A 203,061-nucleotide genomic window follows, 5' to 3' on the forward strand; every position below is an offset into this window, starting at 1 on the left:
AAGACAGAGGGTGTTTTTTATCGCTGATTAATAAAAGAAAAAATAATAGTGATTAATAAAAATTAAGAAGAAAATAAAAAGCAGATCAAAGGATCTGCTTTTGTTATTATTGAAAGAAATTAAATGGCATTTAATTGGCGTCTAGCATGTTTAAGGGCTGTCCGAAGACCTTCTTCAAGTGTCGGATGATAAAAAGGCTTTTGTAAAATTTCATCAATGGTAAGGTCTTCTGAAATGATCCATGATAATAAATGAGCTAAATGTTCAGCAGCATCTACAAATAATTCGGCACCAAGAAGTTTGCATGAAAATTTATCTACGTAAATTTCAACAGCACCTTGATTTGTAGCACTGACTATAGCTCTACCTTGTTTTTCATAAGAAACAAAACCTGTAATAAAATCAATATTGTCATTTAAGAGTTGCTTATTACTTTGTCCAACAGTTGCCATTTGTGGCTGACTGAATAATATGCCAAGCGGTGTTAAAGTTTTAAGTGATTGAATATTTGGATAATTAAGACAATTATAAACAGCTAAACGGCCTTCATTTGCTGCTTCATGTTGAATAGGTGTAGCTGTATAGGCATCACCGACCACAAATATAGGGTAGTTAGCAAGCTGTTTATTTTGAGCATTGATAGGGAGTTGCTTTAAGTCTATAAATTTTTCATCAATATTCTTAAGATTCAATGTATTTAAATTACTTTGTCGTCCTGTCGCAGCTAATACATACTCAACAGTAATATTTTCATTTATATCATTTTGGAGATATTGAATATTAATGGTATCACCTGATTTTTTAATTGAATCGGGTAGAATTTCAAATTTGATATTTAACTCTTTTGATAGTTCTTCTTGAGCTAGTTTTTGTAATTGAGGGCTTGTTAATGAGCCAACTTTTCGGCTACGTGCAAATATTGTTGTTTCAACATTGAGGCGTGTAAGTGCTTGAGCTAATTCTAGGGCAATCACGCCACTGCCAATAACTGCAATCGATTTAGGGAGTTGTGGTAACTCAAAGATTTGATCTGATGTAATGAGTTTATTTCCAATTTCATCTTTTACTTGTTGATCAAAAATAGGTGTTGTTCCTACAGCGAGTATAAAACTTTTTGCTTGATATTTTTTATTATTTACTTGAATAGTATTTGGATCAATAAATGTTGCTTTACCTGAAATGCGATGTTTAGGATTCCATGAGTTGACATCTTTTAATGTTGCTTTTGTAAAACGATCACGCAGTTTTTGGACATGTTGCATTACTGCTGATGTGTCGATTTGACTTTCTGTGATTAAAGATAAATTATCGGCATGCTGAATATCATGCATTCGATTTGCTACAGAAATAAGGATTTTACTTGGCATACATCCGACTCGTGCACAGGTCGTATCCCAATCCCCATCATTAATAATTAAAATATTATCTGTTTTTTTGATAGCCTCTTTATAGGCCGCTATTCCTGCTGTGCCTGCACCAACAATAATGATGTCATACATAATTTAATCCATAATTTAGAAACATTTTTTAAACAGTTTTATGTTGAATATTTACACAGCATACGAACTGTGGTTACATAGCAGATATTTTACAAACTTCATTAAAACAAATTTATTGGGAACGAGCATAGCTGTTTGGGAATTTTTATGAAAAAAAAATTAGCGTTAAAATTATCTGCTATAGCAGTATCCACCGTTTTAGCTAGTTGTGGTGGTGGGGGAAGTGATGGTTATTTTGGTCAAGATAATAATACAGGTGGAAATCAAAATCCAGGTTCAACAGATGCTGTGGTTGCTGAACTCTTATCAATTGGTCAAAGTAAAAGTAGTTTAAATGCGGGTACTGAGGATAGCTTAGTTCTTACAATTCGTACACTTGATAAAAGTGGCGGTATTATACCGAAGTCGAATATAAAAGTAGAAATTGTTGATGCTCAAAATGCAGGTGCGAGTTTGAGTACCCCTACAGCTTTAGTCAGTGATGAAAATGGTATCGTTACAACTAATCTTGGGTTGGTGAGTGCAAATCTTAATTATAAAATGAACCGAACCATAACTGTAATTGTTACATCTGGTACGGTTAAGCAAGAAATAGTTATTCCTGTGAATGGTACGGTAGTTGATATTTCTTCTGATGTAAATCTTCTTGAAGAAGGACAAAATGCAGCAGTAACTGTTAAGGCTGTAGATGCAGCAGGTAAAGCTCTTGTTGGAGCAAAAGCATCATTAGTTGATGCGACAGGCGCAGAAGTATATTCTGCTGTTACAACTGGTCAAGATGGTAGTGCAACTTTTAAAGTTCCTTATGATAAAGTACGAAACTCTCCGAATCAGAAACTTGAGTTACTAGGTAAGATTACTGTTGATGGTAAAAATTTGTCAGTTTCTAATTTGTTGAGTGCAGGAGGTGTTACTTTAGCTGCGAACATTGCGAATAATGTTATTCAAACTGTATCTGACTCTAGTCCAGTTGGTGTGGGGATTAGTAAAAATATTATAGTTAAAGTTACAGCAACAACTCAGGCAGAGCTTATAGGTAAAACGGTAAGTTTTGAAACAACCAATGGTACTATTACTCCATCTTCTACGATTACCAATATTCGTCAAGAAAGTGGTAAATGGGTTGGTGATGCTACAACGACTTTAAAAGGTTCAATTGCTGCTGTAGCAACAGTTTCAGCTCAATTTGGTAATGATATTGTTTATATTTCACAACAAATTAGTGCTGGTGCACCAAAAACAGTATCTATTCAGTCTGAGGCAAGTGTTTTAGCACCAGGTGCAAGTACTAAGGTAATTGCGCTTGTAAAAGATGCAAATGGCACTCCTATTCCAAACACCAAAGTAAATTTTACTGTTTTAAAAGATACTTCTTCTAATGGTAGAATTTCTCAACCATCTGCAATGACAGATTCAGCGGGTCGTGCAACCGTAATTTATACTGCTGGTTCTGCACAAACTCTTGGTGATGGCGTTGAAATTCAAGCAATCGCAAGCAATTCTTCAGCACCAGCCCCTGTATATTCTGAAAACTTATTATTAACAGTTTCAACACAGTCGGCATTTATTACAGTCGCTCAAAACCATGAAATTATAAAAGTTACAGGTGATAATACTTATTATTATAAAGAGTTTTCAGCCTCTGTTGTAGATACAGCTGGTAATCCAATTGCAAATCAAAAAATTAGTATTTCACTTGGCCTAAATAGTTTCTTAAAAGGGCAGTTCAAGTGGGTACGTGATTATAATTACGGTCAGGATGGCAGTGGTTCTTGGGCTTGGTTAAGTTCGCTTCAATGGTCTCGCGATTATATGACTTATGTTAATGGTATTTCAAAGCCAGTAGTAACTTATGTTGAATGTCCGAGTAATGAATTCCCAAATCCTGTTTCTATTTTAGCGGCAGATAATTCAATATTGGGTACAACAGGAAGCTTTGTAACCGATTCTCAAGGGAAGTTTGATTTTAAAGTTAGGTATAATCGAAATTACTCGAGTTGGTTACGTGTTAATTTGACTGCTTCCACAATTGTTTCAACGAAAGATAACAAGACAGCATTATCCTTTATGCCACCAGTTGCAGCAGATGATGTAGATGATATAGATGGTAAATGGCGTCCTGATATGGAAAGTCCATATGGCACAGATATTACAACGTGTTTAAATTATAAATAAGTTGAGTTGTATTAAAAAACAGCGCTTCGGCGCTGTTTTTTTTGGTAATACTCAAGGCTTAAAGTGCCGTACCCATACTAACACCTACGGTTGGACGTACATTCATACTGCTACACGCACTCAAAAGAACAATACTAAACATCACTAAAATTAACTTATTCATGGAGTAGACCTGCATTTTTTGCTTGATTGAATAATGTTGTTGATCTTGAACCACTTTTACAAATCATTAAAATAGGTTTCGGTAAGCTATTGTAATATTTTGCAAATTCAACCACATCTTGTTGCTGAACTCGTCCTGAAATCACAGGTTGATAAATTAAACTAATATGTGATTGTTCAGCAATATTACGCAATTGATGCGCTGTAACCAAATTACCCGCCTCATCATCAGGGCGGTTGACAATCACAGACTTAAACCCTTGTGACAGTAAACGATTAAATTTTTCATCCGTCATTTGTCCCGATACACTCACTTTTGTTGTGAGTGCGGTACTTTCAACGACATTTGCAAATATAGGTACAGTGTTAAATAGACTAAGACAAAGTAAGCATTGAATCAGATGCTTAGTCATCTAATAGATCCATTTGTTTCGCTAGTTGGTATAAGTTATTTGAGCGATTTCCTGAACGGCAAAACATTAAAATAGGTTTTGGAAGCTCATTGAAATGATTGGCAAATGTGCGTACATCAACTTCACTGATCTGACCAGCAATAACAGGTTGATACACATAATCTAAACCTGCTGCACGAGCGGTTGTTTCAAGTTCTGCACTCGTTGGTTGTTCAGGTCCACCTTCCATGTCAGGACGGTTATTAATAACCGATTTAAAGCCTTTTTCAACCACTTGAGAAATATGTTCAGGACCAATTTGACCTGCAAAACCGACTTGTTCGCTCATTTCATCACTCCAAAGTATGCATAAAACAATTATGTCTATATCATAACACTATGCCTTGAATTACATAGAACAGGCTAGGCAATCACAACTGAAAATAGACAAAAAATAATGCATGGAGTGCGTATGTATGATTATACGGTAGAGCCACTTTATATCGACAGCGGAAATGATGTGATTGCTGCAGATGTTTACCAACCGAAACAGATGAAAAGTCATGCTGTTATTCTCATGGCGCATGGATTTGCCGCACTCAGGCAGTTTAAATTAATTCATTTTGCAAAGCGTTTTGCACAAGCTGGTTATGCTGTTGTCCTTTTTGATTATCGTTATTGGGGAGGCAGTACTGGACAACCAAGGGAGTTGATTTCTCTTGGTCGACAGCTTGATGACTGGCGTGCGGTGATCACAGTAGTAACAACTAAAAAACAACTTCATCATAAACAAGTGATTTTATGGGGAACGTCACTCAGTGGTGGCTACGTACTGAATCTTGCCGAGGAAACAAAAAGCGTCTGTGCTGTAATTGCTCAAGTGCCATATGTCGATGGTGCTGCAAGTGCCAAGGTTTACCCACTTCAACATCTTGCTAAAGCCTTAAAGCTTTCGAGTCAAGACTATATGGGGAGTAAAATCGGACTGAAGCCTGTGAGTTTACCTGTCGTACATCCCTATGATTTATGTTGTATTCCAACTAAGCAAAGTTTCAATGGCTTTATGTCGATTGTACATCCTGATTATTTTTGGAGTGGTGAAGTCCCTGCTCGAGTTTTGTTTAAATTACTACGCTATCGACCGATTCAGTCAGTTAGGCAGATCAATATTCCGATACTAATGATTGCTGCGCAGCAAGATAGTTTTATCCCCATCGAAGCAAGTCGTGAAGCTGCAACAAATATGGCACCTTTTGTGGAGTATCATGAATGGAAGATGAATCACTTTGATATTTATCATGGGCAATGGTTGGAAAAATCAATTTTGACCCAATTAGAATTTTTAGATCAGCAAACTGGAGTAAGCAGATGATTATTGTATGTCCTTCTTGTGGTGCCAAAAATCGTATCCCTGAAGATAAAATTGCATCAAGTCCAACCTGTGGACAATGTCATCAAGCCCTGATCCCATTAGCACCGATTGAGCTAAATGAGCAAAATTTTAGTCATTTCATTAGTAACAGTGATTTACCTGTCATTATTGATTTATGGGCAGAGTGGTGTGGTCCATGTAAAATGATGGGACCGCATTTTGCTGAAGTTGCTAAGCATAATCCGAATGTGGTTTTTGCTAAAATTGATACAGAGGCTAATCCACGTTTGAGTGGTGCTTTTAATATTCGTAGTATTCCAACATTGGTTTTAATGAATAAAACGACTGAAGTTGCTAGAATAAGTGGTGCGTTACGTGCTAACCAATTACAAGAATGGTTAGATCAACAATTGAATGCCTCTCATTAAGACCGGCTTGGAGTTATTGTGTCAGATTCTCATGAAAAACCCGAAGGTACATTGTCTTTACAGACAATTGCTATGCCAGCAGATACCAACTGGAGTGGTGATGTATTTGGGGGATGGATTGTTTCACAAATGGATTTGGCAAGTGCAATTCACGCAGAGCGTTTCAGTAAAGGACGTTGTGCAACAATTTCAATCAATGAAATGACTTTTCTTGTTCCTGTAAAAGTCGGTGATGTGATTAGTTGTTATACAAAAATTTTAAAAGTGGGCAATACTTCAATTCAAATGCAAATTGAAGTTTGGGATAGCCATGATGATTCTCGCCCTGCAAAACGTGTTACAGCAGGAGTATTTACCTTTGTTGCTGTAGATGTTGCGGGTAATAAGCGTCAAATTCCTGAAGCATCTAAACAAAGTTTTTTAGCATCACAAAATGTTTAAAAGCTGATGATTAAACATAAAAAATCCCAATATTGTTTGGGATTTTTTATGTGTCTTAATTTGAATTAAAACATTGTATTTTTATTTGCAGCTTCTACTGGAACCTCTTGTTGAACATCCCAATGTTCGACAATTTTGCCATTTTCAATTCTAAAAATATCAACAACAGCAACACCAGGATCTTGTGCATTTTGTGTCGAATGTACATGTAAAAAGACCAAATCACCTTCGGCTACTGCACGTTTAATGACACTTTTCGCGTTAGGATTTTCTTTAAAATAGCCTGTAAAATATTCTACAAAAGGTGCTTTACCATCGGGTACATGCGGATTGTGTTGAATATATTGCATACCAATATATCGATCAGCATAGTCTTTCACTTGATGTTTGAGAAAGACGCCTTCATAAAAATCTGTGACTATTTTCTTGTTCTGCTCAGCAAATTGTCTTGCGGAGATTGCATTTAATGTTGTCGTTGTGACCGCTGTTGCTGATTGATTAGGGGTTTGGCTACAAGCCGTCAGCATTAAAAAAGGACTTAAAATAAGACCAAGTGTAAGCCATTTTTTAGAATATTGGATTGACATGAATATGCTCAAAATGATGTAAATTTAGCATCATTTTGAGTGAATCAAGTATATTTCTATAGTGAAGAAACGTCACTGATTTTAAGTAATTTGGTAATTTTTACACTTACTTAAAAGTAAGTTTTATTTACATTTATTCATTTTTAAGATGGTTATTTATTTTTTAAACGGTCTTTTGACACCCAAGCCCAAACCATTTCACCTTTAACTGGTTCTTGACCTGATTCATCAGTAATGGTTACAGCAACAATCGTTTCACCTTTTTCTGAGGTTTGCATATCTTTGATCTGTTCTGCTGTAAGTGTCGCAACAGCTTGCATCTCACCTTTAGATGGGCGTTTATAGTCCATGTGTAGGCTTTTGATCAGGACAATTGAGGTATCAGGGACATTCATTGCAGCAACAAAACCTGTAGCGGTTTCTGCAATTAAAGCCATTGCAACGGCATGCAATTGACCAATATGGTTTTGCATAGCACGATGATTCTTAATTTCTACAACAACTTTAGAAGAAGTGACTTCTATATATTTAATATTGGCTGAACCGACCATAGGTACGACTCGACCAAACGCTTTACTCCACAGTGTACTACGTACACCTTTTGGAAATTTTGAAGTTGCCTTAACAAGTTTGGCTAAACGATTGGTCTGAGTCATATTTGTACCTATGCGATCATTAAGATCTTAGTCCTTAAAGTTATTGAACTGTAATGGCACACCAAATTGTTGTTCTCTTAAGAAAGCCATTACTTGTTGTAAGGTATCGCGTTTTTTATCAGTTACACGAAGTTTATCCCCTTGAATAGAAGATTGCACTTTGATGCCGCTTTCTTTAATGGCTTTATTAATTTTTTTTGCGGTATCAGAGTCAAGACCATCTTTAAGTTTGATGACTTGAATCACATTTTTACCTGAAGCGGTCATTTTTTGTGGATCAAGCGCTTGAATATCAATTTTACGTTTAAAGAAATTATTTTCTAGCATGGTATACACCTGCTCACACTGAAATTCACTTTCAGTGGTAATTTTAATTTCTTTGTTTTTCTCATTGATATCAATAGAAACATCCTGACCACGGAAGTCAAAACGGGTTGCAATCTCCTTTTGAGTGTTTTGAACCGCGTGATTAACTTCAAAAATTTCCAATTCTGAAACAATATCCATAGAAGGCATGATTTTGACCTTTGCAAAGTGAAAGAATATCTGAGATGCTAGGGATGTTTTCTTCATTTGCCAAGTGTTGTTTACATCAAAGGAGTGCACAATGATCCGCAAGCAAGAAATTACAACATTTGAGTTCCCAGAAAATGCGATTATTTGGGATGTTCGTGACGCAAAAGCCTATGCTGAAGGTCATATCAAAGGTGCTGTTCATCAGCCTATTGATAGCTTGAGTTCAGATAGCTTGACTCAGGTGGAGGCGGATCAGTCCATTTACATTCTGTGTGGTGGTGGCAGTAAAGCGCCCCGTGCAGCTGAAAAATTAGAAACGATAGACGCTTCACGTGATTACGTGATTTTGATGGGTGGCACACGTGCAGCACGTGATGCAGGATTACCCCTCGAATCATAAGTATGAAAAAAAGCGCCGAAAGGCGCTTTTTTATGGTCAAAATAAAAAATATTTATCGTCTCATTGCCTGACGCATTTTTTTAAAACGAAACGGTGTTAAATATTTCCATAATTTTTCAGGTATAGGGCAAGCTTCATTTAAAATCATTGTTGCCAAAACCTCACTACATAAGGGTGAGTAGAGAAAACCTTTTGATCCTAAGCCAGCCAAAGTATAGATTTCATTATCGCTGTTGAGTTTTCCTAATAAGGGGAAATAATCAGGTGTTTGTGCTCGTACGCTTGCACGCCCTTGCCATTCAGAGATTGGTGTCAGTGTTTGTGCATAGTCAGGAAAGACAGTATGCAGAAGCTCATAGTTGTGTAGGTGGTCACTTTCAAGTACATCAGTATCATCACGACCAGGTGAAAAAGATGCACCTAAAATCATTTGTTGATCATTCATTTGCATGCAATAACCACCATAGCTATATGTGGTATGCATCTTTAATGATTGCTTTGTATTATTGAACCAACTGACCTGACCACGAATTGGTTTTAACGCAGGATAATGTTCAAAGAAGATTCCACTTTGATGGGCTGTACAGACAATTACGTGATCTGCAAGCGGATAATCTACAGTGCTGATGTTATCAATATTTTTTGCTTTTAATTTGAGTTGAGTATTATCTTGTTTCTGTATGCCAATAATTTCAGCTTGAATTAGTGTGATATTTGGATGGCTCAGAATCTCATCTCGTAGCAGATACGGAGAAATTGCACCTGCTTGATGGAATGTGACATTTGCATAGTCAGTTTTTAAATCAGACGGTTCAACGTGTAATACATCATCGGGATAGTCATTTGCGATTGCCACAGCATCTTCATGATTTTTGAGTGAAATTTGATGAATAGACAATGGGCGAAATGCTTTGAAGGGTGCATAGTGGCATAAGGCATATTGCCAACTCACGGTCATGAGATGCTCATCAATATTTTTAATATTGCCAAGTTTTGGATTCAGTATCGCCATTGGATTACCAGATGCACCTGCTAATGCTGCAGTTTGCTCGTAAATGCGTACCTGATGTCCACGTTGTGCAAACACCCATGCACAACTTAAACCTGCAATGCCTGCGCCTATAATCGCAATATGGCGTTGTTTCGGTTGAACTGATATTTGGTGATCTTGAATGAAATCAGTATTTAAGTTTTCTGGTTTTTGCCAAATGGCTTTGAGCATTTCACGTTTGTGTTTAAAACCACGAGGACGACTAACGGTAATACCATGATCACGCAAACCACGTTTGACGACACCTGCAACGCTAAAGGATGAAAATGTCGTACCATAGCCCGACAAACGAACAATCTGCTTGAGTATATTTTCTTCCCAAAGATCAGGGTTGCAGGAGGGGGCAAAACCATCGAGAAACCAAGCATTGACCGTTGTCGTCTTAATCATTTGTGGAAAAACATCATGTGCATCGCCCAACCATAGATCAATTGAAAAGCGATGTTCAGGGAAATTTAGGCGATGGCAGCCTGCAAGTGGTAAGGGGTATTGCGCAATAAGTTGATCTGCGAATGGTTTGAGTTCAGACCATACATTTAATGCACGAATCAAATCATCTTTATTCAGTGGAAATTTTTCTACAGAAATTACATGTAGATGACTATTATTGTTAGGTTTGAGCTGTTGCCACATTTGCCATAAAGCCAAAATATTTAAGCCTGTGCCAAACCCTATTTCTCCAACACAGAAATAATCGAAAGACTGAAGTTGTGTTAAACGTTCAGCAAGATCATTGCCATTGAGAAATACATGGCGACTTTCAAGTAAACCATTGTCTTTAGAAAAATAAATATCGGCAAACTGACGAGAATAAGGAATATCAATTCCATCGATGGTTTGCCAATCGAGTTCGGCAGTTTGAATGGAATGTGACAACGCAGATTAACCTTTTAGAAGATGTGTCGCCGTGGATTTACCACTGACGACGACGTTTGGTATAAACATAACTTGCAATGAGGAAACCGAGTACAACACCAACAACAATGGTTGCTGCGCCGTACAAAAACATTTGCGCACTTTGTTCACTTTGCAGTACTTGAACTTGTACGCCTAAATTATCATTTTTCAGTTGTAATTCTTGATTCTGAGATAAAGCTTCGAGGTTGGCTTTTTCGAGTTGTTGTAAGCGTGTTGCTTGATCTTTAACTAAAGCTTTGGCTTTGGCCTCGATGGATGCTTTTTCCCGAATAATCTGTTCAGCAGTTAGGGGTTTATTTTCTTGTGTTTGAGCCTGTTGTTGCGTTGAACTTTTTGCTCCTGCAACCGCCGGTAAAATTTCAGGTTTATAAACTTGCTGTGTGACTGTGGCAGGTGGAGCAGTTGCAGTCGTCGCTTGTGGAGCGGGTGCTGTATTTTGCGCAACGGGTTCTGCCCAAGCAAATGAACTGATCAGCGCAAAGCCGATAATACTTTTGACTACGAACTGCATTACTTTTTATCCTTTAGGAAGCGCTTTGTTGAATGGCTTAACATCAACATGGCTATAAATGCCTTCTTTAACAAAAGGTTCATCCTGTAACCAAACATCGAGTGCTTCACGACTGTCAAAATCAAGAATCATGGTACTGCCATAAAAACCTGCTTGTGGGTTTTCACGGTCTTTTGGCATTGCACCTGCAACAATCACACGACCTTCAGCATCAAGTTTTTCTAGACGAGCAAGATGTTGTGGACGAACTGCAAGGCGTTTTTCAACAGTACCTTCTTGATCAGTACAGGTAATTACAAATAAAGGCATCTTTTTTCCCTGAATCTTATTGTCAACGGATTATTCTTCAGAAACTTTGAAGTGTTTTCTGAGTAAAACAAACTGGATAATGATAAAGGAAAACATCACCCCCATGTCACCAAATGTTGTGAAATTTACCCATATAGCATGGTCTTTTGATGGGTCAGGATAAATAAATCCGAAAAAGCAATGTAGGAATGCCATGAAGCTGAATAATCCAACCCATGCCCAATTGAGTTTTTTCCATCCTGTTGCGGAAAGATTAAGCACAGTTCCCATCATGCGTTGCACAAGTGGTTTCTTTTCCTTACCAATCATCGGGCTGATCATAAAGGCAAGTGAAAAGGCTAAATTGAGAAAAATTGCTTTATAAATCATGAAATCACCATCACGTAAAGCGAGGGTCAATCCACCAAAAATAAAGGTACTGACTAAAATCAATAATTGTGGTTTTTCAAGTTTAAATTTTTGTGACACAAATAAATAAAGGTAAACAATTAATGTAGTGACCATTAATGCGAGGGTTGCTACCAAAATATTCTGATTGTCGACAACACCTGTAATGCCGACTTGCGCCAAGATGGCATGGCTTTGTTCGGGCTCTATTAACTTATAGACGGTAAAGAATATGATTATTGGTAAATAATCTAAAAATGCTTTCATGTTAAAATATCAAACTGTCCAGGTGAATAACGTAGTATAGAAGATGCAAGGCGTAGATTTACATACACATAGTAATATTTCTGATGGAACTTTGACTCCTGAGTTACTCGTTCAGGCTGCAATCGAAAAAGGTATTCATACCCTTGCTTTGACTGATCACGATACCATGGATGGCTTAAAAATCGCTGAACAGGTTGCAAAAAATCAACCAATTCAGATCATTTCAGGGGTTGAGATTTCAAGCCAGTGGTCACGACCTGCGACCCAAAAAAGTTATGGTGTGCATATTGTTGCCTTAAACATTAAAAATCCTGAGCCATTACAAGCACTTTTAGAAGAACAGAAAAAAATTCGTGCTGAACGTGCAAAGCAGATTTGTGATTTATTGACTCCTTTAATTGGTTTCGATATTTATGCAGATGTGATTGCTAAAGTAGATGGTGAAGCAGATCGGATTACTCGAACACACATTGCAAAAACCTTGGTAGATAAGGGGGTTGTGGCACGCCCACAACAGGCTTTTGATAAATATATTAAAGAAGGCAAAAAAGCCTATGTAAAGTTTGATGGTTTAGGGTTAGAAGAAACCATCAAAATCATACATGAAAGTCAGGGTTTTGCTGTTTTGGCACATCCAACGCGTTATGATTTATCTGCAACCAATATTCGTTATTTGATTGAAATTTTTGCTCAATTTGGCGGAGATGCAGTTGAACTTCCACCTTATATAGAAGCTGCTTCAACTCGTCAAATGGTCGATCGAATGATTGAACAGTTTAATTTAAAAGTTTCAGTTGGTAGTGATTTTCATGGTGACAATATGCCATGGATTAAATTGGGAAATATTCCCAAAGTCAAAGAAGGTCAAGTGGGGATTTGGGAGAGTTTTAGTTAAGTAACCAATATTACGCATATCGCAAAATATATTTCTATAAATATTTATTCTTGTAAATTTACTTGGCAGAGTCTTACATCAACAATTTAAATTTAGGAATTAGCCTTTCGCAGAAGGTCATTTTACGAAACGGTCTTTCTGATTCGGCAAAATGAGCCGTGAAACTAAGCAAGGAAACCATCTGGCGAAGTTTCACGGCTCAACTCATGTCTTAAACAAATTCGGATGCCCTTATCTCTTATCTAAATTCATCAAGTAGCAAAACATAAGCTCTCTATTACTGCATAACATTATTTATAAAAGATTATGGTCTTGCGCTTGAATAGGTGGCGGTGTTGGTTTACCTAAAGTACCGAGCAACTCAATTTCAATAGTACGAACCATTGCATCAAGTGGTAAGTCATTACTTTGAGTACCAAAAGGCTCTTCAATTTCTGAACTGAGTGCATCTAGACCTAAAAATGTATATGCCAAAATTCCAACCAATAAGGGCGTTGCCAGCCCAAGTAATGATCCTAAGCTAAATGGCAACATAAAGCAGAAAAAATACACTGTTCTGTTGAGCAAAACAGAATAAGCAAAAGGTAAGGGGGTGGTTGCAATACGGTCACAACCTGTTTGTACTAAACTTAATTCAGAAACATGATTATTCATTTGAGTATAAATAATATCGGAAATTTCACCTTCTTTGAGTGCTTGCATTAACTCCCAATGAATCAGACTGAGTGTGTATTGTGGTGCATTATTTTGTTGATATAACTGCACTAAAGCTTGACGACTCATGCCACTGGTTTCAAGCAAGACATCTGAGCTCACCGTTTGATGGCGTAAGCGATCGCGTAAAACATTGGCAAAAACAATAACATGTTGGATTACCCGCTCACGACGACCTTGCGGTAAAATACGACAATCACGGTCAAAATGGCGTGCATTGGCAATGAGTAAACCCCAAAGTTTACGAGCCTCCCACCAACGGTCATAGCATGCTGTATTTTTAAAACCGAGAAAAATTGACAGTACAACACCAATTAGAGTAAATCCTGCTAGTGGGATCTCTGGAAAACGGTATAAATTAATGTACTCAATTCCGCCGACAATTGCAGAAATCAGCATGACGACACCAAGTGGCGGTAGAACTTTTGGAAGAATTGTTCCACGCCATGAGAATAATAGTTTTAAGGTGTCGTTTTGATCACGAACAATCATGGGTCTTGAATCTTTGAATTTTAGCTGATCTTCACCGCTTCATTACGACTTGTCAATATCATTTACTTAGAAATACTTATGTCGCGATTAAGTTATGTTCGGCAAAAGAAAAACTATGTTCACGGCTGATAATCAGATGATCAAGTAAATTAATTTCAGTCAGATGACAAGCCTTAAGAATATGTTGTGTCAGAACTAAATCTTCCTTTGAGGGGACAGCTAAACCTTGCGGATGATTATGTGCGATCACGATATGCGTAGCATGTTGCGAAATGGCATAACGCAAAATTTGATTGATAGAAATATTGCAATAATTTACAGAACCAAAAAATAGCTTCTTAAAGTGTAGTTTACGCAATTGGCTGTCTAAGCATAAAACAGCAAAAACCTCTTGTTGTTCACCTAAAAGCTCATAACGTAAATAATCGGTAATCAGGTCTGAACGGCTTAAATCAGTTGGTTGATTTAAATGATGTTGTAAATAACGTCGACCTAATTCTTTGACTGCCATCAATTGCGAATATTTTGTGGCAGCAATACCATGAAATTGGCTGATATCTTCAAGTGAAGCATCAAAGACGGCATTGAGCGAACCAAAGTGTTGAATCAAAATACGTGATAATTCCACTGCAGAATGTTGTTTTGAACCCGAACGTAGAAATATAGCAAGAAGTTCGGCATCTGAAAGGCTATTTGCACCTTGTGCCAATAAACGCTCACGTGGGCGTTCCTGTTCAGGCCACTGTTTAATAGATTGGTGTTCTGTATTGCTCATTGAATTATTCATTATTATTCACTGTTTTAATTTATTTTACTTTTTAATTTTCCCAAGTGAATGTCTTGGGCTAAGCTATATTTAATGATATTGTGAGCGCCACTGCAACAGAAAGGTAGCCTGATCGTGAGTTTCGATCTCAGTGTATTTGCAAATAAAAATATTATTTTAGCTGTTACAGGCGGTATTGCAGCGTATAAAAGCGCAATTCTTGTACGACGATTAAAAGATTATGGTTTTAATGTACGTGTGGTCATGACACAAGGTGCACAAGCCTTCATCACGCCCTTAACTTTCCAAGCTTTGTCAGGTAATCCTGTACATACGACGCTACTCGATCCTGAGGCTGAAGCAGGCATGGGGCATATTGAGCTTGCTCGTTGGGCAGATTTGGTTTTGGTTGCACCTGCGAGTTGCGACACGATTGCAAAATTTGCGGCAGGCTTGGCGGATGATTTACTCAGTACGTTATATTTAGCCACAAAAGCACCTGTTTGGGTTGCTCCTGCAATGAATCAACAAATGTGGGCGGCAAAACCAACACAGCGCAATTTGAATACGCTGATTGAAGATGGTGTACATGTCATTATGCCAGAAGCAGGTTCACAAGCCTGCGGTGATGTTGGATTGGGGCGTATGCCTGAACCTGAACAATTGGCAGATCAAGTGAAAGATTATTTTCACCAAGCACAGCGTGCCATTGCTGAAAAATTTGGTTTACTTGCAGGTAAAAAAGTGACCATCACGGCAGGACCGACCCGAGAAGCGATTGATCCCGTACGTTATATTTCCAATCATAGTACAGGGAAAATGGGCTTTGCGATTGCTGCAGCATGTTATGCTGCAGGTGCAAAAGTTACGTTGCTAGCAGGGCCTGTCAGTTTAGATACACCGAATGGCGTACGCCGTGTCAATGTATCTTCAGCGATTAAAATGCTTGATGAAAGTCTGCATCAGCTAGAAGATGGTTGTGATATCTTTATTGCAACGGCAGCAGTTGCTGATTATCGTGTGGCTGAAGTTGCAGAGCATAAAATTAAGAAAGCGGGTGATGAGTTAGCGGTTTCTCTCATTAAAAATCCTGATATTGTCGCAACGATTGCACAACAAGAAAAACGTCCATTTATGGTCGGTTTTGCCGCAGAAACACGCAATGTTGAAGAATATGCTGCAGGGAAATTGGTGGCAAAAAAACTTGATATGATTGCGTGTAATGATGTTTCACGTAAAGACATTGGTTTTGCTTCAGATGAAAATGCAATGACGGTCTTTTTTGCTGAACAATATCAGATGGAAAAACGTGATCTAGAAAAAGCCTCTAAACAAGAGATTGCACAGCAATTGGTTGAAGCCATTCATGATGCCTTACATCATGAAATTGACCCTGTTTAAGGCAAAGATTATGATTGAATAATATTTGATTAAAAATGCAACGATTTCGTTGCATTTTTGATGTGCTATACATTATGTTTATAGCCTAAAATTGAATGTGAAAAAGAATATAAACCCACTTAGGATATAGTCCGCCGTATTCTTTATAAGAGAAAATTGGCACTGATCAGGAAGAATCTACAATGATTAAAAAGACATTTATTACAGCAATATTATCAAGTTCATTATTTTTAAGTAGCTTTAGCTTTGCAGCAAGTCTTGAACATAATATGGAAACCTTGGCAAAAAACTATAAAGCATTTAACAAGGCTGAAAATTCAGTAGATGCCTCAAAAGCATTAGATAATATGCGAGTAGCAGCACTCGACTCAAAGAAAGTGAAACTAAAAACACAAGATAAAAAAGCAGTGACTTCAGATGCGCTATATGACCAAATTGTCACACAGATTGATAAAACGAAAGGCTTTGTCACAGCAGGGCAGTTGGAACAAGCTAAGGTTGAAGGAAAAAAGATTGCTGCAATTCGTGATCAAGGACATCATATTTATCACAATCATTAATATATAAATCACTATTGATCGGAAGTATACGATTCATAGTTTAGGCATTTAAACTGTGAATTTTTCTTTTCAGCATTATTTTTTATAATTAGTAAAAGCTATTAACTGTAAACAAGCAATCGCACTATCAATTATGAGCATAAAAATAGAGCTCCAAAATAATTGTGGGTATTCGATGGAGTGATAAAGCGTATTGAGTGGGCTCAATTGGAAAAATGGATACATATCTATATGGACAAATGCATCGAATAAAATGTGACTGAAACTTCCAATGAGTGCACTAAAATATGCAATTCGCCATGAAATTTTGCAGTTGGTATTTAAAAAGCCTTAGAAACCATTTGGAAATTGGCTTAATGATAAGGGGAGAAATACTTCAAATAAGCAATGTACCACTAAATGATGCGTATATAGATGTAAATATTGCCAATTATAGACTATCCCCAATAAAGGCTCTATATCCATGAGCACTTGTGTACTAGCAAAAATCATTAAGCTGAAATGATGTTTTACAACAGTTTTATGCAAGTTCTAGTTCCCAAGTGCAGTGGTGTAAAAGGCATGATCATTCATATTTTGTGTAGTTAAATAGAATATAGGATGAATGTACGATGTGGGTTGTGAACTCTAAATGAAGTTTACATATTCATGTTTCATTAACAGATTTAGTTATTTTTTATTTGATGATTTACATTCAAAAAGACCGCAACAAGTGCGGTCTTTTCATTTTTGGCTAGGTCACTGTGAACTGAATCTAGAGCTTAAAATTAAGCTTGACCTTCAGCAGCAGCGCCTTGAGCACGTTCCATATTTGCTTCGAACTCAGCATCAAAATTGATTGGTGTCAAAAGCAATTGAGGGAAGCTACCTTTAGTTACAAGATCATTCACCGCTTCACGAAGGAATGGGAATAAAATGTTCGGGCAGTAAGCACCAAGGATGTAAGGAAGACGCTCTTCTTCTACACCATCAACCAAGAAAATGCCGGCTTGAGTTGCATCAACAATAAATGCAGTCTCACCGCCATTGTTTGCTTGAACCACAACTTTCAAAGAAACTTCAAAGTGTGTTGGATCAACTTTTTCAGCAGCTGAAGATAAGTTGATGCTTAACTCTGGTTGCCATTCTTTGGTAAAAACATTTGCGCCTGGAACTTCAAAAGATAAGTCTTTTGCATAAATACGTTCTAAAGCTAATTGTGGTTGTTGCTCTTCACTCATTATTTAATCCTTAATATTTTACAAAGTGATTTTTGTGGCTTAAGCCAATAGATCGTTGAGTTTACCTTCTTTTTCTAAAGCATAAAGTTGGTCAAACCCACCAATGAACTGATCATTAATAAAAATTTGTGGCACAGTACGATGATTGGTTTTTTTCGTCAATTCAAGACGTACTTCAGGCTCTTCCTTATCCAAATTGATTTCGGTATAAGCAACACCTTTACGCTCAAGGAGCTGTTTTGCACGAACACAGTATGGGCAGAAAGTTGTAGAATACACTTTTACTTCAGCGGTCATGTTTTGACTCCTTAATTATGCTTTTTTGGCTTTTACTAAAGGTAAACCTTGAGCTTTCCAATTACTAATACCACCATCAAGACGGTAACTGTCAGCATGACCAACTTGTTGCAAAGCTGTGCCTGCAACTTGTCCCATATTGCAAATAAATACAAGTGGGCGTTCAGCTGACTTTAACTCTTCAATATGACTTGCAATTTGGCTGTAGGGAATATTACGGCTGCCACTAATATGACCTTCACGGAAATCTTTAGCATCACGTAAATCAATCAGCATGGCATTTTTAGCTTTAACTAAAATACCCAGAGATTGTGCGGAAATTTTACGACCATTACGTTGTCCTTCAAAAACGAAAAACAAAACAATCAATACAGCTAAAATACCAAACAGAAAGGGGTGATTCCCCATAAATTCGAACCAACGTTCCACAATTCACCTAAATTACAATTCAAAACTGCGTTGAGTATAGCGTATATATATGGTGATCAAAAACTTTGCTTCAAGGTCACCACATAAGAAAATTAATTTTTTTGTTGCGCTTCTGCAATTTCATCAATCAGTTTCAGATAACTGTCTAAACGTCTTGGTAAAATTTCATGATTTGCAACGGCTTGTTTGATCGCACATTGTTTTTCATGTGTATGCGTACAATTACGATATTGGCAATGCCCAAGCAAGTTGGTGATTTCACGAAAACCATTGTTAATTTTATCGGTATCTAAATGCCACAAACCAAACTCACGGATTCCTGGTGAGTCAATGAGCGCACCATTTTCACCAAAACGAATGAGTCGTGTCGATGTTGTGGTGTGTTGTCCAAGTGCTGAGTTTTCAGAAATAATATTGGTTTTCTGATCGGCATTAGGGATGATGGTATTAATCAGAGAGCTTTTACCTACACCTGACTGTCCAACAAAAGCAACAGTTTCACCATCAATACGCTGTTGAAGTTGACTTAAATCACCATTGGACTGTGTCAGCATAACTTCATAACCCAAATCTCGATATTCCTGTACCAATTGGAGGAGAGGATCTTGATCTTTGAGTAAGTCGGTTTTATTGAGGACTAACAATACAGGAATATCTGCATCGGCACATGCCACTAAATAGCGGTCAATCAGCGTGGGTGCAGGGTCAGGTAGTACAGCAAATACAACCACAATTAGACTGATATTTGCTGCCACTGGTTTGACTTTATGGTAACGGTCGGGGCGAGTCAGCAAAGATGTCCGTGGGTGAATGGCCGTAATAATACCGAGTCCCGTGTTTGGGTCTGCTTGCCATGTGACACGGTCACCTGTTACCAATAACTCAAGATTGGTACGGGTGTGACAACGCCAAACGCTGCCTAGCTCAATCGGTTTCCAAAATGGTTCAGGTTCACCCTCAGCAACAACAGGTTTAAGTGGATGTTCATCGGGCACAGACAAGGCTTGAACCTCAAGTTGTCGTCCATAATGTTGTACCACCAAACCTTCCAAATCGTTGGATGTATCGACATCTTCTTGGCGGTTTTTCTGCTGTTTTTGAATGCGTCGTTGCTGCTGTTCTGTCAAACGACGCTTACGAATTAAAGCCATTCATACCCTGATTAAAGCGTGAAAATCAAAGGGCAAAATAGCATGATGGGCGAATGAATTACAGCGAAGATACAATAAATTTGCTACTATTACGCTTTATCGTTGAATAAGATTGCACAATATGAGCAGCACTCCAGATACCCGCTTGATTTGGATTGACCTTGAGATGACAGGTCTAGATACTGACAATGATCGAATTATTGAAATTGCGACTATTGTAACGGATGATAATCTAAACATCCTTGCGGAAGGTCCTGTGCTTGCAGTGCATCAATCTGACATTATTTTAAATGCCATGGATGAGTGGAACACACGTCAACATGGTCAGTCAGGTCTGATTGAACGTGTACGCCGTAGTAAATTGAAGGCTGAAGATGCTGAACAACAAACGATAGAATTTTTGAAAAAATGGGTCAGCCCAAAATCATCACCAATGTGTGGTAATTCAATTTGCCAAGACCGCCGTTTCATGCATCGTTTAATGCCTGAACTTGAACAATTTTTCCATTATCGTAACTTAGATGTTTCTTCTGTGAAAGAGCTTGCAAAACGCTGGCGTCCAGAAATTATGAGTGGTTTGAAGAAAAATGCATCACACTTAGCGATGGATGATATTCGTGATTCAATTGCAGAATTAAAATATTATCGTCAATATTTTTTTATTACCAATGATGACTAAAACTTGATTTGGTAAAGAAAAAGAGGTGCACAGCACCTCTTTTTCTTTACATTTTTCAATTCAAATTTTTAAGTTATACTCGTGTATATCTTTAAACAGCTATTTAAAAAGTGGCGGTGAAAATGACCGTTACAAAAAGAAGCAAGCTCTTCATGAGTTTGCCGAATATTCGATTTATAATCCTTCTATATTTTAATTATTACAAAGAGTTGAGATATGCAAAGTAATAACCCTATTTTAACCCGATCGGAAACTTATGCTGATTATAGTCAGCCAATGACCGTGCAGGGTGCTATACAAAAATCTATTTTACTCACTGTGATTGCAGCAATTGTGGGTATCGCATTTTATGTGTACTGTTTTGCAACAGCCAATGTAGGTATGGCAATGACAGGTGCAATTGTTGGTGCTGTCGGAAGTTTGATTTTAGGTTTAATCACAACTTTTAAGCCCAATACTGCACGTATGCTTGCGATTCCTTATGCATTATTTGAAGGTGCATTTTTAGGTGGTATTTCAATTTATTTTCAAATGAAATTCCCAGGTGTACCTTTACAAGCATTACTTGCAACATTTGTAACGAGCTTGGTGATGTTTGGTCTGTATAAATTTAAGATCATTCGCGCGACTGCTAAATTTAAAGCAGTCATTATGTCTGCATCAATCGCCATCTTTATTGTGTTCCTTGTACAAATGGTCATGCGTCTTGCATTTGGTTCAAGCATTCCTTATTTGTTTGAAAGTAATTTGCTAGGTATTGGTTTTGCTGCATTTGTTGCAGTGATTGCATCATTTAGTTTGATTTTAGATTTTGATTTGATCGAATCTGCGGCTGCACAAAGAGCGCCAAAATCATATGAATGGTTATGTGGTATTGCACTGCTCGCAACACTCGTTTGGATGTACTATTCATTCTTACGTTTAATTGGTTTATTGAGTAGTAATGACTAATCCATTGTACTCGTGTAGATATTTAAAAAAGCTTTCCTTGGAAGGCTTTTTTTATGGGTGTAATACAGGAACTTTGATGTTTTTAGTAAACTTTTGAAAAAAGATGCATTATGCAATTTTGTTCTGTGTCTAGACTTGGCATTATGCATGCAAACTTTTTCGAGTGAAAATTTCATGGCACAAGGACTTTTAGCGGGTAAGCGCTTTTTAATCGCAGGCGTTGCAAGTAAATTATCTATTGCATTCGGTATTGCACAAGCATTACACCGTGAAGGTGCAGAGTTGGCATTTACCTATCCAAATGAAAAATTAAAAAAACGTGTCGATGATTTTGCTGAACAATTTGGTTCAACATTGGTTTTCCCGTGTGATGTTGCCAATGATGCAGACATCGATAATGCATTTTTAGAACTTGCCAAGCATTGGGATGGTCTAGATGGTGTCGTGCATTCAATTGGTTTTGCACCTGCGCATACACTTGATGGTGATTTTACCGATGTTACAGATCGTGAAGGCTTCCGAATAGCACACGACATTAGTGCATATAGTTTTGTTGCTATGGCACGTGCGGCAAAACCATTATTATTGGTTCGTCAGGGCTGTTTATTGACATTGACTTATCAAGGTTCAGAAAGCGTGATGCCAAATTATAACGTGATGGGCATGGCGAAAGCATCGCTTGAAGCAGGCGTACGATACCTTGCATCAAGCTTGGGTGAAGAGGGTATTCGTGTCAATGCAATCTCTGCGGGACCAATTCGTACTTTGGCAGCATCAGGCATTAAATCGTTCCGTAAAATGTTAGATGCTAATGAAAAAATTGCACCCCTTAAACGCAATGTCACCATTGAAGATGTGGGTAATGCTGCGCTTTTTCTTTGTTCACCATGGGCAAATGGCATTACAGGTGAAATTTTATATGTCGATGCGGGCTTCAATACCGTGGGCATGAGCGCATCAATGATGGATGCAGATTAAAATTTATAAAGCTTTAGCTGTATAAAACCCGATTTAGACTTTATAGTTTAATTCGGGTTTTCTTTTACGTGAATGGAAGCCAAATTTTATAAAAAGATGTATACAGCACTTTAAAAATAAATCATTCACCCAATAAAAACTATATTCAAACCGCCGTGACACAGTTACTCTATTCCTCATCAGTTTTTACTTTGCTCAACCTACTTGGCTTAACTTGCTTAGTTCAATTTACTCGGCTCAATGCGATTGAACGTTGTATTTTTTAGTTGTTGAATCTGCAAGTGCGAGCTGTTGAAATCTGTCTTAGCTGTACCATTCTTTTTAAGTTGTATTGCGCTTTATTTAAGGAAAAATCATGACCCGTGTAGCACGCTATCATGCAGATCGTACCAATCAAAAATTGTATTTTGCACGACTCGCATGCCAACAAGCAGAGCAGAGTGAGCATGTACAACAGGTGCAGGCTTTTCGTGAATCGGCTGTATTTCACTTGCATGGTGCAGTTTTAGCATTTTTACAAGAATTGGTACGCTACTATCGTTTAAATGATACGTCACCGACTTTAAAATCGATTGAAGAACTCATGGCTGCTAAAGGTCAAATCTCACCTGAAGTCGCTGTTATGCAACAATTGGCAAAATCAGGTTTTATTGCAGAGTTAAAACGTGCATATCGCATGTGCCAATATGCACCTGAACCGAGTGCACCTGAACCTGAAGATGACACATCATCAAACTTAATTATTAAAGTGACACAAACACCGCAAGCATGGTTGCCCGATACTAAAATTTTACGTGAGTGGCATCGTGACTTGACGCAACTAATTGACGGTTTTCGTAACGAAATGGTCGAATTCTAAACTTTCTGTATGCTAGACTTGAAAAAGACCAAGCAGCACCGATATAAAGTATTCACACAGTGCAAAGTGCATTTGGTACTTTGTCCCATGTTGAGCATGGAGGGACTATGTCTATAGAGCAGTTAAAAGAGTTATTTGGCAGTCAGGAAGCAATTCTTGAGCTTGTTCAGCTAGAAAGTGGCGAATTGGCTCTACGTAATTCTGGCTCTGAAAGCACGCCTTTAGTGACCATACAATTTAATGATGACATCAAGGCATTATTGGGTGATCAGACGCCTGTGATTGCTCAGCAGATGATTCAAGCTGCATTGTATGCACTCATGGAAAAACAGACAGGGCAGTGGGAAGCAGAAGTTGTTGATGAGCAACCCATTCACTTTAGTTAATCGATAGAATAAAAAAACGCATCAGATGGTGCGTTTTTTATTGAACAATATATTTATTTGAGCTTAATGCGTTGGCTCATGATGGTGGGCAATTTGAATTTGATTCAAAATATAATTACTCATATTTTTTGCCATTTCCTCTTTTGCATAATACACATCCCCAATATTTTCCCGACGAATGACTTCTGCCTCTTCCTTACTTTCAGCGCAGACCAAAACTTGAATTTTGGGATTGAGTAATTTAGACGTATCGACAATTTTATGAATATCTAAAATATCCATTGGCGAGATAACCAAAAGGCGAGCGTGTTGAATATGGGCTTGAATGAGTACACCTGGTTCAGTTGCACGGCCCGAAACCGCAGCAATTCCTTTTTCACGTAGAGCTTCAACTTTTTCACGGTTTTCTTCGGCAATGACCACTTTGATACCATCATCCATGAGCGTCTTGGTCACACGACGACCGACTTCACCATAGCCAATCATGACCACCTGATCACGTAGATAATCTTGAGAAACTTCATCAGGTAACATGGCTAAAGGATCACCACTACGTTCAAGTAAACGTGCTAAGTGTGAACGCTCACGAATCCAGTTTTGTACAGGCTCAATTGCTGAAAATAAGAATGAATTGAGGGTGATAGAAAATAATGCACCTGCAAGAATCAAATTTTGTCCATCAAGACTGAGTAAGCCTAAAGAAACCCCCAATGTTGCCAAAATAAAGGAAAATTCACCAATTTGCGCTAAACTCGCACCAACTGTTAAGGCTGTATTGAGCGGATAGCGAAAAAATAAGACCAATGCCATTGCAGCAAGTGTTTTACCAATCATAATGATGGCAATTACAGCGATAATATGAAGCGGTTGCTCAATTAAAATTCTTGGGTCAAACAACATGCCGACTGAAACGAAGAATAAAATCGAAAAAATTTCACGAAGTGGTAGCGTTTCTTCTTCTGCACGATGGCTGAAATCTGACTCTTTGACGACCATACCTGCAAAGAATGCCCCCAAAGCCATCGACACGCCAAAAACGGCATAAGAGCCATAAGCAATCGATACAGCAGCGGCAACAACGGTGAGAGTGAAAAGTTCTCTTGAGCCTAAGCGTGCGACATATTGCATGATTAGAGGAACAAGTCGTTTACCGATAATCAACATAAAGGCAATAAAGCCTGCCACTTTAAGCAATGTTATACCAAGTGTCAGCCAAATATTTTCATTACTGCCATGACCTTCAAGTGCATGACCACCTAAAAGTACCGCAGTCGCAGGAAGGAGTACTAAGACTAAAACCATCACAAGGTCTTCGACAAGCAACCAACCGACAGCAATTTTACCATTGACCGAATTGAGTAACCCTTTGTCGCCTAGTGCTTTAAGAAGAACAACAGTACTCGCACACGATAAGCTAAGTCCAAAGACCAATGCTGAGCCGAAACTCCAACCCCAAAAATGCGAAACTGCCATACCTAATAAGGTTGCAACTGTAATTTGTAAAATAGCACCAGGTAAGGCAATACGCCGAACTTGCATTAGATCGTTCAGTGAAAAGTGCATACCAACACCGAACATTAAAAACATCACGCCCAATTCGGCAAGCTGATTGGCGAGGGCAATGTCTGCAACAATACCAGGAGTATTGGGGCTGATGATGATCCCTGCAACAAGGTAACCAATCAGTGGGGGGAGGCGTAAACGAGCAGCGATATAGCCAAAAATGAGGGCAATACCAAAACCAACTGCAAGCAAAATAATCAGATCTACATCATGTGGCACTAAACGCTCCTTAAAAATAGGTAGGAAAAGTGAAAGATAAGAACTTTAAGCATAGAAAATGCCAAAGGAATGCTAGAATTTTAACAAGCTGAGTAAAAAAAGTGCAAAAAAAACGACCCAAAAGGGTCGTATTTTTTAAGAAAACTAAAATTATTTAATTTTAGCTTCTTTGAAGATCACGTGTTGACGGATTTTTGGATCAAATTTTTTGATTTCCATTTTTTCCGGCATAGTACGTTTGTTCTTAGTGGTAGTGTAGAAATAACCAGTACCAGCAGAAGAAACTAAGCGAATTTTATCACGCATGGTTCAGACTCCTTAGATCTTTTGACCTTGAGCACGAAGGTCAGCAAGAACCTTTTCAATGCCCAATTTGTCGATAATACGCATACCTTTTGGAGTTAAACGAAGACGTACAAAACGTTTTTCGCTTTCTACCCAAAAACGGTGGTGGTGCAGGTTCGGCTCGAACCGGCGCTTAGTTTTGTTGTTGGCGTGTGAGACGTTGTTACCAACGACTGGACGCTTGCCGGTAACTTGGCAAACCTTAGACATGGTGTAACTCCATTGATTGAGCCAACAGCAATTCTGTGTGGCCAGTCAAAAATAAACGGATGATTTCATTCAGGGGCGTTTTATACCAAAATTCCGCTTAAAAGACAAGCGGAATCGGCTAAAAATTAGCATGACCTTATTCAATAGATCATACCTTGATCAAGTTAGCGCAGGAAGGTTTTCTCTAAAATACGATTTAGAGGTTTGTCATACGGCGGCAAAATGAACTTTAAGCTAAAAAGCTTAGGAATGGACATTACAGAACGTTCGTGCGATAAACTAAAGAAACCTTCAGGACCATGATATTTACCCATACCTGAAGCACCAACGCCACCAAATGGTAGATCGTCTTGTGCAACATGAGTGAGTACGGCATTTTGACCAAAGTGCCCCGAATGCGTGCGTTGCGATACATAATCGGCGCGCGCATTATCAAAGTCGAAGTAGTATAATGCAAGTGGACGCGGACGGCTATTAATAAAGTCAATTACATTGTCAATTTGATCATATTCCATGATTGGTAGAATTGGACCAAAAATTTCATTCTGCAAAATTTGCATATCAGGAGTCACACCTGTGAGCAACGTTGGCGCAATTTTCCGCACAGTTTCAAGATTCTCATTTTTAGGATTGATTGATGTAATTTCAGCACCTTGCGTTTGTGCATCTTCTAAATAACCTTGAATACGCTTGTACTGTTTATCATTAATAATAGACGTATAGTCATTGTTATCACGTAGGCTTGGATACATGCTACTTGCAATATTTTTAAACTGTCTCATAAATTCGGCAGTTTTACCTTTTGGTAAGAAGATATAGTCAGGTGCAACACAGGTTTGACCTGCATTCCAAAGCTTGCCAAAAGCAATACGCTGAGCAACTTCTTTCATATCGCTTGATGGGTGCACGATAACAGGTGACTTGCCACCGAGTTCCAAAATAACAGGTACAAGGTTTTCAGCAGCCGCAGCCATGACAGTTTTACCGACATTGGTTGATCCTGTAAAAATAATTTTGTCAAAAGCCAAATGACTAAAAGCATCGGAAATTACGCCACCACCTGTCACCACAGAAACGAGTTCTTGTGGGAATGCTTCAGATAAAATATTTTCAAGCACATAACCAAAGTTCATTGATGAGCTTGAAATTTTGATCATGGCATGATTACCTGCAGCCAAGGCACAAATGAGAGGGCCTACTGAAAGTAGAAGCGGATAGTTCCAAGGTGCAATAATACCAATAACACCCAGAGGTTGATATTGTACCCATGCTTTTGCAGGCTGATGTAAAATACCAACATGACGCTTAGATGGTTTCATCCAATCGGTTAAATGCTTGCTATAATATTTAACCTGTTCTAAACATGTTAGTAGTTCACCAATTTTGGTTTCATTGACTGAGCGGTTTCCATAGTCCTTATTGATTGCATCTGCAATCTGGTCTTGATATTTTACCAAAACTTTTTTTAGTCTTGCTAAACGTTCAATACGTTCTTTGGCTGTCGGAACAGGATATCGTTGATATGCTGATTTCTGTTGAGCCAATAAATCATGCATACGCTGGATTTCTGGCGCAAAGGGAGTCATTGAGTTTGTTTTTGTTTGACTGTTCATGACAAACACCATTTACTAATAGATAATTTAATATATTTTTTAGAGTAAATACTCTAATTAGTCAAGTCACTTTAATGTTAGCAAATGCTGACGATTGAAAATGGTATCAAGATGTCAAGCTCCAAAACATTGAAAACGAAAGATCGAATTTTGCAGATTAGTCTGCAACTTTTTAATGAGCGTGGCGAGCGCTCGGTCACCACAAACCATATTGCTGCTGAGTTAGGCATTAGTCCGGGCAATCTGTATTATCACTTTCGTAATAAACAGGAAATTATTAAAGAGTTGATGTCGCAGTACCAAATGGAAACGATGGAGATGCTTTCATTGCCTGATGACCGGGCAGTCAACGCAAATGATAAGATTCGTTATTTTCAGGTATTGAGTAGTCAGTTGTGGGCATATCGTTTTTTACATCGTGATGTTTATCACCTTGTTGAAAATAACGAAGACTTTCGCAAAATTTATCCAAAATTTGCAGGTCAGGTCATGCAACAAGGGCAAAAGATTTATTTAGCTTTTGTTGAGGCGGGATTAATGCAAATGACCCATTCTGAAATTGAAGCTTTAATTATCAATATTTGGATTGTGCTGACCAATTGGACCAATTTCCTTTATATGTCTGGGCATTTAAATGATTCAAATCATTTGGATGAAAAATGGGCATGGCAAGCATTGCGTCAAATGGTTTTCCTCGAAGGCCCGTATTTACGAGGTGAAAGCCGTGCAACTTATGAAAGATTGCTAGATAGTTTTGGTACTTCTGATCTTTTTGCGAGTCTATCAACCTCGAAAGAAGACTGAAATGTATTGTAATATTGAAAGCTGGTAAAAAAGCGTTAGAATAACCGGCTGTTTTTAAATTTATATATAAGTGATATTTAACCAAATGAACATGACCACTGCCAATACTGCACGTTTACTCATTACTTGTGAAGACAAGCCGGGCATCGTACAGGCTGTATCGAGCTTTTTGTATCATCAGGGAGCAAACATTACTGCGCTTGATCAATATGCAACAGAAGCTCAGGGCGGACGTTATTTCATGCGCGTTGAGTTTGAACTTGATGGTTTACAAACTCGTAGAGAAAGTTTGACGCAAACGTTTGCTGCTAATGTGGCAGAGCGTTATGCCATGCAATGGCGTTTAGCTTTGGTCAGTGATGTGAAAAAAGTCGGCATTTTGGTGTCGAAAGTTGATCATGCTTTACTTGAGTTATTGTGGCGTCATTCTCGTGGCGGTTTACCGTGTGAAATTACCAAAGTAGTTTCGAACCATGAAGCTTTACGTGAATCTGTAGAGAACTTCGGAATTCCATTTGAAGTTGTTGCAGTGACCAAAGAAAATAAACGTGAAGCTTATGCGCAAATTGACGAATTAATGCAAGGTAATGATTTACTTGTACTTGCGCGCTATATGCAGATTCTTGATGAAGAGTTTGTACAAAAATGGGAAATGAAAGTCATCAATATTCATCATTCATTCTTACCTGCATTTGTGGGTGCTAATCCATATAAGCAAGCGTATGAAAAAGGTGTAAAGCTTATTGGTGCAACAGCGCATTATGTTACGGCTGATTTAGATCAAGGTCCAATCATTGAACAAGACGTAGAACGTGTAAACCATGATTTTACCGTTGAACAATTACGTGAATTAGGTCAAGACGTAGAGCGTAATGTGTTGGCACGCGCTGTGAAATGGCATCTTGAAGATCGTATTATTGTAGATGGTAATAAAACAGTTGTTTTTCAGTAGTTTGTAGTTTTTTGATGTGAAAAAGGGATGCATAAAGCATCTCTTTTTTTGTTTTTAATTTGGAAAAACAATACAAAGTATTGTAAAAAGTAGTTGCAAATGAAAACACTTCTCATTTATCATTAGCGTAGTTTAATTGTTCAAACCGATGATTACGATTAGCAAAAACATTTGCTGATATTCTCAGATTTAGGTATTCAGATTCATATGAGTCAATCTTCCACAGCAAATCTTCATTCCTCACAATTGTTGAAGAAAAAAGTGTTGCCTGCGCTTATTGCCGTTGTAATCGGTCATATGGGCGTATTATGGGCAGTCGGTCAGTTAAAAACAGTTGACTTAAAACCTGTGGACAAGAAACCCATTAGTGTTAAATTATTAAAAATTCAAGAAGAAGCACCGCCGCCTCCGCCCCCACCACCGCCAGTACAGCAAAAGGTGAAGCCTGAGCCGAAACCAGAGCCTATTAAGCCGCAACCTGTGATCAAGCCAAAAGTGATTGCACAAAAACCACAAGAAAAAGTGGAAAAGGCGATTCATCAGGAAGATCCTCTAAAGAAACAGCGTGAGTTAGAGAATCAGCGGTTGCGCGATCAACAGATTCAAGATAAACAATTACGTGACCAGCAAATGCGTGATCAGGCTGAACGAGATCGTTTAAAGCGTGAGCAAGACGATAAAGCTCGTCAGCAACGTGAACAAGATGAAAAAGCCCGTCAACAACGTGAACAAGATGAGAGAAATCGCCAGAGCCAAAACCAAAGCCGTTCAGTCGGTAAAGGTGATATTTCTTGGCGTTTTAAACCAAAAATTGACCCTGCGGCATTAAGTAAATACTTAGCTAAAGGGCAAGTGGTAAGCGTAGAACTACATTTCTATGCCAATGCCGATGGTTCTGTGAAGAATGTGAAAATGGTGAAAGGTTCGGGAGATGCAGGTTTAGATGCATACATTCTTGGACAAGCACGTAAAGCACAATTTTCACCGTATAAAGTTGATGGTGTAAAAGTACCGTTTGATGTCGGCCAAGACTATACGTTGAAAGGTCAGTAACAGATTAAAGATTTTTAAAAATCAGGAAATGAATATGAATTTTTCAGTTTATTGGCAACATGCGGATGCAATCAGTAAGACACTGTATTTTGTACTGTTGGCGATGTCGATTGCGACTTGGACGATCTTTGTTCTACGTCTAATGGGAACACGTCAGTTAAAACAGGTTGCTCAAACACAATTGACTCAAGCGGTCAGTAAGTTAAAAGCAAAACTTGCACCATTAAGTTTTGATCAACGTAAAGCCGTTGCAGAACAAGCTTTGTTACGTCAAATTTCGACTGAAAAAGCATCGGCTGAAAAAGGTGTTTCTGTACTAGGTACAATCGCATCACTTGCACCCTTTGTAGGACTATTTGGTACAGTTTGGGGTATTTTTCACGCTCTTGTTGCTGTCGGTAAAAGTGGTCAAGCAGGCTTAGCACAAGTGGCAACGCCTGTCGGTGAAGCTCTAATTATGACTGGTCTAGGTCTTGCAGTTGCGATTCCTGCTGTATTGGCTTATAACATTTGTATGCGCTTCAATCGTTCATTGGCGATTGAATTACAAGATCATGCACATGGCTTGCTTATTGATACTATGTTGCAACAAGATTCTTCAGCACAGAAAGCTGAAAAAGTAAGTACTGAAAAAGGTTTAGTTGGGGGTCAAGTTTAATGGCTTTTCAATTGGGTGATGACAACGATGCAGGTATGAATGAGATGAACCTCATTCCCCTGATCGATATTATGCTGGTTTTGATGATTATCTTTCTGGTGACTGCAACCGTTGCTAACCCATCAATTCCATTAACTTTGCCGAAAACAACAGCAGATATTGTTGATCAGCCTCAAGAGGCGGTGACCATTAGTATTAATGCTAAAGGTGATGTGGCTTGGGGTGAAGAAATCATTACGCTTGATGAATTACAAAAGCGTTTTGATGAAGCAGGAAAACAAGCAAGTAAACCACCTATTCAATTACGTGCAGATAAAGAATCTCGTTATGATATGGTTGCACAAGTAATGTCACGTGCAAGTGAAGCTGGTTTAACGGATATTGCATTTGTAAGTGAATAATTGAGTGCCATAAACCGTAACTTAATTCATATAAATAAAAAAGCAATCCATTTGGATTGCTTTTTTATGGCTTAAATAAAGCGAATTATTCTTTGAACACTCATTAAAAAGAAAGCTTAATCATCATTCTTTAATAAGTCATTAAATTTACTTCGTAACTTCATGAGTTTAGGTGGAATTGCAAAGTTACAGTAACCTTGTGAAGGATTACGCGCATAAAAATTTTGATGATAATCTTCCGCAGGATAGAAGGTCGGTACAGGGCTGAGTTCGGTCACAATGTTTAAGCCATCAGCTTTGAGTGAATCAATATAATCGCTTGCTTGTTGCTGTTGTTCGGCATTTTCAAAATAAATCACAGAACGATATTGTGTTCCGACATCATTGCCTTGACGGTTAAGTGTAGTTGGGTCATGGGTGGCAAAGAACACATCGAGTAGTTGTTTAAAATCAATTTGCTGATCATCATAATTGATTTGAATGACTTCAGCATGTTCTGTATCGCCATTACAGATTTGTTCGTAACTTGGGTTTTCGATACGACCACCGGCATAACCACTGATTACGCTCTCGACACCTTTCAGTGACAGAAAAACGGCTTCGGTACACCAAAAACATCCACCACCAAAAATTGCTTGTGCCATGCTTAAATCCTACTTTATATTTGGTTTTATCTTATAAAATACTGTGCTAAAAAAACCTGAATCATCAGGTTTTTTATCAATACGATTAGTTTGTGTTTGACTTGAATTGAAGTACAGGGTTGCCATGTCGATCAAGCAATTTTAATGTTTGACCATAGACTTGATAGCCTGCAACTTTATTTAAGGCTTCATTAAATTTGCTTGAAAGTTCTGCCGTGTTTTGACACATCATTTTTGTAGATGCGAGCTGTCCTAGATTAATCTCATGTTTTTTGACGACATAGCTACCCATAATACGGTTACAGCCATCTGCACCACTTAAGCGCTGTGTTGTCGCATCAAATTGTAAGCTCGGGCTGTTATGTGCTGTAGGGTCTACTTTGTATTCGGTTGCACCGATATGAGTCAGCGACCAATTTTTATTTTGCAATAATTCAAGGTTTTGTTGTTGAATGGTACTTTGTGATGTTACGCAACCTGTCATCAATAATGTCGTGGTGATTGCTGTTGCAAGGGCTATTTTTTTCAACATATTCATCTCGATTTAAAGTTGTATGTGTTTATATAACCATAAATATAGAACAAGTCACTTACTTTTTTATAGGCGGATATGTTGCATTTTATCTGTAACGATTAAAATATGAGCTTGATCAATACATTCAATGCAAATTTAATGTTCAAGCGGAATCAGGGGAAGCTGATTTACAGGTAACCCTAAGCGAATGACTTTCGAAAAATTTTGGCTACTTGGATATTTAAAATGGCTAAATTCTTGTGTCCTAGGATTAAGATATGCGTGTTGATACCATTGTTTCATATCCCATTTTTTATCTAGCGCACCTAAGTCATACAAATAATTTGGTAAATAGCCTGAAACAAGCAAGCGATAATCACGTGGTAATTCATGTGGCTCAATGGCTTGAATCATATCAAAAACAAGCGTAGTACAATTGCTGGTAAGCGTATTATACCATTTAGGTTTTTCTCGTAATTCATCCGATTTTTTGAGATATTCTAAAAATAATTCTTTACGTTCTTTTTCTGCCATTTTGATTGGGAAAAAGTAAACTTGCTCACCGCGTACATTGGTACGTGTGTAAACAATATCTTTTTCATCTGCTGCGATGAGGCTGAGTTCAAATTGTCGAAAGAACCCGCCAATTGCAGAAAAACTTTCAGATTTCTCTTTACGAATTTCAAGTGAAAAGACCAAAGGTTTCTGATTTTTAAAGTCAAAGCTGACTAATGTATGGGCAATTTGAGGTCCCATCCAATAGGATGTCAAAATGTTAATCCCTTCAATTTCATTTAAATTGAAAGTTCGGGTATCCCATTGTTCATCAAATTCAGTTTCAGATTTCCAATTAAAATTACGAATGTTATGTAGCGTGACTACATCGCCATGTCGTTCATAATTGAGAATACGAGAGCCATCAGGACTCCAGTCTAAATTCTGATGAGCAGGAATGTTGAAATACCAAACTAAGCTAAGTGCAAAAGTGATGAGATAAATCAGAATATCTTTACGGCGACTAATAAAATGGGTGAAATAAACACCTAAAATACTCAGAGAAAAAACGATCCAAATGCCGATAAATATACGGCTCAGTAACCAACCACAGGGCTGTTGAACCCAGATGGCAAGACATAACCAAATAGAGGAAAGGACGACAAAAATACTAAAGAGAAAGTGCATGAGGCTCATGCCTAATGCACGTAGAAATATAGCTTTTCCAATGTGATTCATGTCTGTTTATTTTAATTAAAATGTGAGGCTATTTTCGGTAAGTTGCAAACTCAAAAGCAATAGCTGTTTTGTCATCAATATGCGACTCAGATGCAACTTTTTTAAATTCGGCTGGAATACTTGGATAAAAAACATCGCCATCAACATTTAAGTCTACATGGGTTAATTCTAAGCGATCGGCAAAGTGAATTGTTTGTTTAAAGATTTCACCACCACCAATAATAAAAATACTTTCAGGTTTTTCAGAGGCTAAAACATCGGGAATGGCTTGCTCTAAAGCATCTTCAATACTAGGTGCTGTTTTGACACTATCGAAAGTCCAATTTTGATCACGCGTAATGACCCAATTCACACGTTTAGGTAAGGCACGCCCCATTGACTCTAGGGTTTTGCGTCCCATAACGACAACGCCACCTTGTGTGATTTCTTTAAAGTGTTTGAGATCGGCAGAAATATGCCAAGGGAGATCATTATCTTTGCCAATACAATGTTGCTGATCCATTGCAACAACATGAACGATTTCAAAATTTTTAAAGGTCATATTTAGCTCGATTTTAATTCTAAATACCAACGGTGATCATTTGGTAGAAAGTCCCCCTTTTATAAAAGGGGGATTTAGAGGGATTATTTGATTTCGTAAATGAACAATCAAACCGCAACAGGGGCTTTAATACCTGGATGTGATTCATATCCGACAATTTCAATATCTTCAAATTTGAAATCGAAAATATCTTTAATTGCAGGATTTAGCTTTAACTGACAGAGTGACATCGGCTCACGAGTCAATTGTAATTTGGCTTGTTCAAAATGATTAACATATAAATGTGTATCACCACCTGTCCATACAAAATCACCAACGCCTAAGCCACATACTTGTGCAATCATGTGCGTTAAAAGGGCATAGCTTGCAATATTGAACGGTACACCTAGAAAAACATCGGCACTACGCTGATATAGCTGGCAAGATAATTTGTCATCTTGCACGAAAAATTGGAACAAGGTATGGCATGGCGGCAATGCAACTAGACCTGCTTCTTGTGGATTCCAACCTGACACAATTAGACGGCGTGAGTTAGGATTGGTCTTGATTTCATTGATCAGCCATTGAATTTGATCGAAACCATTGTCTTCATATAAGCCATTATCTTTCTTTTCTGCACCAAAGTTACGCCATTGGTGACCATACACAGGACCAAGCTCACCTTCAGGACGACCAAAACGTGCTGTTTGTTCTGCGGTAGACCATTCATCCCAAATACTGACTTTATTGTCTTTTAAATATTGGACATTGGTGTCGCCTTGAAGAAACCATAACAGCTCAATTACGATTGAGCGGAAATGTACTTTCTTTGTGGTCAATAACGGAAAACCTTGGCTTAAGTCAAAACGCATTTGATGACCAAATACAGAACGTGTTCCTGTGCCTGTACGGTCGCCTTTGTCGCCACCATTGTCAAGAATGTGTTGTAGAAGGTCTAAATACGCTTTCATAAATTTTCCAAATTAAAGATCACATACGACAAATTACGCCGTTTGTATACGATATTGTCATACTTCAGAATGACCTGTAAGTTTATACTAATTTGGAAAATTTTTTAAGCCACAGAACAAGAGTGACCATAATGAATATCGATTGGAATAGTACCTCTGCTCAACTACAAAGTTATAAAGATAAAATATTACAAACAGTTAAACCATCTATTGAAATGACATTAGCACCATCGCTCGATTTAACGTTATGGCAAAGTAAATTCGGTGGCTCACCTTATTTGCCAATGGGGCAAACTTATCCAAAAAGTGAAAGTGGTGATAATTTACAACTCCTAGCACAAATTAATTTCGCTGAACTACCTGAAAATACACAATATCCATCTACAGGCATACTGCAATTTTTTATTAATCCTTTTGATGATTTGTATGGTTTAGATTTTGATGATCAACAGAAGCAAGATGGTTTTCGTATTATTTTTCATGAAAAAATGACGCAAGATATCTCTCAATTGCAACAAGATTTTCCTATTTCAGAAATAGAAGACCTAGCAAGTCCAGTGGTAGGGCAATATGCGATTACGTTTACTACTTCTGAAAGTGTGATAGGAATGAATGATTTTCAATTTTCAGAAAAAATTGTCGATGTATATGAAACACTAGGTGATGATGAAGGTGAGGAGTTTGCAGAAGAATATGATGGATTTTATTCGAGTAATGGTCATCGTTTAGGGGGATACCCATTTTTTACGCAGTCTGATCCACGTGAATATACCGATGTCATTAAACCCTATATCTTGTTGTTGCAGGTTGATACTGACGATAGCGATTGTGTTGAAATTATGTGGGGTGATTCAGGTGTCGGTAACTTTTTTATTCATCCAGATGACTTGAAAAAAGGTGATTTTTCTAAGGTGCTTTATAACTGGGATTGTTATTAAATTTTGTTGATTACTTATTGTTAGTAAAGTATTTGTTTAGCGTTTGATATAGACCTTGAGCAATACATTTGAAAATTATCATGAGCAAGCTATTTTTCATAACATAGTGAGAAGCCGATGTTTAATACATCGGCTTTTTTGTGGGAAAAATTAAGAGCATGTACAACAAAGAGTTGCAATGGATCAATAGTTGATAAAACTAAATGTGACTAAGCTGACATTCTAGTTGGCTGATTCTTTAGAGATATTAATTTAGTGGATTGGCTATATTATTTAATGGTTAATTTTTAGGCAAACAATAATAATACAGACAATAAAGAAATTAAGCGCTTTCAAACAATTAAAAGTCAATAAATGAGATTTATTCACAATTACATATTTTTTTACAAGTTAAGTCGTCACTTTTTAAGGTTCAATGATTAGTATGCTTTGCTTATTAAATGTAAAAGTGAGTTTTTAATAGTATGGAACTCATATTTTTAAGAGATATTTAGAGGTTGATGCATGATTTATGATCACAATATGGATGTTAATGAATACGTAAACCCTACATTGCAAGTTCATATTAGGTCACAAGATTCAAAAAATGGTTTTGATCCAGATGCTTTTTTAAAGGCTCAAGCATTGGAAAATTTTAAAACCCGTAACCGCGATTTTAAAGTCACATCATTGATTGATATTGATAAATTTACTCAAAAGTTAGTCAGTATGTCTCGCAGTACGACAGCACATCAATGTGCAAAATATGTCCGTATTGCTTTACAGTCCGCAGGTGCAAGCTTTAGTAGTCATCCTATTGCTGCTTCAGATTGGGGTGCAACACTTATGCAGATTGGTTATAAGCGTATTGAACCGTCATTTGATCAGCCACAAGAAGGCGATATTTATATTATCAAGAGTACCAGTCGTCATCGTTACGGACACATTGCAGGCTTTACAGGTTCGCAATGGGTGTCAGATTTTAGACAGCGTAGCCATGATGTCTATCGTGATAGTAGTGTGACGTATCAATATTATCGTTTGTAAAATAAAATATTGTGTATAGCGATTTAACCATTTGAATCATGGCGTGGACTTCGGTTTTCATAAATAGAAACAAGAAATAAACCGAGTGCGCAAAAGCCAATACATTGTAGAGCAGTATAGAGCTGATTGATTGTAGGAAGCATGAAAATCAGGATTGCAAGTATGACGAGTGGAAAGATGGATATAAGCCATTGAAGTGCTTGAGCATAATTATTATTTTCCCCAAGCTTCTGCTTATATTGATATAAAATATGTGTCGCGATACCTAAGGCAAGACTGATGATTGCAAAAACAGTCGGTAGTTTTTGAATTTCAGTACAATAAAAAATGACGGCACATGTTGCAATACATACCATCAGTTTAATTTGTCGTGTACAACGATCTGAATACCATAAATTCAATAACATAATAGAGAATTATACCTTTTCTAAGTTAAGCTTATTTTTGCTGTTTAGCGTTTGTATCTGGCGTATTTTTATGCAACAAAGACAGTGGTGAAAATAGGCAAACAGCAAGTGCCATGATACTAATACCAAGTGCACCCGGAATCAGAATTTCACCATTATTCATATTCTTAAAAATGAGTGCTAACAGTAAGGCAATCGGTAGCCAAGTCAACAAACGATAAAAAATACTGCGAAGATTATTGGCAAAAAAATGCAGTTTACAGTAGCGACAAATCAGATAAATAACGCCCGTACCTGCAAACAATAATATGTCTTGTAATGCCATAGGTTGCATAATGTAGAGTCCTACCGCTGCTGCAGCAATTAAAATGAGCAAGACTAATTTTTTGGCAACTGAAGTTTTCGGATCGAACCAGAATTCAAGCATGAGATTTATAAATCTTGATATTTAAAGCGAAGTTGGTGGAAACTGTAGCATAAAAAAAGGTGAAGCTTTGCTTCACCTTGTAAATCGATTCTTAGAATACACATGAAATCGGTTTAGGTATTTTTGTGTGGACCCCAATCGAAAATCTTTTTCTGATAGGCATACCAAATCAGCCATAGACCAATCAAAATCATCGGTAACGATAACATCTGACCTTTGGTCATCCATCCTAAAAGGATGTAGCCCTGATCTGCATCGGGTTCACGGAAGAATTCCATAAAGAAGCGTGCACAACCATAGCCCATTAAAAAGATTGCAGAAACCGCATAACGAGGACGAGGTTTAGCACTGTAGAACCATAAAATAATAAATAGGAGTAAACCTTCACAGAGTGCTTGATAAATCTGTGAAGGATGACGAATAAGCTGTGAAGGATCTGTTGGGAAAATCATACCCAAAGCAAAGTTCGGATCAGACACTTGACGACCATAGAGTTCACCACCAATAAAGTTACCAATACGACCAAACATTAAACCTGTTGGGACACAAGGTGCAATAAAATCGAGGGTTTCAAACCAAGTTTTCTTATATTTGTGACACCACAAAAGCATTGCAATCATTACACCGAGGAATCCGCCGTGGAAGCTCATTCCCCCTGTCCATACTTTAAATAGCCAAATTGGGTCGGCTAAGAATTTGTGGAATTCATAAAAGAGCACATAACCAACCCGTCCACCGAGAACGACACCGAGTGCACCATAGAAAATGAGATCTGAAACCATTTCAGCATTCCAGTTGTCACGTTGTTTGGCACGATACGTTGCTAGTCCCCATGCACATAAAAAAGCGAGTAAATACATCAGCCCATACCAATGGACTTGTAAAGGACCCAGCGATATCGCAACGGGATCAATATTTGGGTAGGTCAGCATTCCTGCTCCTCAGGATTTCTGTTTTGCACAGATTTTAGCTGAAAGTTGCTGAAAATGTTGTACATTCAATGTGTAAAGTGAATGGAATAAATTTATGTGCATTGTGGCATTTGCGTGGCAAGTTTTAGATGGTCTACCACTGTGTCTAATCTCAAATCGGGATGAGTTCTATCACCGCCCATCTTCGAAACTACATGTTTGGTCAGACAGTCCTGTGATTGCAGGGCAAGATTTACAGTCGGGTGGAACATGGATGGGCATCACCAAGCAAGGGCGCTGGGCGATTATTACCAATTTTCGTGATGGTGCAGACCAGCATAGCTATGTAACGTCACGCGGTGAAGTGATTCAGTCATTTTTAGAGTCCGATTTAACCCCGATTCGTTTTGCACAACAACTTGAGTTGAAACAATGTGATTATGCAGGATTCAATCTATTTGTCGGTGATTTAGAACAAGCGGTGTATATGAGCAACCGTGGTGAAGCACCGCAAGTTTTAGCCAAAGGTGTTTATGTAGTGTCCAATGGTTTGATGTCTGAAAATTGGCAAAAAACGCAACATTTACGCAAACGCTTTACACAAGAGTTCTTACCAATGCTACAACTCAGTGAGACATACGTTTCAGAAAAGGATATTCAAACAACTGTGTGGGATATTTTAGAAGATGAGCGTAAGGTCATTACTGAGTTATTGCCTGAAACAGGTATTAGTTCGGAAATGGAGGCTCTACTTTCGTCAACCTTTATTCAAAGTCCGATTTACGGTACACGATGTTCTAATTTTGTCAGAATTGGGCATGAAAAAATTGATTGGATTGAGAAAACGCAGCAAGGTGAACATGCTGGAGAGTTAGTTTATTTTGAGCAAACATTACCTTCTCAATAAGAATGAAGTATTTGAATTATTCTATCGAAACGTAAAAAATGCCGATATGAAATCGGCATTTTTTATGAATCTAGATCATCATTTTATTGAACATAAAGCCAGTATTACGCTTTTTTCACAACCGATGGAGTTATAGGATCAGCGGTGATATAACCAACCGAAGCTGCAAAGCCATTGTTATAGTTCTGATTAATTAAAGGTGTTAGCTGATTTTTCACCACATTATGAATACTGCCCCAATCTCCCGCGTGTTGGAAGTTACTCATAATGTATGTCCAACCATTGATCGAATCGACAGCATGTAAACCTGTAGCTTCTGCACCTGCTGGCGTAGATAAAATACGGGTTAATGATTTGTCCTCAACATTGTATGCCCATAAGAAGTTATTGACATGATTTCCGCTATCTTCACCAATAAACAGCGTGCGGAATGTTTCGGAGAATTTTAGATTATCAGGGCTTGCGATTTTGTCAGGATTGGCTGTATTGCCCAAAGCATCTGCAGAAATATCTTCACCCATGATCAACATGTGGCTTTGGTATGGCACCCATTCACTGTTCATCAGCGCATTGGTATGATCAACGATACTGCCTTTAAGATCATGTGCAAGGACGCCACCTGCTTTAATTGCTTTTTTAAATTTCACATTGTGCGTTGCAACCCAACTCGAAGTATTCTCAATCATTGAGTCTTGAATGTTTGCCAAAGCAGAGTAGGCAACTTTATCTTTGATATTGACGGTTGTACCTTCCATTTTGGTAAATGCCATACTACCGCCTTTGAGCGCAGCATAACGATGTGTTTCAAGGAACGCAGCAGCGAGTTCAATCTCTTCTTTAGTGAAACCATTGTTGGCTTCTTTGAGTTTGACCCATAATTTTTTCTTGCTAAGTACAATTTGTGTATAGCCTGTTAGATCTTGAGGTGCTTCAGCCAAACTTTCCATGATATTTTCAGCTTTAATACCACGAACATTGACTAAATTTTCAATAGTTTGACTATCAGTATGACCCAATTTAATCCATTGAATGGCAGCCGTTGATGTCTCATTCAGTTCAGATGTGTATTTCGCCACATACAGTGTGCCAGCGGAAAGGTCTTTTTCTTTATCTGCAATGAACATGAAGAAGCCACCATTGGTGTAGTCATCGCCCATAATTGCAGTACGGTTATCTGGCATGACTTGAATCAATTCATGTGAAATTCGACCTAAACAGAAATGTTTTTTTGCTGTTGCAGAGCCTTTACCGTCAAGTATGATTTCAGGTAAATGACCATAGTTATAGACATTTGCGCTGTTTTCATTGCCGTATAAATTTTGACTATAAGCTTTAAGCATGCTGAGTGAAGTGCCAATTTGGTCAAATGCATCAGGCTCGTATTCTTCACTCGACAAATGCGTATTCCATGGCGATAAACTTGCGCCACAAGTAATCCATAAGCCATGAACTTTGGACATATCTACATTGGCATATTTTTTAAGCTCAAGATGACCTGTTTTTTGATCTTGATTGAGTGTAAGCACTGCAATAGGTGAAGGCAGTTTACCGTACATGTCTCCACCAGCAAGGTCTTTAGACGTGTATTCAAATTGAACAACGTGAAAAACAGGGTTAGTTACACCTGTCACTGTAGCCCCAGCGAGGTGAATGAGTGAAGAACCATCGGGACAGTCTGAGAAAAATTGGCGTTCCTTACCAGCAACAGATTTATCAATAATTGGTTGATTATGAATATCATAATAACTACCGGCAATAATTTTACCGCCAGCTAAATGATCAACTTCAACACCAGTATTGAAAAATGCCTTATAACCTAGTGTGTATTCAGTTTTTGTATTGTCATCCCAAGTGACAGCAAGGGTAGATGCAACAGTTGTAGTTGCCATTGCTGCTGCATTACTTAAAGACGGTGCGGGCATTGCGGTAAATTTGGCTGATTTTAGTTTTGCAGCATTGATAGGCGGTGTGACAACTGCACTGTCTTTACTATCGTTACAACCTGCAAGCGTTGTTGCTGTTGCCATTGCCCCGAGTGGTAAAAAAGGAATACCTGCAAACCATTTTAAAACATCGCGTCGGCTAGGTTGGTGAGAAGTATTTGTCATGATTCATCCATTTTATGGTTTATGTACTTTTTGCGTTTTCATGATTGTATGGAGTGTAAGTGACATATTTTTTACAGTTTTACGTCAGTTTAAAGACAAAAAAACCCACTAAATTTCAGTGGGCTTTTTTTCTAGCATTTTTCCGAGGAGTAACCCGACTTCGAACAGTAACCACATCGGGATTGCGAGCATAATCATTGAAATGGCATCGGGTGGTGTTGCAAACATCGCAACAAAAAAACATCCTACAATAATGAAGCGTCTTTTTTTGACTAAGCTTTCAGTACTAACTAAACCGATTAAAATCAGCACTAAGGTAATAATTGGAATTTCAAAAGTTAGTCCAAAAACAAGAAAGAGCTTTAAACAAAAATTGAGATAACTGTTGATGTCTGTCATTGGTGCAACAGATTCAGGTGAAACACTAATAAAAAAATGCAGGATTGCTGGCAGAGTGATGAAATAGGCAAATGCGATACCCAAATAAAACAATATAATACTGCCGAATAATAATGGAACGGCTAATGTTTTCTCTTTTTCATAGAGCGCAGGTCGTATAAATGACCAAATCTGATAGATGATAAAAGGCATGGCAAGCACCAATGCAACGAACAAATTGAGCTTAAAGGGCGCCATAAATGTAGCAGTTACATCAGTTGCAATCATGGATGATGTAATAGGAAGTTGTCGAGTCAATGGTTCAGATAACCATTGGTATGTGGTATTACGAAAGGGTAATAAGCAAAAAAACAAAGCGAGTGTAATGCCGACAATTTTAAATAAATACTGACGCAATACGATTAAATGTTGCATGAATGGCATTTGATCAAGCGATTCATTTTTTAGACTTGTCGATGGGAGTTGATTCATACGGCAATCTTTAATGGAGAAATAGGGGATTGCAATGGTTCAATATTTGGAATCAATGCTGTACGTGTTGTGTGAGCGTTAGATTTAAAAGGAATATGCAGAGAATGTGCATTGACCCATCTATACGTCAATGTTGGTATTTGTTGGTAAGGTATCGTTTCTAATCGGCTTTCTGATGTACTTTCTGTTGATGGTGTGATCACTGTTGTGGAATCAGATGGCTGTTTCAAAGCATTCAATTGTTGTTCTAGACGACGCTCAAGCTCAGTAATACGATTGATTTCATTCTGCATTTCTTCACGGAATTCGGAAAGGCGTAATTCTTGATCAATTTCTGTTTGAAGATTGCCAATAAAGCGTTTGAATTTCCCATACCATTTTGCGACAAATCGTGCTGCATCAGGCAATTTTTCAGGCCCTAAAACAAGCAAGGCAATAATTGCAAATACGAGTAACTCTGAAAAACCGACATCCAGCATGGCTTCAATACTCCGTGTTGGCAGATTTTAAACTTAGTGTTTGATCTGTGTGTTGGCTTCAGGTGATGTTGTTGCTTGATGTTCAAGTGTGCGAGGTTCAGTCAGTGCAGTTGTATTCGCTTCATCTTCTTTAATCGATTTTTTAAAATCTTTTACTGCACCACCCACATCTTTGCCGAGATTTTTAAGCTTAGATGTACCAAACAATAAAATCACAACAATTGCAAAAATCACTACATGCCAAATTGAGAGTCCAGCCATTTTTCTATCTCCTATTTATTTGCTCCTATCTGAACAGTTCGATATGACATCGCTGTGACATTTATATTGCAATTTGGCGACAGTGAAATGGTTTAAATGAAAAGATCATGGTGAAATAGTCGGGGCGTGTTAGCATAAATAAGATGATATTGTGGAAGTGTAACGTGGCACTGTTATTTCCAATTTTGGCTTTTATTTGTGGTTTATTTCTTGCGTCTGTCATGCAAGTCAACGACTTAAAGTCGAGCATGTCGATGCTCTTGGCTCGGTTATTTATTCCAATTGTGATTATTTACAATATGGTTTTTTATAAATCGGGAAGCATTGAGCTTATTCTTTTTTCTTTTTTTTCCTGCTTTATTCTGTTTTTTCTCTATCTACAATTATCCAAAGACCGCTTAGCTGCTTTGTGTTTTAGTTATACCAATATGGCGTGGCTCGGTTTTCCGATTGCAATCGCAATTTTTGGTGCAGAGCACAGTATGGTAATGATTCCACTGTATATCGGTGTGTCCATTTTTGGCAATTCATGGGCAGTAACATCTGTCAGTTCAGCAACACAATCCAAAGTATCGCTATTCAAAAAAATGTTGAGTTCGCCACCTATCATTGCATTGATTCTCGCAGGTTTTATTCGTTGTTTTGATGTGCAACAGTTTCAAAATCAAATTGTTGTTGAATGGATTTATACACTTGCTAAATGGTGTATGAGTTTTACAGGGATGTGCGTACTAGGTATGTGGTTACGTAAAACGAAAGTCTATTTAGGGGATATACTGATCAGTGCAAAATTGGCTGTATTGAAAATGTTATGTGGTTTAGTGCTTTGTACTTTGGCATATTTTTTCTTGCCTATTTCGCATATTGAAAGCTATATCGGGGTGATGTTTTTACTATTTTGTTTACCTCCAGCTGCCAATATTGTCGCTTTGGAAACACATTATCAAGGGACAGGTATATCTGCAAAATATATTGCTTCAGGAACAATCGTGAGTTGTGTGATATGTGTGATGTATGGGGTAGTGGTACATCTATTATAAATTTTTATAGCGTTAAAAGAAGAGCCTCTTTCCCTTTGGATGGGATTGAGGGCTATATAGGACTTTACCCTGACCCTCTCCTATAAGGAGAGGGAATTTACGAATAAGTTTATTTCAAACTTGCCTTAAACAACTGCATGGCTTGACCACGATGGCTAATTTTATTTTTTTCGTCTTTACTCATCTCTGCACTTGAAATGCCCAGTTCAGGTAACCAAAAGAGTGGGTCATAACCAAAACCATTTTCACCACGAGCCTCTTCTAATACTTCACCTTGCCAAATCCCTTGGAAAATTTGAGGAAGTGGATCATCTGCATGTTGTACAAGTGCGAGGACGCAGACAAACATACCCTCAATAACGTCACCATCTTTACGTAGTGGTTTTAAGTTCTCAAGTAGTTTTATATTATTTGCTGAATCATCGCCGTGTTCACCTGCATAACGTGCAGAGTAAATACCAGGTGCTCCACCTAAAATGGGTACGCAAATACCAGAGTCATCTGCAATAGCAGGTTTACCTGAAATTCGGCTTGCATGACGCGCTTTAATAATCGCATTTTCAATAAAGCTCAAACCATCTTCAATTGCATCTTCAATATTGAGTTTTCCTTGAGGAATCACTTCAACAGGTAAATCCAACTCAGTAAACATCTTTTCAAATTCAGCAATTTTACCTTTGTTATTGCTTGCAAGTACTAATGTTCCTTGGGATAACCAGTTTTGTGCTGCCATGATCAAACTCGAATTTTTAAAAAGTACTTTATCTTAGTGCATTTGTGCTCGAAGGGTCTATGACTCAGTTTTATTTTCTAGTTTAAGAAAATTCAAATTATTGGAAAGTGTGGTTTTTTTCACAAATTATTTATATTTATTTAACTGGTTTTGTTAGTGCAACTTTTTTTGTTATTGATCTAAAAATAGATTACACAAGCAATTTCAGGTTGTTAAAATCAAATTTAAGCCTAAGAAATTTATGGATAAATTATGCTCAGCATGGCACAGTCTTATGTGGTAGGGATCGCAGAATGTCTGTTAATTGAACTCGCATGTGATGAATGTGCTTCGGAAGAAGAAATTTGTTTAAAAACGGGTGCAATTGTTGAAATGATTCTAAGCGATGAAGAACGTTATTGTTTGATCCAAAAGTTAGAAGAACGAAATCAGAATTATGCGGATAATCAAAATTTTCAGATTATTATCGAAAATATAACTAAGAGTTAAATAACTACATTATCCTTATCAATTAAATAAAGCACCTGAAGGTGCTTTATTTTTTTAAGCTCTATGATCTAAACGACAGAGATTTCATATCCAGTTTTTTTGGGATCAACTAAAATTTTGGCATGTAGCTCGGGATCACGAAGTGCAGAAAATGCATGTGTAACGCCCTCTAAGCCAACAATGCCTGTAATGAGTGGCGAACAATCAATTTTACCTTCTGCAATCATATGTAATGAATCTCGGAATTCTAATGGGGTATAACCCAAGACAAACTGCATTTCGATTTCTTTATTGATTGCAAGAGCAGGCTCAATACGATCGCTTTGCATGCAGACGCCAACGACAACAATTTTTGAAAATAATGGTGCACCATCAATAATATGTTGCAAGATACCTGGAACACCGACACATTCAAAAATAACAGGTCGTTTCGGTAAAGCGCCGAGTTTATCCGCGACACGCCATGCATGCCACCAAGGTACACCTGTCGCTTGAATTTTATTAAAAATACCTAAACCATAATTGAGTGCTTCAGCTGCATTTCCCAATAATCCAAGTTCTTTCCAATTTTCAAATGGTGAATTATTTGCAGGATTAATCAGAATATCTGCACCACATTGTTGAGCTAATCTTCTTCGATTTTCAGAGAAATCACTCGCAATAATTTTTTTTACCCCCGCAGCTTTGAGCATGAGGATAATACCTAAGCCAACAGGACCGCAGCCAATCACAATGGCAGGTTCATTGGTTTTTATACGACTGCGTCGAACAGCATGTAGTGCGACAGCCATAGGTTCAGTCATAGTGGCGTTGTCAGCATCTAAGCCATTGGGGACTTCAAACATTAGGCTAGATTGAACTAAAACTTGTTCTGCATACCCCCCTGATGCATTGGGTGAAAGCCCTGTAGACTGATACCCTAAATGATCAATATGTAAAAGTGGCATGGCGCAGACGAGCGAATCAATTTTAAATTTTCGGCGAGTTTTTGGACCATAATCAACAATTTTTCCGCAGAACTCATGACCCATAACAAATTTATCAGTATTTTTAGCGATGCCTTGGAATCCCACTTGAGTCGCTAAATTATGCATATGGTCGCAGTTGTGTTGCATATGTAAATCACTACCACACACTCCACAGCGAATTACATCCAGTAAAACTTGCCCTTTTAAGGGAACAAGCTCTGTGATGTTTTCAATGCTCAATTCCGCGTTATGACATACAACAGCTTTCATATCCTTATCCTTTATTTTTATGTCAGTATTTTTAGAATGGCAGTTATTTTTAAATAAAAATATGACCCAAGTAGAGTAAATAGTCTTTTAAAAGATAAAAGTGTTGTTGTGTTCAATGTAGAAAAATAATTTTAATGGCATGACTTAAAATCCGTCTCGAATGATGATTTTAATCAAAAGTTTATTTTAATAAGGCAATAAAAAAGCACCTTTCGGTGCTTTTTTAGGACTGGATAGAAGTGTGAATGCCCTGTAAAGGTTCAGCTTATTGTGCCTGAATCCATTTATCTGCACGATCACGTGCAGTACGCATTTGTTCAGGTGTCAAGTTTGCTGCCAAAGCAGTTTTCTTGGTTTCAGACATGTTAATGACTTTATTATCAAGCATGCCATCACGTGTTGAAAGCTCATACCATTGGTATGCACCCATGTAATTTTTCTTTTGCTCTTCCATCATCGCAAGGTTGAAGCTTGCACGGTTATCACCATGACTTGCTGCTTTTTCAAGATATTGACGACCTTGCGCTTCATTTTTAGAAACACCATCACCATCAATATACATACGACCCACATTTAGCTGTGCTGCCGTAATACCTTGATCAGCGGCAGACTTAAACAAGCTAAAAGCTTGCTTACTGTCTTTGGCAACGCCATTGCCTGTTTGATGACGAACAGCTAAAAAAAACTGCGCAGCAGGTTGCCCAGCTTTTGCGGCTTTTTGTAGGTCAACCACATTCATATGAGAATATTGTGCTGCCATTGCTGATGTTGATTTTTGTGGCGGAATATAGTCCGCATGGGCTTGAAAACTAAGCAGCCCAAAAAATAATGTACTGCCTACTAAAAGCTTCTTCATAGAGCGCTCACTCGATAGATTGCGACTTCGCCAAACAAATTCGGGAGATGTTTACTGAGTAAACTCCCTTGTTGGTTCCCATTTACAGCGAGTCGGTTAATAATATTTATATGATTTTCTGCACAGAGTGCTTCAAAGTCACGGAAGGTGCATAAGTGGATATTTGGTGTATTGTACCACATATACGGTAATGCTTCAGAAACAGGCATTTTCCCTTTCAAGGCAAGGAAAGAACGAGTCTTCCAATACGCAAAGTTCGGAAAGGTAATAATGGCTTGTTTCCCCACTCGCACCATGTCACGCAAAAGCACATCAGGTGCATCTACAGCTTGCAAAGCCTGTGCCATAACCACGTAATCAAACGATTGGTCAGCAAAACGACCTAAACCTAAATTTAGATCTTGTTGGATAATATTTAACCCTCGACTGACCGCAATTGCAATCTTTTCCTGATCAATTTCGAGTCCGTATGCCTGAATTTGATGTTTTTTGCTCATTTGTGACAGTAATTCGCCATCACCACAACCTAAATCGAGCACACTTGAGCCGGGTTTAATCCATTTTTCGGAGAGTTGTTGATCAATACGCATTACACTGTCTCCTGAGGTGTTGCTTCTAAGTGTTTCTGTCCACCCAAGAAGGCACGAAGTGTTTTGACATAGAGTGGGATGGGGAATAAGAAGGAATCATGTCCTTGTTCTGCATCTACATCTAAATAACTCACAGGTTTATGACTAGTAATGAGTGCATCAACAATTTCTTGTGAACGTTGTGGAGTAAAGCGCCAATCGGTTGTGAATGACACCACCAAAAAACGACATTTTGTATTCGACATGGCTTTTGTTAATGACAGTTCATATTCACGGGCTGGATCGAAATAATCCAAGGCTTTGGTCATAATTAAATAAGTATTGGCATCAAAGTTACGGCTGAACTGCTCACCTTGATAACGCAAATAGCTTTCGACTTGGAATTCCACATCAAAACCATACATAAATTTGCCTGATTTTAAATCACGACCAAATTTTTGTTTCATGGCTTCTTCAGATAAGTAGGTAATGTGACCAACCATACGTGCCAAAATTAATCCACGTTTCGGGTAACTATCTTGTTCTAAATAACGTCCGTTGTGAAAATCAGGATCAGACAAAATTGACTGACGAGCGACCTCGTTAAAGGCAATATTTTGTGCAGAAAGTTTTGGTGCAGAAGCAATAATCACACAGTTTTTTAAGCGGTCAGGATAATCCACAGACCATTGTAATGCTTGCATGCCCCCCAATGAACCGCCAATCACTGAATACCAAACATCAATACCTAAACGGTCTGATAGCATGGCTTGAGTTTTGACCCAATCACGCACGGTGACGAGTGGAAAATCGGGACCATAAGGTCGATTGTCATTTTCAGGATTTGGAGAAGTTGGCCCTGTAGAGCCGCTACATCCACCAATATTATTTAGTGCTACGACAAAAAACTCAGATGTATCAATGGCTTTTCCTGGTCCAATACAAGCATCCCACCAACCTGGTTTTTTATCATCTTCATGATGATAACCTGCGGCATGGTGATGCCCTGAAAGAGCATGACAGATCAAAATTGCATTGGATTTATCCGCATTGAGCTCGCCATAGGTTTCTACCATAATTTCAAAACGTGGCAGAACTCTGCCACATTCGAGTGCCAACGGCGCTTCAAATTGGAATTTTTGCGGGGTAACAATACCCACAGAATCTGCTGGAAAAGACACGGAGATAATTCGCCTTAAATGTATTGGAGGTCATGGACTTATTTGCCCTAAATGCAAAGAAAGGATACCACTTGGGGCATCCTTTCTAAAGTCATTTAACTGATATTACTTATATAGATCCTGCTTATACCGCAGCAGCCACTTGATCTTTTTTAAGTAATCCTTGATCAATTAAACGATTGGTTGCAGCAATAATCGCATCAATAGATGAGGTGACAATATTGTCATGTACACCCGCGCCAAATGCAGATTTACCTGCACCTTGAACTTGAAGCTCAATCAATGCCAAGGCTTTTGCATTTGCACCTGAACTGATACTTCGTTCTTCATAGTTCACCACATCAATTGGCAATTGAAGAGCATTTAAAATAGCAGAGATTGGACCATTACCTTCACCACGTAAATGTTGAATTTCACCATTCACAACTACATCAAGTTCAATGACCTGACTGCCATTTTCATCTGACAATTTATAGTTTTTCGTTGAATAATGTGCATCTTTGGCTGCAACATAAGTATTTGTGAACAAGTCCCATATTTGTTTTGCAGTGACTTCGACACCTTCATCATCTGCAACTTGCTGAACCACTTGAGAGAATTCAACTTGTAAGCGACGTGGTAATACTACGTTGTAGTTCGCTTCTAACAAATAAGCGATACCACCTTTACCTGATTGTGAGTTGACACGAATGACTGCATCATAATCACGGCCTAAATCACGTGGGTCGATTGGTAAGTAAGGCATATCCCAAATTTCTTCATTTTTTTGGAACTCAAAACCTTTCTTAATCGCATCTTGGTGCGAACCTGAGAATGCGGTAAAGACCAAGTCACCCGCATACGGATGACGAGGGTGTACAGGCAAACCTGTGCATTCTTCAACAGTGGCAATGATTTCGTTAATGTTTGAGAAGTCTAATTCAGGAGCAACGCCTTGGGTATACATGTTCAAGGCAATAGCCGCAACGTCTACATTACCAGTACGTTCGCCATTTCCAAACACACAACCTTCTACACGGTCAGCACCGGCCATGATTGCTAATTCAGACGCTGCGATACCGCAACCACGGTCATTATGGCAATGTACAGAAATGATCACACCATCACGGCGTTGTAAATTACGGTGCATCCACTCAATTTGGTCTGCATATACATGAGGACCTGAAACTTCAACGGTAGCAGGTAAGTTCAAAATCACTTTATTGTCCGCTGATGCTTCCCAAATTTCAGTCACAGCATCACAAACATCTTTAGCCACTTCTAGTTCTGTTGCAGAAAAACATTCAGGGCTATATTGGAAAATAAAATCTGTTTCGGGCTGCTTCGCTGCATACTCTTTGACTTTAGTTGCTGCATTGATTGCTAATTGTTTCGCGCCATTAGCATCAACATTCAATACTTTCTTACGGAAAGTTGGAGAGTTTGAGTTGTAGATATGCACAATGGCACGTTTTGCACCTTGTAAAGATTCAAAAGTACGTGCAATCAAGTGATCACGTGCTTGAACTAAAACTTCAATATATACGTCTTCAGGAATATGATTTTCTTCAATTAATTTACGCGTGAAGTCGAAGTCCACTTGTGATGCAGAAGGAAAACCAATTTCAATATGTTTAAAACCAATTTTTACCAACATTTGGAACATTTTAAATTTTTGTTCGATGTTCATTGGCTCAAAAATCGCTTGGTTACCATCACGAAGGTCGGTACTCATCCAAATTGGCGCTTTATTAATTTCATTGTTTGGCCATTGACGGTCAGGCAAGTCCACACGTTGATACATGCGACGGTATTTTTTACTTGGATCAGCCAACATCATGAGGAACTCCTTGTGCAGTTTTGGTTGCTCGCTTTTGGGATAATAAAGGCAACGCACTACAAATATAGATTGTGTCTATTCTATCGATTTACAAGTACTTTTTCTGAACATATCGCCTAAAGTGGCATAATATTTTCAGTCTGATGACCGCACAATCGTTCGTTCAACAGTCTTGTAAGTGGGTATCTGTTATTTTTTATTCTAGGATAGTTTTCTCGAAAATAATTTCCTTAATTGCATGGATGTTTTTAAATTTCGGGAAAATATTCTGAATAATTTATAATTTTAAGAAAAATAATTCATATTTATAAGTTTTGTGTATTTGATTTTCGAAAAAATCAGTTTATTACCGATTTATTTAGATATGATTTTTAGATTTGAACAGCAGTAAATAGATGAAAAGAGCTTCATCTATTTTACGCTAGTATATTCGTTTTAAAATTTCACAATCAATGATCAAAATGGGACGTTTTATCTTTCTCTATTTTGATGTTTTAGATTTAAAGCTCAGCCCACTTCCGCATTAAATTATGATACATGCTCGTTAACTTAATCACTTCTTGATGGGTATCACCTAACTGCATACGTAATTTTTGAATAGTTTGATCTAAGTCAAAAAGCATATGGCGTTCGGCATCATCTCGAATCATACTTTGTACCCAAAAAAATGAAGCAACGCGACAACCAGAAGTAATTGCGGTGACTTCATGTAAGCTGGTAGAAGGGTAGAGAATCATATCGCCTGCAGGTAATTTGACTTCGTGATAGCCATAAGTATCTTCAATTACCAACTCTCCGCCTTCGTATTCATCCGGTTCACTAAGAAAAACAGTACAAGATAAATCAGTTCTTAGGCGTTCTTTTGTTCCCCGAATTCGACGAATTGAGTTGTCAACATGAAAACCAAAACTTTCGTTATTTTCATAACGATTGAATAGGGGAGGAATAATATCAAGCGGAATTGCAGCAGACAGAAATAAAGGATGTTCACCCAAAGATTCTAAAATAATGTTACTTAAATGATGCGTCAGTGGGTGATCTTCAGAAAGTTGTTGATTCTGTTTAACTGTCGCAGAGAGTGTTCCCGCTGTGACTTTCCCATTGACCCATTCGATTTTGTCCATTTCTGTTCGGAAGTATTGAACTTGTTCTTTGCTGAGTACCGTTGGAATATGGTGAATCATGACAACCTCGCTGAATAATGAGCGGAATAAAAATAGCCCCTGTAGACAGAGGCTATTTTACATTAAAACCTATAATGTATTTTAAAGGCATAAAATAATTATGGGTTTATTTAAACTTAGTACTTAAAGTTTACAGAAAGTACTGCACTGCGACCTTCAGCCTCTGTTGCATAGTGTGATGCATAAGCTTTAGTGAAATAGCGTTTGTCAGAAAGGTTGTTTACATTTAACTGTAAATCAACATTTTTGTTTACGTTATAACGAGCCATTGCATCGTAACGTGCATAACCAGGTGCATATTTGGTATTTGCCGCATCGCCATAGACTTTATCCATGCCCAATACGCCAGCACCAACAGTTAACTGTGGGAGTACTTGGTAGGTTGTCCAAAGTGTTGCAGAGTTTTTTGCCACGTTTTGTACTTGATTACCATTATTCGGGCTTGGTTGGTAATTTGGTGCTGTCGCTGAGCCAGTATTTACAAATCCAGCATCAACAATTTCACTGTCTAAATATGTATAGCCAGCTGATACTGCCCATTTTTCAGTAATATTCCCGTTAATGCCAAGTTCAAAGCCATCAACTTTTGTTTCACCAATATTTTGTGTGTTGCCAGAGCTATCAGTTGCACGAGTATTTTCTTTTTCTGTACGGAAAATTGCAGCTGTTAGGTTTAACTTTTTCTCAAGTAGATCCCATTTAGTCCCAATTTCATAAGTTTTAACTTCTTCAGGATCTAAATTGTTAAGTGTTGCACTGATTGCTTCAGAGCCATCACCTAAGTCAACCCCAACAGGGTTTGCAGATGTTGCATAGCTCGCATAAATAGAACCATTTTCTACTGGTTTAAATGTGATACCAGCTTGGTAGTTAAAAAAGTCTTGATCATTTGAAACTTTTACGCCAGTCGCATTGGTTTCCATTTCAGTTTCAAACTTGTCCCAACGAACGCCTAAGTCCAATAACCATTTAGGTGTTATTTCGATGTTATCTAAAATGTATACAGATGTGTTTTCAGACGTTGTCGTCGTCGTTGCTTTTAATGCCGAAATACTTCCTAACCAAGGATCTTTTGAATTTGGATTGAAAGCTGAAGTACACCAATATTCACTGCTTATAGCAGTTTGACCTTTACAACCACCAGATGCCCCTACACCACCTCCAGTTTGACCTTTTGAGTTGGTAACATTGTAGCTTCCTTTATCAGAGTCAGTTTTACTGTATTCTGCACCAGTGTTAAAACTATGTTTGAATGCACCTGTATTAAACTTACCAGTCAACGCCAATTGATCTGTAAATGTATCTGTATCACTAATACGAGAATTTACACGACGCCATACTTGGTCTGTTACAAGATTCTTTTTAGAATCGTCTGGTTGAGTCCAAACATAATCATTTTTAGAATTGTTATAAACAGCTGTGTTCGTAATTGTTAAAGAATCTGTAATATCATGTTCAAGTTTAATCGTACCACTTTGGTTTTCTTGTTTTTGGAAATCACGGTCTAACCAACCATAGTAAATACCTTGTTTAGCATCTAAAGGTTTACCTGTTGCTGTTTTAGCTGAAGCATCCCAATAAGGTACACCTGAATCTGGTGTATCGTCAGATTTTAAATAGTAATAACCTAAAGTTGCACGTGTTGGTGTATCTAGACCAAATGTAATGCTTGGTGCAATACCAGCACGTTTGTACTCAGCACCGTCAGATTGACCCGCTTTTTCATTGTGATGACCCATTACAGCTACACGAGCAGCAATACCATTACCAAAATCTTTATTGCCATCTAAAGTAATACGTTGATAATTGTCTGTACCTGAACCTACAGAACCTTCTAAAGAGTCACCTTTTTTAGCAACTTTAGAAATCATGTTGATACTACCGCCTGATGTTCCAGCACCGCCAAGGGCAGAGGCAGAACCTTTGGTAACTTCAACTTGTTCAATAGCAAACATTTCACGGTTTTGAGAAGTTGCATTGCGTACGCCATCGACATACATTGAACTTTCAGAGTTATAACCACGAATAAATGGACGGTCGCCATTTGGGTTGCCACCTTCACCAGCACCTAAAGTAATACCTGGTACAGTACGAAGTGCATCACTAAGTGTAGTGACTTGTGTATCTTCTAAAAGCTGTTTAGAAATTACTGATACAGATTTTGGTGTGTCGAGTAAAGGTGCTACAAATTTTGAATTTGCAGATTTTTCTACTTTAAAGCTGTCCTGTGCTGCTGCTTGAACTTCAATTGTTGGCAGTTTTTTTTGGCTATCTTCCTGAGCCATTGCTGTTGACGCCATCACTGAAAGTGATGATGCGATTGCAGTGGTGATAATTTTTTTACGCGATTTGATAAATGACATTGAGTAACTCACAAAGAGTAGTGCAAATTTGTATGCGAATAATAATGATTCTTATTTTATATTGCATCTTTTTAGAATTGGAATTGTCGATTCTCAAATAGTAAGAAAAAGGAAAAATTAATGAAATAATGTAACATAATGTTTTAAGTTAATGATTATTTGTAATTAAATAAAAACCCTAACAAAGTAGGGTTTTTATTTAATTGGCTTTAATTTATTTTAAAAGTCATAAGATATTGATAACCAGTAGTTTCGACCTGGTAAATAAGTTCCAGACATACCTGAACCAATGACCATATAATCATAATAAGATGCAGGATCACCATTTGCATCTGTATAGCTACCATTTTTGGTAAAGTCTTTATCTAACAAGTTATTTACAGCACCTGTAATACGGACATTATCAGAAAGTGAGTAATTTGCACCTAAATTAAATAAGTTATACCCGTTCAGTTTATTGCCTGTTGCTTTATAAATTAATGCAGCATCACCTGAGGTTTGCTCAGTATTGTAGCGTTTACGTTCTGACTTATATTCGTGTTGCAACCAAACATCCATAGCAGGGTTGATGTGCCATGTCGATGTCATGTTAAAGGCATTTTTAGGTACATTACTTAAATATGAACCTTTATTTTCACCCTTTGTAAATTCAGATTCCATATAAGTGTATGCAGCTTTAATATCCCATTCAGGAATAATTTGATACTTTAAGCTCAGCTCAATACCTTTGGTTTCTGCTTCATCTGCATTGATGCTTTGTGAGAATGTATCTTGGGTGATGTGGGAACCATAGCTTACACAACCAGGTCTATTCGGGTTTGTAGTAAATGAACAGTTTAAAAGTTCTGGACCATCTGTAATCAGGTTGTCAATTTTATTGAAGAAGGCTGTAGTGGTGAGGTCTAAATTGCCGTTGTTGTAGTTAAAGCCCAATTCATAGTTCAATGACTCTTCAGGCTTTAAGTCTGGTGAGCCAATTTGGAAGTTTGCACCCTGACCACTGACACCAATTACACCGTCATGTAATGCTTTTGGTGAAGGCGCTTTATAACCTGTGCTGACACCACCTTTGAATGTCCAAGCATCAGACGCATTCCAAACCAAATAGCCTCGTGGACTGAATTGACCGCCGAAACCAGAGTGATCTTCATAACGTCCACCAAAAGTGAATGCTAAATTTTCACGTAAACGCCATTCATCTTCTGCATAAAAAGAGTAGGAATCTTTATCAAATTCTGCACCAATACCTGCTAAATCATCTGCAACTTTAGCTTTTTTATATTCAGCACCCACCGTTAATATATGGTTCGCAATTGGGGCAATAATATGTGTATCAGCAACTAGATCGGTATTTTTCAAATTACGATCAGAACCTGCATAAGCATTTTGTGCAAATGTACCAGTTGGAATGGTTCGGCCTTTGGTTTCGGTTTCAGTTTGACTCACATAAGTGGACCATTTACCAAAACTGTAATCACCATCATGTCCTAAAGAGTATTGTTCACGGTTAAACTCTAACTCATCTTTATAACCACGAGCACGGCTTGGCGTATCTTGAGTTCCTAGACGGTCACCATCGTTACTATAAGTTTGGCTTGATTGAAAAGCATCAACCCAAAAGCTATTTTGGTCATTGAGTTTAAAGCTTAACTTTCCACCTAGATCATAGATATCTGCTTCAGATGGACGAGGATCACGACCTGATGTACCTGGAATACGTTCTGATTTTTGGCGATCTAAGAAGCTACCACGAAGTTGTAGACCTAAAATATTATTGATAAGTGGGCCATTGAGCACAAAGCTGGTTTTCCATGAGTCAGCTTCTTCTTTGCTTTCCATGTCATTACCACTGAGTGTGACATTACCTGTCCACTCATCGGTCACTTTTTTAGTAATGATGTTGATAACACCACCCATCGCTTCTGATCCATAACGAGTCGCCATTGGACCACGAATCACTTCAATTCGTTCAATCGCCGCTAAAGGAGGTAAAAAGCCGTTTGATGATTCACCAAAACCATTAGGTGTAACATCATCAGAGGTCGTTTGACGACGACCATCAATCAAAATTAGGCTGTATTTATTATCTAAGCCACGCATTTTGATATTTAAACCAGAAGTTTTCCCAATACCGTCACGGATATCAATACCTGGAATATCTGAGAGTAGGTCTGAAATGCTGGTTGCATTTTTCTTTTCAATGTCATCCTTCGTCACAATACTAATACTGGCTGGCGCATTTTTAATATCTTGTTCAAACCCCGAAGCGGAAACAACAATCGTGTCTAATTTACGTAAAGAATCAGGTTGAGATGTGGTCTCTGCAAATGCAGATGTTGTGGTTATTCCAAGCAAGGCAATGGAAAGCGGACGAAGGTTGAACTTACTCATAAAAGAATTCCGTAATGGACGAGATAAATAAAATTTTGAAAAATAACAACATAAAATTGTAGACTAATACTAATGAGAATTTTTATCATTTTCAATTGAAATGTTATATTGTTATAAAAAAGATGACGAAGTCATTAGATATTGATAGATAAGTAAATGATGAAGTTTGAGTGCTTTAAATCTTTCGCTTTGTATATCGTTCATTGTTGTCATATAATATGACACTTTAAAAATTGCAATTACTATTTCTATATCGAGGAAGCCATGCAAGTAACTTCTGAAGCGGTTTCGGGCGTTGCCCGTCGTTTAACTGTATCTGTACCGACGAGCCGTGTGAACGAGCAATTTGAAGCTCGTTTGAAACGTAGTGCCAAAACTGTAAAGATCAACGGCTTCCGTCCAGGTAAAGTGCCTTTGAACGTTGTTCGTCGTGAATATGGCGCAAGCATCTATCAAGAAGTTGTGAACGATGTAATTCGTGACACAGTATTCGAAGCGATTCAACAAGAAAAAATCAATGCTGTAGGCATGCCAAACATTGATAAAGTTGAAAACAAAGAAGATGCTTTAGTTTTTGAAGCAACTGTTGAAGTTTATCCAGAAGTTGACGTAAAGTTTGACGGTTTAGAAGTTGAACGTAAATCAACTGAAATCAACGATAAAGATGTTGATACTATGCTTGAAAACCTACAGAAGCAACGCGCTTCTTGGGCTGAAACAAAAGGCATGGCGAAAAAAGACATGCAAGTAACTTTCGATTTCGAAGGTACACTTGATGGCGAGAAATTTGAAGGCGGTTCTGCTGAAGACTTCAAACTTGTATTAGGTTCAGGTCGTATGATCCCTGGCTTCGAAGATGGCATCATCGGTATGAAGAAAGGCGAAGAGAAAGTGATTGATGTAACTTTCCCTGAAGACTATCAAGCTGAAAACCTTGCAGGTAAAGCAGCTCAGTTCAAAATTACTGTGAAGCTTGTTGAAAAACAAAAACTTCCAGAAATTGATGCTGAATTCCTTAAAATCTTCGGTTTAACTGAAGAAGAAGGCGTAGAAAAATTAAAAGCTGACGTTCGTAAAAATATGGAACGTGAAGTGAAAAATGGTCTACGTAACCAAGTGAAGAGCGCAACTTTTGATGCACTTGTAGCTGCTAATGAAGTTGAAATTCCAGCATCTATGCTTGCTCAAGAAATTGACCGTCAACGTCAACAAATGATTCAGCAGTTCACTCAGCAGTTTGGTGCTCAAGGTGCGCAAGCATTTGACAGCAGCATGCTTCCTGATGACTTGTTCAAAGAACAAGCTGAAAAATCAGTTAAACTAGGCATTCTTGTAAGCAAATTATTGGCTGATGCTAAACTTGAAGTTGATCCAGCTCGTGTTGAAGCATATATCGATGATATGGCTTCTTCTTACGAAGATCCAACTGAAGTGATTGAATACTTTAAAAATGACAAGCAACAACGTGCGCAAATTGAAGGCGTTGTACTTGAAGATCAAGTTGTAGATCACATTCTTGCTTCTGCAAAAGTGACTGAAACACCTGTATCTTACGAAGAATTATTGAAAGAACAGCAAGCTCGCCAACAAGGCTAAGCTTCTGTAATTGAAAAAAAGGCGCTTCATGCGCCTTTTTTTATGCTGTATCAATTGTGTTAATCAACCTGAAATTAAAATGCTGATGTAAAAAATATCTAATATTTAATGGTGAATATTTTGCAATTTCAGTAATTATCCCTCATATTGTCATTATGAGTGAAGTAACAAAAATTCAGGAATAAATAAAGTATGTATGTTTCATCAATTGAAAACGCTTTAGTGCCAATGGTCGTAGAACAGTCTTCACGTGGTGAGCGTTCTTTCGACATTTTTTCACGTCTTTTACGTGAACGCGTGATTTTTTTAACAGGTGAAGTTGAAGACAATATGGCGAATTTAATTGTCGCACAAATGTTGTTTCTTGAAGCTGAAAACCCTGAAAAAGACATTCACCTTTATATTAACTCACCAGGTGGTTCCGTGACTGCAGGCATGGCGATTTACGATACTATGCAGTTTATTAAGCCCGATGTTGTGACGTATTGTATGGGTCAAGCCGCTTCAATGGGTGCTTTCCTATTGAATGCTGGTGCAAAAGGCAAACGTTATTGCTTAGAAAATGCACGTGTAATGATCCATCAACCGCTTGGTGGTTTCCGTGGTCAGGCATCTGATATTGAAATTCATGCCCGTGAAATTTTGTTCATCAAAGAGCGTTTAAACCGTTTAATGGCAGAACATAGTGGTCAAGATTTTGAAAAAGTGGCACGTGATACAGATCGTGATAATTTTATGACCGCTGAACAGGCAAAAGAATATGGTCTAGTCGACCAAGTTCTTTCAAAACGCCCGCAGCTATAAATTATTTGTAGGCGATTATTTATAAAGATTCAAAATTTGGAGTAAAAATGTCCGATCATCCTCAGGGACAAAAACATTGTTCATTTTGCGGAAAAACGCAGTCGGAAGTTGGAAAACTGATCGCAGGCGAAGACGCATACATTTGTAATGAGTGTGTCGATGTTTGCCTTGACCTCGTTCAGACTAGTCAACAAGTTGAAACAGGTGATTGGGCAAATCGTCCATTACCAAAGCCACATGAGATTCGTGCGGCGCTCGATCAATACGTGATTGGTCAAGATCTTGCGAAAAAGACATTATCTGTTGCGGTTTATAACCATTATAAACGTTTAAAAGTATCTCAAACGGGGCATAAGCCTGAAGATGGTGTTGAAATTGCAAAAAGTAATATTTTACTGATTGGGCCAACAGGTTCGGGTAAAACATTACTTGCACAAACACTTGCACGCTTGCTTGATGTGCCTTTTGCCATGGCAGATGCAACGACATTAACCGAAGCAGGTTACGTTGGTGAAGATGTTGAAAACATTGTACAAAAGCTTTTGCAAAAAGCTGATTATGATGTGGAAAAAGCTCAGAAAGGGATTATCTATATCGATGAAATCGACAAGATTACCCGTAAATCTGAGAATCCATCGATTACACGTGATGTGTCAGGTGAAGGTGTACAGCAAGCTTTGCTGAAAATGATCGAAGGTACGGTTGCTTCAATTCCACCACAAGGTGGGCGTAAGCATCCGCAACAAGAATTTATTCAAATTGATACTTCAAACATTCTGTTTATCTGTGGTGGTGCATTCTCAGGTCTTGAGCGTGTGGTACAACAGCGTCAGGAAAAAGGTGGCATTGGTTTTACAGCTGATGTGAAGAGCAAAGATGATACGAAAAAAGTCTCTGAATTGTTCAGTCAAGTTGAAGCAGCCGATTTGGTTAAATTTGGTTTAATTCCTGAATTTATTGGTCGTTTGCCTGTACTTGCAACACTTGAAGAGCTAGATGAAGAAGCGTTGATGCAAATTTTAACAGAGCCGAAAAATGCTTTAACGCGTCAATATCAGTATTTATTTGAAATGGAAAATGTTGATCTGTTGTTTGAAGATTCTGCATTACGTGCCGTTGCAAAACGTGCACTTGAGCGAAATACAGGCGCACGTGGTCTACGTTCTATTTTAGAAAATATTTTGCTTGAAACGATGTATGATTTACCAACACGTACAGATGTAGGTACGGTGGTGATTAATGAAGCTGTGATTAATGATAAAGCAGCACCGATTTATTTACCTGAACGTCAACCGAAAAAAGACAAACCGTCTGAAACCAAAGTTGATTTGAAAGTGATTGAAAGTAAGTCTGCTTAAAGGATTTCAATGCTTTAAGTTGCAATTCATCTGAAACGTGTAAAAAGCTTGGCTTTTTACACGTTTTTTTATGTTTAAAATGACATTGAAATGTTAAGCTCAATATGGAAAATAGTACTTTTAGATAACGAAAATAAAAAATACGCGGTGAGGGATAATCATGCGTTACTTAGGTTTAATGCTTTTAGTGGGTTGTGGGCTGAGTGCTTGTCAAAGCCATAAAACCGTAGAAAAGCAGCAACTACAAACAGGTCAGGTAGTTTCTACACTCGATCAAATTGATTATGAAAAAGAAGATTCTTTGGTTTCATCTAAACTCGATCAATACAAAGTTGGTAAATTTTCTGTAGGTTCTTGGGTTAATCAGGCACCAGGTCAATATTTCAAGTTGGTTAAACCACAAAATCCACAAGCTGCTGTGGTGTATTTTTATCGACCTGATAGTAAATGGAATCGGCAAGAGATTATTGCGACGAATTTCTTTTTGAATGGAAAACGTATTCCAAGCCTTATCAGTAATCATTATTATTGGGTTGAGTTAGCAGAGGGTGATTATAAGCTGAGTATGAGTCGTCCTTTGACCGTGGTTCATTTTCAAAAACCAAAATCTGCTTATTTTTCTGTCAAAGCAGGGCAACAATATTTTGTAAAATATGAAGAAGAACAGTTCCGTGGTGGACCAAATGGTGATGCGAGTCTGCTTAGAGTGGGACCGCTTATGCAGATGCCAACGCGTCAGGGTTTGAAAGAAATTGGTATGACTCAACTTAAAACGCCAGGACTCAATTTTGTCGGTGAGTTGGATAGCCAAGGGGAATTGGTTAAGGGTTCTGAAAAGATTGATAGTGGTAAATATCATGCAAGTGATGATGTACATACGACGGTACCATTTAAGCTTTGGAATCCATTGACTTGGTAAGTCGACTTATCATGAATTAGATCAGTTGCGGTGATTTTTCACGTTGAAAAACAGAGTGTATATTACGCTCTGTTTTGCATTTAAGTTTTTTGACTATTGAGCTGCTTTTTGTAAGGCTTTAATTTTCTGCTGAATATCTTTAAAGTCTGCTTCTGTTGCCTGCATATTTTTCGTAAGGCGACTGTTAATGATTTTCATTGATTCCTGTGTCGCAAGCGGTGCTTTTGCTAAAATGGATTGTCCCATAGGGCTTGAGTAAAAGTTAATTTGTGCCTGAACTTCTTCAGCACTGTATACGTCTTTATAAATTTTCTGATAAATCGGCTGCATTTGTTCCCAAGCAATACTTTTTAGACTTTGCTGATACAGTTTGTCTGATAGTTCATTGGCAACAATTTGTTCTTGAGGGGAAAGTTTTTCATACCCCACAACGGCTTGAATCGTAAGATAGGCTTGCTGATCGAGTTGGGGACGAATTTGTTGAATTGTATTTTGCATCAATTGATTTAAATTCATAACTTTAAATAACTGCTGAATTTGTTGATCGCTTGCAGGTGCTGCAAAACTAAATGGACTCATCAAAAAAATTGACCCAATTAAAAGCGGTTTTAAAAATTTCATTACAAGATGATTTTCCATGAGTATATAAGTATTTGGGTGTATTTTTAAATGCGTCATTTTTCAGCAGAATTTAAATTATTCTGTTGCTGTTAATGGCTGAATAATTGCCATTAGCTTAGTTTTAAAGGCTTCTTGGTATTCGAGTGTTGTCATGGACTGTTCTGATAATTGTGCTGTTTGAGTGTGAATTTCAGACATGACTTTGTTGGTTTTTTTATTAATAATTTGTCCCATTGGTGTGCTTAAAAAGGAAATATAGGCTTGGAGTTCTTCTTCGGTATAAGTCTTCTTAAAGGTTTCTTTAAACATTTGTATAAATTTAGGATTGTGAATAATTTGTTGATGCAGATCAGACAGTAAGGCACTGACCTGTAAAGCAGCATTCTGCGCATCAATATTCAGCGTTTTTGTCGCAGTGACCTGTTTAATCAGATCTTCAGCCTGTTGATCAAAATAGGGTTGCATGTCATGGGCAGATTGATCAAGTAACGTATTAAGCTCCGACAGTTGAATTAATTTGGTGACACTCTCTTCAGTTGCGGGAGAGGCGTAACATGCCATATTAAAACCACTAAAAGTCATCAAAAGTAAAACAGGTAAATATTGGAAGGAATACATTTTTATTCTCATTATTGTAAAAATAAAAAAAGCACTCTAATCATAGAGTGCTTTTTCATCAGAATTCAAGTTGAATCTGAAAATAATTAGAGATTATTTTGCAGCAGCATCAACTACATCAATCTTACCAATTTTCGCTTGCCAAATTTTTGGTGCAGTGGCATGAACAGAAGTACCATTCACATCAACAGCGACAGAAACAGGCATATCTTCAACTACAAATTTGTAGATGGCTTCCATCCCTAAGTCTGCAAAGGCAACAACTTCTGCTTGGCGAACAGCTTTAGATACAAGGTAAGCCGCGCCACCTACAGCCATTAAGTAAGTCGATTTGTTGTCTTTAATCGCTTCAATTGCTGTTGGACCACGTTCAGCTTTACCAATCATGCCGAACATACCTGTTGCTTCAAGCACTTGGCGTGTGAATTTATCCATACGTGTTGCAGTTGTAGGGCCTGCAGGACCAACCACTTCATCATTAATTGGATCAACTGGACCCACGTAGTAAATAAATTTACCTTTAAGATCTACAGGAAGTTCTTCGCCATTGTCGAGCATTTCACACATGCGTTTATGCGCAGCATCACGACCTGTATAAATTGTACCGTTTAAAAGTAAAGTATCACCAGGCTGCCATGAATTCATTTCTTCTTGCGTGATGTTATCTAAATCAACACGTTTAGAAGATGAAGAATCCCAAGTTACTTCTGGGTAATCAGATAATTTAGGTGCTTGAATGTGCGCAATGCCAGAACCATCTAATGTGAAGTGTGCATGACGAGTTGCCGCACAGTTTGGAATCATACCAACAGGTTTACCCGCAGCATGACATGGGTAATCTTTGATTTTAATATCAAGAACAGTCGTTAAACCACCAAGACCTTGAGCACCAATACCAAGAGCATTCACTTTTTCGAAGATTTCCATACGGAGTTCTTCAATTTTGTTTTCAGGTCCACGACGAAGAAGTTCGTCCATGTTAATTTCTTCCATGAGCGATTCTTTTGCAAGCATCATGGCTTTTTCAGCAGTACCACCAATCCCGATACCAAGCATACCTGGTGGACACCAACCTGCACCCATTGTTGGAACAGTTTTGAGTACCCAATCTACGATTGAATCAGAAGGGTTTAACATGGCAAGTTTAGATTTATTTTCTGAACCACCACCCTTAGCCGCAACAGTAATATCGACCTTATTACCTGGAACGAGTTTATAGTGAATTACAGCAGGGGTGTTATCTTTGGTATTTTTACGACCAAAAGCAGGATCAGCTAAAACAGATGCACGAAGTACGTTAGAGTTTTCTAAATAACCTTGGCGTACACCTTCGTTAATTGCATCATCTAGGCTTAAGGTTAAATCAAATTTAACGTCTAAGCCCACATCAACAAATACGTTGACAATACCGGTATCTTGGCAGATTGGACGATGTCCTTCTGCACACATACGAGAGTTAATTAAGATTTGTGCAATCGCATCTTTGGCAGCTTTGTTTTCTTCACGGTCATACGCACGACTCATTGCTTGAATAAAGTCTTGTGGATGGTAGTAAGAAATAAATTGAAGCGCATCCTTAACTGATGTGATCAAGTCATCTTGCTTGATAATAGTAGTCATACAAATATCTCTTGAGCGGGCTGATAGCTAGCGGGCTAAATTATAAGATAAAATGCAATTGTTTTGGGGCTTTTGAGTGAGCTTTGGGCGAAAGTTTAATGGTTTGTTGAATGAGTTTTGTCTGCGATGGGTTTTTATATTGACATCTGAATTGTGACAATATGACTGTAATATTTTATGAAAATGATATGGAATTATGGCATAAACCACATATTTTTATTATAAATTATTGAAAATAAATGATATTGTGTTTTTTTGGATATTTTACTATTGTCATAAATTTGTCATATAACTTTCACATAATAGTTTCATCAAAAATTGAGATGTGAAATATGACAATTTCAAGCATCCTAATGGTTGTAGGCTTTAGTGTTTATATTGCTGCAACTTGGATCTACGGTCAGAAAGAAGATCAAGCCTAACGCTTTATCTTCTTTTTTTATGTCTGATAGTTTTGCATATTTCTCTAATATTAAAAAACCACCTAATTTTTCAATTAGATGGTTTTTCTCAAAAACTAAAGCGTTTAAATCGTAGATTTACGCTTCTTGTTGCTCAGACTGAATCGCAGTTAAAGCGATGGTAAAGACAATATCATCGACTAAAGCACCACGAGATAGATCATTTACAGGTTTATTTAAACCTTGTAACATAGGTCCAACACTCACGACATTGGCAGAACGCTGAACGGCTTTATAAGTGGTATTGCCTGTATTTAAATCAGGGAAAATGAACACGTTCGCACGACCCGCAACTTGAGAATCAGGTGCTTTAGAGCGTCCAACACTTTCAACGGACGCTGCATCGTATTGAAGTGGGCCATCAATGAGTAAATCAGGGCGACGTTGTTTTGCAATTTCAGTGGCTTTGGCAACTTTCTCAACATCTGCACCTGTACCTGATGTACCCGTCGAGTAAGAAATCATTGCAATACGAGGGTCTATCCCAAAAGCTTTAGCAGAATCTGCAGATTGAATTGCAATTTCAGCCAATTGTTCAGCATCTGGATCTGGATTGATAGCACAATCTGCATAGACCAAGACTTCATCTGGCAACAACATAAAAAATAATGATGATACGAGTGAATAATTCGGTGCAGTCTTAATCAGTTGGAATGCTGGACGAACCGTATTTGCAGTGGTATGAACTGCACCTGAAACCAAGCCATCGACCTGATTGAGGGCCAACATCATTGTGCCAAGTACAACGGTATCTTGTAGTTGTTCACGTGCTTGAGCTTCGTCTAACTTACCTTTACGCATCTCGACCATTTGTGCAACGTAGTTTTCACGAATTAGATCAGGATCAATAATTTCTAAATCAAATGGAAGCTCGATATTACGGGCTTTAGCAATTTCAAGTACAGCTTCAGGTTTTGCAAGCAATACACATTGTGCAATACCACGAGATTGGCAAATCGCTGCCGCTTGAATGGTGCGTGGCTCATCACCTTCAGGTAAAACAACCCGTTTTTTAGCCGCAATCGATTTTTGTACCAATTCATGGCGGAATGCAGAAGGAGATAAGCGCGGTTTATAATCGCCATTCAAAACTTGAATCAACCATTCTTGGTTAATGTGGCTTGATACAAAACGGGTCACTTGATCAGCACGTTCAGTATCATCAACAGGAATTTCATTACTGAGATTTGCAAGTTGCTCTGCTGTGGCAAAAGTACTGAGTGGTGTATGTAAAATTGGCAGACCATTTTTAATTGCAGACTGGCAGAAATCTAAAACTTGAGTATTTGGTGCATGATGTTCAGTCAATACTAAACCAGCAAGTGGAACGCCATTATTGGTGGCTTGGCTACTTGCGAGTAATACATCAATGCGGTCAGATGCACTGATAATCAGCTCGCCTGCAATAAATTTGTGTAGCTCATGTTCAATGTTCGATGCAATTAAACTGCTGTGTAAAACTCGGCGTTGTTTTGCTTTACCTTCATTGATCCAAGTGGCTTGTAATTGGGCTGCCAAATCAGAGAGACGTGGGACACTGAGCGTATCGCTAAAAGGAACTAAGCCAATGACGGGTAATTGCTCTGAACCGAGTTGTGGGCAAGTTTTTTGCAATTCAGCAGTAAATTTTACCGTGTCACTAATCAGTCTTAAATTCGGATCAATCGTTACAGGAATTTGTGCTGAATCTTCAGGTAGACCACGGGTACGCATGAAGAGTACGCCAACATTTCGTGCAGCAGATGAACCGCCAAAGTTACGTACTTGTGATTCAACTTTTTCAGCTGTGTGTGCAGGGCGATTAATATCAGCATTGCTGACAAAAATCACTTTTGCATCGAGGGCTTGCGCAAGTGATACATTTAAATCACTTGCAAATGTATCACGCGCTGTTGGCACTAAGCCTTCAACAATAATAATGTCATGTGCTTTAGCAATTTGACGATGTAGGCTGACGGCTTCTTCAAGTAACTCATCAACTTCATTGGTATTCAATGCTTGAGTGATTTTACTGTAAGCAATAGGCTCTACAGTTTTAGCATTTGAAATATGACGATAAAGTGCAGTAGTACGATCGGGTTGTGTATTTGCTTCTTGTGAAAAAGGTTTTAAAAAACCTGCTTTAACACCTTGGCACTCAAGGGCATAAACTAAACCTAAACATGCCGATGTAAGACCCACACCTTCGCCAGTAGGAACCAATAAAATTGTTTTCATAAGCTGCTCTTAAAACGGAAAAGCTAAAATTAAAATAATCAATAAATCAAAAGGTAATACAGCATAAGGCAAAGCGACTGTTAAACAGTCGCTGCTCCAGATTCAGACTTTTTTATTGCCTGTTGTACCTCATGGTTAACAACATGCTCAGTTTCTTTTGCAATACGACCTTCTTCATCCGTTGGCACAACCCAAATTTGTGGACCTGTTCCTGTATCAATACGACCTTCAGTACCACGTTTTAAACCATCATTGTTTTCTTTGCTGAGGTTAAAACCAAAGTGTGGTAGGTAAGACATTGTTTTTTCACGAATATATGCTGAATTTTCACCAATGCCACCAGTAAAGAATAAGCCATCAATACGTGGTAAGCCACAACTAAGTGCTGCTAATGATTTTGCGAGGCGGTAGCAAAACACTTCAATCGCAAGGCTCGCATCTTCATTGCCTTGTTCAGAAGCTTCAATCAATGTACGCATGTCATTCGATAAATCAGAAAGACCTAACAACCCCGATTGGCTGTTGAGCATTTTATCAATTTTATAAATATCCCAACCCAAATTACTTGCAAGGAAGCTGTGAATACTTGGATCGACATCACCACTACGTGTACCCATCACTACGCCTTCAAGCGGTGTAAGACCCATAGAAGTATCAACACTTTGACCATTCCAAATGGCACAAGTCGAGCTACCATTACCTAAATGTGCTGTTAACCAACCACCTTGCTTGAAGCTACCTGCAAGCTCTGAACCGCGTTCAGATACATAAGCATGGCTTGTTCCATGAAAACCATAACGACGTACATTATGTTGTGTATATAAGAACTTTGGTAATGCATAACGGTAAGCATGCGATGGCATAGTTTGATGAAATGCGGTATCAAACACAGCCACTTGTGGTAACTCTGGGAATAGACGCATAGTTGCATCAATACCAACTAAGTGGGCAGGATTGTGAAGTGGTGCCAGTGGCGTTGCTTCACGAATACGTTCTACAATTTCAGGTGTCAATAATTCTGCCTTGGTCAATGTACCTCCGTGTACAACACGATGACCAATGGCTTGTGGTTTATATTGAGCAAGACGAGAAAGGATGGTTTCCAAGGCTTTTTCGTGGTCAGCATGTGGAATAGACAATTCCAACGGCTGATTCCCAGCAGTCACTCCTTTAATACGCGCCTCAGCAGAACCTAAGTTTTCTGCAAGTCCAAAAATACGATCTTCACGACGCTCTGAAACAAGCGCATATTTGATTGAAGAAGAACCGCAGTTAATTACTAATACTGATGTAGACACGTTTTATTACCCGAAATTGTAATTTGAAGTAGTCATCTTGTTGATCCATTGCTCTTTTTATTGATGCAATCTAGATCGTGTTTATGTTGTACCATGCGTTGTTTTTATAGCCTAGATAGACTTTAGGTGATTAGACTTAAGCATTATCGACTGCTGAATTATTAATACTTAAAATTTATCAGTTAATTGTTTAAAATTATCAATACTTTAACATTTAAAAATGATAAGCATTTACTTTCTTGTAGGGTTTTAGTGAAAACCCAATACCTAAACGAATTAAATATTGGGTAACTTTTAATTATATTTCAATGCTTAGCGGTTTATTGACGAATTTGTCCATCACCTAAAACGATCCACTTTTGTGACGTTAAACCTTCGAGTCCAACAGGTCCACGCGCATGAATTTTGTCTGTTGAAATACCAATTTCAGCACCTAAACCATATTCAAAACCGTCAGCAAAGCGAGTAGATGCATTGACCATAACAGAGCTTGAATCGACACGAGTCAAAAACTGACGTGCAAGGCTAAAGTTCTCAGTGATAATCGAGTCAGTATGGTGTGACCCATATTTGTTGATGTGCTGAATTGCTTCTTCTATGCCTGAAACAACTTTTACCGCAAGAATTGGTCCAAGATATTCTTCGTACCAATCTTCTTCACTCGCAGGTTTAACTGCAGCTCCTAAGATTTTTTGTACATCACGGCAACCACGGAGTTCCACTTGCTTTTCTGCATACAGTTCAGCAATGCGTGGTAAAAATTCCTCGGCAATTTTTTCGTCGACAAGGAGTGTTTCCATTGCATTACATACACCGTAACGATGTGTTTTAGCATTCAAAGCAATCGGTAGTGCTTTTTGCAAATCGGCTTGAGCTTCAACATAAACGTGACAGTTGCCATCTAAATGCTTAATTACAGGAATGGTTGCTTCATTGGTAATACGTTCAATCAGTCCTTTACCACCACGAGGCACAATCACATCCACATATTCAGACAATGTGATGAGTTGACCTACGGCAGCACGGTCAGGTGTATTAATCACTTGTACGCAGTTTTCAGGTAAACCTGAAACTTTTAATCCGTGTTGAATTGCAGTAGCAATTGCTTGGTTTGAATTTAAAGCTTCAGAACCACCACGTAAAATAATCGCATTGGCAGATTTGAGCGCAAGTGATGCCGCCTCAAGCGTGACGTTTGGACGTGATTCATAAATCATGCCAACAACACCTAAAGGAACGCGCATTTTACCAATTTGAATACCGCTTGGGCGGTAAGCCAAATCTGTAATTTCACCAATTGGATCAATCAGGCTAATCACATCTTTTAAGCCTTGTAGCATATCTTTAAAACGTTTGGGGTTCAGTTCAAGGCGATCAAGTAAGGCACTATCCAAGTTGTTTGTAAGCGCTTTTTCCATGTCTATTTTGTTGGCAGCGAGAATTTGCGGTTCATTCGCTTCCAAAGCAGTATAAATGGCAGATAATGCGTTATTTTTTACAAGTGTAGTTGCAGCAGCCAGCACACTTGCTGCCTGACGGGCTTGTTGACCTACAGTTTGCATATACTGTTCAATTGAATCTTGCATAGCCTTATATTTGATCGCTGAAAATATCTCTTTGATAGTAGCAGTGCGACTATAAACAATCTATGCCTATTCGGGAAGAAATGCGGAGTGGGTCAAATTTTGTAACGCTTTTTTTGCCAATATGACCGTTTTAATTGGATGAGCGGTCAATATAGTGATTGCTAAGAAATCTGACATCTGTATAGAATGAAAGCATATAGGATATTGATGACATATAAATTTTCGATATTTTTTGATCATTGGAAGAACAACTTAACTTGCAAAATAAAAAAATAAAGCAGGGATGGAGGTAGGAAATGAATTCCATTATCCAGATGGATCCAGAATTACATCAAAACTTCACAGGTTTTGGGTTTTTTGACATCTATCATAAGGGGAGTTTTAAGCAACCGGCACGAACTACGTGGATTGATGGTTGGAAAATCGAGTACATGGCAATTGCCGATCCAAGCACAATTCATAATACACCCATTGTGATTATTGGTGGAGCATTCCAAAATTTTAGCTCTTATAAATATTGTGTAGAACAATTTTTTGAAAGTGGTCCTGTCATCTTAATTGATTTACCTTCGATGGGTTCAAATCAGCAAATTACCAATGTCGACAGTGGTTTATCGGCAGGGACTCTAGAGTTGCCTGACTTATCTCGCATGCTCGGGCAGTGGTTAGATATTGTTGGCGTAAATAAAGTTGATGTTGTAGGGATTTCACTCGGCTCAGTGATTGCATCATTTTTTGCACAACAGCATTCAGAGCTTGTGGAAAAAATGATTTTGATGGGGGTGATGCAAGAAACCCGCAAAAGTTGGCGCATGTTACTTGAAGAGTCTTTAATGCTGATGAAAGAGCAGCGTATGGATGAATTCGGTCAAGCGGTGATTCTATATTTGGTCAATCATGCCAAACTCGATAAAACGCGTATGTCACCGACTGCAAAACGACTTTTCTTTAAGCAAATGGCTGAGTTCTCGGCAACTGAACAAGAACGTTATGAAATTAACTGCACACGTTTACTTCGGTTGAGTCAAGTGCCTGTACCACAGGTCAATACTTTGGTGGCGTGTGGTCAGTACGACAGCTTTACATTGCCATATGAAAATGCAAAATTTGCACTACAATGTCCCGATGTTCAATTTGCCATGATTGCTAATGCCGATCATGTACCACAACTACAGCGTCGCAAAGAAACCATGACCTTATTTACCACCTATTTGAAAGGTGAGTCGATTCAAGGCTTAGATGGCATTATTAATTTGACTCGTGATCAAATGGAAAATATGGATCGCCGTGGTGAAGAGCGTATTCAAGTTCTACAACCAGAAAGCAAACTGACCCATCGTCATTTGTCGGATGTGATAGATGTAAATATTGTGGATATGAACTACTTTGGTGTGCTTTTACAGCTTGATCAAAAAGAATATGTTGAACAACATCCACGCGATTTAGCCTTGCATTTGAGTGATAAAGATGGTGAGTTTAGTATTGAATGTTTGATTTTTGATTGCTCTGCACAAGGTGTACGTGCTTTGTTTAAACATGGTAGTTTTGAAGTGGCAGATCGTTTACTTCGTTATATCCAAGCGCAGAAACAAGATGTAATGCTAGAACTAGATGTTGTTTTCTAATCTTTAAATTTTATATTTATTGAAAAGTTAATATAAAGCCCTCATTTGAGGGCTTTATATTTTTAAAATATTAACTTAAAGATCGTTAACTCATCGGGTTGGGGTGCTGGGCGTGAATCATCCATACCAAATCACCTGCATGTTGATCTTTCATGATTTCAGGATGTTCATCTATGGTCGTAGTAGTTTGTGTTCGGTCATCAAAATAAAATGTAGGTTGAATGACATCAACTGTATTAAAACCTGCCGTATAGAAAAATGAGCGAGCTTCATCAGGGGAAATGAAGTGGAATGTGAATGCGCTGCGAGAAATCACTTTGAGTAGTTTACTACTACTCCAAATGACTTTTGCTAAACGATTTTTGACTGGTTCAGGATAAATATCGGTCAGGTAATGTAAGGCTTTAAAGCCTTTGCCATAATGAGCAATCGATTGAATGAGTTGTTGCAATAATGGCTTAGTGAAGTAATTGATTAATCCCTCACTAATGACAACTAAAGGGCGGTTCTGATCAAAAACTTTAAATGCATTTTCGAAATCAGGGGTAAATAAATCGACGGATAAAAGATCGGGGCTTGTTGGATCGATTTGTTTTAAAGCCTGTTGTTTTTCCTGTGCCATATCGGGCAAATCAAGTTCACGATAATCAATATCAGGGTAGTGCTGTCTAAACCACCATCCACGAGGTGAAAGTCCTGCAGCAATTTCAAGTACTTGTAAATCAGGATGTTGTTGAATGAGCATAATTAGATGATCATCTAACATTTTGTGGCGTGCTTTCAATGTCGTCCGCATACTGCCACCGACATATTTTTCTGCCCAATTTTCGATAGGATTGGCAATCATTGCTAAAGTTTTACCTTTAGACGTAGCAAGTAAAGGATGCGATATACCCATTTGATACCAAATATAGCCGGTGTAATGTGCAGTAAATGAAATATGTCGGTGTTTAGACAGTTGTGGTTCGCTCATGGTTATCCTTCACTGATGCTTTTTGTCGATCAGACTGATCGAGCTATATCATTATTATTTCAATATCTTAATCTTAAGTGTTTTAACAGTTTATGTGTAAAAAAGGAACACCGAAGTATTCCTATTCTTTTTCAATTAAAGTTAAAGTGAATTTTTGAATGCTTCAATCACGTGTTTAACAGATTGCCATTCTGTACCTAAATCTAATGTTTCACCAATTTGAATTTTAGGAATTTTGCCACGCATACGCTCTAAGCGTTCTTGATTCGGTAGTGGTAAATTTTCAATGCCTGCAAGTGCCACACAAGCCGATTCACGGTTATTACACACTAGGCCCATGTCACAGCCTGCATCTAAGGCAGCTCGAATACGTGCATCGGCATTGCCTGCTACACATGCAGCTTGCATACTTAAATCATCGGAGAATAGTACGCCATCAAATTTTAAGGTTTGACGGAGAATTTTCTGAATCCAAAAAGGTGAGAAACCAGCAGGGTTCGGGTCAACATTTTCATAAATTACATGTGCTGGCATAAGTGCATCAAGTTGTGGTTTGAGCTGAATAAAGCTTTGCATGTCTTGTGCATAAATTTCGTCATAACTGCGTGAGTCAATGGCTGCAGCAACGTGAGAGTCTGCTTTAACTGAACCATGACCAGGGAAATGTTTACCTGTTGTTGCCATACCTGCACGATGCATACCTGTCATAAAGGCTTGAGCAAGTGGAACAATATCCTGCACATTTTTGGCAAATGCACGATCGCCGATTACATCACTAATATCGTTGATGTCGAGTACTGGGGCAAAACTAAAGTCAATCCCGACAGCTAAGACTTCAATTGCCATAAGCCAACCGCATTGCTCCGCGAGTTGAATGGCTTTTTCAGGTTCAGTTAAGTAAAGTTCACCAAAATGCCCCATTGCAGGCAATAGAGTGAACCCTGTTTTTAGGCGTTGCACACGTCCGCCTTCTTGGTCAACGGCAATGAGAATCTCAGGGCGAACTTGACGCATGTGATCAGTCAAAGCCCGAACTTGTGCCAGAGATTTGATATTTCGTGTAAATAAAATCACGCCACCGACTTGCGGAGCTTGCAATAGTTCAATATCTTCTTGAGTAAGTTCTGTGCCTGCGATATCAAGCATCAATGCGCCGATCATAGGAAATCCGTAGTTGTATTTTTAAAAGGAAAACAATACCTGTATTTTGCAATGATTTGCTACATTTTGTCAGTACAGATTATGATAAAACTACACGACATAGACAGATAAAGTTGTTTAAGATTTTGAAACTGTTGAATTCAGATTAAAAAGCGACACCAAATTGGAAACTCCGAGAAGGATGCATTAACGAATTATGAAACTTCAGACAATTGCTTGCGCCGTTGCATTGGCAACCGGTGGATTATTTTTTTCACACACAATTACTCAGGCAATGGCTGAAACCACTACAGCTGTTGTTTCAGGGGTAATTCAGCCTACACAAGAACAAGCCTTAGTGACTCGTCAGCTTGCAACATTGGTCGATCGACAGCATTATTTAAATATGCGCCTTGATGCAACGACATCAGGGAAAATCCTTGATATGTATCTGGATAGCTTAGATCCTGAACATACTTTGTTCCTTGCATCAGAAGTACAAGACTATAAAAAACAGTATGGTACGACTTTGGGAGCATCGCTTAAAGCAGGAGATTTAAAAGGGCCTTATGCGATTCATGAACAATACCGTAATCGTCTAAAAGAATTTTATTCATTTATGTTGGCTGAGTTGAAAAAGCCACAAAATTTAAATCAATCCAATACATTTATTGAAACCGATCGTGAAAAATCGCCTTTCTTCAATACCAAAGCTGAGCAAGAAACGTATTGGCAGAAAATGTTGGTTTCACAGCTCATTAACTTGACGATTACCAAAGAAGAAGAGCAAGCCAAGCAAAAAGCATTAAAAGATGATCCATCTCTAGCCAATGGTCAAGATTTAACAGCATCAGAAGACTTAACACCAGTTCAAACATTGACTAAACGTTATACCCGTCAACTTGAGCGCATGGGGCGTGTGAAGAGTGATGATGTGCTTGAACGCATTTTAAACTCAATGACATTGACCTATGATCCGCACAGCAACTATTTCCCACCGCTTGATGCGATTGAGTTGAATCGTCAAACGACATTGCAACTTGAAGGGATTGGTGTATCGATTCGTCCTGAACGTGGTAATGAAGATTTCACTAAAATTGAAACCATTGTTGAAGGCGGTCCTGCAAGTAAGTCAGGGCAGGTGAAATCGGGTGATCGCATAATTGGTGTGGCGCAAGATGGCGATAAAATGGTTGATGTGATTGGCTGGCCAAGTTCTGAAATTGTCGGTTTGATTCGTGGTAAGCGTGGAACGAAAGTGGCTGTGAAGCTCCTTGGTGCAGGTGCTTCTATGAATCAGGCACGTATTGTGATGTTGACCCGTGATGTCATTCAAGAAGAAGATGCAGGTGTACGCTCTCGCACTGTTGAAGTGATCCGAGATGGTCAAAAACATAAATTTGGTGTGGTAGAAATTCCATCGTTCTATTTGAACTATCGTGCACGCCGTGCTGGGGGAGAATATCGCTCTGTTGCCGAAGATACCAATAAAGCATTGCAATCTCTAGCTAGTCAAAAAGTGGAAGGAGTGATTATTGATTTACGTAATAATCCAGGTGGTTCACTAGAAGAAGTTGCCAAAATGATTGGTCAGGTCATCAAGGAAGGACCTGTGGTGCAAATTCGCGATGGCAATGGCAATGTTAGTGTCTTTGAAGATACCGATGGCGGTGCACAAACCTATGCAGGTCCATTGGCTGTATTGATTAACTTGGCATCTGCATCGGCTAGTGAAATTTACTCGGCTGCTATCCAAGATTATGATCGTGGCGTAGTGATTGGCAGTACAACAACAGGTAAAGGAACGGCACAGGTTCAGTTAGACAGTTTGGCTTATGGTCAGGCAACGTTGACGCAGCGTAAATTTTATCGTGTGACGGGTGGTAGTACGCAAAATAAAGGGGTGATTCCTGATGTTAAACTCGTCGATATTTATGACGAAGAGTTTGGTGAGCGTAAAGCGAAAAATGCGTTGAAATGGGACACTATTCCAACAGCACCATTTAAGCGTGAAGGTCAGATTCAACCTTATGTGCCAGAGTTATCGGTATTGTCTAAACAGCGTGTAGATGCTGATGTGCAATTCCAATATCTTAATGCGCGTAAAGCGATTGCCCAAATTTCTAAAGATCAAAAGCAAGTCGTGTTAGATATTACTCAGCGTAAAAAAGACTTAATTGAACTTGAGGATAAGACTTTGCAAGCTGAAAATGCACGCCGTAAGGTGATGGGGCAGAAGCCATATCCAAACTGGGAAAGCTATCAAGCCTCTATGGATGCTTTAGCAGAATCTCGTGCAAAAATGAAAGTAGCGCAACGTCCATCATTGCCTGAAGAAGAGACTTTTGTGACTGAAGCTGCCAATGTGTTAATGGATTTAGGGCAATTACAGAAAAAACACTAAAGTATTGATTAAGTAATATTAAATAAAGGGCATATTGTGATATGCCCTTTTTTTGCCTAATGTGAAAAAAACTTGACCTTCAATGAGATAGTGCTATTTTAAGGATATTCTAAATTCTATTAAATCAGGTGAACCACACGTAGCAATGTGTTGTTTTAGGATTTTTTAAATAACTTAAATAACAATAATGGGTTCATTTTGGGAAGTACATTTGTATGATTCATATGAGTTATGATAATGATTTGGTGATAGGTTCTGCCGTTGTTGCGGTCATCGTCTGCTATATCGCTATTTCATTGGAGCAACTTATTTACAATGTAAATAGTCCAAAACAACAAAAAATTCTGATGATTGCTAGCGGTATGATCTTTGGTCTAGCTATTTGGGCGATGCATTTTGTAGGTATGTTAGCCTGCCATTTACCAGAGGGTTATTCTTTTGACCCAGGTCTAACCATATTTTCTTACGTTATTGCTGCAATCACCTCGACTTTTGCCATTTGGTTAACCACACGAAATACCTTACCTTTAGGGCGCCTTATTTTAGGTGCTGTATTTATGGGTGGTGGTATTTCAGGGATGCATTATGTCGGCATGATGGGCTTAAACGTGCCGAATGAAGATATTCATTATGATGGCTTAATTGTTTTGTTTTCAATTCTTATTGGTATTAGTGGTGCTGGTCTTTCATTCTGGTTAGCATTTAAATATAAACAAGCAATTAACCATCGTGGACTTTTAAAGTTTGCTGTTGCTTGCATGATTGCTTTTAGTATTGTAGGCATGCATTACACAGGTATGGCTGGTGTTATTTTCCATACAGTTGAGAATCCAACAGCACTTGGGTTTAATTATGACGAAGGTCAAACCATGCTACTGGTTGCAGTGATTTTTGCAACGTGTTTGACATTGATCGCTGCCTTTGCCGTTGCTGTGCTTGAGTTAAGATTAGAAGAGCGTAATCATCAGCTTTTACTTGCAAATAAAGAATTAGAAAACTTAGCATTACAAGACAATTTAACCAAGTTGCCGAACCGTTTATTTCTGATTGATTACACCAATGCGTTGTTTATGGCGCATCGTCAACTCGAAGGGGACGTAGCTTTTGTCTATATCGATATTGATCGTTTCAAGTCGGTGAATGATGCTTTTGGACATCATATAGGTGATGAGTTATTGGTGAAATTGGCACAACGATTACATCATCAACTCTTAGCAAGTCAGAAGCTGATTCGTATAGGTGGTGATGAGTTTTTACTGATTATTGAAAATACAACGCAAGCGCAGACAGAAGAAATCGCTGCTGCACTCTTACATACGGTTCAAGAAGGTTTTAAAATTTCGGGCAAAGAAATTAATATTTCTGCAAGTATTGGAATCGTACTCTATCCAAAGCACGGCAATGGTTTACAAGATTTGCTAATCAATGCTGAAGCAGCCATGATGCAATCGAAAGAACAAGGTCGGAATACCTATAGTATTTATAATGATTCTATTGATAAGCAACAGTCTAATCGTAGTCAATCGAAACTGATTAATGATTTATATCGTGCAGTAGAAGAACATCAATTTGTTTTATTTTATCAGCCCAAATTTACTGCTGATTATAAAATTTGTGGTGTTGAGGCGCTTATTCGTTGGAAGCATCCAAATTTAGGTTTACTCGCACCTAGTATGTTTATTGAAGGGGCTGAGCAAACAGGATTAATCATTCGTATGGGTTATTGGGCACTTGAACAAGCATGCTCGCAATTACATGAATGGAAAGAAAAAGGTGTTGTTTTTTCTTCAGTCGCTGTAAATTTATCGGCTATTCAGTTTGAACATAAGCAATTAATTTGCCGTCTTGAAGCGTTAATTCAAAAATATCAAATTGCACCAGGTAGCCTGATTATTGAGATTACCGAATCGACCGCAATGCATCATATTGAAACGAGTATTCAAACCTTTGAAAAATTACGTGCTTTAGGTATTCGTTTGGCTATTGATGATTTTGGAACAGGGCATTCAAGTTTCTTGTATTTGAAAGATTTACCTGTCGATGAATTGAAAATTGATCGTGAATTTATTCGTAATTTGACACCAAATTCAAAAGAAGAAATTATTTTAGAAAGTATTATTCAGCTTGCTAAACGTTTAGGATTAGTGGTCACGGCTGAAGGCGTGGAAACGGAATTGCAAGCAGAAATATTGAAGCGTTTAGGCTGTCAGCAATTGCAGGGGTATCTTTTGGGTATGCCATTGCCTGTACAGCGTTTAGAAGAAAGTTATGCTGTAGTCACTTAACTAAAAATCTTGAATTGTAATTTTTATCATTTATTCAGCATGCACAACCATAATATACAAATCATTTTGCTGATCCGAATAGATCTATGAAGTAACTAAAAGAAACTAAAAATTTTATTTGAATCTGCTTAAATTTAGAACTTAGCACTTCACATCTACAATCAGGCGAAACCAATGTAAACATGCAAATCTACTGTCTAAAAACGACCGACAAGATTTTTCGTAGCAGAGTGGAATTCTGCTACAATATCGCCAATTTTATATTTGGATCATTTTTGATCCTTAAAGCTGCGTATTCGCAGTAGGTATTATGCATGAGCTTTAAAAATGAATTAGCAACGCAAGTTGCTCAACGCCGCACCTTTGCGATTATTTCCCACCCCGATGCGGGTAAAACCACCATGACAGAAAAATTGCTGTTATGGGGTAAAGCTATTCAAGTGGCAGGAATGGTAAAAAGCCGTAAATCTGATCGTGCGGCGACTTCGGATTGGATGGAAATGGAAAAAGAGCGTGGGATCTCAATCACCACATCTGTTATGCAATTTCCATTTAAAAATCATGTAATTAACTTGCTGGACACACCGGGACACGAAGATTTTTCGGAAGATACTTACCGTACATTAACAGCGGTTGACTCTGCTTTAATGGTGATCGATGGTGCAAAAGGTGTCGAAGAACGTACCATCAAATTGATGGAAGTGTGTCGTATGCGTGACACCCCCATTATCTCTTTCGTCAACAAAATGGACCGTGAAATTCGTGAACCATTAGAGTTATTAGATGAAATTGAAAATGTTCTAAATATTCGCTGTGTACCATTAACGTGGCCACTCGGTATGGGTAAAGACTTCGCTGGTGTATATAACCTGATTGAAAACAAGCTTTATGTATATAAGGCGGGCTTTGGCTCAACTATTACCGATATTGAAATTCGTGATGGCTATGACTACCCAGACATTCGTGAGAAAGTCGGTGATTTAGCATTTGCATCATTTGAAGAATCACTTGAACTTGTACAAATGGCAAATGATCCACTTGATCATGCTGAGTTTTTAGCAGGACGTCAAACGCCTGTTTTGTTTGGTACTGCACTTGGTAATTTTGCCGTTGATCATGTGTTAAATGCATTTATTCAATGGGCACCTGAACCGAAAGCTCATCCAACACATGAACGTATTGTTGATGCCAAAGAAGAAGGTTTTTCAGGTTTTGTCTTTAAAATTCAGGCAAATATGGATCCGAAACATCGTGACCGTATTGCATTTATGCGTATCTGTTCAGGTAAGTATGAAAAAGGCTTGAAAATGAATCATGTACGCTTAGGTAAAGATGTGCGTATTAGCGATGCATTGACATTCCTTGCGGGTGAGCGTGAGCAGCTTGAAGAAGCGTGGCCGGGTGATATCATTGGTTTACATAACCACGGTACCATTCAAATTGGTGATACGTTTACATCAGGTGAAAAGTTACATTTCACAGGTATTCCACACTTTGCCCCTGAAATGTTCCGCCGTGTACGTCTCAAAGATCCTTTGAAATCTAAACAATTACAAAAAGGTTTGAAAGAGTTATCTGAAGAAGGTGCAACGCAGGTGTTCATGCCACAAATCAACAATGATTTGATTGTAGGTGCAGTGGGTGTGCTACAGTTTGATGTTGTTGCGTATCGTCTAAAAGAAGAATACAAAGTTGATTGTATTTATGAGCCTGTAAGCATTAATACAGTACGTTGGGTTTCTTGTGATGATGAAAAGAAATTTAACGAATTCAAGAAAAAAGCCCATGACCAATTATCTTTAGATGGTGGTGGTCATTTGACGTATCTTGCACCAAGTCGTGTAAATTTACAGTTAATGCAAGAGCGTTATCCTGATATTCAATTCCGTTCAACTCGTGAACACTAATTTGTTCTAAAACGGTATTGAATATGGGTAATAAAAACAGCTTCTTTGAGAAGCTGTTTTTATTTGAAAATAAATGTTTTATTTATGGATAAAGGTACTGCTATGCATATATCAGGAAAAGGACTCATACTTATTAGCACATTATTGTTAGTGGCGTGTGATTCGAAACAAGATAAATCAAAAAAAAATTCGCAAGAACAAGCCGTGTCAGAGCCTATACAAGTTGAAAATCCTGATGTGTTGCCGTATTTGGATATGCAAGAAACGAAAGCGGATTATGCATTGCCATTTTGTGAAAAGAAAAACTGTATTGAAATTGAAATTCAAACGATTAAAACTCAAGATACTTGGTTAAATAAATGGATTGAAACACATCAGGCATGGGTTATTCAAAATCAAGTGGGTTTAAATCAAGAAATGACGCTACAACAAGCGGTAAATGCTTATATTAAAAAATCAGATGCTTGGGAAGCTGAATTTCCAAAAAATAAAGCCTATGAGTTGCACATGCAGACGCGTATTGCATCACAGCGTAATCAGTATGTGTTATTACAGGTTTCAGTTGATACGAAACAAGCAGAAGTATCAGTTAAAGCACGCCAATATTTATATGTGGCAGATCGTAAACTTAAGAAAAATTTAACGATTTTAGATGTGATTCAACCCCAAAAACAAAGTGCATTAAATAACTTAATTCAGCAAAAGTATCAAGAGTGGCTTGATCAACAAGATATGTTAGTGAAGAAGTCTGCACCCAAAAAACTCTTTTGGGGGCAGTCGGATTGGTTCTTTGATGGGGAGGGTATCGGGCTACATTATCGTGCGGGCGAAATTAGTGAAGATGCGCCACAATTTGATATTTACCTCGATAAAGCACAGACACAGCAAATGTTAAAACCTGATGTTTTCCAAAAAATGTTTTAAGCAATCAATGTGCTATTGATAGCATGAAGCATACAAAACTCAATTGAAAGCAAGGTCATATACAGGATAGGCTTATAGAAGTAAAACGCTCTGTAAGATTCTGAAGGTTGGTAATGTTGATGAAAAAAAATGCTTTAGCTGTGGCAATAATGATGTCTGCATTTGCTATAACTGCTTGTCAGCCGAAAGCTGAAAAAAAGTCAGAGCCTGTTGAGCAGACAGCATCGGCAGTGCAGGATACAACTTTAAAATTACAAGGCGAAACTCAAAAAGTGCCTGTCATATTGCCTGAATGTAATGGAAATCGTTGCCCCGAATTTAGTATTGATCGTTTACAGACCAATCAGGTTTTTGTTGATCAACAGATTGATCAGGCAATTTTACAGAATCTTGAGCGTATGCTCGATATTGGTAAATTAAAACAAGACATTCGAGCAGAAAAAGATAAACAAAGTGCAATATCAGAAGTTGCAACATCGGCGAGTGACGTTGTTACGAATGTGACACCGGTGCAACAAATGGCAATAGAGATTAAACCCTATATCACTGCATTTTCAGGACTTGATAAAGAGTTAAAAACATTGGGTGCAAGTAGTCAAATTACCTTATCCATTAGCCCCAAAATTCTTAATGCAGAGGGTGCATTGGTAACAGTTGTTTTAAATACAAGTAGTTATATGGGTGGAGCACACGGTTCATCATCACAAACGTATTATAACTTTGATTTAAAAACCCAAAAATTAGTCGCACTCAACGATCTGGTACAATCAGGTCAAAAAGTACAGTTGGAAAAATTAGCTTATGAGGCATTTAAAAAATGGGTAAGAGATTCGCAACTTTCGACTAATCTGGAAGAATACGAGCAAGTGTGGAAATTTAAACTCAGCGATAATTATTATTTAGGAAAAAATGGTCTTATTCTTCAATATGGTGAATATGAGATTGGTCCTTATGTTGCAGGATTGCCACGTTTAGAAATTCCATATACTCAACTGAATAAAGTTTTGAAAAAAGAGTATTTACCTGAAAATGTAAATACTGATCAGCAAAAAGCTGCTTCTACAGTGATGCCGAATAAAGATAAAAGTGAATAGTGCAATTAAACTCTTCGATACACATACTCATTTTGATGTGCCTGATTTTGATCATGATCGGGTACAACTCGCACATCAAGCAAAAGCTGTAGGTGTTGAAGGCTTGGTTTTAATTGGATTTTTACATTCACGTTTTACTGATCTGATTGAAACTCAGCATTTTTTAAATCAATTGGAAAATGCACCGAAAAGTTATCTTGCTCCAGGTCTGCATCCTTTTTTCATCGATCAGCATGAAACTCATTTTTTACATGATTTAGAACAAATTTTAAGAACTGAAGATTGCGTTGCTGTAGGTGAAATTGGTTTGGATACCTTTAAAAAAGAACATAAGCAAGCTGAAGTATTTCAAAAGCAACAAGACTTTTTTTCCACACAATTAGAATTGGCACAGCGGTTTGAAAAGCCTGTTTTATTACATATTTTACGTTCTCATGCCGATGCGATAAAAATATTAAAAAAGCATAAATTTCAACATGGAGGCATCGCTCATGCATTTAGTGGTGGTGTACAAGAAGCAAAAGCTCTGATTGCTATGGGTTTTAAAATAGGTGTAACAGGGCAAATTACCAATCCGAATGCGAAGAAACTACATAGCGTTGTTCAAGAAATAGGTCTAGAACATCTGGTTTTAGAAACAGATTGCCCCGATATGACACCCTTGTGCTGTCAAACTTCACATGAGCGTAGAACTCGTAATACGCCTGTTAACTTGCCTTATGTTTTGGATGGTTTGGCTCAGGTACTAGATATGCCGTGTGAAAAGTTGGCAGAGCATCTTTGGCTAAATACAATGCAAGCATTACGGTTAGAAAATGATTAGATTTAAAATAAAATAGAATATTAAAGAGAGGTTAAAATGTTTAAATCTCGTCATTTTTCTTATTTGACTGGTCTACTTTTTTTTGTATTTTCGATAGCTACTCACGCACAGCCACAAGAAAAAATTTTAAAAAAAAATACACTCAATGCTCAGCAAAAAGTGCAGTTTTGTCGACAGTTTGAATCATTCTGTGTCAATGGAAAAGTCAGTAATTTGTTTCAGGTCGAAGGTCAAAAAAATCAATTTTATGTGATTGATGAATTAAGACTTGCGCATATTGATCTGCAAAATAATAATTTTAATTTATTAGAAATATGGGATTTTTCGACTTATCAACCACGCACTCAAAGCGCGCGTTGGGCGGTGTTTGAACAGAGTGATGATAATAAACAACTATCGATTTTCCCTAAATTGTTTCCTATTAATGAAAATGACTATGCTGTTGGGATTGTTCAAAAATGGCAAGAAGGCTATTCAGGTGGTGGCATGAATGAAGAGGTGGTCGATTTTTTACAATTAAAGGTAAAAAGTCAGTATCAACAAGTATTTCAGAACATTCCTTTGTCGATGTATCGGATGATTCGAGCTTGCTTTTCTGAGGAAGATTATCAACAGAGTCGAGGAAAATGCCATGATGAATACACCCTAAATAGTCAGATTTTTTATGTAAAGCCTTATACTTGGCGAGTGAAATATCATTATCAAGCAGATTACTCACCTACGTCTGATTCAGGAACTCGACCTATTAATCAATATAAAACCTATCTTTTGAATGACAATCGTGAGGATGCTATTCAATTACCTAAAGGTTGGGATTAGCTTTATTAAAGGTGAATTTGCTAAAATAGATAAAATTTCTGTTTTGATAAGCCACAATGACTGATTTGCACCAAGATGATGAATATGACCGCCGTTTTGCAGGTGTTGCTAAAATTTATGGGGGTGAAGCATTTAATCATTATGAAAAAAGTCATGTGATGGTGATTGGAATTGGTGGCGTTGGTTCTTGGGCTGTTGAAGCGCTTGCGCGTACGGGTGTCGGTGAATTAACGTTAGTGGATATGGATTCAATTGCTGCATCGAATATCAATCGTCAATTACCTGCAATGACATCGACTTTTGGTCATGAAAAAATTGAAGTGATGGCAGAACGCTGTCATCAGATTAACCCACGTATTAAAATTAATTTAATTGAAGATTATTTGAGTGCGGAAAATATCAAAGAAATTCTTGCTGAAACACCTGATTTAATTCTCGATTGTATTGATGATGTCAAAGCGAAATTAGCGCTGATGTTACATTGCCGTTTTAATAAAATTCCGTTGATTGTGTCGGGTGGGGCCGGTGGAAAATTAGATCCGCTGAAAATTCGTGTCGCTGATTTATCAAAAACCGAACAAGACCCAATGTTAGCAAAATTACGGACGCAACTTCGTGGCATGGGTATTTGTAAAAAGCCAAAAGAAAAGTTTGGTATTACCTGTGTCTATTCAATTGATAATCCATTCTCAAGCGCAGATGTCTGTGCTAGTGCAGGATTACGTTGTGGTGGTTATGGTTCGGCAGTGGTGGTCACTTCTAGTTTTGCCATGGTGGCTGTGGCTGAAGTTCTGAAAAAGTTGGATCAGATAAAATTGAGAGAATAAGTGAAAAAATTAAATATTAAAAAAAATACAAATCCTAAAATCAGCCAAGAAGCACATGAATTGAATCAATATGCATGGATCAATGATGTGAGTGATTGGCAAGATTTAATGGGTATTTATCAACAATTAAAACAACAAGTTGCACCCAAGAAAGTGCTGTTAATTTTAGAGGATATTGGACAATGCAACTATACGTCTATGCATGCATCTATGAATGATGCGTTGTATTTTGATCCATCTGAATATATAGGGGAAGTGAATGGTCAGGATGAAGATATTCTTTATGAAAATTCTCAGCCTCTGGCAATCAAATATTATCTTGAGCAATTGTCTAAAGCTGAAAATCAGGTCGAATTTAAAAACTTGAAAGCGAAATCTAAATATTTACAAGAAGATTTCGACTTGCTCATTCAAATACACGAACACCCTGAAAAGATTTTAGACTCAGCAATTGAAACTAAGTTGGTGAATGTAGAGCTAGAATCTGAAAAATTTGTCGCTCAATTGAATGGTTATTTTTCTTGTGATTTCAATCCAATGGAAAGTTTTTCATTAATCCAATACTTGGAAAAAAACTTTGCCTTGGAATATATTGGACTAGGGGCTAGTTTATTTTTCTTTATTAAAACAGCACAATTTAATTTAATAAATAATCAGAAACTTATAGATGAATTAACTACAATTTATGGGTTTGATTCAATGATAGTGGATTTTTTAAAAAAGCATTTAATGACGCATGACTATTTGATTTTGCCGTATGTGGAGTCACTTGAAGTGTTTGAAGGATGTTTGGACTAAAAACTAAAATGGCTAATTACGAAGTGAATTAGCCATTTTATTTTTAAATCACTGTGAAATTGCTTGCTCTTTAATATAATCCTCAGTACGTTTCATTGCTTCTTTAATATTCACAATAGCATTTTCAACATCGGCAAAAGTTTTGGCGTTACCACCACTTAAAGCCTGACGCCATTTACGTGCACCTGGAAGATTTTGGAATAAACCTAAAATATGACGAGTGATAATTGAAAGAGGAGCACCTTCTTGCATACGTTTAGCAATGTATGGCAACATTTGATCCATCATTTCAAAACGATCAGGTAAATCTAAATTCCACAATTGTCCAATTTCAGCTAATAGATATGGGTTGTGGTATGCCTCACGACCAATCATTACACCATCAACATATTTTAAATGTTCTTGAGTTTCAGCAAAGGTTTTAATACCACCATTGATTTCGATGAGTAAGTTTGGCCGATCTTTTTTTAAACGATAAACATCTTCATAACGTAGTGGTGGAACATCACGGTTTTCTTTAGGCGATAAACCTTGTAGTAGGGCAATACGAGCATGCACAATAAAATTGTCACAGCCTGTTTTCGCAACAGTATCGACAAAGTGCAACATTTCTTCATAAGATTGCATGTCATCAATTCCGATACGGTGCTTCACTGTTACAGGAATATCAACTGCATTACGCATTTCGGCAATACATTCAGCCACTAATTCAGGCTCTGCCATGAGGCAAGCACCAATCTTATTATTTTGCACACGATCACTCGGGCAACCGACATTCAAATTAACTTCGTCATAACCCCAGTCTTGTGCCATTTTGGTACAAATTGCTAAGTCTTTCGGATTTGAGCCACCAAGCTGTAACACAATTGGATGTTCTTCATTGTTATAGTCTAAATGGCGATTTGCTCCACCGTAGATGATTGCACCTGTTGTGACCATTTCCGTGTAAAGAATGACGTTAGGATTAAATAAACGCGCAAAGAATCGGTAATCTTTGGTTGTCCAATCCATCATCGGCGCAACACTGATTCGTGGGGATAGTTTACTGTCAATGTTTGGAGTACTCAGCATTTTAAAATCTAACCTTTAATCAGTGTCTTGAATCTATTGAAGCTCGGGAGTGTAAATTCACAATAGTTTAAATACGATTTAATCATCGTTAATTTGGGGCGTATTTTAGCATAAATTGAACAATCGTTAATGGCGTTAAAACTTAAAGATAAAAAGAAGCCGATGCATATGCATCGGCTTCTTTCATACATCGACTAAATTGCCGAAAGTATATTTTTAAACACTAGCAAGTGCTGCATTAAACGTCGCACTCGGACGCATTATTGCATTTACTTTCGCTGTATCTACAGCGTAGTAACCACCGATATCAACAGCTTTACCTTGTACTTCTGCAAGTTCTGCAATGATCTTATCTTCATTTTCAGCCAATGCTTTTGCAAGTGGTGCAAATTTAGATTTCAATTCAGCATCTTCGTCTTGAGCAGCGAGTGCTTCGGCCCAGAATTTCGCAAGGAAGAAGTGGCTGCCACGGTTGTCTAATTCACCTGTACGGCGTGATGGTGATTTGTCGTTATCCAATAATTTACCTGTCGCTTGATCAAGGGTTTTAGCAAGCAATTTAGCATGAAGATTGTTTTCTTTAATGCCAAGCTCTTCTAAAGAAACTGCAAGCGCTAAGAATTCACCAAGTGAATCCCAACGTAAGTGGTTTTCTTCAACAAGCTGTTGTACGTGCTTAGGAGCAGAACCACCCGCACCTGTTTCATACATACCACCGCCCGCCATTAACGGAACGATTGATAACATTTTAGCAGAAGTACCCAATTCCATAATTGGGAATAAGTCTGTTAGGTAGTCACGTAAGATGTTACCTGTTACAGAAATCGTATCGAGACCACGAGCAACACGCTCAAGCGTATAACGCATTGCACGTACTTGTGACATGATTTGGATATCAAGACCAGTGGTGTCATGATCTTTCAAGTATTTTTCAACTTTCTTGATCAATTCATTTTCATGTGGACGGTATGGGTCAAGCCAGAAGATTGCAGGCATACCTGAGTTACGTGCACGAGTAACAGCAAGTTTAACCCAGTCACGAATCGGTGCATCTTTTACCTGACACATACGCCAGATGTCGCCTTCCTCAACGTTTTGCGACATCAATACTTCACCTGTTTCAAGGTCAGTAATGTTTGCAATACCTGCTGAAGAAACTTCAAAAGTCTTGTCGTGTGAACCGTATTCTTCAGCTTTTTGAGCCATTAAGCCTACGTTTGGTACTGTACCCATCGTACGTGGGTCAAAGTTACCATTCCATTTACAGAAATTGATCATTTCTTGGTAAATACGAGCAAATGTCGATTCAGGCATTACAGCTTTACAGTCGTAAGGTTTACCATCAGCACCCCACATTTTACCGCCACCACGAATCATTGCAGGCATAGAAGCATCTACAATCACATCGTTAGGTGAATGGAAGTTAGTGATGCCTTTCGCAGAATCAACCATTGCAAGTGCAGGACGATGTTCTTGGCAAGCATGTAAATCTTCGATGATTTCTTCACGTAAAGATGTCGGTAAAGTTGCGATCTTTTCATAAAGACCAGCCATACCGTTGTTTACGTTAATACCCAGTTCATCAAATAATTTACCGTGTTTTTCAAATGCATCTTTATAATAAATTTTCACACAGTGACCGAATACGATCGGGTGTGAAACTTTCATCATGGTCGCTTTAACGTGTAAAGAGAACAAAATGCCTGCTTCTTTACAATCATCAAGTTCTTTTTCATAGAAATCGCAAAGTGCTTTCTTGCTCATGAACATTGAGTCAATGATTTCGCCATCAAGTAACGCAACTTTTTCTTTAAGAACAATGGTTTCACCAGTTTGGGTGATCAATTCCATTTTTACGTTACGAGCACGGTCAAGCGTCATTGATTTTTCACCATGATAGAAGTCGCCTTCTTCCATGTGAGAAACGTGAGTTTGTGACCATTGCTTCCACTCGCTCATAGAGTGCGGGTGTTTCTTAGCATAGTTTTTAACAGCAGCAGGTGCACGACGATCTGAGTTACCTTCACGAAGTACAGGGTTTACAGCAGAGCCTAAGCATTTGCCATAACGAGCTTTAATTGCTTTTTCTTCGTCAGTCGTTGGATTCTCAGGATAGTCCGGAATCGCAAAGCCTTTAGATTGAAGCTCTTTAATACATGCAGTCAACTGAGAAACAGAAGCACTGATGTTTGGCAATTTGATGATATTTGTGTCAGGATCTTGAGTAAGACGACCAAGCTCAGCAAGGTTATTCGGTACTTTTTGCTCTTCGCTTAGGTATTCATTGAATTCTGCGAGTACACGTATAGCTACAGAAATGTCAGTTTTGACAATTTCTACGCCAGCCGGCTTAGTAAAGGTCTCAATGATCGGCAGTAGTGAGTAAGTTGCCAATAATGGCGCCTCATCGGTCAGTGTGTAAATGATAGTTGACTTTCCACCAGCCATATATAGCCCCTTGCTTTAGATTGAGTTTGAAAGAACTGAACTTTTGGTTCAGGCCTGCGAACCACTTTGCTTAATTAAAACATTTAAAATCTTGGTGCGCTTAGCACTTCAGCCAAAGCAATATCTTGTTATATTGCCATCTAGCTGAAAAAATATACACATTCGTGTTGTTCGCCAATAGCTTTATTCTACTTGAAATTTAGTCTTTTTTCGAATCGAAAGATATTTGTCAATCTCTATAGTGACAAAATGTGAAGCAAATTACGTCAGTTAAGAATTTATACTAAACGTGATGATAAAATATATTTATCAAAAGATTCATGGTTTTATCACTATAATAGTAGTAGTGGGAGTACTATTGTTATTTCGTAGATTGATAAACCAATTTTTTAGGACATGTTGGGTATCATAAAAATAAATCATCTATAGCCAAATTCTTTGCCTATTTATCTGCGATAAGTATTCAATAGCCCCTCAAAGAGCTCTTGAGTTATAAGTTGTATTCACTTATTAAATAAGCGTTTTTATGTCTTAATATAAACATCACATCTGTATAAAATTATTATGTATTGAATTAAGTTTTCTATATTTAAAAAATTATAATGCTTATTTTCATAAATATTTTTATAAATTTTACGAAAAACAAAATAATTTGTGGTGTTCATCAGCTTTTTTATGATATTTGTTAAATAATTAGTCGTTATATGTTAAAACATGCTGTAAAGTTATGTAAGTAAAGTAAAGAAACTGTAAAAGATTCAAACGTTCAATAATAATTCAAAGGTCAGTCTAAGTGAGGGCGTATGCAACTACATTTACTGGAAATAGGTGAGGCAGATCTTTTGAGTGCATGCCCAGTTGCATTGTTGTTAGGCGTTTTTACTGAAGATAATAACCTTGAGCGTTTTTTGCGTATTTCTCGAAAGATGTTAAATACGAAATATGCCATTTTAGCATTTGAAGATGAACCCTATGTTTGGTATTCAGATTCAAATGGTTTTAAAGCCTTTCATGCCAACCCCAATGCACAATTACATTCTTATTTCGATAGTGCTACGTTGATTGATTGTCATCATCATAATTATGCTTCATTTTCGCAACATATCCATGACTTGGGTGCAGAGCATCAGCGGATTGTTGGTTTTGATTTAAGCCCTAAATTGAAAGGATCCTTAGGGAAAGTAGTTTATTTTGATGATGAAAATATTGAGTTCGATACGGAAAGTGTTGCCTTAGTTGAAGATTTATCTGATGGTTTGATGAAGTGTTTAGAAATGAGCGTGGAAGCTTCAGAATTTAAAGAACTCTATGAACAACAAGCGGCGTTAAATCTAAGTAAAACTAAATTTTTTCAGATTATTGCACATGATTTGAGAGCACCTTTTCATGGTTTGCTTGGTTTCTCGGAAGTATTGGCGCAAGAGCGTGATACCTTGGATGAAGCAGGTGTACAAGATATTGCAGAATTTTTGCATGATACGGTACAGTCTACCTATAGTTTACTTGAAAGCTTATTAAATTGGGCAATGGCAGAGGGTGGGAACTTTGTTTATCATCCAATCAACTTTAAACTCAATCAGTTGGTTGATATCGTTTATGATGTTTTAAAAAGTTTCGCATATAAGAAAAATATTGAACTTAGTCACCATGTTCCTGCTGATTTGGCGGTATATGCTGATATGAATATGATGACGTCTGTAGTGCAAAATCTCGTTGCCAATGCATTGAAATTTACTCATATGGATGGTTCGGGTAAGGTAAGTATTCATGCACAACGTGTTGAAAATGGCATTGAGTTAAAAGTAACAGATTCGGGTTTGGGAATGTCAGCAACTCAGTTGGAGCATATTTTTGAACCACAAATCAAATTTAGCTTGAAGGGTACTAATGGTGAAGCAGGTACGGGTTTAGGACTTGTGCTGTGTAAGCGATTTATTGCTTTAAATCATGGTGAAATTTATGTGACTTCTAAAGAAGGCATAGGTACTGTTTTTAGCATAATTTTACCAGCAGCGGTCAATGAACATCAAACATTAGTCAAGGCTGAGGTGCATGAGCATCATTCCGTAGGTTAGTTATTTCTGCATTTTTTATGATTTAACATTCAGGAATTTTAGGGATGTATTTCATTAGCATATTTGTGCAATAAAAATAAAAAGAATATAGCGAAAATTGCCCCAATATTCACAGCAACTGATATAAATAACACTTCAATTGAAAGTACAGGTTTTTCAGATGAATACTGCACAATTGCAAAAAACATTACGTGCCAGTCAATATGCCGAACAAATATTAAATTTACATCAAAATACACTTGAGCAGGATGCTACAGTACATCCTTTTGATCAGTCGCTTTCAACTGAAAAAATTCAATTATTGATACAACAAAGCCTTGTAGGACTTCAAGATGAAGCACAGTGGATGCAAGCACTTCGAGTATTACGTGCACGTTTAATGTTTCGTTGGATTTGGCAAGATGCCAATCAACAGACGGATGTGGTGACCTTAACTCGTGAGCTTTCAGATTTTGCCGATGCGTGTATTGTCGCAGCGAAAGAATTTGCACTTATTCCATTATTGGCAAAACATGGAGAGCCCATTGGTTATAGTGGAAAAGTACAAGATTTAATAGTTATTGCGATGGGGAAACTCGGTGCACAAGAACTTAATTTATCCAGTGATATTGACCTGATTTTTGCCTTTGATGAGCAGGGAGAAACCAATGGTCGTAAATGTATAGATGTACAGCAGTTTTGTATTTTGTGGGGGCAGAAGCTAATTTACTTGCTTGACCACATTACGGCGGATGGTTTTGTTTTTCGAGTAGATATGCGTCTGCGTCCATGGGGCGATGGTTCAGCATTAGCGATCAGTCATGTCGCTTTGGAAAAATACCTCAGCCAGCATGGACGTGAATGGGAACGCTACGCGTGGATTAAAGCTCGTATTATTACGGGGGGCGCTGAGGGCGATGATTTATTGGAAATGACTCGTCCATTTGTATTTCGTAAATATGTCGATTACACCGCTTTTGAAGCCATGCGTGAAATGAAAGCGATGATTGAGCGAGAGGTTTCTCGTCGAAATATTGCTGATGATATTAAGCTCGGCGCAGGTGGAATTCGTGAAGTTGAGTTTATTGTCCAAGTTTTTCAATTGATTTATGGTGGATCAAAATTAGAACTACAAGATCGTCAATGCTTGGTTAGCTTGAAACATTTGGGTGAAGTCGGCTTGCTTGATGCTCAGGCAGTCATTGACTTAGAAGATGCTTATCTATTCTTACGCCGCGTAGAACATGCTATTCAAGCCCTTAATGATCAACAAACACAGTCTTTACCGACAGAAGATGATTTGCGCCAACGTCTGACAGATACTTTGGGTTTTGAAGATTGGGATGCATTTATTGCTTTTTTAAATGAAAAACGTGGCAAAGTCATTTATCAGTTTGAGCATTTAATTAAAGAAAAAGGCTGTGAAGCAACGGTTGAAAATTCAACTCAGCTTGAAAACCGTTTAGAGGCTATATTGGATGCGAATGCTAAAAATCTCATTCATGAATTCTGGTATGGGCATGCGATTAAAAAACTGCCTGCCAAAGCGGTACAACGTTTAAAAGAGTTTTGGCCTTATCTGATTGAAGCAATTTTACAGTCTGACAAACCACAAATTGCATTGATGCGTTTAATGCCTTTAGTGGAATCGGTTATGCGCCGCACTGTTTATTTGGTCATGTTAATTGAGAGTAAAGGGGCATTACAGCGACTTGTCAAAATGGCAACGGTAAGTCCTTGGATTTGTGAGGAACTTACGCATTATCCAGTATTACTTGATGAATTTTTGTCGATGGATTTTGAGTTGCCACAACGACGTTATTTAGAAGACTCTCTACGCCAACAACTCCTTCGCATTGAAATTGATCAAGTTGAAGATCAGATGCGTGTTTTAAGACTATTTAAAAAATCTAATGTCTTAACAGTCGCTGCAAGTGATGTTTTGGCTGAAAGCCCACTGATGAAAGTATCTGATGCATTGACTGATATTGCTGAAGTTTCAGTGATTGCAGCACTTAATTTAGCTTATCAAACTGTGGCGAAACGTCATGGTTATCCACTAGATGAAAATGGAAGACGTTGTTCGCTTGATCACTTAGCTTTTGTAGTAGCAGGCTATGGCAAGTTGGGTGGTATTGAATTGGGTTATGGTTCAGATTTGGATTTGGTCTTTATCCATGCCATGGATGAGCAAGCCGATACAGATGGCACTAAAGTCATTAGCGGTTTTGAGTTTGCTATGCGTGTGGCACAAAAATTTATGTCACTGATGACCACGCAAACGCTAGATGGTCGTGTTTATGAAATTGATACACGATTACGTCCGTCAGGTGAAGCAGGCTTACTTGTCACAAGTTTGAAAGCCTTTGAACAATATCAACTTAAAAGTGCATGGGTATGGGAGCATCAAGCTTTGGTACGTGCTCGTTCAATTGCAGGTGAATTATCGTTAAGAGAAAAGTTCGAACAATTACGTTGCCGTATTTTGACTTTACCTCGTGATGAAGAAAATGTTCGAGTCGAAGTACTGAACATGCGCCAGAAAATGAAAGACCATCTTGGTTCATCAAAAGAGCAGAAAAAAGATGGTATTTTTCATTTAAAACAGGATGCAGGTGGTATCGTTGACATTGAATTTATGGCACAGTACATGGTGTTAGCCTGGAGTGGGACGAATCAAGATCTCGCCCATTATTCCGACAATGTAAGAATCCTAGAAGATGCTGGCAAGGCCGGTTGCTTACCAAGCAGCGACGTTACAGCACTGATTCAAGCCTATTTGAGTGAACGCGCCGAGAGCCATCGTCTAGCACTTGCAAATCATAATATGCAAGTGAGTGCAGCCGACTGGCACGATACCCGAGAGGTCGTTTGTAAATTGTGGCAAAGACTAATTGATCCAACTGCGACATTCGCATTGGAAAGTGAATAATTGTGTAAAAAAATTTGGAGTGTGTGGCATGAACTTGGCTGATCGTGATGGTTTTATTTGGCAAAATGGACAAATGGTTGATTGGCGTGAAGCAAAAACTCACGTCTTAACACATACTTTACACTATAGTATGGGTGTGTTTGAGGGTGTCCGAGCTTATGAAACTCCGAATGGAACAGCGATTTTCCGTTTAAAAGAACACACTAAGCGTCTATTAAATTCTGCAAAAATCTATCAAATGAAAGTTCCGTATGATCAAGCGACATTGGAACAAGCTCAAATTGATGTTGTTCGTGAAAATAAATTAGCATCTTGCTATTTGCGTCCAATCATTTTCATTGGTTCTGAAAAATTGGGTATCGCTGCAACAGACAATACAATTCATGCAGTTGTTGCTGCTTGGAGCTGGGGTGCTTACCTTGGTGAAGAAGCAATGGCGAAGGGGATTCGTGTAAAAACGTCTTCATTTACCCATCATCATCCAAATGTGACCATGTGTAAGGCTAAAGCGTCAGGTAACTATACTTTGTCTATTCTTGCACACCAAGAAGTAGCACATTCTGGTTATGACGAAGCAATGTTACTCGATCCACAAGGTTATGTATGTCAAGGTTCGGGCGAAAACGTATTCTTAGTCCGTGATGGAGTGATTCATACGCCTGATGTTGCTGGTGGTGCGCTTGATGGTATTACCCGTCAAACAATTATTACCATTGCTAAAGACTTGGGCTATGAAGTTATTGAGCGTCGTATTACCCGTGACGAATTTTATATTGGTGATGAAGCATTCTTTACGGGTACTGCAGCTGAAGTAACGCCAATTCGTGAATATGATGATCGTCAGATTGGTGAAGGTGTTCGTGGTCCAATTACAACACAAATCCAAAAAGCATATTTTGATGCGGTTCAGGGTAAAGACCCTAAATATGCACACTGGTTAACTTACGTAAAATAAGTTCATCGGTTAAGATAAAAAGGCGAAACGTGTTTTCGCCTTTTTTTATGAGTCAAACATCAGGAAAGGATCATGCATGCATATTGTCTATGTCAGTGATGGGAAAGCCGGGCACCGTTCACAGGCAGTCGGTTTGTTTAAAGCAATGCAACGCCAATATACTGATGAGGTGACTTTTGAAGAAGTTAATATTCAAGATTTACCGATTTTTTCATTATTAATGGGAATGTTGATTAAATCTTTTCGTGGTTTTTCTAAACAACCCGATTATATTTTTGGTGTGGGCAGTCATACTCAATTGCGTGTTGTATTGCTAGGTAAAATTTATCGGCAAGCTAAAACTGTGATTTTGATGAAACCGAATTATCCATTTACTTGGTTTGATCATGTGATTATTCCAGAGCATGATGGTATTGCTGAAAATGGCAACGTGATTTTGACACAAGGGGCTTTAAATCCCATTATCAATGAGCAACGACATGTACCTAATCGAATTTTAATTGCTTTGGGCGGTTCATCTAAACGCCATCAATGGAATGAAGAAAAGGTTCTACATAGCCTGAAAAATCTTGTGGACAATAATCTTCAGGCAGAATTTATTTTAACAACTTCTCGCCGCACACCATCTGAATTTTTGACACACTTAAAACTAGAGAGCTTTGCTGAAAACTTAAATATATTTCCTGTAGAGGAAACACCGCAAGGTTGGATTTTTGAAGAAATGCAAAAAGCTGAAGCCGTTTGGGTGACAGAGGACAGCGTGTCGATGATTTTTGAAGCATTGACAGCGGGTTGTCGGGTCGGTGTGATTGAAATTGATCGTTTAAAGCAAGATCGGATTACCAAGTCGATTGATCAGATGATTGAAAAAAAAGTGATTTCTAAAACAGAAAGTAATGCAGATTTACCACAAGCACAGACTTTTAAAGAAGCAGAGCGTGTGGCAACATATCTTTTAGCAAAATAATGGATTTTCACTGTGATTTATCTACTCATTCTACTATTGGTTTTAATGATTGCATTTAGTGTTAAATATGCATGGTGGAAACCTGCTGTAGATTGGAAGCGACCACGTGTGTTGATGTATCACATGGTGCGTGAGCATATTGATGGTGCAAAATTTAATAAATTACGTGTTCAACCTGCTGCGTTTGAAAAGCAAGTAGCATGGATGAAAGCTGAAGGCTTTCATTTTGTCACCATGCAAGAGTTACAAGACAATTGGGGCAAGCATCCTGAGAAAACAGTTGCGATTACTTTTGATGATGGTTATCTCGATAATTTAGAAAATGCCTATCCAATTTTAGAAAAACATCAGGCAAAAGCAACGATTTATGTTGTCGTTGATCGTCATGATCGTGATTGGTCAACCTATAAAAAAGCCCATCATAACAGCGGTGAATTAGCACGAGAGCCGAAACTTAATGATGAGCAGGTTCATTTTTTAGCTCAAAGTGGCATTGTTGAAATTGGTTCGCATACATTAACGCACGCTAATTTAGATAAATTATCTGATGCTGAGTGTTTGGTTGAACTGCGTGATTCTAAAGCTCAATTAGAGCAACTTACCCAAAAATCGGTGATGAGTTTTGCTTATCCTTTTGGTATTTATTCACAACGTGATGTTGAGACCGCAAGGCAAGTTGGCTATAGCAATGCTGTAACGACTAAGGAAGGAATTGATGCTGATTTACCTGATTTTATGCAGTTACAACGTATTAAAATTAGTGGTAAAGATTCAATGTTTGCCGTGAAATTACGTTTAAAGTTGGGTAAACGTAATTAATTACGGCGAAAATAAATCATAATGATTTTGTATTGAACTGTGTATATTGGCATCCGTTATTGAAACAAAATGGTTATTTATATGAGCAATCAAAAAAGTAAAGTTGCAATTTTATACATTGCAACAGGACGTTATACTGTTTTCTGGGATTATTTTTATCAATCTGCGGAGCGGAATTTACTCCCTGATTGTGATAAACATTATTTTGTATTTACAGATGATCAGGAATTATTAAATACTTCAGATACGCATAACGTCTCTTATATTTTACAAAATAAATTAGGATGGCCACACGATACATTAATGCGTTTTGATATTTTTTTAGGTATTAAAGATCAATTAGAAACTTTTGATTTTATTTATTTTTTTAATGCAAATACAGAAATATTGTCGCCAATTTATGCTCAAGATCTTTTGCCTCAAGCAGATACGGAGCAATTGGCCTTTGCAATACAGCCCCATGCTTTTCATAAAAATCGAAATAAATATACCTATGACCGAAATGTTTTGTCTAAGGCAAATATCCCTTTAAATCAAGGGAAGTATTATTTTACTGGTGCATTAAATGGTGGTCGGTCACATGCATATTTAGCAATGTGCAAAGAGCTAAGTTTAAATACACATGAAGATTTGAAAAATGATCAAATTGCATTGTGGCATGATGAAAGCCATCTCAATAAATATGCACTCAATCGAAAGGATATTAAAGTTTTACATCCATATTTTACCCGTGGTGAAAAAGAGCCTTGGAAAAAAAATGCTAAAGTGATGTTCTCCGATAAAGGGCATTATCGTTTTGGTGGACATGCATATTTACGTAGTGAAACATCGCAAAAAATGAGTCAGTCAGATTGGGAACAATCAGCACATGCCAAACAGAAAGGCTTAAGCTTTAGAATGAAACAATATTTTGCATCCTTATGGATGTGAGGTGGATAGATTAGAATGGGCTAAAGTGTATTGGGTAATATTTTTTAGCTCATTAATAAATCATATTATTTTTTAGCGAATACTTTTTTGGGATGTAGAATATACAACCATAAAAGATATAAAAAATAATCGAAATGATTTAATTGAATCACAGGTGTGATTTGTAGGCTGTAGTGATTTTTATTAACGACTGACGTATCTGTATTGATATAAATCAAACCGAATTGTGAAGCAAAGCGTTCATAACGGTAGGGATATTTATTTTGTTGAATAACCGATTCAATCGCTAATGAATAGGGAACTGGACCAGTCGTATTGAGTACACCTTTACGACCAACATGATATTTCATTGGCGTATAATGCTTTATTCGATAGATAACTTGATCAATTACAGCTTTTAAAAAGGGTGAGTTTGGCTTACAAATAATATTCCATTGTTGATATTCACCATGTTTTAAATGCTTTAAATGTTTATTAATACCATAGCCTTGGTATTTTTGACCTTGTTCATTTTCCCAACCACAGATAACTAATTCATCTTGATCAGTTAATATTTCATTAAATGGCTTAGAACAAGAGCTTTTTAAATCGAGATATACACCACCTTCTTTATACATGAGTAAATATCTAAAAAAGTCAGAACGTGCAGCAGGATATTCCTTTTGAATAGACTGATAGATCGTCAGCATTTCTACATCATAATGTCGAGAAATATAGTCGACCATTATGGTTTCATCATAAAGATGATATTCCCAATCTAAATTTCTCTGACGCAGTTCAGCAATCGATTGCTTAATATTGTCAGGAATATTTGCTTCACCTTGTAAATAAATTTGATGAATGATTTTGGGAATAGCCATAAAAAGCCTTTCTTTACAGATGAAAGAGATTAAAAAATTAAATAATAGGTCGTCTAACTTGATCTAATTTTGAAAAATAAGTTTTCAGTTCATTGCTACGACTCGCCCACCATTTTTCAGGATTTCTTTTTGCAAGAATATAAAATAAAAACTCTTTGATGCTTTTTTGATTACGAGATTTTAAACTTTTCCAATAGGTTGAAAGAGCTTTTTTCTTTAGTAAATTTTGCTGAGTTTGATCTAATTCATGATCGTTTAAAAAATCATAAATGGTAAAAAACATATCATGATGTTGTTGGTTTAGGTTTTGAGAAAGACGATTATCCCCACGTTTTGTTTTGGTTTCTGCAACATCTAAAATGACAAAAACAGTCGGTGTTTTTGTGAAAAGCAGCTTTTTTGCAACAGCACCTAGCTGTAAAGCGAGTGATTCATCTTGGATGAATAACGATGCATTACATCCATTGGATTGTAACCATACTTCACGACTGCACATTACACACATTTCCATAATGTTATGTTGGATCATGTAGGTAAGTGGATTTTCTATAATTTGAGTATCCATTTTAGGATGTTGTTGCATTCCGGCTAAATCATAAATTTTTACTTTATTGCCATAAAACAAATCACAACTAGATTGTGTCATTAAATCTAAAATTTGCATTAAGCGATTGGGTGCAAGGACATCATCGGCATCCATAAAAAATAAATAATCGCCTTGAGCTGTATTTGCCCCTTGATTTAAACGGTTTGCAGGGCCTTTATTGTCTAAATTACGAATGATTTTAACTTTAGAATAGTGTTGCTCTAAATAGTTTGAATACTCAATCCACTGTGGATCGGTAGATGCATCATCAACTACGATAATTTCAAGTAATTCAACTAAATCAGGTTGTAAAGAATCAATGGTTCTCTTGAGCAAAGGACCTTTATTGAAATGAGTCAGAATGACGGAGATACATGGTGTATTCATGATGTCAGTTCACCTGTTTATATTTTAAGGTTTTGTTGAGCCATAAGAAGAACGTGTTTAAATGGCCTGTAAAACTATTTGTCGCGAGAAATTGAACTTGTACAAACTCAATATTATATTTTCTGCAAAAAAACATACGGTGATGTCCTTGATGCAATTTATCTTTTACACCCAGTCCACGACATAACATAATTGCCATAGGATGATTTTTATCATAGCCATGATCACGAAAGGATTGATCAATTTTATTGAAACGGTCTTGGCGTTGATCTTTTGGAACACCCCATTTGTTACGTTCGCTATAATTGTATGCAGTTTCTTCAGTCTTTAAATTGCGTTCTAAGTGGTTGTCAATGATATCGCTGAGGCGAATTTCATAACTTTGGAAAGAGGCATCTTGGTATTTTTTACGAATAGGTTTCAGCAGTCCTAAAACAGACAATTGAGGTGCACGTTGTTCAAAGACAATCCGAGTTGGATAATGGCTGAGCCCTTGTTTTTGAGCTTCGAGTAAAATATCTCGACCACAACCCAGTAGATCTGGGATATTTTTACTTTCTTTCCCGATCAATAGAATGACAGGATCATGATAAATGTATGCAGATGGAGCTAAAGTTGCATCATTTAAGGCGAGCAATTCTTCAATTTTAATGTGATAAATATCCGAAGAAAAACCGAGTTGACTCATACCTAATCATTAAATCTATTAAAACAAGAATCATAGACGTGTTGACCTAAAAAATCTATGTATCCTTAACAATATGAATGGTATTTAGATGATCGAAATAGTATAAAATTTTACTTTATTTAAAGATGTTCCTGAGTTCGCCGGTGAAAAAGTATTTAATCAGTATTGAAAAAGAAGGTAGCCCTCGTTTGGCGGGATTTTTTGCTCAATCAACATTTGCTCAATATCAAACTGAATTTAAAAAAATTGGTGTGCGTGGTGCAGACTTACCAACAGCAGAATATTTTAAATTGGCAGTGGCTGGGCGTAAAAAAGCATTAAGCCCTGCTGAGTTAGGATGTACTTTATCTCATGTGACAGCATTTAACGATTTTTTAGCTTCAGATGAACAATATGCATGTATTTTTGAAGACGATGCGGTTTGCCTTGATGATTTTGATCTAAATACTTTAGAAACTCAGGTGCAGGCATTGAATTTACCTGCTGAATTTTTATTAAGTATGGGTGGAATTCAGCTTAGAAGTAGTCATCGTGTGCGAGGTCATTTTTTAGATCAAAAAATCAATAATCGCTCAGTCTTAAAGTTACACCCCATTTATTTTGGGCGTTTATTTTATACCTATGCTTATATGATTGATCGGAAAATGGCGGAACTTTTACTGAGATATCATGAAATGCCAAAAGGCTGTGATCATTGGTCGCAATTACGAGATTACGATCCTAATTGCCAACTTTATGCGACATTTTTATTCAATCATCCTGAGTTGGGTGAAGAAATGGTTGGGCAAAGTTATATAGAGCAAGAACGGAAATTATTGAAAAATCATGGTGAGGCTAAAAAATCATTTTTTACTCGATTCAAAATTTCATTGTTAAAACGCATTTATAAATATGCATTAAATCGTTATAAAGTTTAAGTAATTGATATGAAAAATGATTTAATTAACCTGTTTTCAACAGATGAAGAGCAAACACGGAAACTTAAAAAGTGGCATAAACAGCCATGGCGTACTTATTATTCTTTGTTTGTTTCAAAAGAAAAACGCAAGCAACAAAAGTTACAAGCCAATTTATTACAAAAAAAACATGTCGCAAAACTGTGGAATATTTTCTTAGAACAGTATTTTCAAAACAAACTTGAATACTTTCAATTAAAGCCTAAAAAAGAATTGTTGAATCAAAAAATTATTTGGCAATATTGGGGGCAGGGATTAGAACAGGAAAAATTACCTGATTTAGTTAAGCTCTGTTTCGCATCTGTTGATGAGTATAAAGCAGATTATCAGGTGATTCGTTTAGATGAACACACTATACGAGAGTATCTAGATTTACCTGATTTTGTTTGGGAAAAAAAGAAAAATCCACAGTTTAAGCCAGCATTTTTTGCAGATTTACTTCGTTTGGCTTTGCTTGATGTTTATGGTGGAGTTTGGATTGATGCTACAATTTTACTCACTGCACCGATAGAGCAAAAGCTTTTAAGCCAAGATTTTTTTATGTTTCATAGAGATGAAACAGTACAAAATAAAGAATTTTGGCAAGAGTTCAATCAGGATTATTTTGGTTGGAATGATGAACATTATGTAAATGTTTTAAATAGTTTTATTGTTTCAAAATGCAGGAATAATATTGTTCATATTTGTTTGGATGTGATGCTAAATTATTGGAAAACTCAAAATAATATTCCACATTATTTCTTCTTTCAAATCATGTTTAATGAATTGATGAATCACTATTTGACTACGGAAAGTATGCAAATTTTGGATGATACGAAGGTTCATCTTTTGCAAATAATACAAAATGATCGCTTTAATCAGGAGCAATATGATTTAATTTTAAAACAAATGGGTATTCATAAATTGAATTATGTCAAATTATTGCAACAGAAATCTTATTATGAGCACTTGTTATCTATTTATAAGATATAGATATAATGTATCGTGATATAATAGGGAAATCTTAATCTTTTGCGTATATCTTTGCGATTTAGTCTTGAATGGAGATTTTGAGTCTATATTTTATGATGATGAAAAAACCACTTGTATCCATTATAACTCCTTGTTTTAACAGTCATTCAACAATTATTGAAACAATAAGGAGTGTAAAAAATCAGTCATATCAAAATATTGAGCATATCGTTATTGATGATGGCTCGACAGAGCCAATTAAAAATGTAATTCAAACTTATTTATCGAATATTATTTTTTTACAACAAGATAATATGGGGGTTTCCGCAGCTCGGAATAATGCTGTAAAGCATGCTCAAGGTGAAATTTTAGTTTTTTTAGATGCAGATGACTTAATTGATTCTACATATATAGAGAAAGTTGTACAGTCCTTTGAACTTCAGCCAAATATAGCAATGGTCGCTTGCTATGTATCCGAGATAGGACGTTCAAAAAATAAAATTAAAATTAAACCTTTTTGCCAAGAATCATTTTATTATCACAACAACTTATTTCCGTCTATTATTGCAGTTTCAAAAGTATTGTTTGAAAAAGTTCAAGGCTATAATGAAAATTTAAAAGTGTGTGAGGATTGGGATTTATATTTACGTATTTCTCAAATGAATGCAAAAGTTCATGTGATTCCTGAGTACTTATTTTTTTATCGAAAACATAAAGATCTTTCAAGCTTAACGGATTTGATGGGTCGAGATAAAGATACGGTTCATAAAGCATATTATTCTTTATATCAAACACATCAAGATTTTTATGATCAAAAACTACTTTCGCCCCTAAATGTGGCTTATTTGAAAATTAAATCAGATAAAAGAGTTAATAAAGTATTTAAAGTTTTGAAATTTGTGTTGCTATTGTTGTTATTTTTGAGCTGTACTCTACTTGGAATAAATGATTTAAATATGGTTAATTTAACGTTTAATATTTTAATTATTCTGACTTTGTTATTGCTATTTATTTTTATTGTGCGCGCTGAAAATAAGTTGAAAAAATTTGATCTTAAAAATATCCCTCATATTGATTAAATTGGAATATTGGGGATTTTTTTATTTATTGAGAAATTGGATCTCATTTAATTATTTAGCATTTAGGTAAAGTCTTGAAAAAGTATTTAATTAGTATAGAGCAAGCTGGTAGCCCTCGTTTAGAGGCTTTTTTTAACAATGTAACCTTTCAAAAGTATCAACAAGAGTTCCAAAAATTTGGTGTCATTGGTGCAAACTTATCAACAAAACAATATTTTCATTATGCTGTTGCAGGTAAGCAAAGACCTTTAAGTCCAGCAGAGCTGGGGTGTACGCTCTCACATGTACAGGCTCTACAAGACTTTTTATCCTCAGATGAAAAGTATGCATGTATTTTTGAAGATGATGCGATAAGTATTCTCGACTTTGATTTAAATGATCTAGAGCAAGAGGTTGGAGCTCTAAATTTAAAAGATACTTTTTATTTGAGTTTAGGTGGTATTCAGCTTAAGGTGAATCAAAAAGTAAGAGGTCATTTTTTAACAGGGACACTCAAGAATAAAAAAGTTTTGCATGTTAATTTATTATATATCCGTCGTTTTTCCTATGCATATGCTTATGTTATTGATCGTAAAATGGCTGAAGTATTTTTGAAGTATCATGAGTCACCAAAAGTGTATGATCATTGGGGGGAATTATATGATGAAAATAGCCATATTCATTTTTATGCAACACATTTATTTGATCATCCTGAATTAGATGAATGTGCAGCGGGGCAAAGTTATCTTGAGTTAGAAAGACAAACTTTACAATATAAGAATAAGAAAGGGAAAAAGAAAAATATTTGGGAGCGCTTAAAAATTTCTTTAATTAAGCGAATCTATAAAATGACGCTAAAAAAGTATAATTAAATTTCAAATAATCAATTGAGCTCAATAAATAGTGATCAATTTGATATTTATTGAGCTCATCATTATTGAGATTGTAAATGTGAATTTCTAATATGAAGTTTTTCGATAATGATAAAACTCATCAATGTTGCAACTACTAAAAAATAAATGAAAGTTGTAGAGAGAAAAAATAAATAATATTCAGTTAGTCCACAAACAGCATAGAAAAAAGTAAAAACACTTCCAGAGATAGCAAGCATTTTAATTTTTTCATTGGCGCAGAATATATCTTTGAAAAAGAAAAAGAAGGGAATTAATAAGGTTACAAGTAATCCAAATAGCCCTAATATGCCATGTGCTGCTAACTCATTAAAATAAATACTATGAAGGTGTTGATAACATTCAGGAATCTTGCCTTGTTTCGCTAATTTGCAATTATTAGCTTCAATTCCATATAAACTTATACCTAGTATAGGTTTTGTCTTAAATAATTCTATGCCACTTTTCCATAAGACTAAACGTGTGCCTGTACTATTTTGATAACTTTGGTTTTTGATTAAAGCAGTATCATTATTTAAGTCCGAAATTCGATTTTTTAGGGGGGAGTTAGCGAGTGAAATATTGATAACAATAAACATTAATATAGCAGCTAAAAAAACGAAACATTTTTTGGTTTGTTGTTTAAAGTAGAGTAAAAATATAAAGCTATAAATAAAAGGTAAAGCTAACCATGTACCTCGCGTACCATGTAAAATGAGTGTGAACATGGAGAGTAAACTCAATGCTAAAAATAAATATGAAGACTTACTTTTTAAATAAAATGAATAGCATAGAGTTACAATGCTTAATGATATTAAAGTAATATCATAGCTAATAATCGGATTGAAAAACTGAGATAAATCTCCTCGATTAAAGTCGAGTAAAATATTAAAATAGGAAACATAGAAAAATGTAATACAGCAAACAATCAATAAAATATTATAAAATATTTTTGGCGTAAATTTATTGTAATAAAATACTGTAGGAAGTGTCATAAATGCTATAAACCAAAAATATTGATCTATTAGTCGTTTATAAGTTTTTAGGTAACCTTGGTTCGGAATATTTTCAAAACGATCTAATACATAATAACTCAGTGTGCAGGTCAAAATACTGATGCTACAAAATATAATAAGGGAGATATTAGGTTTTATGAATTGCTTGTTCTTTAAATGATAGAAATAAAAAAGTACAAAAATAATTGAAATATACCAAAGACGGAATTTTTCATTCAAAATATAATAAATAAATAAAGCTAAAAATAGAACTGAAATAAATAGACTAGACTTTGCTTTAGTCAAAGTTTCTAATTCAATTTTTAGCATAAAAAACACCTAGAGTTAATCTTTAGGGATTGCTCTGATTACGTATCAATTTAAATGTATTGGAATAAAATTTAGGTGATTAGATTAGTGATTATCCGCATTACCTTTCAACACAAGGTAAATTAAAGCGGTAATAATCAGGAATCCTGCTAAAAAACTGCTTGTACTGAAATATACAATACGTTGATAGGTATCTAAGTTAAACAGTTGATGATTTAAAATGTAGCGCATAAAACCCCATTGTGCGACTGAGAACACAATAAGAATAATGGTATGACGAAGAACAGCAGGGCGCATAGCCATCAGGTTTTACCTCAAAGATTGATCACGTTATTATGCCATTTTTGCGAATTAATCTCAATTGAATACGAAATCAAGCAAATATATAAAAATAGCGAAGTCATTGATCAATTCGCAGTTAAAAAATTATTTTCTGTATATATTGATGTCGTCTGAGGTTTTACGAAAACGTTTATATGACCAAATATATTGCTCAGGGGCAATATCAATCATTTTTTGTATTTCAGCATTAAGTGTATCGACAGAAAGTTGTAAATCTTTAGATAAAATATCTTCTGATAAAGGGTGGCAGATAACCGAAAAATGTTGAGAGTTGTGAGTATCGCGAATACAACTTAAACCAATAACATGACATTGCGTTTTACTTGCGAGTTTAGAAACAAGTGTACTTGAAAGGGCATGTTGTCCATAAAAATTAGAGAAAATCCCACCTGATGGTTTTGGGACATGATCAGGTAAAATGACGGTAAGCCCACCTTGTTTCAAGTGTTTAAAAATAGCCCGAATACCTGTTTCATCCGTCGGGACAAGCGTAGCGTTAAATTTTTCTCGTGCTTCTAAAACGTAACGATTTGCACCTTTGACTTTATTGGGTTTATACATGATAACAGGAGCTGCATATACATTGATCCATGCATTAAGTAATTCCCAACTGCCCAAATGGGGTACAACAACAATCACACCTTTTTGATTGGCAAGGGCATCAGTAAAAAAATGCTCGCCTTGAACATTTTTGAGTAAACTTAAACTATATTCGGGTGACATTCCCCAACATTTAATAAACTCCACATAAGTCAGGCATTGGCTTCGAATACTTTTTTTAACTAAATCGGCATGATCTTCAGCAGATAATTCAGGATAAGCAATTTTAAGATTAATAGATGTAACACGCTTCATGGATGAATTGAAGCTGCTGAGAATGAGAGATACAAAACTTGCGATAAGCTGTAAAAATGATAAAGGAAGTAATGCGATCATTTTTAAAAGAATGTACATAAGAATTGAGTTCAGCCGAATGATAGGTATAGGTGTGCTAAGATTTTGAAAATTAGAGTAGGTAGAATATCTTATTTTCGAGTATGGTGATCATATATGAAGTGCTTTGTGAAAGCTTTATTAAAAAGCATCAAGTGATCAATAATATAAAAATAGTCAAACACTTATCTATGTCTAAGCGTGAAAAATATCATCAATTGAAATAATTATTGTATATAGATCATATAGAAAAGTACTAACAATATAAAAAAACCCTGCATTTAAGCAGGGTTTTTATATCAGAGGCTAAAATTATTTAACTTCTTCGGCTTTTGGTTTTTCACGTAAGCGAATACCTAAGTCACGCAATTGATTTGGTTCAACTGGTGCAGGTGCTTGAGTCAATGGACATTCAGCAGTTTTGGTTTTTGGGAATGCAATCACGTCACGGATTGAAGATGCACCCGTCATTAACATGACCAAACGATCAAGACCGAATGCCAAACCACCATGCGGAGGCGCACCGAATTTCAATGCATTCAACAAGAAGCTGAATTTTTCTTCCGCTTCTTCTTCATTAATACCTAAAGCTTCAAAAATAGCTTTTTGCATTTCTAAGTTGAAAATACGGAGTGAGCCACCGCCAACTTCAGTACCATTCAAGACCATGTCATAAGCGACTGAAAGCGCAGCACCAGGATTATTCTTTACTTCTTCAACGCTTGATTTTGGTAGCGTGAATGGGTGATGAACAGATGTCCATTTGCCATCGTCAGTTTCTTCGAACATTGGGAAGTCAACCACCCAAAGCGGTGCCCATTCACACGTTGAAAGTTTCATGTCGTGACCGACTTTGATACGTAAAGCACCCATTGCATCATTTACAACTTTTGCTTTGTCCGCACCAAAGAATACGATATCGCCATTTTCAGCACCAACACGTTTTAATAAATCAAGTACGATTGGTTCGATAAATTTAACGATTGGAGATTGAAGACCTTCAATACCTTTTTCAAGTTCATTGACTTTAATATAAGCCAAACCTTTCGCACCGTAGATACCGACAAATTTAGTATATTCATCAATTTGGCTACGTGGAAGCGCGCCAGCACCTGGTACGCGAAGCGCAACAATACGACCTTTAGGATCTTTAGCAGGGCCTGCGAATACTTTGAATTCAACGTCTTGCATCATGTCTGCAACGTCAACCAACTTCAAAGGAATACGCATATCTGGTTTGTCAGATGCATAGTCACGCATTGCATCGTTATATGTCATGCGAGGGAATTTATCGAACTCAACGTTAAGAAGTTCTTTGAACATCTTCACGGTTAAAGTTTCCATCAAATCCATAATGTCATCGTCACTCATGAACGATGTTTCAACGTCGATTTGAGTAAATTCTGGCTGACGATCCGCACGTAAATCTTCGTCACGGAAACATTTAGCGATTTGGTAATAACGATCAATACCGCCAACCATCAACAACTGTTTGAACAATTGTGGTGATTGTGGAAGTGCATAGAAGCTACCGTTAGATACACGACTTGGCACTAAATAGTCGCGTGCACCTTCAGGAGTAGCACGCGTCAAAATTGGTGTTTCAACGTCTAAGAAACCATTGTCTTCGAAATAGTTACGAATAAGATTAGTTAATTTAGAACGGAAACGTAAGCGATCTAACATTTCAGGACGGCGAATATCAAGGAAACGATATTTCAAACGTACTTCTTCTGAAATGTTGGTGTTTTCATCATTCAAAGGGAATGGCGGAGTTTCAGAAGCAGCAAGAACTTCAATGTCTTTGCCTAATACTTCAATTTGACCGCTAGTAATATTTGCATTTTCTGTGCCTTCGTAACGACGACGTACACGGCCTGTAATTTTTAATACGAATTCTGAACGTGATTTATCTGCAGTTGCAAATGCTTCTGGGGTATCTGGATCGATAACCACTTGAACAAGACCGTCACGGTCACGCATGTCAAGGAAGATTACACCACCGTGGTCACGGCGACGATGTACCCAACCGCATAATGTTACAGTTTGGTCAATTTGGGCTTCGGTTAAAGAACCGCAGTAATGAGTTCGCATCATAGCGTTAAAAATCCAACTATATGGGTTAAGGAAGCGAATACGTAAACAGCGTATCGCCTTTAAAATGTAATGTCAGATTATGCATCTTTGAGCGTTCAGGCTCAAGGATAAGATCGAAAAACAACGGAATTTAACATTTATATGCTTTGAATCAGATCAGTATTTTGCTTCGTTTTAAAATAAATTATTCTTTAAAAAATTGTTTTCGATCAAGCCATAGAAATACAATACAACCTAAAGAGAAACAGAGTAGTGAACCACGAGCAAAACCATTGAGAAAAAAGCCGATCAAAGTGTATAAATCTGCACTGTGTGGATTAAATCCTGTATATTTTGCACGTAAAATATAGGTTGCAGAACCTGCGAAAAAGGAGAATAAAAAGAGAATAAAAGAAAAGTTAAACACTTTTTTCGATGTGATGTTGGGTTGTCTAAAATTAGAATAATAATGTAGTGACATCCATAATAAAAAAGGCAAAGCGATAATTGATGTACCGATTTGTAGAACACGATGCATTGGGTAAATGTGTCCCATGATCGGAACTTCACGAGCTAAAAATGCATGAAAAGCAAAGGTTCTGAAGTCTAAATGGGTTAAACCATCCCAAATAATATGTGTGGCTGTGCCGAGTAAAATCGCCAAAATCATGCCGCATAAAAACTTAAATAAAGTCATGGCTGAATGAATATTCAGTGGAGCATGTATCCCAACTAACTTAAAAAGCATTGGGCGATAGAGGCAATACCATAAAAAACAAAACAGTAATCCAACCCATAAATCAGGATGAACCAAACCTTGCCATTGGTGATTTAAATGGATTTCTTTTTGTACTAAAATTCTATAAAAATCAGGCGTCATTGTACCGATTGCTAATGCACCGATGGGTAGACGATTACCTGTCAGTTTAGAAAGAGGCGGAGCAAGTACAGCATGTGAAAAAGTAAAAGGCATTGATGTCTATCGTTACAGCATGATTTTGAATTGATTTTATACAAAATTAAAATTAACACTGTTTTTTATTGCAAATAAAGTGAAATGTTATAATATAACATTTTTAAAAATACTGAGCTATGAGAGCCTTGTATGTCATTTTCTAAAAGTGCCTTGACACTGTCGATCACCACAATTTTAGCTTCAACTACATCTACACTTCTTTGGGCAGATGAAGAAATACCATCTTCTCAGTCAATAAATAAGCTTGAGAGTATCACCATAACTGCGCATCCCCTTGATCAGACCGATGCCGATTTTGGTGTAGCGGATCAAAATATTTCACGTGAAAAACTACAAGAAAGCGGTACAACGTTAGGTGAAGCACTGAAAAATGAACTGGGGATTCATTCAAATAGTTTTGGCTCAGGTTCAAGCCGTCCTGTCATACGTGGGCAAGAAGGTGCACGCGTTAAAGTTACGCAAAATGCTACAGAAACGATGGATGTTTCAAGCTTATCGCCTGATCATGCAGTGACTATAGATCCGCAACTGGCGCAAAAAATTGAAGTGATTCGTGGACCATCGACTTTGCTTTATGGCGCAGGTTCAGTCGGTGGTTTGGTCAATGTAACTGATACGAAAATTCCAACACAGATGCCTGAAAATGGTTATGAAGGCAATGTTGGATTACGTTACAACAGTGGCAATGATGAAAAAATGACTCATGCAGGCACTACCGTTGGCTTAGGTTCAAACGTGGCTTTACGTGTAGAAGGCTTAAAACGTGATGCCAATGATTATATAGCACCGAATTATTTCCATGATCATGACGGTGAGTTAGAAAAAGAAAAACGTGTAGGCAATACATTCTCAGAGTCTGAAAACGTCAATGTTGGATTGTCATGGATTGGTGAACGTGGCTTTGCAGGTGTATCTTATAGTAACCGTCAAGACAAATATGGCTTACCAGGGCATAGCCATGAATACGAGTCTTGTCATCCTCATGGTGATCACTTGCACTGTGGTGGTGATGATCATTCAGGACATGATCACTCTGGGCATGACCATGATGAAGATCATGCACATGAAAATGGCCCATGGATTGATATGAAAACAGAACGTTATGATTTCCGCTCAGAGTTGAATGAACCTTTTGCAGGTTTTAAAAAGTTACGTGCTCAAGCAAGTTATACCGACTATCAACATGATGAAATTGAAGGTAGCGAAGCAATGACAACCTTTAAAAGTAAAGGTTATGAAGGGCGTATCGAGTTAGTCCACAATCCTCTTGCGAAATGGGAAGGCGTTTGGGGTATTCAAGCGAGTCAGCAAAAACTTGATGTCACAGGTGAAGAGGCAACACTTGCACCGAATGAAACACAAAAATACAGTCTGTTTGGTGTAGAGCATCGTCAATTTGGTGATTTCCATGTGGAATTAGGTACACGTTTGGATCATCAAATAGTAGATGTAGACTCTGAACAAAAAGACTTTGATGGCAATGCTTTTTCGTATTCAGGTGCGGTAAATTGGGACTTTAAACCGAACTATAAATTATCATTGCTTGGTTCTCATCAAGAGCGTTTACCGTTGGCGCAAGAGTTGTATGCCCATGGTGGACATTTTGCTACCAACACTTATGAGCTTGGCAATGATGGCCTAGACAATGAAAAATCCAATAATGTTGAATTAGGTTTACATTATGACGATGATAAACTCAGTTATCATGTTCATCTTTATCACAATTGGTTTGATAACTATATTTATGCAAAAACATTAGATCAGTATGAAAACTTCCGCTTGATCGAATATAGCCAAGACAAAGCAAAATTCTACGGTACAGAAGCTGAAGTAGCTTATCAATTCAACGATATTTATAAAACAAGTCTTTTTGGCGATTATGTTCGTGGAAAAATTGATAGTGATAATGCACCGCGTGTCCCTGCAGGACGCTTAGGTACACGGATCAATGCAGATTTTGATGATCACTGGTCAGGTTCAGCAGAGTATTCGCATGTGTTTAATCAAGATAAATTTGCCGCTTATGAACATGAAACCCAAGGCTATAATATGGTCAATATTGGTTTGGCCTATAAGTATTCATTGGCAGATCGACAAGAAGCCAAAGTCTTTTTTAATGCCAATAATTTACTTGATGAACAAGTCTATGAGCACAGTTCATTTTTGTCCAATATTCCGCAAATGGGACGTAATTTTGTCATTGGTGTAGATTATAAGTTCTAATTATTAGGATTTATTCACCAAATCATCATTGAAAAATAAAGCAATTCGACCTAGTCTGCTATTAACAGATTAGGTTTTTTTCTATGCGTATCTTTAATAAAATTCAGCATAAACTGAATTGGTCAAAACGACGTTATGTCGGTGTGTTATTAGGCTTTTTTGCATTTGGTTATTTGGCGTCAGCTGTTTATCACACAGTTAAACCAATGCATGAGGGGCTTAATTTCACAGGACCATTACGTCATGCCAATGTACAGTTTCTGGTAGATCAGACGTATATCGATATGCAAGGAAAACAACAGATTGATCAACAGATTTTTGATCAGGTATTACAACTGATTAAAGAAGCTAAAAGCACGATTGTGATTGATATGTTTTTATTTAATAAAGAAGTGGGTAATTCTAAAATTCCACAACGAGAACTGACAGAGCAACTTACACAAGCTCTAATTAATCAGAAAGTAGTCAATCCAACGCTTGAAATAAAATTTATAACAGATCCAATCAATTCCGTATATGGCGGGATTCTGCCTGAGCAATATCGTCAATTACGTCAGGGTGGCATTGATGTGATTGAAACCAATTTGACGCCATTACGTGCATCTAATCCTACGTGGTCAGGTCTGTGGTATTTGTGCTGTCAAGACTTAGGCAATAATCCTGAAAAAGGTTGGTTAAATAATCCTTTTGGTAAAGAGCCAATCACGCTTCGAAGTTATTTCAATTTATTCAATTTTAAAGCTAATCATCGTAAAACCATTGTTGTTGATACCGATGCAGGATGGAAAACCATAGTAACCTCAGCCAATCCACATGATGGTAGTTCACGCCATTCTAATGTTGCTTTAATGGTGACAGGTGCTATTGCAACAGATGTACTTAAATCTGAACAACCCGTTGCGATGCTATCAGGTGGTACGACACCATTTGTTGCTATAGGGAACATGGAGGGTGTTAAGACTGATCCACAGGTTCAAGTATTGACTGAAAAAGCCATCTATGAAGCCATTTTAAAAATGCTGAGTACGGTAAAATCGGGCGATAAGATTGATTTAGCCATGTTTTATTTATCGGAACGTCAGATTATTAAAGGGTTAATTTCTGCCAAAGAAAAAGGTGCTCAGGTTCGAGTGCTACTTGATCCAAATAAAGATGCATTTGGTCGGCAAAAAAATGGCATTCCTAACCGTCAAGTGGCTTCGGAGTTACATGAAGCTGGTGTCGATGTGCGTTGGTGCAATACGCAAGGCGAGCAATGTCACAGTAAGATGATTGTGAAACGTAATGCCCAATCGGCTGAGTTAATTTTAGGTTCAGCCAACTTTACCGCACGGAATTTGAAAAATTATAATTTAGAAACTGATTTACGTGTCCTGGGGCAACCACAACAGCAAGTTTTTGTTGATGCCGAACAATATTTTAATACCGCATGGTCGAACTTAAATGGTCGTCAGATGAGCATAGAGTATTCAAAATTTGCAGATGAATCTACGTTTAAGTATGGCGTGTATAGATTTATGGAATGGAGTGGTTTGTCGACGTTTTAATGACTTTACCCTAATCCTCTCCTATAAGGAGAGGGAAAATACCTTCTCTAGCAGAGAAGATTGGGATTAGGGCTTTTAAAATTAATGATGAGGATTTGGTGGAACTACTGCATCCAAATCCTTATCGGTCATTTTATCGAGTTCATGTAAGTCTGTTTTTATTTTCCATTGATCAATATTTTCAACAGGTTTTGGCAGACGAGCTTCAAGCCAATCACAGACCACATCAGGTGGAAAGTCGACATGATTACACTGAATGACCCACGCTAAAAATTGCTTTGCTTCACCGTTCATATATGGAGGAGGGGAAACAGGTAAAAATTGAGTCGGTAGGCGTTCATTCTTTGAAATGTAATTTAAGACATGACCGAGTTCTTGAACGGTTTGCCATGCAAGCGGATGATCGATATTGATCTGAAATTTAAACCACCACGCCTGTTTGCCATCTGAACCATAGCTATCAATAAATGCTTCCTGCACACTTGGAACTTTGCAAAAAAATTGATGAAGACGGTCAAAATTCAGTTCAGCCACAGTACAGCATCCATCCAATTAAAAAATATATATTAGCAGAAAGACAGCTTATTTAATCTGACCTAAGTATGACAAATTTGAGTAGTGCTATAATTTGTATATTATTTATTCATTATTTATCTTAAATTAGATTTTAAACTGTCTAGATTGAATCAGGAGTGGAAAAGACAATGAACAAAAGCATCATACAGTCAGCACTTATGTTGATGATTGCTACAGTGTCTGTTTCAGTGATGGCAGATAATAAATGGGGGGGATATAAGTCGGTAGAGCGTCATCAGCATTCTGCACCGTATACATCGTCTTATCAGGGTAATGCAACACCATATGGGCATCCATTTACACAGACGTATCCTGTTAATCCACCAAATTATCACGGAGGAGGTCATTCACAATATCCTACTCGACCACTGCCAAATTATCCTAGTCAAGGCTATCCAAACCATAGTTATCCATCTTATCCAAGCTACCCACCACAAAATGGTGTGACGATTATTTATAATCATCAATTTCCAACCAAAACAGAATACTCAGGAAATAGCTACGGTTATGTGAATGGTGATGGTGGTTCAATACAAAGTTCAGAATATACCTTAATTACTGATTGGCGCCGTTATGGATTGCCCGATCCGCAAGTGGGCATGCATTGGGTTTATCAAAATGGGCGTTATGTGCAAATTCCAAACGGACGATAAAATGGAATGATTTTCCTTGAAATTGAAAGCGCTCTCTTTACGTAAAAAGGGAGCGCTTTTATTTTTAAGCCAACTCGTCATCTTCAGGGCGTGGCGTTTTGCCGTGAGGTAGGGGTTTTTCTGAGTGTTTGTCTCGTATAACCGATGGATAAGTCCAAGATGCATATCGCACCACCAAAATGGCAATCGCTAAAATGAGGATAGAGCCTGTAATAATAACTTGGCTAATATCGGCTTTATGGTTGTGTTGAATATCTGAAATAAGTAATCGAGTGAGTGCTGTGATGGCGATATAAATCAGAAAACGTACAGGCATGTGATTGGTTTTAAAGTAAATACCAACCATCGCCCCCAACTCTAAGTAGATGAATAACAATAATATATCATCAATGCTGGCATATTGTTTAACGGTTAAAATTTCGAATATGGTATGAACTGCTGACCATGCGATCATACAGCCAATAATAAATAGGGCAATGTAGTGAAAAGCTTCTACTGCAATATTGCCAAACTTGTCGAGGAGGTTTTCTATTTTCTCTATACGTGGGTCTTTGTTCATTTTATCCTCCAATATGTACTTTTACGGTTTACGAAAATATCTATAGTAAAAAGCATGCAAGTTTCATGCACATGAAAGACAAATGAAGAATCTTTGATATATTTTATGAGCTTTTTGATGTTAGTTTTAATGTCGTTATTTGGATGGTGGTTGAGAATAAAAATGTATTTACCTACTCATTTTCAAAAAGAAAATATGGCTGAACTTTTTACTTTAATTGAAAAGAATCCTTTAGGAACTTTGATTGTAGTGCATGATGGTGAAATTGAGGCCAATCATATTCCTTTAGCATTAGATTGTTCAGTTGGAGAAAGTGGCATTTTGCGTGGACATATTGCCAAAACGAATCCTTTATTTGAATTATTGGAAAATGCTCAATCTGCCTATGTGATTTTTCATGCTGATCAAAATTATATTTCGCCAAATTGGTATGAAGGAAAACAAGAGCACCATCGAGTTGTACCGACGTGGAACTATAGGATAGTACATGTCAAAGGAATAATTCGTAAGGTGAACGATGAAAAGTATTTACGTGGTATTTTGGCACGATTGACTCGAACTCATGAAGCAACACAACCGATTCCGTGGAAAATGGGTGATGCTCCGAAGGATTTTATTGAAGAACAGTTAGAGAAAATTGTTGCGATTGAAGTTGAGATTGAATCTATTGTTGGTAAGTTTAAAGTTAGTCAGAATCGGTCGAAACAAGATGTTGAAAATATAGAAAAGGCTTTGGAAAATTTAAACCCTAAAATGGCGCAGTCAGTGAAGAAATATTTTCCTCAATAGATTGTAATGAAGATAAATGTATTCAACTGCTAAAAAAAATGCCCAAATAATTGGGCATTTTTTATTTTAAATTAAGCTTATGATTGTGTTGTGAAATAGCCTTCACTGAAGTCCATAATCACTTCAGAACCTGCTTTAATTTTCATAATACGTGAACTTAAATCAGGCAAGATACGTTGAATGAAGTAATGTGTAAGCGCAAGTTTGTCTTGATAGAACTGACCTTCTTTGTCTTTTGCAGCATTGGCAATTTTTGCAAACATATACGTGAAGCTCAGTAAACCTACAGCATGTAGATAATCTACGGCAGCAGCATTTGAGTACTCAGGATTTTCTTTTGCACGTTCAAGAACAAATTGAGTAATCATATCTACTTCAGTTGCAACATCTAAAGTTGCATCTTTAATGAAATTTAGGCTCGTGTCTAAATCATTGGCAAAATCACGGATTTCTTCAATGTATTCAGCAATGAATTCACCGTTACATTTAATGGTTTTACGACCAATTAAATCTTGTGATTGAACGCCATTTGTACCTTCGTAGATTTGTGCAATACGCAAGTCACGTACACATTGCTCCATACCCCATTCACGAATAAAGCCGTGACCACCGAAAACCATTTGCGCATCAATTACTGCATCAAATGCTGTATCTGTTAAATATGCTTTTGCAATTGGTGTTAAAAGTGCAACACGATTATTTGCTGCTGCAACTGCTTCAGGATCAGTTGAGAATTTTGTAATGTCTAATTGTTGGCCGACATAAACTGCAAATGCACGAGATGCTTCATTGTTTGCACGAGCATTGAGCAACATACGGCGTACATCGCCATGAACTAAAATGCTATCTGCTGGTTTCTCAGGAGATTTAGCACCTGTTGGGCTACGACCTTGTAAGCGATCAGTCGCATATTGTGCTGCATTTTGGTAAGCATATTCAGAGGCACCAAGACCTTGAATACCCATAGACAAGCGCTCGTAGTTCATCATAATGAACATCGCAGCTAAGCCTTCATTTTCTTTACCAACGAGGTAGCCTTTAGCAGCATCAAAGTTCATCACGCAAGTTGCAGAAGCTTTAATCCCCATTTTGTGTTCAATAGAACCAGGACCTGCTGTATTGCGCTCACCTAACGAACCGTCAGCATTAACAATAAATTTCGGTACGATGAATAACGAAATACCACGAGAACCCGCAGGTGCATTTGGTGTTTTTGCAAGTACGAGGTGAATGATGTTCTCAGAAAGATCGTGGTCACCACCCGTAATAAAGATTTTAGTCCCTGTAATATTGTACGTACCATCTGCATTCGGTTCAGCTTTGGTTTTGATAATACCCAAGTCAGTCCCTGAATGTGGTTCAGTCAAACACATCGTACCTGACCATTCACCTGTATACATTTTAGGTAAGTAAGTTTCTTTTTGTTCTTGTGATGCATAGCTGTTTAACGCCATACCTGCACCCACAGAAAGAAGCGGATAAAGCATGAATGAAGGATTAGTTGCAAATAACATTTCATCTGACAGCACAGTCAGCATTTTTGGCATTGCCTGACCGCCCCATTCTTCATCAGCACCTAAGCCAATCCAACCGCCTTCAGCGTATTGTTGGAATGCGGCTTTAAAGCCAGCAGGTGTTGTCACTGCGCCATTTGCAAATTGAGCACCTTCTTCATCGCCTGAACGGTTTAAAGGCAGGGTTACATTTTGCGCAAATTTTGCCATTTCTTCTAAAATAGCTTCAGCAGTAGCAGCATCGACATGCGCTAAATTTTCATTTGATTGCCAGAATTGTTCTGCATTGAAAACATCATTCAGGATGAATTTCATATCCGCAAGAGGAGCGTTATAAATTGGCATATTGGTTCACCTATTGGTTTTTTGAATCGGATGACTTTAAATCAGTTTAATTGAACAGCATCAAAGCAGTCAGGAGATTTAAGGTAATTTATGTGACTATTTATGAAGAAAAAGGATAAAGAAAAAGGACCGTCAAAGCTATGACCGTCCTTTTCTATTTCTGCACTCAAGAGTGCAGAGTTTTGGTGTGTTTGTTCAAAAAACGACTTAGAATGCGAAGTCTTCTGGGCTTAGTGCCATGAGGGGATCAAGACCGCCTGCAATTACGTCTACATGTGAACGAACACGTGGAAGAATCTTTTTGAAGTAGAAGCGAGCAGTAGTTACTTTAGCCGAATAGAAACCAGTTTCAGTAGAACCTTCTGCCAATTTTTGTTGCGCAAGAAGTGCCATACGAGCCCATAGGTATGCAAGTGTTACATAGCCTGAGAAGTACATATAATCGACTGCGGCAGCACCCACTTCGTCAGGGTTTTGCATTGCTTTCATACCAATTTGCATCGTTAAGTCACCCCACTCTTTATTGAGTGCAGCAAGTGGCTCAAGGAACTCTTTCAAATCAGCATTGTCTTTGTTTGATTCGATAAATTTGTGCACAATTTTCGTGAAGTCTTTCAACATCGCACCTTGTGTACCCAATACTTTACGACCTAACAGATCAAGTGCTTGAATTTCAGTTGTACCTTCGTATAAGCAAGAGATACGTGTATCACGTACAATTTGCTCCATACCGTGTTCTGAAATAAAGCCGTGACCACCGAATACTTGTACGCCGTGTTTTGCAGACTCTGAACCTGTTTCAGTTAAGAATGCTTTTGCAATTGGCGTTAACAATGACAAGATATTGTCAGCAAATTTACGTTCTTCTTCAGTTTCACCTTGTTCAACGATATCTGCATATTGAGACAAGAAGTAGACCAATGCACGACCGCCTTCAGCAAATGATTTTTGCGTCATCAGCATGTTACGTACAGCAGGGTGAACAATGATTGGATCTGCTTCTTTTTCAGGTGATTTCGGACCTGAAAGTGAACGCATAGCTAAACGATCTTTCGCATATGCAAGCGCACCTTGGAAAGATGATTCAGAAGCTGTTAAACCTTGTACAGCAGTACCAATACGCGCAGTATTCATGAATGTGAACATTGCATGTAAACCACGGTTTTCAGGGCCAATTAAGAAGCCTTTTGCATTATCAAAATTGATGACGCAAGTTGCATTTCCATGAATACCCATTTTGTGTTCAATTGAACCACAACGTACAGCATTACGTTCGCCAATTGAACCATCAGCATTCACGTTGAATTTTGGTACGATGAACAGTGAAATACCTTTAGTGCCTTTAGGCGCGCCAGGTAAACGTGCAAGTACGATGTGGATGATGTTATCCGCCATGTCGTGTTCACCAGCAGAGATAAAGATTTTCTCGCCAGAAATTGCATAGCTACCATCAGCTTGTGGTTCAGCTTTAGAGCGGATAATACCAAGGTCAGAACCTGCGTGAGATTCTGTTAAACACATGGTACCTGTCCATTCACCTGAAACAAGTTTCGGTAAATACGTTTCTTTTTGTTCAGCAGAACCATGATGCTCAACGGTACGCACCGCACCATGAGAAAGACCAGGGTACATACCCCAAGACCAGTTTGCAGAACCGACCATTTCAGAAATCGCAGTACCCAATGAACCTGGTAGACCTTGACCACCATGTTCTTCAGGAACAGAAAGAGAAGGGAAACCAAGCTCTACATATTTATCATACGCAGCTTTAAAGCCTGTAGGTGTTGTTACAACGCCATCATTCCAAGTACAACCTTCACGGTCGCCGACTTGGTTTAATGGTGATAATTCATTTTCACAAAAATCTGCACCAGCTTCTAAATATTGGTCAACCAATTCACGGCTTACGGTGTCCTTGAATGCAGGGAGTTTTGCATAATGTTCTTCAGCATTTAATAATTCATGCAAAACGAATTGCATATCGCGTAAGGGTGCTTTGTATTGTGGCATATCGTTTTCCTCAATACTGGTTAAACCAGATTTATAATCTTAATAAATATTGATGACGTATCATTAAAAGAGATACATCTAAGTTCCGTTACATCGTGCAACATCTTATAGTCAGGTACAAGTATTTCATGTTGTTTTCACCGTGACTATGAAGTCAATAAAAACTTCAAATGTTGCAAAATTGCATTGAGTGTAAATGGTTTATATGAAAAAAGAACAATTGGAATGTTCCAATTCGTAAAAAGATATGTCCAAAAAAAATCGCTCAAATTGAGCGATTTTTTGCTTTTCAGATTTAAATTTTACGATGCTTTTAGTGTAGCCGTTGATGCAACAGGTGCAGACGCGGTATTTTGTGCTTTCGGTAATGGATTAAATTTTACAATACATGTACCGTCAACAGTTTGTTCGCCAAATTTAACTTGTACAGTTTTACCGTTGCTTTGACCTTGGCAAGCTTTGAAAATAGCTTGTTGTTGCACTTGACGTTGTGCAAGGCGTTGGTCAAATTGTTTCGTCAATTCAGCACGTTTTGCATCAGTTAGCATTGTATCTTGGTTCATCCCACCATGATGCATTCCATGGCGCATATGATCTGGGCGTGGTGTATTTGCATCGTCACGCATGTTTTTACGCATTTCTTTCATTGCTTTACGGTCAGCTTTGAAAATCATGTTACATGTACCATCAACACTTTGTTGACCCACTTTGACTTGAATGGTTTGACCGACAGTTTTACCATCACAAGCTTTTTGAATTTGCTCACGCATCTCTTTACGTTGCGCATGCATTTGTTTCATTTCTTCACGTTGTTCTGGTGACATTTTGTTATGGTGTTGATTGTGATCTTGACGATCCATCATACGACCATGATGATCATTTTTTGAACCTTGAGTTGATTGGCATGCGGTTAAAGCCCCCATGCTGATAACACTTGCTGTAACGAGTACGATTTTTGTCATTGCTTTCATTGTTACTACTCCAATGAATATTTTAAATTATGTTGATGGAGTTAAGATTAAATAATAATGATGTAGAAACAATGGAGAGAATTTTGAATCCGTGTTGAGTACAATGGAAAAATGAGAAGAAAAATGTGAGATTGTTTTGAAAATACGCCGTGTCCCCATCGCATTACGCTTGTTCCTGACAGTACTGTTAACAACATTACTGATTACGACAGCAAGTATGGGGGTTTTGCATTGGACAATGCAAAAGAACTTTGCCAAATATGTTGCCGATGTCGAGATGCAGAAGCTCGATCATCTCATTGATAATTTGGGCGGTGTTTACGGTATTTATCAAGACTGGGGTAATGCAGTTCAAGCACAAATTTTTCAAATTGAAGGTGATGCTGCACCCGATGATTATGATAAGTTGTCGCGTTGGTGGTTACGTCGACAGTATGATATTGCCTTACAGCAACGTTATTTTAAAGAACATACTTTACTTACGCCAATGACAGCGCAAGGTACCTTGTCTGAACAACAAAAAATGGATCAGGAAGAGTTGCGTATTCTCGAAGAGAACCTACCTTCCGAATATCAACCATTTGAAGGATTGAAGTTTCCGCTTAGTGAAAATCAAAGTTTATTTAGACCGCCTGAAAAAAATAAAGACAGTAAATCATCGACACAAACTATGATTTCACTCGATCAAAAAGATGGTAAGAAACGGTTCATTTCTATGCCTGACCGTTTAGGTTTAAGTTCGCGTTTATCTTTGTATGATGCACGTCGTCAATTTATTTTAGGCGAACCTGCGGGAGATCAGGTGTCGTATCGTCCAATTAAAGTCAATGATAAGGTAGTTGGCTATCTGGGCTTGAAACCCGTTTTAGATCAGGATGATGCGCTAAGTATTAATTTTTTTAGTAATCAAAAGCGTTATTTAGTCTTGATCTATATTCTGACTTTCTTAAGTAGTTTAGTGGCTGCATTATTATTGGCAACCTATTTTAAAACACCAATTCAACGTCTTTTAAAAGCTACGCAAGAATTGACTAAGGGTAATTTTCAGCATCAGGTAATTGTGAACCGTAATGATGAACTTGGAGATTTATCGACAGAGTTAAATCACTTAGCAACTATTCTCGATCAACACGAAAATTCACGCCGTCAATGGGTGGCAGATACCTCACATGAACTCAAAACGCCACTTGCTGTGTTACAAGCGCAGATTGAAGCGATGCAAGATGGTATTCGTAAACCTACTCCTGAGCATTTTGATGCAATGCTACGTCAGGTTAGCAGTCTGAAGAAACTCACTCAAGATTTGGCAGATTTAGCACAAGCCGAAGCGCAGCAATTGAATTGTTATTTTGCTGCGGTAAACCCTTGGTCGGTGATTGTGCAAGAAGTTGAAAACTTTAAGCCGAAATTTGAGCAAGCAGGCTTGAGTGTACATGCGCAAGGCGAGGGGACAATATTACAACTGGATGTTGACCGCTTTAAGCAAATTATGGTCAATTTACTGGGCAATAGCATTCGCTACACCGAAGCCGGTGGTGAAGTGCAGATTCATACACGCCAAGATGCCCACAGTTGGTCAGTCATTGTGGATGATAGCCCATTGGGATTAGATGACGCTCAATTGAAAAAACTCGGTGAGCGTTTTTATCGGGTGGATGATTCTCGAACTCGCAGTACGGGTGGTACAGGTTTAGGCTTGGCATTGTCATGTAAAATCGCACAGGCTTTAGGTGGTACATTACGTTTTGATCATTCGCCATTGGGTGGATTACGCTGTATTTTGACCTTTCCCAAACAACAGCCCTGAATTAATCATTGTATAAAAGGAAAAATCACGCATGAAACATATTATGCTAGTAGAAGATGAAGTGGAACTTGCACAATTGGTGCGTGATTATCTTGAGGCGGCTGGTTTTGAAGTCAGTATGTTTCATGATGGTCAGGAAGCTTATGACAGCTTTCAGCAACGCAAACCAAGCTTGATGATTTTGGACTTGATGGTGCCTCGTATGGATGGTTTGACCATGTGCCGTAAAGTTCGTGAACAGTCCGATTTACCCATTATTATGGTGACCGCACGTACTGAAGAAATTGATCGTGTACTCGGGCTCAATATGGGAGCAGACGATTATGTCTGTAAACCTTTTAGCCCGAAAGAATTGGTTGCTCGCGTACAAGCAGTTTTACGTCGTTTAGAGCGTAAAGCAGAACCTGAAGATCATAATCTTTTCCGTATGGACAAAGCACAACAACGTATTTGGTATCAACAAAAGTCGTTGAACTTAACACCAACTGAATTTCGTTTATTGGAATTATTTTTAGATCATGTCGGGCAGGTTTATTCTCGAGCACAGCTTTTAGACCATATTAACCCTGAAAGTTTTGATGTGGCTGACCGTGTTATTGATAGTCATATCAAAAACTTAAGACGTAAAATATCAGAAGCTGCTGAAACAGGGAATCGTCATGAATGGATTCAAGCTGTATATGGTGTAGGCTACCGTTTTGAGTATCCTGAAGATAACTTCTAAAGCTAGATAGCTTTTTTGTGGATAAATATAGGTTTATCCACAAAAAATATAGATAAATAGACATCACTGAATTTTTACGTGTAAATAAAACAATAGATCATAAAAAAATTAAATACTTATTGTATTGAAGAGTGAATTTCTAACGCTTGTTTTTGTACTTTTGTGAGTGTTTTTACCACCAATTCATAAGATGTGCTGATCAAATCTTCGAGTAATTCTTTGGAAATTTGCTCACCTTCATAAACTGAAATCCAATGCCGTTTATTCATGTGATATCCCGTGTGAATAGATGGATAAATATCACGTAACATATCGCCGTTTTCAGGTAGTACTTTTAAATTGATAAATGGCTGACCTTGTAATGTCGATGTCAGTAAAAATACTTTATTCATGACTTTAAAGACGGGAATATCCTCGCCGAAAGGATAGCTTAGTTCCGCTTGAGCTAAAGTCTTTGCAAAACGTAGCGCATATTGCTGAATATCATTTCCTGTCATGATGAGCTCCTATTATTTTCTAAGGATAAATTTCGATGGCTGTTCCATCATCAACGAGTTTCCAAATTTCATCCATATCGACATTTCTAACGGCTATACAGCCCCAAGTCCAATCACTTTTGGGTAAATATTGCATTAAACTTGATAATTTTTGAACTTGTGCTGTGGTTGCTGAACCATGAATCATTACATCGCCACCTGCTGAAACACCAAGCTGATCCGCTTTTCTCTTATCTTTTTCATTTGGATAAGAAATGTGGAGTGATTTATAAAAAGCACTTTGAGGATTGCGCCAATCGAGTGTATAGCGTCCTTCAGGTGTTTTACCGTCACCTTCTTGAACTTTGTGTCCAAGTGGATCAAAGCCAAGTCGCATGACATAACTGCGAATAATGTGTTCATCATGTAGAAGTTGAACTCTACGTTCAGCTTTATATACTTTGACTTCAGTAATAGGACTGTTTTGCCGAATTTTTTGTATTTCACTTACTGTTAAATTTGGGAGGAATTGCGCAGTGTCTGTTGTGGGAATATATTGAGCATATTTTTGATAAGCATAAACACTTAAAATACTGAGTGTCATTAAACCGAAAAGAAGAAATATCATTTTTTTATTCATAGGTGTTTTTTATACAGAGGCTTATGTTTTATTTTGCTTATTTGAAATATTAAATGCCATAGTGACTTTGTGTAGTATATTGAGAATTGATTGTTTATTAAAAATTAAATTAATTTAAGTATTTAATAAAAATAATAAATAAATGATAAATTATACAACATTTTATTGAGTTTTTGCCAAATAAGCTATATTTTGAGCGGGCTTTATATTTATAAAAATGATTTTATTAAAAAGAGGGATTTCTGATGTTATTTAAAAAAACATTATTAGTAGTTATGTGCAGTACAGTGATGGTTGCTTGTGGTGGTGGGTCATCATCTGGAGATAGTTCAACAAGTGGTGGTAATGGTAATGTTGTTGTTCCTACATCGGATTTAGATAAAGCGAAACAACTCATTGATACAACGAAAGCAATAATTTCTTATTATGATGGTTTTGAAGATATTGCAGACAATTATAAAACCCCAGTAACAGTGATTAATGATACGGCATTAGATTTAAGTCGTGGAACAGGAATGGTTCTACTTCTTGCTGAACTTGCTTTGGAAGATGCAAAAGGACAATCAAAATCATATAATGCTGATGCATTAGAAGCTTTACTTAAGCAAGATGCAATTAACAATGATTATCCAATTGAATATGATTTAAAAAATAACACTCTAAATATTCAAGTGACAGCAGGTTCTGTTCAAGTAACTGGTTCAACGGATGTTGCTTATTGGGATGGTTTCAAGGATGGTATTTCTTGGGATTGGAGTAATTCGCAGTGGTGGATAAATAAAGGTAATTTTATTTATACAAACCAAGCAACGGTGAATGTAAATAATGTTGTGATAGAAGCGCCTTTTGTTTCCAATCAAAAAACGTTTAACTTCAAAATTGCGAAAGGTGGTGTGATTGATATCACCAATGTAGCTAAACAAAAAGCAAAATTTAGTTTTACAGAAGATAGTACAGCACAGTTAGTTTATGCTGTTTCAAATACAATGAATAATCAAGAAACTTTACCAACAACAGCGGCATTAACATTAAAAGGTTTAGTTTTTGAAAGTGCCGATGTGAAAGCGACATTAAGTGAGGTTTCATCTGAAGCTAAACAAGCCCAATTTAAAAATGGTGTTGAAACTGCCGAACAGTTGATTCCATATAAATTGACTTTGAAAGGTCAAGTTGCTTATCTAAAAGAAGTACTAAATTTAGATGTAACATTTAAGCTCAATAATGATTTATCTAAAGCTATTGATATGAGTGCTGGTGAAACATCAACAAGCTTTATCAATGCAGATTTGGTAGTTAAACTTGATGGTAATCTCAAAGGTGCAAATGCAGCACCAACACCATTTAGTATTGGGATTACAGCAAAACGTGCTGAATATACTAAAGGCAATGCAACTGTTGCATTGGCTGTAGATAAAAATGCATTAGATATTGAATTAACTGCAACGGATATTGATAAAGAATCACCAATTGTGAGTGGTTTAATCAAACATAAAAATGGTGCATTTGTACAGGTTGCAGATGTACAAAAATTTACTTCTGCAGATGTGAAAGTCGGCAGTACAAGTTATGGCACTATTACGAAAAATTCATCAGATCAGTATGTGACTAAATTTATTGATAATACGATTACTTACATTACTCCTTAAAATCTGACTTGAGAGAAGAGGACAGCATATGCTGTCTTCTTTCAAATTGAATGAAAAAAAATCTTATATTTTTAATGCTGTGCCCAACATGGGTATATGCGGAACAGTCTGTTCGTCTTTCTGTCAATGCTGAACTTTATAGTGAACCAGTATCTGTACATGCTTTTTTAGATGATTGGGAAACTTCGAATCTAAAAAAAGGAAAAAATGCTTTTGCTTCAGGGAAAATGAAACTTGAAACCCAAAAAGACAATTGGACATTGGGTTGGGTATGGAGTTATGACTATCAACTAAATTTTAGTGAAGACATGGCAAAGTTGTATTACCAAATTGAAAATGATCAACTTATTGATGGTAACAGGCGCTATGATTTAGAACTCGAAGCGCAGCATGTTGATACGGTTGGAACACGATTTGCCTATGATTGGAACATGGGCTCAAATTGGAAAGTTACAACAGGTGTAACAGCGCTAATTGGTCGTCATTATGTTGATGGAAATTTTAAAGCTACAGGTCAAACAACAAATATGACCGAGCTTATGGATCGTGTTGATTGGCTCAATGGGTATTTAGATTATAGTTACGATAAACCTGCACTCAAAGAAGATGAATTGGGTTGGAATGGTAAGACCAATAAAGGTTATGGTTATAGTTTTGATTTAGGTCTGGCAGGGAAGATTGGTCAAAATTGGTCGGTCAATGTACAGCTTGAAGATGTATTGGCGCATCTTTATTGGGACAATGCACCTTTTACACGTTATTCACTCTCATACGATCAAGACGGTCGCCCGCGTATGAATATCGCAGGGCAACTAAGTACAACAAAAGAATATAAGCAAAAGTTACCTTATAAAATAACCTCTGAGATTCGTTATAAACCAGAAACTCAACCATGGAGCTTGAGCCTGAGTAGCTTTTCTAATGAATATTTAACTTTAGCTCAATTGAATGGGTTTTGGCAGACTGAGCCTATAAAATACGGTATTCATATTGAACCACAAACACAGTCTTTAGGTTTTTCTGCACAACACAAAAATATTGGCTTTAAATATATGGCAGATGATCTTGCAACAAATGATGCGCATCGCTTTAGTACGTATTTATATGCACAATATTTTTGGTGAGAACCATAGAATTGAAGTTCATTTAGGTGTGTTGAGTTGTTAAGAAGAACAACTCACCATTACTTCAGGTACATCACTTGGCAAGGGGGCGAGGTCTTTTGCACATTCCAAATCAGGTTGCTTAGTAAAAGGCTGACTGAGTAATTTAAACAGTCGATCGACTTCTGAAAAATCACCGCGTTCAGCATGTTCAATTGCTTTTTGTGCCATGTGGTTACGCAGAATATAAATAGGATTGGCTTTAAGCATTTCAGCATCCAATTCACCTGTATTTTGATTTTTACGAATATTTTCATACTGAGTAAAAAAGTCTTCAAACTGACGACGATCAATACAATCATCTTTAATAGCTTCGTATTGTTTATTTTGCATACGAGTAAAGCTGTCGGTGTAATCCAGTTGCTCACTTTGTAGAATTCTTAAAAAAGCCATTGCACAATCGAAACTGTCTTTATGGAAAATTGGTAGACCTATTTTCTGACATAGACCATGGGTATAATTTTCTAAAAATGTCGGTTCAAAATGCTCAAGACAATTGGCTAAATCTGTTTTGAATTGTTCTTTAGTTTCAGGTTGGGTAAGTGGAATTAAATTATTTAACCAATTCCACAAATTCCAATGTGCCATACTCGGCTGATTTTGATAAGTATAACGACCATTATAATCACTATGATTATTGATCCAATTTGGACGGAAGCGTTCCATAAAACCGTATGGACCAAAGTCCAAAGTTGAACCTGTGATATTTAAATTATCGGTATTCATCACGCCGTGTGCAAAACCGACTAGTTGCCATTTTGCAATCATCACAGCCGTATTTTGAATGACTTTAGTGGCAAAAGCTAAAATAGGCTGCTCTGCTTCTAAACATTCAGGATAGTGCCATTCGATACATTTTTGAGTAAATTCTTTCAGTAATTCAGGTTGATATTGATTGATCCACTCAAAATGTCCTAAGCGAATATGACAGTCTGAAGTACGGAGCATCATAGCACCAAGCTCTAATTTTTCACGCTGTACACCTTGAGCTGAAGATGTAAACCCAACCGAATTACTCGAAGGTACACCAAGTGAATTGAGTGCATGACCTGCTAAATATTCACGAATGACCGAGCGTAAAACTGCACGACCATCACCCATACGGGAGTAGGGGGTTGAGCCCGCACCTTTTAAGTGTAGGTCTATCGTCTGCTCATTTTTATTTAAAATTTGTGCGATGAGTAAGCCTCGACCATCGCCCAATTGTCCTGCCCATTGTCCAAATTGATGTCCTGCATACACCATTGCGAGTGGGTGAAATTCAGGAAATGTTTTTTGTCCGCTACAGATTTCAATCCATTGTGTTTTGTCTTCATCAGACCATTGTAATTCATCCGTCAATGTTTCGTTGAAATGTCCTGCTTTTGCACCTTTGAGCGGTGAAGGCATTTGCTCATGGTAGAGTTTTGGATTGAGTGATGGATAGCGTGGATTGAATTTCATAACAGAACATCAGCAAGGCTTTGCTGAAACTATAGCAAAGTTTAAAAATGTATTCGATGGTTCAAGTGTTGTATTCACATAGGCTTAATCTATAATGAATAACTTTGCCCCATTTTCTGTAGATGAGCGATGTGCTTCAGCATGATCTGCAACTTGATAACTCATTCCTGCTGTGAGTGTAAATATACGGCCATCTTCAAGTTCGGTGTGTAATTCACCTTCTAAGCAAAGGAGGATATGACCTTTATAACACCAATGGTCTGCTAAGTAATTTTCTGAATATTCAACCATTCGCACACGAATATTGTCAAATTGTTGAGTACGCCAAAGCGCATATCCGTGTTCACCTTCATGGCGAGTTGTAGGGATATTTGTCCAATTGGTAATCCCAAAAGGAATATGATTGATATTCACTTTGTTCTCTTTTATTTTGAAAAGTTTAAGGTAAAAGAAAAGCTCCATTTCGGAGCTTTTCAATATTCATTAAAATTAAACAGTATTCTTTTTAATGCCACGCATCAACGTTTCTAAACGATCACGATGGAAAGCAAGTTTTTGTTCAACCAATTGAAAATCAACTTTAAGTTTGACATCCATTTGGTGAATCTTTTCAGCCACAGACGCTTTCTTCGCTTGAAGTTCTTGCTCTTTTAAAGCAGCCCAATCATTAAGCGTATGCGTAAAAGCTTCATATTCTTGTGAAACTTTGTGCTTCATTGCAAGAATGTCAGCATTGACATCATGACCATATACAGCAAGATCCTGTTGGGCATATTTAAAGCGCATCGCAAGTTCAGCTTTTTTGATATTAAAGCTAGGAATACGACGTAAATTTTTGGCTAAACCCAATTTAGAGCAAGACCAAATCAGCCATTTTGTTGGGTCATATTGCCACCATTTAACCCCATTACGATAGTCATATTGGAAGATGTGATGGTAGTTGTGGTAACCCTCACCCCAAGTCGCAATGGCAAGGACGAAATTATCACGCGCTGTATTTTCATCTGTATAAGGACGTTTGCCCCACATATGACACAGTGAATTAATAAAGAATGTAACATGGTGACTGAAGATTAAGCGCAATAAACCACCTAATAACAATACACCCCACATATCACCAGTTGCCCAACCAATTGGCAATAAAATACCTGCATGGACTGCAATAACCAATGGAATGTAGTATTTATCTTGGAACATCACGACTTTATCATTCAATAAATCGGGTGCATTTTTATAGTTTGAACCACCAGATGGATAGTTACGAAGCATCCAACCAATGTGTGCGAACCAAAAACCATTGTTGATTGAATACGGATCTTTTTCCACATCATCAACATGACGGTGATGGGTACGATGACCTGAAGCCCAGAAAAGAATACTGTTCTGAACGGCAAAAGTTCCCATAATCATTAAAATAATTTTTAATGGCAGTGTTGCTTCATAGGCACGATGCGCCCATAAGCGGTGATAACCCGCAGTTATGCCTAGACTACTTACACCAAGCAGTACAAACAAACTGATCCAAGCAGCTACGCTAAAATCATGATGCCACGCATAAAGTGGAATGGCGATCACAGCAACAATAGGAAGAAAAACTAGAGCAAAAACAGCGATCCAGTTAATCGGGGCTTTGGGTAGGGGAGCATTCATCTCCAACAGCACTCCTGAGAACCTTGCATTAAGGCTAAAAGTCAAAAATATAGTTTCTGTTTTCAGGCTATATATGACCACATATTAACATGAGTGAATAGGGCTTCACTATGATTAGTGTACATCTGTATTGTATAAAACAGTAACAGAATAAAACATAGATTTTAAGGGTTCGATCGAAAAAAAAGAATGGCACTAAAGTCAGTAGATACGGAAGTGTTTTTTATTCAATTGAAATCCTATAAGACTGTAGAATTGAACTTCAATCCTATTGTTTATTAATTTAATTTATATAAAAAAATAGGCTTTTTGTGCAAAACAAAAGTATTTATTTGATTTGTTCTAACGCTATTTGCATCATTTTCGGAAAGTCAGTGATCAGCCCATCAATTTTTAGGTTACGTAAATGTTTGGCTCGTTCAATATCATTCACTGTCCATACACTGACCGCTAAACCTGCTTTTTGTGTTGTTTTGATTATCTCATCTGTTGCCAACTGATTCATCCAACCGATTTGACAACATTGTAATTCTATAGCTTGTTCAATGGCTTTTTCGCCAATGTCATTTTCTATGAGTAAGCCATGTTTAAAATGGGTGTTTTGAAGGATTAATGCATGATGAATTTTAAGGTCAAAACTGGTGATTACGGCTGTATGCTCAAAGCCTCTGAGTTGTTGTTGTAATTCGGCAATTAATTTTTCAGCTTGTACTTGAGTATCTACTGCTTTGACTTCGACTTCAAGATGATCAAAGTCATGCATGATGTTTAAGCTTTGGCGTAAGGTTGGTGTTACTTGCTTTTCCCAATCCATCCAAATATTGGCTTGATTGTAAGCTTCGAGTTGAGTGCTATCTAGTTGGTAGAGTTTTTGATCTATGCCAGTGGTTCTGAGGAAGTTGTCATCGTGCATAACAATTAACGCATCATCTTTGAGTTGCCGTACATCAAATTCGACTGCACGGATGCCTAAGTCATGGATATATTGAAATCCACCGAGTGTGTTTTCAGGTGCTTCTCCGCGCGCACCACGATGTCCGATGATTTTCATAATGAACTCTATTTGCTTTTTTTCAAACTAAAAGTATAAGTTGAACATAACTGTATATTGTATTGAAACGTTAAATGAATTTTAAAAAGTATCGAGTACTATTTGCTCCGCAAGAGTATAAAGGGGAGAAGATCCCTCCCTAGCCCTAGCCCTCGCCTAAGAGGAGAGGGAACTTTTATTGTATATTTAAGCAAAATTAGATCAAATCGTCTCATTAATATTTTTTTGCCAAAGCACTTCGCTACCACCTTCCGCACGTTGTAATGCACGAGATGCCACAAAGAACCAATCAGATAAACGATTGAGTAATTGCAAAGCTGTAGCTTGAATATTTTGATCACGACTGTGTACTGTCATTAAGCTACGTTCTGCGCGACGACATACAGAACGTGCTTGATGTGTATAGCTACACACTAATGTTCCTGATGGCAAAATGAATTCTTTCAACATGGGTAAATCTTCATTCATTTTGTCAATTTCGTTTTCCAAATAGTCAATCGCAACTGATTGTAATAAATGATAATTGGGAATACACACTTCACCGCCTAAATCGAATAACCAATGTTGAATCAGGCTCAGTGATTTATCCCAAGGTGCTTTATCTGCAATGGCACTCACCGCAATTTGGGAACGCAATACACCGACAATAGAATTCAGTTCATCGACATCGCCTAAAGCATCAATGCGTAAATCATCTTTAGCTACGCGTGAGCCGTCGCCCAAACCAGTCGTTCCTGAATCGCCTGTACGAGTATAAATTTTACTTAAACGGTGACCCATAATGTTTTTCCTTAAATTGCTAATTTATTTGTCTAGAGACAAAAAAGGATAATGCCATGTACATGACATTATCCTCAAATTTTATGTACTTAGATTGTGCTTTAAAATCTTAGCATTTATCTTAATACTTAAATGTCACACCTGCCGATGCAAGACGACCACCATTCACATAGTAGTAACCATTGCTATACGATGTGGTTTTGTATTCGACATCGCCAATGTTTTGAATATTTGTGAAAAGTTTAACATTTGGATTTACATTCCAAAAAGCATTCACATCAACTGTTGCATAGCCTGAAACACTGCTATTTTTCGGTTTAGACTTTGCCGATACAGATGTACTGATGCCATATACGTCATTTTGAATTCCTGTCGTAAATGTCAAACTTTGACGTGAACGACGTGCGAGATCTTTATCTGTTTCTTTGTCTTTTGGTTGTACATAAGCATAAGACAAGTTGGCAAATAAATCGTCATTTGCCCAATCTAAATTGAACTCACCACCTGTAAAAGTAGCTTTTTTAACATTATATAAACGACCTTCGTAAGTGACAGGATCAGTTACATAAGTAATCAAATCATCGACTTCATTACGATAAGCCGAAATTCCTGCTTTTAAATTATCCGTAATTTTTTGATCTAAACCAATTTCATACGACATGCTTTCTTCAGCTTTGAGATCAGGATTACCCCCCCAACTTAAAGCATATAAATCGTTATTGGTTGGCGCACGGAATGCTGTACCAATATTGGTATAGACGCTAGTAGAAGGTAAAACTTGATAGCGAGCAGCAGCTTGACCTACAGTATGTGTACCAAAGGTTTCATGATCTTCGACACGAAGACCCAATTGTGTATGAAGTTTTTCAGTCTGATATTGATGTTGAACAAAGTAACCCGTACTTTCGACTTCTTTGTCGTAATCTACACCATAAAAACCACTTCCTGACACAACATCAGATTCAATATTTTTGGTTGCGACACCTGCTAAGATATTTTGTGTTGGCGTAAATTGCCATCTAGCAGTCAACTCAGCTTCTTTAGTAGTGTTGAAAATTGAATCATTTGAGTCATTTTGCTCTAAGTCATCTTTAAATTGTGACAAACGAGCATTCACTGAAAGGCTATCATTGACATTGATACGACCTTTAAGATTTATCACTTCATTTTTAAAATCTTGTGAAACATTTTTAAGACCAATCAGATTCCAATTTGCATCATTGATACCATCAACATAAGTTGCAGTACCTTGGTTTTCTGAATAGTCAACAGAAGCTGCATAGCGTTTTTTATCAATACCGAATTTTGCACTTACGCCTTTTTGATCATAAGCGCCTGCTTTGACATTACTGTCTTTAAAATCGGTAACTTGTGTACCATCTGATTCAAGACGTTGTCCACGAATTTGGGCATATACACCATTTTCAGCAAGGTCAGCACCAATAACCGATTTATAAGTATTGTGTTCGCCAATTTCACCTGTAACAAATGCACCTGTTTTTTCAGGTGTTTTTGACACTAGCTGAACAACACCACCAATTGCATCTGTACCATACAATACAGATGCAGGGCCTTTAAGGACTTCAATTTGTTTGATGTCCGTGGTATCAATAAAGGCAAGTGAAGCTGAACCTGCTGAACCAGTATTGAGACGTACGCCATCACGTAGGACAAGGGTATGCGTTGAATTTGTGCCACGGGTGAAAATTGATGCCGTTTGACCATAACCGCCATATTGCATCATATCAATTGATGCATCGCTCATGAGCAAGTGAGGTAATTCGGCAATTGGCGATTGATCTAAAATATGAGGTTCAATAATTGAAATGCGTGCAGGAATATTTTCAATTTTTTCTTCTGAGCGCGTCGCTGTAATTACAATAGGTTGTAATTTGGCTGAGCTATTTACAGAAGATTCAGCAGAAATAGTAGTAGAAAATCCCATTGCAATCGCAATAGCACCTACAAGTGCGGTAGGTTTAAAAAGAATAGACATGATATGCTCCATACATTCACTCCCCGTGAATGATTGGTGGATGGGCACAACAGGCGGGTATCCGGACTTAAATATAAATATTGCATTGCAATATTGACATATCCACCTTCCCACAAAAAAATTGCAGTGGTGTAAATCTTATGACTTATAACGATATGCGGTTCATTTTACCGTTGCGGGGGCAGTGTCGGATTTCCACCAACTTCCCTAAAGCTAAAAAGCTTCGCTTGCTGTAAGTGGGCGAAGTATAAAGTTTGCGGAACATTTAAACAATGTCCTTTCGATCAGATGATAGAAACCATAAGTTTGTTCTTAAAGCTGGATTCCATCTACAGAAAAATACACAATAAAATTGATTGCTCTAGAATAATAATCAGACTGAACTACACGCAAGTTTAAAAAATTGGATTACAATGGTTCGCCTTGATATTCTCTATATGGCGATGTAACCCATAAAATCAGAGCGTTGAATATGCGTACCCGTGCCAAAATTTGTGGTATTACTCGAGTACAAGATATAAAAGCGGTGGTCGATGCAGGCGCAGATGCCATTGGTTTTGTATTTTTTCCACCGAGCCCACGTAGTGTCAATAAAGCCGAAGCAATTGCATTGGTACAGGCAGTTCCTACTTATGTGCAAGTGGTGGGTTTGTTCGTCAATGCGACGGCAGATGAAATTGCCGAAATTCTGAAAGATGTACATCTAGACATATTACAGTTTCACGGTGATGAAAGCCCTGAACAATGTCAGCAGATTGCCAATCACGTTAGGCGACGTTGGTATAAAGCGATTCAGGTTAAACCTGATGTGACTAGTGCTGAAATGATCGAAACGATTCAGCAATATCAACAAGTAGGTGCGAGTGCTATGTTACTAGACGCATGGCATCCTGAGCTCAAAGGTGGCACAGGGCATCGTTTTGATTGGACACAGTTCCCAAAACTCGATATTCCTTTAATTTTGGCAGGTGGTTTAACACCTGAAAATGTTGAAGATGCGATTCATACCACAGGTGCTTATGCCGTAGACGTAAGTGGTGGGGTAGAATCAAGCAAAGGTATAAAAGACCAACAACTCATAGAACGCTTTATGCAAGGAGTCCAACGTGGATCAGCAAAGTAATCAACAAGATAATTTACAAGATCAAGTGATTGACTATACCCAATTTCCTGACAAAAACGGGCATTTTGGTATCCATGGTGGACGTTTTGTATCAGAAACTTTAATGGCAGCACTTGAGGATTTAGAAAAACTCTATTTCCGTATGAAAGATGATGCACAGTTTTTGGCAGAGTTCGACCGTGATTTGGCGTATTACGTTGGACGTCCAAGTCCGCTATATCATGCAGAGCGATGGTCAAAAGAGTTAGGTGGTGCACAAATTTATTTGAAACGTGAAGACCTAAATCATACAGGTTCTCACAAAGTGAATAACACCATTGGTCAGGCGTTGTTGGCTAAGCTTTCAGGTAAAAAACGTATTATTGCCGAAACAGGTGCAGGTCAACATGGTGTTGCTACGGCAACAATTGCAGCACGTTTAGGTCTTGAATGTGTCGTGTTCATGGGTGCAGAAGATGTAAAACGTCAAGCCATGAATGTGTACCGTATGCGTTTACTTGGTGCGACGGTTGTACCTGTAGAAAGTGGCTCTAAAACGTTAAAAGATGCCATGAATGAAGCAATGCGTGATTGGGTAACAAACGTAGATTCGACGTATTATGTGATTGGTACAGTGGCAGGTCCACATCCATACCCACAATTAGTTCGTGATTTCCAATCGATTATTGGTCGTGAAGCACGTAAACAAATTCAAGAGCAAGCAGGTCGCTTACCTGATGCCCTTGTAGCATGTGTGGGTGGTGGTTCAAATGCGATGGGCTTGTTCTATCCATTCTTAAATGATCAAGATGTGAAAATGTATGGTGTTGAAGCGGCTGGCTATGGCATCGAAACGGGTAAACATTCTGCACCATTAAATGCAGGTCATGTTGGCGTACTTCATGGTAACCGTACTTATTTGATGTCTGATGAACAGGGTCAGATCATTGAAACGCACTCAATTTCAGCAGGGTTGGATTATCCTGGTGTTGGTCCTGAACACAGTTTCTTAAAAGATATGCATCGTGTGGAATATGTACCAATCAATGACAATGAAGCGTTACAAGGTTTCCGTGATTTAACACATATTGAGGGAATTATTCCTGCGCTTGAAAGCTCACATGCAATGGCATACGTGACGAAACTTGCACCTACGATGTCGAAAGATCAAATTATTATTGCGACTGTTTCAGGTCGTGGAGATAAAGATTTGATGACCGTTGCGCGTATTGATGGCGTAGAAATGGTTGATATGTAAGGATTCAATATTCCCCCTTTTATAAATGTGAGGAATATTGTTTCTAAAGAGTGGATTTTAAAATGAGTTACTCTAAGTCCCCCCTTTAAAAAGGGGGATTTTTATTTTTAAGGATTGAAAATGTCCAACTTATTTATGGTTATGCTCGGTGGTCGTCATGCACGAGCAAATACAGAAGTGCATGATGTGGTTTTCGCAATCGGTGATACCTTACAAGAGACCTACCCTCAATTAAAAAATGTATGGTTTGGTGAAAAGAAAGGTTTACATATTGATGCATGGATGCAAATCAATGCTGTACAAGGTGAAGGAAGACATTATCAAATCCAATTTGCAGATACACAGCCAAATTTACATGATGAAAAACTTTGGCTGATTAATTTAGGAGGCTATGATGCTCGTGAATTTGGTGAATTGCATCGTTATATTTTGATTGTTGCTCCAAGTTCAGATTTAGCAAAACAACGAGGTAAAGCGTACTTTGCAATGCATTGGCAAAAACAACATACAGATCGTGTACTAGAGGTAGATGATTGTTTACCCATTGATTGCATTGGCGGGCGCTACATTAGACTGCTTGAAGGTCAATTTTTTCCCAATCAATGGGAAAATACTTACGTATGTGTTGATTAATTTATACTTAAGTCGAGTTGCTTTTTACAAATTAAAAATATTTATTAAGAACTAAATTACAATAACTTGGGATGTGTGTATAAATTTCAAACATTAATTTACAAAAAATAGGCGTAAGCTACATCTAAGACACATAAAAATATTAAGGTTGATACATAGCCATGTATTACTCATTTATCTCTAAATCAGTTTGTTGTGCTTTGGGAAGCTTCATTTTAGGTGCTTCTCTTAGCCATGCTACTGATGCATTTAGCCCAGAAAGTCCATGGATGCTGGGTGATTGGAATGGCCAACGTACCGCATTGAAGCAAAAAGGTTATGATTTTAACTTTGGCTATACTGGGGAGTTGGCAACGCTATTGGATTCGAAAGAGCATTCAAGCCATGGTACTGAATACGCTGACCAATTTGCGATTGGTACGCATATCGATTTAGAAAAAGTCCTTGGTTGGAAGGACACCGAAGCACAAATTACCGTGACTGAACGTAATGGTCGTTCGCTTTCTCAAACCTCAGATGCACTTAATGGTCATTTAAGTTCATCACAAGAAGTTTGGGGACGTGAACAAACTTGGCGTTTAACTGATTTTTGGATCAAGAAGCAATTTCTCGATCAAAAGTTAGATGTCAAAGTTGGACGTTTTGGTGAAGGCGAGGATTTTAATAGCTTTGATTGTGATTTCCAAAATTTAGCTCTGTGTGGTTCACAAGTTGGTAACTGGGTTGGTGATCAATGGTACAACTGGCCTGTGAGTCAATGGGCTGCTCGTGTGAAATATAATATTAACCCTGAAGTTTATGCTCAAGTTGGTGTTTATGAATATAACCCTGAAAATCTTGAGCGTGGAAAAGGTTGGAATCTCAGTACCGATGGTTCAAAAGGCGCAATTATTCCAGCTGAAGTGGTTTGGCAGCCGAAAATAGGGAATAAAAACCTCTCTGGTGAGTATCGTCTAGGATATTACTACAGTACCGCAGATGCTGACGTAATTAAAAACTCAAATGAAACTGATCACAAACAAGGTGGATGGGTCGTTGTGAAACAACAACTTACTGCACATCATGGTGATACTTCTCGTGGATTAACTGGCTTTATAAATTTAACGTTGCATGATTCAAAGACCAATGCAGTTAGTGATATGCAAAACGTTGGCTTGGTCTATAAAGGCGCATTTGATGCTCGCCCGAAAGATGAAATTGCAATGGGCTTTGCACGTATTAGCATGAATGATGATGTCAATGATGCAAATCGTGTTAACAACACTATTGATGCACGTGGTTTACAAAGTGAAGAATACGATGCCGAAATTTATTATGGCATTCATGCGACAAACTGGTTAACAGTTCGTCCAAATATTCAATATATTCGCCATGTTGGCGCTTATAAAAATGGCGAAAATACATGGGTTGGCGGCATTAAATTTCAAACAGCATTCTAATTTTTAGATGGCAGGTATTTGAGTTTGGTCGCTCTATCTTTTATGTCAAATGATGATCTTTAAGTTAGATCGGTCAGATATCTGTTATCTAAAAATTATAAAAGGTGTCCATAGTTGAGTTGTCTCAATATGGGCTTTTATAAGTCTTAAAAATAGGTGGTCATTATGAATACTCCATCTTCGGCAGGCTCAGTACTGAGAACCATTGCAGCAATTATTGCTGTAATCATTGGTTTAGTACTTCTGCTTGGAGGGATTTATCTTGCAGTGCTTGGTGGGTCTTGGTACTACATCATTGCAGGTTTACTCTTCATTGTTACAGCAGTTTTATTGCATAAATTAAAAAGTTCAGCACTGATTGTATATTCTGCACTTGTTCTAGGTACAGTCGTATGGGGATTGTGGGAAGTTGGTTCAGACTTTTTTGCACTCGCACCACGATTAGATATATTGGGCGTATTTGGTTTATTCTTATTAATTCCTGCGGTTACTCGTGGATTCCGTGAAACTAAAAGTGCAAAAATTGCATTAACAAGTACATTGGCAATCACCATTGCAGTGATGGTCTATTCAGTTTTTAATGATCCGCAAGAAATCCGTGGCACTTTAACCACGAAACAACCGACTCCTGCTTCGATTGAGGGTATTGCTGATGGCGATTGGCCTGCTTATGGTCGCACTCAATCAGGTTTACGTTATTCACCACTCACTCAAATTAATGAAACGAATGTCAAAGATTTGAAAGTTGCTTGGGAATATCATACGGGCGAGTTTAAAACTGAGAATGATTCAGGCGAAACCACCAATCAGGTCACACCAATTAAAGTTGGAAACAATGTTTACTTGTGTACCACTCACCAACGGTTGGTTTCTCTTGACCCAACAACAGGTAAAGAGAAATGGGTATATGATCCAAAACTTAAATCTGATAATACTTTCCAACATTTAACGTGTCGTGGTGTTTCTTACTACGATGCAAATAATACGGTTGGCTTTGCTACAAGTTTACAAGCTAAAAAATCATCTTCTACAGAATGCCCTAAAAAAGTCATTTTACCTGTCAATGATGGCCGTATTGTTGCAGTTAATGCTGAAACTGGTAAAGCCTGTTCTGACTTCGGTCATAATGGTGAAGTTGATTTACAAAAAGATATGCCATTCCCTTATCCAGGTGGTTATATCCCAACATCTCCTCCTGTTGTCACTGGTACAACCATTATTATTGGTGGTTCGACTACAGATAACTTCTCAACTGAAGAACCTTCTGGTGTGATTCGTGGTTATGACGTAAATACAGGTGAGCTTCTTTGGGTTTTTGATACGGGTGCAGAGAATCCAAATCAGATCCCTGCTCCAGGTCAAAAATATGTTCAAAACTCACCGAATGCTTGGGCACCGTTGGCTTATGATGCAAAACTAGATATTGTTTATGTGCCTACTGGTGTTGGTACGCCTGATATTTGGGGCGGAAACCGTACGGAATTACATGAACGTTATGCAAATTCTATGCTTGCAATTAATGCAACTACGGGTCAATTGATTTGGAATTTCCAAACAACACACCACGATTTGTGGGATATGGATGTACCTGCGCAACCTACTTTAGCCGATATTAAAGATAAAACAGGGCAAACTGTTCCTGCAATTTATGTATTGACTAAAACAGGAAATGTTTTTGTTCTAGACCGTCGTACGGGTAAAGCAATTATTCCTATCAATGAACGTCCTGTACCACAAACAGTGAAACGTGGTCCACAAACCAAAGGTGAGTGGTATGCTAAAACTCAACCATTCTCTGACTTCAACCTTGCGCCTAAAGATAATTTAACCGATAAACAAATGTGGGGTGCAACCATGTTTGATCAGTTGATGTGTCGTGTTTCGTTCCATAAATTAAATTATGATGGAATTTATACGCCACCTTCTGAAAATGGAACTCTCGTTTTTCCAGGTAACTTAGGTGTATTTGAATGGGGGGGGATGTCACTCAATCCTGACCGTCAAATTGCTGTAATGAATCCAATTGGCTTACCATTTGTTTCGAAACTGATTCCACAAGATCCAAATCGTGAAAAAACGGCCAAAGGTGCAGGTACAGAGGCTGGTGTTCAACCAATGTATGGCGTGCCTTACGGCGTTGAAATTAGTGCGTTTCTTTCACCATTTGGTTTGCCATGTAAACAACCTGCATGGGGTTATGTTGCTGGTGTCGATTTAAAAACGCATGATGTTGCTTGGAAACGTCGTATTGGTACAATTCGAGATAGTATGCCAGGTATTCCATTACCACCATTTAAAATGGGTGTACCAATGTTGGGTGGTTCAATTTCAACTGCGGGTAATGTGATGTTCGTAGGTGCAACTCAAGATGATTACATTCGTGCGATCAATGTCACTAATGGTGATGAACTTTGGAAAGGTCGTCTACCAGCAGGTGGACAAGCAACACCAATGACGTATGAAAGCAATGGTAAACAATACGTTGTAATCATGGCTGGTGGTCATGGTTCATTTGGTACCAAAATGGGTGATTCTATCGTTGCTTATGCATTGCCTGACAAATAATAATTCTCTTTAGTGATATATCCAAAAAGTCTGACTCGTCAGGCTTTTTGTTTTTTTATTTACAATTGTAGAGTTTTTTTTTGAAAATAACAGTAATGCGTATAATGCAGACAAGACAGAACCTGATATCTAAAAAGATAATAGCATTGTAAGTAAAGGTCACCTCAAATTTTAGATGCAGAATAAACAAGGGACATATCGGGCGTATTTCTTTAAAAATACTTATCATAAAAAATCATAAGTAATGAATAAAAACATCAATGATCTGTATAAAATGACAATTTAAGATGAAAGTGTTGCTAATCAAGTCTTTGATGAATGCTTATCAATAAAACCGTTATAAAGTATGGAAAAAAAACATTTTATTGATAGATGAAATCTCGTTATATTGTGCATCGTTATAATGAATCTACTAGCTGTACGCCATGTATTTATATACTGATTTCGATCAACAACTGATCAATGAACGTGTTGCCCAATTCCGTGATCAAACGGAACGTTATTTAGCGGGTAAACTCACAGAAGACGAGTATCGCCCTTTACGTTTACAAAATGGACTTTATGTGCAACGTTATGCACCGATGCTTCGTATTGCAGTTCCTTATGGTTTGATGAACTCAAATCAGTTGCGCAAAGTCGCAGAGCTTGCAAAAGAATATGACCGTGGCTATGCACACGTATCAACACGTCAGAATATTCAGTTTAACTGGCCTGCGCTAGAAAACGTCCCTGATATGTTGGCTGAGCTTGCAACGGTTCAAATGCATGCTATTCAAACCTCAGGAAACTGTATTCGTAATACCACAACGGATCAATATGCGGGTGTCGTAGCGGGTGAAATTGCTGATCCACGTGCAACCTGCGAATTGATTCGCCAATGGTCAACTTTCCATCCTGAGTTTGCATTTTTACCACGTAAATTTAAAATTGCAGTATCTGCTTTAGAAGAAACAGATCGTGCTGCAACTGCATTTCATGACATCGGTGTCTATATCGTACGTAATGAAACAGGCGAGATGGGCTATAAAATCAAAGTGGGTGGTGGCTTAGGTCGTACTCCAATTATTGGTAGCTTCATACGTGACTTCTTGCCACGTGAAGATTTAATTGCCTATTTAGAAGCGGTATTGCGTGTGTATAACTTGCATGGTCGCCGTGATAATAAATATAAAGCACGTATCAAAATTTTAGTTAAAGCTCTGACGCCTGCTGTCTTTGCTGAAAAAGTTGAAGCTGAATTTGCTGAAACCATTAAAACTTTGAAAATTCAGCCTGAAATTTTGGAAAAATTAGACGAAGAATTTACACCGTTTGATTATCAAAATTATGTAGATGAAGATTTTACTGCACAGTTTGCAGAACATCCAAAATTCAAACAGTGGTTTAACATCAACACCAATGCCCACAAAGTTGCAGGTTATCGTATTGTGACGATTTCATTGAAACGTACAGGTGTTGCACCGGGTGATATGACCACTGAAGAAATGAATTTGATTGCAGATCTTGCAGATAAATATACTTTCGGTGAATTACGTACTACACACGAACAAAACATTTCTTTGGTCGATGTACCACAAAAAGATTTGTTCGAATTGTGGCAAATCCTTGATCAAAATAACTTAGCTCGTGCGCATATTGGTTTTATTACCGATATTATTTGTTGTCCGGGTGGTGATTTCTGTTCATTGGCAAATGCAAAATCAATTCCAATTTCAGAAGCGATTTCACGCCGTTTTGATGACTTAGATACCATTTATAACTTAGGTAAACTTGATCTTAATATTTCGGGTTGTATGAATGCCTGTGGTCATCACCATGTGGGTAATATTGGTATTTTAGGCGTAGATAAAAAAGGCGCAGAATTTTATCAAATTACACTTGGCGGTAATGCGGATCACGATGCATCGATTGGTGATATTCTCGGTCCATCATTTGCAGCAGACGTTGTACCTGATATTGTTGAAGAAATTTTAAATACCTATTTAGATTTACGTGCAGAAGGCGAAGAGTTTATCGAAACTTACCGCCGTGTCGGCATTCAACCATTTAAGGAGCGCGCATATGCTTAATACAGCACTTCAAGTCCTCTCTAAAGATGGCTCAATTGCAGACAATACTTATCAAGTGATTGGTGAAGATGGTGTATTACCGCAAGGTGATGTGGTTTTAACTGTTGAGCAGTTAGATCAAATTGGCAATATTTCAGGTAAAAAAGCACTCTATATTACTGTAGATGCTTCACCTGAAACCAATGCATTTCCGTTGGATCAGCTTGATGCAATCTTTATTGAATTTGCAGGCTTTAATGATGGTCGTGGTTACTCGTTTGCTGCATTGTTACGCCGTCAAGGCTACAAAGGCGAGCTTCGTGCAACGGGCGATGTTTTTAAAGATGTTTTGAATTATATGAAGCGCTCAGGTTTTGATACTTTCGTAATTAAAGAAGGTAAAGATATTCAAGAGGCTGCTGCAGGTTTGAATGATTTTAAAAATCCGTACCAAGCATCTACTGCTGTTGATAAAGCAAGTTATCAAACAGGTGCTTAATTCTGTTTGATCACTAAAAGCCTGCATAATGCAGGCTTTTTATTTTGTGGTGTTGAATAAAGATTTAGATATTTTTTATATAGTTGATGATGCTCCATTTTGGTGCGTGCTCATGTAATATGGGGTTACCTAAGTTTAAGGCAATAGGTTTATTGTTTTTGGAATATTCAAAATAAAAGTTCATACCTGATTTAAAAAGGTTCGGCATTCACTTTTTATTTTTAGTCTTTTTATTTACTAAGTGACATCATTTTTATGCAAAATTCTATTCGTATTGGTATTGCTGGTTATGGCAATCTTGGGCGTGGTGTTGAAACTGCGATTCAAAAAAATCCAGATTTACAATTAGTCGGTATTTTTAGCCGTCGTGAACCAAAAATGGTTTCTCCATGTTTTGTGGAAACGCAAGTTTATGCTATAGATTCATTAAGTGATTTCCAAGATGAAATTGATGTTTTAATTTTATGTGGGGGCTCTAAAGATGATTTGCCACAACAAGGTCCGATTCTAGCGAGTCAGTTCAATACAGTAGATAGCTTTGATACGCATGCCCGTATTCCTGAATATTTTGCTGCGGTAGATGCACCTGCGATTGCTAATAAAAAAACAGCGATGATTTCAATTGGTTGGGATCCAGGGATGTTCTCAATTAACCGTTTATTTGGTGAAGCCTTATTACCTGACGGGGAAACGTATACCTTTTGGGGGAAAGGCTTAAGCCAAGGGCATTCAGATGCAATCCGTCGTATAGATGGCGTGAAAGCAGGCGTACAATATACGATTCCATCGAAAGATGCGATTGAAAAAGTACGTAGTGGTATGCGTCCAACTTTAACGACTAAAGAAAAACATCAACGTGAATGTTATGTGGTACTTGAAGATGGTGCGGATGCAAAAATAGTCGAACAAGCGATTGTAACCATGCCAGATTATTTTGCAGATTACGACACGACTGTGAATTTTATTGATGGAGCGACATTGAAACAAAACCATCAAAAAATGCCACATGGTGGTTTTGTGATTCGTAGTGGTAATACGAGTGATGAACAGAATCAAGTGGTTGAGTTTTCATTAAAATTGGAGAGTAATCCTGAATTTACTGCGAGCGTATTGGTTGCGTATGCACGAGCATGTTATCGCTTGAACCAAATGCAACAGTATGGTGCGAAAACAGCATTTGATGTTGCGCCAGGTTTATTGTCGATGAAAAGCCCAGAACAATTACGCAAAGAATTACTTTAAGACCATTATTGAAAACTGAGTAGAATGCCGAATGAAAATTCGGCTTTTTTATTGAAAAATATTTGAAAAAGTTAATCACTACAATTTTTTTTAGTCCTCGGCGTTCTAAATTTGCAATGTTCTATGTTGTAAAACTGCCTACTTCTACAGCATGAATCTCTGCATAATTAATAAAAATAATTTATGGTGAATGCAATGTTGAATCAAAGCACAGGTGATCTTTCGCTACTCAAAGGTTGGAATGCAACCTTGCCGAATACGGATGTTATGCCCGTGATGTTTCTCGGACATGGTTCGCCAATGAATGCAATACAAACCAATGAATTTACACGCACTTGGAATAGTATCGGTGCCGAATTGAAAACGCAGCCTACAGCAATTCTATGTATTTCTGCACATTGGTTGACGCAAGGTGGGACGGCTGTCACTGCAATGCAAATGCCGAAAACCATTCATGATTTTGGTGGCTTTCCACAAGCACTTTTTGATGTGCAGTATCCTGCGCCAGGAAATAAATCTTTAGTGGATGCAACCATTGATGAAGTAAAAAGTATTCAAATTCATCAAGACCACGAATGGGGCTTAGACCATGGAACATGGAGCGTGCTTTGTCATGTGTTTCCACAAGCAACCATTCCCGTTGTTCAACTGAGTATTGATTATAGTCAAGGTGCGCAATATCACTATGATTTAGCCAAACAACTTTCCCAATTACGCCGTAAGGGTGTGTTAATTGTGGCAAGTGGTAATCTCGTCCATAATTTAAGGTTGATTCCGCGCGGTCAAATGAATGATTATTATGGTTTTGATTGGGTTTTAGAAGCCGATGCGAAAATGCAGAAATTTCTTTTAGAACATGACCATCAATCATTGATTAATTGGGATAAGCAAGGGCAAGCGTTTCATTTAGCCATTCCAACACCTGATCATTATTATCCAATGATTTATGCACTTGCATTGCAAGAAGATAAAGATGAGTTAAGTCTTTTTAATACGCAGGCTGTCGGCGGCTCAATTACAATGACTTCATTCCGTTTAGATCAAAATTGATGATGATCTGAAAATATTGAATTCTAAAATGTCTAAGTGAATAAAAAGGTGAATGTTAAAGTTCACCTTTTTATATGCAATATTTAACTTCTATTTAACATTACGAGTTTTTAAAAGGACGTTTATTTTTAAAATAAGGGTGTATCAATAAATTTATAGAAGAACATTGTACCGAGTGTGGGCTCAAATAATAACGGGACTAAAAAACCATAAGCCGCACCCGTAATATGAGCACGATGTTCAATTGAAGGTGAATGTCCTGTACGAAGCGCATAAAAACTATAACAAAGATAAATGGTACCGAAAACAATCGCTGGTATTGGAATGAAAAAGAGGTAAATCATGCTCCATGGGTCGAATAGAATTGCACTAAACAAAACTGCATTGACTGCACCAGATGCCCCTAAGCTACGGTAAGCATTGAAATTTCTATTGTGTAAATAACCAGGAATTGCCGCAATAATAATTGCACTACAATAAAAAAGGACAAAGCCCATGCCATGTAAATAGTCTCTAAAAAACCACTCTACATGTCGCCCAAAGAAATACAACGTAAACATATTAAAGAAAAGATGAACGCCGTCATTATGAATGAATCCATGTGTGAGAAAGCGGTCATATTGTCCATGTTTAATGGCTGATATATTAAAAATCAGTCGATTCATAATATTACGATGTTGCCATGCCGCAATGGAGGTGAGAATCGTAATTAAAATAATCAGTAATGTGTGACTTAAGCCTGTAATCATTTTTGTCGCAAGAGAGTTATTTTCTTTACACTATAACCGATATTTTGCACAGTCCATAGGCTGTGGTTAGTCAAAATTATATTGAAAATGCCAGTTTATTCAGCGTTAAGTTGGCAATTGACCATCCATTTAATGCCAAATTGATCGGTGAATGCTCCATATAAAGCTCCCCAAAATGTTTCTGCTAAAGCCATTTCAATTTGACCGTTTACGGATAGTTTTTGAAATAAACGTCTAGCTTCTTCGACCTCATGTGCCTCTAAGTTGATTGAAATATAGTGATTATTACCTTTGCTGAAAGAGGGATGGCTTTGTGCACAAAACTGTTCAGTGGTATCAGAACCCATCAATACGGTAAATTCATTAATGGGTAGTGAAATATGTAAGAGATAATCTTGCTCATGTTCAGAAACTTGTACATCAGGTAGTTCTGAATAACGTTTGAGAAAAGAAAACTCACCTCCAAAAACGGATTGATAAAAAAGAAAGGCAGCTTCGGTTTCACCTTGGAAATTGAGATAATGATTAAGTTGCATGGTAAGCCTTGTTTATTGTTTTGAGGCATTTAATTTAGCAGAATAAATCTTAAAAAAAGATGAATCTTATGTATTTAAATGTGAATGGGAAATAAGAATATAAAAATTATAAATATAAAAAATCCCTCAATGGGCGAGGGATTTTTTATAGCAGTTTTAATTTAAAAATAAATTAAAGAATTTCAATCGCTACTGCAGTAGCTTCACCACCACCGATGCACAGCGCTGCAATACCTTTCTTACCACCTGTACGTTTTAATGCATGGATCAGTGTCAAAATAATACGTGATCCTGTAGAACCAACTGGATGACCAAGCGCACATGCGCCACCATTAATGTTGACTTTTTCAGCATCAAGTTTGAACTCATCCATTGCTGCCATAGTCACCATTGCAAAGGCTTCATTGATTTCCCAAAGGTCAACTTCTTGTGCATCCCAACCTGTTTTTTTCAAAACTTTTTCAATTGCGCCCACAGGTGCAATAGTAAATTCTGATGGATGCTGAGAATTTGATGCGTAGGCCACAATTTTTGCCAATGGTTTTAAACTTTTAATTGCAGCATGATCGGCTGTTGTAAGTACCAATGCAGATGCACCATCTGAAATTGAACTTGCATTGGCAGCGGTAATCGTACCGTCTTTGGCAAAAGCAGGGCGTAAGGTTGGAATTTTTTCAATATTGGCATTGAAAGGTTGTTCATCTTTATCAATAACCACATCACCTTTACGACCTGATACGGTTACAGAAACGATTTCATCTGCAAAATAACCTTCGGTAATCGCTTTTTGAGCACGTTGTAAAGAACGAATAGCAAATTCGTCCATTTGCTCACGTGTATAGCCACGGGTATTTGCCATATCTTGTGCAAAAGAGCCCATAAGACGACCTGTTTCAGCATCTTCTAGTCCATCAAAGAACATATGGTCTTTCACTTCGCCATGTCCCATACGATAACCTGAACGTGCTTTTGGCAAGATATATGGTGTATTGGTCATCGACTCCATGCCACCAGCAACAATTACATCTGCTGAACCAGCTTTGATCGCATCAGCCGCTTGCATGACGGCTTTCATACCTGAACCGCATAATTTGTTAATGGTTACAGCACCTATTGAGTCAGGTAAGCCCGCTTGACGCATTGCTTGGCGTGCTGGACCTTGTTTTAAGCCTGCAGGAAGGACACAACCCATAATGACTTCTTGTACATCATTAGGTTGTAATCCCGCACGAGCAACAGCTTCTTTAATGGTTACAGAGCCGAGTTGTGGTGCTGTGACACTTGTAAGGCTACCTTGGAATCCACCCATTGCTGTACGGGCACCATTAACAATGACGATGTCAGTCATGATTTGTCTCTCCTAATGTGTTGTTGTTTCCATTTTAAACGCTAGCAGTATATTGCAATTTACTCAGGATAAAAGTCTGAACTAAATCGAGAAAGTGAACCCATGGGTTCTAATTGCATTTATCAGATTTATCAATACGAACGTGACCCATTGGACTCACTGGATAGTATTTATATTGCTGTTTATCATTAAAACTACAATAGTGGAATCCGCCCGCTGCACCACGTGGTAGACCTGTATCACCTTGGAAGGTGAGGGTATTTTTAGTATTGGTGGCATTGTTGATAAAGCGAAAAGTACCATAACGAATTTCAGTTTTTATCGCGTAATAAATTATTTCATTATTGTCAAGTGCTTTATTGTTATTAATGTCTGAGAAAATAATTATTCCGTTGTGCCATTGGTTGATTTCACACTTTTCCATGTGTTCAGATGAGCACATTACAACTGTATTGTGATGAGTAGAAGCTTGAGTCTTAGCTAAAGCGACTTGTTGGCGGACGAGTGCAGGTACTCTATTTAGCTCTAAGTTTTCTTGTAATTTGTGATACATTGGCAGTGCAAACGTCGCAATAATGCACAGTACAGCAATAGTGATGACAAGCTCAATCAACGTAAACGCACGTTGTTTATAATATAAGTACATGTTTTTATCCAATTTATTTTTTATAGTTCTTTAACTAATTTGCTTTTTAATTTATATTTGTTATCGAAGGCTTTCATAATAAAATATTTATTACTATCGCTTTCGATTGCTGTTAAAATACAGCGATTAGGAAGACTAAGCTATACTCGTTATAAAATTGAGTAAAAAATTACCGAATTACAACGGAAATTGTAAGTAATTTTGTCAATAATTTGCTTGATTAAAGTTATCAAGCACTTGGAAAATTCACTAAGTGTTTGTATGATTCAACGTGAGTAGCTTAAAAATAATACTGGGGTATATAGAAAGCTTATCTCAGGAAGCCGAAATATTTAGGCTGAGCTTGAACAACAATTGTTATCTCTGGAGGATATCCATGAAATTGAGTCGTATCGCACTTGCTATGCTTGTTGCTGCACCTTTAGCTGCTGCTAATGCTGGCGTAACTGTAACCCCATTAATGGTTGGTTATACATTCCAAGATTCTCAACACAACAACAATGGTGATAAAGGTAGTTTGACTCCTGGTCAAGAATTGCAAGACGATCTATTCGTTGGTGCTGCACTTGGTGTTGAACTTACGCCATGGTTAGGCTTTGAGGCTGAATATAATCAAGTGAAAGGCGATGTTGATGGTACTGGCGTAGCTGGTTCAGAATACAAGCAAACTCAAATCAATGGTAACTTCTATGCTACTTCTGATTTGATCACTAAAAACTATGACAGCAAAATTAAACCTTATGTATTATTAGGTGCTGGTCATTATAAATATGATATCGATGACGTTGCTAATCGTAGCAGTGAAGAAGGTACTCTTGGTAATGCTGGTGCGGGTGTATTCTGGCGTTTGAACGACGTTCTTTCTCTTCGTACAGAAGCTCGTGGTACTTATAACTTTGATGAGCAATTCTGGAACTATACAGCTTTAGCTGGTCTTAACGTAGTTCTTGGTGGTCATTTGAAGCCTGCTGCTCCTGTAGTAGAAGTTGCTCCAGTTGAACCAGCTCCAATGCCTGTTGCTCCAGCTGAGCCAGTTGTTGAAGATTTGAACATGGAACTTCGTGTGTTCTTTGATACAAATAAATCAAACATCAAAGATCAATACAAACCAGAAGTTGCGAAAGTAGCTGAAAAATTAGCTGAATTCCCGAATGCGACTGCTCGTATTGAAGGTCATACAGATAACACTGGTCCACGTAAGTTAAACGAACGTTTATCTTTAGCTCGTGCTAACTCTGTTAAATCTGCACTTGTAAATGAATACAACGTTGATGCTTCTCGTTTGTCTACTCAAGGTTTCGCTTGGGATCAACCGATTGCTGACAACAAAACTAAAGAAGGTCGTGCTATGAACCGTCGTGTATTCGCGACGATTTCTGGTAGCCGTACTGTAGGTCAATAATCATTTCGATGATTAATGATTGAAAAAAAGCGACTCAAATGAGTCGCTTTTTTTTGCTTGATTTTTAGAAAATAGAAAAAAAATTAAGTTATTTGTACGCGATATAAAGTCAATAAAAAAGCCACTCTCAAGTGACTGACTTCTTTATTGAATCAAATGAAGAGGGGAATCTTAGCTAAATTCACCTACTGAGCGTTCTTTTGCCCATTCTCGTAAAATAAATTTTTGTAATTTACCTGTTGATGTTTTTGGAATATCCCCAATTACTACATCTTTAGGTACTTTGAATCGTGCTAAGTGTTGCTTACAAAACTCAATTACATCTTCAGGTGTAGTTTCAGCACCTTGTTTAAGTTCAATAAAAGCACATGGAACTTCTTGCCAACGTGGATCAGGTTTTGCAACTACAGCAGCAGTCATAATGGCAGGATGGGTATAAAGTACTTCTTCGACTTCAAGGGATGAAATATTTTCACCACCTGAAATAATAATATCTTTTGAGCGATCCATGATTTTTGCATAGCCATCAGGTTGGCAAACAGCAAGATCACCTGTATGAAACCATCCACCTTTAAAGGCATCTTCAGTGGCTTGGGTATTTTTTAAATAACCTTTCATTACAATGTTACCACGGAACATGATTTCTCCCATGGTTGTGCCATCATTGGGAACGGGTTGCATGGTTTCAGGATCAAGTACACGCATACCATCTTGTAGCGGATATGGGACACCCTGACGTGAGTGCAATTGGGCTTGCTCTTGAATGGAAAGCTCACTCCAACCTGCTTGTGAAGCACAAAGTGCAGATGGACCATAGGTTTCAGTTAAGCCATAAACATGATTCACTTGTACACCAATATGATGCATGCCTTCAATAATTGCCGCAGGAGGTGCTGCACCCGCAACCATTACTTCTACACGATGATTAAATTTAATTTGTTGTGCTTTTGGTGTGTTGATCAGCATAGAAAGTACAATAGGTGCACCGCAGAAATAATCAACTTTGTGTTGATCAATCAATTGATAAACAAGTATAGGATCGACTTTTCGTAAGCAAATATTGGTACCGCCATTCGCAGCAATTGTCCAAGCAAAACACCAACCATTACAATGGAAGAGTGGGAGTGTCCATAGATATTTACAGCGTGGGGTCATTCCACAGGCAATAATATTACTTGCAGCATTAATATACGCACCACGATGGTGATAGACCACGCCTTTTGGATTACCCGTTGTACCTGATGTGTAGTTCAGGCTAATCGCATCCCATTCATCATTAGGCAACTTCCATTCAAAATTTTCATCACCTGCTTGGAGCCAATCTTCATATTGAATCTGACCAATGCTGATTGCTGTTGCATGATTTTCATATTCAACATCAACAACATCAATCACGAAAATTTCTTGTGAAACTAGAGCTAGTGCTTCTTGAGCTACCGCTGCAAATTCAGGATCGACCAGCAAAACTTTAGATTCTGCATGCTCAATCATAAATGCAAGCGTTTTTGCATCAAGGCGAGTGTTGAGTGTATTGAGTACTGCACCTGCCATGGGTACAGCAAAATGTGCTTCAATCATGGCTGGAATATTGGGCAATAAAACTGAAACAGTATCATTTTTACCAATCCCCAATTTTTGCAATTGATCTGCAAATTGGCGACAGCGCGTATAAGTATCGCGCCATGAAATACGGCGCTCACCATGAATAATCGCATCCTGATATGGATAAATGTATGCAGCACGTTCTAAATAACGCAAAGGCGATAATGCAACAAAATTTGCTGCCGTGCGAGGTAATTCATCGTAAGCACTAACCATGTTCAACTCCATCTATATTTATTGTATTTCCATGTTTAAAAGATATGCATTCTTTGATGCGAATGCATTTATTCTTTAGTCGGGTGTATCTTTTATGTTGAAATAATGAGAGATTTTATGTGTAATAAAATATCAGGTTTTATATTTTAAGTTTATGATATTTATGGTTATTATTTGTATTTAATAAGTTGGTTAATGATGTCGATTGATCATGGTTTAAAAAACTGAACTAAGCAGTTTAGTTTTTTTATAATTTAATGGTGCTTCTCCCGTCCATTTTTTAAATGCCCGTCTAAATTCACGTAGTTCACTAAAACCCAATTGCGTACTAATGTCAGTAATAGAGCAGTTTTTATTCATTAATTGCATTGCTTTATCTTGTAAAACCTCTTGACGAATACTCTGAAAATTTAGACCTTCAATCAGTAGAATTCGGCGTAGTTGTCGTTCGCTGATCTTAAAAAGTTGTGCAATGTGCTCCATATTTAAGCGTTCAGGTAAATGTTGTTCAATGAGATGATAAATTTTTTGATGGTAATCAGCTTGATTCATCTTTTGAAAAGAAGCATAAGTTTGCTCGCAAATTTGAATCGCTGCCATATAGTTTGCAGGGCTGTGACTATTTAAGGGATGACTTAGAATATTGGCATCAAAACGAATACAGTTTCGAGCTGCATTGAAGCTGATCGGACAGTTAAAAATATCTTGATAAAGCGAAATATTCTCAGGGGCTGCATAACTTAACTCAATGCTCAGTAAACTCTTGTGCTCCCCAATCATGCTTTTTAAAAAAGTGGTAATACTTGCAAGCACTTCATCACAGAAAAAAGGCAGAAGAAAAGCATTGGGCTGTCGTTCGGTAACAGTCAGTTCTAAAATTTGATGGTTAATTTGAACGTGTAAATCGAGTGCGCTTCCTGAAATAGGATGGTAATGCAGGCCAAGGTTTAATGCCTCTTCAATATTTCTACATGAGCGCATGGTAAAGCCTAAAATTCCCATTGAAATTAATGCTTCATTACTACCAATCAGTAAACCTAGAGGTAATTTGGGGTCATGGTGCTCTACCGCACGTTGAATGATGTGACTGATGGTTTGGAAATCAAGGAAACCTTCACCTTGGCGAAGTTGATTAAGATGAATATCTAGCCCATCAAACCATGAAGAATAATCGAGTTGATGTTGTTCAGCATAATGAATTAAGCCTGAAATGAGTGTAGGAGGCATGAAATGTGTTTGATTTCTATGTAGATGATGATATGGCATGTGTCCGATTTGCCCCCTATTTTTATGATAGTTTCCCCTATTGTATATTGCATAAATCTGCTTAACTTTCAATCAGGATTTATGGGTTTAAAATATCAGGGATGGTCTATGTATCATGTGGGTTGGAATAAACAAGAAATAAAAATTGAGCCAACAGGTTATGCAATGTTTGGTTATGGTATGTGGACGCATCGTGCAACAACAAAAAGAACCGCACTTTATGCACGAAGTTTTAGTATTCAAGATGCATCTGGGCAGCGTTTATTATTGTGTTGTGTAGATTTGGGCTGCATTACTTATGCGATGCGTCAAGGGGTAGTGCAGCAATTACAACAACAATTGGGAACAGCATTTCAAGAGAGCTATTTCGCTTTGATGGCAACACATACACATTCAGCACCCGGTGGTTGCGGTTTTGAGGCTTTATATAATATGCCAACACCAGGATTTGTTCCTGAGTATTTACAAGCGATAGTGAATTCGATTGTTGAGAGTGTTGTTCAAGCGATTGCATCTGCACAAGATACTGAAATTCGTATGACATCTACGGCATTTTTGCCTGAAACTCCTGTGGCATGGAATCGTTCATTGCAGGCATATAACCGAAATACAGATGTTGAACAAAAAACTGAGCAGCAAACCCATTTAGCTATTCAACGTGAAATGCAATTACTCGGGTTTTATCGGCAAGGAAAATTACAATCGTTCATTTCGTTCTTTGGTGTGCATGCGACTTGTTTAGGTAATACCTTAAATGCCCACGATGGTGACAATAAAGGTTATGCCGCTGCATTTGCAGAACAGCAATTACTGCAATTGACTCAATCTGATGATGCTATAGCTATTTTTGCACAGGCGACAGCGGGGGATGTATCCCCACATTTTCATGGTAAAAATCAGTTAAAAATTCGTCAAAAAATTAAAGGCGAGCAAGAATATTTATATGCCCAGAAAAATGGACAATATCAGGCAGAACAAGCCCTTCAAGCTCTAAATGTTGAAAATACACAACTTATTGAGGGAGGTATTGATGCAATCCTAATGTATAGCGATTTGGCTAATGTTGAAATTTCATCTGAGTTTGCATTTGGACAATTGGGGCAGAAAACGAGTCAGCCGTGTCACGGTGTCCCTTTTTTTGCAGGAACACCAGTGGATGGTTTGGGTGCGCCAAAAGCGATTATTTATATCATGCATCTTGCTTCTAAAGCATTGCGTATAAAGCGTTTAAAAAATACAACCTCTGCTGAATATGAAAAGCACAAAGCGCTGTATGCATCGCAAGGGGTGAAAAATATTGTGATTGAAGCAGGTGATCATCGGCTTTTAGGGAAATCTTTGGATGTTGTTCCAAGTATTTTTGATCCTGTAATTGCTGAGATGAATCGTCAATATAAAGCAGGAGCAATTAAAGAAAGTTTATTGGTTCCACAGGTTATTCCTTTACAAATAATAAAAATTGGGCGACTTAGTCTGATTTGTTGTGCGGGTGAAATTACTACAGTGGCAGGTGCTCGTTTAGTACAAACAGTGAAACACCAATTATCGACTTCGGTAGATCAGGTTTGGTTGGCATCGTATTGTAATGATTATATGGGCTATATCACGACGTATGAGGAATATCAGCAACAAGCCTATGAGGGTGGTCATACTTTATATGGTCAATGGACACATGCAGCATTTCAGACAGTTTATCAACAACTTGCTCAGCAATTTAATATACCTCAAGAGCAACGGCACTATGATGCAGTCACTCGCCCAAAAGACGTAATCAAAGCTGAATTAGACTTACGCACCAATCGGGGTAATTCTAAAACAGCCGTCACTCAAAATTGATATCAAGATGAATAAGCAAAGCCATCCGCAATATCCACATCATAGGAAAATAAGGGCTAAGGAGTAGCCAATGAGCATATTAAAAAAATATACATGGAACAATTGGTCGGGATTTCAAACATCAAATCCACAGCAAATTTTTAAACCGCACAATATTGATAAACTCAAAATCATTGTCCGAGATCATGACAAAATTCGTGTCGCAGGGGCAAGCCATTCATTCACGCCTTTAGTGGCAACAGATGCAACTTTATTGTCACTTGATCACTTATCAGGTGTAGAACATGTTGAACAAGAACAATGCACAGCAACAATATTAGCAGGGACTCGACTGTATGATTTAGATCAATTTTTACAGCCACTGAATCAATCGCTGATGCAACAAGGCGATATTGATCAGCAAAGTTTAGCTGGTGCCGTGTCAACAGGAACACACGGTACAGGCGCAGATTTGTATTGTATTTCAGGTTATGTAGAGCAGTTTGAATTGCTCACAGCATCGGGTGAATTGTTGCAATGCAGTCCTACGGAAAATAGCGATATTTTTAATGCAGGACGAGTATCACTCGGCAGTCTAGGGATTTTGACCAAAATTACTATGCAAAATAAGCCACGTTATAAACTCAAAGAGCATGTGAAACTCTGTCCTGTGACCGATATGCTGACGAATATTCAACAATGGAAAACCGAGCATCGGCATATTGAATGTTTTGTCTTTTCACACAATGCTCAACTCATGTTGAAAACTTTGGATATGACTGATGAGGAAATTCAACCTCGCAAAGAATCTTGGCCATCGGAAGATGGTTTACTGACGATGTGTTCTGAAATAAGTAAAGCCTTTCCATCGGCTAATCCGTATTTGCAAAAATTATTAGGTGTCTTTGTAAAACCGACGACTTTTATTGATTGGTCGAGTCAGATTTTTCCAACACCACGCAATACACGTTTTAATGAAATGGAATATCAAATTCCTGTCGATCAAGGTTTAGCGTGTTTGCAAGAAATTTTAGTGGTGATGCGAAAGCATAAAGTACAGACTTTTTTCCCTTTAGAATTTCGCTTTGTGAAAGGTGATGATATTTGGTTGAGTCCTTTTTATCAGCAAGATTCGATCTCCATTTCAGTGCATCAATACTATAAACAAGATCCATATTTGCTATTCAATGTTATTGAGCCGATATTACGTAAGTATCAAGGGCGACCACATTGGGGCAAAATGCATACGCTAAATCATCAACAATTACGTGAACTATATCCTAAATGGGGTGATTTTATGCAGATTCGTGAACAGCTTGATCCAAGTAAAAAGTTTTTAAATCCATATTTACAAAAGCTATTTTATAGTCAATAACTGTTAAAGAAAATTATAGAAAATAACGAGGGAAATGAAATGGTTAAAAATGCTCAAGCACATGACTTTTTTCAACAATTAAATCAGGATTTGCGTCATTCAGCATTCGGTTTACCTCGTTTAATTCTAGATGAGGATCAACTTAAACGAAATATACAGCATGCAGAGCAACAGCTACATAAAAATAAGCATTTAAAACCACGTTTGGTAGTGAAGTCTTTAGCGAGTTTACAACTTCTGCAAACTGTCGCTACACATTTTCAAACACAACGCTTTATGGTATTTCATTTACCGCAAATTTTACCCATTTTAGAAAGCTTTAGCTCGGCAGATGTATTGATGGGGAAGCCTATGCCTGCAAGTACTGTTGAATATTTTTATCTGAGATTTACATCTTGGAATACTTCAAATATTCAATGGCTTGTCGATACACCACAGCGTTTAATTGCTTATTTGGATATCGCAAGGCGTTATGCTGTACGGTTACAGATCAATATTGAAATTGATGTGGGATTACACAGAGGGGGAGTATCAAGTACACAAGAATTGGTTGCACTGTTGAAAATCATAGAAGCACATCCTGAACAGCTTAAATTCAGTGGTCTAATGGGCTACGATGCACATGTGACCAAACTACCTTCTATTATCAAAAAAGCCGATGTGGCATATGCTGAATCACAGCAAATTTATCAACATTTTATAGAAATTATTCAAGCACAATTTCCGCAGCTTTGGCATGAGGAACTTTGTTTAAATGGTGGTGGTAGTCCAAGTTTTAATTTTCACGTGAAACAAAGTGTCTGTAATGATCTATCTTTTGGTTCAATGTTACTCAAACCAAGTGATTTTGACAGTACACATTTAGAAGCGTTAAAGCCCGCCTTATGGATTGCTAGTCCAGTGCTAAAAGTGCTTGAAAATACAGAATTACCAGGAATGCCATTACTGAATAAATTACCTCATAAAGATAAGGCTTTATTTATTTATGGTGGATATTGGATGGCAGATTATGTTTATCCGAAAGGAGCGCATCCACATTTGTTGTACGGACGAAGTTCTAATCAAGAGTTAGTGAATGTTTCAAAAACGACTCAAATTGATGTCGATGATTATGTTTTTTTAAGACCAACGCAAAGTGAAGCAATTATTCCGCAATTTTCTCAGCTTTATTGTTATAAAAATAATGTTTTTGAAGCATGGGAAACTTTTAGAGAGTAATTGTTATCATTGAGGCGAAACATATTTAGAGATGACTTCAATCGATTTTTTTAAGAATAGCTAAGGGTAAGATGTAGCTAATGGTTTATCAAACTGCATTAAAGGTGTAAAATTCTACGGACTTTAATTTTGTTCCACCGATTTTATCTTTTGAGCTCGTCTCGATCATAATCTCGCGGTGACATGCTCCATGGTACGGGGCATCACTCCTTAAGGATTTTTTATGCCTATTATCACATTGCCAAATGGCGATCAAAAAAGTTTTGACCAAGCTGTTTCTGTTATGGAAGTAGCACAGAGTATTGGACCTGGTCTTGCAAAAAATACAGTTGCAGGAAAAGTAAATGGTCGTTTGGTTGATGCAAGTGACCTCATTACCGAAGATGCTACGCTTGAAATTATTACACCTAAAAATCAAGAAGGTGTGGAAATCATTCGTCATTCATGTGCTCACTTGGTAGGTCATGCAGTAAAACAACTTTTCCCAGAAGCTAAAATGGTGATTGGTCCTGTCATTGAAGAAGGTTTCTACTATGATATTTGGATGCCACGCCCATTTACTTTAGATGACATGGCTGCAATCGAAGAGCGTATGAAAAAGCTCATCGATCAAGATTATGACGTTATCAAAAAAATGACTCCTCGTGACGAAGTGATTGCAGAATTCACAGCACGTGGTGAAGAATACAAATTACGCTTGATTGCCGACATGCCTGAAGAAACACAAATGGGCTTGTACTACCATCAAGATTATTTAGATATGTGCCGTGGTCCGCACGTTCCAAATACTAAATTCTTAAAATCATTCAAACTCACTAAAATCTCTGGTGCTTACTGGCGTGGTGATGCGAAGAATGAGCAACTACAACGTATTTACGGTACAGCTTGGGCAGATAAGAAAGAATTAGCTGCATATGTAAAACGTATTGAAGAAGCTGAAAAGCGTGACCATCGTAAAATTGGTAAAGCTTTAGACTTGTTCCATATGCAAGAAGAAGCACCAGGTATGGTGTTCTGGCATCCAAATGGTTGGACAATTTACCAAGTACTTGAACAGTACATGCGTAAAATTCAGCAAGACAATGGCTATCAAGAGATTAAAACTCCACAAATCGTAGACTTTACGTTGTGGGAAAAATCAGGTCATGCTGCAAATTATGCAGACAACATGTTTACGACACATTCTGAAAGCCGTAATTATGCGGTTAAACCGATGAACTGCCCATGTCACGTTCAAGTGTTTAACCAAGGTTTGAAGTCTTACCGTGATCTTCCAATTCGTTTAGCTGAGTTTGGTTCATGTCACCGTAACGAACCATCGGGTTCACTACACGGCATTATGCGTGTACGTGGCTTTACTCAAGACGATGCGCATATCTTCTGTACGACTGAACAAATTGGTAAAGAAGTTGCAGATTTTATTGCATTAACTTTGGATGTCTACAAAGATTTTGGTTTTGAAGATGTACAAATGAAATTGTCGACACGTCCTGAAAAACGTGTGGGTGATGATAAACTTTGGGATGTTGCTGAAAAATCACTTGAAGATGCATTAAATGCAGCAGGTTTAGATTGGGAGCTTCAACCAGGTGAAGGTGCATTCTATGGTCCAAAAATTGAATTTTCACTTAAAGACAGCTTAGGTCGTGTTTGGCAATGTGGTACAATTCAGTGTGACTTCAACTTACCATTACGCTTAGATGCATCTTATGTAACTGAAGATAACGATCGTGACCACCCTGTGATGTTGCATCGTGCAATTCTTGGCAGTTTTGAGCGTTTTATTGGTATACTGATTGAACATTACGCAGGATTCATGCCACCTTGGTTATCACCAATGCAAGCATGTGTCATGAATATTACCGATTCTCAAGCGGTTGCATGCGAGTCAGTGGTCGCAAAACTCAAAGAAAATGGAATTCGAGCAATTTCAGACTTGAGAAATGAGAAAATCGGCTTTAAGATTCGTGAGCGTACTTTAGAACGTATTCCATACTTATTGGTTCTTGGTGATCGTGAAGTAGAAGAAGGTACTGTAAATGTTCGTACCCGTTCTGGACAAAATTTAGGGACTATGTCAGTTGATGCATTTATTGACCTAGTGAAAGTAGCCGTAGCCGAACGTGGCCGGTATATTGTGGAGTAAGAAAGATTAAACAGCCTGACCGTAACCAACAACAAGGTGCTAAAAGCAATCGCCCTGCATTAAATGATGAGATTAAGGCTAAAGAAGTCCGTCTTGTTGCCGCAGATGGTGAACAAAAAGGTATCGTTTCACTTGCTGAAGCGCTACGTGCTGCTGAAGAAGTAGATCTTGACCTTGTTGAGATTGTGGCAAATGCAGAACCACCTGTTTGTAAAATCATGGATTTCAACAAACATTTATTTGATCTGAAGCAAAAACAGAAAGATGCTAAAAAGAAACAGCATCAGGTTCAGGTCAAAGAGATTAAGTTGCGTCCAGGTACTGACATTGGTGACTACAATATCAAGCTGCGTGCTATTCTTCGTTTCTTAGAAGAAGGTAATAAAGTCAAAATTACTTTACGTTTCCGTGGTCGTGAAATGGCTCACCAACAAATCGGCTTAGCTCAATTGCAAAAAATTGAAGCTGATGTTGCTGAGTTTGGTATCGTTGAGCAATCACCAAAAATGGAAGGTCGTCAAATGGGTATGTTACTTGGTCCTAAAAAGAAAAAGTAATCGCTCTTTGATTTAAAAAAAAGCACTGCATAAGCAGTGCTTTTTTTATTGCTTTTATTTTACTTCAGGTGAAGCAAGTTGTTGTGTTACTTTTCGGCTAATTGGAATATGCCGAGGTAACTTCTCTTCAGGAATAATACGTTTCAATTCTATTTTTAACAAACCATGATCATAGTCTGCTCGTTGTACTTCAATATGTTCATCTAAGCGTAAAGATAGTTTAAATGAACGATCAGAAATACCTTTGTGTAAAAATTCAACCGTCGTATCTGACTTTTCTTCAGTTGCTTTACCTGTAATAGTGAGCACTTGGTTTTCAAGATTGATCTCAATTTGATCTTCAGTAAAACCTGCTGTAGCCACAACTATACGATAGTTATTGTCACCCGTTTTTTCAATATTATATAGCGGATAATTTGATACTTCACTTTGCATAGCATAATCGAACAAGTCATTGAGTCGGTCAAAACCAATACTACGACGGAATAATGGGCTGAGACTTAAATTGCTCATTGATAGAACCTCCTAAAATTAGCAAAGTTGTATAAATAATATTTTTGTCTCTGCATTTGCAGAACCTACAGCAATTATTGCTGTACTTTAAATATAGGAATGCTTTTTTAGATTTCAAGAAAAAAATCAAAAAAAAATTTTTCTTAAGGGTAGGTTGTTAAGTGGAAGGATTAATTAGAATAAATTCTACTGTTTATTGTAATGAAACATGCTATAACTAGCGATAAAGTTCAATAATGTGATGTAAAAAACGATAAAGGCAAAAGGTAACCAACATGATTGATTTGTATTATTGGGGTACACCCAATGGTCATAAAATTACGATTGCTTTAGAAGAAATGGGGCTTGAATATCAAATATTTCCCATCAATATTTTAGAGAATGATCAATTTCAACCTGATTTTTTACGGATTTCTCCAAACAATAAAATTCCTGCAATCGTTGATCAAAATGGTCCCAATGGTGAACCGATTTCTGTGTTTGAATCGGGTGCAATTTTACAATATTTAGGTCGTAAAACAGGTTTGTATTATCCTGAAAATGAACAAGACCGTGTTGAAGTTGAACAGTGGTTAATGTGGCAAATGGGTGGTTTTGGACCTATGCTTGGGCAGAATCATCATTTTGGAAAATTCGCCAAAGAACAAATACCATATGCGATTGATCGCTATGTGACTGAAACAAAAAGACTCTATGCTGTGCTGAATAAACAATTGATTGGTCAAAAAAATGTAGCAGGGGAATACTCGATTGCGGATATGGCAATTCTTCCTTGGGTACTACGTCATGAATGGCAACAGATTGATCTTGATGATTATCCTTATGTGAAAGAATATGTCGAGCGTTTAACGGCACGTCCTGCGGTGCAAAGAGCATTATCCATAAAAGTTTAGTAAATATTTTGTGTTAAGATTAAAAACCACTTTGAGTGGTTTTTTCTTTTTTAGATTCATGATGATTGATTGATCGGTAGGTATTGGTGATGAAAGATTTCTTTTTAAATTTTACGAAAATTTTAGAAACCAATTCAAAAATTTATTGGAGTATTATTGCTGGTATTGTTGCCTGCTTAATTTTATATATTGCTGAAATTATTCATATTCAAAGTGTTTATCCACATATTTCATCACAAGATCCAACGATAGTTCGTACTATCCTTGACTCAATTGCACAGCGTTATCAATGGGTGCGGATCGGAGCGATTCTAATTGCATTGATTGCTTCAAATGTTCAGTATCGTAAAACGAAAAAAATGCTCAACTTATGATGTGTAGATAACAATGTTGGATAAGGAAATGAAGATGACGTAAATATTTTTTCGACATTTCTTTATTTCCTTTGAATGCTTAATCTTTACAGTAAGTTTTTATCGTTTTTACAATACCAACGCGGTATTTGAGTATTTTGGGCTCTTTATTTTTCTCTTAAGAGCATTTTATGCTTAATTTTTTATTTCACTTACATTTCATTTTTATCTTGTTGTTTTTGAAATATAAATTTAAATAAAAAAGTTGAGCCTATTAATAAAGTATTTTTTCATAAAGATTTATACCGAAATTAATACCACAAAATTTTTTGCCACCATGATTTCTCTTGTATTTTAGGAATAATGACAACAAAGGGCTGTTCTACATTGAAATCAGATGCGATACCATTTTTCGTATAGGGTTTAAATTGCGCTTTATGGACTTGTTCTGTCACATACTGATCGAGTTGACTCAATCCTGAACTTTTAAGAATATAGATACTTTTAATTATTCCTTCTGAATTAGCGTTTATTCTGACAGTAAGCTCATAATTTCCTGTGGGAAAGTTAAATAAGTCATGGTTTTTTAAATGCGGTTTTTGCAACCACTGAACTTGTTCATATGTGACAATTTCAGCTTTTTGAGAGTATTCATTGGCTATGCTTGATGCTGATAAAGCGACTAAAAGTATGGTTAAGAAAATTATTTTATACATTTTGAGGATAATCTCTTTTGTTTTATGTCCTTATGATCTCAAAAAAGTAAGTTGATTACGATGGCTTATTTCTTATTATTCCTTTCTGCTTTTGGTGCAGCAACTTTACTTCCTTTGCAATCTGAAGCCATATTGGTTGGGCTTTTGTGGCAAGACCACTATTCTGTTGCTTTATTATTGATTTGTGCATCTGTTGGAAATATTTTAGGTTCATGTGTGAATTGGTTTTTAGGTTTACGCATTGAGCGTTTTAAAGATCGAAAATGGTTTCCTATTTCAGAAAAGAATATGCTGAAAGCTGCTGTGATTTATCAAAAATATGGCTTTTGGTCATTATTGCTGAGTTGGACTCCGATTATTGGTGATCCGATTACGCTAATTGCAGGTTTATTCAAAGAAAATTTTTGGCGTTTTTTATTGATTATTGCTGTAGCAAAAACAGGTAGATATATATTTATCTACCTGATATTTTTAGGCATTTTTTAAAGTGATTTGTTTTTAATGACAATCATCCATTTTGAACTGAATTTCATCTTTTAACGTATGCTTTTTATACATCCATAGCGTTGATGCAGTGCGTTTTAACTCAACTTTACTGTTTGAAAGGGCATTGTAAACAGCTTGATCAATCGCATTTACACCTGAAAGTTTTTTCAATTTAACTTGCGTTACTTCACCTTGCTTATTGACCTTAAATTTAAATTTCACAGTACGATCTTTAAATTTTAAAAGAGTTTGATCTAGGCTTAAGCTCGGTTGTTGCGAGTATTTAAATGCTGTTGATTTATCTTTGGACTGCCTATGCCAAACTTCTGAGTTGAAACTATATTTACATATAGCATTACTTTGAGTTTGATCAGTCGCATCTTTTAAACGAAGCGTAAATGTTTGATAACCCACGATAGATTTTTTATTGCCATTTTCTTGATGTGGTTTAACTTCAGCTTGTTCTACTGCGCGAATCAGTTTTTGATCGAGTGCTTTAACACCTGTACTTTCTTGAATATCAGCATCAGTGACATGACCTTGTTTATTGGCTTTTACACGAATAATTGCAGAACGATTTTGTCCTGAGAGCTCTGAGCTGTTGTATTGAATGCGTGGAAATTGAGTCCATTCAATACGTGTTGTGAGATGTGTAGACTCAGCCGTAATGGTTTCAGGTTCAAGTTTTTGTAACTGACTTGAGTCTGTTGCATGTGCCAAGCTAAAAGCACTGCTTATAGATAAAAGCGTAAGTTGAATGAGTTTTTTCATGTTGATATTCACAGAGCACAGACCGATGCAAAACATGTCAGGTTTAAAATGCCGTCAAGTATTTCCTTAAATGAGAATGATCGCAATAGAAAATTATGTATTGCCAGTTTTTAATCATTATTTTACACATGAGTTGACAGTACACCTTAAAGATCTTTATCGGGGTGTTCAGCTTGAGTAATATCAAGTTTAAATAAGTCAGAAGTCTTCATCCAACTTAAAACGACAACAGCAATGGTCATACAACCACCAAAAACTGTAGCGGCAATTGTTCCCATGTATTTTGCTGCAAGTCCCGATTCAAAAGCCCCAAGTTCATTGCTACTCGATACAAACATACCATTCACAGCAGCCACACGACCTCGCATATTTTCAGGCGGATAAATCTGTAAAATGGTTTGACGAACAACCACTGAAATACTATCGCAAGCGCCAGTCATGGCTAAGGCAAATAAAGATAACCAAAGATAATTTGAGAATGCAAAAATGAGGGTAAAGACGCCAAATCCAGCAACAGCGAGGAGCATATTACGCCATGCATGATGTGTAGGTGGAAATTTGGTTAGCGCAATCATGGTGACCAATGCACCAATAGAGGGAGCTGCACGTAAATAGCCTAAACCTTCAGGCCCAATTTTTAAAATATCTTCAGCAAAAATAGGCAATAAGGAAATCACACCACCAAACAGAACTGAAACTAAATCAAGAGAAATTGCCCAAAGAACAATTTTAGTTTTCCAAATAAACCGAAAGCCTTCACTTAAACTGTCTTTTAAATTGCTGTGTTCTATAGGCGGGAACATACGTTTAGAAAGCAAAGAAATTAAAATAAAACAAACACTCAATAAGACTGCAACAGACAGCAGGCTTGTTTCACGTCCAATTCCTGCAAGCATGAAACCACCCAGCATTGGACCAATGATTACGCCACTTTGCCAACCAATGGTTGTCCATGTTGCCCCATTGGCATACAGTTCACGAGGGATTAAAAAAGGCTTTAAAGAAGTCGCGGAAGGATTGTAAAAACCACGAATGGTACCCAAGCCAAAAATTACTGCATAGATACCTAAAGAGAGGGTACTTACAGCAATTTGCCCATGATCGAACTGATGAAACAGCCACCATAAAATTAAAGGCATGGGAACGGCGAAAAATAGACAAATTCTCATAATCATTTGTTTATTAAATTTATCTGCGAAATAGCCACCCCAAAGAGACAAAGCAATAAAGGGGACGGCTTCAGCAAGTCCAATGAAACCAAGTGTTAATGGGTCTTTAGTAATTTGATACAAAGAATAAGCAACAATTATTTCTTGGATCAAAATTGCAAGCGTCAGACAAAATTGATTGATTGTAACAATCGAAAAATCACGATAACGAAGTGCGGCAAAAGCGTCATGTGCAGTGTTCATATTGGTCTTGTTTTATCATGATGTGACGATTATAAAGATTTTATTATATTTGGCTTAACATATTCCTGAATTTAAGATCGGAAATTACGCTAAACAAATGTTGAATGGCATCATGTTTCGCTTTTGTTTTAAGCAAAGATCCTTTAGAATATCTGCTCCCTTACCTGCAGGTCGTCATCGCAATGGTGCGAACGTTCCGAACAGGTGTTCAAAAGAGGTTGTTATGCCTAAGATGAAAACTCGCCGTGGTGCAGCTAAACGCTTTAAAGCGACTGCTAACGGTTTCAAGCGTAAACAAGCGTTCAAACGCCACATTTTGACCAAAAAATCTGCTAAGCGTATTCGTCAATTACGCGGCTGTGTAATGGTTCACGTGAGTGACGTTGCTTCAGTTCGCCGTATGTGCCCATACATCTAAGGAGATTTATAAATGGCTCGTGTAAAACGTGGTGTACAGGCGCATCGTCGTCATAAAAAAATTCTTGCTCGTGCTAAAGGTTACTATGGCGCTCGCTCACGTGTTTATCGCGTAGCGTTCCAAGCAGTAATCAAAGCGGGTCAATATGCTTACCGTGACCGTCGTCAAAAGAAACGTCAATTCCGCGCTTTGTGGATTGCACGTATCAATGCTGGTGCTCGTCAAAATGGTTTGTCGTACAGCCGTATGATCGATGGCTTGAAAAAAGCTCAAGTGATCATCGACCGTCGCGTACTTGCTGACATCGCTATGCATGACTCAGTTGCATTTGCTGCTTTAGCTGAAAAAGCTAAAGGCGCATTAGCTGCTTAATCATCTTTGATGATTAAAAAAGACCGCTTTTTAGCGGTCTTTTTTATTTTGGTATCTCAATCCTATATTGATTCTGGAAATTTCTCAGTATGAGCTTCTCCCAGACGCCCTAAATACTGCACATGTTTACCTTTAATCCATACAAAATATCCAATACATCCAGCAAGGTAAGTGAGTTCTTTGAATTGTGGATACATAACTTGTCCAGATTGAGCACCTGCAATTGCCTGTTTGATTTTCTGTAGATCAAAATGTAGTGTAATTTCAGCAATTTCAGCAATTTCAGCAATTTCAGTAATTTCAGTAATTTCAGTAATTTCAGCCTTGAAGGAATGACGGATAAATTTACCATTGGGGAAATAATATGTGGTTTCGCCACAACGATAATCGACAAAATAGGATTCAATACCAATAGCGATTAATTGCTGAATAGCATCACCGAAATGAATTTCACCTGTATTAGATTTTGTGAAAACAGATTGTATGGTATGAAGTTGAATCTGGCTGAAGTCTTTCATTTGAATTGCTCTATATTATGTTGATTTTATATGGATACTATTTGTTTTAAATGACTATAGGAGACAGTTGAATGCGTAAACAATACCATTTTCGCAAAGTCGGTGATAACACTTATATCTGGGATGTACATCGTTTGGTTGAATTAACGCAAGACCTGTCTGTAAAATCAGTTTTATTGACTGAAATTCAAGAACTTCATGAAGCTTATTGGTTTCCTCAAGGTTCTCCAACGACACAGCAAATTATTGAACATATTCAACTCATTCAGGATGCGGATCTTAGTTACCCAATTATTTTATGTATAGATGGGCGTGTGATGGATGGTATACATCGAGTAGCAAAAGCTCAATTGCAAAAAGATACTCATATTCATGCAGTACGTTTTAAGCATATGCCTGAGCCTGATTTTATCAATGTTGATGAAGATGATTTGGATTATGATGAATAGAAGTGAGAATGTTTGAGTAAAAATTACACAATATTAACAGTAAAAGGTTATCACTTTAATACGTACTCGCATACATTAGAGATAACATAAAAATAATCGTGCTAGGAAAAAACATGCGTGTAGACATTCATGGCGTACAGCAGGGCACAATTGAAGTGGAACTAATGCTCTTGCCTCGCATTGGTGAAACCATAAGGGTGATGTATGGTGCGGATGCAGAGGTCACAGGTGAGGTGATAGGGTTAGAGCATTACATTAATCAACATGCTAATGATCATAGTGTTATTTTAACAATTCGCCCAATTATTTAATGTGAATCGTATTAAGTTGTTTTAAATCAAATAAAAGTAGCTAAAATGGGCTCCTTTTTTATGTGTATATATTTATAAAAATGATGAAAAGAATAAATGTTATTGGGACATCGGCATCTGGAAAAACCACATTTTCTAGAAAATTGGCAGAAAGATTAAATTTAACTCATATCGAATTAGATAATTTATTGTGGTTAGATGATTGGCAGGAAACTCCTGATTTTGAATTTTTTCAGAAAATTGAACAAGCTATCGCTTTTGCTGATATGGATCCGACGAAACAGGGGTATGTGATTGATGGAAATTATAGTCGTACAACACATTTGACTTGGAAGGCAAGCGACACTGTAATTTGGCTTGATTTACCATTTTATCTCAATTTATTTCAGTCTTTACATCGTGCATTTGGTCGGGCACTGAGCCAAAAACCATTTTGGGAAAATTCAAATAATACTGAAAGTTTTTCCCGAATGTTTACACGTGATTCTATTGTTTTATGGATGATTAAAACCTATAAAAAGAACCGAAAAAAGTATATTGATAAAATGAATGATCCTCAATTTGTGCATGTTCAATTTATTCATATTACAACGAGAAAGCAGATGAGACAGTTTTTAGAAAATTTGAAATGATGTAAAACGAGATGAATTGAAGGCGAGATGAATTAAGGGTGAAAGATGGGTGATATTCAATTTTTAAAAGAATTGCAGGAAAACGTTCGCAAAGGGCAACAATATAAATATCTATACTTTTGGGGACATACGCAAAAAGTACAAGATCTGATTGATAAAAGCTGTTTTAGTCAGTGGTTTCCTACAAAATTTGAGGTTAAAGGTGTGCAATATCAAAATACAGAACAGTATATGATGGCACAAAAGGCAAAACTTTTTGCGGATGAAAAAATTTTCCAAAAGATATTACAAACAGAGAATCCTGATAGGATTAAGGTACTTGGGCGACAGGTTGAAAATTATGAGGATGATGTTTGGAAGAAACATCGCTATGCGATTGTCGTCGACGGAAATTTAGCAAAATTTTCTCAGAATGAAAAATTAAAACAATTTTTATATAGTACCCATGAGCGTGTATTGGTTGAAGCCTCTCCAGTTGACAAAATTTGGGGCATTGGCTTGGCTGCGAATCATGAACATGTCCAAAATCCGTTGTTGTGGGATGGATTGAATTTATTAGGTTTTGCCTTAATGGATGTTAGAAAGCAACTCTTTTAATTTCAGTTGCTCTCTTATTGCTATTAGCGAATGTAAGATAAAATTACAAACCAAAATAGTAGGCGCAGACGCAAATAATAATCGTCAATAAAATTAAAGGAATAACTCCATATTTTGCTGATTTAACTTCAAGGTGAGCACTGGATTTTGGTGAAACTTTTGGTTTCGATGAATCCGAATCAAATGGAGAGGTAATTTCTTTGGGTGTTAAACGTGCAGTTTTATAGTGATTGGCAACTTTCACAATAAACTTCGCCATTAAATCATCTAATTTTTGCGAAAAATGTCGTAAATTCAATTGCTCATCGGGTGTGAATACAGTGCCATCCTCATGATAAGGGTGTTGGATTTTTTGTGTAATAAATAGTGATAATGCATCTAAGCGATGCAAACTTTCATGTGCATAATCAGCCTGATAATCGGTAGGTAATAGTGACATTTTTACATTGTTTGGATTAAAGCTTGTAGGACTTAGAGAGGCTTGAGTTGAATGATCTTCGCTTGTTTGCACTTGTTTTGAAGTCGATGTCGATGAATTAGAGCCACTAAAAGGTAAATGTAAATTGGCAGGTGGTGTGAAATCTTGAGCAAATTTACTATTAAAAAGCTCATTGTCTGTATATGCCTGAATATCATCCCAATTTGGTTGTATTAAATCTTGTTCTACACGTTTGATGAGTTTGCTATTTAGTTCAAAACGCCAAAGTGACTCGAAGCGGACATTGCTTCGTTGTGATGTGGGTACATCAAAATCATTGTCTGCTTGATACCATTCAGCTAGTTCTTTACCGAAAATCCATGCGGATTTTTTTTGTTTGTCATGGCTGACAATAAAATGTGTGATAGGTAAAAGTTCAACATTGCTATTCGGATTTTTTTCATCATTTAAAATAGATGAGTTGTGCAGACTGAGTTTGTATACGCCTTGCTTTTTTAAGCCCTCTAGCCAAATTTGAAAATGCTGTGCTAATAAATGTTGACTGATTAAATCTCGAAATGCAAAAGCATGCTGATTAAAAATGGCATGATCGACCCAATGGCTAAAACTCATATTTTGAGTGAGGTATTCATTGCCATAACTCACAAGCGTAAGTTGCTGTTTCCAAATTTGATCGAGTGCCATTCTTGTAAATCTCTATAATGAGATTGTTATTTTATACACTTTATAATTTAAATTTCTAGCACTGCAACGTAAATCTAGATGGAAAAAATGCGCTTAAGTTCTCAGGATGATTGAATATTTGTTGTCAGATTGAGAATGAGTGCTCAAAGTGGGGTGGTTCATCGGTATTTTCCTGTGTTCGGTCTTCATCCTATTGCATAAAAACTGTTAGAATAAAGGGTTATATTATTTTTTCTAAATTGTTGCTTTGAGAGTTACTATGTCATTGGAAGCCCTGACCACTGAAGCGCTCGCTGCGATTGCAGCAGCTCAAGACCTTGCGACACTCGATCAAGTTCGAGTGCAATTTACAGGGAAAAAAAGCCAACTTGCTGAGCAGTCAAAATCACTCGGTAAAATGGATCCTGAGCAACGTAAAGTCTTTGGTGCGCAAATTCACGCTGTGCGAGAAGCGATTACTGCTGCATTGACTGAACGCCAGACAGAATTACAAAAAGCAGCGTTAGAACAAAAACTTGCAAGTGAAATGATTGACATTACTTTGCCGGGTCGTGGTCAAACTGTGGGTAGTATCCACCCTGTAACTCAGGTTCAGGAGCGTATTTGCCAATTCTTTACCAAAGCAGGTTTTCTAGTTGCAACGGGTCCTGAAGTTGAAGATGACTATCATAATTTTGAAGCATTGAATATTCCAGGACACCATCCTGCACGTGCAATGCATGACACATTTTACTTTGATGTAAATCATTTATTACGTACGCATACTTCGGGTGTACAAATCCGTACCATGGAAACACAACAGCCACCAATTCGTATCGTGTGTCCAGGTCGTGTATATCGTAATGACTCGGATCAAACGCATTCACCAATGTTCCATCAAATCGAAGGTTTGTATGTTGCAGAAAAGACGAGCTTTGCTGAATTAAAAGGCTTACTTGTGAATCTACTCAATGAATTCTTCGAAAAAGATTTAAAAGTTCGTTTCCGCCCATCTTACTTCCCATTTACAGAGCCAAGTGCCGAAGTGGATATTATGGATGAACGTGGTAAATGGTTGGAAGTTTTAGGTTGCGGTATGGTGCATCCAAATGTACTACGTGCAGCAGGCATTGACCCTGAAAAATATACAGGTTTTGCTTTTGGTTTAGGTGTAGAGCGTTTTGCAATGTTGCGTTATGGCATCAATGACTTACGCATGTTCTACCAAAATGATGTGCGTTTCTTACGCCAGTTTGCTTAAACAGATTTTTTATTCATCTTCTCGTAATTATGAGAAAAGGATGAAACGAATTATTTTTTAGATTTTATAAATTCCCCTAAATCCCCTTTAAAAAAGGGGGACTTACATCCCTGAACTGGAGTAAGGATTGCTCTCTTTTTAAAGAGGGCTAGGGGGGTTAAGGAAATGAATGTATGAAAATTAGCGAAAATTGGCTTCGCACATGGGTTAATCCTGCAATTGATAGCGATACTTTATCCAATCAACTGACTATGTTGGGTTTAGAAGTTGATGGTATGGATCCTGCGGCAAAACCATTTACAGGTGTTGTAGTTGGTGAGGTACTCACCGTTGTTCAACATCCTGATGCAGATCGTTTACGTGTTACCACGGTCAATATTGGTTCGGGTGAGCCATTACAGATTGTATGTGGTGCACCAAATGTGCGTGTAGGTATGAAAGCACCTGTAGCAACTATTGGTGCGGTTTTGCCAGGCGATTTTAAAATCAAAAAAGGTAAACTTCGTGGTGTTGAATCACAAGGTATGCTATGCGGTGCTTCTGAAATTGACCTTGAAGATAAAATTGATGGTCTTTTAGAGTTACCAAGCGATGCGCCTGTTGGTATAAATATCCGTGAATATCTAAATTTAGATGATCACGTGATTGATATCAGCATTACGCCAAACCGTGGTGACTGTTTCAGTATCCGCGGGATTGCACGTGAAATTGGTGTAATTAACCAATTGTCTGTGACTGTACCTAATATTAAACACGTTGTTGCAACTATTACTGATGAAAAGAAAGTTGTAATTTCAACAGACGGTTGCCCACGTTATTTGGGTCGTGTAATTAAAAACGTCAATACTAAAGCGTCTACACCGATATGGATGGAGCGAGCTCTTGCACGTTCAGGGATTCGTCAGCATAGTATTTTGGTTGATATTACCAACTATGTGTTGATTGAATTGGGTCAGCCTTTACATGCCTTTGATGGTGATAAAGTTCAGGGTTCAGTTCAAGTTCGTCAAGCAACGGCTGCGGAAAAATTAACATTGCTCAACGAGCAAGAAGTTGAATTGTCTGAAAAAGTAATGGTGATTGCAGATGATGCAAAAGCCTTGGCAATTGCAGGTATCATGGGTGGTTTATCTTCATCTGTGACCGATGAAACTACTGAAATTTTCTTAGAGTCTGCATTCTTTGCTCCGCTTGCAATTGCAGGTCGTGCGCGTAGCTTTGGTCTACATACCGATGCATCACAACGCTATGAGCGTGGTGTGGACTTTGAATTACCAATGATTGCAATGCATCGTGCATCACAATTGATTCAAGAGCTTGCAGGCGGTGAGTTCGGTCCAATTACCGTTGCGGAACAAGCCGAATTATTTCCGACTCGTGAAGCGATTGAATTAAATCAAGCTCAAGTTGATCAATTGTTGGGTTATCAGGTTGAATCAGACTTCATTACCGACGCATTGACTCGTCTAGGCTGTACAGTGACTGTTAAAGCTGTAGGTGAATGGACAGTAGTTCCACCATCACATCGTTATGATATGACTATTTACCAAGATTTGATTGAGGAAGTGGCACGTATTCACGGCTATGACAATATTCAAATGAGTCTACCTGTAATTGATGTGAAACTTGCAAAACATCAAGATCAATTTGAATTGCCACAATTGCGTCAAACTTTAGTGACTTTGGGTTACCAAGAAGCAATTAGCTTTAGCTTCTCTGATTTAAAACTTGAAAAACAATTGAATCCATCAGTAAATCCATTGGCATTGGCAAATCCAATCTCAAGTGATTTAGCAGTGATGCGTTCAACACTACTTTCAAGTTTGATTCCATGTGTTCAGTATAATATTAACCGCCAACAAAGTCGTGTACGCTTCTTTGAGTTAGGCTTACGTTTCGATTATCAAAATGCAAAAAATATTAATGATCTAAAGCAAATCCCAACTTTGGCAATGATTGCCGTTGGGGCAAAAACTGCTGAATCTTGGCATGGAAAGCCGCAGTCTATGGACTTCTTCGATCTTAAAGGTGAAGTGGAAGAACTTTTAGGCGCTGCGCGTGTACAAGCAGATTATGTTCGCTCAACACGTGAATGGTTACATCCAGGTCAGTCTGCTGAAATTTTAGTCGCTGGAAAATCAATTGGTTATCTAGGTCGTTTACATCCATCACTAGAGGATGAACTTGATTTAGGTATAACTTGGGTTGCGGAACTCGATCAGTTGGCTGTTTTGCAAACTTATGTATCTAATTTTACAGAATTATCACGATTTCCATCGGTTAGACGTGATATTGCGCTTTTAATTAGTGATAATATTAATGTTAGTGAAATTCAGCAACTTATCGGAAAAGCGGGCGGAGAGCTTTTAGACTCATCCTGGTTATTCGATGTGTACACTGGTCAAGGTGTTGAAAACGGCAAACGCTCACTTGCATTTGCATTGTTATGGCAACACCCATCTCGTACGCTCGAGGATGCTGAAATTAAGTCCGGTATGGATCATATTATTCAAGTGTTGGAAAGCACTTATCAGGCGACATTGAGGGCCTCATGACAGCATTAACAAAAGCAGAAATGGCTGATCATTTGAGTGAGCTTACGAGTTTAAACCGTCGTGAAGCGAAGCAAATGGTTGAATTGTTTTTTGATGAAATTAGCCAAGCATTAATTGCTGGTGAACAAGTCAAACTTTCAGGATTTGGTAACTTTGAGCTGCGTGACAAGCGCCAGCGTCCAGGTCGTAATCCAAAAACTGGGGAAGAGATTCCAATTTCAGCACGTCGTGTTGTGACATTTCGTGCAGGTCAAAAATTTAGACAGCGTGTGGGTACAGAACAGGAAGATTAATTTTTCCTAGTATGTTTCTCTATACAGAAGCTTCAGGTGATTCGTTACCTGAAGCTTTTTTATACTTGTAGATTTCAGTAATCTAAATTTGATAGTGAATTTGTTACTTGAGTTGTGAATAGGGTTACTGGTTGATCTCGTGGTTAAAGCTTGAAGGGTATTGCTGTGTTTATTTAATTCTTTGAATATTATTATTTATTTGGATGGTAATATTAAAATTGAGGTATAAAAAAAGAGAACCAAAGGTTCTCTTTTTTGATAATAATCTAAACGATTATTATTGAGCAGCAGAAGCTGGAGCAGCGTCAACAGCAGAAGCTTCAACTGGAGCAGAAGCAGCTTCAACAGCAACAGAAGCAGCTTCAACAGCAGCAGAAGCTTCAACAGCAGCTTCAGAAGCAGCTTCTACAGCTTGAGATGCAGCAGCAGTAGCATCAGTAGCAGCTTCTTCAGTTTTTTTAGCACAACCAACGAAAGCTAAAGTAGTAGCAACTGCAGCAGCAATAGCGATTTTTTTGAATAACATGGCATCACTCTCATAAATATTAGAGAAAAAAAAACCCAGGTTAGCCTGTTTTTTGCTTTTGCATGAGCAGTCTAACTGGTATGTCAGTATGCTATCACTGTATATTTTGAATTTCTACTGGCTAGATGAAAAAAAGTAGAAAATTTGATGAAAAAATGACATATTTTTAACAGTAATTTACAATTGAAAAGTTATTCTAGATTGGAAGGTTAATAGTAAGTGATTAAAAAATAAGTTAAAAATATAGATAATGTATTGAAAAATCATCACTTTGTAATTTTAGATACAGGGTTTTGATGAAAATGTGTACTTATGTAACTAATGTCAACCAATAAAAAAAGCCACTTATTTGAGTGGCTTTTTTTTGAGATTTAAAAAATTAATTTGCAGCTTTACGTTTCATTTGATCAAAGAAATCATCATTTGTTTTGGTTTCTTTCATACGATCAAGCAAGAACTCCATTGCAGCTAGTTCATCCATTGGGTGAAGTAGCTTACGTAGAATCCAAACTTTACGTAGATTTTCTTCGCTCATGAGACGCTCTTCACGGCGTGTACCTGATTTCTTAATGTTCATGGCTGGGAACACACGCTTTTCAGCAATACGGCGATCAAGCGTAATTTCTTGGTTACCTGTACCTTTGAACTCTTCGTAGATCACTTCATCCATTTTACTGCCAGTTTCAATTAGGGCGGTAGAAATGATGGTTAGTGAACCACCTTCTTCAATATTACGTGCAGCACCGAAGAAACGCTTAGGGCGTTCAAGTGCATGTGCATCTAAACCACCTGTAAGCACTTTACCTGATGTTGGAATTACAGTGTTATAGGCACGTGCTAAACGAGTGATTGAGTCAAGTAAGATGACAACATCTTTTTTATGCTCAACCAAACGTTTTGCTTTTTCGATCACCATCTCAGCAACCTGAACGTGACGAGCAGGAGACTCATCAAATGTTGATGCAACAACCTCACCACGAACAGTACGTTCCATTTCCGTTACTTCCTCTGGACGTTCATCAATAAGAAGAACAATAAGGAAGACTTCTGGGTTATTACGAACAATCGATTGCGCGATGCTTTGTAATAACATTGTTTTACCCGCTTTAGGCGGTGCAACAATAATAGAACGCTGACCTTTACCAATCGGTGCGATAAGATCGACAACACGTGCAGTTAAATCTTCAGATGAACCATTACCCAATTCCATCACAAGTTGCTCTGTTGGGAAAAGTGGTGTTAAGTTTTCAAATAGAATTTTATTGCGTGAGTTTTCAGGTGTGTCGTAGTTAATTTGGTTAACTTTTAATAGTGCAAAATAGCGTTCGCCTTCTTTTGGTGGGCGAATCGTACCTGTAATGGTGTCACCTGTGCGTAGGTTAAAGCGACGAATTTGTGACGGACTTACGTAAATATCGTCTGGACCTGCAAGATATGAACCTGCAGCAGTACGTAAGAAGCCAAAACCATCAGATAAAATTTCCAGTACACCATCACCGAAAATTTCTTCACCATTCATGGCATGACGTTTTAAGATGGCGAAGATAATATCTTGTTTACGGTTACGAGCCATTCCTTCAAGGCCCATAAACTCAGAAATTTTAATGAGTTCGCCAATCGGTTTTTTCTTGAGTTCAGTTAAATTCATAGGTGATCAGATTGATATAAGAATGTGTGGTACACAGATAGATAAGAAAGGAAGCAAAAGTCGTCCGCAGATCGAAAAACGAGCAGCAATTGTATGTGCACAATAACAAAACTCAGATTTCAAATAATTTTTTCGAGGAGAAAAAGTGTAATACAATTTCTATTGCCGAGCGGCGTCTTATGTGTTGTCTTTTAAGGAACTAGAAATGTAACTTTGGATTCCTTGATGAAAGAATATAAGTGAGATCAAGTGATTTGTCAATTTTCTGCTCAAAAAAATACGCTATCGAGGATAGCGTATTTGAAAAACCGATTGATCTACAAATTAGATGTTGTCATCTATGAATGCAGTCAATTTTGATTTAGGTACAGCACCGATTTGTTGGGCAACAACTTCACCGTTTTTAAACATCAATAATGCAGGAATATTACGGATGTTATAGTTCACAGCAGTTTCTTCACATGCAGTCACGTCAACTTTAACGATTTTTACTTTACCTGCGTATTCGTCAGAAAGTACTTCAAGTACTGGTGCGATTGCTTTACAAGGCGCACACCAGCCTGCCCAAAAGTCAACAATGACAGGGATGTCAGACTGTAAAACATCTGCTTCGAAGTTTGCATCAGTTGTATTTACGATATTACCAGACATGGATTTGGCTCCAAAAATTGAAAAGATGTATCTATGCTATGAATATAAGTATTACATAGTCATCTTTAACTATGTAGGGGATGTTTGAAATTTTCGTCTTTTAGGGTGACTTTGTCCAATTGATGCTCACGATACTGGTTATCGGATTCATCTCTATTGTCATACAAATGTCATATATGTATAAAAAATGGGAGACTGTTAAATTGTGTGCATAAATGGCTTTTAAATTGCATGTATGTGAATTAATCTAAGCAACAATTCTAAATGAGTTTGTACAAATCATGTCTGATTTTTTGATTGATGAAGAGTTACTTGCAGCCATAGATATGGGATCAAACAGTTTCCATTTGGCGATCGCCCGTGTAGATCATGGTGAAGTAAAAAAAGTTGCTTCGATGTCAGAAAAGGTTCAGCTTGCCGCAGGGTTAGATGAAAATAAAAATTTAACAGAAGCTGCACAGCAACGTGGTTTGGCATGTTTAGCACGTTTTGTTGGGCGTTTGAGTTCAGTACAGGCCAATCGCTTGCGAATTGTAGCGACCAATGCATTAAGACAAGCCAAAAATGGACAAGAATTTATACAAAAAGCGGCAGAAATTTTACCCAAGCCGATTGAAATTATTGCAGGTCGTGAAGAAGCCCGCCTGATTTATTTGGGTGTCTCACATACTATGGCGAACAGTGGTCGTCGTTTAGTGATTGACATTGGTGGTGGTTCGACTGAACTGATCATTGGTGAAGAGTTTGAACCTATTCATACTGAATCATTACAAATGGGCTGTGTTGCTTATACAAAAGCGTATTTCCCTGAGGGTGAAATCAGCCCAAAAGATTTTGATAAAGCTGTGGTTGCCGCACGTAAAGAAATGTCAGGTATTGCTAATACGTATAAGGCTGAAGGTTGGGATACGGCTGTTGGTTCAAGTGGCACAATTAAGGCTTGTCGTCAGATTTGTATCAATATGGGTTGGAGTGATGATCAAGAAAGCCTGACTCGTCAAGGCTTGGATAAACTCAAAGAGAAATTGCTGAAGTTTAAACATATTTCAGATATGGATTTTGATGGCTTAAAAGAAGATCGTCGAGCGGTACTACCTGCGGGCATCGCTATTTTATATGCTATTTTTGAAGTCTTAAATATTGATAAATTGATTTACTCCGATGGCGCATTACGTGAAGGTGTGATGTATGACCTATTGGGACGTTTTCAGCATGAAGATATCCGTGATCGTAGCGTACAAGCAATGATGGGGCGTTATGGTGCAGATCCGAAACAAGCTGAACGTGTGGTAAGCACCGCACAACATTTGTTTGATGGTGTTGCGACAAAACTGAATTTGAATAGTGATGATAGTGATTTATTACGTCGTGCTGCATATTTGCATGAAATTGGTCTAGCCATCAGTCATAGTGGATACCATAAGCATAGTGCATATTTACTACAGCATTCTGATATAGCCGGTTTTTCACAAATTGATCAAAATTATTTGTCACATTTGGTCGCTCATCATCGCAGAAAGTTACGTAGCGATGCGCGAATTGATGCGCTCAGAGTCGGTGGAAACAAGCTTGTTTATCTTTGTCTCTTGTTAAGACTTGCTGTTTTACTCAATCATAGTCGAAGTGATGAGATGCTTCCTGCCATTGAATTACAGGCAGTGAATGAGCAACAATGGCAACTCAGTGTTTCCGGTGATGCCAAACAATGGCCTTTGCTTATAGCGGATTTGCATGATGAGCAAGTACAGTTTAAGCATTGGGATATTGAGCTGAGTATTCATTCGGAACAGTTTATCAATTAACAACTGATTGAAGAGTTATCTTTCGGTGAATCAGGGATCATTCTCGAGTTATGAAAAGTAAAGCTGCCCAGTCTAAAGCCTGGAAAACGGTTCAAATTGCACGTCATCCAGAGCGTCCACAATTTCTAGATTATGTCGGTGATATATTCACTGAATTTGATACATTGCACGGCGATCGTGTGTATGGTGATGATGGTGCAATGATTGGTGGATTGGCTCGCCTTGATGGTCAGCCAGTGATGGTCGTAGGACAACACCGTGGTCGCAGTACCCGTGAGAAATTGCAACATAATTTTGGGATGAGTAATCCTGAAGGTTACCGTAAAGCACAGCGTTTAATGGATATGGCTGAGCGTTTTAATTTACCTGTTTTTACTTTTATTGATACCATGGGTGCATACCCTGGTGTTGGTGCAGAAGAGCGTGGTCAAGCAGAAGCAATTGCGACAAGTCTTGCGCAACTTTCAAGTTTGAAAGTGCCTGTAATTGCAACGGTATTGGGTGAAGGCGGTTCTGGTGGTGCCTTAGGTATTGGTGTTGCAGACCGTGTGATTATGCTCTCTCATAGTATTTACTCTGTAATTTCACCTGAAGGTTGTGCATCTATTTTGTGGAAAACAGCTGAAAAAGCAGAACAAGCAAGTGAAGCTTTGGCTTTAACAGCAGATAAATTGCAAAAAATGGGCATTGTAGAATACGTTGTCGATGAAGGTGAAGGTGCACATTTACATCCTGAGCAAATTATGGATCAGCTCAAAGCTGTGCTGAAACAGGCGCTAGAAGAATTACAACCGATGAGTGCTGAAGAACGATGCGAAGCACGTTACCAACGTTTAATGAAATTTGGCAGCGACAATTCAGGACTGACACTCTAAGTCAGTACAGTCGATTCACCGACCAAACAACCTTCCTGATTGGATGCAGTGGCGGCATGGATTCCATGCTGCTTCTGCATTTAATGTCTGCGCTTTTTCCGCGAAAAGTCCGTGCAATCTATATTAATCATCAACTGCAAAAAGTCAGTGATGTGTGGGCGATTTTTGTACAAGAACAATGCCTAAAACTAAACATTCCTTGCATCATTCAAAATGTTGATGTGCAGCAGGGTAATCTTGAAAATCAAGCACGAGAAGCACGTTATCAGGCTTTTGCCAAGCACCTAGATAAGGGTGAAATTTTAGTTTTAGCACATCATCAACAAGATCAAGCTGAAACTTTACTCTTGCGCTTACTTTCGGGTACAGGCGTTCAAGGAATGGCGGCGATGCGAAGTATCGATGTTCAACAAAAAATAGATCAGGATATTCACATTTGGCGTCCACTATTGAATATCTCTCGTGAGCAGATTTGCCAATGGGTACAACAATCCGATATTCAGTATGTTGATGATCCGACAAATTTAGATACACACTATGATCGTGCATGGTGTCGGCATGAATTGTGGAAGATTTTGCAAAGCCGTTACCCCAAAATGCAACAGGCTTTGGCAAGAACGACTGTGCTTATGCAAGATGCTGATGAAATCTTAAATGAAGTTTTAAAGCAAGATTTGGCAAAATGTGGCGATGCAACACAACTTGATTTAACCGCCTTTTTACAATTATCGAAAGCAAGGCAAAGGCAATTCTTATCTGCTTGGATGAGAGGTGATGAGCAATATCGTCCAACTTTTGATATGGTAGAACGCCTACAACGTGAAGTGATTGAAGCACGTGAAGATGCTCAATCGGCATTGCACAATCATGGTTTTTATTATGTACGCTATCAGGGCATATTGTATCGTTTAACTGAAGATGTATATTTAGCTGAACGGAAAAATAACGTGCCACAGCATGCGGATATTATTTTTAAACTTAATACTGTACAAAAATTAATAGCAGGGCAGTTTCATATTGAGAATGTATTTACGAATCTTATTGGGCAAGATCAACAACTTGAAAAAAACATAACAATGGGATTAAGTCCTTTATTATTAGGAAAAAAATTACAGCTCACACTGCGACAAGGTGGTGAGAAAATTCATCTATATGGACGTGTCGGCAGTTGGCCGTTGAAAAAAGCTATTCAACAAGCACATATTTTTCCATGGATGCGTCATACAATTCAAATATTGAGCATAGATAATGTTATGCTTGGGGTCTTTACGCCAAAAGGTTTCTGGCTTGCGCAATCTGAGTATTGTGTTGAGGCTGGATGGCAACCAACGTTGATCTCCTGTTTTTAAAAATCCAGTTTATAAATCATGGTCGGGTGTGTTTCATGGGTACAGCTTTAAATTGTAATATTGGTTTCATCGGTGGTGGTAATATGGCACAGGCATTGATCGGTGGTCTGATCAGCCGTGGTTTGCCTGCTACTCGCATCACAGTTTCAGATCCTGTTGATGTGATTCGTGAACGATTACAGGAAAAAGATGTTCATGTTACTAGTGATAATATTACTGCAATTCAAAATGCCGATGTCGTAGTTTTGGCAGTAAAACCACAAGTCCTGAGTCAAGTGCTAAAACCACTTCATGGTTTACTTGATGATAAATTAATCATTTCGATTGTGGCGGGTGCAGAGATTAAAACTATTGCAGACCTGACCAATGCTACGCGTATTGTCCGTGTGATGCCAAATACACCTGCATTGGTACAAACAGGTGCGCATGGTATGTATGCACATGAAAACGTGGATACTCAGGATCGCGATCTTGCTAGTCAAGTTTTGGCGGCTACAGGTTTAACGCTTTGGGTTAATACGGAAGCACAAATTGATGCAGTCACAGCGGTGTCAGGTTCAGGTCCTGCATACTTTTTCTATATGATGGAAAGTATGATTCGTGCAGGTCAAAACATGGGACTAGATGAAAAAGTTGCAACAGCATTGACCTTGCAAACAGCTTTAGGTGCGGCACAGATGGCGATTACAAGTGCAAGTTCACCTGCTGAATTACGTAAAAATGTCACATCACCGAATGGTACAACGCAAGCGGCACTTGAAGTTTTTGATCGTGCCCAAATCTCTCAAAATATTCAGACTGCACTTGCTGCTGCACAAAAACGTAGCCAAGAACTTGCACAAGAAATTAGCAATAACAGTAAGTAATTAATTGAATTAGGAACGCTCCAGTATGGGTATAGATTCTGCTCAGATGTTTGGCATTGTGATAAACGTAGCCATTTTGCTCGTATTTTTCCGTTTTTTAACGCAATTGGCGATGGTGAGCCCATATAATCCAGTTGTGTTGTCAACTGTGAAAGCGACTAAAATTGTCGATATTTTTGGTCGTATTTTTCCTACTTTAGCGAAAGGACGTGTTAATACTGCGGCATTGGTATTAATCATTATTTTGTATTTGCTTAAAATGTTTGGTGTGATGTATTTAAGTGGTCATATGATCACAAGCCCTGTGCATCTGCTCATTTTAACTTTTGTCAGTATGATTCAAGATTTGATTCGCTTCTGTAGAATTTTAATTTTCGCGACTATAATTTTGAGTTGGGTGGTAATGTTTACCCAATCTCGATCACCTTATATTGAAGTAATTCAAGAGCTTGCAGAACCATTATTGGCACCATTCCGCCGTTTGTTGCCGAATATGGGTATGATTGATTTATCTCCAATTTTGGCGTTCTTGGCATTGATGATTGCTGAGCGATTGATGGATGAAGTTGCACGTACATTGTTGATTGGTTTTTAATTCATTCTAAAAATATGAATGAAGACATAAAAAAGGACTCTTTAACGAGTCCTTTTTTATGTCTAAATTTTAATATTGGATTATAGGTGTTTTAATGTGCTTCATCCCAGTTTTTACCTTTACCCACTTCAACCAAAAGCGGTACAGATAAGGTAACAACTTTTTGCATGACATCTTGAATTTTTACAGAAATTTCATCTGCAATGTCTTCATCGACTTCAAAGACCAATTCATCGTGTACTTGTAAAAGCAGTTTTGCTTGATTTTTTGGCAAAATTTTATCGACTTCAATCATTGCCATTTTAATGATTTCCGCAGCAGAACCTTGTAATGGTGCATTGATTGCAGCACGTTCAGCACCTTTACGAACCATCATATTACTGGCTTTAATATCAGGCGTATACAAACGGCGACCTGTAATCGTTTCAACAAAACCTTGTTCCAACGCAATCTGACGGGTACGTTGCATATATTCATAAATACCCGGATAGCGATGGAAGTATTGCTTAATATAGTTTTGTGATTCTTCACGGGTAAAGCCAAGCTGACGGATTAAACCAAACTCAGACATGCCATACAGTAGACCAAAATTTACTGCTTTAGCTTGACGACGTTGATCTGAAGTTACATCTTCAAGGGCAACACCCAAAACTTCTGAAGCAGTACGACTGTGAACATCTTGACCGTGGTTAAAAGCATGAACGAGAGCCTCATCTTGTGAAAAATGAGCCATTAAGCGCAATTCAATTTGAGAATAATCGGCTGCAAGTAAGATGCGTCCTTCAGGTGCAATAAATGCTTGACGAATTTGACGACCAATATTTTCACGAACAGGAATATTTTGTAAGTTTGGATCTGTAGAAGACAAACGACCTGTTGCAGTCAAAGCTTGATGGTAGCTTGTATGCACACGTTGTGTTTCAGGATTGGCTTGTTTAAGTAAGCCATCTGTATAGGTGCTTTTGAGCTTAGTTAGACCACGGTATTCAATGATGAGTGCTGTAATCGGATGGTCAATTTTTTCTAAAATGGCCTCTGAGGTACTGTATTGACCTGTTGCAGTTTTTTTACCGCCTTTTAGTCCCATTTTTTCAAACAGTACTTCACCGACTTGTTTAGGTGAAGATACATTGAAACTTTCACCTGCAATTTCAATAATTTGGTTTTCAAGATCTTGAATGGTTTCAGAGAAGCTAATACTCAATTGATCGAGGAAGTTTAAATCGAGTGCAATGCCGTTTTCTTCCATACGTGTTAGAACACTTGCAACAGGCACTTCAATGTTATGTAAAATGCTTGAAAGCTCAGGTAATTCCTTCAACTTACGATCAAGTACTTCGTATAAGCGGTAGGTAACATGTGCATCTTCTGCTGCATAGTGTGCAGCCGTTTCAATCTCAATTTGATTAAACGTTTTTTGTTTTGCACCTTTACCTGCAACTTGTTCAAATGTCGTAGTTAAATGGCTTAAATAAACACGCGCAACATCATCCATACCATGACGGGTTGCAACTGAATTGAGCACATAAGATGCCAACATGGTATCAAAGTACCATCCTTGTAAATGGATACCATGATTTTCAAAAATATGTGCATCATATTTTAAATGATGCCCAATTTTCTCAACGCTAGTATCTTCTAAAATCGGTTTTATTTGCTGAATAATGGCTTCACGATTCAACTGTTCAGGTGCACCTTCGTAATCATGTGCAAGTGGAACGTAGTAAGCATCTTTTGCATCAAAAGCCACTGAAAACCCAACCATTTCAGCAACACGGTAATCTAAACTTGTTGTTTCAGTATCAATCGCAAAACGTTTTTCTGTACTTAAGCGTTGGAAAAGCTGTTCCCAATCGGCTTGAGTCAGTATTGTGTGGTACTGTGCTCCCCCTAAGAGATCATCATCACTTGTACTTTGGGCTTGATCGGTAATAGGTCTTGCTTCTGTGGTTGGTTCAGTTTTTACAATTTGCGTAGATGCTTGTTTGTAAACTGCTCCATTTGGATTGTTCGGGTGGTCAAGGGATTGTAATTGATTACGAAACTCTAATTCGGTGTAAAGGTTGCGCAATACATCTACATTGGGGTCGGTGAGTTTTAAATCTTCATAAGTGATATTGAGATCAAGATCAATCACAATGCTGGCAAGTTGATGATCAAGTGCAATACCTTCAACATTGTCTTTTAAGTTTTGACCAACTTTACCTTTGATATTATCGACATTTTCTAAAATGCCACCAATTGAACCATATTCATTTAATAGTTTTGCTGCTGTTTTTGCACCGACCCCAGGTACACCACGAATACCATCTGATGCATCGCCCATCAGGGTTAAATAGTCAATAATTTGATCGGGACGTACGCCAAACTTTTCAATTACCCCATTTACATCCATGGGTTTATCTTTAAAGCTATCTTCCAAAGTCACTTTGTCCGTGACCAACTGTGCCATGTCTTTGTCACCTGTCGAAATCAGGACTTGATGACCTGCGGCTTCGGCACGTTTTGCTAATGTGCCAATAATATCATCGGCTTCTGCACCAGGAAGCATATGCAATGGAATACCCAATGCACGAATGAGCGCATGTAGATAGGGGATTTGCTGTGCAAGTTCATCTGGCATACTTGGGCGGTCACCTTTATAAATCGGTGAAAGTTCATGGCGGAAGGTTGGCTCGGGCGTATCAAAAATCACCGCCATATGCGTAGGTTGAATTCGGCGCATCAATTTTTGAATTGCAGAAATCGCACCACGGATCGCATTGGTCTGTAGTCCAGTCGATGTCGTTAACGGTGGGAGTGCATGAAAGGCACGAAATAAAAAGTAAGACCCATCGACTAATACAAATGGTGGCATTGATGATTTCTCAAAATAATGAAGCTAGGCATAGTTTACATGAGTTTGGATAAAAATGAGCTCAGGGTGACGGGAAAGGTCGGATGTACTATGATGCTATGATTCAAAATGAATGACTGATCTTTCTTTTTAATTCAGGATAGTCCATGCAATCACAACAAGAAGAACACAATACAACATCGAACATGGAGTCGGGTATAAGTCCCCAATATTCAGCTATACCAAATGACTATGGTTGGTTGACTAAACTCAATTTTTTGGTTTTAGCATGTTTTGGGATGGCTTTCCTGATTTTAGACGATGAGCCGAGATGGATTAGTGCAGTCGGATTATTTTTTTGTTTTATGTTGATTTTTGTCTTGAATGCTTTGAGTAAGCAACAACACATGATCTTGTTCCAACAAAGGCAAATTCAAGATTTATTGCAAGTACAGCGGTTGAATACAGCTAAAGAATTGAATAAAGAGAAATCCTCAGACCTTCTCAAAGCTGAAAGTAAAGAATTAGAAAGGTATGAACAAAATATTCATGTTCAAATGCTGGAACAGATGGAGTCAGATCATTTTGATCAAGTCTTTACACCAAATAATGGCGCAGAAGTTTTACATGATTCAGTTTTATCGGATCAACAGAATATTTCCACAACTTCTAGTTTAAATCCTTCAAATTTAGCAGATACGAATGAAGAAGGTAGTTATGTAAAAGACGATTTTGTGAAAGAGAGCGAGTACATAGAAGATTCACAAGTACGTTATGCAGAGAGTCAGTCACAACAAGCAGAACACAATGCACAATCTATAAACCAATCTGATCAAAGTAAAGAAAGTACCTTATTAAAAGACCTGAAAGGTATGACTTCGCTATGGAGTGCTTTTGTTGAATGGTTCAAAGGTGGAAATAGTATTGTCCGTATCGCTATTATCATTTTATTGATTGGGGTGATTTTACTATTACGTTTTGCTAGTGAATATTGGCAACCGACATTAAGTACAAAATTAGCAGGCATTGCTGTTGCAGGTGGCGTACTGACCGCAGTCGGGTATTGGCTACGCAACAAACGTTATGGTTATGCGATTAGTGTGCAAGGTGCGGGCTTAGGAATTTTATTCCTTGTTTTATTTAGTGCTTTTAAGCTCGCTGTTATCACTTCTGTCGCACTGAGTTACGGTTTACTCATTGGCTTGCTCGCCGTGACATTATTACTTGCTTTGAAACAAAATGCACTGATTTTGGCATTTATAGCCCTTGGAAGTGGTTTTATTGCGCCGTTTATTTTAAATACAGGCAGTAATAATATACCTGCACTGTTTAGCTATTATCTTGTGCTAAATATAGCTTTAGCTGTGATTGCTTTCTTTAAACCGTGGCGTATCTTAAATACCATTTCATTGCTTGCAACCTTTGGTGTCGGTGGACTAAGTATTTGGCTCAAAGCACAACCTGAACAATATGCCATGTTGAGTATATTGGTTTGGCTACATTTTGCTTTATATCTGTTTGTTTCAATTCGCTACAGCCAAAATATTGCACAGTATAAAATTGCTTTTAAAAACATACCATTGATAGATACTGCATTGATTTTTGCTACACCATTTATGGCGTTTACCTTATATGCAGGCTTGGTCTATCACAATCAGACAGCATTGAGTGTTGCAAGTGCAGTATTAGCATTGGTGTATTTTGTGGTGGGCTATGTTTTACATAAGAAGTCACAAACTTTGACATTGTTGATTCAAAGTTTTTACGGTTTAGGATTAACTTTCCTTGCACTCATTTTGCCTTTTGCTTTTGATGCCCAATGGACGAGTACAGGGTGGGCAGTACAGGCATTGGCACTGATTTGGATGGGTTGTCGTCATCATTTAAAAAATAGTGTGTTGTATGGTTTAGTTTTACTTGGGGCGAGTAGTGCTTTTTGGCTGAAAAGCATTTTATTTGATGGAAACTTGAGTGTACTTGCTGTGTGTTTCCTGACTTTAGCTTATTTAGCAAGTGCTTATATTTTTAGCACACCTGAGCTGAATGAAAAATTGATCAATGATCATATTGGTATAGATCATATTGATACAGAAGATGCCGTTGCAACGCCATCGGTACAGCAAATACAAAATAGTGCATTTTTAAGCAAGATGATGCAGTCTGCAACACTCGGAAGTTTGTTGATCTTACAATTTGTCGTTGTGTTGTATTGTTTTATGGTGGATCAAAATGATGTGCTCGTTAAAAATGCTGAATTAATGGCAGTCTTGACACTTGCATCAATAGTAATCGCTGTGCGTGTTTTTCAAGTTCAGCAACTGTCTAAAAATATGCAATTGTTTGCAGGTTGTGCGCTGTTTTACTTTGCCATGATTCCACTGGTTTTATGGCAGACCGATATCATTTCAATATGGTGGACATTGCAAGCATTAAGTATGCTAATTATCACGTGTTTATACGCTGTTCCATCTATACGAAATGCCTCTACAGTTTTGTTGTGGGCGAGTGCTATTTGTGCAATATCTGCTATTTTCGGTGAGCAAAATTTACGTTATATCGTCGTAGTTTTATTGATCATAGTCAGCACATTTATTGCGTATTGGTTATGGTATAAAGTCAAACCTGCATCCACTCAGATTGATCGAACAAGTGCCTGTTTGAATCTTAGTTTGTCATTCATTTTTGTTCCATATGTGTTGTATAAAATATGCGATTTGATGCAATGTGATTTATACAGTATCGCTTTGCCAATGTTGTTGTGGTGGGGCATTCTTACATTAATTTATCGCTTCAAACATCAAGTGCTTGATCAAATTTGGTTGTCACTGAGTATTATTCTTTTATTTATTGGTGTGAGTGAAATTGCAGTATTGAGTGCTTTTATTGCAAAAAACTTTCAGTTTTGGACGATTGAACCTGTCTATCAAATACCGATGTTAATGACTATTGCCTTGTGGTTTATGGTCTTTATCTTCTGTCTAAAAGTTTTCACTAAGCAAATGAAGTTATTCTTAAAACAGTTCTTTATGTTGCTTGCTGTTTTGTTGATGGCAGTCTTTGGTGGATTGTTGGCATCGAATCAACTCGCATTTATTCCAATGCTGTTGTTATTGCCTGTTGTTGTCTTATTAGCATCGTTAAAAGTGAAGCCTTTACAGTTTTTACAGCCTTATTGGCAGGCCAACATCAGTATTGTCCTTGTTGGTGGTTTGAGTGTATGGCTCATTAGTCTATTGCAAAATGGACAATGGAACTTGCCGTATATCACTTTACTCAATCCGATGGATGCTTTAAGTATCGGCATTTTTGTGATCTGTATTTTTGCTATTAAACCATTAATACAAACGCAAGGGCGTGAACTACAAATTGCCAATATGGCAATCATGATTGTGACAGGTTTAATGCTGATCAGCAGTGTGATGTTGCGTAGTTTACATCACTATATGAACTTGCCTTATTGGTCGGTTGAGGCTTGGCAGAATGGTACAGTTCAAGCAAGTTTAACGATTCTTTGGGTGGTACTAGCACTGATTTTGACCACCTTTGCGAGCAAAAAGTCGTTACGTCATGTGTGGATGCTCGGCATTGCTGTATTGGCTTTGGTGATTGCAAAATTGATTTTCTTAGATTTGTCACACACACATACCATTACACGCATTGTTTCCTTTATTGGTAGTGGTTTGGTGATGTTGCTGATTGGTTACTTTGCACCGCTACCGCCTGCACAAAAAATTGTTAACCAATTGGCTGAAGATGGTGACGAGAGTAAAGACCAACCTAAAAATTAGAAATGTTGTTGTAGAAAAAGACAATCCATAAAACAAAAAAAGGATGGCATGATCACCATCCTTTTTTTATGTTTAGATCAAAATTCTAAAATTTATAACTTAGGTTCACGCTTAATTTCTTGTGTATTGGCATAGCGATCTAAATCTTCATCGGTTAATGGTTGTTGAGGTGTTGGACGATCTACAAAACCAATTTTAGGGACTGGAATCTCAATTTGATTATCTACAAAGCGGTTACGAATTAGCTCATGAATTTCATCTTTCACTTGTAAATAATTATTTTGCTTACACCAAAGGGCAAACGTGATCTCAATCGAAGATTCAGCAAAAGAAGAAACCGTGACACGAGGCTTAGGGTCGGCTAAAACCAATGGATAGGCTGTGGCAATATCAATCAGCACGGAACGCACTTTATTGATATCTTCATTAAAATTGATTGGTACAGTGAGTGTAATCCGTCGAATCGGAAACTTTGATAAATTATGGACGGGGGCACGAATCAGTTGTTCGTTTGGTAAGCGTACGTAAACATTGTCCATAGTGAGTAATTTTACCGATAATAAGTCAATTGAAATAACTTCACCTTCAATCGTATGACCACGAATGAGGGTAATTTGAATGGTATCGCCAATTTCAAAAGAACCTTCACCAATAAGGAATAAACCACTAATTAAATTTGATGCAGAGGTTTGTGAGGCAAAACCCAAAGCAACGGTTAAAATCCCTGCTGCGCCTAAAAATACACTGAGTTTAAAACCAGCCTCTTTCAGGCTAGTCATTACAAAAATCATGAAAATAAAGTAAAAAATACCACGTCGCCATACAAGACGTTGATGGGCGTTAAATCGGACGCCAATTGTGCGAATAAAAGCATTAGAAATGAGACGGGCAAGAAAAAAACCAATCACACATAAGACAAGTGCAACTAAAATTTCACTTAACCGATCTGTATTGATATTGGTAAATACACCTTTAAAGCTATCGAAAATATCTTTAGGAATCGTTGAGTTGGGCATATGAGACTCCTAAAAAAATGAATCGAACATATTAAATAATGCACCACCTGGTGCACGAGGTGGATGTACGTAAACAACTTCACCTGCAAGTGGTGGTGTACGATTTTCAATTTTAATTCGAGATGGACGATCACTTCCTTCGTATAACACTTTAATTTGTGATGTCCATAAACGACCTGTACTTTCACTATAAAACAGAGGTAGTGCAGGAACAGGAACATTCATACGGTCAAAGCGTAATTGATGGCTGCTGACATTATGAAAATCAATTGGTGTCACTGCACGAAAAGCGCGAGGACGCAGTAGCTTTAATTCGGTTCGACCATCAACAGAAGTGGCATAACACATGTCACCCGTACGATGATCTGGACCAAACCATGTATCTTTTGGCTGAATGACGGGAATATCGAACAATGGCTCTTTTTGTGCCTGAACATAGCCTGAAATCCACAGTGGGGTACTAATATACAAAGTCCCTCGTTGCCCTGCGGGAATATAAATTGGATCGACAGGACGAATCACCACAGAGCGATCCGCAAGCCGTGGTAACAACTGAAACGTATTATGTGTTTCACGGAACATATAGCGTTCAACATGGACAGGCTGTGGAAAGGCAAAATTAACATCTTGAATGCTATACCATTGTTGCTCATAGTCGTACTGAAATTGCGGACGATAATATTCCAGTCGCCATTCCTGTAAACCACGGGTCAAGCGAAGCATCATCGAGCCAAATTGCCATGCTTTGGATTGATGGAGCTCAAAATGCTGATCGCCCCACCATTTTAAATTGGGCAATTCAGGTTCAAGAAGTTCATTCGTTGTCAACAAAAGTGCCATTCCTATATTGAATTCTTTTAAAAAACAGGCTTCACGCTGTCATGCGCATAGCGTACACTCAAAGCAATTTTAATCATTAATATAACTTGTAATGCAAGCACTGAAACAATTACAAATACCTTATAGTTTTGCGAAACGACACGGAGTGTTGCTACGTTACGAAGGCGATCAAGTCTTTATTGTCCGTCGTCAGGATACTGCACAAATTGCGATTCAGGAAGCACGCCGTTACGTTGGACGTGTGGCACAGTATCAATTATGTTCAGATACCGATTTTAACAATATGCTCAGTTCAAGTTATGCAGGTGAAACGGGTGAATCACAACAAGTTGCCGCAGGTTTAGAAGATCATCCTGACTTACTTAGCCTTGCTGATCAAGTGCCAGAAACTGAGGACTTGATGGATCAGGAAGATGATGCACCAATCGTTCGTTTAATTAATGCATTATTGTCCGAAGCAATTCGTGTGAGTGCATCCGATATTCATATCGAAGCTTTTGAAAAGAAACTTTCGGTTCGCTTACGTGTCGACGGTCAACTACGTGAAATTGTTCAACCACGCCGTGAGCTTGCACCGCTTTTGGTTTCACGTATTAAAGTTATGGCAAAACTTGATATTGCTGAAAAGCGTGTGCCGCAAGATGGTCGTATTTCTTTACGCCTTGCAGGACGTGAGGTCGATGTTCGTGTGTCAACATTGCCATCTTCGCATGGCGAGCGTGTAGTCATGCGTTTGCTCGATAAGCAAGCAGGGCGTTTGAACATGACTCATTTGGGTTTGATGAAACCTGATTATGATCGTTTAACGCAGTTGGTACATCGTCCGCATGGGATTATTTTGGTGACTGGCCCTACAGGTTCGGGTAAAACCACGACGCTTTATGCTGCGCTTTCTGATTTGAACGATGGATCTAAAAATATTTTGACCGCTGAAGATCCAATTGAGTATCAACTCGAAGGGATTGGGCAAACGCAGGTCAATACCAAAGTAGATATGACTTTTGCTCGTGCGTTAAAAGCCATGCTTCGCCAAGATCCTGATGTGGTGATGGTCGGCGAGATTCGTGATTTAGAAACGGCTGAAATTGCAGTCCAAGCGTCTTTAACAGGTCATTTAGTATTGTCAACGCTACATACCAATACAGCTATTGGTGCGGTAACTCGTTTAAAAGATATGGGAATTGAACCATTTCTTTTGGCCAGTTCTCTTATTGGCGTAATGGCACAGCGTTTGGTGCGTACTTTATGTTCACACTGTCATACGTTCCGTGAAGCCGATGATTTTGAAAAAGATATTTTTAAAAATGTTACAACGGAACATACTTTGAAGTTACCTGTACCACAAGGTTGTGATCATTGCTCACATACAGGGTTTACAGGTCGTACTGCGATTTATGAAATTGTTCCTGTTGATGAAGCGATGCGCCGTTTAATTCATGGTCATGCAGCAGAGTACGAGCTTGAAGAGTATGCACGTCAGCAAACGGGTTCAATCCGTGATGATGGTTTACGTAAGGTGTTGGTAGGTAAAACTACGATGGAAGAGGTTTTACGTGTGACGAATGAAGCTGCAGAGTGATGTGTTTGTTTACTGTCCTAATTAAAGTTGTGGGACAATGATTAAATCCTATGTATGAAACGCAAAAAATCATTAAAAAAGCGCAATCGGTGGAGATTGGGCTTTTTGATTTAGTGTGAAATATTGATTAATCACATATAAAAATTTAGTTTCGCATAATTGTATTATGTTGGTTTTAGCAAAATTTATAATCCAAAATTTACATATAAAAAGAGTTTCCTGAATGATTGGAAAAATTGCTACTTTGGGTCGCTAAATTTTAACATTTTTATATTTATTTACTAAATTTTTCCCAATAATTCAATTTTTTAGAAATTAGCTACACTAAAAATAAATTTGGAACATGTAAGGCAAGGCTTTTCCCCGTACTACAAGATTGGATATATAGATCAAATGAGGTTGTAATACTGGGGTCAATTTGAGCATGTACTCCAAAAACTTGTTTGAGCTGTTCTATGTAATACGTAATAAACTCTATTTCACTATCAAAACTCGATAGACTTCTTAAATTACCCTGAAAATTTTGTAGACTACTCATATCGGGTGGAATATTAAAACATGTTACATCTACGCTAAAAGACATAATTTGATACATTTCAGGTTGAATAATTTTTTGCCCATTTTTTTCAATTTCTTTAAAAAATAGTTCAATTGGAATGAGGTAGAGTAATGTTTCTAAACCATCAAACATTGAGAATATAAGGCTATTATTGATCAATATTTTCTTCGAAACACCTTCTAAACTTCGTTTTTCTATTTCCTTATAAATCACATCCATTTGTTTCAATGGTCGCCCATCAACTTCAAATTGAATAAAGTAATCAGCGATTCGATTCAGAAAAAGCATTTCCCCTGTTCCCGCTATTGCTCCTCGACTCCAGAGTTTTATTTTTTGTACCTCATCATGTGCCAAGTGCAATATTTTTGTTTCTACATCATATGTCATTGCTCTTTTATCCGCTGCGATCAGAATACAGTCATCTAAATGTGCGGCAATAATCATAGTCATGTTTCAATTACTCCAATTTTTGTTATTTTATGATAAATTAATTGAATCAATTCACATAGAGCAATAATAATGGCTGGTGGTTCTCGTATTGTTATCAATGATCAAGGGATTACCATCTCTACAAACGGAAAAATTTTTTTTCAAGCAGGACAACATAAATTTGAAGGCGGACAGAAAGTAAACGTCCAATTACCTCAGATGCCAGATGCACAGAATCCCTATGTCATACAATACCTCGTTAAAAATAAAGAAAATATAGCAGTATCCAATAAGCCTTATATTTTAATGGATGAAGACGGTAATATTCAGCGTGGCTTAACCAGCGATGATGGATTTATAAAACTCAAAACAACACCATCGGCCCAAACTATCGTCACAAGAATAATGATGAATGATGTTGAAGAAGCCAACGAAGAAGAAACAGACGAAGAATAGGTTTGAGATATGCACTACAGTCGTTTAAAACTTACAGTACAAGCACCTTTAAAACTAAAGGATTTAACTTGTAAGTTTGTCGTTATTAATAATAATACCAAGAAAAAAATTGAGTTTGAAGAACGATTTAATGAGCAAGGTTTAACTGGATGGACTGAAATTTATAATTTGAATACTAGTTTAATTTATGAAGTTTATTTACGTGGAGACATTCTTCAAAAAATTTCTGTAAAACCATATAAAGATAAAAAAACACATAGCGTTTTTACCATCAAAGTAACAGCTGAAATGACGAAAAATGTAAAAGAAAACATTAAAGAAATTTATTTAAATGATGGTGAAGTTGCTTGGTATTTAATTAAAAAGACTGAAACCATGCTCGATTGGGCGAAAAGAGTGTTTAAAAAGTCTTTGATATCTTCTGACTGGGACATTCTTCGAGCAAATAATCCCCATATATCCAATATGGCACCAATTCGATTACTAACACCAGGAATGGTGGTTGTTCTTTCCAACTCAACAACAGCAAAAGAGCTACCACAATATAAAAAAGATGCTCAAGAAGCCCAAAAAAACTTAGAACAAATGAAAAAAGACAAGGACTTCGATGCTAAGTTCTTTGCCCAAAACTATGAGTTTTTTTATGATGCCCTTAATGACAGTAGAACTGAAATAACCAATACAAATATTTTTATAAATAATGATCATCCTTTAGTTCAGAAATTTGATAATACACAAAATGATAGTGGTGTCGCATGGGGAACAATTGCAAAGGGAGGGATTGATGCTGCTATGAGTTTTTCAGATGGGGCAACAAAAAGAATATATAAAATACATGGCGAATTAGCCTTAAAAATGGCAGAAGAAAAAGCAAAGGGTACTTCTTTAGCGAATCCTAAAAACTTCAAAGCTTTTAGAAAAAAATATTCTAATTTATATGATGAGCTAAATAGAGAATCCAGAAAAAATTTATTCAAATGGGATCAATCAATTAAGACCAATAATATGAGGCGTATAATTAGTCAATCATCTTTAGCTAGAGGCGCAACTTACAAGGGTGGCATAAAAGGTTATATCGACAAAATGAGTGAACTTGGGAAAATGAGTAAATCTATAAAAGGTGGAGGATATTTGTTTCTAGCTTTAGATATTTACAATGCAGGTGATGCAATTGTAAATACTAAATCTGAAGAAAAAGTAAGAACTACTGTTGTGGAAAGCTCTAAAATTGCTGGTGGTTTAGGAGCTGGAGCTGTAGTAAGTTTTATTGTTGTAGGTCTTGCAACAGGCGGAACAGGTTGGGTTGCTCTAGGTGTTGTCGCTGGTGTTGGCGCTTTAGCAAGTTGGGGATTTAGCGAAGGAGCAGGATTTGGGGCGGGTTATATTTATGATAAAGTGAGCGATAAAAAATGAAACACTTCTTCAATCTACTAACTACAGACTATATATTTACTTTTTTTGTGTTTGGATTTGTATTTTTATTTATTTTCTTTTTATGTTCATTTTTCTTATATGTCTATATAAATATTAATTTAAAAAATATATGTAAAATTATAGTTGATGATGAAATGTGGTATAGAACACCTTTAAGTCCCTTAACATTTAATTTATTAAGTGCATTGCCAATAGTTTTTGGGAAAGAATATTTAAATATTAAATATAATATTAAATTTAAAAAACTATACTCCAAAAATTATTATTTTTCCCTCAATGAAAGTGAATTAAAGGAATTGATAAATAAATACCCTGTTTTTTTTAATACACAGTATTTTATTATATTTTCAGGAGTTTTATTTATTTTTTTTATAGGTATAGCTACAATTTTAAGTAAGTTTTTATAAAAATACATTTAAATCCTAGACGAGTATAGTGGAATCGAGTTAGGAGAGCTAGTTGTTAGAAAAGACTATGATTAATGAGAATAAAATATAATGAATAAACTCTTATTGTTCATAGAGATAATGCCATTAATATTTTTTGGTTTTTTGTTTCTAATCATTTTCTTTTTATCTTACTTAATACAATACAGTTATATTTCTTATAACTTAAAAGGTATCTGTAAAATTATTTTTAATGATGATAAATATTTTAAATTTCCATTAGAACCGTTTAATTGCTTTTTTATTAGTTTATTACCTATTGTTTTTTGGAGAGAAACTCTAAATGTAAAAAAAGGAGTTAATTTTAAAAAACTTTATGGACAACAATTTTATTACCTAATAAATAAAACTCAACTGAATGAGATGTTAATAAAGTATCCTAAATTATTTTATATTCAATACATAATTTATGCATCAAGCATCTTGTTTTTTTTATTTGGTGGACTTGCTTATATTTTAGATAAATATTTTTAAAAACTAAATTACATTCTAAAAATGCGACTATAACTCTGTCGTGGTTTATTCTTTAAAATTACTCACTTTTATTTCTAAAACCTGTAATTGTTGATCAGAGCTTTTTTTTATCTTGAAGTTCCGTAATTGTTCGCTCAATTTATTTACTAATCTTACTAATTTGTTTAAGTTCTCATTTCTATTTTGGTTGCAGGCTCTTGATTGCTTTCTTGATGTTTTGATTGTCCTACCGTGTTACTACAACTGCTTGCGTAAATAGGCTTAACTCAGTAATCATGACTAGATAAACATAATGGACATTATGTTTAATAATTTTGTTAGAAATCAATTAAAGTGTCTATATTTTCATTAAGAAGCCGACTAGAAAAAATCGGCTTATTTGAAGTAAAGCTATTTTAATGTTTGATTTAAAATCAAACAATTACATTCAAAGTCACATCAATATTGCCACGTGTTGCATTTGAGTATGGACAAACAATATGTGCAGCATCAACTAGTTTTTGTGCTTCTGTTTGCTCCAAACCTTCTAAATGAATATTTAAAGTCACTTGAATCCCAAAACCTGTTGGAATAGGGCCAATACCGACATCACCTTCAACAAAAACATCAGGCGTAATTTTCAAATGATCACGATTAGCTACAAACTTCATTGCACCTAAGAAACATGCAGAATAGCCCGCAGCAAAAAGCTGTTCAGGGTTAGTACCACCACCTGCACCGCCCATTTCTTTAGGTACTTTCAACTGAATATCTAAAATACCATCTGACGATGTTGCACGACCATCACGACCACCAGTTGCTTTCGCATGTGCGGTATAAACCACCTTTTCTAAAGACATTTTTATATCCTAAAATATTTATTTGAAACACTATCCTGTATTAAAATGCAGAATTAATAAGCAGTTTTTTTGTAAATATAATGTCTAAATAAAAAAGAATTAAAGTGGACCTGTATTATTTCTAAAATCAATCAGATATTGCCCATTTTTTTGCTTTTGAATCTGACTAAAAGAAAAGGTTTGAGGCATTTCTTCTGTACCTTTAAGCATGTATTCAGTATTGATTTTAAAGGTCTTAGATTTTTTAAATTGTTGCTCTAAAGCAGTAATACCATCTAAATAAAACTCACGATCATCTTGTTGAAAATAAACAGCAATTTTACGTAACTCTTGAATTAAACAACTTTGACAAAGTGTATGATTTTTTTCAATATAGGTTGAATTTAGCATAAGCTGAATGTTGAAACCATAAGATTCACAACCAACATGTTCAAGTCGTATAGTTTGCTTATTTTCGAGTTGTGCTGTTTCTAAACCATATAAAATAGGGAAATCATCAGTCGTATTTTTAATTGAAAAAGTATGATTCTGAACTTTATTCTTTAACAGTACTGGTTGGGCTAAACCTCGAACACATTCTGTTTCTGAATTTTTTTTTGCAATTGCATACAGATCATTTGATTTTGCAAATACCGAGCCACAAGTGAACGAAAGAAATACAGGTATAAGGGGTAAAAATATTTTCATTGTTATCGCTTTAAAGTTGCAATGAAAATATTAAAAATGAGTTCATGAAAAAACTCAAGACTTACGTTTTACTTTATTTAAAACTTTAGAGTTGAATTAATTGTCGATGTTGCATAAGTGGCATTGATGCACGTATGGTATTTTGTTCTTCTAAATCAAAAGGTACAGTTAAAAGTCGGGTACCTTCATTATCTGTAATTTGTAAAATTTGTCCACGGGAGTTGGTTGCTCCTGCATGCCCCCAAGTTTGGCGCTTTTCACCATGCCAACCTTGCTGCGCTGCGCCTAAAACTTGACATTGACTATCCATAGCGCGTGCTTGGAGTAATAACTGCCAATGCATTTCACCTGTTGTATGGGTAAAAGCAGCAGGGGCAGTCAAAATATTTGCACCATGCGATCTAAGCATCAGTGCAAGTTCAGGAAAGCGTAAGTCATAACACACCATTAAGCCAATATTGCCAAAGGGTGTTCTTGCCACAACGACATCTGTACCAGGTTCAAAAAACTTAGATTCTTGATAACCACCGACTGCGTCACCAACTTGCACATCAAACAAATGAATTTTGTCATATCGTGCTTCGGTGCGTTCAGGGCTAATACATAAGCTCACAGTACGAACACGACCATCTTCAATGATTGAACCATCAGGACGAAAAGGGCATGGGAGAGTACCCGCAACAATCCAAATTTGATGTCGATACGCTAAGTGTTCAAGACGTTGTTGAAATTCTTCGAAACGCTCAGCTGTATCGCGTTGTTTACCAGCGGCGAAACAAACAAAATTCTCAGGGAAAACAACCAAAGATGAACCTAAAGCTTTACTTTTTTGAATCAATGATTCAATGACCATGAAGTTTGCTTCAATGTCATTTTGAGAATTCATTTGAACAACGGAAAGTAAAGTCATGCTCTATCCTTGAAATATTTTGGAAGAATAGTTAAGCATTTTGCTTATCAGCAGATATACAGTCCATCGTATCTTGCTGTTTTTCAAGTTGCTTCACCAATGGCTCAAACATATTTTGATTATTTTCATTGAGTTTCATGAGTGTTCTATGTGCATCTAATACCGTGCATAGCATTGTATTGTTTGTGATGTTGTCATCAATCAGTGCTTTAGTACAGACATTAGGATCACCACAGTAATTTAAAATGACAAAAACTTGCCCTAGCCCCATGCTATTGGCTAGAGTAGAAATATCGGGATTTGTAGAGAGCATTACTGCTTGAACATGGTGGATTTGTCTAAGTTTTAAGCCTAGTTTAGCCAAAATACCTAAAACAGTACTGTCAATAAAAGTAGTTTGGGTTAAATCAACAAGTGCGCCGGTAACGTTTTCTTGCTGTTCAATTCTCGCCAAAAGTTTGTCTAAGCTTATACAAGACTGGGCTCGCACTTCACCAATGAGTTTGAAGATATGCGTTCCATTCAAGCTTGCATATTCAACATGACCTGTTGACATATAAATGCCATTTGAAGAAAAGGATTTGAAAATTATCACATAGCGCAACTCGATACTCAAGCATTTGCATAGGTATAAATAGTCTATAGTGATGTAGGTTATTGATTATAAATCTAATTCATTCTTCTGAGGCTGAGGATGGCAATATCATCCGCAACGTGATCTGGTGCACGGAATGATTGATTTTGCAAATGATAGACCAGTTGAGCGAACTGTTCATTCAAACCGCCACTATATGGTTCGAGTGCACCATCGGAGCAAATAATGAATCGTGCATGCTTAGTCAATGTTGTCGTAAATTCTTCAACTTCGAGGTCTTCTGTTAGACCTAATGGAAAGCTACTGGTATTTAAAACACGAGGGGCTTGATTTGGTTCAAAGATAATAGGTGGAGGATAATGACCTGCACTAGACCATTTTAAGGTATGGGTTTCGAGGTTTAGCGTACCTGCAACCATTGTAATGTGTTTTTCAATATTTTCTTGAACTAACATACCATTGAGTTTTTTGATTAATTCTCGTGGTGTTTTAGAGCGACCATGAAATGCAGCCATCCAAGAAGTGAGGAGTGAGCTTGTTACACCATGGCCAGAGACATCAGCAAGATAGAAAATAATTTCTTTATCGCTTATTTTCCAATAATCATACCAATCACCCGATAAATAAGCCGAAGGTTTAAATAACGTTTCAACTTTATAATTGAGTAACTCAATTGGATTAGGGAGTAATTTTTTTTGTAGTTCCGCTGCAGAAGGTAAATCACGACTATCTTGATTGCGTTTATATTGAGCATCTATTTTTTGTAAAGATTGTTCAGGATCGTTTGGTAAACGATTCCAAATCCATCCTGCCAATGCACCCAATTCCCACGCTTGAGAAAGTTCAGAACCTTCATTTTCATGCGCAATAACAACAGTAGGTAAAGACCATTGATGTTCCAAATAGTCATGTACATCCGCAATTGCAACAAGTGTAGAGTCACATTGCCCAAGATCTTCGATGCGGATCATTTCTAAACTCGGAAGTGCATTTAGAACAGCATCTAAATGGGGGATAAGTCGAGTGGGTTGAATGAAATACATAGAATGAAATTAAAAACCTGAGCGTTGTAAAATAAATATATTAGACGATGTCAAATCAATCGCCAAGTATTGGCGTAAAACAAAAAAAATTACGCCAACATTAGCTAAATCGTATTTCTTAAAATAGTGTAAGAAAATATTCAATTATTTTTTTGAATTGCTATCTACGTCACTGTCGTCATCCTGCTCATCAACAAAAGAAACAGTTTCTTCACCATTCCCTTTTTTCTCAGCAATTTTAAATGCTACACGTTGTAGGTAAATGTCACGAATAGATGCGTACCTATCACCTTGTAAGACTTTATCTACATCAAGTAAGTTCGATCGGGCATCAATAGCACTCATTATTGTATGCCCCCAAGCTAATTCAGTTTTATCATGATCACCTAAAATGTAGGTCATCGGTTTAGCATAACCTTCAACTGGATAGTCTAAAGCTGCACGAAACGAACTTGGTCCCATAATAGGTAACATTAAATAAGGGCCACTTGGTACGCCATAGTAGCCTAAGGTCATTCCTAAGCTTTCTTCTTCTGTAGGTAATCCAAGACGACTTGCAGGATCAGCCAAGCCTAAAGATGTCACTGTATTAATAGTAAAACGGCCCAATGATTTGGCTGCACGGCTAAAACGACCTTGGGCAAGTTGATTGACGGCATTCCATGGTTCAGACATATTTTTACGGAATAAACGATATGAGCCACGAACTTCACCAGGTACTTTTTCTGAGTATTGAACTGCTAAAGGACGAGCAATATTACGATCAAGCATGTCATTAAAAGCAAATACCTCACGGTTTAGCGGTTGCAACGGATCTTTAATGCTGTCGTCTTGTGCAGCATTTGCATCAACTTTTAAGTTTTTTGCTTTAATATTTTTCAAATCTTTCAACGCATCAAGACGCGGATGTTTATTATGTTCTGTTGTGTTTACCACATCTGTTGGTATAGGTTCTACAGCATCGTTTTCAGCTGAATCACTTATTGCTTCAGAAATGATAGCTTCTTCTTGCGCGAAAGCGGGTGCAGCGAAAGCAAGAGAAAACATACTTGCCCATAAAAAATTAAAACGATGCATAGGAATCCTTTTTTGCAATTTTCTTTGCCATAATGATTGGATTAAAAAGAGTTAAAACTATCTTAACAGGTGTAACCCATAATGTATTAAAACAAATATGGTTAAAAAGTGTGAATAAATATGATAAATGGGTATAAAACAACCACT

General features: G+C 37.5%; 189 protein-coding genes and 1 riboswitch. Of the genes, 92 read left to right on the forward strand and 97 right to left on the reverse strand.

Annotation, left to right across the window (positions count from 1 at the left end; genetic code table 11):
* Positions 1 to 119 precede the first annotated feature (119 nt).
* Complete coding sequence (locus tag FW754_RS06590; RefSeq protein WP_446324178.1) at positions 120 to 1,499, reverse strand: dihydrolipoyl dehydrogenase; 1,380 nt, start codon at positions 1,497 to 1,499, stop codon at positions 120 to 122.
* Between the two features lie 147 nt (positions 1,500 to 1,646).
* On the opposite strand from FW754_RS06590, the gene FW754_RS06595 reads away from it, so the two are divergent.
* Entirely contained in the window at positions 1,647 to 3,674 is a 2,028-nt protein-coding gene (locus FW754_RS06595; RefSeq protein ID WP_446324179.1) for an Ig-like domain-containing protein, read from the forward strand.
* 155 nt (positions 3,675 to 3,829) lie between these two features.
* Here the strand turns inward: FW754_RS06595 and FW754_RS06600 are convergent, their stop codons facing one another.
* Positions 3,830 to 4,249 carry a beta-lactamase hydrolase domain-containing protein gene (locus FW754_RS06600; RefSeq protein WP_409510212.1) on the reverse strand — a complete coding sequence of 140 codons (420 nt, stop codon included), beginning with the start codon at positions 4,247 to 4,249 and terminating at the stop codon, positions 3,830 to 3,832.
* Positions 4,242 to 4,577, reverse strand: a complete 336-nt coding sequence (locus FW754_RS06605) for a TIGR01244 family sulfur transferase (protein ID WP_409510213.1) — start codon at positions 4,575 to 4,577, stop codon at positions 4,242 to 4,244. The genes FW754_RS06600 and FW754_RS06605 overlap by 8 nt, the downstream gene beginning before the upstream one ends.
* Positions 4,578 to 4,700: 123 nt before the next feature.
* Between FW754_RS06605 and FW754_RS06610 the strand changes: the two genes are divergently transcribed.
* The 3 genes from FW754_RS06610 to FW754_RS06620 all read left to right on the forward strand — a co-directional run bounded on the left by FW754_RS06610 (position 4,701) and on the right by FW754_RS06620 (position 6,469).
* The gene (locus tag FW754_RS06610) at positions 4,701 to 5,600 is read left to right on the forward strand and encodes an alpha/beta hydrolase (protein ID WP_446324180.1); all 900 of its coding nucleotides are present in this window, start codon (positions 4,701 to 4,703) and stop codon (positions 5,598 to 5,600) included.
* On the forward strand, positions 5,597 to 6,028 hold the full coding sequence (trxC, locus tag FW754_RS06615; RefSeq protein WP_409510215.1) for a thioredoxin TrxC: 432 nt from the start codon (positions 5,597 to 5,599) through the stop codon (positions 6,026 to 6,028). The genes FW754_RS06610 and trxC overlap by 4 nt, the downstream gene beginning before the upstream one ends.
* A 72-nt stretch (positions 6,029 to 6,100) precedes the next feature.
* Positions 6,101 to 6,469, forward strand: coding sequence for an acyl-CoA thioesterase (locus FW754_RS06620; RefSeq protein ID WP_419346144.1), 369 nt, complete (start codon positions 6,101 to 6,103; stop codon positions 6,467 to 6,469).
* A 65-nt stretch (positions 6,470 to 6,534) separates the two neighbouring features.
* On the opposite strand, the gene FW754_RS06625 is transcribed toward FW754_RS06620, so the two are convergent.
* The 3 genes from FW754_RS06625 to FW754_RS06635 all read right to left on the reverse strand — a co-directional run bounded on the left by FW754_RS06625 (position 6,535) and on the right by FW754_RS06635 (position 8,228).
* A complete protein-coding gene (locus tag FW754_RS06625; RefSeq protein WP_446324181.1) occupies positions 6,535 to 7,056 on the reverse strand; it encodes a nuclear transport factor 2 family protein in 522 nt (173 codons plus the stop codon).
* 152 nt (positions 7,057 to 7,208) lie between these two features.
* The gene (locus FW754_RS06630) at positions 7,209 to 7,712 is read right to left on the reverse strand and encodes a DUF4442 domain-containing protein (RefSeq protein ID WP_446324182.1); all 504 of its coding nucleotides are present in this window, start codon (positions 7,710 to 7,712) and stop codon (positions 7,209 to 7,211) included.
* A 27-nt stretch (positions 7,713 to 7,739) separates the two neighbouring features.
* Positions 7,740 to 8,228, reverse strand: coding sequence for a YajQ family cyclic di-GMP-binding protein (locus FW754_RS06635; RefSeq protein ID WP_409510219.1), 489 nt, complete (start codon positions 8,226 to 8,228; stop codon positions 7,740 to 7,742).
* 91 nt (positions 8,229 to 8,319) lie between these two features.
* Between FW754_RS06635 and FW754_RS06640 the strand changes: the two genes are divergently transcribed.
* Positions 8,320 to 8,628 carry a rhodanese-like domain-containing protein gene (locus tag FW754_RS06640; RefSeq protein ID WP_409510220.1) on the forward strand — a complete coding sequence of 103 codons (309 nt, stop codon included), beginning with the start codon at positions 8,320 to 8,322 and terminating at the stop codon, positions 8,626 to 8,628.
* Between the two features lie 52 nt (positions 8,629 to 8,680).
* On the opposite strand, the gene mnmC is transcribed toward FW754_RS06640, so the two are convergent.
* Genes mnmC through FW754_RS06660 form a run of 4 tightly spaced genes read right to left on the reverse strand, consistent with a single transcriptional unit; the run spans position 8,681 to position 12,071 of the window.
* Positions 8,681 to 10,555, reverse strand: a complete 1,875-nt coding sequence (gene mnmC, locus FW754_RS06645) for an FAD-dependent 5-carboxymethylaminomethyl-2-thiouridine(34) oxidoreductase MnmC (RefSeq protein ID WP_446324183.1) — start codon at positions 10,553 to 10,555, stop codon at positions 8,681 to 8,683.
* Between the two features lie 37 nt (positions 10,556 to 10,592).
* A complete protein-coding gene (locus FW754_RS06650; RefSeq protein WP_409510222.1) occupies positions 10,593 to 11,108 on the reverse strand; it encodes a hypothetical protein in 516 nt (171 codons plus the stop codon).
* Positions 11,109 to 11,114: 6 nt separating this feature from the next.
* Positions 11,115 to 11,417 (reverse strand): YciI family protein, encoded by a 303-nt coding sequence (locus tag FW754_RS06655; RefSeq protein ID WP_409510223.1) that lies wholly within the window; start codon positions 11,415 to 11,417, stop codon positions 11,115 to 11,117.
* A 30-nt stretch (positions 11,418 to 11,447) separates the two neighbouring features.
* Positions 11,448 to 12,071 carry an inner membrane-spanning protein YciB gene (locus tag FW754_RS06660; protein WP_409510224.1) on the reverse strand — a complete coding sequence of 208 codons (624 nt, stop codon included), beginning with the start codon at positions 12,069 to 12,071 and terminating at the stop codon, positions 11,448 to 11,450.
* A gap of 43 nt (positions 12,072 to 12,114) precedes the next feature.
* On the opposite strand from FW754_RS06660, the gene FW754_RS06665 reads away from it, so the two are divergent.
* Positions 12,115 to 12,966, forward strand: a complete 852-nt coding sequence (locus FW754_RS06665) for a PHP domain-containing protein (RefSeq protein WP_419346132.1) — start codon at positions 12,115 to 12,117, stop codon at positions 12,964 to 12,966.
* Between the two features lie 294 nt (positions 12,967 to 13,260).
* Here FW754_RS06665 and FW754_RS06670 read toward each other — a convergent pair whose 3' ends face one another.
* Entirely contained in the window at positions 13,261 to 14,172 is a 912-nt protein-coding gene (locus tag FW754_RS06670; RefSeq protein ID WP_409510226.1) for a bestrophin family protein, read from the reverse strand.
* 76 nt (positions 14,173 to 14,248) lie between these two features.
* Entirely contained in the window at positions 14,249 to 14,947 is a 699-nt protein-coding gene (radC, locus tag FW754_RS06675) for a RadC family protein (RefSeq protein ID WP_419346131.1), read from the reverse strand.
* 126 nt (positions 14,948 to 15,073) lie between these two features.
* Here radC and coaBC point away from each other — a divergent pair, with 126 nt between their 5' ends.
* Both coaBC and FW754_RS06685 read left to right on the forward strand, forming a co-directional pair.
* Positions 15,074 to 16,339 carry a bifunctional phosphopantothenoylcysteine decarboxylase/phosphopantothenate--cysteine ligase CoaBC gene (gene coaBC / locus FW754_RS06680; RefSeq protein ID WP_409510228.1) on the forward strand — a complete coding sequence of 422 codons (1,266 nt, stop codon included), beginning with the start codon at positions 15,074 to 15,076 and terminating at the stop codon, positions 16,337 to 16,339.
* Between the two features lie 182 nt (positions 16,340 to 16,521).
* Complete coding sequence (locus tag FW754_RS06685; RefSeq protein ID WP_446324184.1) at positions 16,522 to 16,899, forward strand: cytochrome b562; 378 nt, start codon at positions 16,522 to 16,524, stop codon at positions 16,897 to 16,899.
* 767 nt (positions 16,900 to 17,666) lie between these two features.
* Here the strand turns inward: FW754_RS06685 and secB are convergent.
* The 4 genes from secB to rsgA all read right to left on the reverse strand — a co-directional run bounded on the left by secB (position 17,667) and on the right by rsgA (position 19,996).
* Positions 17,667 to 18,119: a protein-export chaperone SecB gene (secB, locus tag FW754_RS06690; RefSeq protein WP_409510230.1), complete on the reverse strand. Its 453-nt coding sequence runs from the start codon at positions 18,117 to 18,119 to the stop codon at positions 17,667 to 17,669.
* A gap of 39 nt (positions 18,120 to 18,158) precedes the next feature.
* A complete protein-coding gene (gene grxC, locus FW754_RS06695; protein ID WP_409510231.1) occupies positions 18,159 to 18,416 on the reverse strand; it encodes a glutaredoxin 3 in 258 nt (85 codons plus the stop codon).
* Between the two features lie 15 nt (positions 18,417 to 18,431).
* On the reverse strand, positions 18,432 to 18,845 hold the full coding sequence (locus tag FW754_RS06700) for a rhodanese-like domain-containing protein (protein WP_409510232.1): 414 nt from the start codon (positions 18,843 to 18,845) through the stop codon (positions 18,432 to 18,434).
* 92 nt (positions 18,846 to 18,937) lie between these two features.
* On the reverse strand, positions 18,938 to 19,996 hold the full coding sequence (rsgA, locus tag FW754_RS06705; protein WP_446324185.1) for a small ribosomal subunit biogenesis GTPase RsgA: 1,059 nt from the start codon (positions 19,994 to 19,996) through the stop codon (positions 18,938 to 18,940).
* Positions 19,997 to 20,117: 121 nt separating this feature from the next.
* Between rsgA and orn the strand changes: the two genes are divergently transcribed.
* The 5 genes from orn to FW754_RS06730 all read left to right on the forward strand — a co-directional run bounded on the left by orn (position 20,118) and on the right by FW754_RS06730 (position 23,849).
* Positions 20,118 to 20,675: an oligoribonuclease gene (gene orn / locus FW754_RS06710; protein ID WP_409510234.1), complete on the forward strand. Its 558-nt coding sequence runs from the start codon at positions 20,118 to 20,120 to the stop codon at positions 20,673 to 20,675.
* Positions 20,676 to 20,891: 216 nt separating this feature from the next.
* Positions 20,892 to 21,626, forward strand: coding sequence for a Bax inhibitor-1/YccA family protein (locus FW754_RS06715; protein ID WP_409510235.1), 735 nt, complete (start codon positions 20,892 to 20,894; stop codon positions 21,624 to 21,626).
* A 174-nt stretch (positions 21,627 to 21,800) separates the two neighbouring features.
* On the forward strand, positions 21,801 to 22,604 hold the full coding sequence (locus FW754_RS06720) for an enoyl-ACP reductase FabI (RefSeq protein ID WP_409510391.1): 804 nt from the start codon (positions 21,801 to 21,803) through the stop codon (positions 22,602 to 22,604).
* Positions 22,605 to 22,959: 355 nt separating this feature from the next.
* Positions 22,960 to 23,463 carry a DUF6586 family protein gene (locus FW754_RS06725; protein WP_409510236.1) on the forward strand — a complete coding sequence of 168 codons (504 nt, stop codon included), beginning with the start codon at positions 22,960 to 22,962 and terminating at the stop codon, positions 23,461 to 23,463.
* 107 nt (positions 23,464 to 23,570) lie between these two features.
* Positions 23,571 to 23,849 (forward strand): hypothetical protein, encoded by a 279-nt coding sequence (locus tag FW754_RS06730; protein WP_409510237.1) that lies wholly within the window; start codon positions 23,571 to 23,573, stop codon positions 23,847 to 23,849.
* Between the two features lie 63 nt (positions 23,850 to 23,912).
* On the opposite strand, the gene FW754_RS06735 is transcribed toward FW754_RS06730, so the two are convergent.
* The 4 genes from FW754_RS06735 to FW754_RS06750 all read right to left on the reverse strand — a co-directional run bounded on the left by FW754_RS06735 (position 23,913) and on the right by FW754_RS06750 (position 27,799).
* A complete protein-coding gene (locus FW754_RS06735; RefSeq protein ID WP_419346127.1) occupies positions 23,913 to 25,631 on the reverse strand; it encodes a cation:proton antiporter in 1,719 nt (572 codons plus the stop codon).
* A gap of 150 nt (positions 25,632 to 25,781) precedes the next feature.
* Entirely contained in the window at positions 25,782 to 25,937 is a 156-nt protein-coding gene (rpmG, locus tag FW754_RS06740; protein ID WP_001205031.1) for a 50S ribosomal protein L33, read from the reverse strand.
* Positions 25,938 to 25,949: 12 nt separating this feature from the next.
* Positions 25,950 to 26,186, reverse strand: coding sequence for a 50S ribosomal protein L28 (rpmB, locus tag FW754_RS06745; protein ID WP_409510239.1), 237 nt, complete (start codon positions 26,184 to 26,186; stop codon positions 25,950 to 25,952).
* Positions 26,187 to 26,350: 164 nt separating this feature from the next.
* Positions 26,351 to 27,799 carry a coniferyl aldehyde dehydrogenase gene (locus FW754_RS06750; protein ID WP_409510240.1) on the reverse strand — a complete coding sequence of 483 codons (1,449 nt, stop codon included), beginning with the start codon at positions 27,797 to 27,799 and terminating at the stop codon, positions 26,351 to 26,353.
* A gap of 111 nt (positions 27,800 to 27,910) precedes the next feature.
* Here FW754_RS06750 and FW754_RS06755 point away from each other — a divergent pair, with 111 nt between their 5' ends.
* From FW754_RS06755 to FW754_RS06775, 5 genes are all read left to right on the forward strand, one after another.
* Entirely contained in the window at positions 27,911 to 28,603 is a 693-nt protein-coding gene (locus tag FW754_RS06755; protein ID WP_409510241.1) for a TetR/AcrR family transcriptional regulator, read from the forward strand.
* A gap of 85 nt (positions 28,604 to 28,688) precedes the next feature.
* Positions 28,689 to 29,555: a formyltetrahydrofolate deformylase gene (gene purU, locus FW754_RS06760; protein ID WP_409510242.1), complete on the forward strand. Its 867-nt coding sequence runs from the start codon at positions 28,689 to 28,691 to the stop codon at positions 29,553 to 29,555.
* Between the two features lie 207 nt (positions 29,556 to 29,762).
* Positions 29,763 to 30,608, forward strand: coding sequence for an energy transducer TonB (locus tag FW754_RS06765; protein ID WP_409510243.1), 846 nt, complete (start codon positions 29,763 to 29,765; stop codon positions 30,606 to 30,608).
* 34 nt (positions 30,609 to 30,642) lie between these two features.
* Positions 30,643 to 31,266 carry a MotA/TolQ/ExbB proton channel family protein gene (locus FW754_RS06770; RefSeq protein WP_446324186.1) on the forward strand — a complete coding sequence of 208 codons (624 nt, stop codon included), beginning with the start codon at positions 30,643 to 30,645 and terminating at the stop codon, positions 31,264 to 31,266.
* Positions 31,266 to 31,667 carry an ExbD/TolR family protein gene (locus FW754_RS06775; RefSeq protein WP_409510245.1) on the forward strand — a complete coding sequence of 134 codons (402 nt, stop codon included), beginning with the start codon at positions 31,266 to 31,268 and terminating at the stop codon, positions 31,665 to 31,667. The genes FW754_RS06770 and FW754_RS06775 overlap by 1 nt, the downstream gene beginning before the upstream one ends.
* Before the next feature lie 116 nt (positions 31,668 to 31,783).
* On the opposite strand, the gene msrA is transcribed toward FW754_RS06775, so the two are convergent.
* From msrA to thyA, 5 genes are all read right to left on the reverse strand, one after another.
* Positions 31,784 to 32,311, reverse strand: coding sequence for a peptide-methionine (S)-S-oxide reductase MsrA (msrA, locus tag FW754_RS06780; protein ID WP_446324187.1), 528 nt, complete (start codon positions 32,309 to 32,311; stop codon positions 31,784 to 31,786).
* 85 nt (positions 32,312 to 32,396) lie between these two features.
* Positions 32,397 to 32,843 carry an META domain-containing protein gene (locus tag FW754_RS06785; RefSeq protein ID WP_409510247.1) on the reverse strand — a complete coding sequence of 149 codons (447 nt, stop codon included), beginning with the start codon at positions 32,841 to 32,843 and terminating at the stop codon, positions 32,397 to 32,399.
* A gap of 138 nt (positions 32,844 to 32,981) precedes the next feature.
* On the reverse strand, positions 32,982 to 34,058 hold the full coding sequence (locus FW754_RS06790; protein WP_409510248.1) for an Lnb N-terminal periplasmic domain-containing protein: 1,077 nt from the start codon (positions 34,056 to 34,058) through the stop codon (positions 32,982 to 32,984).
* Between the two features lie 28 nt (positions 34,059 to 34,086).
* Positions 34,087 to 34,599, reverse strand: coding sequence for a dihydrofolate reductase (locus FW754_RS06795; protein WP_409510249.1), 513 nt, complete (start codon positions 34,597 to 34,599; stop codon positions 34,087 to 34,089).
* A 107-nt stretch (positions 34,600 to 34,706) separates the two neighbouring features.
* The gene (gene thyA / locus FW754_RS06800) at positions 34,707 to 35,549 is read right to left on the reverse strand and encodes a thymidylate synthase (RefSeq protein WP_446324188.1); all 843 of its coding nucleotides are present in this window, start codon (positions 35,547 to 35,549) and stop codon (positions 34,707 to 34,709) included.
* 131 nt (positions 35,550 to 35,680) lie between these two features.
* On the opposite strand from thyA, the gene FW754_RS06805 reads away from it, so the two are divergent.
* Together FW754_RS06805 and FW754_RS06810 are read left to right on the forward strand one after the other, a co-directional pair.
* Complete coding sequence (locus FW754_RS06805) at positions 35,681 to 36,487, forward strand: YwqG family protein (RefSeq protein ID WP_446324189.1); 807 nt, start codon at positions 35,681 to 35,683, stop codon at positions 36,485 to 36,487.
* 504 nt (positions 36,488 to 36,991) lie between these two features.
* Positions 36,992 to 37,513 carry a CHAP domain-containing protein gene (locus FW754_RS06810; RefSeq protein ID WP_409510252.1) on the forward strand — a complete coding sequence of 174 codons (522 nt, stop codon included), beginning with the start codon at positions 36,992 to 36,994 and terminating at the stop codon, positions 37,511 to 37,513.
* A gap of 23 nt (positions 37,514 to 37,536) precedes the next feature.
* On the opposite strand, the gene FW754_RS06815 is transcribed toward FW754_RS06810, so the two are convergent.
* The 3 genes from FW754_RS06815 to lgt all read right to left on the reverse strand — a co-directional run bounded on the left by FW754_RS06815 (position 37,537) and on the right by lgt (position 39,279).
* Positions 37,537 to 37,920 (reverse strand): hypothetical protein, encoded by a 384-nt coding sequence (locus FW754_RS06815; protein WP_446324190.1) that lies wholly within the window; start codon positions 37,918 to 37,920, stop codon positions 37,537 to 37,539.
* A gap of 31 nt (positions 37,921 to 37,951) precedes the next feature.
* A complete protein-coding gene (locus tag FW754_RS06820; RefSeq protein ID WP_446324191.1) occupies positions 37,952 to 38,347 on the reverse strand; it encodes a hypothetical protein in 396 nt (131 codons plus the stop codon).
* A 113-nt stretch (positions 38,348 to 38,460) separates the two neighbouring features.
* Positions 38,461 to 39,279, reverse strand: a complete 819-nt coding sequence (gene lgt / locus FW754_RS06825) for a prolipoprotein diacylglyceryl transferase (RefSeq protein WP_409510255.1) — start codon at positions 39,277 to 39,279, stop codon at positions 38,461 to 38,463.
* A 94-nt stretch (positions 39,280 to 39,373) separates the two neighbouring features.
* On the opposite strand from lgt, the gene FW754_RS06830 reads away from it, so the two are divergent.
* Positions 39,374 to 40,165 carry an NRDE family protein gene (locus tag FW754_RS06830; RefSeq protein WP_446324192.1) on the forward strand — a complete coding sequence of 264 codons (792 nt, stop codon included), beginning with the start codon at positions 39,374 to 39,376 and terminating at the stop codon, positions 40,163 to 40,165.
* A 104-nt stretch (positions 40,166 to 40,269) separates the two neighbouring features.
* Here FW754_RS06830 and FW754_RS06835 read toward each other — a convergent pair whose 3' ends face one another.
* The 4 genes from FW754_RS06835 to FW754_RS06850 all read right to left on the reverse strand — a co-directional run bounded on the left by FW754_RS06835 (position 40,270) and on the right by FW754_RS06850 (position 43,883).
* Positions 40,270 to 42,273 carry a PhoX family protein gene (locus FW754_RS06835; protein WP_446324193.1) on the reverse strand — a complete coding sequence of 668 codons (2,004 nt, stop codon included), beginning with the start codon at positions 42,271 to 42,273 and terminating at the stop codon, positions 40,270 to 40,272.
* A gap of 108 nt (positions 42,274 to 42,381) precedes the next feature.
* A complete protein-coding gene (gene tatC / locus FW754_RS06840) occupies positions 42,382 to 43,143 on the reverse strand; it encodes a twin-arginine translocase subunit TatC (RefSeq protein WP_419346116.1) in 762 nt (253 codons plus the stop codon).
* Positions 43,140 to 43,622, reverse strand: coding sequence for a Sec-independent protein translocase protein TatB (gene tatB / locus FW754_RS06845; RefSeq protein WP_409510259.1), 483 nt, complete (start codon positions 43,620 to 43,622; stop codon positions 43,140 to 43,142). The genes tatC and tatB overlap by 4 nt, the downstream gene beginning before the upstream one ends.
* 33 nt (positions 43,623 to 43,655) lie before the next feature.
* Positions 43,656 to 43,883 (reverse strand): Sec-independent protein translocase subunit TatA, encoded by a 228-nt coding sequence (locus FW754_RS06850; protein WP_409510260.1) that lies wholly within the window; start codon positions 43,881 to 43,883, stop codon positions 43,656 to 43,658.
* A 164-nt stretch (positions 43,884 to 44,047) separates the two neighbouring features.
* Between FW754_RS06850 and FW754_RS06855 the strand changes: the two genes are divergently transcribed.
* Positions 44,048 to 44,923, forward strand: coding sequence for a permease (locus FW754_RS06855; RefSeq protein WP_446324194.1), 876 nt, complete (start codon positions 44,048 to 44,050; stop codon positions 44,921 to 44,923).
* Positions 44,924 to 45,032: 109 nt separating this feature from the next.
* Here the strand turns inward: FW754_RS06855 and rdgB are convergent, their stop codons facing one another.
* Positions 45,033 to 45,656, reverse strand: a complete 624-nt coding sequence (gene rdgB, locus FW754_RS06860; protein WP_409510262.1) for an RdgB/HAM1 family non-canonical purine NTP pyrophosphatase — start codon at positions 45,654 to 45,656, stop codon at positions 45,033 to 45,035.
* Between the two features lie 252 nt (positions 45,657 to 45,908).
* Between rdgB and FW754_RS06865 the strand changes: the two genes are divergently transcribed.
* Positions 45,909 to 46,145, forward strand: a complete 237-nt coding sequence (locus FW754_RS06865) for a hypothetical protein (RefSeq protein WP_409510263.1) — start codon at positions 45,909 to 45,911, stop codon at positions 46,143 to 46,145.
* A 68-nt stretch (positions 46,146 to 46,213) separates the two neighbouring features.
* Here FW754_RS06865 and FW754_RS06870 read toward each other — a convergent pair whose 3' ends face one another.
* The 8 genes from FW754_RS06870 to FW754_RS06905 all read right to left on the reverse strand — a co-directional run bounded on the left by FW754_RS06870 (position 46,214) and on the right by FW754_RS06905 (position 57,746).
* A complete protein-coding gene (locus FW754_RS06870) occupies positions 46,214 to 47,383 on the reverse strand; it encodes a zinc-binding dehydrogenase (protein WP_419346113.1) in 1,170 nt (389 codons plus the stop codon).
* Positions 47,384 to 47,648: 265 nt separating this feature from the next.
* Positions 47,649 to 48,239: a tetratricopeptide repeat protein gene (locus FW754_RS06875; RefSeq protein ID WP_409510264.1), complete on the reverse strand. Its 591-nt coding sequence runs from the start codon at positions 48,237 to 48,239 to the stop codon at positions 47,649 to 47,651.
* Entirely contained in the window at positions 48,236 to 48,829 is a 594-nt protein-coding gene (metW, locus tag FW754_RS06880; protein WP_409510265.1) for a methionine biosynthesis protein MetW, read from the reverse strand. Before metW ends, FW754_RS06875 begins: the two co-directional genes overlap by 4 nt.
* Positions 48,829 to 49,989 (reverse strand): homoserine O-succinyltransferase MetX, encoded by a 1,161-nt coding sequence (gene metX / locus FW754_RS06885; RefSeq protein WP_409510266.1) that lies wholly within the window; start codon positions 49,987 to 49,989, stop codon positions 48,829 to 48,831. The genes metW and metX overlap by 1 nt, the downstream gene beginning before the upstream one ends.
* Positions 49,990 to 50,113: 124 nt before the next feature.
* Positions 50,114 to 51,808 (reverse strand): 2-isopropylmalate synthase, encoded by a 1,695-nt coding sequence (leuA, locus tag FW754_RS06890; RefSeq protein WP_419346112.1) that lies wholly within the window; start codon positions 51,806 to 51,808, stop codon positions 50,114 to 50,116.
* A 500-nt stretch (positions 51,809 to 52,308) separates the two neighbouring features.
* The gene (locus tag FW754_RS06895) at positions 52,309 to 52,992 is read right to left on the reverse strand and encodes a Fe2+-dependent dioxygenase (protein WP_409510268.1); all 684 of its coding nucleotides are present in this window, start codon (positions 52,990 to 52,992) and stop codon (positions 52,309 to 52,311) included.
* 116 nt (positions 52,993 to 53,108) lie between these two features.
* Entirely contained in the window at positions 53,109 to 55,355 is a 2,247-nt protein-coding gene (locus tag FW754_RS06900; protein ID WP_446324195.1) for a TonB-dependent receptor, read from the reverse strand.
* Positions 55,356 to 55,574: 219 nt separating this feature from the next.
* A complete protein-coding gene (locus FW754_RS06905; RefSeq protein WP_446324196.1) occupies positions 55,575 to 57,746 on the reverse strand; it encodes a TonB-dependent receptor domain-containing protein in 2,172 nt (723 codons plus the stop codon).
* A gap of 264 nt (positions 57,747 to 58,010) precedes the next feature.
* On the opposite strand from FW754_RS06905, the gene tig reads away from it, so the two are divergent.
* The 4 genes from tig to FW754_RS06925 all read left to right on the forward strand — a co-directional run bounded on the left by tig (position 58,011) and on the right by FW754_RS06925 (position 62,423).
* Complete coding sequence (gene tig / locus FW754_RS06910) at positions 58,011 to 59,342, forward strand: trigger factor (protein WP_409510271.1); 1,332 nt, start codon at positions 58,011 to 58,013, stop codon at positions 59,340 to 59,342.
* Positions 59,343 to 59,534: 192 nt separating this feature from the next.
* Positions 59,535 to 60,146, forward strand: coding sequence for an ATP-dependent Clp endopeptidase proteolytic subunit ClpP (clpP, locus tag FW754_RS06915; protein ID WP_409510272.1), 612 nt, complete (start codon positions 59,535 to 59,537; stop codon positions 60,144 to 60,146).
* A 47-nt stretch (positions 60,147 to 60,193) separates the two neighbouring features.
* Positions 60,194 to 61,504 carry an ATP-dependent Clp protease ATP-binding subunit ClpX gene (gene clpX / locus FW754_RS06920; protein WP_409510273.1) on the forward strand — a complete coding sequence of 437 codons (1,311 nt, stop codon included), beginning with the start codon at positions 60,194 to 60,196 and terminating at the stop codon, positions 61,502 to 61,504.
* A gap of 160 nt (positions 61,505 to 61,664) precedes the next feature.
* Positions 61,665 to 62,423 carry a DUF2846 domain-containing protein gene (locus tag FW754_RS06925; RefSeq protein ID WP_409510274.1) on the forward strand — a complete coding sequence of 253 codons (759 nt, stop codon included), beginning with the start codon at positions 61,665 to 61,667 and terminating at the stop codon, positions 62,421 to 62,423.
* Between the two features lie 93 nt (positions 62,424 to 62,516).
* Here the strand turns inward: FW754_RS06925 and FW754_RS06930 are convergent, their stop codons facing one another.
* The 6 genes from FW754_RS06930 to FW754_RS06955 form a co-directional block, all read right to left on the reverse strand.
* Positions 62,517 to 63,002 (reverse strand): DUF2059 domain-containing protein, encoded by a 486-nt coding sequence (locus tag FW754_RS06930; RefSeq protein WP_419346108.1) that lies wholly within the window; start codon positions 63,000 to 63,002, stop codon positions 62,517 to 62,519.
* Positions 63,003 to 63,119: 117 nt separating this feature from the next.
* A complete protein-coding gene (locus FW754_RS06935) occupies positions 63,120 to 63,662 on the reverse strand; it encodes a DUF2059 domain-containing protein (RefSeq protein WP_446324197.1) in 543 nt (180 codons plus the stop codon).
* 93 nt (positions 63,663 to 63,755) lie between these two features.
* Positions 63,756 to 65,282, reverse strand: coding sequence for a fumarate hydratase (locus FW754_RS06940; RefSeq protein WP_419346106.1), 1,527 nt, complete (start codon positions 65,280 to 65,282; stop codon positions 63,756 to 63,758).
* 539 nt (positions 65,283 to 65,821) lie between these two features.
* Entirely contained in the window at positions 65,822 to 67,960 is a 2,139-nt protein-coding gene (gene pta / locus FW754_RS06945; RefSeq protein ID WP_409510278.1) for a phosphate acetyltransferase, read from the reverse strand.
* Positions 67,961 to 68,040: 80 nt separating this feature from the next.
* Positions 68,041 to 69,258, reverse strand: coding sequence for an acetate/propionate family kinase (locus FW754_RS06950; protein ID WP_409510279.1), 1,218 nt, complete (start codon positions 69,256 to 69,258; stop codon positions 68,041 to 68,043).
* Between the two features lie 320 nt (positions 69,259 to 69,578).
* Complete coding sequence (locus FW754_RS06955; RefSeq protein ID WP_409510280.1) at positions 69,579 to 70,844, reverse strand: glutamate-5-semialdehyde dehydrogenase; 1,266 nt, start codon at positions 70,842 to 70,844, stop codon at positions 69,579 to 69,581.
* 296 nt (positions 70,845 to 71,140) lie between these two features.
* On the opposite strand from FW754_RS06955, the gene FW754_RS06960 reads away from it, so the two are divergent.
* Entirely contained in the window at positions 71,141 to 72,469 is a 1,329-nt protein-coding gene (locus FW754_RS06960; protein ID WP_409510281.1) for an alpha/beta fold hydrolase, read from the forward strand.
* 85 nt (positions 72,470 to 72,554) lie between these two features.
* Here FW754_RS06960 and FW754_RS06965 read toward each other — a convergent pair whose 3' ends face one another.
* Together FW754_RS06965 and nagZ are read right to left on the reverse strand one after the other, a co-directional pair.
* Positions 72,555 to 73,442 (reverse strand): class I SAM-dependent methyltransferase, encoded by an 888-nt coding sequence (locus tag FW754_RS06965; protein WP_446324198.1) that lies wholly within the window; start codon positions 73,440 to 73,442, stop codon positions 72,555 to 72,557.
* Positions 73,443 to 73,583: 141 nt separating this feature from the next.
* Positions 73,584 to 74,603 (reverse strand): beta-N-acetylhexosaminidase, encoded by a 1,020-nt coding sequence (gene nagZ / locus FW754_RS06970; RefSeq protein ID WP_409510283.1) that lies wholly within the window; start codon positions 74,601 to 74,603, stop codon positions 73,584 to 73,586.
* 196 nt (positions 74,604 to 74,799) lie between these two features.
* Here nagZ and FW754_RS06975 point away from each other — a divergent pair, with 196 nt between their 5' ends.
* The 9 genes from FW754_RS06975 (at position 74,800) to FW754_RS07015 (ending at position 86,463) form a co-directional block, all read left to right on the forward strand.
* Complete coding sequence (locus FW754_RS06975; RefSeq protein WP_409510284.1) at positions 74,800 to 76,986, forward strand: carboxy terminal-processing peptidase; 2,187 nt, start codon at positions 74,800 to 74,802, stop codon at positions 76,984 to 76,986.
* A gap of 215 nt (positions 76,987 to 77,201) precedes the next feature.
* Complete coding sequence (locus FW754_RS06980; protein ID WP_409510285.1) at positions 77,202 to 79,271, forward strand: bifunctional diguanylate cyclase/phosphodiesterase; 2,070 nt, start codon at positions 77,202 to 77,204, stop codon at positions 79,269 to 79,271.
* Positions 79,272 to 79,585: 314 nt separating this feature from the next.
* A complete protein-coding gene (locus tag FW754_RS06985) occupies positions 79,586 to 81,178 on the forward strand; it encodes a peptide chain release factor 3 (RefSeq protein WP_409510286.1) in 1,593 nt (530 codons plus the stop codon).
* An 84-nt stretch (positions 81,179 to 81,262) separates the two neighbouring features.
* Entirely contained in the window at positions 81,263 to 82,102 is an 840-nt protein-coding gene (locus tag FW754_RS06990) for a hypothetical protein (protein ID WP_446324199.1), read from the forward strand.
* Positions 82,103 to 82,215: 113 nt separating this feature from the next.
* Positions 82,216 to 83,196, forward strand: a complete 981-nt coding sequence (locus FW754_RS06995; RefSeq protein WP_446324200.1) for an RsiV family protein — start codon at positions 82,216 to 82,218, stop codon at positions 83,194 to 83,196.
* Positions 83,189 to 84,019, forward strand: a complete 831-nt coding sequence (locus tag FW754_RS07000; RefSeq protein WP_446324201.1) for a TatD family hydrolase — start codon at positions 83,189 to 83,191, stop codon at positions 84,017 to 84,019. The genes FW754_RS06995 and FW754_RS07000 overlap by 8 nt, the downstream gene beginning before the upstream one ends.
* Positions 84,020 to 84,055: 36 nt before the next feature.
* Positions 84,056 to 84,838, forward strand: a complete 783-nt coding sequence (locus FW754_RS07005; RefSeq protein ID WP_446324202.1) for a hypothetical protein — start codon at positions 84,056 to 84,058, stop codon at positions 84,836 to 84,838.
* Between the two features lie 56 nt (positions 84,839 to 84,894).
* Positions 84,895 to 85,665 carry a tRNA threonylcarbamoyladenosine dehydratase gene (locus FW754_RS07010; RefSeq protein ID WP_446324203.1) on the forward strand — a complete coding sequence of 257 codons (771 nt, stop codon included), beginning with the start codon at positions 84,895 to 84,897 and terminating at the stop codon, positions 85,663 to 85,665.
* Positions 85,666 to 86,463 carry a hypothetical protein gene (locus FW754_RS07015; RefSeq protein WP_446324204.1) on the forward strand — a complete coding sequence of 266 codons (798 nt, stop codon included), beginning with the start codon at positions 85,666 to 85,668 and terminating at the stop codon, positions 86,461 to 86,463.
* Positions 86,464 to 86,511: 48 nt separating this feature from the next.
* On the opposite strand, the gene dusA is transcribed toward FW754_RS07015, so the two are convergent.
* Both dusA and FW754_RS07025 read right to left on the reverse strand, forming a co-directional pair.
* Positions 86,512 to 87,534, reverse strand: a complete 1,023-nt coding sequence (gene dusA, locus FW754_RS07020; RefSeq protein ID WP_446324205.1) for a tRNA dihydrouridine(20/20a) synthase DusA — start codon at positions 87,532 to 87,534, stop codon at positions 86,512 to 86,514.
* A gap of 216 nt (positions 87,535 to 87,750) precedes the next feature.
* Positions 87,751 to 89,982 (reverse strand): NADP-dependent isocitrate dehydrogenase, encoded by a 2,232-nt coding sequence (locus FW754_RS07025; RefSeq protein WP_409510294.1) that lies wholly within the window; start codon positions 89,980 to 89,982, stop codon positions 87,751 to 87,753.
* Positions 89,983 to 90,785: 803 nt separating this feature from the next.
* On the opposite strand from FW754_RS07025, the gene FW754_RS07030 reads away from it, so the two are divergent.
* The 6 genes from FW754_RS07030 (at position 90,786) to FW754_RS07055 (ending at position 98,639) form a co-directional block, all read left to right on the forward strand.
* Positions 90,786 to 92,057, forward strand: coding sequence for a sensor histidine kinase (locus tag FW754_RS07030; RefSeq protein WP_409510295.1), 1,272 nt, complete (start codon positions 90,786 to 90,788; stop codon positions 92,055 to 92,057).
* 139 nt (positions 92,058 to 92,196) lie between these two features.
* The gene (gene glnE, locus FW754_RS07035) at positions 92,197 to 94,968 is read left to right on the forward strand and encodes a bifunctional [glutamate--ammonia ligase]-adenylyl-L-tyrosine phosphorylase/[glutamate--ammonia-ligase] adenylyltransferase (RefSeq protein WP_446324206.1); all 2,772 of its coding nucleotides are present in this window, start codon (positions 92,197 to 92,199) and stop codon (positions 94,966 to 94,968) included.
* Positions 94,969 to 94,996: 28 nt separating this feature from the next.
* On the forward strand, positions 94,997 to 95,923 hold the full coding sequence (locus FW754_RS07040; RefSeq protein WP_409510297.1) for a branched-chain amino acid transaminase: 927 nt from the start codon (positions 94,997 to 94,999) through the stop codon (positions 95,921 to 95,923).
* A 76-nt stretch (positions 95,924 to 95,999) separates the two neighbouring features.
* Entirely contained in the window at positions 96,000 to 96,890 is an 891-nt protein-coding gene (locus FW754_RS07045) for an ELM1/GtrOC1 family putative glycosyltransferase (protein ID WP_409510298.1), read from the forward strand.
* Positions 96,891 to 96,902: 12 nt separating this feature from the next.
* Positions 96,903 to 97,709 carry a polysaccharide deacetylase family protein gene (locus FW754_RS07050; RefSeq protein ID WP_446324207.1) on the forward strand — a complete coding sequence of 269 codons (807 nt, stop codon included), beginning with the start codon at positions 96,903 to 96,905 and terminating at the stop codon, positions 97,707 to 97,709.
* A gap of 81 nt (positions 97,710 to 97,790) precedes the next feature.
* Positions 97,791 to 98,639 carry a family 6 glucosyltransferase gene (locus FW754_RS07055; protein WP_419346091.1) on the forward strand — a complete coding sequence of 283 codons (849 nt, stop codon included), beginning with the start codon at positions 97,791 to 97,793 and terminating at the stop codon, positions 98,637 to 98,639.
* Between the two features lie 65 nt (positions 98,640 to 98,704).
* Here the strand turns inward: FW754_RS07055 and FW754_RS07060 are convergent, their stop codons facing one another.
* Genes FW754_RS07060 through FW754_RS07070 form a run of 3 tightly spaced genes read right to left on the reverse strand, consistent with a single transcriptional unit; the run spans position 98,705 to position 101,160 of the window.
* Positions 98,705 to 99,562: a glycosyltransferase family 32 protein gene (locus FW754_RS07060; RefSeq protein ID WP_409510392.1), complete on the reverse strand. Its 858-nt coding sequence runs from the start codon at positions 99,560 to 99,562 to the stop codon at positions 98,705 to 98,707.
* On the reverse strand, positions 99,537 to 100,472 hold the full coding sequence (locus FW754_RS07065; RefSeq protein WP_419346090.1) for a glycosyltransferase family 2 protein: 936 nt from the start codon (positions 100,470 to 100,472) through the stop codon (positions 99,537 to 99,539). The genes FW754_RS07060 and FW754_RS07065 overlap by 26 nt, the downstream gene beginning before the upstream one ends.
* 4 nt (positions 100,473 to 100,476) lie before the next feature.
* Complete coding sequence (locus FW754_RS07070; RefSeq protein WP_409510302.1) at positions 100,477 to 101,160, reverse strand: hypothetical protein; 684 nt, start codon at positions 101,158 to 101,160, stop codon at positions 100,477 to 100,479.
* Positions 101,161 to 101,303: 143 nt separating this feature from the next.
* On the opposite strand from FW754_RS07070, the gene FW754_RS07075 reads away from it, so the two are divergent.
* The 4 genes from FW754_RS07075 to FW754_RS07090 all read left to right on the forward strand — a co-directional run bounded on the left by FW754_RS07075 (position 101,304) and on the right by FW754_RS07090 (position 104,997).
* Positions 101,304 to 102,077: a glycosyltransferase family 25 protein gene (locus FW754_RS07075; RefSeq protein WP_409510303.1), complete on the forward strand. Its 774-nt coding sequence runs from the start codon at positions 101,304 to 101,306 to the stop codon at positions 102,075 to 102,077.
* Positions 102,078 to 102,086: 9 nt separating this feature from the next.
* Complete coding sequence (locus FW754_RS07080) at positions 102,087 to 103,088, forward strand: capsular polysaccharide synthesis protein (RefSeq protein WP_409510304.1); 1,002 nt, start codon at positions 102,087 to 102,089, stop codon at positions 103,086 to 103,088.
* Positions 103,089 to 103,180: 92 nt separating this feature from the next.
* Complete coding sequence (locus FW754_RS07085; protein WP_409510305.1) at positions 103,181 to 104,146, forward strand: glycosyltransferase; 966 nt, start codon at positions 103,181 to 103,183, stop codon at positions 104,144 to 104,146.
* A gap of 74 nt (positions 104,147 to 104,220) precedes the next feature.
* Complete coding sequence (locus FW754_RS07090; protein ID WP_409510306.1) at positions 104,221 to 104,997, forward strand: glycosyltransferase family 25 protein; 777 nt, start codon at positions 104,221 to 104,223, stop codon at positions 104,995 to 104,997.
* A gap of 62 nt (positions 104,998 to 105,059) precedes the next feature.
* On the opposite strand, the gene FW754_RS07095 is transcribed toward FW754_RS07090, so the two are convergent.
* The 5 genes from FW754_RS07095 to FW754_RS07115 form a co-directional block, all read right to left on the reverse strand.
* On the reverse strand, positions 105,060 to 106,340 hold the full coding sequence (locus FW754_RS07095) for an O-antigen ligase family protein (protein ID WP_446324208.1): 1,281 nt from the start codon (positions 106,338 to 106,340) through the stop codon (positions 105,060 to 105,062).
* A gap of 84 nt (positions 106,341 to 106,424) precedes the next feature.
* Positions 106,425 to 106,643: a hypothetical protein gene (locus FW754_RS07100; RefSeq protein ID WP_409510308.1), complete on the reverse strand. Its 219-nt coding sequence runs from the start codon at positions 106,641 to 106,643 to the stop codon at positions 106,425 to 106,427.
* 123 nt (positions 106,644 to 106,766) lie between these two features.
* Complete coding sequence (locus tag FW754_RS07105) at positions 106,767 to 107,636, reverse strand: lysophospholipid acyltransferase family protein (protein ID WP_446324209.1); 870 nt, start codon at positions 107,634 to 107,636, stop codon at positions 106,767 to 106,769.
* 291 nt (positions 107,637 to 107,927) lie between these two features.
* On the reverse strand, positions 107,928 to 109,712 hold the full coding sequence (gene aspS, locus FW754_RS07110) for an aspartate--tRNA ligase (RefSeq protein ID WP_409510310.1): 1,785 nt from the start codon (positions 109,710 to 109,712) through the stop codon (positions 107,928 to 107,930).
* Between the two features lie 184 nt (positions 109,713 to 109,896).
* Positions 109,897 to 110,664 (reverse strand): DUF4184 family protein, encoded by a 768-nt coding sequence (locus tag FW754_RS07115; RefSeq protein ID WP_446324210.1) that lies wholly within the window; start codon positions 110,662 to 110,664, stop codon positions 109,897 to 109,899.
* A 132-nt stretch (positions 110,665 to 110,796) separates the two neighbouring features.
* Between FW754_RS07115 and znuD the strand changes: the two genes are divergently transcribed.
* Both znuD and FW754_RS07125 read left to right on the forward strand, forming a co-directional pair.
* Positions 110,797 to 112,890: a zinc piracy TonB-dependent receptor ZnuD gene (gene znuD / locus FW754_RS07120; protein ID WP_446324211.1), complete on the forward strand. Its 2,094-nt coding sequence runs from the start codon at positions 110,797 to 110,799 to the stop codon at positions 112,888 to 112,890.
* Positions 112,891 to 112,973: 83 nt separating this feature from the next.
* Positions 112,974 to 114,437: a phospholipase D family protein gene (locus FW754_RS07125; protein ID WP_446324212.1), complete on the forward strand. Its 1,464-nt coding sequence runs from the start codon at positions 112,974 to 112,976 to the stop codon at positions 114,435 to 114,437.
* Between the two features lie 81 nt (positions 114,438 to 114,518).
* On the opposite strand, the gene FW754_RS07130 is transcribed toward FW754_RS07125, so the two are convergent.
* Positions 114,519 to 114,971, reverse strand: a complete 453-nt coding sequence (locus tag FW754_RS07130) for a hypothetical protein (protein ID WP_409510314.1) — start codon at positions 114,969 to 114,971, stop codon at positions 114,519 to 114,521.
* A gap of 170 nt (positions 114,972 to 115,141) precedes the next feature.
* On the opposite strand from FW754_RS07130, the gene FW754_RS07135 reads away from it, so the two are divergent.
* Positions 115,142 to 115,666: an RcnB family protein gene (locus FW754_RS07135; RefSeq protein ID WP_409510315.1), complete on the forward strand. Its 525-nt coding sequence runs from the start codon at positions 115,142 to 115,144 to the stop codon at positions 115,664 to 115,666.
* A gap of 64 nt (positions 115,667 to 115,730) precedes the next feature.
* On the opposite strand, the gene FW754_RS07140 is transcribed toward FW754_RS07135, so the two are convergent.
* Positions 115,731 to 116,225, reverse strand: a complete 495-nt coding sequence (locus tag FW754_RS07140) for a phosphate-starvation-inducible protein PsiE (RefSeq protein ID WP_419346078.1) — start codon at positions 116,223 to 116,225, stop codon at positions 115,731 to 115,733.
* Between the two features lie 162 nt (positions 116,226 to 116,387).
* On the opposite strand from FW754_RS07140, the gene FW754_RS07145 reads away from it, so the two are divergent.
* Positions 116,388 to 117,014, forward strand: coding sequence for an FMN-binding negative transcriptional regulator (locus FW754_RS07145; protein ID WP_446324213.1), 627 nt, complete (start codon positions 116,388 to 116,390; stop codon positions 117,012 to 117,014).
* Positions 117,015 to 117,091: 77 nt separating this feature from the next.
* Here FW754_RS07145 and FW754_RS07150 read toward each other — a convergent pair whose 3' ends face one another.
* From FW754_RS07150 to FW754_RS07160, 3 genes are all read right to left on the reverse strand, one after another.
* A complete protein-coding gene (locus FW754_RS07150) occupies positions 117,092 to 118,873 on the reverse strand; it encodes an acyl-CoA dehydrogenase C-terminal domain-containing protein (RefSeq protein ID WP_409510318.1) in 1,782 nt (593 codons plus the stop codon).
* Between the two features lie 207 nt (positions 118,874 to 119,080).
* On the reverse strand, positions 119,081 to 120,883 hold the full coding sequence (locus tag FW754_RS07155; protein ID WP_409510319.1) for an acyl-CoA dehydrogenase C-terminal domain-containing protein: 1,803 nt from the start codon (positions 120,881 to 120,883) through the stop codon (positions 119,081 to 119,083).
* A gap of 302 nt (positions 120,884 to 121,185) precedes the next feature.
* Positions 121,186 to 121,854: a hypothetical protein gene (locus tag FW754_RS07160; RefSeq protein ID WP_409510320.1), complete on the reverse strand. Its 669-nt coding sequence runs from the start codon at positions 121,852 to 121,854 to the stop codon at positions 121,186 to 121,188.
* 136 nt (positions 121,855 to 121,990) lie between these two features.
* On the opposite strand from FW754_RS07160, the gene baeS reads away from it, so the two are divergent.
* Positions 121,991 to 123,661, forward strand: a complete 1,671-nt coding sequence (gene baeS / locus FW754_RS07165) for a sensor histidine kinase efflux regulator BaeS (protein WP_446324214.1) — start codon at positions 121,991 to 121,993, stop codon at positions 123,659 to 123,661.
* A 31-nt stretch (positions 123,662 to 123,692) separates the two neighbouring features.
* The gene (locus FW754_RS07170; RefSeq protein ID WP_409510322.1) at positions 123,693 to 124,385 is read left to right on the forward strand and encodes a response regulator; all 693 of its coding nucleotides are present in this window, start codon (positions 123,693 to 123,695) and stop codon (positions 124,383 to 124,385) included.
* 116 nt (positions 124,386 to 124,501) lie between these two features.
* Here FW754_RS07170 and FW754_RS07175 read toward each other — a convergent pair whose 3' ends face one another.
* Together FW754_RS07175 and FW754_RS07180 are read right to left on the reverse strand one after the other, a co-directional pair.
* Positions 124,502 to 124,882 (reverse strand): MmcQ/YjbR family DNA-binding protein, encoded by a 381-nt coding sequence (locus FW754_RS07175; protein WP_419346074.1) that lies wholly within the window; start codon positions 124,880 to 124,882, stop codon positions 124,502 to 124,504.
* 19 nt (positions 124,883 to 124,901) lie between these two features.
* Entirely contained in the window at positions 124,902 to 125,501 is a 600-nt protein-coding gene (locus tag FW754_RS07180; protein ID WP_409510324.1) for a L,D-transpeptidase family protein, read from the reverse strand.
* 245 nt (positions 125,502 to 125,746) lie between these two features.
* Between FW754_RS07180 and FW754_RS07185 the strand changes: the two genes are divergently transcribed.
* Both FW754_RS07185 and FW754_RS07190 read left to right on the forward strand, forming a co-directional pair.
* Positions 125,747 to 127,147, forward strand: coding sequence for a hypothetical protein (locus FW754_RS07185; RefSeq protein WP_446324215.1), 1,401 nt, complete (start codon positions 125,747 to 125,749; stop codon positions 127,145 to 127,147).
* Positions 127,148 to 127,197: 50 nt separating this feature from the next.
* Positions 127,198 to 128,271, forward strand: coding sequence for a hypothetical protein (locus FW754_RS07190; protein ID WP_419346072.1), 1,074 nt, complete (start codon positions 127,198 to 127,200; stop codon positions 128,269 to 128,271).
* Positions 128,272 to 128,310: 39 nt separating this feature from the next.
* Here FW754_RS07190 and FW754_RS07195 read toward each other — a convergent pair whose 3' ends face one another.
* From FW754_RS07195 to FW754_RS07220, 6 genes are all read right to left on the reverse strand, one after another.
* The gene (locus FW754_RS07195; protein WP_446324216.1) at positions 128,311 to 129,753 is read right to left on the reverse strand and encodes a protein adenylyltransferase SelO; all 1,443 of its coding nucleotides are present in this window, start codon (positions 129,751 to 129,753) and stop codon (positions 128,311 to 128,313) included.
* 84 nt (positions 129,754 to 129,837) lie between these two features.
* The gene (locus FW754_RS07200; protein ID WP_446324217.1) at positions 129,838 to 130,167 is read right to left on the reverse strand and encodes a DHCW motif cupin fold protein; all 330 of its coding nucleotides are present in this window, start codon (positions 130,165 to 130,167) and stop codon (positions 129,838 to 129,840) included.
* 75 nt (positions 130,168 to 130,242) lie between these two features.
* A complete protein-coding gene (locus FW754_RS07205) occupies positions 130,243 to 131,403 on the reverse strand; it encodes an acyl-CoA desaturase (RefSeq protein ID WP_409510329.1) in 1,161 nt (386 codons plus the stop codon).
* A gap of 328 nt (positions 131,404 to 131,731) precedes the next feature.
* On the reverse strand, positions 131,732 to 132,454 hold the full coding sequence (locus FW754_RS07210; protein ID WP_446324218.1) for a glycerophosphodiester phosphodiesterase: 723 nt from the start codon (positions 132,452 to 132,454) through the stop codon (positions 131,732 to 131,734).
* A 201-nt stretch (positions 132,455 to 132,655) separates the two neighbouring features.
* Entirely contained in the window at positions 132,656 to 133,234 is a 579-nt protein-coding gene (locus FW754_RS07215) for a cob(I)yrinic acid a,c-diamide adenosyltransferase (RefSeq protein ID WP_409510331.1), read from the reverse strand.
* A 121-nt stretch (positions 133,235 to 133,355) separates the two neighbouring features.
* Complete coding sequence (locus FW754_RS07220; RefSeq protein WP_446324219.1) at positions 133,356 to 135,230, reverse strand: TonB-dependent receptor plug domain-containing protein; 1,875 nt, start codon at positions 135,228 to 135,230, stop codon at positions 133,356 to 133,358.
* Between the two features lie 35 nt (positions 135,231 to 135,265).
* Positions 135,266 to 135,476, reverse strand: a riboswitch (cobalamin riboswitch).
* A 226-nt stretch (positions 135,477 to 135,702) separates the two neighbouring features.
* Here FW754_RS07220 and FW754_RS07225 point away from each other — a divergent pair.
* From FW754_RS07225 to ygiD, 9 genes are all read left to right on the forward strand, one after another.
* Complete coding sequence (locus tag FW754_RS07225) at positions 135,703 to 136,353, forward strand: phosphoribosylanthranilate isomerase (RefSeq protein WP_409510333.1); 651 nt, start codon at positions 135,703 to 135,705, stop codon at positions 136,351 to 136,353.
* Entirely contained in the window at positions 136,337 to 137,590 is a 1,254-nt protein-coding gene (gene trpB, locus FW754_RS07230) for a tryptophan synthase subunit beta (protein ID WP_409510334.1), read from the forward strand. Before FW754_RS07225 ends, trpB begins: the two co-directional genes overlap by 17 nt.
* 120 nt (positions 137,591 to 137,710) lie before the next feature.
* Positions 137,711 to 138,223, forward strand: a complete 513-nt coding sequence (locus FW754_RS07235) for a DUF1543 domain-containing protein (protein WP_409510335.1) — start codon at positions 137,711 to 137,713, stop codon at positions 138,221 to 138,223.
* Between the two features lie 161 nt (positions 138,224 to 138,384).
* Positions 138,385 to 139,662 (forward strand): carbohydrate porin, encoded by a 1,278-nt coding sequence (locus FW754_RS07240; protein WP_446324220.1) that lies wholly within the window; start codon positions 138,385 to 138,387, stop codon positions 139,660 to 139,662.
* 165 nt (positions 139,663 to 139,827) lie between these two features.
* The gene (locus tag FW754_RS07245) at positions 139,828 to 142,227 is read left to right on the forward strand and encodes a glucose/quinate/shikimate family membrane-bound PQQ-dependent dehydrogenase (protein WP_409510337.1); all 2,400 of its coding nucleotides are present in this window, start codon (positions 139,828 to 139,830) and stop codon (positions 142,225 to 142,227) included.
* Positions 142,228 to 142,652: 425 nt separating this feature from the next.
* Complete coding sequence (locus tag FW754_RS07250) at positions 142,653 to 144,296, forward strand: nitrite/sulfite reductase (RefSeq protein ID WP_409510338.1); 1,644 nt, start codon at positions 142,653 to 142,655, stop codon at positions 144,294 to 144,296.
* Positions 144,289 to 144,774 carry a DUF934 domain-containing protein gene (locus FW754_RS07255; RefSeq protein ID WP_446324221.1) on the forward strand — a complete coding sequence of 162 codons (486 nt, stop codon included), beginning with the start codon at positions 144,289 to 144,291 and terminating at the stop codon, positions 144,772 to 144,774. Before FW754_RS07250 ends, FW754_RS07255 begins: the two co-directional genes overlap by 8 nt.
* A gap of 255 nt (positions 144,775 to 145,029) precedes the next feature.
* Positions 145,030 to 146,016 carry a diaminopimelate dehydrogenase gene (locus FW754_RS07260; RefSeq protein WP_446324222.1) on the forward strand — a complete coding sequence of 329 codons (987 nt, stop codon included), beginning with the start codon at positions 145,030 to 145,032 and terminating at the stop codon, positions 146,014 to 146,016.
* A 195-nt stretch (positions 146,017 to 146,211) separates the two neighbouring features.
* On the forward strand, positions 146,212 to 147,066 hold the full coding sequence (gene ygiD, locus FW754_RS07265) for a 4,5-DOPA-extradiol-dioxygenase (protein ID WP_446324223.1): 855 nt from the start codon (positions 146,212 to 146,214) through the stop codon (positions 147,064 to 147,066).
* Positions 147,067 to 147,194: 128 nt separating this feature from the next.
* On the opposite strand, the gene FW754_RS07270 is transcribed toward ygiD, so the two are convergent.
* The 4 genes from FW754_RS07270 to FW754_RS07285 form a co-directional block, all read right to left on the reverse strand.
* The gene (locus FW754_RS07270) at positions 147,195 to 147,815 is read right to left on the reverse strand and encodes a rhomboid family intramembrane serine protease (protein WP_409510342.1); all 621 of its coding nucleotides are present in this window, start codon (positions 147,813 to 147,815) and stop codon (positions 147,195 to 147,197) included.
* Between the two features lie 95 nt (positions 147,816 to 147,910).
* The gene (locus FW754_RS07275; protein WP_409510343.1) at positions 147,911 to 148,351 is read right to left on the reverse strand and encodes a VOC family protein; all 441 of its coding nucleotides are present in this window, start codon (positions 148,349 to 148,351) and stop codon (positions 147,911 to 147,913) included.
* Between the two features lie 172 nt (positions 148,352 to 148,523).
* Positions 148,524 to 149,699, reverse strand: coding sequence for a thiolase family protein (locus FW754_RS07280; RefSeq protein ID WP_446324224.1), 1,176 nt, complete (start codon positions 149,697 to 149,699; stop codon positions 148,524 to 148,526).
* 109 nt (positions 149,700 to 149,808) lie between these two features.
* Positions 149,809 to 150,345 carry a pilus assembly FimT family protein gene (locus FW754_RS07285; RefSeq protein WP_446324225.1) on the reverse strand — a complete coding sequence of 179 codons (537 nt, stop codon included), beginning with the start codon at positions 150,343 to 150,345 and terminating at the stop codon, positions 149,809 to 149,811.
* A gap of 376 nt (positions 150,346 to 150,721) precedes the next feature.
* Between FW754_RS07285 and omp38 the strand changes: the two genes are divergently transcribed.
* Positions 150,722 to 151,747 (forward strand): outer membrane protein Omp38, encoded by a 1,026-nt coding sequence (omp38, locus tag FW754_RS07290; RefSeq protein ID WP_446324226.1) that lies wholly within the window; start codon positions 150,722 to 150,724, stop codon positions 151,745 to 151,747.
* A 171-nt stretch (positions 151,748 to 151,918) separates the two neighbouring features.
* Here omp38 and FW754_RS07295 read toward each other — a convergent pair whose 3' ends face one another.
* Together FW754_RS07295 and FW754_RS07300 are read right to left on the reverse strand one after the other, a co-directional pair.
* A complete protein-coding gene (locus FW754_RS07295) occupies positions 151,919 to 153,565 on the reverse strand; it encodes an acyl-CoA synthetase (RefSeq protein ID WP_446324227.1) in 1,647 nt (548 codons plus the stop codon).
* 216 nt (positions 153,566 to 153,781) lie between these two features.
* On the reverse strand, positions 153,782 to 154,831 hold the full coding sequence (locus FW754_RS07300; RefSeq protein ID WP_446324228.1) for an AraC family transcriptional regulator: 1,050 nt from the start codon (positions 154,829 to 154,831) through the stop codon (positions 153,782 to 153,784).
* Positions 154,832 to 154,939: 108 nt separating this feature from the next.
* Between FW754_RS07300 and FW754_RS07305 the strand changes: the two genes are divergently transcribed.
* The 5 genes from FW754_RS07305 to infC all read left to right on the forward strand — a co-directional run bounded on the left by FW754_RS07305 (position 154,940) and on the right by infC (position 161,942).
* Positions 154,940 to 156,667, forward strand: a complete 1,728-nt coding sequence (locus tag FW754_RS07305; RefSeq protein ID WP_446324252.1) for a neutral/alkaline non-lysosomal ceramidase N-terminal domain-containing protein — start codon at positions 154,940 to 154,942, stop codon at positions 156,665 to 156,667.
* A gap of 70 nt (positions 156,668 to 156,737) precedes the next feature.
* The gene (locus FW754_RS07310) at positions 156,738 to 158,021 is read left to right on the forward strand and encodes a D-arabinono-1,4-lactone oxidase (protein WP_446324229.1); all 1,284 of its coding nucleotides are present in this window, start codon (positions 156,738 to 156,740) and stop codon (positions 158,019 to 158,021) included.
* A 39-nt stretch (positions 158,022 to 158,060) separates the two neighbouring features.
* Entirely contained in the window at positions 158,061 to 159,239 is a 1,179-nt protein-coding gene (locus tag FW754_RS07315; protein WP_446324230.1) for an alanine racemase, read from the forward strand.
* A gap of 223 nt (positions 159,240 to 159,462) precedes the next feature.
* On the forward strand, positions 159,463 to 161,385 hold the full coding sequence (gene thrS, locus FW754_RS07320) for a threonine--tRNA ligase (RefSeq protein ID WP_446324231.1): 1,923 nt from the start codon (positions 159,463 to 159,465) through the stop codon (positions 161,383 to 161,385).
* 5 nt (positions 161,386 to 161,390) lie between these two features.
* Positions 161,391 to 161,942 carry a translation initiation factor IF-3 gene (gene infC / locus FW754_RS07325; protein WP_409510394.1) on the forward strand — a complete coding sequence of 184 codons (552 nt, stop codon included), beginning with the start codon at positions 161,391 to 161,393 and terminating at the stop codon, positions 161,940 to 161,942.
* A gap of 54 nt (positions 161,943 to 161,996) precedes the next feature.
* Here infC and FW754_RS07330 read toward each other — a convergent pair whose 3' ends face one another.
* Positions 161,997 to 162,455 (reverse strand): Hsp20 family protein, encoded by a 459-nt coding sequence (locus tag FW754_RS07330; protein ID WP_409510352.1) that lies wholly within the window; start codon positions 162,453 to 162,455, stop codon positions 161,997 to 161,999.
* A 275-nt stretch (positions 162,456 to 162,730) separates the two neighbouring features.
* On the opposite strand from FW754_RS07330, the gene FW754_RS07335 reads away from it, so the two are divergent.
* Together FW754_RS07335 and FW754_RS07340 are read left to right on the forward strand one after the other, a co-directional pair.
* Positions 162,731 to 163,348, forward strand: a complete 618-nt coding sequence (locus tag FW754_RS07335) for a glutathione S-transferase N-terminal domain-containing protein (RefSeq protein WP_409510353.1) — start codon at positions 162,731 to 162,733, stop codon at positions 163,346 to 163,348.
* 89 nt (positions 163,349 to 163,437) lie between these two features.
* Positions 163,438 to 163,722: a hypothetical protein gene (locus FW754_RS07340; RefSeq protein ID WP_446324232.1), complete on the forward strand. Its 285-nt coding sequence runs from the start codon at positions 163,438 to 163,440 to the stop codon at positions 163,720 to 163,722.
* A 290-nt stretch (positions 163,723 to 164,012) separates the two neighbouring features.
* Here FW754_RS07340 and FW754_RS07345 read toward each other — a convergent pair whose 3' ends face one another.
* Positions 164,013 to 164,417: a TonB family protein gene (locus FW754_RS07345; protein WP_446324233.1), complete on the reverse strand. Its 405-nt coding sequence runs from the start codon at positions 164,415 to 164,417 to the stop codon at positions 164,013 to 164,015.
* 60 nt (positions 164,418 to 164,477) lie between these two features.
* Here FW754_RS07345 and FW754_RS07350 point away from each other — a divergent pair, with 60 nt between their 5' ends.
* Positions 164,478 to 164,903, forward strand: coding sequence for a YqaA family protein (locus tag FW754_RS07350; RefSeq protein ID WP_446324234.1), 426 nt, complete (start codon positions 164,478 to 164,480; stop codon positions 164,901 to 164,903).
* A gap of 12 nt (positions 164,904 to 164,915) precedes the next feature.
* On the opposite strand, the gene FW754_RS07355 is transcribed toward FW754_RS07350, so the two are convergent.
* Together FW754_RS07355 and FW754_RS07360 are read right to left on the reverse strand one after the other, a co-directional pair.
* Positions 164,916 to 165,674 (reverse strand): TonB family protein, encoded by a 759-nt coding sequence (locus FW754_RS07355; protein ID WP_446324235.1) that lies wholly within the window; start codon positions 165,672 to 165,674, stop codon positions 164,916 to 164,918.
* Positions 165,675 to 165,820: 146 nt separating this feature from the next.
* A complete protein-coding gene (locus FW754_RS07360) occupies positions 165,821 to 167,086 on the reverse strand; it encodes an MFS transporter (RefSeq protein WP_446324236.1) in 1,266 nt (421 codons plus the stop codon).
* 223 nt (positions 167,087 to 167,309) lie between these two features.
* On the opposite strand from FW754_RS07360, the gene rpmI reads away from it, so the two are divergent.
* Together rpmI and rplT are read left to right on the forward strand one after the other, a co-directional pair.
* Entirely contained in the window at positions 167,310 to 167,504 is a 195-nt protein-coding gene (gene rpmI / locus FW754_RS07365; protein ID WP_004278281.1) for a 50S ribosomal protein L35, read from the forward strand.
* A gap of 12 nt (positions 167,505 to 167,516) precedes the next feature.
* Complete coding sequence (gene rplT, locus FW754_RS07370) at positions 167,517 to 167,876, forward strand: 50S ribosomal protein L20 (RefSeq protein ID WP_004723060.1); 360 nt, start codon at positions 167,517 to 167,519, stop codon at positions 167,874 to 167,876.
* 62 nt (positions 167,877 to 167,938) lie between these two features.
* Here the strand turns inward: rplT and FW754_RS07375 are convergent, their stop codons facing one another.
* Positions 167,939 to 168,394, reverse strand: coding sequence for a DUF1398 domain-containing protein (locus FW754_RS07375; RefSeq protein ID WP_446324237.1), 456 nt, complete (start codon positions 168,392 to 168,394; stop codon positions 167,939 to 167,941).
* A gap of 71 nt (positions 168,395 to 168,465) precedes the next feature.
* On the opposite strand from FW754_RS07375, the gene FW754_RS07380 reads away from it, so the two are divergent.
* The 4 genes from FW754_RS07380 to FW754_RS07395 all read left to right on the forward strand — a co-directional run bounded on the left by FW754_RS07380 (position 168,466) and on the right by FW754_RS07395 (position 170,383).
* Positions 168,466 to 168,843 carry a hypothetical protein gene (locus tag FW754_RS07380; protein ID WP_446324238.1) on the forward strand — a complete coding sequence of 126 codons (378 nt, stop codon included), beginning with the start codon at positions 168,466 to 168,468 and terminating at the stop codon, positions 168,841 to 168,843.
* A 113-nt stretch (positions 168,844 to 168,956) separates the two neighbouring features.
* On the forward strand, positions 168,957 to 169,154 hold the full coding sequence (locus FW754_RS07385; protein WP_419346050.1) for a hypothetical protein: 198 nt from the start codon (positions 168,957 to 168,959) through the stop codon (positions 169,152 to 169,154).
* Between the two features lie 83 nt (positions 169,155 to 169,237).
* The gene (locus tag FW754_RS07390; RefSeq protein WP_419346140.1) at positions 169,238 to 169,786 is read left to right on the forward strand and encodes an adenylate kinase; all 549 of its coding nucleotides are present in this window, start codon (positions 169,238 to 169,240) and stop codon (positions 169,784 to 169,786) included.
* A 45-nt stretch (positions 169,787 to 169,831) separates the two neighbouring features.
* Positions 169,832 to 170,383 carry an NADAR family protein gene (locus FW754_RS07395; RefSeq protein WP_446324239.1) on the forward strand — a complete coding sequence of 184 codons (552 nt, stop codon included), beginning with the start codon at positions 169,832 to 169,834 and terminating at the stop codon, positions 170,381 to 170,383.
* 43 nt (positions 170,384 to 170,426) lie between these two features.
* Here FW754_RS07395 and FW754_RS07400 read toward each other — a convergent pair whose 3' ends face one another.
* Complete coding sequence (locus FW754_RS07400) at positions 170,427 to 171,506, reverse strand: hypothetical protein (RefSeq protein ID WP_446324240.1); 1,080 nt, start codon at positions 171,504 to 171,506, stop codon at positions 170,427 to 170,429.
* A gap of 259 nt (positions 171,507 to 171,765) precedes the next feature.
* Between FW754_RS07400 and pheS the strand changes: the two genes are divergently transcribed.
* From pheS to FW754_RS07415, 3 genes are all read left to right on the forward strand, one after another.
* Positions 171,766 to 172,746 (forward strand): phenylalanine--tRNA ligase subunit alpha, encoded by a 981-nt coding sequence (pheS, locus tag FW754_RS07405; protein ID WP_419346047.1) that lies wholly within the window; start codon positions 171,766 to 171,768, stop codon positions 172,744 to 172,746.
* 173 nt (positions 172,747 to 172,919) lie between these two features.
* Positions 172,920 to 175,301: a phenylalanine--tRNA ligase subunit beta gene (gene pheT, locus FW754_RS07410; protein WP_446324241.1), complete on the forward strand. Its 2,382-nt coding sequence runs from the start codon at positions 172,920 to 172,922 to the stop codon at positions 175,299 to 175,301.
* Positions 175,298 to 175,594, forward strand: coding sequence for an integration host factor subunit alpha (locus FW754_RS07415; protein WP_004723042.1), 297 nt, complete (start codon positions 175,298 to 175,300; stop codon positions 175,592 to 175,594). Before pheT ends, FW754_RS07415 begins: the two co-directional genes overlap by 4 nt.
* Before the next feature lie 277 nt (positions 175,595 to 175,871).
* Here FW754_RS07415 and FW754_RS07420 read toward each other — a convergent pair whose 3' ends face one another.
* From FW754_RS07420 to trxA, 3 genes are all read right to left on the reverse strand, one after another.
* On the reverse strand, positions 175,872 to 176,120 hold the full coding sequence (locus FW754_RS07420; protein ID WP_409510367.1) for a hypothetical protein: 249 nt from the start codon (positions 176,118 to 176,120) through the stop codon (positions 175,872 to 175,874).
* A 379-nt stretch (positions 176,121 to 176,499) separates the two neighbouring features.
* On the reverse strand, positions 176,500 to 177,768 hold the full coding sequence (rho, locus tag FW754_RS07425; RefSeq protein ID WP_409510368.1) for a transcription termination factor Rho: 1,269 nt from the start codon (positions 177,766 to 177,768) through the stop codon (positions 176,500 to 176,502).
* A 324-nt stretch (positions 177,769 to 178,092) separates the two neighbouring features.
* Positions 178,093 to 178,419 carry a thioredoxin gene (gene trxA / locus FW754_RS07430; protein ID WP_409510369.1) on the reverse strand — a complete coding sequence of 109 codons (327 nt, stop codon included), beginning with the start codon at positions 178,417 to 178,419 and terminating at the stop codon, positions 178,093 to 178,095.
* A gap of 281 nt (positions 178,420 to 178,700) precedes the next feature.
* On the opposite strand from trxA, the gene ppx reads away from it, so the two are divergent.
* The 5 genes from ppx to FW754_RS07455 are packed head-to-tail and all read left to right on the forward strand — an operon-like array spanning position 178,701 to position 183,906.
* Positions 178,701 to 180,221, forward strand: a complete 1,521-nt coding sequence (ppx, locus tag FW754_RS07435) for an exopolyphosphatase (RefSeq protein ID WP_446324242.1) — start codon at positions 178,701 to 178,703, stop codon at positions 180,219 to 180,221.
* A 50-nt stretch (positions 180,222 to 180,271) separates the two neighbouring features.
* A complete protein-coding gene (locus FW754_RS07440) occupies positions 180,272 to 181,096 on the forward strand; it encodes an acetyl-CoA carboxylase carboxyltransferase subunit alpha (protein WP_409510371.1) in 825 nt (274 codons plus the stop codon).
* Positions 181,033 to 182,445, forward strand: coding sequence for a tRNA lysidine(34) synthetase TilS (gene tilS / locus FW754_RS07445; RefSeq protein WP_446324243.1), 1,413 nt, complete (start codon positions 181,033 to 181,035; stop codon positions 182,443 to 182,445). Before FW754_RS07440 ends, tilS begins: the two co-directional genes overlap by 64 nt.
* A 35-nt stretch (positions 182,446 to 182,480) precedes the next feature.
* A complete protein-coding gene (gene proC / locus FW754_RS07450) occupies positions 182,481 to 183,311 on the forward strand; it encodes a pyrroline-5-carboxylate reductase (protein ID WP_409510373.1) in 831 nt (276 codons plus the stop codon).
* Positions 183,312 to 183,336: 25 nt separating this feature from the next.
* On the forward strand, positions 183,337 to 183,906 hold the full coding sequence (locus FW754_RS07455; RefSeq protein ID WP_419346043.1) for a YggT family protein: 570 nt from the start codon (positions 183,337 to 183,339) through the stop codon (positions 183,904 to 183,906).
* 91 nt (positions 183,907 to 183,997) lie between these two features.
* Here FW754_RS07455 and polA read toward each other — a convergent pair whose 3' ends face one another.
* A complete protein-coding gene (gene polA / locus FW754_RS07460; RefSeq protein WP_446324244.1) occupies positions 183,998 to 186,763 on the reverse strand; it encodes a DNA polymerase I in 2,766 nt (921 codons plus the stop codon).
* Between the two features lie 146 nt (positions 186,764 to 186,909).
* Here polA and FW754_RS07465 point away from each other — a divergent pair, with 146 nt between their 5' ends.
* Positions 186,910 to 190,530, forward strand: coding sequence for a DUF2339 domain-containing protein (locus tag FW754_RS07465; RefSeq protein ID WP_446324245.1), 3,621 nt, complete (start codon positions 186,910 to 186,912; stop codon positions 190,528 to 190,530).
* Between the two features lie 92 nt (positions 190,531 to 190,622).
* On the opposite strand, the gene FW754_RS07470 is transcribed toward FW754_RS07465, so the two are convergent.
* Together FW754_RS07470 and FW754_RS07475 are read right to left on the reverse strand one after the other, a co-directional pair.
* Positions 190,623 to 191,546, reverse strand: coding sequence for a mechanosensitive ion channel family protein (locus tag FW754_RS07470; protein ID WP_446324246.1), 924 nt, complete (start codon positions 191,544 to 191,546; stop codon positions 190,623 to 190,625).
* A 9-nt stretch (positions 191,547 to 191,555) separates the two neighbouring features.
* Positions 191,556 to 192,377: a hypothetical protein gene (locus FW754_RS07475; protein WP_446324247.1), complete on the reverse strand. Its 822-nt coding sequence runs from the start codon at positions 192,375 to 192,377 to the stop codon at positions 191,556 to 191,558.
* 100 nt (positions 192,378 to 192,477) lie between these two features.
* On the opposite strand from FW754_RS07475, the gene gspE reads away from it, so the two are divergent.
* On the forward strand, positions 192,478 to 193,965 hold the full coding sequence (gene gspE / locus FW754_RS07480; protein ID WP_419346039.1) for a type II secretion system ATPase GspE: 1,488 nt from the start codon (positions 192,478 to 192,480) through the stop codon (positions 193,963 to 193,965).
* Positions 193,966 to 194,284: 319 nt separating this feature from the next.
* Here the strand turns inward: gspE and FW754_RS07485 are convergent, their stop codons facing one another.
* The gene (locus tag FW754_RS07485; protein WP_419346038.1) at positions 194,285 to 194,974 is read right to left on the reverse strand and encodes a hypothetical protein; all 690 of its coding nucleotides are present in this window, start codon (positions 194,972 to 194,974) and stop codon (positions 194,285 to 194,287) included.
* Between the two features lie 69 nt (positions 194,975 to 195,043).
* Between FW754_RS07485 and FW754_RS07490 the strand changes: the two genes are divergently transcribed.
* The 3 genes from FW754_RS07490 to FW754_RS07500 are packed head-to-tail and all read left to right on the forward strand — an operon-like array spanning position 195,044 to position 197,250.
* Positions 195,044 to 195,409, forward strand: a complete 366-nt coding sequence (locus tag FW754_RS07490; RefSeq protein ID WP_446324248.1) for a hypothetical protein — start codon at positions 195,044 to 195,046, stop codon at positions 195,407 to 195,409.
* A gap of 9 nt (positions 195,410 to 195,418) precedes the next feature.
* The gene (locus FW754_RS07495; RefSeq protein WP_446324249.1) at positions 195,419 to 196,822 is read left to right on the forward strand and encodes a hypothetical protein; all 1,404 of its coding nucleotides are present in this window, start codon (positions 195,419 to 195,421) and stop codon (positions 196,820 to 196,822) included.
* Positions 196,819 to 197,250: a hypothetical protein gene (locus FW754_RS07500; protein ID WP_446324250.1), complete on the forward strand. Its 432-nt coding sequence runs from the start codon at positions 196,819 to 196,821 to the stop codon at positions 197,248 to 197,250. The genes FW754_RS07495 and FW754_RS07500 overlap by 4 nt, the downstream gene beginning before the upstream one ends.
* A gap of 926 nt (positions 197,251 to 198,176) precedes the next feature.
* Here FW754_RS07500 and FW754_RS07505 read toward each other — a convergent pair.
* From FW754_RS07505 to FW754_RS07530, 6 genes are all read right to left on the reverse strand, one after another.
* Positions 198,177 to 198,602 carry an organic hydroperoxide resistance protein gene (locus FW754_RS07505; protein ID WP_409510385.1) on the reverse strand — a complete coding sequence of 142 codons (426 nt, stop codon included), beginning with the start codon at positions 198,600 to 198,602 and terminating at the stop codon, positions 198,177 to 198,179.
* Between the two features lie 99 nt (positions 198,603 to 198,701).
* The gene (locus tag FW754_RS07510; protein ID WP_409510386.1) at positions 198,702 to 199,289 is read right to left on the reverse strand and encodes a hypothetical protein; all 588 of its coding nucleotides are present in this window, start codon (positions 199,287 to 199,289) and stop codon (positions 198,702 to 198,704) included.
* A gap of 85 nt (positions 199,290 to 199,374) precedes the next feature.
* Positions 199,375 to 200,199, reverse strand: a complete 825-nt coding sequence (locus tag FW754_RS07515; protein ID WP_409510387.1) for a carbon-nitrogen hydrolase family protein — start codon at positions 200,197 to 200,199, stop codon at positions 199,375 to 199,377.
* 31 nt (positions 200,200 to 200,230) lie between these two features.
* Positions 200,231 to 200,755 carry an anti-anti-sigma factor GigB gene (gene gigB, locus FW754_RS07520; RefSeq protein ID WP_409510388.1) on the reverse strand — a complete coding sequence of 175 codons (525 nt, stop codon included), beginning with the start codon at positions 200,753 to 200,755 and terminating at the stop codon, positions 200,231 to 200,233.
* A 113-nt stretch (positions 200,756 to 200,868) separates the two neighbouring features.
* A complete protein-coding gene (gene gigA, locus FW754_RS07525) occupies positions 200,869 to 201,837 on the reverse strand; it encodes an RsbU family protein phosphatase GigA (protein WP_409510389.1) in 969 nt (322 codons plus the stop codon).
* Between the two features lie 144 nt (positions 201,838 to 201,981).
* A complete protein-coding gene (locus FW754_RS07530) occupies positions 201,982 to 202,914 on the reverse strand; it encodes an MlaA family lipoprotein (RefSeq protein ID WP_446324251.1) in 933 nt (310 codons plus the stop codon).
* Positions 202,915 to 203,061 lie beyond the last annotated feature (147 nt).

It is taken from the genome of Acinetobacter sp. 1207_04 (assembly GCF_052850415.1).

Excerpts from the sequence above, each read along its gene's own strand:
- FW754_RS06905 (WP_446324196.1), bottom strand. The coding sequence starts at position 57,746 with ATGAGTAAGTTCAACCTTCGTCCGCTTTCCATTGCCTTGCTTGGAATA.
- FW754_RS06980 (WP_409510285.1), top strand. The coding sequence starts at position 77,202 with ATGATTCATATGAGTTATGATAATGATTTGGTGATAGGTTCTGCCGTT.
- FW754_RS06935 (WP_446324197.1), bottom strand. The coding sequence starts at position 63,662 with ATGTATTCCTTCCAATATTTACCTGTTTTACTTTTGATGACTTTTAGT.
- FW754_RS07070 (WP_409510302.1), bottom strand. The coding sequence starts at position 101,160 with ATGAGTCAACTCGGTTTTTCTTCGGATATTTATCACATTAAAATTGAA.
- FW754_RS07005 (WP_446324202.1), top strand. The coding sequence starts at position 84,056 with ATGTTTAAATCTCGTCATTTTTCTTATTTGACTGGTCTACTTTTTTTT.
- FW754_RS07260 (WP_446324222.1), top strand. The coding sequence starts at position 145,030 with ATGCAAAATTCTATTCGTATTGGTATTGCTGGTTATGGCAATCTTGGG.
- FW754_RS07025 (WP_409510294.1), bottom strand. The coding sequence starts at position 89,982 with ATGGCTGGTGGAAAGTCAACTATCATTTACACACTGACCGATGAGGCG.
- msrA (WP_446324187.1), bottom strand. The coding sequence starts at position 32,311 with ATGGCACAAGCAATTTTTGGTGGTGGATGTTTTTGGTGTACCGAAGCC.
- znuD (WP_446324211.1), top strand. The coding sequence starts at position 110,797 with ATGTCATTTTCTAAAAGTGCCTTGACACTGTCGATCACCACAATTTTA.
- FW754_RS07490 (WP_446324248.1), top strand. The coding sequence starts at position 195,044 with ATGGCTGGTGGTTCTCGTATTGTTATCAATGATCAAGGGATTACCATC.
- FW754_RS06600 (WP_409510212.1), bottom strand. The coding sequence starts at position 4,249 with ATGACTAAGCATCTGATTCAATGCTTACTTTGTCTTAGTCTATTTAAC.
- FW754_RS07225 (WP_409510333.1), top strand. The coding sequence starts at position 135,703 with ATGCGTACCCGTGCCAAAATTTGTGGTATTACTCGAGTACAAGATATA.
- FW754_RS07045 (WP_409510298.1), top strand. The coding sequence starts at position 96,000 with ATGCATATTGTCTATGTCAGTGATGGGAAAGCCGGGCACCGTTCACAG.
- FW754_RS07010 (WP_446324203.1), top strand. The coding sequence starts at position 84,895 with ATGACTGATTTGCACCAAGATGATGAATATGACCGCCGTTTTGCAGGT.
- FW754_RS07125 (WP_446324212.1), top strand. The coding sequence starts at position 112,974 with ATGCGTATCTTTAATAAAATTCAGCATAAACTGAATTGGTCAAAACGA.
- FW754_RS07170 (WP_409510322.1), top strand. The coding sequence starts at position 123,693 with ATGAAACATATTATGCTAGTAGAAGATGAAGTGGAACTTGCACAATTG.
- FW754_RS07175 (WP_419346074.1), bottom strand. The coding sequence starts at position 124,882 with ATGACAGGAAATGATATTCAGCAATATGCGCTACGTTTTGCAAAGACT.
- FW754_RS07270 (WP_409510342.1), bottom strand. The coding sequence starts at position 147,815 with ATGATTACAGGCTTAAGTCACACATTACTGATTATTTTAATTACGATT.
- FW754_RS06775 (WP_409510245.1), top strand. The coding sequence starts at position 31,266 with ATGGCTTTTCAATTGGGTGATGACAACGATGCAGGTATGAATGAGATG.
- FW754_RS07530 (WP_446324251.1), bottom strand. The coding sequence starts at position 202,914 with ATGCATCGTTTTAATTTTTTATGGGCAAGTATGTTTTCTCTTGCTTTC.
- FW754_RS07340 (WP_446324232.1), top strand. The coding sequence starts at position 163,438 with ATGAAAGATTTCTTTTTAAATTTTACGAAAATTTTAGAAACCAATTCA.
- FW754_RS07385 (WP_419346050.1), top strand. The coding sequence starts at position 168,957 with ATGCGTGTAGACATTCATGGCGTACAGCAGGGCACAATTGAAGTGGAA.
- rpmI (WP_004278281.1), top strand. The coding sequence starts at position 167,310 with ATGCCTAAGATGAAAACTCGCCGTGGTGCAGCTAAACGCTTTAAAGCG.
- polA (WP_446324244.1), bottom strand. The coding sequence starts at position 186,763 with ATGCCACCATTTGTATTAGTCGATGGGTCTTACTTTTTATTTCGTGCC.
- thyA (WP_446324188.1), bottom strand. The coding sequence starts at position 35,549 with ATGAAAGCGTATTTAGACCTTCTACAACACATTCTTGACAATGGTGGC.
- leuA (WP_419346112.1), bottom strand. The coding sequence starts at position 51,808 with ATGATGTTGGCTGATCCAAGTAAAAAATACCGTCGCATGTATCAACGT.
- FW754_RS06955 (WP_409510280.1), bottom strand. The coding sequence starts at position 70,844 with ATGCAAGATTCAATTGAACAGTATATGCAAACTGTAGGTCAACAAGCC.
- FW754_RS06900 (WP_446324195.1), bottom strand. The coding sequence starts at position 55,355 with ATGTCATTTATCAAATCGCGTAAAAAAATTATCACCACTGCAATCGCA.
- FW754_RS06940 (WP_419346106.1), bottom strand. The coding sequence starts at position 65,282 with ATGACTACTATTATCAAGCAAGATGACTTGATCACATCAGTTAAGGAT.
- FW754_RS07115 (WP_446324210.1), bottom strand. The coding sequence starts at position 110,664 with ATGCCTTTTACTTTTTCACATGCTGTACTTGCTCCGCCTCTTTCTAAA.
- clpP (WP_409510272.1), top strand. The coding sequence starts at position 59,535 with ATGTATGTTTCATCAATTGAAAACGCTTTAGTGCCAATGGTCGTAGAA.
- FW754_RS07305 (WP_446324252.1), top strand. The coding sequence starts at position 154,940 with ATGTATCATGTGGGTTGGAATAAACAAGAAATAAAAATTGAGCCAACA.
- FW754_RS06805 (WP_446324189.1), top strand. The coding sequence starts at position 35,681 with ATGAATATCGATTGGAATAGTACCTCTGCTCAACTACAAAGTTATAAA.
- FW754_RS06865 (WP_409510263.1), top strand. The coding sequence starts at position 45,909 with ATGCTCAGCATGGCACAGTCTTATGTGGTAGGGATCGCAGAATGTCTG.
- rplT (WP_004723060.1), top strand. The coding sequence starts at position 167,517 with ATGGCTCGTGTAAAACGTGGTGTACAGGCGCATCGTCGTCATAAAAAA.
- FW754_RS07245 (WP_409510337.1), top strand. The coding sequence starts at position 139,828 with ATGAATACTCCATCTTCGGCAGGCTCAGTACTGAGAACCATTGCAGCA.
- FW754_RS07390 (WP_419346140.1), top strand. The coding sequence starts at position 169,238 with ATGAAAAGAATAAATGTTATTGGGACATCGGCATCTGGAAAAACCACA.
- FW754_RS06665 (WP_419346132.1), top strand. The coding sequence starts at position 12,115 with ATGCAAGGCGTAGATTTACATACACATAGTAATATTTCTGATGGAACT.
- FW754_RS07455 (WP_419346043.1), top strand. The coding sequence starts at position 183,337 with ATGGGTATAGATTCTGCTCAGATGTTTGGCATTGTGATAAACGTAGCC.
- FW754_RS07510 (WP_409510386.1), bottom strand. The coding sequence starts at position 199,289 with ATGAAAATATTTTTACCCCTTATACCTGTATTTCTTTCGTTCACTTGT.
- FW754_RS07355 (WP_446324235.1), bottom strand. The coding sequence starts at position 165,674 with ATGAAAAAACTCATTCAACTTACGCTTTTATCTATAAGCAGTGCTTTT.
- FW754_RS07040 (WP_409510297.1), top strand. The coding sequence starts at position 94,997 with ATGAACTTGGCTGATCGTGATGGTTTTATTTGGCAAAATGGACAAATG.
- FW754_RS06765 (WP_409510243.1), top strand. The coding sequence starts at position 29,763 with ATGAGTCAATCTTCCACAGCAAATCTTCATTCCTCACAATTGTTGAAG.
- FW754_RS06930 (WP_419346108.1), bottom strand. The coding sequence starts at position 63,002 with ATGAGTCCATTTAGTTTTGCAGCACCTGCAAGCGATCAACAAATTCAG.
- proC (WP_409510373.1), top strand. The coding sequence starts at position 182,481 with ATGGGTACAGCTTTAAATTGTAATATTGGTTTCATCGGTGGTGGTAAT.
- FW754_RS06810 (WP_409510252.1), top strand. The coding sequence starts at position 36,992 with ATGATTTATGATCACAATATGGATGTTAATGAATACGTAAACCCTACA.
- FW754_RS07255 (WP_446324221.1), top strand. The coding sequence starts at position 144,289 with ATGCTTAATACAGCACTTCAAGTCCTCTCTAAAGATGGCTCAATTGCA.
- FW754_RS07240 (WP_446324220.1), top strand. The coding sequence starts at position 138,385 with ATGTATTACTCATTTATCTCTAAATCAGTTTGTTGTGCTTTGGGAAGC.
- FW754_RS07235 (WP_409510335.1), top strand. The coding sequence starts at position 137,711 with ATGTCCAACTTATTTATGGTTATGCTCGGTGGTCGTCATGCACGAGCA.
- FW754_RS06790 (WP_409510248.1), bottom strand. The coding sequence starts at position 34,058 with ATGAATCACATTGGAAAAGCTATATTTCTACGTGCATTAGGCATGAGC.
- FW754_RS06755 (WP_409510241.1), top strand. The coding sequence starts at position 27,911 with ATGTCAAGCTCCAAAACATTGAAAACGAAAGATCGAATTTTGCAGATT.
- FW754_RS07420 (WP_409510367.1), bottom strand. The coding sequence starts at position 176,120 with ATGTTATTCAAAAAAATCGCTATTGCTGCTGCAGTTGCTACTACTTTA.
- FW754_RS06985 (WP_409510286.1), top strand. The coding sequence starts at position 79,586 with ATGAGCTTTAAAAATGAATTAGCAACGCAAGTTGCTCAACGCCGCACC.
- FW754_RS07210 (WP_446324218.1), bottom strand. The coding sequence starts at position 132,454 with ATGAAAATCATCGGACATCGTGGTGCGCGCGGAGAAGCACCTGAAAAC.
- FW754_RS07310 (WP_446324229.1), top strand. The coding sequence starts at position 156,738 with ATGAGCATATTAAAAAAATATACATGGAACAATTGGTCGGGATTTCAA.
- FW754_RS07095 (WP_446324208.1), bottom strand. The coding sequence starts at position 106,340 with ATGCTAAAAATTGAATTAGAAACTTTGACTAAAGCAAAGTCTAGTCTA.
- FW754_RS06620 (WP_419346144.1), top strand. The coding sequence starts at position 6,101 with ATGCCAGCAGATACCAACTGGAGTGGTGATGTATTTGGGGGATGGATT.
- FW754_RS07400 (WP_446324240.1), bottom strand. The coding sequence starts at position 171,506 with ATGGCACTCGATCAAATTTGGAAACAGCAACTTACGCTTGTGAGTTAT.
- FW754_RS07105 (WP_446324209.1), bottom strand. The coding sequence starts at position 107,636 with ATGTACATTCTTTTAAAAATGATCGCATTACTTCCTTTATCATTTTTA.
- FW754_RS06610 (WP_446324180.1), top strand. The coding sequence starts at position 4,701 with ATGTATGATTATACGGTAGAGCCACTTTATATCGACAGCGGAAATGAT.
- FW754_RS07375 (WP_446324237.1), bottom strand. The coding sequence starts at position 168,394 with ATGAAAGACTTCAGCCAGATTCAACTTCATACCATACAATCTGTTTTC.
- rpmG (WP_001205031.1), bottom strand. The coding sequence starts at position 25,937 with ATGCGTGATAAAATTCGCTTAGTTTCTTCTGCTGGTACTGGTTATTTC.
- FW754_RS06815 (WP_446324190.1), bottom strand. The coding sequence starts at position 37,920 with ATGTTATTGAATTTATGGTATTCAGATCGTTGTACACGACAAATTAAA.
- grxC (WP_409510231.1), bottom strand. The coding sequence starts at position 18,416 with ATGACCGCTGAAGTAAAAGTGTATTCTACAACTTTCTGCCCATACTGT.
- FW754_RS07500 (WP_446324250.1), top strand. The coding sequence starts at position 196,819 with ATGAAACACTTCTTCAATCTACTAACTACAGACTATATATTTACTTTT.
- FW754_RS07030 (WP_409510295.1), top strand. The coding sequence starts at position 90,786 with ATGCAACTACATTTACTGGAAATAGGTGAGGCAGATCTTTTGAGTGCA.
- FW754_RS06925 (WP_409510274.1), top strand. The coding sequence starts at position 61,665 with ATGCGTTACTTAGGTTTAATGCTTTTAGTGGGTTGTGGGCTGAGTGCT.
- FW754_RS07085 (WP_409510305.1), top strand. The coding sequence starts at position 103,181 with ATGATGATGAAAAAACCACTTGTATCCATTATAACTCCTTGTTTTAAC.
- FW754_RS07185 (WP_446324215.1), top strand. The coding sequence starts at position 125,747 with ATGTTATTTAAAAAAACATTATTAGTAGTTATGTGCAGTACAGTGATG.
- FW754_RS06660 (WP_409510224.1), bottom strand. The coding sequence starts at position 12,071 with ATGAAAGCATTTTTAGATTATTTACCAATAATCATATTCTTTACCGTC.
- FW754_RS07395 (WP_446324239.1), top strand. The coding sequence starts at position 169,832 with ATGGGTGATATTCAATTTTTAAAAGAATTGCAGGAAAACGTTCGCAAA.
- FW754_RS07180 (WP_409510324.1), bottom strand. The coding sequence starts at position 125,501 with ATGAATAAAAAAATGATATTTCTTCTTTTCGGTTTAATGACACTCAGT.
- FW754_RS07315 (WP_446324230.1), top strand. The coding sequence starts at position 158,061 with ATGGTTAAAAATGCTCAAGCACATGACTTTTTTCAACAATTAAATCAG.
- FW754_RS06715 (WP_409510235.1), top strand. The coding sequence starts at position 20,892 with ATGCAAAGTAATAACCCTATTTTAACCCGATCGGAAACTTATGCTGAT.
- FW754_RS06635 (WP_409510219.1), bottom strand. The coding sequence starts at position 8,228 with ATGCCTTCTATGGATATTGTTTCAGAATTGGAAATTTTTGAAGTTAAT.
- pheS (WP_419346047.1), top strand. The coding sequence starts at position 171,766 with ATGTCATTGGAAGCCCTGACCACTGAAGCGCTCGCTGCGATTGCAGCA.
- rsgA (WP_446324185.1), bottom strand. The coding sequence starts at position 19,996 with ATGGCTTTAATTCGTAAGCGTCGTTTGACAGAACAGCAGCAACGACGC.
- FW754_RS07415 (WP_004723042.1), top strand. The coding sequence starts at position 175,298 with ATGACAGCATTAACAAAAGCAGAAATGGCTGATCATTTGAGTGAGCTT.
- FW754_RS07220 (WP_446324219.1), bottom strand. The coding sequence starts at position 135,230 with ATGTCTATTCTTTTTAAACCTACCGCACTTGTAGGTGCTATTGCGATT.
- metW (WP_409510265.1), bottom strand. The coding sequence starts at position 48,829 with ATGCGTATTGATCAACAACTCTCCGAAAAATGGATTAAACCCGGCTCA.
- FW754_RS07380 (WP_446324238.1), top strand. The coding sequence starts at position 168,466 with ATGCGTAAACAATACCATTTTCGCAAAGTCGGTGATAACACTTATATC.
- purU (WP_409510242.1), top strand. The coding sequence starts at position 28,689 with ATGAACATGACCACTGCCAATACTGCACGTTTACTCATTACTTGTGAA.
- pta (WP_409510278.1), bottom strand. The coding sequence starts at position 67,960 with ATGAAAACAATTTTATTGGTTCCTACTGGCGAAGGTGTGGGTCTTACA.
- FW754_RS07055 (WP_419346091.1), top strand. The coding sequence starts at position 97,791 with ATGAGCAATCAAAAAAGTAAAGTTGCAATTTTATACATTGCAACAGGA.
- tatC (WP_419346116.1), bottom strand. The coding sequence starts at position 43,143 with ATGAATCAACTCCCATCGACAAGTCTAAAAAATGAATCGCTTGATCAA.
- FW754_RS07300 (WP_446324228.1), bottom strand. The coding sequence starts at position 154,831 with ATGCCATATCATCATCTACATAGAAATCAAACACATTTCATGCCTCCT.
- FW754_RS07485 (WP_419346038.1), bottom strand. The coding sequence starts at position 194,974 with ATGACTATGATTATTGCCGCACATTTAGATGACTGTATTCTGATCGCA.
- FW754_RS06730 (WP_409510237.1), top strand. The coding sequence starts at position 23,571 with ATGTCTATAGAGCAGTTAAAAGAGTTATTTGGCAGTCAGGAAGCAATT.
- thrS (WP_446324231.1), top strand. The coding sequence starts at position 159,463 with ATGCCTATTATCACATTGCCAAATGGCGATCAAAAAAGTTTTGACCAA.
- FW754_RS06835 (WP_446324193.1), bottom strand. The coding sequence starts at position 42,273 with ATGACAAATACTTCTCACCAACCTAGCCGACGCGATGTTTTAAAATGG.
- FW754_RS07440 (WP_409510371.1), top strand. The coding sequence starts at position 180,272 with ATGAAAAGTAAAGCTGCCCAGTCTAAAGCCTGGAAAACGGTTCAAATT.
- FW754_RS06960 (WP_409510281.1), top strand. The coding sequence starts at position 71,141 with ATGAATTCCATTATCCAGATGGATCCAGAATTACATCAAAACTTCACA.
- aspS (WP_409510310.1), bottom strand. The coding sequence starts at position 109,712 with ATGATGCGAACTCATTACTGCGGTTCTTTAACCGAAGCCCAAATTGAC.
- nagZ (WP_409510283.1), bottom strand. The coding sequence starts at position 74,603 with ATGATCGGCGCATTGATGCTTGATATCGCAGGCACAGAACTTACTCAA.
- FW754_RS07190 (WP_419346072.1), top strand. The coding sequence starts at position 127,198 with ATGAAAAAAAATCTTATATTTTTAATGCTGTGCCCAACATGGGTATAT.
- FW754_RS06725 (WP_409510236.1), top strand. The coding sequence starts at position 22,960 with ATGACCCGTGTAGCACGCTATCATGCAGATCGTACCAATCAAAAATTG.
- FW754_RS07205 (WP_409510329.1), bottom strand. The coding sequence starts at position 131,403 with ATGAATGCTCCCCTACCCAAAGCCCCGATTAACTGGATCGCTGTTTTT.
- trxC (WP_409510215.1), top strand. The coding sequence starts at position 5,597 with ATGATTATTGTATGTCCTTCTTGTGGTGCCAAAAATCGTATCCCTGAA.
- gspE (WP_419346039.1), top strand. The coding sequence starts at position 192,478 with ATGCAAGCACTGAAACAATTACAAATACCTTATAGTTTTGCGAAACGA.
- FW754_RS07345 (WP_446324233.1), bottom strand. The coding sequence starts at position 164,417 with ATGTATAAAATAATTTTCTTAACCATACTTTTAGTCGCTTTATCAGCA.
- FW754_RS06965 (WP_446324198.1), bottom strand. The coding sequence starts at position 73,442 with ATGAGCGAACCACAACTGTCTAAACACCGACATATTTCATTTACTGCA.
- FW754_RS07285 (WP_446324225.1), bottom strand. The coding sequence starts at position 150,345 with ATGTACTTATATTATAAACAACGTGCGTTTACGTTGATTGAGCTTGTC.
- omp38 (WP_446324226.1), top strand. The coding sequence starts at position 150,722 with ATGAAATTGAGTCGTATCGCACTTGCTATGCTTGTTGCTGCACCTTTA.
- FW754_RS07465 (WP_446324245.1), top strand. The coding sequence starts at position 186,910 with ATGCAATCACAACAAGAAGAACACAATACAACATCGAACATGGAGTCG.
- FW754_RS07295 (WP_446324227.1), bottom strand. The coding sequence starts at position 153,565 with ATGGTTAGTGCTTACGATGAATTACCTCGCACGGCAGCAAATTTTGTT.
- FW754_RS07150 (WP_409510318.1), bottom strand. The coding sequence starts at position 118,873 with ATGCCAATTTATAACGCTCCTCTTGCGGATATGAAATTCATCCTGAAT.
- FW754_RS07145 (WP_446324213.1), top strand. The coding sequence starts at position 116,388 with ATGTATTTACCTACTCATTTTCAAAAAGAAAATATGGCTGAACTTTTT.
- FW754_RS07470 (WP_446324246.1), bottom strand. The coding sequence starts at position 191,546 with ATGCCCAACTCAACGATTCCTAAAGATATTTTCGATAGCTTTAAAGGT.
- FW754_RS07195 (WP_446324216.1), bottom strand. The coding sequence starts at position 129,753 with ATGAAATTCAATCCACGCTATCCATCACTCAATCCAAAACTCTACCAT.
- rho (WP_409510368.1), bottom strand. The coding sequence starts at position 177,768 with ATGAATTTAACTGAACTCAAGAAAAAACCGATTGGCGAACTCATTAAA.
- FW754_RS06785 (WP_409510247.1), bottom strand. The coding sequence starts at position 32,843 with ATGTTGAAAAAAATAGCCCTTGCAACAGCAATCACCACGACATTATTG.
- FW754_RS07215 (WP_409510331.1), bottom strand. The coding sequence starts at position 133,234 with ATGGGTCACCGTTTAAGTAAAATTTATACTCGTACAGGCGATTCAGGA.
- FW754_RS06625 (WP_446324181.1), bottom strand. The coding sequence starts at position 7,056 with ATGTCAATCCAATATTCTAAAAAATGGCTTACACTTGGTCTTATTTTA.
- FW754_RS06650 (WP_409510222.1), bottom strand. The coding sequence starts at position 11,108 with ATGCAGTTCGTAGTCAAAAGTATTATCGGCTTTGCGCTGATCAGTTCA.
- dusA (WP_446324205.1), bottom strand. The coding sequence starts at position 87,534 with ATGCTGAGTACTCCAAACATTGACAGTAAACTATCCCCACGAATCAGT.
- FW754_RS06820 (WP_446324191.1), bottom strand. The coding sequence starts at position 38,347 with ATGCTTGAATTCTGGTTCGATCCGAAAACTTCAGTTGCCAAAAAATTA.
- FW754_RS07155 (WP_409510319.1), bottom strand. The coding sequence starts at position 120,883 with ATGCCACAATACAAAGCACCCTTACGCGATATGCAATTCGTTTTGCAT.
- FW754_RS07100 (WP_409510308.1), bottom strand. The coding sequence starts at position 106,643 with ATGGCTATGCGCCCTGCTGTTCTTCGTCATACCATTATTCTTATTGTG.
- tilS (WP_446324243.1), top strand. The coding sequence starts at position 181,033 with ATGCGAAGCACGTTACCAACGTTTAATGAAATTTGGCAGCGACAATTC.
- ygiD (WP_446324223.1), top strand. The coding sequence starts at position 146,212 with ATGTTGAATCAAAGCACAGGTGATCTTTCGCTACTCAAAGGTTGGAAT.
- FW754_RS07275 (WP_409510343.1), bottom strand. The coding sequence starts at position 148,351 with ATGCAACTTAATCATTATCTCAATTTCCAAGGTGAAACCGAAGCTGCC.
- ppx (WP_446324242.1), top strand. The coding sequence starts at position 178,701 with ATGTCTGATTTTTTGATTGATGAAGAGTTACTTGCAGCCATAGATATG.
- pheT (WP_446324241.1), top strand. The coding sequence starts at position 172,920 with ATGAAAATTAGCGAAAATTGGCTTCGCACATGGGTTAATCCTGCAATT.
- FW754_RS07495 (WP_446324249.1), top strand. The coding sequence starts at position 195,419 with ATGCACTACAGTCGTTTAAAACTTACAGTACAAGCACCTTTAAAACTA.
- clpX (WP_409510273.1), top strand. The coding sequence starts at position 60,194 with ATGTCCGATCATCCTCAGGGACAAAAACATTGTTCATTTTGCGGAAAA.
- FW754_RS06750 (WP_409510240.1), bottom strand. The coding sequence starts at position 27,799 with ATGAACAGTCAAACAAAAACAAACTCAATGACTCCCTTTGCGCCAGAA.
- tig (WP_409510271.1), top strand. The coding sequence starts at position 58,011 with ATGCAAGTAACTTCTGAAGCGGTTTCGGGCGTTGCCCGTCGTTTAACT.
- FW754_RS07140 (WP_419346078.1), bottom strand. The coding sequence starts at position 116,225 with ATGAACAAAGACCCACGTATAGAGAAAATAGAAAACCTCCTCGACAAG.
- FW754_RS06655 (WP_409510223.1), bottom strand. The coding sequence starts at position 11,417 with ATGCCTTTATTTGTAATTACCTGTACTGATCAAGAAGGTACTGTTGAA.
- FW754_RS06870 (WP_419346113.1), bottom strand. The coding sequence starts at position 47,383 with ATGAAAGCTGTTGTATGTCATAACGCGGAATTGAGCATTGAAAACATC.
- gigA (WP_409510389.1), bottom strand. The coding sequence starts at position 201,837 with ATGTATTTCATTCAACCCACTCGACTTATCCCCCATTTAGATGCTGTT.
- gigB (WP_409510388.1), bottom strand. The coding sequence starts at position 200,755 with ATGTCAACAGGTCATGTTGAATATGCAAGCTTGAATGGAACGCATATC.
- tatB (WP_409510259.1), bottom strand. The coding sequence starts at position 43,622 with ATGCTGGATGTCGGTTTTTCAGAGTTACTCGTATTTGCAATTATTGCC.
- FW754_RS07080 (WP_409510304.1), top strand. The coding sequence starts at position 102,087 with ATGAAAAATGATTTAATTAACCTGTTTTCAACAGATGAAGAGCAAACA.
- FW754_RS06830 (WP_446324192.1), top strand. The coding sequence starts at position 39,374 with ATGTGCATTGTGGCATTTGCGTGGCAAGTTTTAGATGGTCTACCACTG.
- FW754_RS07330 (WP_409510352.1), bottom strand. The coding sequence starts at position 162,455 with ATGAGCAATTTAAGTCTCAGCCCATTATTCCGTCGTAGTATTGGTTTT.
- FW754_RS06895 (WP_409510268.1), bottom strand. The coding sequence starts at position 52,992 with ATGATTCACCATATTCCAACGGTACTCAGCAAAGAACAAGTTCAATAC.
- FW754_RS07505 (WP_409510385.1), bottom strand. The coding sequence starts at position 198,602 with ATGTCTTTAGAAAAGGTGGTTTATACCGCACATGCGAAAGCAACTGGT.
- radC (WP_419346131.1), bottom strand. The coding sequence starts at position 14,947 with ATGAGCAATACAGAACACCAATCTATTAAACAGTGGCCTGAACAGGAA.
- orn (WP_409510234.1), top strand. The coding sequence starts at position 20,118 with ATGAGCAGCACTCCAGATACCCGCTTGATTTGGATTGACCTTGAGATG.
- FW754_RS07160 (WP_409510320.1), bottom strand. The coding sequence starts at position 121,854 with ATGAAAGCAATGACAAAAATCGTACTCGTTACAGCAAGTGTTATCAGC.
- FW754_RS07280 (WP_446324224.1), bottom strand. The coding sequence starts at position 149,699 with ATGACTGACATCGTCATTGTTAATGGTGCCCGTACAGCAATGGGTGGA.
- FW754_RS06770 (WP_446324186.1), top strand. The coding sequence starts at position 30,643 with ATGAATTTTTCAGTTTATTGGCAACATGCGGATGCAATCAGTAAGACA.
- trxA (WP_409510369.1), bottom strand. The coding sequence starts at position 178,419 with ATGTCTGGTAATATCGTAAATACAACTGATGCAAACTTCGAAGCAGAT.
- FW754_RS06630 (WP_446324182.1), bottom strand. The coding sequence starts at position 7,712 with ATGACTCAGACCAATCGTTTAGCCAAACTTGTTAAGGCAACTTCAAAA.
- FW754_RS06590 (WP_446324178.1), bottom strand. The coding sequence starts at position 1,499 with ATGTATGACATCATTATTGTTGGTGCAGGCACAGCAGGAATAGCGGCC.
- FW754_RS06595 (WP_446324179.1), top strand. The coding sequence starts at position 1,647 with ATGAAAAAAAAATTAGCGTTAAAATTATCTGCTATAGCAGTATCCACC.
- FW754_RS06605 (WP_409510213.1), bottom strand. The coding sequence starts at position 4,577 with ATGAGCGAACAAGTCGGTTTTGCAGGTCAAATTGGTCCTGAACATATT.
- rdgB (WP_409510262.1), bottom strand. The coding sequence starts at position 45,656 with ATGGCAGCACAAAACTGGTTATCCCAAGGAACATTAGTACTTGCAAGC.
- FW754_RS07135 (WP_409510315.1), top strand. The coding sequence starts at position 115,142 with ATGAACAAAAGCATCATACAGTCAGCACTTATGTTGATGATTGCTACA.
- FW754_RS07065 (WP_419346090.1), bottom strand. The coding sequence starts at position 100,472 with ATGAATACACCATGTATCTCCGTCATTCTGACTCATTTCAATAAAGGT.
- FW754_RS06670 (WP_409510226.1), bottom strand. The coding sequence starts at position 14,172 with ATGATTGTTCGTGATCAAAACGACACCTTAAAACTATTATTCTCATGG.
- FW754_RS06975 (WP_409510284.1), top strand. The coding sequence starts at position 74,800 with ATGAAACTTCAGACAATTGCTTGCGCCGTTGCATTGGCAACCGGTGGA.
- FW754_RS06640 (WP_409510220.1), top strand. The coding sequence starts at position 8,320 with ATGATCCGCAAGCAAGAAATTACAACATTTGAGTTCCCAGAAAATGCG.
- rpmB (WP_409510239.1), bottom strand. The coding sequence starts at position 26,186 with ATGTCTAAGGTTTGCCAAGTTACCGGCAAGCGTCCAGTCGTTGGTAAC.
- FW754_RS07360 (WP_446324236.1), bottom strand. The coding sequence starts at position 167,086 with ATGAACACTGCACATGACGCTTTTGCCGCACTTCGTTATCGTGATTTT.
- FW754_RS06875 (WP_409510264.1), bottom strand. The coding sequence starts at position 48,239 with ATGAAGAAGCTTTTAGTAGGCAGTACATTATTTTTTGGGCTGCTTAGT.
- lgt (WP_409510255.1), bottom strand. The coding sequence starts at position 39,279 with ATGCTGACCTACCCAAATATTGATCCCGTTGCGATATCGCTGGGTCCT.
- FW754_RS06990 (WP_446324199.1), top strand. The coding sequence starts at position 81,263 with ATGGATAAAGGTACTGCTATGCATATATCAGGAAAAGGACTCATACTT.
- FW754_RS06995 (WP_446324200.1), top strand. The coding sequence starts at position 82,216 with ATGTTGATGAAAAAAAATGCTTTAGCTGTGGCAATAATGATGTCTGCA.
- FW754_RS06795 (WP_409510249.1), bottom strand. The coding sequence starts at position 34,599 with ATGACCTTTAAAAATTTTGAAATCGTTCATGTTGTTGCAATGGATCAG.
- FW754_RS07350 (WP_446324234.1), top strand. The coding sequence starts at position 164,478 with ATGGCTTATTTCTTATTATTCCTTTCTGCTTTTGGTGCAGCAACTTTA.
- secB (WP_409510230.1), bottom strand. The coding sequence starts at position 18,119 with ATGAGTGAAGAGCAACAACCACAATTAGCTTTAGAACGTATTTATGCA.
- FW754_RS07515 (WP_409510387.1), bottom strand. The coding sequence starts at position 200,199 with ATGACTTTACTTTCCGTTGTTCAAATGAATTCTCAAAATGACATTGAA.
- FW754_RS07250 (WP_409510338.1), top strand. The coding sequence starts at position 142,653 with ATGTATTTATATACTGATTTCGATCAACAACTGATCAATGAACGTGTT.
- FW754_RS06850 (WP_409510260.1), bottom strand. The coding sequence starts at position 43,883 with ATGGCTGGACTCTCAATTTGGCATGTAGTGATTTTTGCAATTGTTGTG.
- FW754_RS06685 (WP_446324184.1), top strand. The coding sequence starts at position 16,522 with ATGATTAAAAAGACATTTATTACAGCAATATTATCAAGTTCATTATTT.
- FW754_RS07335 (WP_409510353.1), top strand. The coding sequence starts at position 162,731 with ATGATTGATTTGTATTATTGGGGTACACCCAATGGTCATAAAATTACG.
- FW754_RS06720 (WP_409510391.1), top strand. The coding sequence starts at position 21,801 with ATGGCACAAGGACTTTTAGCGGGTAAGCGCTTTTTAATCGCAGGCGTT.